This window comes from Aminobacterium thunnarium (assembly GCF_055390565.1).
In genome coordinates this window covers 1725993-1956678 of record NZ_AP042412.1, presented here as the reverse complement: position 1 = coordinate 1956678, position 230686 = coordinate 1725993, and the positions used below count along the sequence as shown (strand labels likewise).

Genomic DNA, 230686 nt, shown 5'->3' with positions numbered 1-230686 from the left:
ATGGGAAGAATGGCAGTAATTCCGTGGTTTCCACTTCCTGCACTGCTCATGACAGGGTAGGGGGCTCCGGCCATACGAGCGTCGGAGGCAGCAGCACTGATAGCACGAATTTTAAGGGAGTGATCCATTGTTTTCCAATCAGCGGCTGATTTCCTCAGAGTTTTGCCTACCTCTAAACCTTGCATTTGATTCTCATCAAAGCCTTGTTCAGCAATCGTCATGTTCATCTCTGCTCCCTTGAGAGCGTAAGCAACATCTTCATCATCCATTTCTTGAACAAGAGCAACAACAGAGGAAAAGGGCATCTGAGATATTTCCTGGGCAGCGGAAAGTTCTTTTTTAGTTTCTGCTTTATCAGTAGAATTGTTTGACTTGGTAGAGAAAACCACATCATTATTAAGTGTTACCTCTACAATGCCCGTATGACTGCCTTCAATAGTACATGTTGCAGTTGTATCTTTGCTCTTTACATCGGCTTTTACATAGATTCCATTTCGGTCAGCGTCAGGAAGAACCTGTACCTTCCCATCAGAAACCATTTTCTGAGCGTTCTGAACGTCGTTCTCTGTGGAATTTTTAAGAACCTCAAGGCCCAAAGCGCTTTTGCCACAAAGAGCAGCTAGAGCGGCCGCTATGGTGTTTCCTCGAAGTCCGTTTGTTCCCGGAATGCCTACAGACATTCCGTTTTTAAAAATGTTACCGCTGACCAATACTTTAATAGAATCCACGGGAGCGTTATGTAACTCTTCCGTAGCCCGAGCGACAGCCAAAGCCACCGCGCCGGGCTCAGTACACCCTAATGCAGGTTTAACCTCTTCTTTGAGAAATTTTTTGAGTGATATCATATGTAAACTCCTTCTCTCTGTAAATTTATTTTGCTGTCTCTTCAACGAATTTTTTCAGAAGCATTAAGCGATCTTCTGGCGTATTAGGATCGACTACGCATCCGGGAGTGAAGATTACAGCTTTACCGTTGTTATGCTTCCATGTATCCATAACCTGAGCACGAAGCTCTTCCCCTGTTCCGTTAGGGAGAGTATTTTTATGGCTTAAGCCACCGCAGAAGCAACGGTCGGTCTTTGTTCTGACATCGTTCATTGCAGGGCCATCATCTCTATCGTGCCAGTTGAAAGCCTGAACCGGATAGTCGAAAAGTTCTTCAAAATAGACATTCGTGCCGTGAATGTGGAGAACGTTAAACCACGACTTATCTTTGATCGCATTAAGAACTTCAAGATCATACTTTTTCATAAACTCTTCAAGCTGGGCACTGTTCAAACGATCGTGGCTTGCCATCTGTGTTGCAAAGAATACGCCAGATGCACCATTTTCTACTGCTGCCAATGCGAACTCTTTAGTCGTTTCTGTAATAATTTCGAGTCCTTTATGAACTTTTTCGGGGCACTCCTCTAAATGTTTCTTTAATGTCTCTTCTCCGGCCATCTTTACTACAGTTGTAAGAGGGCTGAAAACTGTCTGTATAATTGGCACCTGGCAATGAAGCTCTTCAAGAGCAATGCGCTGGGATTCAAGAACGATGGAGTATTCTCCAGAAGTTCCAGATCTCGGTGTGATTTTATCCCAATCTTCCGGTGTAGCGATGGGGAAGTTTGCAGCTACAGGCGGCTCTCCGAAGCCTTCAAATACCTTGAGATCAGATCCCCAGTCAACAGTGGAGAACATTCCGTAAGGCATATACTTAATAAAGTCAAGATCAAGCATTTCCTGATAATGAATGGAAAGTTCAGCCAATCTTCGTGGCATTCTGTCTTTGTTTGGGAAATGCCACCATAAGCTGTAGGGTAAACGATCAGTTTCTTTTCCAGCAATAGCGTGTTCAATTCGTTCATGATGATTCATTGATAGGATCCTCCTTGATAGTAAAGAGATTTAGCATAGAAAATGTATGTCTCCACAAAATTCACTTATCGCGTTAAATATTGAATTATGTGATTTTCTGCATTCTTTAAGTGTGCCTTTAGCAGAGATACCGCTTTTTCAATATCTCGATTACGTAATGCCGCAATGAGCTGCCTATGAGCTTCAAGAGATTCAGATTGAAAACTAAGAGTTCTCAGATAAATGCGAATATAACGATCAACGTTTTGGTTTAAAGATTCAATCATTGCTAGAAGGCGTGGTCTTTTTGCATAAAGATAGAGGAAAGAGTGAAATTTCCAGTTTTGATCACTCCAATTTGCAGAATCCTTTTCTGAATCAGCCTCTTCTATAAGTTGTTCAGCTTCATCAAGAACTTCATCTGTAAGCTGGGGAAAGGCAAAACGCAGGGCTTCAGATTCCAGAATAAAACGAATTTCAAAAATTTCTCTGGCTTCATCAGGGGAAAGAGTAGATACGATAGCTCCTTTATAAGGATAAAAGGTAACAAGCCCCTCTGTTTCCAGTTGCATTAAGGCTTCTCGAACGGGAATGCGACTTACTCCGAGCTGGAAGGCAATTTCATCTTGGCGCAACTGTTGTCCACTCTCAAAATAGCCTCTCATAATGGCATCCCTAATGCTCTCTAACACCTTTTGTTTTATTGTTTTTTCTCCATCAGAGCTGATAGGGCTTAATTGGGCTAAAGACAAAAAACCCACCTTCCTTCTTTATTTTTAATTGGTAATCTAGTGGATCAATTATTTTATACGATATTTTATATTATATTTTATCCCAACTATACTAGAGATTATAGAGATGTCAATTAAAAATTCCTGAGAGCTAGAAAATTAAAGTCATGAACTTAAAAGATTATTAGTACATTCATATGGAAGGGAAAAGGTAAGCATTAATACATAAAAACATGGGGCGAGAATAATTAGATTAGATCCGAAGATATATCTGTTAGCCCCATGTTTATTTCTATATTTGTAACCTATTTAAATCTTTTCTGATGCCATACCCATGCTGTTTCTATAATTTGTTCTAAGGATGCATAGTGAGGTTCCCATTCCAAAACATCCATAGCTTTTTTCGAAGAAGCAACAAGTTTTGCTGGATCCCCCCAACGTCTTGGACCTTCGATAACAGGAATAGGGTGCTTGGTTACTTTTCGTACTGTTTTGATGATATCAAGAACTGAATAACCGTTCCCATTTCCTAAATTATATGTTTCTCTTTCTGCTTGACCAGAAAGTAAACGTTGCACCCCTAATACGTGCGCATGGGCAAGGTCAGTAACATGTACATAGTCACGAATACAAGTACCGTCTTGTGTTAGATAGTCTTGTCCAAAAACAGTAATTGATGGGCGGCGATTTAAAGCTACGTCTAGTACGAGAGGGATGAGGTGGGTCTCAGGGCTATGATCCTCTCCAGTACGACCTTGCGGGTCGGCTCCTGCTGCGTTGAAGTAACGGAAAGCGATACTTTTTAGCCCATATGCATCATGATATCGATCTAGCACACTTTCAAGAAAAAGTTTTGTCTCTCCGTATACATTTGTTGGCTTTTTAAGAGCTTCTTCTGAAACAGGAATTTCTTCTGGTTCTCCGTATACTGCTGCAGTTGAAGAGAGGACAAAAGTAGAAACATTATGTTTTCTCATAGCCCTTAATAAATTGAGTGTTCCTGTTACATTATTCCAATAATAGAATTCAGGCTCTTTCATTGATTCGCCGACAAGACTTAAAGCAGCAAAATGAAGAACTCCCTCGATAGGATAAGAATCAAATACCTTTTGTACAAATGTCTCATTTCTTAAATCACCTTCGGCGACATGGCGAGAAAAGACGAGATCTTTATGTCCCCGACTGAAGTTATCGAGAACAACGACTTCAAAACCAGCTTTTTGCAAGGCAAGAACCGCCACGCTGCCGATATACCCAGCTCCTCCCGTGACGAGAATCATTACTATCACTCCTTAAAAAAATATAAAAGCATTTGAAGTATACCTTAAAAGCGAAATCGCAATCTTTCTTTTTATAGTTATAGATATTATAATGCTAAGGCATAATTACATGTGGTATGCAATATATTTCACAGGAGGGATTTATAGTGCGCGTCTCAACAAAATGTACATTCTTTCTTACTTTAATTGCGGTTTTAGCATCTCTTTTCTTCGTGGTTGGTTGTAATCAAGCTTCTGCACAATCTTCGCTACAGGGAAAGACCATTATTGTAGGAACATCAGGAGCTTATGCCCCATGGACATTTACGAAAGTTGGAAAGTTACAGGGGTTTGAAATTGATGTATGGGAAGAAATGGCTAGAAGAAATGGTTTTAAAGTCGAGTACAAATTAGCAAAGTTTAGTGGTCTTCTTGGAATGTTGAATGCTGGACAAATTGATACGATTGCACACCAGATGTCAATTACAGAGAAGCGAAAAGAGCTTTATGATTTTACGGAACCGTATGCATATAGCTATTATGATTTTTCGGTGAAAAAAGATAGTTCAATAAAAACAGTTGACGATCTCAAAGGGAAAAAAGTTGGCTGCTGGCTTGGAGGAAACGGAGAAGCTACTCTGCGTCAGGTCAATAAAGACTACAACTTGAATCTGGATATAAAAACTTATGATGGAGCTCCTATAGAAAAAGAAACTGAGCTTGGTCGAGTAGATGCCTGCTGGCAGGGAGAGATAAAAACAAAGACAATCATTGAACAAGAAAATCTTGATCTCAGATTGCTTGGTCAAAGACTCACCTTTGAAGTTAATGCCTATCCCTTTACAAAAAAGGCTGAAAATAAGGCTCTTTTAGAGCAGATCAGCAAGACGATTCATGAAATGCACGAAGATGGAACGTTGAGTGCCCTTTCTGAAAAGTGGTTTGGTCTTGATACGACGAAAAATTAAAAGAGAGAGGCAAAAATAATAGAATCAAAAAGACCCATCATCTTTTTCTGCATGGGTCTTTTTGTTGCTTTTGTAAAGATTGGAGGTTCCACTATTGCCTGGGTTCGATATAGATTTTGCGGTCATGCTCTTTCCTCTCATGCTCAAATATCTCAAAGTAACCTTATTGCTTTCTATAGGGGCTGCTTTTTGGGGTATTTTAGCGGCAGTCTTCATTGCGCTGTGTATTGATTTAAAGGTAAAGTTACTGGCCCCTTTCGTAAAAGTTTATGTCTCTTTTTTTAGAGGTACCCCGCTCATAGCTCAATTGTTTTTGATGTATTTTGGATTCGTGCAAGTTATCCCAAGTTTCAAAAATATGTCTTCTTTTACGGCAGCGTTGATTGTCTTGAGTTTAAATGCAGCTGCTTTTATGTCTGAAACAATACGAGGTTCCATATCCTCGGTCAATAAAGGACAAATGGAGGCCTGTGTTTCTGTAGGAATGTCATATTTGCAAGCGATGCGAAGAGTTATTCTCCCTCAGGCAACACGAGTCGCGATTCCGGCTCTTTTTAATAGTTTTATTAGCATAGTAAAAAATTCATCTTTGGCTTTTACCATAGGTGTTACGGAAATGATAGCTGTTGCCCAGCTAGAAGCGGCGTCAAGTTATAGATATTTAGAAGCTTTTATTGATATTGCTGTTGTTTATTGGGCATTAACGCTTGTTTTAGGAAAGGTGCAACAACGTATTGAACGAAATTTAAGTGTTCAAAATTAAGATTTAGGTGGTTTGTCAAATGATAGAAATTAAGAGTTTATATAAAAGTTTTGGAGATCTGAAAGTTTTAAAAGACATCAACCTCAATGTTAAAAAAGGAGAAATAGTTGCAATTATAGGTCCTTCAGGAACTGGAAAATCAACATTACTAAGATGTATAAATTTTTTGGAGGAAGCAGATAAGGGAAAAATTCGAATAGGTGCCATCGAGGTGGATGTAGAAAAGGCGGCAAAGAAAGAGATAAGGGAACTTCGCCAACAGACAGCGATGGTATTTCAATCCTTCAACCTCTTTAATAATAAAACTGTTTTGGAAAATATCATAGAAGCCTTAATTATAGTGAAGAAAGAAAACAAGAATCAGGCAGTTGAAAAAGGACTTCAGATTTTAGAGAAAATCGGACTTAAGGATAAAGCAGATTCATATCCATCCAAACTCTCTGGCGGTCAGCAACAACGTGTAGGTATAGGTAGGGCTATTGCGCTTAACCCTAAGGTTATTTTATTTGATGAGCCTACTTCCGCCCTTGATCCGGAGCTTGTCGGAGAAGTCCTTGACCTTATTCGCGAGCTTGCTCATGAGCATATGACCATGATGATTGTTACTCATGAAATTGCCTTTGCCAAAGAAGTGGCCGACACGGTAGTTTTTATGGACGAGGGAAGGATTGTTGAAACTGGCAGTCCTAAAGAGATATTTGCATCTCCTAAAAATCAGAGAACAGAGCAATTTTTGAGCCGTTTTACGAAGCAATAACAGAGCAAGTATACTTTCTCTCTTCAGTATGGCGACATTATTTTTTGTATAATTAAAGAGTCAATCATGATAGTAGAGGAGGGGAATGATGAAAAAGGTTTATGTTGTCGGAACATGCGACACAAAATCCAGCGAATTGCTTTATGTGCGAGATCTTATTCGTTCAGAGGGTATCGACGCTTTTCTTGTAGATGTTGCCACTCGTCCACACTCCTTTAGCGCGGATATCTTAAACACTCAGGTCGCTTCCCATCACCCCGATAATCCACATTTTCTTGGCTCTATCACAGATCGAGGACAAGCCATTATAGCTATGTCACAGGCCTTGTCCGCTTTTCTTTCACAACAGAATGACATTGCAGGCGTTATTGGCCTTGGCGGTTCTGGAGGAACCTCTCTTATTACGGCAGGTATGAGAACTCTTCCAATTGGAGTTCCTAAACTTATGGTTTCTACTGTGGCGTCAGGCAATGTGGCTCCTTATGTGGGGCCTAACGATATTTGCATGATGTACTCTGTAACCGATGTAGCTGGCCTCAATCGTATATCTCGTATAGTGCTTGGGAATGCTGCTCATGCTATTGCCGGTATGGCGAAAACAACGATCCCAGCGCCATCCATAGAACGTGAACCAGTAGGCATGACAATGTTTGGAGTGACCACTCCCTGTGTTGATATGATTCGTCACGAACTGGAAAAAGAATATGATTGTCTTGTATTTCATGCTACAGGAACGGGCGGTCAGTCTATGGAAAAGCTCATTGATTCTGGTATTCTCAAGAAAGTAATAGACGTGACTACAACTGAAGTTTGTGATCTTTTCATGGGCGGTGTTATGAGTGCTGGGGAAGATCGTTTCGGAGCAATTATTCGAATGGCCATTCCCTATGTTGGTTCTGTAGGCGCCCTTGATATGGTTAATTTTGGTGCTTTAGAGACTGTTCCAGAGAAATATAAAAAACGCAATCTTTATGTTCATAATCCTCAGGTAACATTGATGAGAACTACTGCTGATGAGAATGCCCGGATGGGACGCTGGATCGGAGAAAAGCTTAACCACTGTTCAGGGCCTGTACGCTTTTTGTTGCCAGAAAAGGGTGTTTCGATGATTGATGCTCCAGGTCAGCCCTTCTATGATCCCGATGCGGATGCCGTCCTTTTCGAGGCTATCGAAGAAACGGTGTATCAGACTGACATGCGCAAGGTTATTCGATTGCCCTATCATATTAACGACCCGGAATTTGCTCAGGCGCTGTTTCAGAATTTTAAGGAGGTTGCGAAATGACCTATAAAACACGATCTGAAATAATGTCATTTTTTAGAGAAAAAGTAAGTAAGAAAGAACCTATTATAGGCGGCGGTGCAGGAACCGGCATCTCTGCCAAGTGGGAGGAAGCTGGCGGCATCGACCTCATTGTCATATATAATTCTGGCCGTTACAGAATGGCTGGAAGAGGTTCTCTTGCGGGGCTTCTAGCCTACGGAAATGCTAATGAGATTGTAAAAGAGATGGCCAGAGAAGTTATTCCTGTGGTGAAAAATACGCCGGTATTAGCTGGGATCAATGGAACTGACCCTTTCGTAAAATGGGACTACTTTCTAAGTGAGTTGAGAGCTCTGGGATTCGCGGGAGTTCAGAATTTCCCTACCGTAGGTCTTATTGACGGAGTCTTCAGAGCGAACCTTGAAGAAACTGGAATGGGATATGCCCTCGAAGTTGAAGCTATTCGTATGGCACGAGAGATGGATTTACTTACAACTCCCTACGTTTTTAGTGCTGAAGATGCCATGTCCATGACTGAAGCTGGAGCCGATATTATCGTATGCCATATGGGACTCACCACAAAGGGAGGCATTGGAGCCCAAACATCAAAAACGTTGGAAGAATGCGTGCCTCTTATTGATCAATGGGCAGAAGCGGCGAGAAGCGTTCGTAAAGATGTTATAGTCCTCTGCCACGGAGGTCCTATCGCTATGCCAGAAGATGCTGAATATATTTTAAAACATTGTAAAGAGGTTAACGGGTTTTACGGTGCAAGCAGTATGGAACGTCTTCCAACTGAACAAGCCATAAAAAAACAGACAGAACTTTTTAAAACAATAAAATATTAACTAACACCAATAAATACCAAAAAGTAGGGGAGGTAAAAACCTCCCCTACTTTTACTATTTATCATAATTTTTAGTTCGGGTTTTTTATGCTTCCCAAAGTGTCTTTTTCGGTCTTTGTACGTTTTGATTTTTTATGAAGACGTTCCAGAATCTCATCTTGACCACGTGAAACGTGCCTATGAATAATTTCTCGCGCTTTTTCTGAATCCCGGTTTTTAATAGCTTGGCAAATTTCCATATTTTCTTTTCTATGTTGTTTTAAAGCTTCTGGACTAAAATTTTTAAAGATAAGCCTTTGTGTTGCCAGTTCATTTCTGATTGATTCCAAGAGCCTCAAAATGAAGCGATTCCCTGCCATTTCAGCTAAAATATTATGAAACTTGTTGTGTATATCGGCATCTGGATTTTTTTCATTTTCAAGTAAGAGCTTTTCCAGCTTCTCTATCTCTTCTGATGTGGCGCGTTCCGCAGCCCAATAGGCAATCTGACCTTCCAGTAAAGATCGAGCTTCAACAAGTTCTTTTAAGGTCGATTCTTCAAAAAGATTCGCGACAAATTCCATATTAGCGATGTTACGAAGAGCGTTTAGCGATAAATACGTTCCGTCTCCAGGGTGTGCTTCTACAATTCCGGATAATTCCAATGCTTTCAATACTTCCCTGATGCAATTTCTACTTACGCCGAATGTTTTCGCGAGTGACTGTTCACCGGGTAGTTTCATCCCAGGTTCCCAAACGCCTTTTTTTATTGCCTCTATAATTTGATTAAGAACATTCTCATGAAGTGTTGATTTACTTGCAGGCTTGAACATAAAGTCCTCCTTGCTTGACATAAATTTCTCTAATTAAGTTTATACTACATTGAACTCAATAAAGCGATTAAAACTTTAACTTATTCTACTACATAATAAAATATATTACTTTTTATACTTCTTTCCTTCTGCCTTCTCTCCTGTTTCTTTCTAATATTTCATTTTGTGAGCGGAGAAGGTGTTGAATCATAGCTTCCTGAGCTTTTTCAGGGGCTCTTTCTTTTATGGCCTGACAAATTTCCCAATGATCTTTTTTAAATAGTTCTAATTCGGTAGATGGCCATGATTTAAAAACAATTCTTTGAGCAGAAACTTCTGTGCGAAGAGAATCGAGAAGACGCAACAGAAAAGGATTGCCTGCAATTTCTGCAAGGTAATTATGAAAGTGATAGTGAACTTCCACATTTGGTGTTTCTGGCTCCTCAACTAGGATGCGTTCGAGATTCATTATTTCTTCATCGCTTGCACGTTGTGCTGCCCAGTAAGCGAGTTGTCCCTCCAACAATTGGCGAGCCTCTATAAGTTCCATAAGTGTGCTTTCTTCGAAAAGAGAAGCCACAAGATCCGAATTGGCAATGTTGCGCAGTGCATTTTCAGAAAGATAAGTTCCGTCACCAGCCCGCGCTTCGACTATTCCTGTAAGTTCAAGAGCTTTTAAAACTTCTCTAATGCAATTTCGGCTTACTTCAAAGGCGTTTGCCAGACTTTGTTCCCCAGGAAGTTTGCTTCCCGGTTCCCATTCATTTTCTTTTATTGCGGTAATCATTTGATTAAGTACATTTTGATGCAAAGTTGCTTTGTTAGCAGGTTTAAACATAGGGACCCCCTGTATTCAATGCAATTTATTTCTAAATTTTTTATTTTTTCTATATTGACGTTATTAAATGACTGTGCTAATGTTCAATTGTTCAACAGCAGTGCAGAAGAACATTGTTACTATACGGCACCTTTTACAATCAGTAAAGCAAAAATATCATTAAACTACAATGAAGGGGGAAGACTCTATGAAAACGTTGTTATTGAGCCAAGATGAAATCAAAGAGCTTATCACAATGAAAGACGTAGTAGAAGCCTGCGACAAAACCTTCCAAGGTATGGGCGATGGAACTGTTGTAAACCCCACAAAAGTTAACCTTGATCTCGGAGAAACGGCACCATTCCCACCATATAGCGGATTTATGAACGCTATGCCGGCTTACGTCGGATGGTCAGACACGGCAGGCATAAAATGGGCCGGAGGTTTCCTAGGAGAACGTAAAAAGGCTGGCCTTCCCTATATTACCTCTCTTATTATGCTTATTAATCCCCAAATGGGCAACTTTACGGCTGTATTAGACGGATCTTATATTACAAATATGCGTACCGGTGCGCAAACTGCTGTTTCCCTCAAATATCTTTATCCCAAAAAATCTCTTCGTTTAAGCCTTTATGGAGCCGGAATGCAGGGACATACCCAGACAATGGCTATTTCTGAACTTTTCGATTTAGAGGAAGTACGTGTATACGACATTAGCAAAGCTTCTGCAGAGCGTTACGCTTCTGATATGGAGCCATATGTGAAAGGAAAAATTCACATTGCCGAAACACCTGAAGAGGCTGCCGATGGTGGTGACGTAGCAGTTTGTGTAACTCAGTCTAAAGAAAAATTCTTTAAAAATGAGTGGTTTAAACCAGGCAAATTGCTTTTCCCCATGGGCTCTTACCAGGAATGTGACAACGATTGCATATTAAACGCCGATAAGATCATTGTTGATCACATTGGACAGACCCTTCACCGTGGAGCCCTTGCCGAGCTCGGTATAGCCGGAAGAATTACAGAAAAAGACATTTATTCTACCATTGGCGAACTGGCCGCAGGGAAGAAAAAGGCATCAGTTGCTGACGGTGAAAAAATCCTTTGTATTCCTATTGGAACAGGTGCTATGGATATTGGCGTTGCTTCTGTTGTTCTTGAGCGCGCACGTAAGAATAACATTGGAGGGACGTATGAATTCGTGTAACAAGTAGCGTCACAATGCATGATGGGTGTCATATGGCGAGTGTGACACCCATATTTAAAAAGTCGAGAGGGGAGGGAATTACATGTCTGAACCGAAGGGCCTTTTTAGCAATATTTTGCATTGGGCGGGACAAGCCCAAGATATGGTACTTGTTTTCCTTATGTCGTTTATTGCTATTCTCGTTTTTGGCCAGGTTGTTTTAAGATACGTATTTAAAGCGCCTCTTATGGGAATAGAGGAATTGCTTCTTTTTCCTACCACATGGGCCTACCTCATAGGCTCCATCAAAGCTTCAGCTGACAAAAATCAAATAGTAGCTCGCGTGCTTGAAGTTTTTATGAAAAAACAAAAAACAATCTATTTAGTACGAACTGTTGCTTCTGTTTTAAGTGGGATCGTTCTTATCTGGCTTTCCTACTGGGGATATGACTATCTTAAATATGCGTTGAGAGTGCAAAAAGAGAGTCCAACTCTTTTTATCCCCATGATATGGTCTGAAGCTTTGGTTTTTATAAGCATGGCTTGTATGACTTTTTACACCGTTCTTGAATTTTTAGAACACCTCAATAGTTTTGTCCACACACCCAAAGATATGTTGGCCCAAACGGAAGAGGAGGTTTTTTAAATGATATCTGTTGCACTTGTAGCGTTGCTTATTCTTGTTGTATTCCTCTCCTTTGGAGTGCCTTTGCCTTTCTGCTTTGGTGGAGCCCTCATGTATATGAGTATTGTCGGCGGAGTTTCAATGAAAGGTATGATGATGTGGGGGTTGCAACAAATTTTAAGTCCAGTTCTTTTGTGTGTCCCTCTATTTATCTTTGCAGGAAGCCTCATGAGTCAAAGTGGCATTGCGAAATATCTTCTTGACTTAGTTGATGTTTTTGTCGGACGAGTACGTGGTGGTTTAGGTGTTGTAGCCGCTATAAGCTGTGCCATTATTGGAGCTATTTCAGGCAGTGGCTTTACGGGTGTTGCAGCAACTGGCCCCATTCTCATTCCACGCATGGTCGAGCAGGGGTATCCAAGAGGATATGCAACAGCACTAGTTACCGACTCTTCAATTTTGGGACTTCTTATTCCTCCAAGCGTCATTATGATCGTTTATGGGTGGGTAACAGAAACGTCGATATTAGCGTGCTTTTTAGCGACAGTTGGTCCCGGAATTCTTGTCACCATTCTTTTTTCTGTAATCAACCTTGTATGGGCCAAGCATTTTCCTCTTAAACTGGAACCTGAACTTAAAAAAGAAGAAAAGGTACGCGAAATAGCCCGTCGTGGTTGGAAGGCCTTACCTGCTCTTATGATGCCCGTTATTATTCTTGGCGGTATCTATGGAGGCATTATGACTCCTACAGAAGCGGCGGCAGTTGCCGTTATCTATGCTATCCCAGTAGGATTTTTGATTTATAAAGGTCTTAAAGCTAAAAATTATTACGAAGTGGCCAGAGATTCCGCTATCTCGGTAGGATCAATCATGGTTATGATCTTGTGCAGCCTCATGTTGAGTCAAACCTTTGTTATGCTGCAAATTCCTCAGGCTATTGTCAAAGCCATGTTCGGAATTACCCAGAGTAAGGTCATACTTTTAATTCTTATTAATTTCCTTCTTTTCTTTATCGGAATGATAGTTAACGACCTTACGGGAGTTATTCTGGTTGCCCCTCTGCTTTTACCTCTGGCTCAGGCCATTGGAATTCATCCGATTCACTTCGCTTCAATTCTCGGAGTTAATCTTGCAGTTGGCGGTGTTACCCCTCCCTATGCAAGCATTCTCTATCTGGGAATGAAAATAGGTAATGTGGAGTTCGTAGAAATATTGCGACCTGCCATGACTTTCCTCCTGTTAGGGTATGTACCTGTGATGATCCTTACGACATTTTGGCCGGCGCTATCGCTCTTCCTGCCTGGTCTCATGGGGTATGTGCAGTAGTAAGTGCCGTGTTTGTAAAGGAGAGTGAAAAGCGTGACCCTTTGTCGAAATCGAACGAGACTCGTTAGTCTTTTTGATTCACTCGGTCCCATAATGACCGGACCTTCAAGTTCTCATACAGCAGGAGTTCTTCGCATTGGACGTATGGGACGTTCCTTTCTTGGAGGAGAACCGGAAAAAGTAGACCTCTTTTTCTACGGGGCGCTGGCTGAAACCTATAAAGGGCACATGAGTGACTCTGCCATAGTTGGTGGCTTACTTGGTATGCATGAGGATTCGCCTGAGATAGGTGATGCTTTGGCTATTGCGGAGCAAAAAAATATCCCCGTATCTTATCACCTGGAACCACTGTCAGAGAGGAATCCTAACACAGTAGATATGCTGCTAACCGATAAAAAGCATTCTGTTCGTGTTGTTGGAATCTCAGTCGGTGGTGGCGAGATTCTCATGACAGAGTTGGAAGGATACCCGATCTCTTTACGTGGAAGTGAAGACGGAGTTGTCTTTATTGCCGAAAGTGATTTTTCAATAAAAACGCTTTCGGAGGTTTTAAAAGTCTCTGTTATCTCTTGCGAGAAGAGCGTTTCTTCTGATTCAAATGTTAAGGATTGTTTATATACCTGCCTTACAGAAAAGAGTTTAAAAAAAGAACAACTCAATGAACTGGAAAAGGTTACGGGGATTAAGAGAGTATTTTCTCTTTCTAGCTTGCTTGATTATAAATTGAAAGACGATATGCCTCTTTTCTCCTCATTTCAGGGATGGATCGATTACGCTTCATCGCACCAGATATCTTTAGCTGAAGCTGCCATAGCCTACGAAACAAAAAGAAGTGGTCTGACAAAAGAGTTTATACGCTCAAAAATTCAAGATGCATGGAAGGTTATGAGTCAATCAGTTTCTGATGGGATGAAAGAAAATTTGACTCTACTGGGAAATCTTATGCCTCATGATGAAGGTTTGAAGCTTATGAAATTAGTGGAACAAAAACGGGCTCTGTCTGGACCTACAGTTGGCAAATCCATAGCAAGAGCATTAGGAGTAATGACTCTCAATGGGTGTATGGGGTGTGTTGTGGCAGCGCCAACGGCCGGATCATGTGGAGTGTTGTCAGGGGCTCTCTTCACAGCAGCGGAGTACTTGAATTCAGAAAGCTCTCAGATAGAAGATGCTTTGCTCGTTGCAGCAATGGTCGGAGCCTTAATTGCTATGAGAGCTCCTGTTTCCGGCGCGCTAGGTGGGTGCCAGTCAGAGATTGGTGTTGCTTCGGCTATGACTGCATCTGCGTTGGCACAGCTTTCTGGCGGATCAGAGAGTCAGATTGTACATGCAGCATCTCTGGCCTTGAAAAACATTCTGGGGCTTATCTGCGATCCCGTAGCTGGACCAGTAGAAATTCCGTGTATCAAGCGTAATGCCATTGGTGTTGCTAACGCATATGCAGCTGGCGATATGGCGGTTGCGGGCATAGAAAGCATCATTCCGCCAGACGAAGTAGTAGGTGCTCTCATCAATGTTCAAAAGCTTCTACCTGTTGAATTAAGGGGAAGTATGCGTGGTGGTTTGGCTTCAACGCCTACAGCGGAGAAGCTTAAAGAAAAATGGTTCGCAAAATTGGCAGCAAAGAGTCACAAATCATAAAGGAGGCGGTAACAGTGAAAAAGTTTTTTGCAGCGTTGTTGGGGATTTCTTTTGTTTTCGCAGCTCTCTCTATGGTCGGTGGGCAGGCTATGGCTAAAGAAAAATCGTATACGTGGAAAATCTCTCATATCCGCCCGGCAGATACGGCAATTGACAAAGATGTGAAATGGTTTGCAGAGAAATTAGAGCAGGAATCCAATGGTCGTATCAAGCTTCAGATATTTGATAATGCTCAGCTTGGCGATTACACCGTTGTACACGAGAGAGTCAGTGTAGGCGCTGTAGAAATGGCTATTCAGCCAGTTGTTACAACCGCTGATAAAATGCTTCAGATTCTTAACCTTCCTTATATTGTTAGTGACTGGGAAGGCGTTAAGAAAAACTATGTAAGCGGTACGCCTCTTATGAATTGGGCTGCTGAAAGATATGCCAAACAGGATCTCAAAATTATTAGCGTATGGCCAGTCTATTTTGGTGGAACTGCTCTTATGAAAGAACCTAACAAACCTGGAGATCCTTCAGTATCCAAGGGGTTGAAGGTTCGTGTCCCGACTCAAAAGGCTTTTGAATTGTTAGCTGATGCACAGGGATATATGGCAACTCCTCTTGCATTTGCAGAAACATTTACAGCTTTGCAGACAGGTATCGTTGATGGTGCTTTTGGTGCTGGTGCTGAAGGCTATTATGCAAATTTCCGTGACATTATCAAATGCTACGTTCCATCAAATACACATTTTGAACAGTGGTATCTCATTATGAATATGGAGCTTTGGAACTCTCTTTCCAAAGAAGATCAGGCACTTATCTCCAAATTGGCTCTTGAAATGGAAAATCGCCGAGTAGCTCAGGCTGAAGCAGATCAGGCTGCCAATGAGAAACGTATGGAAGATTACGGAATCAACGTTATACGTTTAAGCGGAGAAGAGCTAGGAGTTTTGACTCAGAACGCACGTGAAAAAGTATGGCCCGAGATGAGAAAAATATTGGGAGAAAAGAATTTCGACGAGGCAGTAAAACTCGTTCTCGATTAGTAAATGTTTTAGGCAGGGGCTTCAAGCCCCTGCTCTTCAAGGAGGAAGTATCATGGCTGAATCGTTGCTGACTATTCTTAAAAAAGAAGTTAATCCTGCGCTTGGATGTACTGGTCCAACCTCTGTTTCTTTTGCGACAAGTGTTGCTCGTGCAGCTGTTGGTGGAGAAGTTGAGTCTGTCACTGTTGTAATGGATAGAGATACGTATAAAAATTCCATCGCTGTAGGTATTCCTGGAACAAAACTTATGGGACTCGACATTGCAGCATCTCTTGGTGCTGTAGCTGGCGACGCTGAGGCTGGACTTGAAGTTTTGCATAACGTGACAGAAGAAGATGAAAAAAAAGCTGTTGATATGTTACCTAAAACTCTTATTTCTATTGATTGGAGTCGTAAAGAAGTCGGTCTCTACATTGATGCTAGCGTAAAAACTACAAAGGGCATTGGTCAAGCAGTCATCGTCAAAACGCATACAAATGTAGTTCTTGTCAAAGCTAACGATGAAACGATATTAAGCAAACCTGTAGAAGAAAAGGCCTCTTCCGATTATTCAAAAGACGCTATTCTTTCTTACGTCCTTAAAGATCTTTATACATTTGCTTTAAATGAACCTGTTGAGAATTTATACTTCCTCCATAATGCCATTTCCATGAATGAAAGCCTGGCTCTTGCTGGCCTTGAGCAGCAGGCAGGCGGTCGTTTTGGTCAAGGTTTTCTTGATTATCCTTACGCCAATTCGATAACTAAGGCAAAAGCCCTTACTGCAGCTGCATCAGATGCCCGTATGGACGGGGTAGGCTTGCCTGCCATGAGTTGTGCGACCAGTGGAAATGTTGGCATTACAGCTTCCCTTCCTCTCGTTGTTATGGCTCGCGAACTTGAAGCGAACCAAGAAGTTCTCATTCGAGCACTCGCCTTGAGCTTTCTTGTAACGATTTATCTGAAGAGTCATATTGGTCGTCTTTCTCCCATGTGTGCCTGTGCAATAGCAGCAGGATTGGGTGTAGCAGCCGGTATGGTGATGGAATTAGGCGGTTCTTTCGAACAGGTCGAAAAGGCCATTAATACCGTTGTGGGAAGTATTGGCGGAGTTTTATGCGATGGAGCAAAGCTTGGTTGTGCAATGAAATTGGCAAATGCAGTAGGGACGGCTATCGAATCTGCATATCTTGCAATGAACGATATATCCATTCGTCCAGGCGATGGCCTTGTCTGTGAAAGGGCAGATGACACTATAGCTATTCTTGGCCGAATAGCGAGAAGGGGTATGGCACCTGCCGACGAAGAAATGTGTCGCGCCATTATTGAACGCGAACAGGCTTAGGAGGAGTAAAAGATGGAAACCTTGAAGCTGAGACGAATTAAAGTAGCAGACGTGCAATTTGGTTCAGTTACAGAAATTCAGGGAAAAACGCTTTTTATCAATAAAGAAGAACTCATCTCTCTTCTGCTCGAAGATAAACAGCTTCAAAGTGTTGATGTTAAGTTGGCGAGGCCCGGGGAAAGCAAACGAATAGTTCCTGTAAAAGATGTGATTGAACCACGGACAAAATTAGACGAAAAGACATACACCTTCCCGGGCTTTTTTTGTGATCCCGATTTTATTTCTGGTCGAGGAACGACTATTGTCCTTGATGGTGCTGCCATCGTAACGTCAGGAAAACTTGTCAATTTTCAGGAAGGGCTTATCGACATGTCTGGCAAAGGGGCAGAGTATAGTGTCTTTTCGAAGAAAAATAATATTGTGCTTCTCTTCGAGCCCGTTCCTGGCCTGGGAAAACATGAACATGAACGAAGTGTACGGAACGGCGGAGTGAAAGCTGCTCGCTTCATTGCCGAAGCTGTTAAAAATTTCGGGGAATATGAAGAGGCAGAATATCCTGCAGCAACATTACTTGAACTTCTAGGTAGCAATGCTGCATTACCAAAGGTCGTCTATATTTGTCAGACCATCGCTCAGGGCCTGCTTCATGACAATTACTTTTATGGACTCAATGCCCAGGGGTGTCTTCCTGTGCTTATGAATCCAACGGAGCTTATGGACGGAGCAGTGGTAAGCGGAAACTGTGCGGCCCCCTGCCACAAGCACACCACTTACCACCACCAGAACAATCCCATTATAGAAGACCTTCTCTCTGAACACGAGAAAAAAATAACATTTCTTGGAGTTATCGTTGCACCTGTTCGTACTGCTTTTGTGGAAAAGGAAAGAATCTGTAATCAGGTTTTTAAGATAGCTCAGATGATAGGAGCGGAAGGAGCCATTGTCTCTGAAGATGGAGGCGGCAATCCTGAAGCTGATCTTATGATGCTCACGAGACTCTTTGAGAAGAATGGCATAAAAACTGTGTTGGTGACAGATGAATATGCTGGCTCTGATGGCGCTTCTGCCGGTCTCGCCGATGTAACGCCTGAAGCTGATGCTGTTGTGACGAATGGAAACGGTAATGAGCGAGTAATTCTTCCTCCTATGGATGAAGTTATTGGGCACATTGAATGTGTTGATGTAATTACTGGCGGTCATTCGGGAAGTTTGCTTCCTGATGGGTCAGTTGCTATGGAAATAGCTGGCATCATGGGGTCGACGAACGAATTAGGAACAGAAAACCTCACCACTTGGGCCATATAGGAGGACAGACGATGACTAAGATTAGAGTAGTTCATTACATGAATCAATTCTTCGGACAAATAGGAGGGGAAGACAAAGCTGGTATTCCTCCTTTTGCGACAAACGATCCAGTAGGTATTGGTAACGTTTTTCAACTCGCATCGAATAATCGCTACGTTATCGTGAAAACCATTATTTGCGGAGATAACTACGCAGCAGAAAACCTTGAAGAAGTAAAAGCAAAGGTTCTTGAATGGATTAAAGAAGAAAATCCAGATCTGTTTATTGCAGGTCCCGCTTTTGCTGCTGGTCGTTATGGCACTTCATGTGGAACTTTATGTCAGGCAGTTATAACAGAATTGGGTATTCCGGCAATAAGTGCAATGCATCCAGTTAATCCTGGCGTTGATATTGCCAAGAAAGATATGTTTATTGTCGAAACGGGCGACTCGGCGCGAGAAATCTCATCAGTTGTGCCTAAAATGATTCGCCTTGCTGACAAAGTGCTCAATAAAGAGCCTATTGGCGGCCCGGAAGAAGAGGGATACATTCCGAGGGGCATACGGATAAACGTTCGTAAAGCTAAAAGAGGTTCTCGTCGGGCAGTGGATATGCTCGTTAAGAAAATGAATAACGAGTCCTTCACAACAGAGCTCCCCATGCCGGTTTTTGATACAGTTCCTCCGGCTCCGCCTGTCTCTGATATGAGTGACGCAATCATTGCCATAGGTACGGAGGGAGGAATAGTTCCTCGCGGCAACCCTGATCGTATTGAAGCTCATAACGCATCTAAGTGGTGTCACTATTCCATAGAAGGCATTGAAAGCTTAAAAAAGGGCGATTACGAAGTTGCCCATGGCGGATATGATCCAGTGCCAGCCAATGAGAATCCCAATCGCGTATTACCTCTTGACGCAGCACGGGTTCTTGAAAAAGAAAAGGCCTTTGCACGACTCCATAATGAATATCCAGTAACTGTGGGAAATGTTACCGCCGTAAAATCAGCAGAGCGCTATGGAAAAGAAATGGGAGAAATGCTGATGAGCCAAGGGGTGCAGGGCGTTATTCTCACTTCAACCTGAGGAACAGGCACTCGTTGCGGTGCAACGCTCGCTCGCGAAATTGAACGCGTAGGTTTGCCAGCAGTGCTTATTACGGCTATTCCATCTGTTGCCTTCACTGTCGGAGCCAATCGGATTATTCGCGGGGTAGCTATTCCTTACCCTGTAGGTGCTCCTTCTGAAGAGCCCGCAGAAGAACTCTATATTCGAAAATGTCTGCTAGAAAGAGCTCTCAAGGCATTGGCAACTCCTATTTCAGAACAAACAATTTTTGAGGAATAACTATGTTGGTTCTATCGAATAATCCTCGGGTGATCAGCGCCTATTCATGTGTAGAGTCAGTTGAGGGTACGGCGATTCAGGTTCTCGAAGCCGCACAAAGATACATTTATACAGGATATACGCTTTACGGACATCCTTTGGCAGGTAACGCCCGCCTCTGTAGAAATCCATATCGTTCCGTTGCCCTTGAAGAAGGCCACAATGAAATATGTGTCCGGTCAGTCCTTTGGATAGAAGATGCTTTAGATCGTCTTTCCCGTGGAGAGTTCGATACAGATAGCTCGAAAAGTGACGATTACAGTCTTATCGATTTCGATTTATTTCTATCTATGATCCATATACATTGAGGGGAGGACTAACTATGAATCATAAATTTGCAGTACTTGGAAGTGGAAATGGAGCACGGGCTTTTTGCGCACAGATTGCAGCTAAAGGGTACGATGTTGTGATGTGGGAGCCTCTCGAAGCGACAGAAGATTACAAACGTCTTCGCGAAGAGAAAAAGATGCATCTCAAGGGAGATATTAATATAGAAGGAACTTTGTCTGGAGTAACTATGGATATTGAAGAGGCAATGGATGGAGCAAAGGTTCTTTTCGTCGTGGTTCCCTCCTTTGCTCATGAACCTATCTTCAGAAAGATGCTTCCCCATCTTAAAGATGGTCAGCATATCGTTGTTGTTCCCGGAAACTATGCAGGTTTCAGATTCCGAAAAATAATGAAAGAGGAAGGTATTGATGTAAAGGTATCTATCTCTGAAACAGCATCTATGCCTTATGCATGCAGAATCAGCAGCTACGATACGGTTATGATCTTCAAAAAGAAATTCAAATTACAGATGGCTACGTCTCCAGTATCCGATACAGAAGAAGTACATCGCATTGTTCAAGACATCTTTGAAGGATATGTTGAATATATTCCAGCTGACAACCTGCTTGCCATTGATCTTGACAATATCAATTTTACGTTGCATCCATTCCCAGTACTCTTGAACTATGGTGCCATTGAAAAGAATCCTAAGGGGTTCAGGCACTATATGGACGGAATTACTCCTGAAATAGCAAAAATCATGGAAAAGTTAGAAAAAGAGCGCATAGCTATTGGTAAAGCCCTTGGAGTACACCTTATAGGCGCTCTTGATCAGTTGAAAATGTTTTATGGAGAAAACGAAGCTCACACATATTATGAGTATGTGCAGAGTCCGGAGTCGCCTTACGTCGATTTAGTTGGCCATAATATTAAAGGAAGATATTTGACAGAAGATGTACCGGGTGTACTTGTACCGGCCTATCTTCTTGCCCAGAAGGCAGGATATGATGCTACAACAGTAAAGCTTGCCATCGATCTGGCTTCCAAACTTCACGATGTCGATTATTTGAAGAATGGCACAACACTTGAAACATTGGGAATCGCAGATCTTTCCATCGAAGAAATTCTCAATATATAAAAGGAATATGAAGTCAAAGCAAGAAGGGCCTTGCTCTATCAGCAAGGCCCTTCTTATCTTTATTTTACTGCTTCAACATACGCGGAGCGGACAAATTTTTCTACGCCGCTTTCAGGAAACCAATCTTTTATATACTCTTGGCTCTCTTCTTTTATAGTAATTTTAAAACTTTTAAAACCAACACGTTTTAATATTTCTTCTACTTCTTGAACAGTAATAGCTCCTGCGACACAGCCGCTATAAGCATCTAAATTGGTTTTTATTTCTTGGGGAAGTTCTTGTAATGCTATGACATCTGCAATAGCTACACGCCCACTTTTTCGAAGAACACGATATATTTCTGAAAATACCTGCTCTTTTTCTGGGGAGAGATTAATAACACAGTTTGAAATAACGACATCAATAGAAGCATCAGCCACAGGTAGATGTTCTATTTCCCCAAGTCTGAACTCAACATTGGAATATCCCTCTTCTTCAGCCATTACGCGGGATTTGCTGACCATTTCAGGAGTCATATCGACCCCTATCACATGTCCATTCTCACCGACAACTTGGGCTGCTAAAAAGCAGTCAAAACCGCCGCCGCTTCCTAAGTCTAAAACGACTTCGCCAGCTTGTAACTCTGCGCTCTCTTGGGGGTTGCCACAGCCGAGCCCCATATTTGAGCCTTCTGGAGTAACAGAAAGTTCTTCTGAAGAATATCCTAATTCTTTAGAAATAAGAGTCTCAGGTGACGTTGAGCAACAGGAAGAGGAACCGCTGCAACATGCACATCCCGATTGCATATTTGGGTTTTGAGCGATCTTCGCATATCGTTCACGAACTTTACTTCGAATTTCATCGGAACTTTTTTGTTTTGCCTGTTCAGACATGTTTTCACCCCTAAGTATGTATTAGCTTTGTACTATATTGGAGGGCTTCATTGTGCAAAATATGTTTTTGAAATTAACTAAGGTTGAAATAATCAAATATTATTTTCGCCATTTTCTGAGAGTGCTTTCTTGAAAATCTTAAATCCGGCAATAACTACGTCACGAAGAGGGTCATCTAAAGTTTTTAATGTGTTATCGATACGTGAAATAAAAGATTGATGAAGTGATTGTGCCATTCCTTCCCCCTTGGCTGTCAAACCTACGCAGCAAACGCGTCCATCCCTTGAGTTCCGTTTTCTTTCGGCGTATTCTTTCTCTTCAAGTCTGTTTACAAGGCGAGTCCCCCCACTTTTTGTGAGAACAAGTTTTTCTGATAATTCGGATATAGAAATGTTCCCGTGTTGGTAAATGAAATAGAGAGCTCGATATTCCCCATAAGAAAGATTGCCACAACACTCTTCGTTGAAGCTTTTTCCGCTAAATTGCCAGACAATGTCTTCTATTAAAATTGCCAGATCTTGGGTTTGACGTAACATGAAGAACCTCCATATAGTTGATAAAATCAATTATATGAGATGGGGCCCTCTTTTGTAAATATGTATTTAGAAAAATATGTGTGTTCTTATTTCGATGACATGATAATTGCTACGGGACGAAGAGAAGGAACATTTTCGCACACGATCTTTATAACCACAGCAATAGGAACAGCCAAAACAGCACCTACGCCGCCCCACAGCCAGCCCCAGAAAAGAAGGGAGACAAGCACGATAATAGGATTTATATCGAGAGCATCTCCCATAACTTTGGGAGCTAAAATATTTCCGATACCAACCTGGATAGTCAACAAAGCAATGCTCGTTATGATGGCAGGTGTGAAGTCAGGATAAAACTTTACCAATGCAACCAGAATGGGGGGAATTGATGCCAATATAGAACCGATGTAGGGAATAAAGTTAAGCAAAAAGGCTAACACACCCCAGTTTACAGAGAAATCAACGCCTATAAACTTGAGAGCCAACCAGACAGCGACTCCTGTCAAAGAACTTATAATGACGGCTGTTGCCAAATAACGCCCTATTTGTTTAGAAATTTTATCAATAATATGTTGAAATCGATAGGCAGTTCCTGGAGAGAATGCTCTTTTAAGCTTCCCAGATGAAGCGGGAGACCCCAGTAAAATAAAAATAAGAAAGACAATAACCAGAAACAAATTGCTCACGAGAGAAATAGCTGTTCCAGGCAGGGTCAGAAGCCACGTCGTGAGACGACTCCCCCAGTCAAATTCAAAGAGTAAATCTGTAGGGATATCATTAGCTTTGCCAATCTCTTCTACGAGAACTAAAAACTGGTCGTAGTACGAGGGAAAAGCATTTACGAAAGGTACCAGACGCCTATATAAGAAGGTAAAACCTAGTAGGCAGAGTCCAAGGAAGATGGCTACTAGGGCCGTAATCGAAAGGATGGGCGGTATTTTTTTGCGCTCAAGTGTCTGGATAATCGGTTTAAAAATATACGAAAGCAACCAAGCGACAACGAGAGGCATTACAACGCCTCTAGCAAAGCGTAATACCATGCCACCAGCAACAATACTTAAAAAGCCCAAGAAAAATATCTGACTTCGTATACCATATCGACCAATAAATGGAACTTTTTCTTTTGTATCTTGGCCGTTGTCTTTTTCAAAAGGAGAACTCATGATTTGCCTCCAACGATCATAATCTTTCGAAATCCAATATATAAATCATACCTTATTTTAAGGGATACGTGGCGACAAATAGAGGAAAGGGGAAAACCTCATTTTTTAAGGTTTTCCCCTTTAGCTTACCCAAAGTTGATGGCTACTCCACCTGTAAGAATCAGAACAATTCCAATCCATTGAGGAATGAGAATAGGTTCCCTATAGAGAAGTCTTCCCCAAAACGCTGCAAAGAGGGGGCTTGAAGCAGTAATGGGAGTAACGACAGATGCCGGAGCATATCGCATTGCTTCTGATGTAAGAAAACCACCTAATCCCATAGAGAGAACACCAACTGTTATCATCATGACCATATTTTTGAGAGGCATCCTGAATAATGGTTCCTGGCGATTGTTTCTTTGCCAAGAAATACCCCAACATATCCAAATGGCTATGAAAAAAGATATCGATTGCCAAAAAACAAGAGCGTGGGGAGAAATATCTCCGATAGTCATTCCCCAACGGGTCAAAACAAAGTTAACACTCCAAAAGAATGCTGCAAAAAGAGATAAAAGAACTCCCTGTAGAGATTTTTGTTTTGGCTCCTCTCGTTTCATTCGAAAGACTACAAGTCCTACAAAGATACAGAAGGTACCGACAATAGTAGCTGTAGTTGCCCTTTCGCCAAGGAAAAGTATTGCAGCAACACTTGCAAAAAACGGATAGGTACCTGTAATGGCTGTCGCTGTACCGGGACCTATAAGTCTAATCCCATGGAAAAAAAGTGAGTCACCAATAAGAAGAGCGGAGAGCCCACCTATTGAAACCATAAGAGCAGAATGTGAAGCTACATGCAGCACATTTGGAGAGATAAGAGCAATAATGAGTCCACATCCCAGAAAACCAATACTGCGTATAGCTTGCATTTTCAACGCAGAACTATTGTTGATGCAATAACGATAAATGATTGGTGCGCTTCCCCATACAAAAGCGACGAGAAGGCTATAAAAAACTCCAAGTATATTCACAGCGATACCTTCATTCGATTTTATTCAGTAAAGTAAAAAAATTTACTTTTTTAAGCTTTCTCTAATTGCATCACTGTAGGCCTTAGTGCGGCTCCAGCCTTCCTCGTAATTTTCTTTGACAATGGCTTTGAAAGCCCGTTTTTCCAGTGCGTAAAGCTGACGAACAGAAATACCGCCAGGAGTGCTTGTCTCACGAAGAAGTCCAGCAATATCGTCGATCTGGCGTTCCCATACCTTTAGGCAACCTTCGACTGTTCCGAATGCCATGTGTGATGCACTCTTATAGTCAATGCCAAGAAGTAGTGCTGATTCAACCATGGCCTGGAAGAATGCATAAACTGGAGCAGGTCCGGTAGTTGCAGTAGCGACGTTGATTTTCTCTTCATCAAGCATGTAGGCTTTTCCCATAGAATCGAAAAGTTGCATTAACATTGCTTTCTGCTCATCAGAAACATTCTTATTAAAAGCGACAGCAACAACCCCATGTCCAATTCTGCTGGGAGGGTTGGGAAGAGCTCTGGCTATTGCCAGGTCAGGGAAGATATCTCCATAGAGTTTCATGGGAATACCAGAAGAGATAGAGATAAGAACCTTATTGCTGAAATCGGGCTGAATCTCACGAAGTTCCTCGGCAAGATCCATGGCGTTGTCAGAACGTACACAAACAAAAACTATATCTGCCGCTTTAATAACGTCAATTTTGCTTGCGGCAACAGTAAGACCGTAGCGTTCGTGCATTTCGTTCTCTCGAGCCTTGAAGATGTCTGTAATATGAATATCTTCAGCTTTAACAAGCCCGCTATTCAAAATGTTTTGAGTGATAATCTCGCAGATGAGACCAGAACCAATAAATCCGATTTTCATAATTTTATACCTCCGATATTTCTATATTTTGTGAAGTTGCAGTTTTCTGTATGCGGTAGCTCCAGTGGAAAGCAGCAACATTCAGGCCGATTAAAACAATTGCCACCAAACGGTAGGCTTTTGAATATCCCGCATATGCGGCGATTGAGCTTATAACTGCTGGCATGATAAAGAAGGTGCCAGAGTACAGTAGTCCATAGATGGCTGCCAATTTTGTTCGAGTTCTATCATCTCCCAAATCTCCAATAAGACATGTCATTGCAGGAAATCCCACTCCCATGCCTAAACCGAAAAAAACCCCTAAACCTATTAGTTGAAAAGAAGATGTCGCAAAACTGGTGCCGAAAATACCCACAGCAGTGATAAATGTGGTAGCTCCCGCCATAAATCGACGAGGGAACCGATTGAGAAAAGATCCTCCCAAGGTGCGAATCATCAATGAAGTGATTGCAGCTGGAAGAAAGAATGCCGTGGCTATAAGCTTTCGTTCATAAGCGAGAGAGACAAACGTTATTTGCATGGCGTCTACCAATGAAAAAACAGCCATAACAGCCATAAAACCTAAAATTGGGCGCATCGAAAATATTTCTCTATAACTGGCACTTTTTGTCTCTTTTTTTGAAAGAACGGGCATCGTTTGTTCGCCCTTAAAGCCATAACACATTAGTAAGCCACCTGAAACAATCGCTACGAGAATAACCGCATAGGTGCGAGGGTATCCCTTTAAGAGAATCCATTCGAGAATAGGGGCTAAGATTAATGAGGGTAAAACATAGCCCAGAGAGATGAGCCCTATATCTCTACCCCTCGTTTGTTCAGGTACCATAACCATTTGATAGGCAATCATTGCGACTCCCTGAAGAGTCATTCCCAAACCCAAAAGAGTTTTATATAAAATGACGGTCCATACTTTGAGAGGACCGAAGGCTATTGCCAAAGATGCAGTAAGCAATAGAGTGAAACCGACTTTGAGAGAACGATCGAGCCCGATTCGATCAGCTACTGCAGGGGCAAAAAAACGTGATAATGCCGATATCCCATATCCTGCCCCCATTATCCAACCCAGCCATGGACCTGCATAAAACCCCATCCCATCAAAATAGGCAGGCAAAAAATAGTAACCGCTATCCATTGTTGCGGCTGCAAATGTTATAAAAAGAAGTTGGAATACTACCGGGCTATATCTCATCTCTAATCGTTTGCCAATTCCTTAAGAGCATGAGCCATGATACACGTGCTACGGAGTAACCTATCTATAAGCACTCTTTCGTCAGCTCCGTGGGCAAAGTCAGGCTCCCCATTGAAGGTTCCACCGAAAGGAACCATATTGGGCATCTTTTTGGAGTACGTGCTTCCACACATAGCAAGCAGTCGACTTTTTTCTCCTGTCGCATTTTCATACCCTCTGCTTAAAGCCTTAATTAAGCGATTATCAGGAGATACGTATAAAGGTGGAATCTTTGTCTTGATATCAAGATCAATGTGTTCATCAAGGCAGGCAGCTGCAATCTTAGAGCAAACGTCGTCAAAAGAAAGTGTTTGCGCTGGAATATATATTCCTACATAAAAAGAGGCGCTATCTCTGTCACCTTCAAGAGTAGCTAAGTTACAGGTAATATTCCCTGTGAGAGGGTGAGAAGCTGCCAATTCTAATGTAGAGAGATCGGGACAAAAGGCGAAATTTTCACCAATAAACGAGAAAAAGCGCCGATAATTTTCCGCAATGTCCAATAATGACAATAGAGTGCAGAGACGACCAATAGCATTAACGCCTAATCCGGGCAACGTAGCATGAGCTGCTTTGCCTGTTACTGAAAAGCTGAGAAGAGGCCCTTCCCAGTTAAGAGAAAAAGGCCAGTTATTCTTTGTCGCCTCTTTTGTAATAAGTGTAGATGCTTTTTCTAGGTCTTCTCTTGCGCCGCTGAGAGTGGCCTTAGCTTTCGCAGGAACTGAACCTGTTCCCTCTCCACCTTTATAAGAGACAAGTTCAATCTTGCCAGGCAGAAGATTATTAAAGCTGAAATAACCAGTAAATTTAAGAGCTCCCTTTTCGGCATTGACCACAGGATACTCTCCATCAGGAGTGTAGCCCATGAGAAGCGGCCCCTCAGAGTCAAGATATGTTGCAACATCTCTCATCTGTCCACTCTCTTCGTCAAGACCGAAAATGATTCTTACTCTGTGCTTTAGCGGTGCGTGAGAATCAGCGAGAGCTTTTAGTGCAAAGAGAGAACTGAAAAGAGGTCCTTTATCATCTTGAGTTCCTCTTCCTCGTATGTGGTTGTCTACAATATCTCCACAAAAAGGATCAAAACTCCAGTTTTCTCCAGGAGGAACAACGTCGAGATGCCCCATTGCCCCAACTATTTTTTCTCCATCGCCATATTCTGCCCAAGCAACTTTCCCGTTGAGATTAGTAGTACGAAATCCCATAGATTGGGCCACGTTTAAAGCGTGATCTAGAGCATTAGCAATTTCTTCTCCATATGGATGTTGTGATGTAGGTTCAGAACATATGCTTGGAATTCGAACGCTTTCCTGCACAACTTTTATTAAATTATCAGCGTTTGCCAACACAAGTTCGTCGAGTTTTTTCATTCTCTAAACCTCCGCTTCTTTTATATAGTGTAAAGAGAGATGAAGTTCTGCCGCTTTGAGGCGGCAGAACTTTGTATTGCTGATTAAAGAAAATCACAGATATATTCCGAAATCTCCGAGCATCGAACTTTAAATTTCGTATTTTGGGGAACCATATACACTTCGCCCTTATTGATTCTTCTCCAATCAGAGTCTTGGGGGAAAAAAACTTCCACAGAACCCTTTGTCATAAGAACCTTTTCAGGACCATCGGAGTGAAATTCGTAATCTCCGGGAAGATATACTCCGAGGGTTTTTCTGCTTCCATCTGGAAAAACTAATGTTCGACTTTGAACTTTTCCATCAAAGAAGATATTAACGGGTATCGATACTTTGACGGAGTCAAAGAATTCAGCCATGTGAAGTCTCCTCCTCATTCCCTTATTTAGCTATAGCCGCAGCTCTCCTGGCAGCTTTCCGAGCGGCCTTTTCCGGATCAAGGTAACCAACTTCAAATTCTTTCGTGAGACGGAAAATAAGAGGAGATAACAACGTTAAGGCTACAACGTTCACATACACTGGAACTGCAGATTGAATATCCAACAGCATCCATACCACTGAAGGAACCATATTGTTATAGAAGGCATAGAGCGTAAAGAGCAACGGAACACCGGGTCCAGTAAATCGAACAAACTGTATATATTTAATACGTTGTTCACGAGTTTTGTTTCGAGTGCAATAAACAATTAATGATTCAAGATACGAGAACCAGCCTGTTGTTGTTGTCAAGGCGAAGATCAACATAAAAAATGATAGGGCATATGCTCCAAAGGGGCCGAATACTGCTGTTAGAGCATCTCCAACGGCACCGGCTCCACCGTGTCCCGTCTTCCATGCGCCGGTAACTATAACCATAAGACCAGAAATAGTACAAATTAACAGCGTATCAACACCAACTTCAAATGCTCCCCACATTCCCTGTCGTCCTGGATGATCTACATCCACTGTTGCATGGATAATGGCAAAACTGCCCCACCCTGCTTCATTGCTGTAGACACTCCGGGCAACGCCTATCTGAACGGCCTTAATAACAGCAACACCGGCAAAGCCGCCGATAGCAGCGCATGGTTTAAATGCATAAGTAAAGATACTGGCAATAGCCGTTCTAAGGGCGGAGAGATCTTGGAATATAACATAAAGACCAGCAGCTAAATAAAGCAAAACCATTGCCGGAACAACATTTTCCGCAAACTTGACGACTCTGGGAATACCACCAAGAACGATATAGTAGCAAAGGAGCGTATAAGCAATACTCATGCCGATTGCCGCATATTTTGATAAATCAAAGGAACGTTGAAAAGACTCCATAATCGTATAGGGGCCAGGAGCAACGTAAAAAGAGCCGATCATAAAGATCGTAAATACGACAGCAAGAATTTTGCACCACTTCCAGCCTCGTTCTTCAACAAGACCTTTTTCAATATAAAAAGCGGCACTTCCGTAAGAGCTTCCGTCTGAATAACGCTGTTTATAGTGCTGTGTCAAAATTATTTCAGCCATCTTTGTGGCCATGCCTACCAGCGCTGCTATCCACATCCAGAAAAGAGCACCGGGACCACCAATAGCAATAGCACTAGAAACGCCAGCAATATTACCTGTTCCTACAGTACCGCCAAGTGCTGTAGCAAAAGCTCCAAAAGAACTGATGAGATTCCCTTTACTATCTTTTTCCTTCTTCTTTTTTCGGAAGAGGGTTCCTATCGTGTTGTAGATAATGTCACTTGCTCTTCGGAATTGGAAAAAACGCATTCCTACAGTTAAATATATTCCTAAAATAATGAAGATAATTGGAAAATATGGATTCCAAAGCACTTTCCAAGCAAAGAACTCTAGTAATTTTGTCACTTGTGTAACGTCCATGGGTGACAGGCACCTCCTTTGAATATGGCACTACAGGAACTAGCAGCGCGGAAAAAAAGAAAAGATCCGCGCTGTAATAACCAAGGCTATTCAAAAAAAGTCGTGTCTGTTTCAATCCATAACGAGCTCAAGCAATTTTTAAGATCTTAAAGTTGGAAACAAGTGGTGCTGGTTCCTATCCGCGATTCCACTTCTTTTTGGCGTCTTTTTTGATATCAATTTTCTGTTTGTAATGAACGCCTCGTTTGTCTTGTTCGGCCATAACCCAGTTGTAAAAATCATCATCTGCAGCGAGTTTCTCAGCAGAAACCATGCCGCATCCCTTGATTCTTCCTTCGCACATTGCGCGAGCAAAAATGCCGCATGTGCTAGCTGTACACCAAGCCATAGAAGTGTAGCCACTCTCGGGTTTTTCAACCTGAGCTATTTCCCATGTGTGCTGAACTGCGTCATCACCTTTGTATCCCTTGGTGATAATGCGCATGATAGAAAGATCGAGGTCTCCGGGAAGTTTCTTATATTTGTCAGCGAAAAGGCTGAAAAGAATCTCGCGGGGAACAAGATCATGTTTGGCAATCTTACGAGGTTCCCAATCGAAGAGGTCAAGGTTCACCAAGAAACGCATCTGTTCGGTGAGTCCTGGCCAACGGACGGTATAGGCTGCCATATTGGGGACATCATGAAAACTACGGAAAAGGCTTCCGAGTCCGTTGCTTGTGAAGGCTTCCATTGTGGGGTAATCTTCAATTTGGAAGTCTTTAAGTTCGCTTAATGCTTTGAGAACTACTTCTTGTCCATCTCGAACGACAGTGCTTGGTTGTGCAAACTGGTTAAGGTTGTCTGTTAATGACCATGTCGTGGTATAGTTAAAAGGAGGGCGAGGGTTATAAGGAATACCACCAACATAAACATACATTTCTTCACACTTATCGAGGAGGTGATAACCACGGCCCGCAAAGAAGTTACTCATACCAGGCTCAAAGCCAATCATGGAAATTCCAAGACCGCCAGTCTCTTTCCCGATCTTGTCGTAAGGTTCATCAGAACGTCCATGCATACTAGAAACACTTGCCAGTTTCTTTCCGTATTTCATTGCGATCTCGGTTACCTTATACCCGACTGTTCCAGGCATTGCAGCAGTTACGATATCGACATCTTTAGAAACTTCTTGAAAAAGTTCTTCGTCAAGGGCAGAGCCTTTAACGGTTTTGGCATCTGGGAAGAGACGTTTAGTTTCTTCTAAGTTTGAATCACTCATGTCAAGAACGGTAACGTCGAAGTCTTTAATAATATCGTTAACGATACAACGACCGACCATCCCGGCGCCAATTTGTAGTGCTTTACGTTTAGCCATATTATAAAACTCCCTTCTGAATAATAGGTTTTGCGTTAAACGCGCAGAAAAGAAGTCAAAACAAGAAAGAACGTCGCACGACAATAAATTGAATTCATTGAATCCATTGTGTACAGCAAATAATATCAGAAAAAAAGTTTCTGTCAACGGCCATTTCATTTCAAATTGTAGATGGGCCAGAGTTTCGTTCCGTTTACTTAGGTAAAGTGAAAGAGATAATGAAAAAGGCGGGCACCTCTCCTTTATACTGGTGTTGCTCAAACAACCAAAATAAAGGATATAGGAGGTAAACCCGCCATGACATCATTATACCAACGTTTACAGCAATCTGGGAACCCTATAGCAGCACTGGAAGTCGTAACAGATCTCATGGAACAAGGAAAGACAATCAGGGAGATTGCTCGCATCATGGGGATTTCTGAACGATGGGCCAGAACACTGGCAAAAAGAAAAAAAGATGGCCTCCCTGTGGAAAAGTTACTAGAAAAAAGGGGCCCCCGTTCCCCCCATCCTAAAAGGACGAAACCCCATATAGAAGCTATCGTTCTTGAAACCCAGAAGAAAACGAACATGGGAGCTCGGCGACTTGCCAGGGAATTGGCTCGCATCTTTAGTCTAACCCTCTCTCCTTACACGATCAGAAACATCTTGCGAAGAAACAACAGGAAGAGCAAAAAAGTACGTTCTAAAAACGGGAACAGGCGGTATTATGCCAATCTTAAGCATTGGGAAGCTCTGCAATACATTCAGATTGATGCCAAACATATCGCGGACGCCAAAGCCCTCCCTGAAAAAGCGTACGCCGCGGTCTTCAAGTACAAGCTTCCCAAGTATCAGTTTACGGCTATCGATATACGGACAAGAACACGGTTCCTAAGCTTTGCCGATGAACTTTCCTTTGCCAACGGATTCTCTTTCATGATATATGTGGGGTTCATGCTTCGCGCTTTGGGCATTCGGCACAAAATCTTTTTCCAGACGGACAATGGAACTGAGTTTGGAGGCGGAGGGGGAAGCAGGAAGAGGGCCATCATGGAAGAAAACTTCATGGCCCCTCTCGACATAACGCTTCTCTCCATCCCTAAGGGGCAGAAAGAAGCCCAGGGCTTTGTGGAACGGAGCCATCGTACTGACGATGAGGAATTCTATATCCCTACGCTTCCATATATTACATCTCGTAAAACCTTTATGATTTCTGCTACAAACTGGGTAAAATATTACAATCAGAAGCGGTCACACGGAGGAAGAGAAATGGACGGAAAAACACCAAAAGAAAAAATATACGAGCTCTCTTTAGCCAGTTCAAAAGCCGCAACTTCCATTCCGCCACTACTATTGGACAGAGTGAGCCCATTTATCTTTGAATTGGCGGGAGCCAATCATACGGACTGGGATTCCCGCCATTCACTTTATCACGTTATCAGGAAGCAAACTATGGCCCCTTACACATTTCATTTCAAATTAAAATAAAAAAGTGGCAGCTTTGGGCCACCACTAAAAATTCGCCTATTTCCCTTTGCTGTGAATCGGTTTTATAAGCTATTATTTGGGCTCAGAAATTCTTGCACCGCCAACATCTTCTGCGGCAGTAAGTATGTGCGACTTCATTAATGCCTCGGCTTTTTCTTCATCTCGTTCTTTTAGTGCCTCAAGAATGGCTCGATGTTCGTCGAGACTTGGGTTCCCGCTGAAATCAAAAAAGGATTCAAATAACACAAGATAGACTAAAGAACGAGAAAGAACGCTTATGATAAGATCGTAAAGAACGACATTACCACTGGCTTCAGCGATAATTCTGTGGAAGGCATTATTGATTTCCAGATACTTATCGAGGTCTTTTTCGATAAAAATATTTTCCTCTTTCTGAATTTCTTCTTCTAACATACAAAGCTGAAGAGGAGTAATACGATGCACGGCTTTTTTAATAGCAAGACATTCTAGATATGCGCGCATCTCAAATGTGTCTTCAATTTCTTCTCTTGAAGGATCGACCAGACTGGCTCCTTCATTAGGAACAATGTTAATAAGACCTTCGTTCGAGAGCCTTCGAAACGCTTCTCGTACAGGAGTACGGCTAACATCGAGTTGTTCTGCTATGGATATTTCGGGAAGGCGCTGGCCTGGCTTAAACTCTTTATTCATGATTTTATGGCGTAATTCCTTATATACGTAATCCACAGAAGACCGTGCTTGAGAAACATTTCTCAATGGCAATTCCTCCCTATTTCTCTTATTTTCTCAACAGAAATGAATAATCCACATTATACATTACATAGTAGCGATGTTAAAGAATTCAATGTATTCATTGAATTTTGTTTAGCTTATAAACTTGACAGCGCAGAAAAAATAGACTATGAATACTATGTATTCTTTGAATACTTTTAGTATTATAGCAAAGAAAGAGGAGGAAGCTCATGGATAAGAATAAAGTTGTCTATCCGTATATCCCGAACTCTGTTTCTCACGTTCAGGAAGAAATGTTGAAGGCCATTGGAGCGAAAAGCATTGATGAATTTTTTGAGTGCGTTCCAGATGAATTAAAATTAAATAAACCACTAGGTCTTCCTGAACCGCTTCTTTCTGAAGTTGAGCTTAAGCGGCATTTTGAAAAAGTTCTTTCGAAAAATGCTACAACGTCAGAGAATATCAGCTTCTTAGGTGGTGGTTGCTGGAATCATTACGTGCCGGCTATATGCGATGAAATAAATCAGCGCTCAGAGTTTCTTACAGCCTACGCAGGCGAACCATATGAAGACCACGGAAGGTTCCAGGCCCTTTTCGAATTTGAAAGTATGATGGCCGAACTTGTTGATATGGATGTCGTCAATGTTCCTACATACGATGGGGCACAGGCAGCTGCAACATCAATCAGAATGGCTACTCGCATTACCAAACGTGATGAAGTGCTTGTGGCAGAAAGTATTCACCCGGAAACAAAAGCTGTTATAAAAAATTATAGCAATCCAGATCTTTACATTACATATGTTCCCTGTGATCCAGAAACAGGATGTGTCGATCTTCAAAAACTTGAAAGTCTTATCTCTTCAAAAACGGCAGTCTTCTATTTTGAAAATCCCGCTTTTATCGGAACCATTGATGTCAATGGCAAAAAAATTGCGGAACTTCTTCATAATGCCGGTGCTCTTATGGTTGTAGGCATTGACCCTTCATCCATGGGCTTATTAACACCTCCATCTCGTTATGGTGCCGATATCGTATGTGGTGATTTACAACCGCTGGGAATGCATCTCTATTATGGCGGTGCCAGAGGCGGCTTTATGGCTGTTCAAGATGACGAAACTTTTGTAAGAGAGTATCCGTCTCGTCTCTTTGGTATTACCCCTACAACTCATAAAGAGTGGGGATTCGGAGACGTAGCGTGGGAACGCACTTCTTTTGCAGAGCGCGAAAATGCCAAAGAATATGTTGGAACGGCGGCAGCCCTTTGGGGAATTACTGCTGGTGTGTACTTAGCTCTCATGGGGCCTGAAGGAATGAAGGAATTGGGCGAGAACATATATATGCGCTGTCAATATCTTATGGAGAAAATGGCCGCTCTGCCAGGAGTAAAAATTCCTCTTCAGGCAACACCTCATTTTAAAGAGTTTATTGTTAATTTTGACGGTACGGGCAAAACAGTGAAAGAGATTAACAAAGCCCTCTTAGATAGGCATATCTTCGGTGGACTTGATCTTTCAACTCTTTTCCCAGGGTACGGAGAGAGTGCTCTTTATAGCGTAACCGAGTGCGTTACACAGAAAGATATGGATACTCTCATCGCGGCTCTTGGCGAAATTCTTGCGTAGAAAGGAAGGAACGCTCATGGGTATGAATATGCAGACAAAATTGAGAGACTTCCATCAGGCTCGATGGGATGAGCCCATCATTTATGAACTCACCACACAAGGTGAGCGCGGTGTCCTTTTGCCGAAAGTAGAAGATGGAATACGTGAAACTGTTAAAGATACGAAAAAGCTTCCTTCTCATATGATTCGTTCAGATAGGGCGGATCTTCCTGAAATGTCACAGATGAGAGTTTTAAAGCACTATTTGCGACTTTCTCAAGAAAACTTGGGTGCTGATCTGAATATTGATATCGGACAAGGAACATGCACCATGAAATATAACCCCAAAATAAATGAAGTGCTGGCACGGAATCCAAAAGTGAGCGAACTTCATCCCTATCAGGATGAGTCAACGGTTCAGGGTGTGCTCGAAGTTATCTATAACATGGATCACGCTCTTCGTGCCATTTCGGGAATGGATGCCTTCTCCCTTCAAAGCGGAGGCGGATCTCAGGCTATTTACGTTATTGGTTCTATCATCAGAGCATGGCTTGAAGAGACGGGGCAGGTTGAAACAAAAGATGAAATTATTACCACAATATATTCGCATCCCTCAAACACTGCTGTAGCTAAATTGAAGGGGTTCAAGATAATTACAATTTATCCTGGAAAAGATGGTCGTCCAGATTTTGAAGCTCTTAAAAATGCTGTCTCTGAAAGAACAGCAGCACTTATGATTACAAACCCTGAAGATATAGGTATATACAACTCTCGAATTAAAGAGTTTACAGACTTGGTGCATAGTGTAGGCGGTCTTTGCAGCTACGATCAGGCAAATCTCAACGGCATAATGGGCATTACCCGGGCGCGCGAGGCCGGTTTCGATATGTGTTTCTTCAACCTGCATAAAACGTTCTCTGCACCTCATGGCTGTGGTGGCCCTGGTAGTGGCGCTGTGGGTGTAACAGAACGATTGAAACCCTTCTTGCCGGTTCCAATTGTGGAAAAAGATAGTGAAACACAACGTTTCTATCTTAAAGATGATCTTCCCTATTCAGTAGGTAAGATTAAGAACTTTTATGGAACGGTTCCTGCGATTCTGAAGGCCTATGCCTGGATTCGAGCCCTTGGTGCTGATGGAGTAAAAGAAGCAGCCAGAGTTGCTGTTTTGAATAATAACTACATGTTTAGAAAAATATTGTCTATTCGCGGAGCTTCTGCACCTTACGCCGAAGGGGAACATCGTATTGAACAGGTACGTTACAGTTGGCAGAAGCTGAAAGAGGAGACAGGCGTAACGACAAGCGACATTCAAAATAGAATGTTTGACTTTGGCGTTCATTATTGGACAAGCCACGAACCATGGCTCGTTCCGGAACCTTTCACCATCGAACCTACAGAATCATACTCTAAGCAAGAATTAGACGAGTTTATCGCCATTACTGAGCAGATTGTCAAAGAGGCATATGAAAATCCTGAATTGGTAAAAACGGCTCCACACAAGAGCACCATTCACCATGTTGATCACGCCTATCTTGACGATCCAGAGAAGTGGGCCATTACGTGGAGAAGTTATAAGAAAAAATATAATGGCTATTTCGAAAAGAAAGAGCTAAAGGAGTAGCAAATTATGAAAAAGTTGGGGCTCATCGTCAATCCAATTGCTGGTATGGGGGGTAAGGTTGGACTGAAGGGAACAGATGGCCCCGATACTATTGCACGGGCCAGGGAGATGGGGGCGACTCCTCATTCCCCTAGTCGTGCAGAGTGTGCGCTATCGCATCTTCTTGAAATAAAAGATGAAATACGTCTCATAACCTTTCCTGGGAATATGGGGGAAAAAGTTGCCATGCAGTGTGGTTTTTCTCCAGAGGTGCTTTTAAGAGAATCTATTTCCGAGCATGTAACAGCTCGTGAAGATACCCTTTTAGCAGCAAAAGAAGCGCTGAAGCAAAATGTAGACCTTTTACTCTTTGCGGGTGGAGATGGTACTGCGAGAGATATATATGAAAGTGTAGGAACTGAACTTACAGCACTTGGAATTCCCTCTGGTGTAAAAATTCATTCAGCTGTTTTTGGCTGTTCACCCCAGCAGGCAGGGGAGCTTGCTAAGTTGTATCTGAATAATAAAAGCACTCAAGAAAAGCTTGCTGAGGTTATGGATATTGATGAAACACTCTTTAGGAAGGGCATAGTTACAGCCAGACTCTTTGGGTATCTAAATATTCCCTTTGAGAAAAGACGAGTGCAAAGACTCAAAGCGGGAAGCGCCCTGTCAGAACAGGTTTCTCAACAGGCTATAGCAGCTTATATGGCTCGTAACGAGATGTACTCTGATACGCTTTATATAGTAGGGCCTGGAACAACCACAAGGGCGTTAATGATAGAACTTGGCCTCGACTTTACCCTTCTTGGAGTCGATGTTGTGTATAACGGAAAACTTATAGCGAAAGATGTTTCTGAAGAAACGCTTCTTAAGCTTTGCTCGCGGTATAAAAAAATAAAACTTATCGTTACACCTATCGGAGGGCAGGGGTTCCTTTTCGGAAGGGGAAATCAGCAGATCAGCCCTCGTGTTCTTCGCTTTTTCTCCCGCAACGATATTTTCATTCTCTCTACGCCGGCAAAACTACATGCATTGGAGGGGGCTCCATTGCTTATGGATACTGGCGATGCGACTATAGATCAGATTTTATCAGGCTATATACGTATCGTTACCGGGTTCAACGAATTCGTGATGTACGCCATAAGTGCAATGTAATAGATAAACGTAATGATGCTCAAGCGAAAGAAAAACCTCAAGGCGGCGTAAAAGCCGCCTTTTTTTATTCCCTTTTTGTTTTTTGCGCCCTTTCAACACACTTATATAGGTGAAGGGGGGTGAAAAAGAATGGCAGCTTATCTTCCATTAGAAAGTCGCCTGCAGCTTCGAGTTAACATCGGTTCTAATGAAAGCGGAGATCCGATTCTTCGTTCCATCAACTTTTCAGGAGTTTCTTCTGATGTTGAAGCTGAAAAGGTAGCAACAATTTCAACAGTGCTCGAATCTCTTCTCGAATATCCAGTAGCAGAGACACGAAAAGTAGATACAGACGTTGTGGAGTAGAGAAGAAACGCAAAATACTATATGATGGGGGTGCATCCTTAAAAGATGCCGCTCCCGTTTTTTCCAGAAAGGAGTGATTTTAGTGAAAACCCTTCGTCTTAAATTTGGTACCGCAGATGGAAAAAACCGAACCCTCTCTCTTCGCTATGCACGTGAAGATGTTACAGATACAGAGGTAAAGGAAGCAATGCAATCCTTAATAGACAACAACATCTTTGTAAAAGGGTTAGCCGCTATTCTTGGGGCTGAGCTTGTAGAGACTACTGTAACCCCTATTATAGAGGGATAAAACGTGGCCTTATGCGGCCGGAATGCACTTCCGGCCGTTTTTTCGTGTTTTAAAAAAAGGGGGGAAATGTATGGAAGACTTATTGGCATCGTGTATTCAAAGCGGTTTTTCGGTGGCTGTAGCGGCATATTTGCTTGTGCGCATGGAAAAGAGGCTTGATGATCTGGCCGGTGCCATCAGAAGTTTGGAAAGTGCAATTACTCATTTGGGAGGAGGGAAACGTTATGAAAAACAAAGTCAATTTAATGCAGCTCACGCCCCATTTTAATCTTAGCGAGTTTCAATGCAAATGTTGTTGCCACGTAAAAATATGGGCACCTCTTCTTCATCATCTCGAAGCGTTGCGACTTTTTTGGAAGAACCCCTTAGTTATTACAAGTGGTTTTCGATGTTTGCGCCATAACAAAAAGGTAGGAGGTGTTGCGCATAGTCTTCACACTCAGGGGCGTGCAGTTGACGTTGTTGTAATGAAATCTCGACAGACATTTTTTTGCAAGTTGGCTAAAAAAGCAGGATTTACAAGCATCATAGCCTACGGAAAAAGAAACTTCGTTCATTTAGCCTTAAAGACAGAAAGGAGTTATCGTGAATGACTGATTCTAAATCTTTAACACTGAAAAATATTATACGAAAGAACATTGATCTTATTGAAAAAACAGCTCGTCGTTATACTGGCCGTGGTGCAGACTTTGAAGATTTACAGCAAGAAGCTTGTCTGGCACTGATTCATTTAGTTCAAAAACGTCCCCTCGAATCATGTAACGACATAGGTGAATATTTACGAAAAAGACTTCCCGGTAGAGTACGAGATGCAGCTCGCCGGCATAGGTATGAAGAGCATAATTGTGCCCTTACTGAAGCTCACGAAGTTTCTATTCCCGCTCCGACGAAACACCTGCCTGTGGATCTCATCGATCTAATAGAGCGCAATTTTTCTAAACTTGATTGCTTTATTATCCAGCATCTTTTTTACGGATACACCCAAAAAGAAATATCGAAAAAGATTAATAGAACGCAGCAATGCGTTCACTATCGAATAAAGAAAATAAGAAAACGCCTTGACGAACTTCTTAGGCGTTATGAATTTTAGAGGGCTTGTTAAAGAGGGAGTTTAGCCACTCCCTCTTTTCTCGCAAATGGGCTATAATCGCATCTATTGTTTCAATAAGCACGTATAACGTATACAAGGTGATAGTATTGAATAAGCATTTCTTAGGCATTCTTTTAGCGTTGGCAACTGGCATTTCGTGGGGGATAGTAAGCCCCATCGGCAGAACTCTTGCCCTTCAGGGTGTCAATATGACAACTGTGATCTTATTGCGTACTTTTTTAGTCGTTATTGGGTGCGGACTTTTTATGGTGTTACGAACCCCGCAACATTTTCGAGTAACTTTACAGAATCAATGTACTCTTTTTATTTACGGGCTTCTATCTGTGGTTTGTACATACACAGGTTTTTTATATTCGTTGAAATACCTTACTGTTTCAGCAGCCCTTATTATTCACTACACCTTCCCCCTTGTAACCCTTATGGGAGGAATTATTATTACGAAAGAACGCCCTACACTGGCACAGGTTCTTTCTTCATTCTTGATTCTTCTTGGTGTCTGGGTTGGAATGTTTTCGGGCAAGGATGCAACACAGGCGCTGCCTTTGGCAGGTATTTTATGGGGCCTCGTTGCTGTGGCTGGCATGGCCGGACAATCTCTTCTTGGTCGTGAAATCGCACGAGAAAACATAATATCACGAGAGAGCCTCATCTTTTATTCCCATGTTTGGGGTGGTCTCTGTATGATTGCCATTAAGCATTTTTCGCATGGATGGGCAGATGTGCCCCTATTGACACTTAAGTCGTGGGGAGCCATAGCTTTACTCTCTTGTGTAGGTAGTCTTGTTGCCTACGCAGCATATTACACTGCTCTGCGCTATATATCGGCAACAGCAGCAAGCCTCGTCTGCACAGTTGAAATAGTTACAGGCATTACTCTTGCTGCTTTTATGAGTAAAGAACTGCCAACGGCATATGAATTAGCGGGAAGCACTATAATTGTTCTTGCCATTGTATTGGCAGCGTTGCCACCCGATCTCTTTCAACGCCGCTTCAAACGAACCCCCAGACAAAATAACGTGTAATAGTAAAGATCAAGAGCGCTTTTTACAAGCGCTCTTTTTATTTGACTTCACTCTTTATGAGTAATAAAATAACTCGAAATAGAGAAAGGAAAAAGATATCTTTATGATAGATTCTTTAATTACATCGAAAACACGAGTTAAATTGCTTTTAAAGTTCTTTCTCAATCCAGAGAATAGATCGTACTTGCGAGAACTTGCCGATGAGTTTGGCGAGTCGACGAATTCTGTGCGGGTTGAGCTCAATCGCCTTACAGATGCGGGGCTTTTAGAGAGCCACGACGAAGGGCGGACAAAGCTGTATAAGGCCAATACCAAACATCCGCTTTTCTCCGAAATACGAGCCATCGTTACAAAAACTCTCGGAATCGACCAGCTTGTAGATCAAGTTATAAAACGCCTCGGAAATGTAGAACTTGCCTTCATAACTGGAGACTACGCAAATGGCATTGACTCTGGCCTTATCGACCTTGTTTTGGTTGGTGAAATTGACAGAGCTTACCTGCAAAGTCTAATAGATAAGCTTGAAAAAATGATTGAGAGGAAGATACGAGTGCTAGTGCTGAAAAGGGATGAGTTGCAAGCGTTACGAGACAGGTTTGAAGGGCACGTGCTTGTGATTTGGGAAGAGAGGAAATAACGTAGCATGGGTAAGAACGAACGCAAGTTTATTCAATCCTTAACATCTTCATTAAGAAATATATCTCGTTCTAGTCTTTTACGTTCTGCAGGAACGTATGGTTTTTTTTCTCTTCTTAACAACGCGATTCCTTTTTTTTTGCTTCCCTTGTTGACAAGATTTCTTAGTCCGGCAGATTTTGGCTATATAGCTATGTTTGGCGTAATGGTTAATCTGACAGTTCCTTTTGTGGGGCTTAACGGGCCAGGGGCATATTCAAGAGCGTATTTTGCTGAGGATCGTTTTGATGCTTCTGGATACATGGGAATGATTCTACTTTTAGTTTTTATAACAGGGGGTATTGTGGGTGGTTTCTTCTTACTATTTCAAAAAGAAATAGGGAATTTAATCTTTTTCCCAATTCAATGGATATGGACAATACCCCTGCTTTCAATAGCGATTGTGATTACACAATTGGTATTAAAATATTGGCAAGTTAGAGAAAAACCTCGTTCCTATGGTATTTTTCAAAACAGTTTAACTTTTATTGAAGCCATCCTTGCTGTCATCTTTATATTAGTCTTTAGTATGGACTGGAAGGGCCGAATAGTTTCAAGAACTTTTGCTACCTGTTTTTTTGCTTTGCTTGGTCTTTGGCTTCTTAGGCGAAATCAAGGAATTGCTTTAAAATTCAACAAACTGTACCTTAGACATGCATTGCTTTTCGGTATTCCTATGATTCCTCATTCTTTAGGAGGAATATTGAATGTTACAATCGACCGAATTTTTATTACAAAGATGGTTGGTGTTTCTGAGACGGGTTTGTATTCTGTAGGGTACCAGATAGGGTCTATTTTGGTCCTCTTGGCGACGGCATTTAATCAAGCTTATTCTCCGTGGCTTTTTAAAAAACTTAATGAAAAAAACCCTAAATATTATAATAAAATTGTAAAAAACACATATGTTTACTTTGTTTTGATTTTGAGCCTCGCTGTTATCATGGGGGCTTTAGCTCCGATAATGCTGAAGATATTAGTTGGAGTGAATTTCCAGGGTTCGTCTATTTTTATTATTTGGATAGCTTTAGGGGCATCCTTTCGAGGGATGTACTATATGGTTGTTAATTATATATTTTATGTAGAAAAAACGTATATTCTTGCAATGGTGACCTTTTTAGGTGCTGTTTTTAATGTTATTTTAAATTATTTTTTTATCAAATACAATGGAGCAATAGGGGCAGCACAGGCGACATCTTTGGTACACTTTCTTACCTTTTTGATGGTGTGGTTTTTATCTGCTAAAGTGTACCCTATGCCGTGGAAAACATTTTTTAGAAAAGAGGACTAATGTGGAAGACCATAACGTTTGTCGAAGTTATTCCCAACGTGGCTGTTTAATAATAAAATGCCAGCAATTTAACTTGTTGAGAGAGCGTTGAAATGGATTGTTTCGATGGGAATCTTGCAATAACTCATAATGAGATAACATAAAAACTAAAAAGAGCAGGTGTGTTTAACATTCTGCTCTGAATAAGGATAGCAAATAAATTGATTGCTTTTAGGGCTTTATTATTTAGGAGGACTAAAACATTATGTTTGAAGACGCGTCTATACTTATAACGGGAGGTACAGGATCTTTTGGCAACGCGTTCGTTCGTAAGATATTAAGATCCTTTACTCCGAAACGGCTTGTGGTTTATTCGCGAGACGAGCTGAAACAGTACGAAATGCAGCAGGAGTTTTCTTCCCCAGCCATGCGGTATTTTATAGGTGACGTTCGAGACAGTGAACGTTTGCATATGGCCATGAGGGGGATTGATTACGTTATTCATGCAGCCGCATTAAAGCAGGTGCCGGCAGCGGAGTACAATCCCATGGAGTGCATAAAGACAAATGTAAATGGCGCTTTTAATGTTATACAGGCAGCCATATCGAATAGAGTAAAAAAGGTTGTAGCACTTTCCACTGACAAGGCCGCGAATCCCATTAATTTATATGGTGCCACAAAACTATGCTCAGATAAACTCTTTATATCCGGAAATAATTTAGTAGGAAGCCAGGATACGAGCTTTGCCGTTGTACGTTATGGAAATGTGGTTGGCTCCCGAGGTTCAGTCATACCTTTCTTTAAAAAGTTAGCCAATCAAAAAGCGTCGGAAATTCCTATAACAGATCCACGCATGACGCGTTTCCTTATAACCTTAGATCAAGGTGTAGATTTTGTATTGAAGGCCTTTCAACGAATGCAAAAAGGCGAAATTTTTATTCCTAAAATACCATCTGCCAAAATTACAGACATAGCAAAAGCAGTAGCTCCTGACATTCCCATGAAAACAGTGGGCATTCGTCCTGGCGAGAAGCTTCACGAAATAATGTGTCCGAAAGATGAGGCACGACTTGCCCTTGAGTTTGATGATTTTTTTGTAATACGACCGAGCCTGATCTTCTCGAAAGACGTGGATTATTCAGTAAACCCGTTAAGGGAAATGGGCCACGCCGTTCCTGACGATTTTGAATACAGTTCAGGGGCAAATCCATATTTTCTTGACGTATCTCAGATCAGAGAGCTTCTACAAAACGAGTAATACCATTTTATTTTAAAGGCAAGGTTGAATCGCATGAAGAAGGTTGTTCTTATAACACAAGCTAGAATGGGATCTACCCGTCTCCCTGGGAAGATCATGACTCTTTTCCAGGGACATCCATTATTGTATTGGTTTTTGAAACGCGCTCAAATGTCCCAGACAGTATCTCAATTCGTTGTGGCTACTACAGAGAGCGATAGAGATGATCCAATACATGATGTTGTTGTTTCTGACTTTCCCGAAATTCATATTACGCGAGGCAGCGAAAACGACGTTCTTTCCCGATACGCGCAAGCCGCCCAAGAAACGAAGGCGGATATTATTGTTCGAGTGACGTCTGATTGCCCATTTCTGGATTGGGAACTTATAGATAGATGTGTCGAACGATTTATAGAGACTGGATGTGATGCCTTGAGGACGCTTAGAGGCGACTTCCCCATCGGTCTTGATGTAGAGGTTTTTTCACGGCACGCATTAGATAAAGCCAATCAAGAGGCGCGACAAGAAGAGGAAAGAGAGCATGTCGGGCCTTACATATATACCAACCCTGGTTTGTTTGGCATATATTGGCTGCACAGCGAAGGATTACATTGGCCTCCCTGCAGACTGACTTTGGATTATCCGGAAGATCTTACGTTGGTCAACATTCTTTACGAGAAGGTTGGTCCTTTAGCTGAGGCGTATAGGTATAGTGAATATTTACAAAGACATCCTGAAGTGGCAGCGATAAATATGAAGTACCTGAAATAGAAGGAGTAGGGAGGTATTTGATTTGAGGAAGCTACACATTCCATCCACTCATAGATATATAGGAGAGGGAGAGCCGTGTTTCGTCATAGCGGAGATTGGAGCCAACCACAACCGCTCGTTGAACCTGGCCAAAGAGATGATAGATGCTGCTGTAGAAGCTCAAGCAGATGCCGTTAAATTTCAGATCTATTCCGCGGAAACTCTCTACTCTCAAAAAACCCCACGCCATTCCAATTACAAGAAGAATTTATGGGAATTAATAAAAGAGATTGAGACTCCTCGGGATTGGCTTTCCGAATTAAAAAGCTATTGTTTGAAGAAAGATATCATTTTTTTTGCTACACCATTTGACTATCAAGCTGTTGACGAACTTGATGAGGTGAGTGATCTTTTTAAAGTCGCTTCTTTTGAGATAGTCGATCTCCAACTAATAGATTATATTGCAAGAAAAGGGAAACCCATCATCATTTCTACAGGTCTGGCTAACATGGAAGAAATAGAGGACGCATACGTTACGTGCCTGAAAGCTCAAAATCCTAATATAGCTTTTCTTCAATGCGCCTCAATATATCCAGCCCCAGCCCGTATAATGAACCTGAAAGCCATGAAGACAATGTCAAAGGGATTTGATGTGATCACTGGACTGTCAGATCACACGCAGGGAATACATATTAGTGTAGCTGCGGCGGCAATGGGAGCCCGAATTATTGAAAAACATTATACCCTTGATCGGAAGATGGAAGGACCAGATCATCCCTTTGCTATAGAGCCAGAGGAACTGAAAGAACTAGTCAGGCAGATCCGGGATGTGGAAAGCGCGTTTGGAGATGGTTTGAAGCTTGGCCCGAGTGACGACGAGAAGGAGTATTACCAAAAAGCCAGGCGAAGTATTCATGCCAAGACAGACATCCCGAAGGGAACGATTATTACATCTGAAATGTTGGAAGTGAAGAGACCGGGTTTGGGCATCAAACCCAAGTATATAGATGTGGTTGTTGGGCGAAGGGCTCTTGAAGATATAGAAGCCGATAGGTGGATTACGTGGGACGTTATTTAACATGTTTGAGATGAAGATGTCATATAGACGTGCTACACGTAGCGATTGTTCTCTTATATATGAATGGGCGAATGACAGAACTGTTAGAGAAAATTCCTTTACATCTGATTCGATTGAATACGAAGCACACGTGAAGTGGTTCGAAGAGAAACTGAACAGCGCCACTTCTAGAATATATATAGCCTACCTGAACGCGAGGCCGATAGGGCAGATTAGAATCGAGATTGAAAATAGAAACGCGATAATTAATTACAGCGTCGATAGCCAATGGCGCGGGTTCGGGTATGGAACGTTAATGCTTAAAGAGATCAGTGCGGTGTTGGAGAAAGATGGAGTTACTAACATTGATAGAGTTATCGGAAAAGTAAAGTATACGAATATCCCTTCACAGAGGGCATTTATTAAGGCAGGTTATCTTGAGACCGATGTTGGAGATTATAAGGAGTATTCTAAAGAGATCGAGTGATATCCATGGTAAAGAATAATGGTTCTCATTTTTCTTTTATGGTACAAGCTGGCCCATCGATAGGGGCAGGGCATCTATTCAGAAGCCTCACCCTTGCGAAATGTTTAAAACGTAAAGGTTGCATAATACATTGGATTACAAATGAACATGCTGGCGATGTTCTTCATCAGATGAACGAAAGGGCAGCTATTTGCAGAGATATCTTTGACCCTAGGATGCTAGATCGGCTTCCCCAAACGGATTGCTTTTTTGTCGATAGCTATCTCCCTTCGATCAATTATTTGGCGATGCTCAAAGACAAAGCTCCCTTAGTAATTATGGATGATTTTAGAGATCGACCTGTCGAAGAAATAGCTGATGTTCTTATTAACTATAATCTTGGCGCAGACACGATTCCCTATAAAAAGAGAAAAGATCAACTACGTTTATTGGGTCCCCAATATGCTTTTATTCGTGAGGATTATTGGAGTGTCGAAGCAGAAGATAGGGGATATTGTCTTTTTGCTTCAGGTGCTTCCGACATTCTTGATACGAGTCAGGGCATGGTTCAAATGTGGGATTTTCACTGGTTGCCTTTAGTTATCGCTGTGGGTCCAATGGTTTCAAAAGCGCAAAGGTCACACATAGAAACGTTGTCTGCTGCGAAGTCAAATGTTGCAGTGGTTTATGCGCCTCCAGACTTCCCATCTTTGGTAGCGAAGGCACGTTTTGTAATTTGCACTTCGAGCGTGACAGCCTATGAAGCTCTCTCCGTGCAAAAACCGATATCAGTTTTTCAAGTTGCGGACAACCAGGTTTTGGTCGGAGAAGCAATAGAGGCTCGAGGGGTGGGCAGGAATTTAGGTTTTTGGGGAACATGGGGGACGGCGGATCTGAAAAAAGTTGTTGCGGCCCCTCTTGTGCCCCCTCCTTTCGTGGTAAATCGTTATGGAGCGGAATTAACCGCAGAAATACTTACAAAGTGGTTGGGGGGAGAACGTAAATAACATGAAATATATTCCTTATGGGCATCAGACAATAGATGACGAGGATATTCAGGCAGTCATTAGCGTACTGAAAGGTGACTGGCTTACTCAGGGCCCATTGGTGAGTCAGTTTGAAGAGGCTATAGCGGAATACGTTGGTGTAAGATACGCCGTTTCCTTTGCGAATGGAACGGCAGCGTTGCATGGTGCATACTATGCGGCTGGCCTTCAAGATGGAGATGAAGTCATTACATCCCCTATTACGTTTGCGGCAACAAGCAATGCGGCTGTCTATCTTGGAGGGAGCCCCGTTTTTGCGGATATCTCCCCTGACACCTATTGTATTGACCCCGAAGCAGTATCTCAAAGAATAACATCAAAGACAAAAGTAATAGCTCCGGTAAGCTATGCAGGGTTCCCTGTCGATATCCAGCGTCTTCGCGCCATTGCTGACGAAACAGGAGCTATTATTATTGAGGATGGCTGTCATGCGCTGGGAGCGACCAGAGACGGTCGGAAGGTTGGTTCGGAAGCGGATATGACCGTTTTCAGCTTCCATCCAGTGAAGCATATTACCACTGGGGAAGGAGGCATGGTTGTTACCGATAACCCTCTTTTTGCGGAGCGGCTTCGTCTCTTCCGATCTCATGGGATAACGAAAGATGAAGCAAAAATGGAGAGGCAATCTCAAGGACCTTGGTACGCCGAGATGATTGATTTGGGATATAACTATCGTCTCACTGATCTTCAATCTGCTCTTGGCTTTTCTCAGTTGAAGAAACTCGATCGCTTTCTTGAAAAGAGACGCGGCATCGCTCAACGTTACAATGCGGCTTTAGCCACTGTGGAAAATATAAAAATACCTCCATCTCATTCGGGTCATGCCTATCACCTCTATCCCCTCTGGGTTGAGCCATCGAGGAGAAAACATGTTTTTGAGTTTTTGAGAGAGCATCGCATAGGTGTTCAGGTCCATTATATTCCTGTGTACCTTCATCCCTATTACATGAACACATTTGGATTTAAGAGCGGAGAGTGCCCATGCGCAGAACATTTTTATGCGGGAGAAATCTCTTTGCCAATATTCCCGGCCCTTGCAGAGCACAATGTAGAGTATGTTTGCGATAAAGTAAAGGAGGCTGTTTGTTGAAGAAACAGCCCTTAAAATAATTTGAAATCGATAATATTTTTGCATACAAGAGAAACTGTAGAGGTGAAAAAGTTTTATGGAAAGAGAAAAAATAATGGATTTTTTGAATTCTGTAGAGGACTCTTTGCCAGTTAACCAGTGGAAATGGGATGGAATAGATGTATGGCCATTATTTCGGGTATTGGTATATTTCCAAAACATTCAGAGAGAAGAATCTCCTCAAGCTGATTCAAAATTTTATAGTTGCTATAAAAAAGCCAAATCAGCTTGTTCGTCTCTAGTATCCTACTATAAAGCTTCATTTGTTGACAGAAAAAAATGCGATTATTGTGAGGGAAAAAGAGATATAGTGTTTATAACAGACGCCCTTTCTCGAGTAAAAGCTAATCGTTTTTGGTATTTAAGGGTATATGATCCTATTGCTAAAGCTTTTAAAGCAGGAAATCTGTCGCTTCTCTGCTTAGAATTTACACGGGGGGGGGAATATAGGTTACCGCGTTACTCCCCATCGCGGTTAATAGATAAAGATTTGTTAATGATTAGGTGGACTTCTTCTATTTTTAAAACGGTATGCTTAGATGATTCTTTTCCCTATTTCTTGGAACAAATAAATCTTTTAACAAAAAAAAATGGAGAAGGCCTAAAATTTCCATCGAAGGAAAGGCTTTACTTATTGTTGCGCTATATAAGAAACTTGGCGGAATTTTACAAAAAAATATTTTTAAAGATTACTCCTTCAGTTGGTATGGTTACTTGCTATTATGGTTTAATAGGTATGGCATTTATTTTAGCATGTAATGAATTTGGCATTCCCTCGATTGATATCCAACATGGTGTTCAGGGAGATCTCCACGTTGGTTATGGACGTTGGAACGCCGTCTCCGACGATGGTTATAACTTATTACCGGATTTCTTTTGGTGTTGGTCAGATGATGAAGCACATAATATTTATTCATGGAGCGGTGATAATTCTAAAAGGCATAAGCCAATTGTAGGGGGGAATCTTTTTTTAGAACAAGTACAAAGAGGAGAAATTTTTTTTGAGGAAGAAGAGAATCTTAAAAAGGAAATTAATAAAAGTTTCTTCAAGAAACATATATTGGTTACCCTTCAGCCGATAAATTACATAGAAACACTTAATAAACTTTCTAATTGTATAAGGAATAGCCCTAAAGAGTGGATGTGGTGGATTAGATTGCATCCAGGGATGCTTTTTAAAAAAGGAGATGTTATGCGGTTTTTGGAGAAAAAAGTGAATTCATTCAAAAACATCAATATCGCTAAGGCTACGGATTTGCCTCTTTATCTTTTACTAAAATATATGGATGTTCATATTACCTCCTCTTCTTCTTCTGTAATTGAAGCTGAAGAATTTGGAGTGCAATCGATCATTATTGATCAACTTGGAGCTTCTTATTATAAAAAACAAATAGAACGTCAAAAAGCAATATATAGAAGAGATGACAAATCTATTATTAATGCTCTTTTAAAGATAGAAAGGAATGGGAGCTTACACAAGACTACAAATAAGGGAAAAACTCAGGAAACTATAGCTAAAATAATGAATTTAGTGTATAACCATGGACACAAAAATTTAACCTCATAAGCAGAAAAAAAGAATCCTTATAATAATGCATGGTGTGTATTGAGTCTTTTCATTCTATTTTGAAAAAAGAAAAAATCAATATCCTAGAGAAGGATATTTAGTGTTGTCCGAAAACTCTCTTTGTATATATCATCTCTAAATATAACAGGAAAAGAGTTCACGATGCTTTCGACTATTTGCATGATATCCCTTAACAAAAAAGCGCGGGAAGTAAATCTTGTGAGTTTTTGTTATTTAAGGTATATCTCATTCTTAAATTAAGATATACATAATTTTGCAAAAATAGGGGATGAGTAAATGATTTTACAAGGATACTTTGAACGAGTTAAATTAATTATAAGTTTTTTTTTTATTATCCGAAATTTTTACACGGCATCGTTCCTTTCTGCCATTGTTAAAAAAGAGGTTAATGACATTGAGTTTTTGCCATGTAAACCTCGACTTGTTCCTTATGTTGCCAATCTTTACTCGTTATTTCATTCCGGCCTAAATCTAGGAAAAGCAAGACGTTTGTTATTATATTTATTAGGCCAAAAGGTTTGTATAGTTGTCTGCGATCGGCAAACTCAAAAAATAGTTGGTTATTCTTTGTTCTATTTTAATATTCGTGATTGCAAAGAACGAACGATACACGAGGGGGATACTGGCCTTTTGTCAGAATTTAGAGGAAGAGGTCTTGGTACAGAGTTGAGACGTCATGCGCTTTACCATTTTGCTCGCAGCTCTTTTTTGAAAGGGGTATCTTCTCGTGTTAGTTTAAATAATGTAGCTTCTCTTAAGAGTAACAAGAATCTTGGTTTTGAAGTAGTAGAGAAATATTTTGATCCCTGCATGAACGAAGAAAGAGTCTACCTCGTTTGTGATTTAGAACCATATCGTGAAAAAAGAAAAGTGCGTGAATAATGTAAAGTAATGAAAGGAAATGGTACATATGATGCATGATACTCTTGCTGCAGCTTTGGTCACACAGCGATCGGCTTTATTTCTTGATGGTTGGTTACGTTTTAATGAAGAAAAGTGGGGATATAAAGCTGAAAGGGTGTTTTATGAATTACCAGGGAAAGATCTTCCTAAATTAGAAGCAGTTTTTTATTTAGATAAACAGGGACATGTAGTTTTGCCACCAAGGAACCCTTATTTACCGTTGCAGTTTTTCCCTACCCCGACAGAGCAACTTCATAGGCTCTCTGCACAGTGGGTACAAGTGGCAGGATTGCTTGCTACCGATTTGTTAAAAAGAGGTTTTCGGGGAACGATAGCTTTCCCTCCCGGTTTCATAGATGGTCGGGTTTTTCAGTGGAACGGATTAAATATTGGAATAAAATATACTTTTGCTACATTTTTACCTGTTAACGTTGAAATTTCGGATTCCAGTGTTCGTAAAAATATTAAGAAAGCAACACGCGAAGGATATAATGTTAAAGTGACACAAAACTGGGATGATGTGTATTATTGTTTGTCAAAAACTGAAGAAATAAAGAAGTTTTCACATATGACCCCTCCAGAAGATCTTCTTTTATGTTCCCAGTACTTGGGAAAAGAGTCTGTTCGCGGATACGTTTGTTATACCCAAGAAGGCGAACCTGTCTCTGGACAAATAAAATTATTTCTAGCTGATGGAGTTTCAATTGATTGGTCCGCAGGCAGTGATCGCCAGCATATTAAATTGGGTGTTAATCAATTAACGTATGCTGAAAGTTTTAAAGATATGGCCAAAAATGGAGGAAAACTTTTTGATTTCGTAGGTGGCAATATAGAAGCTGTTGCTAATGCGAAAGCTACATGGGGATTCCCTCTAATGCCTTATCTTACGTTAACACACGATAGCGTTGCTAGAAAAATATATCGAGTAATAGTTCCAAAATCTATAAAACCTGTAATTCGTAACTTTTTCAAGGGATTTTAAAAAAGGATAAGCTATGATTAAGATAGATGTGCCTATTGGCTTTAAAGAAGAAACGAAGTATATTCTAAAGGTCATTTTTGAAGATTTTTTAGGTGTGCCATATAGCCTTTCCCTTTCAGACGGAAAGTATTTTGTTGTATCTATGAATAACAGTCAATGTAAGATAAGTGTTGAGGGAATGTTCCAAGCTGTGAATCCATGGAGTAGTGAAGAGAAAATTAAGCCAGTGCCTCTTTACATGGTAAAAACTCCTATTTTGAGTGGTAGAGATGATTTAAGTTCTATAGAAATACCTTTATGTGGCATAGATATAGGAAACCCCCTTTTAGAGATTAATAAAGAACAAATTTGTCTAAATTTTGACCTTTTTGGAAGTGCGTTCTATTTCCTTTCTCGCATGGAAGAGTACGTAAGCACAGAGCGAGATTGTCACGGGCGGTTTCCAGCTATAGCATCACATGGGTATAAAAATAATTATTTACATAGGCCAGTTGTAAATGAATATATTGAAATTCTATGGTGGTGTATGAAAAAGCTCTGGCCTAGATTAGAGCGCAAACAAAGATCATTTGCTATGAAGTTGACCCATGATGTTGATTCCCCTTTTGAGAACGTGTTTAAGCCTTTATGGGCATGTGTAAGGTCTTTGGGCGCTGATATTATAAAGAGACATGATTTGACACGTGCTATTGATAGGACATTACGTTGGATTGACGTTAAAAAAGGACACGTAGAACGTGATCCTTTTTATACTTTCAAGTTGATTATGGATATAGGAGAATCTGTTGGAAGCAAAGATGCTTTTTACTTTATTCCTCTCAATAAGATTCATTTTGATGGGGATTATGACATTAAGCACCCAAAGATAAAAAACATTATAACGTTCATTCATAATCGAGGGCATGAAATAGGCTTCCACGGTAGTTATGAGACATATCGCGATTCAATGTTGACACAGAAAGAAAGTGCTACTTTGCAAGAAGTATGTGCATCTCTTGGCATAGAACAGCCGGTATGGGGTGGACGTCAGCATTATCTGCGATGGGAGGCTTCTACGACATGGCGTAATTATACAGAGGCTGGGCTAAATTATGATACGACGCTTTCTTACGCGGATTATGCTGGTTTTAGATGTGGTACATGTTATCCCTTTCAAGTATATGATTTAGAGAAAAGAAAACCATTAAATTTATGGGAACATCCATTAACGACAATGGAGTGTTCTTTGTTTGATGAAAGATATATGAATCTTCCGTATGATGAAGCCTTTGATTATGCGAAGAAATTAAAAAATATCTGTAAAAAGTACAATGGTGAGTTTGTTCTACTCTGGCATAATAGCCATTTTGTTCTTCCAGAAGAAATAGAATTTTATAAGGAGCTTGTTATGTGGTAGTTTTTGGTTTCTTTTTCAAAAAGGACAAAGGTCTTTATAGCCATTCCTAAAAATAGCCATATGTAAGGGACCATAGTTTGCTTTCTTATAACGTGATAAAGTGGATGGGGGAATCCCAGTCAGTATGATTGGCTTCCGCCAATTCGAAAATGAGTAGATTTACTCTGTCCAAGAGCAGTAGTGGAATAGAGGCAGCGACTTTTGAACTGACTAAAGAGAGCTCGTATATTTTTTCGTCCATTTCTTTTCCTACGTGTGACTGTTTCTGATTGTAATATTTTACCCAGTTTGTAGCGGAAATCATAAAGGTTTTACGAGATGTGATGTAGGGAACGTAGGAATATACAATTCCTTATCATCAGTACGATGGCTTCGCTCTCCAAAACCTTGGACTCCCTTCTACCCTTTAAGGATGGAGAGGAGCGTAATGACTTTTTCTTCCATGACGGCTCTCTTCCTGCTTCATCCCCCGTCTCCGAACACACTTCCATAGCGGAAATTTCTTAGCAAGTGATATCAGCCCAAAATGGTGCACTGATAGTACGTATATCCCAAAGGGTCAAAGGGGCTGGATATACCTTACATTCGCAATGGACATTCACAGCAGGAAGATGATTATCGGTTATACGTATGGCATGGCACACCATTCATGAGCAACGATTTAGCCGTCAAAGCAGTGAAAAATGCATGCGTAAAAGTGAAAAAACGAGCAGTATTATATTGCACAGTGATCTAGGAATTCAATATACAGGCGGTCTTTTTGAAAGCTATCTTTGCTCTAAGGGCATTATTCATTCTTTTAGCAGAAAAGGGAATCCTCTATGATAATGCCTGTGTCGAGCCTTTTCTTTACTGTTTTAAAGAAAGAAGAAGTCCATCACCGTAGATATCAATACCATTTGGCTTTGCTTGAGAAGTGCTCTTTGAATATATTAAACCGTGGTACAACAGGAAAAGGATTCATGGCACTATCAACTACATAACGCTACAAGCTTTGTAAGATGTTGCATAGAGAAAACGCTATAAATAAAACTTTATGTGCCTACACTTTTATTTGTTTTTTTACTTGAGCTAATTAAAAACAAAGTAAAAAAAAAGGAAGTCGTATGGCTGAATAAAAGCTACTGTATCTGTTGAAACTCTAAGAAAGAGTGCAAGAGCAACAAAAAAAAATAAAGGCGTATTTTTGCTTTTCCTAATAACTCCTTTTATTATTAAAAAAATGATGAAGACACTACTTATCCCAACTCTATAATGAAGCTGCAAAAATGAATTATGTAGGTTAAAATGCCAACGCCCCATAAAAGGATCATCTTTAATGTTAAAACCAAAAATAATGTCCTTTACGTTTTTTAAGTTATCGAAATAGTTCTTAATTATACTTATTCGGTGACTTTCACGGAGCCCTTCATATGAAAATCTTCTAATAACTCCCTTAATGCTAGCTTCTTGGAAGTGTATAAATAGAAACATTAACAATGTAAGAGAAATAAATACTCCAAGAACGTAAAAAAGTTTTTTCCAGTTTTTTTGATCGCGAAAATTACAAAATATTATTCCACAAAATAAAATACCAGTTGCTGTTATCCCGCTTCTGCCTTGAGCCCAAATTGATATTAAAAAACTAAAAAAAGCAGGCCAAAGAGGGTAGTTGTGACGTATTTTCTCTTGTGTAAAAATAAAATAAAAAAGAGAAGTCCCTGTTAAAACTAGCCACGAAAAAGTATTTCTACTCGACTTGGGGAAAAATTGATTAGGGTTTACGCCGTATAACATTAAAAAAAAACAAAGAGTAAAAAGCCCAATTAAATAAATTTTAGGTACTTTTTTTGATATAGGTTCTTGATTTAAAATATATGCAAGACATATGTTAAGAATTGATAACGCTACCAAGTGAAAACTCTCTACAAGTTCTTGCCCCTGTACTATGGAAGAACTAAGAATTGTAATGGAGAAAAATAGGGTAAAGAAACATAACGAGGCGATATTCTCAATTTTTTTTTGGGTGGCAAAATATGCCAGAATAAAAAAAGGAGACATTATTATTACACATTTAAAAAATATAGATTTATCGAGGTATAAAAAGAAAATGCTTATTAAATATATCAATAAAAAAATAGCCAATGCTTTTTGTCGAAGTTTATGCGTTTTTTCATTTAGCATAGATGAATAATCCTTCCTTATTGACTTTTTTGTATATAAAAATTAATAATTTAGTGCTATTTAAAGACTTTTTTATACGCTGCTTCTATAATCTCCACAGTTTTTCGTGCCTCTCGCCCTGTAACTATAGGATACGCTTTGCCATCTAGAACATCTATAACGTGCCCATAGTAATCAAGGTGTCCAGAACCATAGACACTCTTGGGGGTAGTGTTAACGGCATTAATGGCTTCGTCCATGGGATCGTTATCGGCAAATTGCCACGTTTCAATTTTATTCATGGCAACCCCGCCAATTCGTACAGTTCCCTTTTCTCCGAGAATAGTGATGCTGCCTTCAAGGTTTTTCGGATAGGTAAGTGTCGTGACATTTATGGAGCCAAGAGCACCACTTCTGAATTTAATATTCACAACTATAGTATCTTCTGCTTCAATTCGCCGTGCGAGAGTAGAACTAAAGGCACTCACCTTTTCTACAGAGCCACCCATCCACTGAACCATATCCACATAATGAGCGGCCTGATTTGAAAGGCATCCGCCGTCAAAATCCCAAGTTCCTCTCCATTTGGCTTGGTCATAGTAGTCTTGTGGGCGGGTCCAGAATACATTAGATGTAATCATATAAATCTGACCAAAGCGATTAGCTTCAAGAGCTTTACGCAAAAGTTGAATAGTCTTATTAAAACGGTTTTGTTTCACTACAAGATAATAGACGTGTGCTTTATCACATGCTTCTATAGCTGCATCTACTGATTTTAAAGATGTGCCTGCCGGTTTTTCGCTAAGAACATGTTTCCCTGCATGTGCTGCCATTGTCACATGGTCTGGATGAAGACCGGAAGGAGTACAAATCGAAACGATGTCAAACTTTCCATCGTTGAGCATTGATGCATAATCGTAATATGGAACGCACCCTGTTTGAGAAGCCACAGTATCGGCCTTTTCTCGAACAAGATCGCAACAGGCAACAATTTCTGCTTTGCCTTCTTCTTTTAATTTTGCTAAAGCTTCTATATGATTTTTACTTATTCGGCCGCAGCCAAGCAGGGCAAATTTATACATAATGGATAACTCCTTTTTATAAAATATGCAAAGTTTCTAATGCTTCTGGTTTTATATTAAGAATTTGACTCAAAATATTCTTAGTATCGAAGATTAATTGAGCATTCTTTGCAATAAGCTGATAATCAACATTTTCTTTATGAGCTGTTGTGATGATTACTACATCTGCTTTTTGTATAACTTCTTTTGTAAGAGGTGTAGAAAGTACTTTTTTGTCATTCCATATTACAGAGGGGCAACAAGGGTCGTAATAACTAACGATAGCTCCCTTTTTTTCAAGAAGCTGCCAAATCTTTAGGGCTGGAGATTCTCGAAGGTCGTCAATATCTCCCTTATAAGCTACACCACAAAGAAGAACAGTGCTGTTTTTAAGGGGCTTAGCCCGTTCGTTAAGAAGGTTCATAAGCCGTTCTACAACGTGTTCAGGCATAGAGTCGTTAATTTCTCCCGCAAGTTCAATAAGACGAGTATGGTAATCATAGGCTCTTGCTTTATAAGTGAGATAGAAAGGGTCTATGGGGATACAATGCCCACCGACTCCAGGCCCTGGGAAGAAGGGGACAAAGCCAAAGGGTTTTGTTGAAGCTGCATTGATAACTTCCCACACATTAATGCCCATTTTATCGCATACTATAGCCATTTCGTTAGCTAGAGCGCAGTTAACAATACGGAAAGTATTTTCAAGAATTTTCGTCATCTCTGCTTCTTTAGGAGAAGAAACAGCAAAAACAGGAGCATTGAGTACTGCTTCGTATAAAGCCTTTGCATGTTCTGTGCATAAGGGTGTGCATCCACCAACAACTTTAGGCGTGTTTTTAGTTTTATATAAGTGGTTCCCGGGGTCAACGCGCTCTGGAGAAAAAGCTAAATAAAAGTCTTCACCTACTTTTAAACCTTTTTCTTCAAACAGAGGTAAAAGCACTTCTTCTGTTGTGCCAGGATATGTTGTTGATTCTAAAACTATAAGCATTTCTTTATGTATATGATTTGCTACAGATTGTGCTGAACTCACCACAAAAGAAAGATCAGGCTGTTTAAATACATCTAATGGAGTAGGCACACAAATAGCAATGACGTCACATTTGCCAATATCAACAAAATCACTGGTAGCATGCAAGTGCCCCGAAGCGACTAACTCTTTAAGCTCTTGGGGAATAATATCCCCTATATAGTTTTCTCCCTTGTTTACTTTCTCGACCTTCTCCGATTGAATATCAAAACCAGTTACGTGAAATCCGGCTTTTGCTTTTTCAACTGCTAAAGGAAGGCCAACATAACCAAGGCCAATAACACCAACAGAAGCAGTTTTTGATTTAATTTTTTGAAGTAACGTCATATTTACACCTCTATATGCAAAAATAAAGTTTATCTATTTATCAAAAAAGATTTGATTTTCTATAAGCTGTTCTTCTGGAACGTCTCGTAAGTATCGAGCAGGTGTTCCGGCAACGATAACCCGAGGCGGAATGTTTTTTGTAACAATAGATCCAGCTGCTATTAGAGCATCTTCCCCTATTTCTAGACCAGGTAACAGGGTCGCGTTGGCTCCTATTCGTGTCCCACGACGAAGGGTGGGGCCTGCAAAATAATTTTTACGTTCTTCCGTTCGCCCAAGAAAATTATCATTTGTAAAAGTTACTTCAGGGGCAATAAAACAGTAATCTTCTATAGTTGACATAGCTGTTATATACGCTTCTGTTTCTATTTTGCACTTTCGGCCAATGGAAACTTTATTTTCAACAGTAACACCTCGTCCAATAATAGTGAGCTCGCCTATTTCGACATCTTCTCGAATAGAAGCCATATCACCGACAAAAACTTGATCGTGAAGAACAGCGCCTCGATAAACAATACATCCTGCTCCAACTGTAACGGCCTTTCCCAAAATAAGAGGAGGTAGTTCTCGTTCTTCACCTGTTGTAGCAGAAAGAGAGGCCTTTGCCGGTTTTTTGCCTAAAACGACGTTATCCATTATCTTACAGAAGCTTTCTATATGTACACCTGAATGAATGATGACATTATGCCCGATTTCAACGTTGTCTTCTATAACGACATTTGATTCTATGATGACGTTGTGGCCTAAAGATACATTTGTACCTATTTGTGCCTGAGGAGAGATTAATTTATATTTACTATTCTCCATATTTTACGCTCCTTCTCCGAGCAGTTTCTTGTAAAAAGCCAGAAGCTTCTCATTTTCTTTTTCCCAATTATAGGTGTTTTGCACAGCTTTAAGCCCATTTTCCCCCATTTTTTCTGCCTCATTTGGGTGGTTTAAAATCCATTCCATTGCCTCGGCAATCTCTTGGGGACACAGAGGATTTACAAGTAATCCACATTGAGCTCCTTCTATGATCTGACGCCATAAAGGGAAGTCTGATGCTATAACAGGAATACTAGCAGACATATATTCGAATAATTTTACTGGATAGGCGTCAACGTAATTAAGAGTTGGGTGTAATAAGACAAGTCCTGCTTTTGCCTTCGCCAATATTTCAGTAACTTTTTCCCTACTTACAAGGCCTTCATATTGCACCTTTCCCCATCCGTTAAGAGATTTCACTTGCTCATATAAACTTTCTGGGCTAAATTTCCCGCCAAGTATAAGTTTTACATGAGTTGATTCTATGTGTTCTATTGCTTTTATCATTTCGCTGATGCCGCGAATGGTAGTTATCCCACCTATGTAGGCAAAGTAAGGATGTCGATTTGCATAATTTTTAGTCTCTATAGAAGCCAATTCTCCTAGTAGTGGGAAATTTTGAACTAATATCGTTTTGTAAGAAGGAAAACGTTTTTGTATTAATGGAGTTACGACGATTACTCCATCAAAAAATTTTGTTCCTACCCATTCAATAAATTCAGCTATAGAAGCAACAATTTTTCGACTCCATAGCGGAAGCCAACCTTTTGTTAATATTTGGCGAGGAAGGTCTTCATGCACGTCGTATACTACCTTTTTCCCCATAAGTTTAAGTATAAGCCCCATAAGGATAAGTTCAGGATCATGAAAATGATAGAGAGAAGCTTTTAGTTTAAGAGCTTCTTTTAGTGCATGCCATTGACCACGTGCCAGACGGAGAAAACGGCTATGTTCTTTGGGGATGAATTTTATATTCACAGAAACGTCTGTTAGAGGCATAGAAGTTTCTGGAGCAATCAGAAACACTTCATAGCCTGACTGACTCAATGATTGGCATTCTTTTATAAAAATTCGAGTATCGTATGCAGAGTGCACAGTTGTAATGTGACAGATTCTTTTTCCCATTGTTTTTGGAAGACCTCATTTATTTAAATATGACATAATGTTTTTAACGATAACTTTAGCGGCTTTCCCATCTCCATAAAGATTCTCTGGGTATATGGTAGACTTATTTTTTAAGAAATAAGGTAAAAGTTCTTTTGCTTCATTTGCAGACACAAGTTGATTCCAGCCTGATTCTATGATTTCTCTCCACCCTGTATCGGGCATAATTACAGCGGCTTGTTTTTCTGCAAAGTAGGCTTCTTTTTGTAGGCCGCCACTATCTGTAATTACATTTGTGCATCCTTCCAGAAGTCCCATAAGTTCTAAATAACCGACGGGTGGAATGATATTCATAAAAGTTAGGTATTTAGTAAGGTTAAATTCTTCTATGCGGTTTCGGGTTCTTGGGTGCATTGGAAAAATCAAAGGGAGTTTCGTTTCTTCTGTAAAACCTTTGAGCCCTTCCAGAATAGAAACGAGATTTTCTTTATTATCTACGTTAAAGTCTCGATGAAGAGTTATAAGCGTATATTTGCCCTCTTGAAGATTGAAATTTTGCAGCATTTTCTCTTTTAAAAAACGAGGTTTCATTTGGAGAAAGAGATCGTACATAATATCTCCAGAAATAAAAACCCCCTTTGTTATATTTTCTTGCTTAAGGTTTTGACTGGAAAGCTCAGAGCAACAAAAGAGAAGAGAGGACATATGGTCTGTTACGACTCGGTTTATCTCTTCAGGCATGTTTTTAGGTTCTTGCCGAATTCCTGCTTCAATATGAGCTATAGGAATCTTAAGTTTAGCAGCAGCTAATGCTCCAGCTACAGTGGTATTTGTATCTCCATATACAAGAATCATATCAGGTCTTTCTTGAAGAAGTATATCTTCAAATTTATCTAGCATTGCTGCAGTTTGTTTGCCGTGGCTAGAAGATCCGATTCCTAAAAAGTATCGAGGAGTTGGAATTTGTAGCTCTTGAAAGAAAAGATCTGATATGTTGGCATCATAGTGTTGGCCAGAATGGACCAAGACATGGTTCCATGCGTTAGTTTTATATACTTCAGATGCTATAATGGCTTCTTTTATAAATTGAGGGCGTGCCCCTACGAGTGAAATAACTTTATTCATTTAGAATTTATCTCCTGTTCTTTACTAACATAAAAGGCTCTTTATAGTTTTTAAAATAATTTTTATATCCCCTTTTACAGACCTATTTCGTACATACTCGGTATAATACTTAAGCTTAATTGGAAGTATCTCTCGTATGTATGTTTCTTCTGGATTTCTTGATTCTTGTAGTAGCGTATTTTCGTCTTTAAATTCAATTGAAGCTAAATCAGTAATTCCAGGAGGAACAGAAAATATTATCTTCCGCATTGAATCAGGGTAATGTTCTACATATCGAGGTACTTCTGGCCGAGGCCCTACAAGGCTCATTTCTCCTTTGAGCACATTGATAAGTTGCGGAAGTTCATCTAATTTATACTTCCTTAAGAATTTTCCAGGTCTGGTGACTCTTATATCTTCTGCGGTTGTGAGTTGTAATCCTTTTTTTTCAGCATCTGGAACCATTGTTCGAAACTTATATACATAAAAATGTTTCTCTTTATGTCCCACTCTTTTTTGCTTAAAAAGCGCCGGTCCCTTAGAGTCTAACTTGATCCATACGGCGATAAAAAAAAATATTGGAACTAATATAAGAAGCCCAGGTATAGCAAGGGTCAAATCAAAGAGACGTTTTCTTTTCATGATAATAATATAGATCTAACCGTTTTAATTACTTTATCGACATCTTCATCAGTCATTTTCGAATAAATCGGAAGACTCACTGCATTTTCATATGCATGTGTGGCTTCTGGAAAACTATTATTTTGTAAGTGATATGTGTTCTGCCAATATGGTTGCATATGCAGAGGTATAAAGTGGACACTGCAACCTATTCCGGCTTCAGACATTTTTTGAATAAAAGCATTTCGCTGAATGGGGGCGTCTTGAGTAAGTCTAATAACAAATAAATGCCAAGCATGGTCTTCTCTTTCATCTGGAGAGTGGGGAAGAATAATGGGAAGATCATCAAAGGCTTGAAGATATCGTTTCGCAATGGCAGCTCGCTTTTCTTTAAACGATTGAGCTTTTTTGAGTTGATGAATGCCAATAGATGCAGCTATATCTGTCATATTGTATTTAAAACCAGGGGCAACTATTTCATAGTACCAAGATGGTTTTTCAGAAGTATACCGGTCAAATGCGTCACGATCAATTCCATGAAGCCGCATTATACTGCAACGTTTTGCTATCTCGGGATTGGCTGTGACAACCATTCCTCCCTCACCTGTGGTAATAGTTTTTGTTGCGTAGAAGCTAAAAACAGCAACATCAGAAGATAATGTTCCTACATACTTATTTTGATAACGTACGGGAAAAGCATGTGCAGCGTCTTCAATTACCTTCAAACTATATTTTTTGGCAAGAGATAGCACGGAATTCATATTACAGGGTAATCCTGCTATATGAACAGGGATGATAGCCTTTGTGTGAGAAGTTATAGCTTTCTCAATAAGGTCGGTATTGATATTGAGCGTTTGGGGATCAATATCAACAAAAACCGGATGCGCACCTACATAACGAATAACTTCTGCTGTGGAAGTGAAAGTATATGTTGTTGTAATCACTTCATCTCCAGATTTGATTCCAACTGCTTCTAATGCCAGATGCAGCCCGGCAGTGGCAGAACTTACTGCTAAAGCTTGTATATTTCCGCCTAAATAATTTGCAAAATTTTTTTCAAACTGGCGAGTTTTAGGCCCTGTCGTTAACCAGCCGGATTGTAATGAATCAACAACTTCATTTATTTCTTCTTGACCGATATCGGGTAAAGCAAACGGCATAAAGTTTTTATTTTCCACAGTAATCACCTTTCTTAATTTCATGTAAAAAAGAAGCAGCTAACACAGGATATGTGTGGTGTTCTAAAACATATTTTTTGCCTTTTTCTCCCAAATGACATCGTTCTTCTTCTGGCATATTGTATATTTTTAGAATCGCTTTTGCGATAGCTTCTGGATCCTCGGGAAGGATAGATAAACCACACCCAACTTCTTTTACGGGGTCGTTTCCAGCATCTATCGCATTAATTATAGGTCGTCCCGACATCATGTAATCAAATAATTTATTCATTGATATTCCGTATCTATACAGGTTGGTTCTCTTAGCAGCAATAAATAAACATCTCATATTATCCAACAATAAGGGAATGATAGTTTTAGGTATTGGCGGTAAAAAGAAAATGTTATTTAGTTTAAGTTTTTTTGCTTGATTTATTAACCTCTCTTTTTCTGGGCCTTGCCCCACAAGTACGATTACAATTTTCTTCTCTTCAAGTAGTGAAGCCGCTTGTACGAGATATTTTAATCCATTGGCTAAGCCGTGACTCCCTGCATATCCTACGAAAAAAGAGCCTTGATGTTCTTGAAAAAACGTTTGATGTTCTGGCGGTAATTTAATATTGTTGTTTTTCCATTCGTCTATGTTAATTCCATTAGGAACATGAACAAATTTCTTAGGGCACATTCCTCTGGTTTCTAAATGTTTGTTCGCAAGGGGGAGAATAGAAACAATTTTATCTGCATGTTTGCATGCATAATCTTCCCCGCGTTGCATTACCCATATGAAGGGATGTAAAGGCGACATGTGCCCAATTTCCATTGGGGATAATGGCCATAAGTCGTGAACTTCAAAAATAAGTTTAGCATCAAAACGCTTAGCAATATGGTGCGCAGGGAAGATATCCAAAGGGTATGTAGACGATGCTATTATTACGTCAGGACGGTCTTTATTTGCTATTTGACGCAAATATTTGTATAGCTTCGCGACAAAGCATAGCATATTCTTAACTCTGCCCAATCCGTTACCAGTATATGAAGGTGTTTTTAACCATACATAACGAATTCCATCTATTTTCTCTTCTTGAATAGAAGATGTTATGTAAGGTTGTTGGGAACGAAGATGAGAAAAAGATGCAGCTACAATTGTAACTTTATGACCAAGTTTTAACCATTCTTTTGCCATATAGTAAGGACGATATTCCATTCCCATTGCAGGAGATCCCGCGTAGTGATTTATAAGTAAAATATTCACTTTTAACTCCATTCTTTAACTTAACTTTTTTATAAGGTAAAAACTATGGTTTTCTTCTTTTTCTAATTGGAATCCCATTTTTTTGTAGAAATTTATGGCCCTTTTATTTGTATCTTTCACCGACAAGCCATATTGAAGTACCCCTTCTAAGTGTTGTTCAAAAGTACTGACAAGTGTAGAAGCTAAATCTGTTCCTTGCATATTTTTCGAAACCGCAATTGATAAAAGACGAATAGATTTCGAAGAAGAGGTTTGAACTTCTTTTTCTATTGGTTTATTCTTCATTTGTTTTACACGGTATAAAGCATCTATATATAGAGATGGTATACATATAGTAGATGATAAAATCATCAAAAGATTTTTCTTAATAAAATTATTTTTACATGTTTGTAGCTTTGCGGAATCTCCTCCCATAACAAATCCAACTACATTATTTTCTTGAAGTGCCACAAAGAACAAAGAGGTGTCTAGAAAAGATTCATAAAATTTCTTTATAATAAATATAGGATAATGCCCTAAAAAATGATCTCGAAATTGCTCTTTGTGAAGAGATGCAATTCCTTTTATATCCCCAATTGTTGCTTTTCTAATAACATAAGGCATAGTAAAATTAAGCCTCCTTAAGAAAAAATTATTCTTTAAATTTATAGCGTGGCACAATTTCTTTTAGAGTTAAAATAATCTCTTGTTTGTTGCAACTTGAAGCTGCTTCAAATAAAGATGTAAGTTTGCCTTCCATATCCTTTGGCAAATCATTGCTTTTTGCTTCATATATTTTTTTATGATGAGTTGCTGTTGTGCCTTCTTCCGCTGTAAGAAGCTCTTCATACAACTTCTCGCCAGGGCGTACGCCAGTATAGATAATTTCAATCTCTTCAGATTCAAAGCCTGAAAGGCGAATAATGTCTTTAGCTAAATCAACGATTTTAACAGGTTCGCCCATGTCGAGAACGAAAACCTGTCCGTTTTTGTTCATGCCTCCCGCTTGTAAAACGAGCTGCGCCGCTTCGGGTATTGTCATAAAATATCGTGTCATTTCAGGGTGGGTTACTGTTACAGGGCCACCCTTTCTGATCTGCTCTCTGAAAATAGGAACAACGCTGCCGCGAGAACCGAGAACGTTTCCAAAACGCACAGATATAAAGTGTTGCCCCTCTTTTGCTTCTTTGGCAGCTTTTCGTACCACCATTTCTGCCACCCGTTTAGAGGCGCCCATAATAGATGTGGGGTTTACTGCTTTGTCTGTAGATATGTTAACGAAGTAATGCGTATTGAATTTTAGAGCGCATTTTACGAGGTTTTGTGTCCCCCCGATATTGTTTAAAATAGCCTCATCGGGGTTGCATTCCATCATGGGCACATGTTTGTGGGCAGCTGCATGAAAAACGACTTCCGGTTTGTATTTTTCAAAAAGCTTTTCCATTTTACTTTTGTTACGAACATCAGCTACAAGAATTTTATACGGTATGGCATTGAATTGTTCTTTTATCTCTCTTTCTATGTTGAAAAGACTATTTTCTCCGCGTCCAAGAAGAATAAGAAGCTTGGGTGAAAAATGACAAACCTGACGACATATTTCAGAACCAATAGATCCGCCGGCACCTGTTACGAGAACAACTTTATTTGCAATATACCCCGCTATAGAGTCAAGATCAAGTTTAACAGGTTCTCTGCGAAGAAGGTCTTCTACTTCTACAGGTCGTAGAAGCGAAATCGACACTTTACCGCTCAACACTTCATATATACCAGGAATAATTCTATATTGAACTTTTGTCTTTTTTGCTATTTCCACTATTCTGCGTACTGTTGAGCCTGGGGCTGATGGCATGGCGATAACAACTTCTTCTATGCCGTGATTATGAACAACGTTTTGAAGGTCTGCAATTTTCCCAAACACATCAAGCCCTAAAAAGCGAGTATCTTGTTTTATAGGGTCATCATCAAGGAAGCCCACTGGAACAAGACCTGATTCTGGGTGACGAAGCATCTCGCGAGCTATCATGGTTCCCGCATCACCGGCTCCTATGATGAGCGTTCTTCTCTTGTTTATGCCGACTTTACGTCCAACCACTTCTTCAAAAACCATTCGGCAGGCAAATCGACTTGCTCCCATAAAGACAGCGTACACAAAGGCATCAATAAGGGGGATACTGCGAGGAATATTATAGATAGATCCCAACATAAAAGCGACAGAAGAGGCCACAAGAGCAAAAGTTACAGTTGATTTGGCAAGAACAAGGGCATCGCGCGTTCCAACAGTCCGCCATGATTGGCGGTGTAGCTTGAAGTAATAATTGAGTACAATTTTGATGAAAACACTTAAATAAATATAAGTAAAAGCCCGAGGGGCGTATTTATCTAAAGGTAGACCAATACGAAGAACAAAGGCACAATAAGCAGATAACGCTCCGAGAAAAACATCTATACAAAGTTTGATAAGAAGCATACGTTTACTCTTCGACATGGTTCATACCTAAAAAGATTTTTTGAAACGCTAGATGAGAAGTCAAAGAATGATAAAGCGAATATTTTCTATGGATCTTGCTCATACAACATTGTCTCCTTAATAAAGAATATTGGTAGACTGGCATCTAATGCCAGCCCGTCCTTTTGCAATATTATGAGGCTCTTTCTTGAGAAAAACAACTTGCGATAAATGTTTATGTTAATTTTATTTTGTACTAAAAAATTAATCACCGACACTATAGGAAGAAAAAATATTTCCGTCAAGTGGAACATAGTCGTTCTTTGAAAAAATTGTTTGAATGGTTATTAAAAATAATACAAACAGTTATAGTGCAGTTTAAGTCTTGTTTTTTATACTAAAAAATATAAAAAAGACTTTTTCTGATGGGTAATTATACCTATTGTGATTAGGCTTGCTGTTTGACCTCTAATTCCGTATAATGAACCACCGGAATGTTCAGCAATATTTACTAAGCCAAAATGGGGGTCCTCTATCTTGCGAAAGTTTCTTATGAATGTTGGGGTCTTTATTTTTTTAGTCACTTCCTTTTCTATTGCACAAGCGACAGAGGTAGGAAGTTCTGATGGTGGAGGAGTTGTTTTGCCCGATGTTCCAGCGGTGCAAGAAAATGGAAAGATACAATCTCCATCTATAATTCTTCCAGGTCAAGCTCCTCTAATTCCAGATATTTCTTCCCAAACTGAAAGCCCAAATTTCCCAAATCCTTCTTCGTTGCAAAATTCAATTGATGATCAATGGAATATAAATGATGTAGATGATTCAAACCTAGCTGAAGGAATAGCTGAGTTCAAACGTTTTATTACAGGAAGTTTGCCAGAAGATCGTTTGACTCATATTCAGCGATACGGTACGCAGTTTTTCAAAAACGTTCCGTCGACTTTTGCCCCTGGCGATGTAATTCCAATACGTCCAGATTATGTAGTTGGGCCAGGAGACCAGGTTCGAATTAGTATTTGGGGTATGGTTGAAGGAAATTGGAATGAAACAATAGACCGTCAGGGTAATATCACTATCCCGAGGGTTGGGGTCATTGGCGTTGCGGGATTAACGTTCGGAGAGCTTCAAAACGTTCTTGAGCAAGAGTTCTCTAAGTATTTCTCAAATTTCGAAATGAATGTAACATTAGGAGCTTTAAAAAGCATCAAAGTTTATGTCGTTGGAAATGTAAAAAAGCCGGGAGCATATACAGTGTCATCTCTTGCAACTCTCGTAAATGTGCTACTTCAGGCTGGTGGCCCAAATTCAAGTGGTTCCATGAGACAGATTGCAGTGAAACGAAATGGAAAAACCGTTACGACTTTTGATATGTACGATTTGCTCATGAAGGGCGATAAAACTAAAGATATCCGAATGATGCCTGAAGATGTAATTTTTATTCCTGTCGTTGGTCCTCAAGTGGCTATTGTTGGAAATGTTCGCCAGCCAGCTATCTACGAACTCAAGAATTCATTAAATGTAGATGGTCTGATTACTATGGCTGGAGGAATGTCGGCTACTGGTTTTGATGGCCGTGTGCAAATGATGCGAGTTGTAGGTCAGGAATACAGAACGGTTTTTGAGGGGGATTTAAAGAAGCTTTCAAAAAATTCTCTGAGAACAACCACCCTTAAAGACGGAGACTTTTTGAGAATTTTTTCTGTTATAGAGCGCCAAAGCACAGTGCGAATTACGGGGCCAGTAGCTAAACCGGGGAATTTTTCTATTGAACCAGGAAAGACTAGGTTGAAAGACGTTCTCGAATGGGCTGGTGGGCTTCTTTATTATGCAGCTGATGATGCGGAAATTACAAGAGTTGAGGTGTCTTCTCAAGGCCCAAAGACAGAACGATTGCGAGTGAATGTAAAGAGAGCATTGGCAGAAACTTCTACTGATAACGTTCTATTGAAGATGAATGATTTTATTTTTATAAGAACCGTTCCAGATTGGAAACTCTATAAAAAAGTTTTTATTTATGGAGAAGTGAAATATCCTGGGGAATATTCTATTAAAGAAGGAGAGCCCCTTTCATCTCTTTTAAAAAGGGCTGGAGGTTTTTCCGATAGAGCCTATCCCAGGGGAGCGATCTTTACACGAGAGAGCGTTAAAAAAACGCAGCAACAACAGATTCATGAAATGGTACAACGAATGGAACGAGAACTTCTTGCTGTGAACACTAACGAAATGTCATCAGCGCTCTCTTCTGAGGAAGCACGTATTCTTCAAAGTGAAACAGAACAAAAACGGCGTTTGTTGCAAAAGATGAAACAGATTCAGGCAACAGGACGTATTGCGACATTGATAGCGGATCCCAACGTATTAGAGGGAACAAGTTACGATTTAACTTTGGAAGAAGGAGATGCGCTCTACATCCCTTCAAATCCATCTACAGTGCAGGTAATTGGATCTGTTCTTAATCCTTCAGCCTTTGTTTATGACAAAAGATTAAATTATAAAGAGTATATTCTTATGGCAGGTGGATATACGAGTGAAGCAAGTCCTTCCAGAATATATGTTCTTAAATCTGATGGCACAGCAGTTCGCGTAAAGGCTTCTGCGAGAGAAGTTACTCCTTGGGTAAAAGAATTTAACAAAGAAAAATGGCAATTAATAGAGCCGGGAGATGCCATTGTCGTTCCTCAAAAGGTGGCAAGTTACAAGGGGCTGCGCCAAACTAGGGATTATATAGACATGATTACCAAAATAGCTATTACGGCGGCGAGTATTCATAATATTACAAATTAAAAAGGAGTGCTTGATATGTCTGATTTCGAAAAAAAAAGCCATATTCCTGACGTGGAAGAAGACGAAATCTCTCTTTTTGATGTATTGCTTGTTTTAGCGCGTCAAAAGAGGGTGATTGCATATGTAACGCTCTTATTTGTAATAATTGCTATCATTGCGAGTTTGATGATGACAAAGGTTTATCAGGCTTCGACAAGAATATTGAATCCCGTGCAAAGGCCTTCCTTCGCCAATTTGATTGAGCAACAAGCAGGAGCTTTATCTGATTTGATTTCTTTGAATGTTGGTGGTGGCAATATTTATGTAAGCATGTTAAAAAGCCGAAATATGCAAGACCGTATTCTTGACCGTTTTGCTTCTGCCAATTGGAGAGAAGAGCTAGAAATATCTCAAGAAATGAAACGGCTTGATGTTGTTCAGAAGTATATAGGAGAACTGTCTGTTGCTGAAGAAACAAATGGAACGATATTAATTTCTGTTAATTATACTGACCAGCAAAAAGTAGCTGAAATAGCCAATGCTTACGTCGATGAACTCCGATATATGGCTGACTCTTTTTTTGTTACGGAAGCAACTCAACGTAGACTTTACTATGAAAAGGAACTTGAGAGTGCACGAAAAGCTTTATCTGCCGCAGAGAATCTCTTGCAAGAGTTTCAAGAGAAAACAGGAGTTTACATGGGAGAAGCTCAATTAACAGCTAATATTCAAAATAGAATCAATATGCGGGCTCAAATTGCAGCCAAAGAAATTCAGCTTCGTTCTCTTTTGTCTTATGCTACAAGACAAAATCCCGAAGTGGTAAAACTTGAAAGAGAGATAAAGGGGCTAAATGAAGAAATTGAGCGATTAGAGATGAATACTGGGTCTAACGATCCACTTAATCCTGTGGGCGGCATGCCGGCGGCACGCTTTGAATATCTAGATAAATATCGAGACTGGAAGTTTAAGGAAGTTCTATACAGTACGTTGCTTAAAATGTACGAAACGGCACGTTTAGATGAATCGTACACACCTGTTGTTATTCAAGTGCTTGATGAGGCAGTGACTCCAGAACATCGTATAAAACCGAAACGAAAATTAATGGTAATTATGGCTGGTATGTTGGGGCTGTTTGTTTCTATCTTTTGTGCTTTTGTTATTGAAGCATGGCAAAGAGCAACAAAAGATCCTGAGCAATCTCAAAAAATGCATGAGTTAAAACAAACTTTGGGATTGAAATGGATGAGGCAGTTCTTTAATCGCCCTTCCCATACAAATTAGGTAAGGTCGCTTTGCGGAATGAAAAAAAGCTTTTTTATAGTTCTGGTTATATTTTTTGTTGTAACTTGCCCCTTTGAAAATAAAATATGGGGGGCACAGGATGAGATAAATTCGCAAGGATGGTTTTTTCCTGGCATCGGAAGTGGAAATGGTTTTTGGCGTCTTAGTGTCGGAGCCCATTTTTGGAAAGACCATCTGGATGTGCGTAATTTGCAATTTTTAGCTGATGTGGATATTCTCCCATGCTTACGCTGGCATGCAATTGTTCGTTCAAATGATACTTTGAATGGTTTAGAGAACTGGTCTCCTCGGTTTGATGAGAATTTTGTTGAGGCATACGGCTTTTATACAACGACTTCAAGTGTTCTTAGCTTAAGTGGAAAGCTTGGAAGAGTGCGATATTTACGTTTCCCTTATCCTGATGCTATTGCTACTTTTGACCAGGTACCGGGAGTTGATGACCTTGTTGGAAAAAACGAAACAAGCTATTCAGGTGTCATCTTAACAGCGGATTATGCCCATAAAAGCGGATTGGGATTCCATGCGACATGGATAGACTGGGGATTAGGCATTGACCGCCCCTCAGATTGGGCAGAAAAATATATTTTTTTTCGTAATGATTTTGAAAAGTGGCATTATGAGGCCCGTTATGGCGACTTGCCAGTGAGAAAAGAACCCTTAGGTCAGACAGAACGAGGATTTAACCTGTTTGTAGGGCGTTCTTTTAAAGATTGGTCGGTTGGCTTTTTATATGAAGAGCTGGATAATCAACCGGCATATACAGGAATTGTTGTGCGCTTTGCCCAAGATGATATAACTAAAAAAATGGGAGAACTTGCCTTTGATTATACGCGAACGCCTCGTGGGCATGCTGTTCAGGTGCCCCTTCTTTCAGGCACTATAGGGCATGTTCGGAGAGTTGATTCAACTCAAGAACCAGTCTTTAGGGGGCTATTACAAAAAACAGGTAAAAAAGGTTTTTTGGAGCCGACAAACTATGTACTAGTTGGGGAAGTTAAGGCAGAAAGAGTACGGACGTACTGGCAGAATGGCCAGGTGAGGAATTTTTATGAACACCGATTGGCGAGTCGGGGAGATACTACGTCTTCTGATTTAGAGGTTCTTATGGTGGAGGACCCTTGGTATCTGGACCTTGAATCTTTGGTAAGTCCCCATACAGATCTCTGGAGCTGGGATGACTTAAAAGACTGGGAAAAAGACCGAATGGGGCCGGCGCAGTTAAAACAAAAAGTTATATATCGTTTCTATCGCTATAAAAAATAATAAAAGCAGGTCTCGTTATTAGCTACAGCGCATTTTTACTTTTTAAACGATAATGATTTACGTATGGCTGCTAGCTTTTGAGCTCGTTCCGGATCATTGTTAGCATTGCGAAAGAACTCTCTGGTGAAAGCCGCAAATACGCTTAAAAAAAGGCCTAACGTAGTTGCAATAGCTACGAGAATAGAACGTTTAGGTTTGATGGGAGACAAGTGTGGAATAGCTTCCTCAAGAACCATTATATCTATAGGGCGTTTTAGCTCTGCTAGAGCTGTTTTGCGTTGTTGAAGCATATGATATTGGTTTTCGAGAAGAGAAATCTCGCGAAGATGTCGAAGATATTCGAGCCCCCCATCTGGAAGCTCATATAAAGCTGCTGCATTAGGTGCATTTTCGGATTTTGAAAAAGAATAGAGCTGTGCAGCTTTTTCTTTTGAAGATGTTGTCTTTTGTATATAATAGGCAAAATCTTTTTCCTTTTCGGAGAGATTTTTTCTCACATCATTGATTTCGAGTGAAATAGTATTTTCCAGTTGGGTAATTTGGGCATTTTGGTTTTGAATAAGAGATTCAAGCTCTAACTGCGCTATTGTCACAGCTTGGTTTGCGGCTGTAGCCGCTATGTTAGGCGTGTCGGCAGTTGCTGTGAGTGTAATAACCTGCGTTTTGTTATCCAAAGTTGCTTGAAGCGCAACTGTTGAACCCTTTCCTTTTTGAGACAAGCTGGCTTTTGTTTTACTGATTACGTTGTTGGTTGAAAAAAGCTTTGTGATAAGTTCTGGCGTAAACGTAGAGACACTACGTACAGAGGTCGAGCTTTTATCTATAAAGATAGACTCATCTGATCGGGATAACAAAACCGTTGTTGATGAGCTATATACTGGGGTTATTATGTAGCTTGCAATAAGAGCCCCACAAGTAAAAAAAAGGGTGATGCCGATAATAAGCTTCTTGTTCTTTAAGAGAACAAGTAAAAGATCAAGAAGATCTATTTCATCTTCTTTTTCTCTATACGTATTTGGAAAATATTCATTGCGCGGATCGTTAAAATTATTCATATAGCATCATCCTTTGTGTGAGAGCAAAGATTTAGAGTAAAGGTTTGAACGATGAGAAAACATTATGATGATGTTTCCGTTCAAAAGAGTCAATAGGAAAAAAGAGGCTTTATGCTCTAGTTCTTTGGGGCTCAAGAAGTGATCAAGTTAGAAATTGGAATATTTATAGTCTAATTTTAACATTATTTTAAATTCAATGATGAATCGTGCCATAGCCTTTTGCCTGCTCAATTTAAAAAATGCATTATACAGCGCCCTCCATATTTAATGTTTAAAAGAAAGATGATATACAATAGTTACAAAATTCAAACCTTTTGGGGAGGGGGAAGGGTTTTGACCATTCGAAAGAAGTTGCTTGGTGTTAGTGTATGTGTCCTTATTCTCTTTTCCATGGCGCTGTTTGTTGTGAACCAAAGATCTGAACGTTTTTTTGTCCGTTACTTAGAGGCATCTGGTATGGAAACAATTGCGGCAGATGCTCGGATTGTAGGGGCTTTTTTCGAGAAATACGAAAACTTCATGGATGCGGCGGCCTCTACGGCGGAACAATCCTATCGTCTTGATTCAATTTTGAAACCTGCTTTAGAAAAAATGACGACGAAAATGGCGAAGGATGGGGTAATGGCTGTCTATTTGGGAACGGAAGACGACGGCCGTTTTGTTGTGGGAAGCGACTGGGTTCCTCCTGAAGGGTGGGATCCCCGCGAAAGACCGTGGTATAAAGAAGCTGTAGAGCAGAATAAAGCGATTTTTACACGCCCATATATTGATTCTATTACAGGTGGTGTTGTAACAACTGCTGCTATTCCCGTTTATGAAGACTCTAAATTGATTGGTGTTGTCGGTTGCGATATTGATATTACTACCTTAAGTGATTTCGTGGCTAGTTTGAGAATTGGCGGAGAGGGATCAGGCTTCCTTTTGACTCCAGATGGATTGGTAATGGCAAGTTCTCATGAAGAGGATGTTATGAAGGCCAACATGGCAACTCACCATCAGTTTTCTGAGTCTCTTCGAGGTATTGCAAACCGCATGATTAAAGGGGAATCCGGCATGGATAAATTTATGCAAGATGGTGTGGAACAATATGCTTTCTTTGCTCCCACCCGACACGGTTTTTCTCTTGGCGTTACTTTTCCCACATCGGCAATAAAAACCCAAGTTGGTGCTATTACTCGCCAGTTGCTCTATATTGCCGGTGGTATCTTTTTGCTTCTTTTAATTGTCTTAAGGTGGATTTCTGTTGGAATCAACCGTTCTGTAGATATGCTTACATCTGATGTTAAAGAATTAGGCCAGAAAAATTTGGCTGTTCGCTGCTTTGCGAAGGGTAACGATGAAATGAGTGTTATAGCTACGGAGTTAAATAAAATGATAGATTCATTGAGAGATGCTATGGGTATAGGGCGTCGTCAGGCTCGGCAGACTTTAGACAGTTCACAGGCCCTTAGTGCTCTTTCTGAAGAGACATCGGCTTCCATGGAAGAAGTAAAAGCTTCGGTAGACGAGGCAGAGCTAGCTATTAATTCTATTCTCCAAGCGGCCACTTCCGTTTCAAATGTAGTTCATTCTTCTGAAGAAACCGCTCAAGATGTGGCTAAAGAAACTCAGCAGATAGCGTCGCTGACTGAGCAGGCGCAGTCTCTTACAGAAGAGGTTCGAGAGTTAAGCTCCTCTATTGTGTTGAATATAGATAACGCTGTGCATCAGGCAACTGTTAACGGCGAAGCCTCTCGCCAATTGTTGGGATCTATTGATAAGGTAAAGATCTTCGTAGAGACTATTACGAAAATTGCAGACCAGACGAACCTTTTGGCGTTAAATGCGGCTATTGAAGCGGCACGAGCAGGAGAAGCGGGGCGAGGTTTTGCTGTCGTTGCCGAGGAGGTTAGAAAATTGGCAGAAGAGTCGGCCGAGGCAGCTCAGCAGGTTCGCTCTATTACTGATGTGATAGTGACCGATACGGGTAAGACTAATGAAGCGGCAGAAGCGGTGATAGGCATTCTTCAAGAGGCATCTCAGCGGATAAAAGATACACAGATAAAGGTGGGGGAAACGAGTGATATGTTGCCCCAGATTAATGAGGCGGTGCAGAATATAGTAGAGCTGTCTTATGGGCAGGCAACAGAGGCTCAAACTTTAAGCAAAAACACCGACGAGTCTACACGACGTATTGAGGAATTGTTAGAGACAATACGTCAGATCAGCCAGGCCTTTGAAGATACGGCTCGTGCGGGAGAACAGCTAGCCATAGAGGCTCAAAGAATGTCGTCTCAGGCCGAGGAAACTCAGAATATTATGGAAGAGTTTACGTTAGAAGAAGGCACGGCTCTTATGGCGCAAGCGTAGTTCAAGAGTAGTTAAAGAAGGCTGCAAAAGACGAGAAAAAAGGCAGGAGACCTCAAAAGTAAGACGCGAGGTTTCCTGCCTTAATAATTGTTACATATTTCGTATATCGGTCATTTTTTCTACATCGAATAGACTGCTGGCAATAGAGAGATTGGTAGCGATTCCTTTCTCTATGAGGGGGGCAAAAAGGTTGGCTCCTCCATAGATGATCATATAGCCTTTATTCCTGTCTTTTGAGCTTATTCTGTATGAAGGGGAAATAATGCCACCGTGCGAAATAAGACCGGAGAATATTGACGGTGTAAGTTTTTTAAGAGCATTTTGCAACTCTTTATACAGAAATGAAGGAAAAATTTTAATGGCCGCAGTAGCGAGTCCATTCCCCGTTTCTACAAGTTTGCTCACAGAGGTATATTTGCCCCGAATAAGAATTTCACCAGGGCTTAAGGTCGTTCCAGTATGAGAAATGATCTCAGTAAAACCACATGCAGTGAAGTTTTCAAGGCGATAGAGCCCTGTTGCTGACGTTTCTACGTAAATTCCCATTTTTTGAAGAGCGATATCATAGTTTCGAGATGAAACGCATACAAGTGCTACATAATCTTTAGAGATATTGCAATTCCAAAGCTTTTCTGGCTCTTTAGCTATACCAATCAATGGAGAAACACATATATTAACTTCAACAGCCTGTTTTAACTCCTTCAGGGCTTTTTCAAGCTTGTCTTTTTCGAGAAGCAGGCAGTTGACCACAATCCTTCCTTTGTTTTTTAATAGATCGTAAGAGTAGTAAGAAGAGAGTTTTTCTGTTTCAAAAGAGGATGTGCCAATACGATCAAAGACGAAGAGCATTTTTGCTTCGTTAATACCTTTTTCTGTAAGATGGGCCCCCCTGTTTCCCTTCCTCGTAATAAGGTTTTCTGTTTCCATATTCGAGAGGTGATATCGTATCGTTCTTGAATCGAGGTGATAGCCACGTTCTTCAAGCTGTTTTCGTATGTGTCCTGACGATTGTAATCCTTCAGAAAAATAAAGAATGCGAAGTATTTCTATTACTGTCGCTGCATATTTTTCGTCGGCAAACATAAAAAAGACTCCTTTTTTGCTTGGCGTATTTTCGGAGATTGTTGTCCGAATTGCTATCCTGAATATTAATGATCTATAAAGAAAAAAGCAAGTGTTTTAGTCTTTCGGGCTGCTTTTTGCTAGTTTTTTTGAGTGAAAATAGAAAAAAGTTTATGTTGACAAAATACATTGATTATATTAACCTATGACAAAACGGAAGTCAACTTCCGAAAAAAGAGGAGGGAATGTTGTGGAAAAATGTTCACTTCTCGTGTCTACCGGCAATTTGGGTGACAACATTATTGAAGAAGAATCTTTCTACGAAGGGGTAAAGCACCATATTGATTGTTTTGCTGCCGATGCGGGAACCGCCGACGCAGGTCCTACTTTTTTAGGTGCAAACAAACCTCATAACCCAATTGAATGGGAAAGACACGATCTCGAAGTTATGCTTGTCGAATCGAGAAAGAAAAAGGTTCCCATGATTGTAGGTTCATGTAGCACTACCGGAACAGATCGCACAGTAGATCTCTACGCAGATCTTATTCGTGACATTGCCAAAGAACATCATCTCGCACCCTTTAAAATGGCCCTCATCTATTCTCAAGTTGATAAAAATGAGCTCTTGAAACGAGCTGAAAATGGAGAAACAGAACCTCTCGAAGCAGATTTTCCTCTAACTAAAGAAGTAATAGATCAAACGACAAATGTTACAGCCAGTATGGGTGTGGAACAGATTGTTTATGCACTGGAACAAGGTGCCGATGTAATTATGGCTGGCCGTGCTTGTGACGATGCTGTATTAGCAGCCTACCCCGTATTTAGGGGATTTGATAGAGGAATCAGTCTTCATATGGGGAAAGCCGCCGAATGTGCCTCTCTTGTTTGTTGGCCTCAGATGGTTAAAGAGTCTATTATTGCCACCGTTCATCCAGATCACTTTACTATTGAACCGATGCACCCGAATCAGCGAGCTACGCCCCATAGCTTGGCCGCTCATTCTATGTACGAGCGAACCAATCCCTTTGTTCAGGGGCTGCCTGGTGGAATTCTCGATATGCACGAAAGCGTGTATGAGTCTGTTACAGATCGTATTGCCAAGGTTTCAGGAAGCAAATTTGTTACCTCTCCCGATAGAAGTTACAAAGTAAAGCTAGAAGGGGCTGGCGAAGCCGGACACAGAGTCTATCACTTTGTAGGAATCCGCGATCCCCGAGCCATTGAACATATTGACACGATTATAGAAGACACGAGAAAAAAAGTGTCTCATATTATCGGCCCTTCCAGAGATAAAGATTATGAGCTCTTCTTCCATGTTTATGGACGCAATGCCGTTATGAGAGAGTACGAACCTATTTTGAAAACACAATCTCACGAACTGGGAATTTTTATTGAAGTTATTTCGCATGATTTGGAATTAGCTACCACTGTTGCGAAATGTGCTAAATTCCGCTTTTTCTATATGAGCTATCCTGGTCAAATGAACTCTTCTGGCGGTTCTGTTGCCCTTCTCACTGATGAACCTCTCTACCCACAGAATAAGTGTTATCGCTGGACTATCGACCATTTATTGAGTCTTAAAGATCCCCTTGATAGCGGCATTTTTAAATATCATTTCGAGATGGTAGGGGAGTCGTAATGAAAGTTCCCCTCGATCTAAACAACACGTATCTTTCAAAATTGAGCCGGTTCTACGCAGATAGTAACGCATCGGCTATTCCTGAAGATGTGCTTCTGAAAGCCCGTCGTGTACTTATCGATTTTCTTGCCGAAGTTGCAGCGGGGTATAAAACGGGAGTTTTCCCCGCTATTTGCACTACATATCTTTTGGCTCTCGGTGGAAAGCCGGAAGCAACCATTCTTTGCTACGGCAAGAAAGTTCCGGCTCTTCATGGAGCATTGGCTCTTGGTGCCTTAGGCCATTCAATCGAATTAGATGATGGGCATAGATGGGGAACAAGCCATCCTGCAGTGGCTATTATCCCGGCAGCGTTGACCGTTGCAGAAAGGGAAAAAGCTGATTTTACACGTCTTTTGAGAGCTATTGTCGTTGGGTATGATGTAATGCTTCGCGCTGCGCGAGCTATCAACCCATCTCACTTAAGAAGGGGCTTCCACTCGACGGGAACATGCGGAGCTCTCGGTGCCGCTGCTGCATGTGCATGCCTTCATAACCTTGATGCCGAATCCTTTGCTTACGCCGTATCTCTTGGGGGATTACAAAGCGCAGGTTTGCAAGAGATGCTTCACGATCATCCTGAAGTAAAACCTCTTCAGCCAGGAAAGGCAGCCCTTGCCGGCGTTTTAGCAGCAGATCTGGTGAGAGGTGGGGCAAAGGGGCCTCGATCTCTTTTTGAAGGAGAGCATGGATGGCTCAAAGCCATGTGTCATAACGAGTTTTCCGAAGATGCACTCATGGGAGATCTGGGAACTCGTTGGGAAATTATGAAGACCTATACCAAGTTATATCCTACCTGTCGGCATTGTCACGCAGCTATCGACCTGGCGAAGGAGGCAAAAAAAACATTAGGTTTGAGCCTTAACGATATTCAGTCGATTCATGTGAAGACATATGCTTTAGGCATTGTCGAAGTCGGTCAGATCTTTGTTCCAGAGACCTTTGAAGAGGCTATGTTCAGCCTTCCCTTTTCCGTAACTTTGGCCCTTGAACGAGGACACGTAACCTTACAGGATTACGACAATGAATCTTTACATAATGAGGTTCTTCGGCAGGCGTCACTCAAAATACGTGTTGAAGAAGATGAAGCTATGAATCGCCTTTATCCAGAAGAGCGAGGGGCCTGGATGAAGATAGATCTGCATGATGGGCGCTCTTTTGAAAAGTACATTCCCGTAGCGAAGGGAGAACCTGAAAATCCAGTATCTGACAGTGATCTTCTGGAAAAACTCAAGGGTATGGTGGATGTCTATTATCCAGAAGAATTCTTAAGCGGCTTATGGCAGATTTGTGTGGAAAGGCCCATAGACTCTGTCTCCTATGGGGAAATTGTTGATCATTTTGGGAGGTTCCACTCATGAAAACAAAAAATATATGTGACCTGGCCAGAACGGTTCGAAGCAAAAATGCAGGGAGCTTCATGATTACTCTTGAGATTATTTTTGACGACCGTTCTGTCTACGAGAAAGTGAAAAAAAGCGGCGTAGTAACTCAGGAGGCTATCGCCCGTGTCTACGATGTTTCTACAGATAAAGTGCTTGATTTTATGTTTTTTGATCCTGGAATGGGTATAAAGGCCAATCTCCGTCGTTCAATAGCCAGTGGTGGGCCATCTGAGACAGATGTATACGGGTGTCAGCAGTACGCGCCACTCTTTTCATTAGAGGTTCCATGGGATGAGTAACAAGCCTTATGCAAGGAAATTAGCCGAATTTGCTGCCGGCGCAACTTTTTCAGATCTTCCTAAAGAGGTTGTTCATCAAGCACGGCGATGTCTTCTCGATACTGTTGGTGTCATTATTGCCGGTTCGGCTATGGCTGATTCATCGAAGACGATACAAAAATTTGTGAAGAAAATGGCTCCGCAAGGGAAAGCGTCTGTTATTGGAACATCTCAAAAGGTGGAAGGGGCTTACGCTGCTCTTGCCAATGGAGTGGCTGCCCATGCCTTAGAACTTGATGATGGTTCTAAATATGCAACATATCATCCTGGAGCGTCTATGATTCCCACTGCTTTGGCCTTGGCAGAAGAGCGAGAAGATACATTAGGCGATGTGCTTCTTGCCCTTGCTTTAGGATATGAAGTTTCATTGCGTATTGGTACATCGGTGAATCCCTCTCACTATTTAAAGGGTTTTCATCCTACCGGGACAGTGGGAACTTTCGGCACGACTATTGTAAGTGCCAGTTTATCGGGATTAGATGCTGATGGCATTACGTCGGCTCTCGGTATTGCTGGAAGCCTGGCATCGGGTATTAATCAATACGAGATTGACGGCTCGTATGTGAAACATCTTCATCCGGGGAATGCCGCGAGAAACGGCATATTTGCAACCCGTCTTGCAGAAAATGGTTTCACGGGGCCAGGGGAAATTATTGAAGGGCGATTGGGTTTTGCTCACTGTTTTTCCAATACATTTGTTCCACAAATTCTTTATGAAGACCTTGGTGGAAGGTGGGAGTTCTTAAAAATATACTTTAAGCCCTACTGCTCGTGTCGATATGTTCACTACGCTGTTGAAGCTGTTGAAAATATCTTGAAAGAACATCCTTTTGCGGCCGACGATATCGATTTTATACGGGTTCGAACCCATCAGAATGCAAAACAGGGGTCTGATATTCCCGATTATCAGACAGTTCTTCATGCTCGGCTCAGTTTGCAGTATGGAATGGGATCAATGATCGTTCGAGGAAAAGCCGGTCTTCAGGAATACACGGAAGAGAGTATTAAAGACGAGCGAGTCAGAGCTTTGGTATCGAAGATCGCAATTGAAGAAGATGCTGAAATACAGAAACATTATCCTGAAAAACGAACAACTATTGTGGAAATAACAGATAAGCGCGGAGAGACCTTTTCTTCAACTGTAGATTATGCCAAAGGAGACCCACTAAACCCCATGTCAGATGATGACATACGAGAAAAATTTAAAGATGTTACCCACACGCTTCTCGAAGATAAACAGCAAGAAGAAATAATGAATTGGATTATGAATGAAGAACCGACGAAGAAGACTCTTCGTAATCTTATGTCTATGCTCTCAGTGAATGAGGGATAAGGAGGAGAATCGAGATGGCAGATAGAATTAATGAAAGTATTTCTCAGTTCATTTTTGATCTCAAATACGAAGATATTCCCCCAGAAGTAACGTTCCACCTAAAAAATATTTTGCTTGATTCTTATGGATGTGGTCTGTTTGGTTCAACAACACCGTGGATGAAAATCTACAAAGATGTACTTTTGAAAATGACAGACAGACAAGAGGCCACAATTTGGGGAACGAATCAAAAGACATCCACTACGGCGGCTATGATGCTTAACGGTTCTGCCATCAATTCTTTTGAGCTTGATGATACTCATACAGATGGCATTATTCACGTTTCCACGGGAGTTTTGGGATGTATTACTGCTTTTGCAGAAAGTCTTGGAACTGTATCTGGAAAAGATTTTCTGACAGCCGCGGTATTAGCTTTTGAAATTGCTTGTCGTGTCGCGGCTCCTATCGGTACAGAGCTGGCACATCAGGGATTTAATAACACCGGTACGTGTTGCCCATTCGGATCGGCTGCCGGAGTAGCTAAAATGTTGGGGCTGACTAAAGAACAGGTAATTCACGCTATGGGCATTACGGGAAACTGGTCGAGCGGTCTTCAGGCTGTTCAATTTGCGTCTATGGCAAAACGTATTGTGCCGTCGAAGTCTTCTGAAGGGGCCATTGTTGGTTGTCTTTTGGCCAAGGAAGGATTTACCGGCATAGAAGATGTTTTCGAGAATAAATTTGGTGGTTTCTATAATTGTTTCACCGATGATGTCTATAACATAGAACGAACGGCTGGTGAGCTTGGAGATCGTTGGGAGTTGCTTGGCATAGGTTTGAAGTTCTATTCAACGTGTCGCAGCAAGCATTCTACCATCGACACCCTTCGCAGATTCAGACAGGAACATCCGGAAGTTAAACCTGAAGATATTAAGAAAATAAGAGTGGGAACAACTTCGATTACCCATAAATATTCAGTTGATGCTGACGCCATTACCAGCGTTGTAGCAGCTCAATTGAGCCATCCCTATGTATGTGCTGTAACCATGCTTGAAGGAAATGCCTTTGTAGACCAGTTTACTGAAGAGAAAATTCGTAATAAAGAAATTCTTGATTTTGCCAAAAAAGTTGAAGTATACACCGATGAAGAGATAGAAAAGCTTCCACGAGCTCTTCGTTACACAGTAAATGTGGAAGTGGAACTGAATAGCGGTCAAAAATATGCCATGAAAACAGAGTACCCAAAGGGACATCCGAAAAACCCGTTCACGAAAGATGAATTACTTTGGAAATTCAACTCTCTTGCGGGAAAAGTATTTACCGACGAAGAACGGCGCAAGAATATTGTTGAAGGCGTGCTTAACCTTGAAGAACTAGATAATATTCAGACACTCACAAGCCTTTTGAGAAAAGAGGCATAAGAATGGCTCGCGGGAAGACCATTGTCGAGAAAATAATATCATCTCATTGCGGGCAGGATGTATATGCTGGGGATTTTGCCGTTGTCAATGTGGATTTGGCTATGGCCCATGACAGCACTGCTCCTTTGGCTATTCAAGCTTTTCGACAGTATGAAGAGCCTCGTGTTTGGGATGCTTCCCGTTTGGTTTTTGTACTCGATCATGCTGTTCCCAGCCCTAATGAACAGGTGAGTCGCCTTCATTCGATGATTCGCGACTTTGCTCATGAGCAGAAAGCGCATCTTTTCGAAGCAGGAGAAGGAATTTGTCATCAGTTGCTTGCAGAACAGGGTCTTGTGAGACCTTCAGATATTGTGGTGGGGTGTGATTCTCACACCTGTACCTATGGAGCTTTGAATGCTCTTTCTTTTGGTATCGGTTCTACTGATATGAGTGGCGTGTTACTTACAGGTCAGCTTTGGCTGAAAGTTCCTGAAACACTGAAGCTCATTTATGAGGGAAAGATGCAAAAGGGAGTAAGTGCCAAGGATGTAATGCTCTTTACTATTGGCAAGTTGAGATCTGACGGGGCTGATTATCTGGCCCTTTCTTTTACAGGTGAAGCCATAGAAAACATGGAGATCTGCGATCGTTTAACCATGTGCAATATGGCTATCGAATGCGGGGCGAAGGCTGGCATGATGGAGTGTGATGATAAGACAAAAGCATATCTTTCTGGTCGGTCAAAAATGGAAATTTTACCTGTTTTTGACGACAAAGATGCCCTCTACCGTGATACTATAACAATTAATATTAGTGCTTTAGAACCACAGATAGCCCTTCCCCATGCTGTGGATAATGTTTGCCCCGTAAAGAAAGTTGAAGGAACAGAGATCCAGCAGATTTTTATTGGTACATGCACCAATGGCAGGCTTGAAGATTTGCGAGCTGCGGCTTCGATTTTGCGCGATAAACATATTAGTTCGAGCTGTCGGCTCATTGTTGGTCCTGCATCTCGTGAGGTTTTGCGAGAGGCCATACGTGAAGGAATTATAGAAGTTTTACTTCAGGCGGGAGCTACTATTATTCCACCTGGCTGCGGACCTTGTCCAGGAACACATTTAGGGGTTCCTGGGGATGGCGAAAAGGTTCTTTCTACAGCCAATCGGAATTTTAAGGGACGTATGGGTAACAATAAAGCCTCTATCTATCTTGCTTCACCAATGACATGCGCAGCATCTGCTTTGAGGGGATGTATAAGTGATCCCCGGGAATTTCTCGAAATGGGGGATGCGTAATGATTGAGGGACGTGCACACCTTTTTGGCGATAACATAAATACAGATTACATTATTGCCGGTAAATATACGAAAACCCTTGATTATTCCGTTTGGGTTAGTCATCTCTTTGAAGACATTTCTCCGGGGTTTAGTCAGAAGGTGAAGCCTGGCGATTGTGTTGTTGCCGGTCGCAATTTTGGATGCGGTTCCTCGCGAGAACAGGCTGCTGTAGCTTTGAAATATGCCCAAGTCGGGGCAGTTTTGGCAAAATCTTTTGCCAGAATATTTTTTAGAAATGCTATCAATCTCGGAATTCCAGCACTTATTTGTAATACTGATGAAATCCACGATGGAGATCAGTTGGAAATTGATTTAACCAACCAGAAAATTTATAACCTCACAACACATCAAATACTCACAATTGAGCCACTTCCTGATGTAATGATCCAGATTCTTTCCGAAGGTGGGTTAACTCCCTACTTGAAAAAATTCAAGACATTTAAAAAGCCCCAGGTAAAGGAGGGACGCGCATAACGAAAATAGTCGTAATGTAGAAATAACTGAAGATACTTCTGTAGAGAGAAAAGGGGGAAACACAATGCAGAAACATAGAAAGTGGTTATTTGTTACATGTCTGCTGGTGATCTTTTCTTTAGGAATTGCAGGAGCAGGTTATTCACAGGAGACCAGTTTGAATATGGGCAGCACCTCATCATCTTCTGGCGTATATGCATGGTGTGTGGCCGCTGCCAATGTTATCAATAAGGCAGATGCGGGGTTAAATGTTACTGTTGTTGAAAGCGGAGCTGGAATTGATAACCTTAAGAAAGTTCGTGACGGTGTTTTTGATTTTGCTCTTTGTATCGATTTGCCTTCTACACTTCAGCTTTATGAAGGCACAGGCACTTTTAAGGGAGAAAAACCCTACACAGATGTGCGCTGGCTCTTTTTAAGAAATGTTTTCGCCGATCGGCTTTACGTGCGTAAAGATGCCAATATCAAAACTTTCGCAGATCTTGCCGGTAAAAGATTTTGCCCAGGCATTCCTGGTTCAGCTTCAGCTTCGTATGTAATGCAATATAACGATATTTTGGGAACTGGCATCAAATTGATGCCCATGGCTTACGGAGATGCTGTGAATGCCCTTAAAGAAGGGCGTATTGTTGGGCTTCAGAAATCAAGCGGGCTTAACTCGATGGATGCCTCTCTTATAGAAGTGAATATATCTACCCCTCTCGCTGTTATTGGCTACTCCGAAGAAGATGTGAAAAAGATTCGTGAAGACATTCCAAGCATGAGTTTCATGACCACTAAAAAAGGAACAATTTCTCAACTTCCAGATATCGGACCGATCTGGGAAGAGTGCCCCATAGCTGGAGCAGTTGCCAGTACTCGTATGTCTGAAGAAGTGGCATATAACCTCATTAAGGCATATATGGAAGGAATCGAAGAGGTCGCAGCCGCTTACGCTCCCATAAAAGGATGGGATCCTGTTGCAGATTACTTTAAATTCGCATCAGAAGATGCTTTCATTCCAGCCCATCCAGGGTTGATTCGTTATGCGAAAGAAAAAGGGATAGAGGTTCCTGAATACTTTATTCCACCTGAGTATAAAAAATAGGTCGTATAAAGCGTGGAGGTGGAGATTCCTTCACCTCCTGCACCCTCGATATATAACATAAGAAGAGGGGGGAGAGAGGGTGAACGTACAGAATTTCTTTAAGAAGCATATAGGCAGCATTTTATTTTGGAGCGGCATTGTCTTTTCTTTAACACAACTTATCGTTCCTATCTATTTTCAACATTTACTTGATATTCAAGTTCGGGCTCTTCACGTAGCGTTAGGTGTTTCTATTGCATTGCTGAACTTTCCCTTTCGAAAAAAGGGTGACGATAGCGAGCGTTCCTACGTTTGGGATATCTTTCTTATCGTTATTATTGTTGTTGCGTGCGTCAATATTGTTTTGAAAGCGCTTGATGTATATATGAACCCCGGAGGGGCTACTTCTCTTGATCTGCTTTTGGGAACAGCTCTTATGGTTATAGTTCTTGAAGCGGCTCGTCGCACTGTTGGTGCTGCTATACCCATACTTGTTGCCCTTCTGTTTAGCTATATCTATGTGGCTCCTTATTTAGGCGGTTTATGGAAGATTCGAGGCTTATCCTTTGAGTTTGTCATGAATTCTATATATTATTCTCCCCTTGGTTTGTTTGGTAGTGTAACAGGCATGTCTGCTACCTTTATTGCAATGTTTATTATCTTCGGTTCTCTTCTTTCTGCTACCGGAGGAGGAAAGACATTCATTGATTTAGCGCTGGCTCTTACTGGCCGTTTCGTTGGAGGCCCGGCGAAAGCAGCCGTTATTTCAAGTGCTCTCTTTGGCAGTATTTCAGGAAGTTCGGTTGCTAATGTTATGGTAACGGGCAGCTATACCATTCCCCTAATGAAACGACTCGGATATCGTCCAGAATTTGCCGGAGCCGTTGAAGCTATTGCCTCTACAGGAGGCGGAATTACACCTCCTATTATGAGTATTACGGCTTTTATGATGGCCGAGTTCTTAAATATTTCGTATTTGAATATTATCGGCTACGCCCTTTTACCCTGTTTGCTTTTTTATACAGGTGTTTTGAGTGGCGTACATTTCCAGACGAAACGGAGAGGACTGGCCTCGGTTCCAGAGGATGAAATTCCACGTTGGAAAGAAATTCTGACTTTTGAGCGAATGGCAGGATTGCTTATTCCGACGGCACTCCTTCTATACCTCATCGCCACAGGACAACCTCTTTTGAAAGCGGGATTTTATGCCTGTATTTCATCTATTGTTGTTTTGATTATCAGCGATGCTTTAAAGAAAAAAATCAAAGAAACGCCCCAAAAAATACTGTCAGCTCTCAGTGAGGCAGGTTCTGACGTTGCGCGTATCGCTCCCATTCTTATTTCAGTGAGTATGCTTGTGAATCTTATTGGAATAACTGGAATTGCTCCTAAAATAAGTGGACTGATTCTTGATTATGGAGGGTCTAATCTTTTTATAGCGTTGCTTGTCGCTACTATCGTGCCCTTTCTTCTAGGAACCTCCCTCCCTGTTGTGCCCACTTACGTTCTCTCTGTTTCCATTCTCGTTCCTCCTCTCTTGAAGATAGGCATTGATCAGGTTGCAGCGCACCTTTTCTTTATCTATTGGGCCATTCTTGGAGGCGTAACTCCGCCTACATGTACAGCAGCAGTTGCCGCATCAAGTATTTCTAAGGGGAATTGGGTAAAAACAGGTTTTAATGCCGTAAAACTCGGGGCTGTTGCCTTTATATTGCCATACTTCTTTGCTTTAAACCCCTCTCTTGTCGGAAGAGGAACGTCTCTCTCTATTTTGAGTCACGGTTTAACTGGGTTTATCGGGGCAATTTCCATAGCTTACGGGTTCTTTGGTTTTGGAAATAGCATTATGGCGAAGATCAGCCGAGTGCTCTTTTTTGTCAGTGGAATATTACTTCTTTTCCCTGACGTGAAGCTTTCTGTGATTGGAATAGTCGGTGTATGCGTTGCTTTCTTCTGGAATAGACTGATTCTTAAAAGAGAACGCCTTAATTTTAATGGAGGGGTAAGAGTTGAAAAAAACAACGAAGCTTAAACATATGATTCTTGAGCGTCGTGCCCTTGTTTGCCCTGGAGCACACGATGCCCTTTCTGCAAAACTTATTGAAAGAGCGGGGTTTGAAGCTCTTCAGGTGAGTGGCTTTGGATTATCGGCAACATGGTTAGGGTTGCCAGATATGGCTTTTCTTTCCTTTGGAGAGATGTTGCAATTTACGAGGAATATAGTTAACGCTGTTGAGATTCCAGTTATGGCCGATGCAGACACAGGATTTGGAAGCAGTATTAATGCCATGCATGTAACAAAGGAACTTATCCGGATCGGTGCTGCCGGCATGAACATTGAAGATCAACTTTTCCCTAAACGATGTGGCCATTTGGAGGGAAAACAAATTATTCCCATGGAAGAGATGGTTATAAAGCTGAAAGCTTGCGTGAAAGCTCGGAATGAACTTGATTCTGACTTCGTGATCAATGCTCGTACAGATGCTATTGCAGTTACCGGCATAGATGATGCCATCAACAGAGCTAATGCTTATGCGGATGCAGGGGCAGATTTGATATTTGTCGAAGCGCCTCAATCGAAAGAAGATATTTTGCGAATAATAAAAGAGGTAAAGGCTCCTATTAGTGTCAATTTGTTTGATGCAGTGAGTGGAGGTAAAACGCCGCTTATCCCAATCGAAACGTTGAAAGAGATGGGTGTGGGGCGTGTAAGTATTCCAGTAGGGCCGTTGTTTGGCGCCATGAAAGGAATGCAAGCATATCTTGAAGCGATAGCAGGAGGAAAGTTGGCTGAAGGTAGAGATGATTTAGTAGTTCCTTTCGGGGAGTTTAAAGATGTAGTTGGTTTTAACTTTTTCAGGCAGTTAGAGAAAAATATCTAGCCTATAAAAGTTGACGTAGAGAAACTAAGCTACTGGAAATGCTGATTAGTTCAGCTTCCCAGTAGCTTTTTTAGTGTGTTAAAAGTTTGCCTTGGATTTATACCCTTGACAAAAAGAAATCTTTGGGTGTACCCTTGTCTTGTACCACTGAATGGACATGCGTTTCTCTGAGCGGAACCAGGAGGTGAGAAAATGGCAGAAAATAGTTTGCAATTAGTTGATAGAGTAGTTTCAATAATGGGTTTTCTTTCTGAAAAACAAGAGGCTATTGGAGTTTCTGAAATAGCCCGTTCGGTGGAGTTATCGAAAGCGACAGTTCATAGAATTTTGAATACTCTATTAGGTTATAGTCTCGTTCTCAAGAACGAGCGTGGCCAATATCAAATAGGTCCTGGAGTTCTTCTTTGGGCTAATTCTTATAGAAAACGTTCTGGCTTATCAGCAGTAAGTGCTCCCTTCTTAAAAGAATTATTAGCTTTTACAGAAGAGACGATTCATCTTTTTATATTCGAAAATGGAGAAGGCTATTATCTCGAAAGAGTTGAAAGTCCTCAGCCTCTCATCACCCGTTCAGCAGTAGGGTCCAAATTACCACTTCACAGTTCATCCGCTGGGAAAGCTATCTTAGCTGCTCTTCCTTTAGATGTTTTTAACGAGTTTATGGAAAAAATAGAATTTACTCCCCGTACTCCCAACAGCATAACTGACAAAGAGGTCTTGCGCGATCAGATTGCTAAATGGAGAAAGCTTGGCTATAGCGAAGAAATAGAAGAAAACGAGCCGGGAATTCGTTGTGTAGGGGCTGCTATCTGTGATTCTAAGGGCTATCCCATAGGTGCTATAAGCGTATCTGCTCCAGCATTCCGTTTTGACGACGAAAAATCAGCGTTAGTTGGAAGAAAACTTCGTGAAGTAACTGCGGCAATATCGGCGAGGTTTGGGGCGTAAATAAAGGTAGTTTTTAATGGTCAGACCATTAACTTTTATTGGTCTATTAATCGTTACATTTTAAAACAGGAGGTGCGTTTTTTATGAAATTTCTGGAAACAAAAACACCGTGGATGACGGAAGATTGGTACACGAGTCCGTGGAACTTTTCCGAAGAGGCCAGAAAGGGGGTCGAGTTTTCTAAGAATCTTCAGTTTCATGACGTTTCCCTTCGGGATGGAGAGCAGCAGTCTGGTTTGATCTTCAATAAAGATCAGAAGATTGCGTTGGCAGAGAAGTTGGCTGAGCTTGGTATTCATCGTATTGAAGCTGGTATGCCTGCTGTTTCAGATCAGGATGAAGCTGCTATTCGTGAGATCGTAAAGAGAAATCTTGGCCCAACTATTTTTGCTTTTGCCCGTTGCATGAAAGTTGATGTTCAGAAGGCTTTGGATTGTGGCGTAAAGCATATCGTTATGGAGGTTCCCACAAGCGATCACTTAGTGAAATATGCTTACCGTTGGGATATGCAGAAGACAATTGATCTCTCTATTGATGCGACGTTATTCGCTCATGAAAACGGGATGTATGTTTCGTTCTTCACAATTGATGGAACCAGAACTGATATTAACGATTACCTCAACCTGATTCAGAAGATTGCTACAGAGGGTCATATGGATGAACTCACCGTAGTCGATACTATGGGTGGTTTGAATCCTCACGCAGTTCCTTATTTGATTCATAAGGTTAAGGAGCGTATTCCTGATAAACCAATCGGAATTCACTTCCACGATGATTATGGTTTGGGTGCTGCTAATACAATTGCTGGTTTGGCCGCTGGAGCGGATATAGCTCACACAACTATTTCCGGAATAGGCGAACGGGCTGGATATGCTCCCTACGAAGATGTTGCTTTGGCTCTTCTCACTATGTATGGCGTAGACACAGGCTTGAATTACGATAAGATGTACCCCCTCTCTAAGTTCCTTCGTGATATGACAGGCCTTACAGTTCGCCAGAACCGTGGAATCGTCGGAGATCATGTGGCTGATATCGAGTCTGGAATCGTTGCAGGCTGGTATAAGAACGCAGCTGAAGAGGCTCCTTTGGAGTTGTCTCCCTATCTCTATGGTTTAACAGGACATCCTGATGCGAAAGTAACTATCGGCAAGATGAGCGGGATTCCGACAGTAGATATTTACCTTGAACAGTTGGGACTCTCTACTAATGATAAAGAGTTGAAGTTAGAGATAGTTAACGCTGTAAAAGCGAAGGCCTTCGAAAAGAGTGATCTTCTCGAGCTTCGAGAGTTTGAAGAAATAGCACGTAAGATTCTTAAGAAGTAGCACCATATTCAGTATTACTAAGGACGTGAAAGAAATGAAGACACCGAAGGTTCTAGAAGGGTTTCCTGCTTCTGGCATCAGGAAGATGGCACAACTCTCAACAAAGTATAAAGATGTGATCTTCCTAGCCTTTGGCGAACCCGATTTTGATACGCCAGCACATGTTAAGGAAGCAGCTAAAAAAGCTCTTGATGAAAATTTGACCCATTATTCAAGTAATATTGGCGCCATTGAATTTAGAGAGGCTGTTGTTGAGAAGTACAAAAGAGAGATGGGACTGGAAATTAAGCCGGAGAATGTCATTGGAACTATAGGCGGTATGGAATCACTTTTCCTTGCTTTCCTTTCAAACTTCAATCCTGGCGATGAAGTTCTTGTTACAGACCCATACTACTCAAACTACTTAACGCAGCTTCACGTAGTAGGCCTGAAGCCCGTGTTGGTCCCCCTTTACGAAAAGAACCAGTTCAGGCTCCAGGCTGAGGACGTCGAGAAGGCCGTCACACCTAAAACTCGCGCCCTTGTATTGAACTCCCCATGCAACCCAACAGGAGGAGTTATTGATTATGATACCATGAGCAAAATCGTAAAGGTAGTAAGAGAGCATGACCTTATGGTTATTTCTGACGAGGTCTACGAGAGCATTCTTTACGATGGAGCCATGCACGTGTCTCCTGCGCAATTCCCCGAGATACGCAACAATGTCATCATCGTTAACAGCCTTTCCAAAACATACGCTATGACAGGCTGGCGCATTGGGTATGCCGTTGCTTCTGAAGAGATTATCAATAATATGTGCTGCCTTCAGCAGGCTGTGACAGACTGTATTCCTACCTTTATACAGCACGCAGCAGCGGAAGCTTTGACTGGCAGTCAGGAAGCCACTCTGGATATGTTGAAACAATATACTTGCAGAAGAGATATTGTTGTTGACGGACTCAATGAGATACCTGGAATTTCCTGTTCTAAAACGGCTGGCGCTTTCTATGCTTTCCCGAATATAAGCGCATTAGGTAAAACATCAGAAGAATTTGCTATCGATCTTCTCGATAAAGAGCAGGTTGTTACTGTTCCCGGATCCTACTTCGGAAAAATGGGAGAGGGCTTTATCCGGATATCATTTGCAACATCTGAGGATAACCTCAAAGAAGCTGTTCGCCGTATTGGACGGTACGTTGAAAAGTATTGCACAGTTAATGCTTAACTCCTAAGGGGAGGCATATTGATGACACGGTCAGAGATTTCCTATGACGAAAGTGTTTTTAGAAAACAGATAAGCCCTCGTATAGCCCATATGCGTAAAGATGTGGTTTCCGCCAAGCCGATTCTGTGCAGCGAGCGCGCCTTGCTTGTTACAGAGGCATATAAGGAAACTGAAAATACTCCACGGGTTATGAGAAGAGCGCTGGTTTTTAAGAAAATAATGGATCATATGACGCAAAACATCTGGGATGGCGAATTGATAGTCGGTAGTCATGGTAGTAACGGGCGACGATCTGCGCCACTCTTCCCTGAGTATGCAACGGCATGGCTCGAAGAAGAGATAGACGAGATGCTTGAGACAAGAACTCAGGATACCTTTATAGTTCCTCAGAAAGTAAAAGACGATCTTAAGGGAATCTTCCCATATTGGCATGGAAAAACTCTTCATGAGCGTTATCGTGCCATGCTTCCCGAAGAGACGAAACGGGTGCGCGATGCCTATATGTTCACTCGTGATCTCTTTGAGCGTAACGGATATGGTCACGTAGCCTACGATATTCCCAAGCTTTTGAAGGTCGGGCTTAAAGGAATTAAAGAGGAGATTTGTCAGAAGCTGAGCGAACTTGATTTAACGACAGCAGAAGATCTTGATAAGAGACTTTTCTATGAAGCTCTTCTTGTATGTTGCGATGCCGTTATCGGCTATGCCAGACGGTATGCGGAAAAGGCAAGAAGTCTTGCTGCAGAAGAAAAAGATGCTGCTCGGAAGAGTGAGCTTGAAAAGATTGCCGATGTCTGTTCATGGGTTCCTGAGAATCCTGCCCGTGATATCTGGGATGCTATTCAGGCCGTTGCGTTTATGCAGCTGATCATTCAGACAGAGACTAGCGGAGATTCCGTTTCTCCTGGAAGATTAGATCAATATCTCTATCCCTACTATGTAAAAGATATAGCCGATGGTCGTTATACCATCGACGAAATACAAGAATTACTTGACTGCCTCTGGCTCAAATTCAACGAGATTATCAAAGTTCAGGATAGTGAGTCTATTCGTATTCATCCGGGTTTCCCGATGACTCCGAATTTGACTATCGGCGGGCAGACTCCTGAAGGAGAAAATGCCGTTAACGAGCTGAGCTATCTTATGTTGAACAGCCAGGAGCATATCCGTTTGACGAACCCTCAGTTTACAGTTCGTTTCAATGAGAAAACCCCTCAGGATTTTATTTTGAGGGTTGCTGAAATCGTACGACTTGGAACAGGTGTTCCTGCCATGTTCGGTGATGATGCCTGTATGGCTGCCATTCATAGAACTCTTCCCGATATGCCTCTTGATAGAGTTCGAGACTTTAGAATTGTAGGTTGCGTTGAGCTTGCTCCTCGCGGCTTCCAGGGGCGTGTAAATGGTGGCTTCCTTAACGTTGCCCGAGTTGTTGATTTAGCTCTTAACAATGGCGTTGATAGACTTACTGGAGAACAGATTGGACCTAAAACTGGCAATATCAACGACTTCAAGTCATTTGATAGTGTCATTGATGCAGTGAAAGCCCAGATGAACTATTTTGTGACTCAACAGGTTATCAACGCAGCAGTAGTCGATATGGTCCAAAGAGATCTAACTCCTCATTTGTTTCTTTCAGCTCTGATCGAGGGGTGTATTGAGAGCGGTAAGGATATGACATGGGGTGGATCTCTTTGGGGCGCCACACCTATTCTTCACGTGGGGATGGCAACGGCCTCCGATTCCCTGGCTGCTGTGAAGAAAGTGGTTTTTGACGATAAACAAATAACTATGGCGGAACTAAAGAGTGCTCAGGATAGTGACTTCGCTGGGGAAAACGGGATAAAAATTCAGAAGATGTTGCTTGATGCACCTAAGTATGGCAACGACGATGAAGATGCTGACGCCATGGTTCAGACAATGACCAACCTTACTTTCGATGAGATTGAAAGACATAAGGATATTGATGGTCGACCCTACACATCGATGATTTTGACCTTGGGGGCTACAGTTCCCCATGGTTGGAAGACAGGAGCTACGGCAGATGGTCGAAAAGCTACAATGCCCGTATCTGATTCCATGTCTCCATCGAATGGTGCAGATAAAGAAGGCCCCACGGCGGTTCTTAAATCTGCGAGCAAGATCGATCAGACACGACTTATGGAAGGCAACGTCCTGAATTTAAAGTTTAGCAGAACAGCTTTGGATGGGGATGAAGCCCTTCACAAGTTTGCAGACCTTGTGTGCGCATATCTTATTGATCTTAAAGGTCAGGAAGTTCAGGTTAACGTTGTAGATGGAGCTACGTTACGAGATGCGCAGAAGCATCCTGAAAACTATCAAGATCTGGTCATTCGCGTAGCAGGGTATAGTGCTCGTTTTGTCGAGTTGGATAAAGAACTTCAAGACGACATTATTCGAAGAACAGAACACCAGACGGTCTAATGGTGATGAGGGCTGTGGATAACTCAATTCGTACGCTTAACGGATGCATCTTCAATATACAAAGATATAGCCTTCACGATGGACCGGGAATTCGGACTATTGTTTTTCTGAAAGGATGCCCACTTCGGTGTCCCTGGTGTGCTAACCCAGAGTCTCAGAATGCTTCTCCTGAGATGATGGGGTCGGAAATGGTCGGAAAAGTGGTTACGGTTGATGACGTTATTCGTGTTGTTGAGAAAGACAGTGTTTTCTACAAAAGATCTGGAGGGGGAATGACCCTTTCTGGAGGGGAACCGCTCATGCAGCCGGAGTTTTCAACAGCGTTGATGACTGTCGCTAAAGAGCATGGTTTCAATACGGCCATAGAAACATCTGGTTTTCAAAAATGGAACCTTATGGCTCCTGTTATTGAAAAAACGGATGTTGTCTTTTTTGACATCAAAATGATGAATTCAAGCCGCCACGAAGAAGTTGTAGGGGCTCCCAACGAGCTTATTCTTGCGAATGCAGAGAAAATAGCCAAAAGTGGAAGACGAATAATTATTCGCCTTCCACTGATTCCAGGCTATAACGATGGTTGCAATTTGGATGAGACCGCAGCATTTGCTAAAGAAATAGGAGCCAGTGAACTTCATCTTCTTCCATATCATCGTTTGGGAGTATCCAAATATACCAAATTGGGGCGCACATATTCTTTAAACGATGTAGTGGCTCCTGAGAAAGAGCAAGTGGAAGCAGAAGCGAAAAGATTGAAAGAGCGCTTCTCTTTTGAGGTGTTAGTTTCGTAAAAGGAAAATACTGCAAGACAAAATGAAAATACAGACGGTTTTTCAGCAGAGTAGAGTGCTGATAATCGATTTCGGCCAGGAGGAATGACAAGTGAAAAATTTGAAAAATATGGTTTGGGGAATTTTATGTGTATTTGTCGTCTTCGCATTTCTTGCAACTACCGGAGTTGATGCAGCTTTGGCTGCCAAAAAATTGGAGATTCGCGTAGGGCATGGTGTTCCTGAATCAAATGCAATGCATCAGGGATGGGTTAAGTTTAAAGAGGTTATCGAAGCTGAATCGAACGGGAAAATGACCGTTAAAATTTATCCTAATCAGCAGCTTGGCGGTGACAAAGAGTTAATAGAAGCTGTTCAGATGGGCAATCTTACGATGACAGCTCCATCAAATTCTCCTCTTGCTGCTTTTGACAAAGAATTCTTTGTTCTCGACATTCCCTTTTTGTTCAAGGATAGAGCCGATGCCTATCAGATGCTTGATGGTAATCCCGGTCAGACTTTGCTTGCTACTCTTGATAAGTTCAATCTTAAGGGACTTGGATATTTTGAGAATGGTTTCAGAAACTTGACCAATAGTAAAAATCCGGTAAAATCTCCCGCTGATTTGGACGGCCTTAAATTAAGAACAATGGAAAACCCCGTTCATCTTGCAGCATGGAAGGCTCTTGGTGCTAACCCCACCCCCATGGCATTTGGAGAACTTTTCACAGCATTGCAGCAAAAGACCGTTGATGGTCAGGAGAACCCATTCGAGCTTATCCATGCAGCGAAGTTCAATGAAATTCAGAAATATATCACCAAAACTCAGCATATCTACACAACATACGTCATGGTTATTAACAAGAATTTCTATAACAAGCTGTCTGACGAAAATAGAGCGATTGTCGATAAAGCCGCTAAAGCAGCTGTTGACTATGAACGTGAAATAGCCATGAAGAATGATGTGGATGCTGAACAGAAACTTGTTGAATTTGGTAATGAGATCGTTGAACTTAACGATGAGCAGAGAAACGAATTTAAAGAGAAACTCCTTCCAGTCGCAGATATGGTGAAAGAAAAGGCAAGTGCTGAAATAGTTGACCTTTTCGTTGGTTCGTCAAAATAAACCTTATTGCGGCTAAGCATTAGAAATATACCTTCCGCAGGGAATAGAAAGAGGGCTCTCTGCGGAAGGCTTTTAAATGAGAGGAGATTTTCCCTATGAAATTGTTTCGTTTTTTAGATGACTATTTCGAGGAAATACTTGTCATCATTCTTCTTGCCGGGATGAGCATCATCATAGGCATTCAAGTTTTCATGAGATACGTTTTGAAATCATCCCTTTCATGGTCTGAAGAGTTGGCCAGATATATGTTTATATGGATGATATATATAGGAATAAGTTACGGTGTTAAAAAAGACAAGCATGTCAAAATTGAGGCGGTTTTAACAGTTCTTTCTTCTTTTTGGCAAAAGGTTCTTCTTATTATCTCTGATCTACTTTTCTTGTTCTTTGCCGTCATTATCGTTATCAAGAGCTTTGAAGTAAGCAATACCATTCAGAATCTGGGACAGTTGTCTCCTGGAATGGAACTTCCCATGTGGATTGTTTATATGGCTGTTCCGGTGGAATTCTCTCTTGTATGTATCCGATTGATTCAGAGCCTTATTCGCAAGATACGCAACTTCTCTGAAAAGACGGATAGCGTGACGGCAGCAGAGTAAGCAAGAAGGTTTGATTGGAGGATTTACGATGGTATCTCTTATTCTTTTTGGTAGTTTTGTTATATTCCTCATACTAAATACACCCATAGGAATAGCCTTGGGGTTGGCAGCTATGTCAACAATTGTCTATAGCGGAGACGTGAGCGTAAGCTATTTGGCTCAAAGCTTAACAACCTCTGCAGATTCTTTCCCGCTAATGGCCGTTCCCTTTTTTATCTTGGCAGGCGAACTTATGGGGAAAGGCGGCATATCAAGACGACTTCTTAAAGTAGCGAATATTTTCTTCGGAAAATATACAGGAGGTCTTGGAATAGTTACAGTTGTGGCATGTATGTTCTTTGCGGCCATATCCGGTTCCGGGCCGGCAACAGTTGCTGCTATTGGAGGCATTATGGTTCCAGAGATGCTTCGCAGAGGATACGATAAAGGATTTACCTCTGGACTTATTGCTTCAGCTGGAAGTATTGGCGTTATTATTCCGCCCAGCATTCCCATGGTTATTTACGGCGTATCAACAGGCGTCTCTGTAAGTACTATGTTTATTGCAGGTTTTGTCCCGGGAATGCTTATTGGGTTGGCATTAATTGGATGGACATATTTTTACTCGAAAAAGCACGGATATTGTGGAGAAAAAATCGAGTACACCTCTAAGGAAAAATGGAAAGTTGTCAATGAGGCCAAATGGGCTCTTATGGTTCCTGTAATTATTCTTGGAGGAATCTACGGTGGCATATTCACTCCCACAGAAGCGGCAGCAGTTGCAGTTATTTACGGATTTTTCGTTGGAGTTTTTATTTATAAAGATCTTTCTTTAAAAGACGTTCCTAGCGTTATCGCTTCTGCTGCACTTGTAACGGCTACGGTTATGATCATTATAGGAACAGCAACGAGCTTTGGCAGAATTCTTACCTTTGAACAGATTCCTACACGCTTGGCAGAGGCTATTATATCCTTCTCAAGCAGCAAGTTTGTGGTTATGTCTCTGATTATGCTATTGTTGCTTTTCGTAGGATGCTTTATGGAAACTCTTGCAGCCATCATTATTTTGGCTCCCATTCTTCTTCCGGTGGTGACGGCCATAGGTGTCGATCCTGTTCACTTCGGTATTGCCATGGTTGTTAACCTCGCTATTGGATTCATAACCCCGCCTCTTGGCGTCAACCTCTTTGTAACGTGCGGTATTGCAAATATTTCAATGGAAAAGATTTCCAAGGCCATCATTCCGTGGTTGTTGGTGCTTATGGTTACATTGTTGATTATTGTTATTTTCCCTGCGGTATCTCTTCTATTGCCGCAAATGCTTGCTAAATAGAGAGTCTTATTATTTTAAGAGGTGAAATGTAATGACTAAGATAGTTGTAACCGATGGATATAGTTATCCTGGAGAAACCTTTGATTTACCCAAAAAAGTTTGTGAGCAGTATGGTTTTGATTTTGAGATTTTAAATTGCCGTAATGAAGAGGAATTGGCAGAACAGGCTAAAGATGCCGATGGCCTTCTGGTGGTTTATTCTGATATTACAGAGAGCCTTTTACAGAAGTTGCCGAAGTGTAAGGTTGTTGTCCGCTTTGGTGTTGGTGTAGATACAGTAGATATGGACGCCTGTTCAAAACATGGAGTTCTCGTTTGCAATGTTCCAGATTACGGTGTGGGAGAAGTAGCCAGTCACGCCTTTTCTCTGATCCTTGCCTTGGAAAGAAAAGTAGCTTTGTATGATCGAGCTATCCGTAGTGGCAGATGGGACGATTCTGTTGGTTATCCCATAAAGAGACTTAAAGGACAAATCCTTGGTTTTGTCGGGTTTGGTCGAATTGCTCGCCAGACAGCAGAATATGCAAAAGTTTTTGGTTTTGACATTGTTGCATATGATCCCTTTCTTCCTGACACTGTATTTGAAGAGAATAATGTTAAGCGTGTGAATCTCGATGAACTCTACAAAATTTCTGATGTTATTTCTATTATGGTCCCCTGTACGGAGGATACATTCCATTTGCTAAATACTGAAGCTTTTAATAAGATGAAAGACGATGTGCTGATAGTCAATACTGCACGAGGCCCCATTGTTTCTTACGATGACCTTGTTGACGCACTAAAGCAGGATAAAATAGGAGCAGTAGGACTGGATGTTATCGAGGGAGATCCTCTTAAAGATACAAGTATGGAAATTTTCTCCTTCGAAAATGTAGTTCTCACCCCCCACGTTGGATACAAGTCAAATGAATTTTTTGCAGATTTGAAAACAAAAACAGCAGAAGCTGCATGCAAAGTTCTTTCTGGAGAAAAGCCCTTTAATATTTTAAATAAAGCTGCTATAGAGACAGCGAAAGCTTATAAATAGGTCTTTTAAGATTAAGACAACGATTCAGATTTTCCTTTTATAATTTTGTAAGAGAAGGGCAGAAATCTCGTGTTCATTTGAGGTTTCTGCCTATTTTTCAAAGCGAACACATTATGAAGACAACGGCCGTTGATATTATTTTTCCTAGACGAAGGAGTTTGCAATGTTACAAAAAATAGAGAAGAGTACTATTTCAGAACAGATTATTCGACAGATAAAAGAAATAATTTTAAGAGGAGAAATAAAGCCTGGGGAAAAACTTCCGCCGGAAAGAGAGATGGCTGAAATTTTTTCTGTAAGCAGATCTTCGGTCAGAGAGGCCATACGGGCACTTCAATATATGGGGATATTAGATATACGATCAAATGATGGTATTTATCTGAACAATAATATTAATATTCTTGCTGACCATTTGAAGTTTAGTTATCTATTGAAAAAATTCTCCTTTATGGAACTCGTGGAAGTACGGAAAATATTAGAAGTAGGTGTTGTTCGCCTTGTTGCAGAGCGAGCTACAGAGGAAGCTAAGCTTTCCTTGCATTCTATTTTTGAAGAATCTCTTTCATGTCAGGATGAAAATGAAAAGTATGTTATAGCTGATTATGCTTTTCATGAAGCTCTTGCCGAAGCAACACAGAATTCTCTTTTGGTTGATATGCTTCAAGGCATGAAGCCGCTGCTTTTAGAGTCGAATATAGAACTTGTAAAAAATCCTGGACAAATTCAGAAAGCTACAACTATTCATAAAGCCATTCTTAACGCTATAGACATGGGGGCACCTGATTTAGCTGAAAGGGAAATGCTGATACATTTTAAAAACGTATCTGAAACGTTGGATGTTGTTTCGCAACATGAATTTGATAGAGAGGTGCGAGAGAAGGCGTAAAAGGATATACTTCATAATGGATTTGAGGTGATAAACATGAATTTTGATCCTTACCACTATAAGTATCCGTCGCGAAGAAATGTTGTCTATAGTTCCAGAGGGATGGTGGCTACATCCCATCCTTTAGCTGCTCAGGCTGGGTTAGATATATTGAAAAAAGGTGGAAATGCTGTTGATGCAGCTATTGCTACGGCAGCAGCTTTAACTGTTGTAGAGCCTACAAGTAACGGTTTGGGGAGCGATAACTTTGCTCTTATCTGGAAAGATGGAGTTCTCCACGGCATAAACGGTAGTGGTGCTGCTCCGTTGTCTTTTGATGCAGATGCTTTTCGAGAGCGGGGATGGCAGAAGGTTCCAGAGCAGGGATGGGCTTCCGCTACGGTTCCGGCAGCACCTAAAACATGGGCGCTTCTTGCTCGTAAAATGGGAAATCTTTCATTGGCTGAAAGTTTGGCCCCTGCTATAACGTATGCACGTAATGGGCATGCAGTGGCTGTAACAGTGGCTCATAATTGGCGCTTGGCTTACGAAAAATATGTAAAGCTACTTCATGGAAAAGAGTTTAATCCCTGGTTTGAAACCTTTTGTCCGAAAGGCCGGGCTCCTCGTGCAGGTGAATTGTGGCGTTGTGGAGAGCAGGCCCATACCCTTGATCTCATAGCAAAAACTGAAGGAGAAGCCTTTTATACTGGGGAGATTGCCGAGAAAATTTTAGATTTCTCAAATCAGACTGGTGGTTTTTATAGCTCTGAAGATCTTGAGCGACATTCCCCAGAGTGGGTTGATCCCATCTCTGTGCAGTACAGAGGATACGATATATGGGAGATTCCTCCTAATGGCCAGGGAATTATAGTCTTGATGGCCCTCAATATGTTGAAGGGATTTTCCTTCTCTCAGCGAAGTGCTGAGACCTGTCATAAACAGATTGAGGCAATAAAGCTGGCTTTTGCTGATGCCCATCGTTATGTGGCCGATCAACGGTTTAGCCATGTTCCTGTAACAGAAATGCTTTCTGATCATTATGGTGATGTACGGCGCAATTCCATTCACGACCAGGCGTCTATACCTGAAGCAGGAAATCCTGAAGCGAGCGGAACGGTTTACTTGTGTACTGCTGATGAACAGGGAAATATGGTTTCATTTATACAGAGTAACTACACCGGTTTTGGGTCAGGTATTGTGATTCCGCAAACTGGCATTGCCTTAAATAACAGGGCAAAGGGCTTTTCTCTCGATCCGGCCCATCCCAATGTATTAGCTCCTGGTAAACGTCCTTATCATACGATTATTCCTGGCTTTATAACGAAAGATGGAGACCCCTTAGGTCCCTTTGGTGTGATGGGGGGATATATGCAACCGCAAGGACATGTTCAGGTTGTAATGAATATGCTGGATTTCGCAATGAATCCACAAGAGGCTCTTGATGCTCCACGATGGCAGTGGGTTGGCGATATGGATGTAGCTATTGAACCGGGGTTTCCCGTTTCGGTAGCGCAAAAATTACAACGAATTGGACATCATATTCGTATGGCTCTTGATTCAAATACTTTTGGGCGGGGAGAAATTATCTTGAGAACCTCTGAAGGAACGTTGATAGGAGCAACCGAGCCCCGGGCTGATGGTTCAATTGCTGCTTGGTAAATAAATAAAGCCAGGTCTCTTAAAAAAAACCTGGCTTTTGTCTTAACTATTTGCTTGATAGATCTTTAAGCTTTAAAGCAAGATCCAGCAAAAGGCGCTGATCGCTTGCATTTATATTTATGTCAAATAATTCTTCTATTCGGGCAATTCGATATGCAATAGTGTTAGGATGAACGTGCATTTTATGGGCTGTTTCTTTCATATCCCAGTTGTTTTTTGAAGATTGGAAAGGGTTTCGAAATAGTGACTTCGGTAAGTATTATCGTTTTTTATTATCTTTTCTAACATAGATCTCCAAAAGCGCTCTCCATCTGCTGTTGCAGAGAGTTTTATTAATACTTGATATGCTCCCATTTCATCCCAGAAAGTCAACGGAGCCGTATCGGAATGTTCCTTTTTCTCAGAATATAACAATGCTTGAAAAGCTTCTTTATAACTTGCATGAGTAAGGTTTGAAGATTGTTTATAGCCTCCAATTCCGACATTAAGATAACAGTGTTGACGTTGCGCAATACTATCGATTTCATGTTGTCGTTTTTTTAGTGTTTGCTTGAAATGAGAGTAGTCTTCTTTATGTAAGGAGATGACAAATAAAATGGTCTGGTTGACGATTGTGTAATAAGAAGCTTCCCACACTTCTTTCATAATACTTTTGATTTTTGAGAAACAGGCGTTTCGAAGGCCTCGTAAAATATCTTCGTTTATATTTGAATAGGGGTGTATTGATGGTTTGAAGTTGATCGCGACAACAACAACTCCTTTATCTAAATCCCATCCGAAACATTGGCCTCTCAGTTTTATTCCCTCAAGTTCTATCGTTTCAGAGAATATAAGGTCCAGAAGAAATTCATCTCGGTATTTTTGTTCATTTTGCTGTATTGATATCCGTTTTTGAATGTCGAATTTTAGAAGAGTACTTGCGTGATTGAGAGTATTTTTAACCAATACCTCACTTAAATTGCTTTCTTTTGATGAAGAAAAAAGAATGTCACCAACATGTTTTCCCCCGATATATAGAGGCTCACGAGGATATCCACTGATTATCTTTTCTAAGTTTGTTTCTGAATTTGACATTCTGTTTATAAGATGAGGAAAGGAATCCTTACGAAAGGATGAAAGAAAAATTTTATCAAAATGTCTGTCAAAAAAAGCTATAGGGCGCTGCAAAATTTTTTCTAGCGCTGTCAATATTTCTGTGGTGTCATTTGTTTCGATAGCTAGATTTGAAAGATACGAATGTATAGCTATAGATTTATTAAGTGTCTCTGCTTGCGAATTAACGAGTCTTGTGAGGACAGGAGAAATTATATTGACAAACCGAAGATGCATTGGAAAAGAGAAAAGGGGAAAGTTGAGTGCTTCGGTGAAAGTTAGAATTTCTTCAGGAATTTCTTCTATAAAGCGTCCGAGCTTTATTCCAAGGCCGGCAGCTTCATTTTCAGATATTTTTTTCAAAAACTTATTTATTTCTTCTATATTGGGATTTTGATACCAAATGTATCCAGTTGTTAAAACAAGATCACCTTTTTTAATCCATGAAGCCTGATCTGGCGCATCAAAAATTGTGACCGATTCAATATTGCGTTTTAACCCCTTTGTTCCAGAGAGGAGTTTGATTCCTTTTAATTCGGGAATATCAAAAAGATTTTTTACTTGCATAGGTAACCTCCCCCAATTTATTTTTTTGAATAAAAAAACTAAACTTTTTTGTTTATTTTAACAAAATTTTTTTGATTATTCTTGAGTAATATGTAGACATTGTTGTTTTTATTTAAATATTTAGACGGGAGGGGAAATAATGAACAAAGAAGAATTCTATGACCGGAATTACAGTTTCGATGACATTGAAGTTGACCCTCGTTTCATTCGTTGCGCCAAAGAAATGAAAATTACTTTTCTTGTTTGGATTCTTTTCGCAGTAATTTCCATTGGAGTTTCGTATTTGTTAGGACGTGGAGATGTGCAGGATTATACATATGTTGCAGGTCTACCTCTCTGGTGGTTTATGGCTATTCTGATAAGTTTGCTTTTTACAGCTCTGGTTATATTCATTACAAAATTTGTTTTTCAAGATATGGATTTAACAGACGAAGGATCTCTTAATAAATAAGGAGGAGCATTGCAATGGAATTCACAGTAAATAACGAAGCTAGATTTGCGATTATAGCTGCTTTTGTTTTGTATTCTGCTGCTATGCTTGTAATTGGCCTTTATTCCAAGCGAGCAATGGATAAAACATCTGTGGATAAGTATGTTGAAGAATTTTATACGGGAGGCCGGGGAATGGGAGCTTTGGTCATTGCTCTCATGATAGCCGCAGGGTTATGTAGTGCCGGTACTTTTCTTGGCGGTCCGGGGCTTGCTTATAGTGCCGGCCTGACTTGGGTTCTTGCGGCTCTTTCTCAAAATTTTATGAACTTTTGCGTTTTGGGAGAGATAGGGAAAAAGGTAGGAATTGTTGCTCGTAGAATCAATGCGCAATCTTATCTGGATTTATTTTTGTATCGTTATAACCATAACAAAATGGTAGGAATTGGCGGCGTTATTGCTATCGTCCTTTTCTTGGGAAGCTATGTTGTGGCTCAATTTGTGGGAGGGGCCCGACTTTTTGAATCGATGACGGGGCTGTCATATCTGCTGGGACTTGTCTTATTTTCAGTTGTTGTTCTTGTTGTAGCTGCATTTGGTGGAATTAAGGGCGTAACGACGGCTGTTGTTCTTCAGGGAATTGTTATGACGGCAGCTGTATTTGCTTTATTCTTTGGGGCCCTCGCTCACATAGGTCCTCTTGAGCTAGCTATTCGGAGCATAGGAGAGCTAGATCCCAAGCTTATATCTCCATGGACATGGAATATTAAATTCCAGTCTTCAATGTGGATTATTTTTGGTCTCGTCTCAATAGGAATGCCTCATGCGGCTATGAATACCCTTCTTTATAAAGATACAAAGGCTATGCACAAAGCTATTATTTTAGGTGTCATTTTCGTTGTTCTCTGGACAGTAATGCTTATTTGGATGGGGAACATGGTTCGCGCAATTTATCCTGACCTTAAAGTGGTAGATCATGCTGTACCTATTCTTGCCATGACAGTGTTGCCCCCTTGGCTCGCTGGTATTGCTCTTGCCGGAGTTGCTGGTGCTATTCAGTCAACAGTGGGAGCAATGATTATCGTTATTAGTTCAAGCATTGTGAGAGACGCATATCAGGCTTATATAAACCCCAATGTCTCACATGAAAAGTTGAAAAAAGTGACAGTGCTTACGACTGTAATAACCTGCATTCTCATTTTCATAGCTGCTATAAAACCTCCTCATGCATTAGAGTGGATGATTGCTTTCTCTATGGGAGGTCTTGCCTCTGCCTTTTTCTGGCCCCTTCTTTTAGGTTTGTATTGGATGAGAACCAATGAATATGGAGGAGCCGCAGGTATGCTTGGTGGGTTGCTTACATATATTTTAGCTGCCGGGAAATATCTTCCTATTACTTTTGGAATGCATGCAATCGTTATATCTCTTATCGTTTCGCTTGTTCTTACTGTGGGAGTAAGCCTCATAACGCCGAAACCTCCTAAGGGAATTATTATGCAGTGGTTTGGTCGAGTTTATCCCAAAGAAATAAAAATGTAGTCTGAAAGGAGAAACGATTTATGAGATTCGATATCTACATAAAAAATGCACGAATTGTTGACGGCACTCGTTCTCCATGGTATCGAGGGGGAGTTGGCATTACAGATTCCAAAATCAGATATGTAGGCAGTGATCTTCCTGAGTATGCAGCAGATGCGTTTGAAGTTATCGATGCTAAAGATCATATTGTTGCCCCTGGATTTATTGATGTTCATACGCACTCTGATTTCCTTTTGTTGAGAGATCCGGTAATGCAATCAAAATTGAAACAGGGAGTAACGACACAAGGGATCGGTCAATGTGGAATAAGCCCAGCTCCCATTTCTTCAGAGCAAGTTGAAAAACTTGATATTTATTCTGGATTCATTAAGGCGGGAACTCACGCTGACTGGAATTGGAGAAGTTTCGGTGAGTGGCTGGATGTTTTGGAAGACCTGAATCTGGGAACAAATATAGTTGCTTTTGCAGGGCAGGGAACTATCAGAATAGCTGTTATGGGTTTTGATAATAGAGAGCCTTCTTCCGATGAAATGGCAGAGATGAAAAAATTAGTCTCTGAATCTATAGAGCAAGGGGCTTACGGTATAACGAGTGGACTTGTTTATCCTCCCGGAGTCTATTCTTCAACAGAGGAGCTTGTTGAGTTATGTTCTGCTATGACCTCGAAAAATGGTTTGTATCAATCACATATGAGAAATGAAGGACGAGATGTTGTAAAGGGAGTTGAAGAAGTTATTCGTATTGCAGAAGAAAATCGTATTCCAGCCCAGATTTCTCATCATAAAGCATTGGGAAGAAGTGCTTGGGGACTTGTGAAAAAGACACTTGCTTTAGTTGAAGATGCGCGGAAACGTGGTGTTGATGTGACTGTAGATCAATATCCCTACACATCTGCCAGTACAACTCTACGGGCAATTTTACCTCCATGGGTTCATGAAGGGGGAGTTATGAACGTTATTGAAAGATTGGCAGATAAGTCTCTTCGAAGTCGAATTATTAAAGAGATAGAAGAAGATGTCACTTGGGATAATTACTACCAAAATTCTGGAGGAGCTAGCGGAGTGACAGTTATATATTCTCCTCAGACTCCAGAGTATGAAGGCAAGTCGTTGAAAGAAATTGCAGAAATGACAGGCGTAGATCCTCTTGACATAGCAATGGATATTATTGCTGCCAATAAGGGAGACGATGCAGCTTGTTATTCGATGATGTGTGAAGATGATGTGGAATACGTTCTGAAAAACAACAATGTCATGGTTATTTCAGACTCTATTCCACCGGCACCAGGAGCAAAGAGCCACCCCAGAACCTTTGGAACTAACCCTCGAGTTTTGGGAAAATACGTAAGAGACAAACATTGTATTTCTCTGGAAGACGCAATATGGAAGATGACAGCCTTTCCGGCATCCCGTTTAGGGCTTCAATTTAAGGGCATTCTCAGAGAGGGAATGGATGCTGATATCGTTATTTTTGATCCAGATACTGTTGATGATAAGGCAACCTTTGAACATCCTTTCGAAGAGCCGGTGGGAATTGAATATGTAATTGTCAATGGAGTAAAAACAATGGAGTTTGGCAATTTTACCGGACATACGAATGGAAAGGTACTGCGGAAAGGATAACTAGGTAAGATATATATTCCAACACTAAAGGGGCAGGATGCCATTTTGTGGCTTCCTGCTCCTTCTATTATTGAATCTGTACAAGCTAAAGGACAAATAGCTTTTTTATATGTTCTTTTGTTGATTTTGTGTCTTCGGCGATAAATTGTATATCCGCCTCTGTCAATTGTTCTTTTGACATATTATTCATCTTCAAAATGTTTTTGCAGTACGAGCGTTTGAGGTCGTCAAGATCAACATTTTGAGCTTTTACGAGTTCGGGGCCTTCTGGAATGATAATATTTTCTCCTGGAATCTGTTCTTTCGGATTCCCTCTTCTTACATTGATACCTAATTTTTCCCGTGCAAAAGAGAGCTGGGCTGTTACGTGTTTTCCTGCACCAGTGTATTCAGTTTCTTGAACGACGATTACCTGATCTCTATCCATTTCCTGTGCAAGCGAAAATGCTGCTGTAAGAGAGGTGTTGCCTGCAGGGCCTCTTTCCAGACCTTCTATTTGGGCCAGAGCTTCTGTCATATAAAAAACTTCACCTTGGGTAACTGTAACGTATCTGTCTGTATAGCGAAGACTCCGTGCTGCGTTTCTTGGAACGTCTGTTCTATCTGGCCATGTAGAGAAGGGCATGCCAAAACCAGTGTGTCCTGTGGTGAACGATTTTCTGTTAAAAGCCTTGTCACTTGCCATATGGAGTCCTGTGATGTCTACGCTGGCTGCTATGACCTTCGTGTTTGTACACCCAGCTTTTTCAAGGCCTCTGGCTGTTCCCGTCAGGTTTCCTCCGCCGGCATTTGTAATAACGACAGCGTCGGGATCTCTATTACACATACTTCTTACCTGATCTGCTATTTCGTATCCCAGTGTTTCTATACCCGCTATAGCGAAGGGGGAATATAGCGAGGCGCTGCAATAACTCGTTTCATCAAGAAGGCGTAAAAATTCTATGAAAAGTTCAGGTCCTACTGTCAACTGAACAACTTCTGCTCCGAAGGCTTCGCAAATTCTGCCTTTTTCTAGAATTTCAGGTTGTCCGACATGATGGCTGTCGAAGAGTTCCTGTACGATAATGGCTTTTAGATTCCTCATGTTTGCTTGAGATGCAACAGCTGCTCCGTAGTTTCCGCTTGACGCTGCTATAACACCGGCATATCCTCTTTGTTGAGCGTAATGACATGACATGGCCGCACGTCGTGCCTTGAAACTGCCAGAAGGGTTTGTTGCTTCATCTTTTACAAAAATGCGGGCTCCTTTGCCTGGTCCAGCTAGAGCTCGGGCTGCTGCTGTAAGGTTGCGTAGCTCCAGCATGGGAGTATTACCAATATTTGTCTCGGCTTGAATAGATCGAATTTCATTGAGTGTATATCCTATTTTCCCCATCATGCCTTCATAGTCGAAAGCGACACCGGGAAGTTCAAATTCAGAGTAATCAATTCCCAGAGCCTTTTTTAGTATTTCGTTCTTTCTCTCAGCAACAGAGTCGAATACGGAGTTCATGCCTTTTCACCTGCCTTCGATATGAGGGCGTGTAATTCTTTTCCTACAGAAAGAAGTTCTGGAATCTGGCGTCCGAAGGTATGAGTATACGGAGGATTTTGAGAAACGAGGGTTCCTTGCACTTTCCTATCTGTCATTGTTGTTATTGTGACGTTGCTCCCTATGGGAGCGTCATTGTCTAAATAACCTTTGACCCAGAGTTCAAGAGGAACTTGTTTAGTATCTTGGGGTACATTGTCTGCCCGCTCAGATGGTTGAAGAACGATATAATGAATTTGAACCCAGCTTCCTTTTTTTATAATTTTTTCATCCATTTCCTCTTACCAACCTTTCACTGTCTCCAATACACTATCAGGTATAATTCCAGATTCATAATCTTCAAAAGCCTCTTCTATCTTTGAAAGTGCACTCTCCATTTGATCTTTCGAAATAACGAGCGGAGGTTGTATTCTCAACACAGAACCACTAAAGAAAGAGAGTAGAAGCCCCTTTTGCCATGCTTGGTAACATATTTTTGCGGCAGCTTCTGTATTCCTTTCTTTTGTCTCTCTGTCTTTTACGAGGTCTACTCCAATGGAAAGCCCGATCCCTCGTACATCTCCAATAAATTCGAAACGATTCTGCATTTCCTTCAATCTTGCGAGAGCATAGGCTCCTATAGCCGTTGCATTTTCTCTTAACTTTTCATCTCTGATGACGTCGACAGTTGCACATGCTGCAGCACAACATACGGGATTTCCAGCTGCAGTGAAAAGGTGTGCAGGAGCTTCCCATTGTTCCATCAATTCTGCCTTTGCAACCACTGCCCCCAGAGGCATTCCCGAAGCAATAGCTTTACCCATAACAACAACATCAGGAACTACATCGAAGTTTTCTATACCAAACCATTTCCCGGTACGTCCGAAGCCTTGTTGCACTTCTTCCGAGACGAAAAGAATGTTGTAGGTATCACAGATTTGTCTTAGGGCTTTAACATAGCTTTTAGGAGGAACAATAAGACCGGCGTCCCCTTGTATAGGCTCGAAGAATATGGCTGCGACCTCTTCAGCTGGTACACATGTTTTAAAAAGTTCATTTATTCTTTCTACGCAATACTTCGTTACATCATCTTCATCCATTCCACTGTACGGAGTACGATATACATCTGGATATGGGATGTGGTGAATTTCGGGAAGAAGTGGTCCGAGCCCTCGGTGCATGGGCAGACTGACGGCACTTAAAGAAAGAGCACCATATGTGCTTCCATGATAGGCGCGGTAGAAAGAGATGATTTTTTTCCTTTTTGTAGCTGTTCTGGCCATTTTTATTGTTCCGTCATTGGCGTCAGAACCACAAAGACCATAAAAGACCCTTTTCCTATATTCTCCAGGTGTTATGTCAAACAGCTTTTGCGAGAGTTGTATAAGTGGTTCATGATACATATAGACAGGGGTATAAAGTATAAGATTTTCAGTTTGTTTCTTTATGGCATCGACAATTCTAGGGTGGCAGTGTCCTGTGTTTACGGCTCCTGCGCTGGAAAGTAGATCTATATAGTGATTCCCGTCAACATCTATAACAGTTGCACCTTTCCCCCGATCAACAACAAGGGGGTAGTATGGAACTTTTGCAGCAGGAGATGTCATTTCCTTATCAATATTCACGAGCTCTAAACATTTGGGTATATTCAAAGCCATAATATTCATCCCCTTATATATGTTTTAGAGAGCTTTACAGTCTATATTTCACTGTAAAGCTCTCTTGTTAAAATGGGGTTACGGATTTCTACTTACGAGAAACTCCTGATCCCTCATAAACACGATCCATGATTTCTTTACCTACAAGTTCTTCCATTTCAGGCCAAACTTTTTCTCTTATCGCAGTAGCACATGTATCTAATTCTTCCGGCGTTAACATAACGATTTCCCAGCCGTATTCGTTTTTTAGCTTTTGACGGTATTCTTCGTCTTCTTTAGCTACGTTTTCCCAACGAATAACAGACTCTTCATTGGCCGCTTGTTGTAAAATTTCCTGTTCTTCGGGAGTTAATTTATTCCATACATCCATATTGATGGCTACCCACCACGATTCAAAGTAATCGTTGTACTGAATCCATACTTTATTGACGTCTTTAAACTGCCAGGCCTGGAAGGGAGGTCCTCCCATCTGCCCATCTGCTATTCCTGTCTGAATAGCACTATAAGCTTCTGCATAGGGTATGGGGGTAGGAATATATCCTAAAGCTTCATATGTTGCCTCGCAGGGTTTTATTGGCATTACTCTGACTTTCATGCCTTTGCTTTCTGATGGATCTGCATAATTTGCAGGTTTTGTTTTCAGAGATACACCAGACATCCCTATAGGCATGACGGCTAGAGCTTTTATGTTATGTTCTGCCCAGAGGTCTTTAATAATGTCGAAAGCCCATCCATCTGGTCCATATACTTTCTTTGCTTCTTCAATGTCTTTGACGATGTATGGGAAGTAGTATGCAAGATTGAGTTTGGGATCGAAGTTAGCATTGGCTTGGGCCATGTTGAGTTCTATTGTTCCCCGCATGAGCATTTCAAAAGTTTCTGTCCAATCTCCGAGAACGCCGCCAGAAAAAACATCAATTTGAATCTGGCCATTTGTCCTTTCTGAAACCTTTCTTGCAAATTCTTTTGCGCGAATGTCAAAATCACTGTCTACTGGGTGAACCTGGGCCATGCGCCAACGATATTTAGGTTTGGCTGCTTCAGCTTGTTGCGTGTAAACTGTAAAGATAGTGGCAACGACAAATAGTAAAACGAAAAGAAGACACCAACGTTTCCTGTGGGCCATAATCGCACCTCCGTTTCATCTTGTGAAATTGCCTATTGGTTACGAGCCGCGTTAGAATCTTTTTATGCCCTATACAGAGAGCAACCACCTCCTTTATTTAATTCCCATAATTAATTTAGGCAGGAACATAGAGAGTTCGGGAAAATATGTTGTAAGGAGAACGATGGGTACAGATCCGAAGATCATGAAAATAAGAGCTGGCTTAATATATTCATCGATGTTGACTCCTCCTATACGACCGCCAAGATAAAGGATGGGAGCTGTTGGAGGCGTAACGTTCCCCAGCCCGAGGTTGGTTCCCAGTATTGCTGCAAAGTGTATAGGATGGACCCCGATTTTCAGCATGAGAGGCATGAGAAGGGGAGCGACGAGCATTGTTCCGCTCAAATCGTCCATAAGCATTCCTATGATGATGAGGAAAATATTGACCATGAACAAAATAACGTATTTATTATCAGAAACACCGAGAAGAAAGTCTGCAATGAGCATGGGGACACGTTGCATTGTATAGAGGCGTCCAAGTATGGTGACGAAGAAGAGCATAAGAATAATAACGCCGCTCGTAGTTGCAGAGGAATGGAGGGCGTCACTTAAGATGTTTTTGTTAAGTTCCCTATGAATAAAGAACCCAACGATGATGGCATAAAGAACGGCAACTGCTGCAGATTCGGTAGGTGTTGTAATGCCGCCATATATACCTCCCAATATAATGAAAGGCATGAGTAAACTCCAGAATCCACGTTTCGTTGCTATGAAAATTTCCTGATTGCGTTCTTTTCGTGGAACCTTACCTTTAACTTGCAGATTGGGAAATTTCTTACACATGAAATAGTTGATAATACAGAAAAGGGTCATGGTGAGGATACCCGGAACCACTGTTGATAAGAAGCAAGCAGCTACTGATTGTTGAGTAACCCAGCCATAAAGAATCATGGGGACACTCGGTGGTATAAGTTGCCCAAGAACGGCAGAACAACTGACCATGGCTGTGCTGTATTGTCTTGGATAGCCTAATTCTTCTAATCGCGGAATCATTATTGTTCCAATACAGGCGACAGCGGAGGATGCTGTTCCGGAAATGGCTCCAAATATTGCACAAGCTACGATTGTAGCGGCTCCCATTCCACCTCTGATACGCCCAAGCATTGAATTGGCAAAGTTAGTTAACCTTTCGGCTATTCCAGCAGATCCCATGAGGGCTCCGGCCATTATGAAAAAGGGAATGGAGAGTAACGTTAGCGAATTAAGACCTCTGAATCCCACTGTCATTAAAAAGGAGAAATCGGGGAAAAAGACAAGCCCCATATAAAGAGCTGCAGCCATAAAACAGAAGGGAACAGGAATACCAATAATGATCGTTACTATAAGAATAAGCAGGTCTATTATGATGTGCATTAGTATGTTTCCTCCTTTTCACAGAAATTACTGTCAAGGTTGTTTTCCATAGCAATTTCTTTTTTAAAGGCCTGCCAGTCATAATTTTCGTTAGGGAGACATAGCGGGGGCTTTCCTAATGCACGGCGCGCGAAATCGATGGTTATGATTAAAAAATAAAAACTCATGAGCGATGCGCTGATCAAAAGACTTGCTTGTGCAAAAATCATGGGAATCATTAAGGCAGGAGAGCGTTCCCAGCTTTTAAAAGACCATGAAACATAGTTCCATGCCCAAGATGTCATGATAAATGCGAGAATAGTGACGAGAGTGGATGTAAAAGTTTTGGCCCAGGCAAAAGCGCGAGAATTTTTAATGAGAACGTGAAGCAAATCAGCTTGAATATGGCTTCTTTCTCTTGAACCATTAGCGGCCCCAGTCATATACATCCAGAAGCCGACCAAACAGGCAAGCTCTTCAATTCCCATAATTGGCAGTTTAAAAATATAACGCAATAGAACTTGTGTAATGACGAGGCCGACGAGAACAAGAGATGTTAAAACCATGATGTAACGTTGTATTTTCCCCAGAATAAACCAAATAAAATAAAATACCCCTCTCATTTCTTTCCCACGCCTCCTTTTAAAAAATAAGATTGTCTCCCATATAGCTCAGGTCGAGAGATAAGGACCGGGCGGCAGTACAAATTAAATGGGCAAATCGTTGTTCTTCTTCAGGGTTATTTACATATCGAGCACGTGGATATGCAATACTTATAGAGGCAATAACTTCTCCTCCTGCATTTATTATTGGAGCAGCAACACACGCTAAGCCCTCTTCATATTCGCAGTTGTCATAGGCGTAACCACGTTTCTTTGTTTCGTCGAGGTCTTTTTTAAATAATTTTTGAGAAGTGATTGTCGTGGGAGTAAAACGAACGAATTCAGCGTTTACAAGCAGTTTTTCTTGTTTTTCTTTAGACATAAAAGCCAGAATAGCTTTTCCTAGCCCCGTGCAATAGGCAGGTATTCTCTTGCTTGAACCATACCCTACTCTGATGGCATCGGGGCTTTCAATTTTGTCTATGTATATTAAGTGCATTCCAGATAAAACAGCCAGGTTTATGGTTTCTTTTGTTTCGCAGGCTAAATGTTTCAAATATGGTTGTGCCATTCGTCGCACTCCTAACCGTTCGACTTCTCTGTTCCCCATTTCAAAAAGTTTTAATGTGTTAACATAGCCAGCATTACGAGATATTTTTTGTGTATAGCCAAGTTCAGTAAGAGTGTTTAGTAGTCTGGATATAGTGCTTTTATTGAAGTGAAGAGTGGAGTGAATCTGAGAGATGGTTAAAGAGCCCTTTTGATTTAGTAGCTCTAAAATCTGAAAAGCTTTGATGACAGAAAATACAGATTGATTTCTTTTTTCCTTTGTCAATGATTCACCCCCTTTGATATGCAAAAAAGAATTTTGCCATAGTAAACAAAATTCTGCATAATCTCGAGGCCCATATGTTTTTTGAGTTCCTTTGGGGAGGAGTTCTATGATTCGTCTGTGGCTAGTTGTTGCTCTTTATTTAAGCATTTATGGAGGAATGACCTGGGTTACCCTTTCTTCACTCATTCGTGCTTTTCGTATTCGTGGTTTCGGTTTAATTTCAGCAAGCTTCTTATGGGGAGTGCTTATGGTTTTGTCTCCTTTATTTCTCAGAATATGGGAGGGAGAAGGATACAGTGAGATTCGTCATTGGCTTGCTCTCATTAGTTATGTGTGGATGGGATTTGTCTTTTTTGCCTTCTGTATTTTCCTCTTTTTTTCTGTGCTGCGATTTATTTTTTGGATATTAGGAATAAATCTTAGTGATTTTGCAGGTAGATTCATTTCTTGCATGGTGATATTGATAGCTTTTGTTTGCAGTCTTTTTGCGTATAGACAGGCCCTCACTATTCATCCTCTGCATATGGAAATGGAAACATGGAAATTGCCCTCTGAATGGCCGGTTCTTCGTATTGTCCACATTTCTGATATTCATCTTGGCCTTCTTGTTCGTGAAGAACAGTTGCTTAAAATTGTTGAAGTTATTGAGGAAGCCAATCCTGATCTTGTGGTTTGCACAGGCGATTTTGTAGACGGCATAATGAATGGACGAGAGAAAGAAGTTGAACTTTTTAGTCGTCTGACACCCCCTCTTGGGAAATATGCGGTAACAGGAAATCACGAAGTTTACGCTGGGCTTGACCAGGCAATATCTTTTATTGAGGCGTGTGGTTTTCGTATGCTTCGAAATCAAGCGGTAGATGTAGGGCCCGTCATTTTAGCAGGTATTGATGATCCTGACATAAAAATGGTTGAAGAGATTCTTCCTTTTTCTGAAAGGGATATTCTTTCTGCTCTTCCTTTCGATCGCTTTCGTCTGTTTTTAAAACATCGACCGGTTATTATGCAAGAAACGATGCATCTTTATGATATGCAGCTGTCTGGTCATGTGCATGGAGGGCAAATATGGCCTTTCACACTCATTACGAGAATAGTTTATCCTATGCATGCGGGATTTCATTCTTTGCCTGGAGGGGGCTCCCTTTGGGTTTCCAGTGGTTCAGGAACATGGGGACCTCCAATGCGTTTTTTGACATCGTCTGAAGTTGCCATTATTGATATTTTTCGAAAGAAAGACAAAAAATAATCAGAGGCCCTTGGGGGGTGGGCCTCTGCAAAAAAGGGAGATTTATTAACTCATAGGGCACACACAACAGGAGGATTAAAACTATTGTGTTACTGTGCGACTATATATTACACTGACAGCACCAAAGTACATCCGTTACTTTTACGGTAGTTTCTCTCAGCTAAACTACGTATTTATGGGTTTTGTTCGTGGTTTTCGCAGGTATAATATCCAAAGTTGTTACAAACTTGAAAGATAAGGACGTGACCAAATGAGTTCTTCAAAGAAACCTTCTAAAGTTCTTGGAATCCTTGGCGGGATGGGGCCAGCGGCAACAGCAGAATTCTTGAGGCTTCTTGCAGTTAAAGCACCAGCTGCATGCGACCAGGAACACCCTAAATTATATGTGCTTTCAAATCCTCAAATTCCTGATCGCAGTAGTGCCATTCTTGGGAAGGGGGAAGATCCTACTCCAGTATTGAAAGAAGGATTACGTACCTTAGCTGATTGGGGATCTGATATATTAGCTGTTCCATGTAATACGGCTCATTATTTTATTGACAGATTTCGTCAAGAGTTACCTGTTCCCTTAATACATATAATTGAGGCAACTGTTGGATTGGCAGCAGAAAAAAGTCCTGAAGGAGCCTGGCTTTTGGCAACTAGTGGAACAAAGCAGAGTGGGATGTACGAGCGATATGCTGAGAAAGTTGGTTATCCGTTTCTATTTCCAACAGATGAAGATCAGGCAAAAGTTCAGGAGAGTATTGTTTTGGTAAAGGCGAATCGTTTAAGAGAAGCCGGTACGTTATTGCAAGGAGTTGTAGAGAAGCTGTGGAAGGAGCGAGAGGTTCCTATTGTTGCAGCGTGTACTGAGTTGCCTTTGGCTTACGATGCCTCCGATTTACCAGAAGAAGGTATGGTTTCGAGTTTGGGAGCGCTTACTGAAGCGTGTCTGAGATGCCTTTATAAATAGAACTGATGCTATAATATGCTGAACAAGAAAATAAGGCAGAGTAGGGGCTTTGCGTGAAGTGCTTAAGGATGGGACGTTGCCTTGAGACGAAAAGTTCAAAAGAACTTGCGGTGAAGCTCCGCGTTCGCTGTCACGTCGATAGCAGAAAATAAAATCTCCTATGATGTGGCAGAACTGCCCATATCGTAGGAGGTTTTTTTATGCAAAAGAGTCGTTTTTCTGTGCAGGAAATTGTCTGTTTTTCCCTTCTTATCGCCTTGAATATTGTATTGACGCGAATGGCAAGCATACGAATTCCAATTGCTGGCATCGAAACAATTCGTATAGGTTTTGGCGCTGTACCTGTTATTTTGGCAGGTTACTATTTTGGTGCGAAATCGGGAGGGGTAGTAGGTGCCGTTGGAGATTTTGTCGGATTCTGGATCAATCCCATGGGAGCCTACATGCCTCATTTCACTCTGACAGCTGCTTTGACGGGGATTATTCCAGCTCTTATTTTAAAGATTTTTAAAAGTAGAGGGCAGTATCATTTCTGGCAATTGCTAATTGCTATAGGAATTGGACAGTTTATAACGTCTGTTCTTCTCGTTCCATATTTTTTACACATGCTTTACGGAATACCCTTTCTGACGACGATTCCAGCTCAAATACAGGCACAAGCAATTCAAGTACCTCTTTATGCCATGTTCGTTAGAGGGATCGCGAAACGTCTTACTCTTGCCTTCTAAAGCGTGTACAAACCAAAGTGGTCAGAAGATTAGATATTAAAAACTGACCACTTTTTTCTGCAATGATTTGACAAAACGGAGATCCACTTTATAATCCTCTTATTAATAAATTTAAACTCTTAAAATATATAAAAATAAATTCACATCTGAAAGAGAGGTCTTCCCAATGAGGCACAATGATATAGCGGGTTGCAATGTGTTCCTCCAAAGAAATGAAATACAGTTTCTCGAACGTTTATCCTTTTCAGGTATTACCCTTTCATCAGGTACCACTTCATCAAGTATTTCTTCATGCACGTGCACATCAACATCAACATCAACAATAACTAGATAGTTTCCCCCTTAATCAATTTATTTAGCATTTATCTTTTTCAACAGTTGCATTTATTGTAATTCAATTTAATAGAAGCTTTCGTATTTTGTGCAGAAGCTTGTTCCATAGAGCTTTATACTCCCTGTTTTTATGAGAGGGTGTGTATCGTTGTATATATTATTTTATGGAGGTGCTTTGTCTATGAAGCATTCAAGAGTCTTTCAGTTTATGGTGGTATGTTTTGCTTTTATCTTTTGTTTTATCTGTGTGCCAGAAGCCTTTGCAGAGAATGAATCGATTATCATTGGGTCAATTTGGAGCCAGGTTGGTGTAGCGGCGCCATTAGGTCAGGCGGGTCTTCGTGGAAGCCAACTTGCTGTAAAGTTGGCAAATGAACGTGGTGGCGTAGTCGGGCATAGTGTAGATCTGAAGAATATCGATGGGCAGAGTGACCCTACTGTCATATCAAATGCTTCCATAAGATTGGTTGAAGAAGTTGGGGTAATTGCTGCCTGCGGATTGACTGACGATTCGCTTGTTTCTGCAGCTGGTCCCATTTTTCAAGAGGGTAAAACTGTTTTCCTTGATGGAACGGCGACCACACCCACCATACCTCGAATCGGAGATTTTATTTTTATGACTCCTTTTGGAGATAATTATCAAGGACAGGCTGTTGCTAAATATTGTGTCGATACTCTGGGATGGAAAAAAGTGGCTGTTATCTGGGACAATGCCAGTGCCTACAGCACAGATTTGTCCAATTTTTTTATGGAATCTTTTAAAGCATACGTAGGTGATGAAAAGGCTATAGCCCATCAGGAAATTTACCAGACAGGCGACGTAAATTTTATGGCTCAACTTACCCGTTTAAAGATGAAAGTACAAAAAGAAAAAATTGATGGGATTGTCATTACTCCTCCTTTTCCCCAGGATGGTCCTATCATTGCGAAACAGGCTGATAAGTTAGGAATCAAACTTCCTATCGTTCTTACCGATGGCGCAGATGACCAGTCTGTTATTGAAGTCGGTGGTCCTTCTATAGAAGGTGCCCTTGTTTCTACTCACTTTGCGGCTGAGTATCCCCTTACAGAGAATGCCAAGAAGTTTGTTGAAGCCTATAGAGCTGAATATGACAGTGAACCAGGCGCATTCGAGTGTCTCGGATTCGATGCTGTTCAGATGATGATTGAATCTATTGAAGTAATAGGAAAAGAAAAATGGGATGCTATGTCTCTTGAAGAGCAGCGTGTTGCTTTGAGAGATACCATTCAAAACCATAAGTTTACAACAACCACAATGCCTATTTCCTATCCAGATCCTTCCATGGTGGAGTATCCGCGCGTGCCACTAAAACCTGTTGTCTTTAAAGAGTTTAAGAACGGCCAGCGGGTTTATAAGGGCATACTCTATCCAGAGGAACTGTAAGTTATAAGGGTCCGTAGTGCAGAGGGCGCTTTGTGCGTTCTCTGCACATATTACTACGTTTGGAGCTGATACTATGCTGAAAGTTGATAATTTGACAAAAAGCTTTGGCGGACTCTGTGCTGTTAATAATCTAAGCTTTTCGCTGAATAAAAAAGAGCTTCTGGGCCTCATTGGTCCTAATGGGGCAGGAAAGACGACAGTTTTTAATTTGCTAACTGGTGTTATCAAAGCAACATCAGGGAGTGTTACCTTAGATGGGAAAAATTTGACGAACAAAGCTCCCCATGTGATTACATCACATGGAATTGTTCGTACCTTTCAAAATTTGAGGCTAATGAAGGGACTTTCTCTTTTAGAAAATATGAAAATAGCCTTTCACGTTTCTCTTGATTATGGTTATAAAGATGCTTTTTTCTTTTCCTCTCGTTATAAGAAAGAGGAGAAAGAAATAGAAGAATCCATATTTCAGACTCTGGCTATGCTTCATATGGAAGACCATGCCTCTATTTCAGTTGATGATTTACCTTATGGCGTTCAAAAAAAGGCCGAGTTGGCCAGGGCTCTTCTCTTTAAACCACAAGTTCTTTTGTTGGACGAACCGGCCGCAGGCTTAAATCCTACGGAAACAGACGAGATTATAGAGATCATACAGTCAATTCACGAGCATTCTCAAATGGGAATCATTATTGTAGAGCACAATATGAAAGTTGTTATGGGAATGAGTGAACGTATTCTTGTCATGAATCAGGGAGCTCTTATTGCAGAGGGAATTCCGTCGGAAATACAAAACAACGAAGAAGTAATTACAGCATACCTCGGACAGAAAGCATGGAAAAAACAGGCTGTTCAGGCTGAAAAGGGGGAAGAGGTATGTTAAAGATCAAAAATGTCGTTGCGGGATATGGGAAAGCGGAAGTGCTTCATGGTATAGAGTTGTATGTTGATGCTGGAGAAGTTGTGGCTCTCGTTGGTCCCAACGGAGCAGGAAAGACGACGACGATTCGTTGTGTTACAGGACAGCTTCCAATAAAGCAAGGCTTGGTAACGTATAAGGAAAAAGATATTTCTCAAATACCGGCGTATCAGATTGTAAATTTGGGGATTTGTTGTTCGCCTGAAGGACGAAACGTTTTTGGAAACCTCTCCGTCTATGAAAATCTAAAAATGGGCGGGTATCTCATACATGGAAAGCAACTCTATAAAGAGCAACTAGAGTGGGTATACAGCCTTTTCCCCAAGCTTTGGGAGAGGCGTGACCAGTTGGCGGAATCTCTTAGTGGAGGAGAACAGCAGATGCTGGCTATCGGTCGGGCTATTATGTCAAAACCAAGTCTGCTGCTTCTTGATGAACCCTCATTAGGACTTGCCCCTGTTGTAGTTGATCAGATTTACGAAAAGATAGAGGAAATAAGTCATGAGGGTGCTTCTATTCTGCTTGTTGAGCAAAATGTTCGTCTTGCCCTTGAAATATCTTCTCGTGCCTATGTGATGGAGAGTGGACAGATACGTCTCTGCGGAAAAAGTTCTGAGCTCGAAAAAGATTCGTATATTGAACAGACCTATTTGGGGGTGAAATAGCCAATGAATGTTCTTTACTTTCTTCAACAGCTAATCAATGGTCTTTCATACGGCAGTATCTTGGCGCTTCTTGCCATTGGCTACACCATGATCTACGGTATTTTAGGGCTCATTAACTTCGCCCACGGAGAAATCTTTATGATTGGTGCTTTTTGTTCATATCTCTTGGTGAGCTTTTCGGGAGCCAGTTTCTGGACAGGGCTTCTTGGGGCTGTTGGTGGATCCGTTCTTATAGGTCTTCTCATTGAAAAGTTGGTTTATGATCCGTGCCTTAAAAAGAACCCTGAAGTTTTAACCGTTTTTATCGCTTCCTTTGGAGCCTCATTAGGGTTACGGAATCTTTTTGTCATGATTTTTGGGGATGGACGGAGGGCTTTCCCGACGCCAGAATATCTTGAAGGAATAATTATTACAGAAAGTGGACTCTTTTTAAATGTTAAGGATCTTCTTATCTTGGCAGTAACGCTTATATTGCTGGTTGTCGTTACCCTCTTTATAAAATACTCCCGAATCGGAACCGCTATGCGTGCTGTTGCCTACGATCCTACTGCTGCTCAGCTCGTTGGCGTCAATAGCAAAACTGTAGTATTACTGGCTTTCATTATAGGTTCTGCCCTGGCTGGTATTTCTGCCGTTTCATATGGTATCAGTTTTGGTATCGTTAATCCGAGCATGGGCTATCTTATCGGCCTAAATGGTTTTATAGCGGCAGTTTTAGGAGGAATCGGAAACGTTCCTGGGGCAGCTATCAGCGGATATATCATTGGTTTGGGGGAGATATTGTTTGTTGCCTTTCTTCCTCCTGCCTGGTCGGCTGTTCGTCCTCTTTTTGTGTGGGCATTGCTTTTTATCATCCTTTTTATAAAACCGTCTGGTCTCTTCCGACCAAACGTGAAAATCCAATAGGAGGCAGACGAGATGAATAAGAAAACATATACTCTTATTGGTTCTCTATTGTGTTTGGCTATTTTGCTTTTTCTGGCTAATACTTTTTTACGAGGGTACTATTTGCGTCTTGTTATCCTTTTTGCTATTACATCAATTGTAGCTTTAGGTGTTAACGTGACAAATGGATATACAAATATCTTTTCTCTAGGTTTTGGCGGAACCATGATGGTTGCTGGTTATGCTACGGCATTGATGACTCTTCCTCCAGCCTATAAAAAGGCAGTGCTTCATTTGCCTCTATGGCTTGAGCAACTTCAGGTCGCCTTCCCTTTGGCCTTAGTTATTGCCGGGTTATTGGCTGTTGTTGCAAGTATCATTTTGCTTCTTCCAGCTTTTAGGCTTGAAGGGCAGTACTTTATATTGGCATCTATGGGAATTAATATAGTGATGGGAAACCTGGCGGAGAACCTTAGGGGAATTACCCATGGAGACATGGGGCTTCGCAATATTCCTGCCTATACGAACATATGGTGGGCGTATGGAATTCTACTGCTCGTCATTTATGCTATTCATAGGCTTGTCCATTCTCGATTCGGCCGAGGACTTATAGCGATTTCTAAAGATCAGCAATTAGCAAGTGTTATGGGAGTTCCAGTTGTTAAATACAAAATCATTTCATTTGCGATAGGAAGCTTTATCACAGGTATAGGAGCTTCTTTATGGGTTCACTTAGTGTTGACCATGAATCCCAAAGCTTTTAGCCTTGTTTATGTTTTCCAGGTTGTAGCAATGCTTGCTATTGGTGGAATCGGTACTCTTTCAGGTCCACTTATTGGCGCAGCCATACTCACCATTGGAACGGAACTTCTAGCCCCTGTGCAGGAAGGTTTCACTTTTTTAGGGTGTACCGTTCCGCCTATTTTCGGCTTCGTGAATGTATTTATGGCTCTTTTGCTTATTGTTATTATGATATTTAAACCTCGTGGTCTTATGAATGGAAGAGAAATTGGCAGCTTTATATGTTTTTCCAAAAAGGAGGGTAACAGTAATGGTAATTCGAATATCAAGGGATAAAGTTGTTTATGCCATGTCGAATGCTAACGAAGCTGTGGCGTCTGTTAAGGCAGGAAGTCAGGTTGTTTTTGAAACAGAAGATTGTTTCAGCCATAAGATTACCCGACCAGATCAAAAGCTTTCAAGTGATTTTGATTATTCTATTGTCAATCCGGCGACAGGCCCTCTTTGGATTGAAGATGCAGAGCCTGGCGATGTTTTAAAAATTCATATTGATAAAATAACTCTTGATAAACAGGGAGTTGTAGAAGTGTTTCCGGGCTGGGGACCTTTAGGTGGCGATGTAGTTGAGAGTCATACAGAAATTGTTCCGGTCTCTGACAGGAAAGGATTTTTTTGCGGCATGGAATTGCCTCTTCGCCCAATGATTGGAGTTATTGGTGTTGCTCCTGAAAAAGAGGAAATTGCCTGTGGAATTCCTGGTGTGCATGGCGGTAATCTTGATACTATTCAAATGACGGAAGGCGCAACTCTGCGCTTGCCTGTCTTTGTTCCAGGGGCTAAATTGGCCTTGGGAGACCTTCATGCCATTATGGCAGATGGAGAAGTCTGTGGCACAGGAGTGGAGATACGAGGAGAAGTGACTTTGGGCATTGATCTGGAAAAAAGAGTTAACCAGGCAACCCCTGTATTAGAAAATGAAGAGGCTTTCTTTATCTTGGCAAGTGGGGAAACTCTGGAAGTAGCTATTCAGAGGGCTCTCAAAGAAGCAGTTCCCTTTATAATGAAGCTTAAAAATTTATCGTGGGAGCAAGCATATATGTATGCCAGTGTAGCCTGTGATCTTTCTATCAGTCAGGTAGTCAATCCTCTCAAAACAGTAAAAGTAAAAATTTGTAAATAAAAAGGCTAATTAGGTCTCACGTCGGCTGTTATGTTTTTGTATGCAAATATGGCTGATGTGAGACTTTTTCAGCATATCCATTGCATTGAGAAAAAAACGTATAGAGAATAATGTTTAAAAAAGCAAAAAATGCACATTTTTTACAAAATATTCATAAATATAATATTCTTGACAGCCTATCCCCCTTTACTTATACTGTTCCCGTCACTGAATGTAGAGCTTAGAAAAATGAGTTTTACACAGTCTATTTTTAATACGGGCGATCGATGAGGTTTGTTTTCCATGTAAAGAGGTTTTTGTTGAGAGAGTTCTATGTGTTAAGAGAGAAGTGCCTCTTCAGAAAGTAGTGCCTCTTAAGCAAGTGTTCCCCAGGCTGTGTTCCCAATTAAAGTCGCTTTTGATCGATATTCCCTAAACTGTGAAGGTTTTGCGCCATGTAAAACCGCAGGTTGTCTATGTTCATGCCTTCGTACTTTAAACGAAGAGAGGATAGTGAGGGGGGTGATTGTCGCCTGATATGTGAATAAAATATCTTGTCATTGCTATTTTGTAACAGATCACACGTAGTATGCGTAATTTTTGATTCATATTTCTTTTCAAACATTATCCTATGGGGGTGTTAGTATGCCGGAAGCAGTACTCCGCGCAGCGAATGACTGGGTCGTATGGGCCATAGCCATCGCAATCGTAGTTATAGTTCTTATTCAGTCTCTTCTGTACATACGCCTTTCTTTTAGTACAGCCGAGAGAATCGGTTTTCCAAAAGAAAAATGTGTTCAGGGCCTTCGTGCTGGTGCCATTTCAGCTATTGGTCCTTCTATTGCCGTTTTTATCGTTATGGTTGGTATGATGTCCGTTGTTGGTGGACCTATCACATGGCTTCGTCTTTCCATTATCGGTGCTGCTCCCACAGAGCTCACCGCTGCAACAGTTGGAGCTGAGGCTCTCGGTGTTAAATTCGGTTCTGCAGATTATGATATTCAGGCCCTGGCTACCTCTTGGTGGACCATGACCATTAATGGAACAGGCTGGCTTCTTGTTACAGCCCTGTTTACACATAAGCTCGAAGGCCTTCGAGAAAAAATCGGCGGTGGAGATGCCAAATGGCTTGCCATCGTTTCTGGTGGAGCCATGCTCGGTTGCTTCGGATTCCTCAATTCCAGAAATATCATGGCTGGATTCAAGGGCCTCCAGGCTGGTACTGTTGGTGGCGGCGGCCCTCTTTATGCAGCCATCGGCGGTCTTCTCGGTATGGTCTTAATGCTTTGCCTTGCCAAGAAGCTGACCTGGCTCAGAGAGTATACTCTCGGAATAGCCATGCTTATCGGAATGGCTGTAGCCGTCATTCTTGTTTAGTTGAAGGAGGGATCTCATTATGGTATCTCACGACGAATTTGAAAATATATGGAAAAAACCAGCAGTTAAAATTGGTTTTATCACTGTTATTATCCCGACATTAATGTGCTTCTTGCCAAATATCTATCTCTATTTACGTTACGGAGCATTTCCACCCGTTTCTGTGGCATTGAAGTCATGGGGCATGATTGCAGCTATCTTCGGCGCTTTTTATGTTGTTGAACCTGTTTCATACTATCCTATTCTCGGTCTGACAGGAACATATATTTCCTTCTTGAGCGGAAATATCGGTAACCTTCGTGTTCCTTGTTCCGCAGTAGCTCAGGAAGTTGTTGGCGTAGAAGCCGGTTCGCCTGAGGCTGAAATAGTTTCTACATTGGGGCTTACCGGTTCTGTTGTTACCAACCTTTTCTTCACAACGTTGGCAGCTATTGCTGGTACAGCTCTTTTGGCTGTCTTCCCCGAACCTATCGCTATCGCCTTTAAACAGTACACTGTAGCCGCTATCTTCGGTGCTGTTTTTGGACAGTTCACCCTGAAATATCCCAAATTGGCAGTTGCTGGAATTGCTATTCCTCTGCTTATTTATATAGTAGCGCCTAAAATTGGTCTCGGTTTTTTGACTCAGACTTGGATTGTTATCGTTGCTTCCGTTTTTGGAACGATAGCAGTAGGCCGTCTTCTCTACAAGAAGGGCCTGCTTTAGGAATTTAAACATCAACCGCAGCGCCGCATCCTTGAAGGATGCAGCGCTGCGATTCTTTCGTTGCCTTTTGTTTGTTACGGTACGTATCATGAGTGTGTGATGCGTCACAATTTACCAACGTATAAAGGGGGTTTTCCCTTATGGAAACCATGAAAGAACAAGCACTCGCGTTGCAGGAACAGATCGTAGCCTGGAGACGGGATCTGCACCAGATGCCAGAGACACAGATGGATACAGTGCAGACCGAGGCCTATATTTGTGCCCGTCTTGACGAAATGGGTATTCCCTATCGCAAGGGTGTAGCCGGTCACGGCGTTGTCGCCGTACTTGAAGGAGCAAAACCTGGCAAGGTTTTTGCCGTCAGAGCCGATTGCGACGGTCTTCCCATCAAAGAAGAGACAGATCTTCCCTTTGCCTCCAAGAATGGTTGCATGCACGCCTGTGGACATGATGTCCACACAGCCATGGCCCTTGGCACAGCCAAGATCCTGGCTGACAATAAAGACAAGCTTGAAGGAACAGTCAAGTTCATCTTCCAGCCTGGCGAAGAGGGATGCAAGGAAGGATACGGCGGAGCCAAACGTATGCTCGACGACGGCGCTCTCGACAATCCACGTCCCGACGTCCTCGTCGGCCTTCACACTGGAGCCATCTGGAAAGAAGACTTCAAACCTGGAGATATCGGCTATCATTACAGCGGCATCATGGCCTGCATGGATCGCTTTGAGCTCCTCGTGAAGGGGAAGGGCAGCCACGGCGCCTATCCTCACGGATCCATAGATCCTGTCAGCATTGCCTGCCAGATTATCAGCGAACTTCAGACCATTGTCAGCCGTGAGATGAATCCTGTAGAGCCCGCAGTTATCTCCATCGGTGAGATTCATGCAGGAACAGCCTTCAACGTTATCCCCGGCGAGTGCCGTATCAGCGGAACGGTTCGCGCTCTCACCAACGATACCCGTAAATTCCTGGCAACACGTATCGAAGAGATCGCCCGTACAGTCGCTCAGGGCATGCGTGGAGACATCGAGTTCCACTACGGCTGGGAAGGACCAGCTCCAGTCGTCAACAATGCCGAGGTCACAGAGGAGCTTCGCAAGGTGGCCGTAGCCATTCTTGGCGAAGAGCATGTGAAGGAAATCAAGAATCCCTCCATGGGCGGAGAAGATATCGCCTTCTTCCTTGAAGAGGTTCCCGGAACCTTCTTCTTCCACCCCAGCTGCAACGAGGAGAAGGGACAGACCTATCCTCACCACAACTCTCGTTTCGCCGTTGACGAAGACGTATTGTGGATTGGTTCGGCTGTAATGTCCACCATGGCTATGGAGTGGCTGAAGAACCATAAATAAAAAGTGATTACAGGCAGGCTTTACACAGCCTGCCTCTTTTTTATCCGAACTATACTGTATTCTACATTGAAAACTTTGGGAAAGGAGAATACTGTATCATGACAAACATCCAAGACGAAGCGAAAGCAATTTTGTCTGAGATCATAGAGTGGAGGCGCCATATTCATGCCAATCCGGAACTTGGTCTCGAGACCCCCGAGACGGAGGCTTACATTGTACAGGCTCTTGAGGGGATGGGATTTCCTTCCACGTCTATTCGGAAGGGAATCGGAGGGCATGGAGTAGCCGCCCTTCTCGAGGGAGACGAGCCTGGTCCTGTTCTGGCTATTCGAGCCGATTGTGACGCTCTGCCCATCAAGGAAGAGACGGGACTTCCCTTTGCAGCCACCAACGGTTGCATGCACGCCTGTGCTCACGATGTCCATACGGCCATGGCATTGGGGTCGGCACAGCTGCTTATGAAACACCGTCACGAACTGAAGGGAAGCGTGAAGTTCATCTTCCAGCCGGCGGAGGAAAATGTTGTGGGAGCGAAGGCCATGATCGATGATGGCGTGCTTGAGAATCCTAAAGTGGATGCCCTGATCGGTCTTCATTCGGGACTCCTCTGGAAGGGATATGCGGCAGGGGAGATCGGGTATTCACACGGTGGCATGATGGCTTCTGCCGACCGCTTCCTTATTACCCTGAAAGGGAAGGGTGGGCACGGTGCCACACCTCATCTTACAGCAGACCCCATCGTTATGGCTGGGCATCTTATCTGCCGTCTTCAGACGATTCTGAGCCGCGAGGTCAACCCTGTAGACCCAGGTGTTCTTACCATAGGGCGTGTAACTGGCGGATCCGCCTATAACATTATTCCTGGCGAATGCGTTCTTGAGGGAACAGTTCGAGTTCTTGACGTGGAGACGCGGAAGATGATGGAGGAACGTATCCGTGAGCTGGCAGAATCTACGGCCGCCAGCATGCGGGGCGAAGCTGTAGTGGAATATATTCCTGGACCGCCACCTGTCATTAACGACAGTGCCATGACCGATAAACTTCTTGCCACAGTGGCAGAAGTGCTCGGCGAGGAAAAAGCCAAGGAGATTCCCGAACCATCAATGGGAGCCGAGGATGTTGCTTATTTCCTCGAACGTGTTCCTGGAACCTTCTTCTTCCATGCCGGAAGCAATCCTGAAAAGGGACAGACCTATCCTCACCACAATTCGAAGTTTGATATCGATGAAGATACGTTGTGGATAGGGTCAGCTCTTTTTGCACATTTCGCTTTGAACTGGCAGAAATAAGTATTTAAACTAATAAGGCTAGGTATTATAAATAAAAACAAGCAGGAATTCTTTATTTGATTCCTGCTTGTTTTGTATTTCCTATTTTTTCGGAAGAGTGATTTCAAAGATGGTTTGACCGCCATTCGGAGAAATTAAAACGATGTCTCCATCGTGTGCTGTAAAAATTCGTTTCGCTATAGCTAACCCTAATCCATAGCCGCCAGCACCCCATTGTCCCCGAGCTCGATGGCTGTCTCCTCGTCGAAAACGATCGAAAATAGAAGCAGCAGCTTCTTCTGAAATTCCGATGCCATTATCTTCAACTCGAAGAACCCACAGCGCATCTTTTTCTGAAAGGTCGATTCTGATATGACCTCCATGCCCATCTCCATATTTTTCTCGCACATATTTTATTGCGTTATCGAGAATATTTCGTATTGCTCTTGATAAATCTCCGCTTTGCCCCACCATGAGCGCTTTTTCAGGAATCTCTTTTTCTATGAGTATCGATCTCCCTAATGGATGATGTGCATATTCCTCAAGAAGTGTATTTATGATAAGAGATAAATCAAGTTCTTCCTTTTTTTCCTGAGGAAGTTGGCTTTCTAGGTGGGAAAGTAAAAGAAGATCATCAACTAATTGTGTCATTCTTTCCTGTTGCTGAATGATGGATTGCAGATGATTTTGAACCTCTTCGTTTTCTTGAAATTCTTCCTGTAAATATTCAGCTGTAAGACGAATGGTCGTTAAAGGTGTTTGAAATTCATGCCCAGCATCTGCAATAAAATCTCGTCGTGCCTCTTCTAGCCGAACTTCTTCTGTTAAGTCTGTAATGACAAGCAACGGTCCGCTTACTGTTTGGCGTGCATAGAGATTCAGGTGGCGACCTCCTGAGCCAAGCTCGGGCATTTCCACCGTTATTGCATGTTCAATCCCTTTCTTGGATTCCTGAATAAGGGGGTAAATATCACCACAAGTAAGGAAGCGTTCTATCGGCTGACCTTCCTCCATCGTTATTTTAATACCAAGCAAGCTGTGGGCTTCATTATTTGCATACCGTAAACGGTTATCATTATCGAGCAAAATAACACCTACAGGTAGAGAGGAAACAATGCGGGAAAGAGTTGTTCTCTCTATGTTGAGCTCTTCCAGCGCGCCTTTCAGACGAGATGACATCGTTTGAAGAGATTCAGAGAGACGTTGAAGCTCTGTATCTGCCATAAGAGGGAAACTTGCTTCTTTCCCTTCGGTAATTGAATGAGCAGCAGAGACAATGCGTTCAAGAGGAGCAAAAAAACGTCGTATAATCCATAGCTCAAGCCCAAAGATAAGAAAGGCCGCGATAATAATGTACGATAGAAAACGAAGACGTACATTCAAGAGAGCTTCTTTCAGGGAATTCAGGGGACGTGCAATACGAATAAAAAGAGGTCCCTCGTCTCCCTCTATTTTGCGCACTACATACACGAGATGAGTTCCCAACGTTTGACTGTACCGAGATATTGTTCCGACGCCCTCTTGGTCAGCTTGTCGAACTTCCGGACGATTTTTATGGTTGTCGAGGGTCTCTGTGTCCGTAGCGCTATCGAGTATTACACGTCCGTTAGTGTTAATAATTGTAACTCGGCTTCCAAGTGTTTCTTGCCATTGTTTAAGATCTCTTTGGAAAACGTTGTATCCATCACTGCGTATTATGTGAGCGACAACGGCAGTCTCTTTCGTAAGTTGATCAGTGGCGTCATCTATGAGCTGTTGTTTCATTATGCCTGATACCAAAAACCAACTGATAGCAAAGGCTGCGATGGTAACGATGGCGAGTACTGCTGTAATTTTTCCCTTTAAGGTGTTCATGCCCTAATCCTCCCAAACGATTCGATATCCTCGGCTGCGCAATGTTTGTATTTCGAGAACAGGACGTTTCTCATCGTCTATTTTTCTTCGAAGCCTAGAAATATGCACGTCTAGTGTGCGCGTGTCACCGCCATAAAGATTCCATATTTTCCCTAAGAGCTCATCTCGACTGACAGTTTTTCCGAAACGTCGAGTGAGCAGTTCAAGAATACGAAATTCTGTAGGGCTTAAATCCAGAGTTTTTTCCCGTAAAGTAACTGACTGACTCTCTAAATCCAAGGCTAACTCTCTATTTGTAATCTGCCGCATTTCTTGACTTGTCTGGTTTCTGCGCAGAAGTACTCCGACCCGTGCAACAAGTTCTGCCAGAGAGAAGGGCTTTTTCATATAATCATCAGCGCCAAGTTCCAGACCTTCAACAACATCCATTTCTCCTCGCCTGGCAGTGAGCATAATTATGGGAATAGTAGCAGTTTCTTTGCTGCTCTTAAGTCGTCGACAGACTTCCCACCCATCCATGCGAGGAAGCATAAGATCAAGAATAATAAGGTCAGGGCGAGAGGCAAAAGCCAAATCTAAGGCTGTATCACCATCAGAGGCGACCAGTGTTTCATATCCGCGTCGTTTGAGAGCTTGAGAAACTATATCTTGAATGCCTTTCTCATCGTCAACGATTAAAATTCTGCTATCATTCACGGTCTATGCTCCTTTGGACGTCTATATGCAGATGCTTTTACAGTCTTTCCTGTAATGATATAGACGACTCTTTCTGCCACGTTTGTAATATGGTCGCCGGCACGTTCCAAAGTTCTTGCTACATTGAGAAGTAGTGTAGCTTGTTCTATTCTTTGAGGTCGTTCCATCATGAGAAGCAGGAGTTCCCGCATGATCTGCTTTTCAAGATCGTCAATAATATCGTCAAGAGGAAAGACCCGATAAGCCATAGCGTCATTTTTGTTTTCTAAAGCTTCAAGACTTTTTTCGAGCATATCAGAAAGAATATCAACCATACGAGGAATATCGATAAGAGGCTTCATAAGCTCTTTATCTGCAACTTCGATGGCTGCTTTGGCAATATTACTTGCATAATCTCCTAATCGTTCGAGATCAACGGCCATGTGCATCAAAGAAGAGACCGTGCGCAGATCTTCTCCGAGAGGCTGAAAACGCGCTGTAAATTGCATACAGGCCATGTCTATATCGGCGGCGAGGTCATCTATGGCGTCATCTCTTTTTATAATTTCTCGTGCCACATCAGCATTTTGGTTTTTTAGAGCCCAGACTGCTCTGGCAAGAGATTCTTCTGACATTTTCCCTAACCGTGTCAACATCCTAATAAGTTCTGTCAATTCAGTTTCAAGTTGTCTTCTGGTATTAATCTGGTTCATCCTTAGTCACTTCCTTCCCTCAAGGGGCTTTCTCGTTTAACCAAATCGTCCAGTAATGTAATCTTCTGTGCGCTTGTCATCTGGAGATGTAAAAAGTTTTGGAGTTTTTCCATATTCAATAAGATCACCCATAAGGAAAAATGCCGTGTAATCTGAGATACGAGCTGCTTGCTGCATATTATGGGTAACAATAATAACAGTGTATCTTTCTTTAAGGGTTCTCACAAGTTCTTCAATTCTGGCTGTAGCCATTGGGTCAAGAGCACTCGTCGGTTCGTCCATAAGCAGAACCTCTGGCTCTGTAGCAATGGCTCTCGCAATACAAAGACGCTGTTGTTGTCCTCCTGAGAGACCCAGCGCTGAAGATTTTAACTTATCTTTTACTTCACTCCAGAGAGCTGCTCCTAAAAGGCTTTTTTCTACAATATCATCAAGCTTTTCTCGTGATTTTATTCCATTGAGGCGAGGTCCATATGCAACATTATCGTATATTGACATAGGAAAAGGGTTAGGTTTTTGAAAGACCATGCCGACTTGGCGGCGTAGTGTAATAACGTCAGTGGATAGGGCATAAATGTCTTTCCCTTCAAGAAAAATTTTTCCTTCGATTTTTGCTCCTGGTATAAAGTCGTTCATTCTGTTAAGGCAACGTATGAAACTGCTCTTTCCACATCCGGAAGGGCCAATAAGAGCTGTTACTGTTTTGCTGAAAATGTCGATGTTGATGTCGTGTAAAACTTGGTTATTGCCATAATATAAGTTAAGATTTGAAACGACAAGTTGTGGTTTTGTCATCTATACCTACTCCTTGCTTGCAATTTAGCGTCCGCTTTGTCTTAAACGGGCGCGCATTATAACTCCAATGGCACTTATTCCAAGAACAAAAGCCAGAAGTACGAGTACTGTTCCATATTGTATAGGCCGTGTGAGTGTAATGTTCGTACCTTCTGTAGCGAGTACCATAATATGATAGGGCAAGGCCATAACTTCATCGAAAAGGCTTGTCGCAACACTTGGAGTGAAATAGGCTGCTCCGGTAAAAATGATAGGAGCCGTCTCTCCAGCTACCCGTCCGATGCTTAAAATCCCTCCTGTAATGATGGTGGAAGAAGCAGAAGGAAGAACAACTTTCCAGATAGTTTGCCATTTGGATGCTCCAAGAGCATAGGAGGCGTCTCTATAATCTTGAGGCACAGCGAGAAAAGCCTGCTCCGAAGCGGTTACTATAAGGGGCAAAGCCAGACAGCCTAATGTGAGGCCAGCTGAGAGCAGAGAAGAACCAAATCGTAGCAATATAACGAAAAGGGATAGACCGAAAAGGCCAAAAACGACAGAAGGCACGCCGGCAAGAGATCGTATTGCCAGGCGTAGAAGCGAAGTAAAACGTCCTCTCTTCGAATATTCCGCTAAATATAGACCTGTAGCAATTCCAACAGGAAGAGCAAAGAACATAGAGACAAGAACAAGTTGCAATGTGCCTATAAGAGGGGTGCTGATTCCTCCACGAGTCATATTATCCCTGGGAGATTCTGTTAAGAAACTCCACGAAAGAACCTGATATCCGTTAACGAATATATATGTAATAATCGCCAGGAGCAAAAAAACAATAAGCCCTGTTGCGCTCCATAGCAGGATCGTCATAAGTTGGTCTAAAGCCTTGCGTTTGGTCATGATGATTTCACCTTCCTTTTACTTTCAATCCAGCTTGAAAGAAGGTTTATTCCGAGTGTAATGAGTAAAAGTATCAGTCCTGCGAAGAAAAGCGCATGATAATGAGTGGATCCTACCGGGGTTTCTCCCATTTCGGCTGCAATAGTAGAGGTCAAGGGACGAACGGGGTCAAAAAGAGAGATAGGGATAAGTGCTGCTCCTCCCGCAGCCATGAGGACGACCATCGTTTCTCCCATTCCGCGCATAATTCCGAGTAAGCAGGCAGAAAGAATGCCTGGAAGAGCTGCGGGAAAGACGACTTTGCTGATTGTTTCCCAGCGAGTAGCTCCCAGAGCGAATGACGCGTTACGTATCTCTCGTGGTACTGCTGAAAGAGCTTCTTCTGCAAGGGATCCGACGATAGGAATGATTAAAAAACCCAATAGTATTGATGCGTTTAAGAGATTGAGGCCTGAGAGAATAGCAAAACGGCTTTGAAGCCAAGGGGCAATAACGACCATGCCAAGAAATCCAAGAATAATCGAAGGGAGGAAGCCCAGAAGTTCCAGAATCGGTTTTAATATATTTTTCATTTTTTGAGAAGCTATTTCTGAAATAAAAATAGCAATGAACAAACTTATTGGAAGGGCTATGAGTGATGAAAGAAGAGTTACTGCTACGGAGCCGGCAATAAGGGGCAACATCCCCAGTGCTGGTGGCGTTTCTGTAGGATACCAGTCTGTGCCAGCCACTATTGATGATAATGTTGTTTCTTTCAACACGGGAAGTCCTTCCTTTATAAGAAAAAGAAGGATAAACAGCATAACAAAGATGCCGACAGATGAAATTGACATAATAATGATAGCTGGTGTTCGTTCTTTTTTCATAGGCATCACAAATCCTTTTTTGAGAATATATTCTCTTGAGAAGCAGGCAAGAATTCGCCTGCCGGGAACAGGCGAATTCTTGTTGTGCTTATTTATGATTAACGAAGAGGCACAAAACCTGCTTCTCCGACTATTTTTTGTCCGTCATCGCTAAGAACGAAATTGATAAAGTTTAGGGGCTCCCCTGTCGGCCACCCTCTGGTGAACATGTACAGATAGCGAGATACAGGATATGTTCCATTTAGTGCATTTGCTTTATTACCTTCAATTCCCTCTACTTTGATAGGTTTAACGGAGTCGTTCATATATCCTAAACCGATATATCCAATAGCATTCTCATTTTTAGCGACAGTTTGTACCATAGCTCCGTTGGATGCGACGACGAGTGCTCGTTTGTCCACTCGTTCTTTGTGAAGAATTTTTTCTTCCCACGTTTCATATGTTCCAGAGCTCGTATCTCTGCTAACAACTGCTATTGGTTTGTTGGGGCCGCCGACTTCTTTCCAGTTTTTGATTTTGCCCATATAGATTTTTTTGAGTTGTTCTATAGAAAGGTCTTGAACAGGATTTGATGTATGAACTACAGGAATAAGTGCATCCATCGCTACAGCGAAGGGAACAGGATAAGCACCATTCTCAACAGCTGCTTTGACTTCTGTGTCTTTTATGAATCTTGAAGAATCAGCTATATCTGTTGTTCCATCAATTATAGCTTTAATACCATTACCGCTTCCACCACCAGAGACAGTAATGGCTACTTCTGGGTGCGCTGTCATATACTTTTCAGCTGCGGATTGAGCAATGGGAAGAACTGTTGTGGAACCTTTGATAACAAGTTCTGCGGCTAAGGCTGCACCACTTACGGCTAAAACAGCAACAAGTGCTGCACCGGCTATTAATTTCTTCATCTCTTAAAGACCTCCTCGTATGTCTTTTTTCTTTTTGTTACGTTGAGACATAGTATAAGGACCTTATGTAACGAACGTGTCTCGCATTTGTAACAATAATGTTAAGAACATAGGTGTCTTTTTGCCTTTTTCCCCTTGATTTTTAACCATAAGCATGTCTTAATAGCATATAAGGTTCACATGACGGCTAGTTGGTCCTCAATGCGGAACGAGGTGTTTGGGAATGGGGTCTTTTCAAGGTTTAAAGTTAGGAATTAATGATACGATTTCGGTTACAACACATGAACTTCATAAAGGTGATTCACTCTTCATAAACGATAGTTTATCCATTCAGATTCAAGAAACTATTCCAGCGGGACATAAAGTAGCGTTAAAAAAAATAGAATTGGGCGAGAACGTTATAAAATACGGTCATTCTATTGGTATAGCCACAAAAAACATTGAGAGCGGAGATTGGGTCCACACCCATAATCTTTCTACGGCTCTCGAAGTTGAATGGTCTTCACGATGGCATTATGTTCCCCCTCAGATCACTCCTCCTTTTCAGACAAAAAATTTTATGGGATATCGACGTTCTACAGGTCGCGTTGGAATTCGAAATGAATTATGGGTTATTCCTACAGTAAGTTGTATCAACGATGTTTTACGAAATCTTATTCCTCAGTACGAAGCTCCTCAATGGGTTGATAGAGTCAGAGTTTTAGCTCATCCATATGGTTGTTCTCAACTTGGTGATGATTTTGAATATACGTTACGTGCCCTTTCTGGCCTGGCTTTTAATGGGAATGCTGCTGGAGTTTTAGTTGTAGGTATGGGATGTGAAAATTTACAGATTTCTTATATGAAAGATCGTCTTTCTAATCATCCTAACGTTGAATATACCGTTTTGCAAGAAGAAACAGATGATCAAGAAGCTCTTTTTTCACGTCTTGATTTGTTAGCAGAGAGAAGTCAGGTTTTCAGGCAGGAATGCCCTCTTTCAGATCTCGTGGTAGGCGTGAAATGTGGAGGTAGTGATGCCTTTTCGAGCATTACAGCCAATCCTCTCGTAGGGCTTTTCTCTGATTATCTTACATCTTGGGGTGGAACTCTTCTTGCTACAGAAATCCCTGAAATGTTTGGAGCAGAGGATATCCTTACTTCTCGTATAGAAGATGAAAGTGTTTATCTGCGTTTCGTAGAAATGATCAATTGGTTTAAAGAATATTTTACGTCTTATCATCAGCCGGTTTATGAAAATCCTTCACCTGGTAACAAAGAGGGCGGAATTACAACTTTGGAGGAAAAATCTCTGGGTGCAGTCGAAAAAACTGGGTCAGGTCTCATTTCAGATGTTTTAGGATATGGAGAACAATATAAACGTCCAGGTGTAAATATTGTTTTTAGCCCCGGTAATGATCCCGTTTCTGTTACATCTCTTGCTGCCAGCGGAGCTGTTTTAACTCTCTTCACAACGGGACGGGGTACGCCATACAGTTCTGCTGTTCCGTCGATAAAAATTGCTACGAATACAGCTCTTTACAACAAGAAGAAAAATTGGATGGATTTTAATGCAGGTCGTCTTCTTGAAGGGGAGGAGTGGCAACCTTTACTTGGAGAGTTAATTGATATGGTTATTAATGTTTCAAATGGCCGACCAACCTGTAATGAACATTTGAATATAGGAGAAATCGGTCTTTTTAAGCACGGAGTGATTTTATAAAAAGAGGAAGGGGGTTCTATTCTTTTTTAGGGGAATAACGCAGTAGGGTAGGCTTTTGTACACTATTTTTAAGGAGGATGTTTTTCGTGAAGATGATGAAATTCGTTCGTACTATGATTCTTACAGCATTAGTGATGGTCATGTGTTCCTCCATGGCTTTTGCCGCAACCACATTGAAAATAGCGAATTATTTTCCTGTGGATCATCCAGCCAATAAAGTACTTGCTGAAGTCTTTAAGCCTATGGTTGAAGCTAAAACCAATGGCTCTTTGCAGGTTCAGGTTTTCCCGAACAATCAGCTTGGTGCTGAGCAGGAGTTTGTAGAGGGAGTACAGCTCGGAACTATTGAAATGGCTCTTACAGGAAATCTTTGGGAAAATACTGTAGATCTTTTTAAGCTGCTTCAGCTTCCCTATATGTTTAATAGCTACGAACATGCAGACGCTGTCTTTAACGGCCCCATCGGAGAAAAAATTTATGAAAGCCTTAAGCCCCTCGGTGTAAAAATACTTGGTGCTTTCCCGAGAGGATTCAGAGTGATTTCTAATAACAAAAAGCCCATTAATTCCATCGAAGATTGTAAGGGCATCAAAATCAGAGTTTGGCAGGGCGAAGTTATTATTAAATTAATGCAGGGTTTTGGATTCAGCACTGTCGTTATGCCTATGAGTGAGGTCTTCACTGCTTTGCAGCAGGGTGTTGTTCATGGACAGGATAACCCTCTCATGACCTCCTATTATGCAGGTTGGTACGATGTTCAGAAATATGTTGCTATGACAAATCACATTTTTGGTTTCCAGTATTTTGTAATTAACCAGAAAGTTTGGGATAAGCTCTCTGCAGAAGAGCAGGCTGCCGTTAATGAAGCAACAAAAGCTTCTATCGCAGAGATCACAAAACTGACAAAAGCTGAAGAAAAGGATGTTTTACAGAAAACTATAGATAAAGGCCTCGAAGTAACATATCCTGACCTGAAGCCTTTTGTGGAAAGTGCACAGCCTATTATCGACAGTTATGTTAAGAGTTGCCCAGAAGCAGCTCCCTTCATTGAGCAGATTCGAGAGGTAGGCAAACAGTTCGAAAAATAAGATGTAAATAAACGTCACTTTTCCCGGCAGAAAATAGGTGAGTTGCATATCTTTTCTGCCGGAATTTTCTATTAGGGAGAATATGGCGAGAGGAGCTCGTTTTTATATGAAGAGTGTTATAAATGCCCTGTATCGCTTAATGTATCGCTTCGCAGATGGTATGGCGATCTTCATGCTTGGGGTCATGGTTTTTTCTGTTTTTACAAATGTCATTTTTCGCTTTTTTTATATGGCCTTCCCATGGGTGGATGAGGTGAGCCGTTTTGCTTTTGTATGGATGTCTTTCATGGCTATAGTTTCTGGACTCCGCATAGGTCTTCATCCTGCTTTTGATGTTCTTGTTACAAATACGCATGGTGTTGCGGGAAAGATTTTGCGAACGGCTATATCTGTTTGTATTGTTGTTTTCCTTGGCTTCTTGTTAAAGGGTGGAATTGATTATATTTCAAGAATCTACGTTCAGAAGACGTCTATTCTTGTTATTTCCGTAGCGTGGCAGTATTCTGCTGTTCCCATTGCAACAGTGATGATGCTTTTAGAAATGGTTCGTCAGATTATGCGTATTTGGACTTCGAAAGTGGAGGAAGCCTGATATGGTTGTATTGTTAGCTTTTCTTGGTTCGTTATTAGGATTTACTATTGTTGGTGTTCCCATTGGTTTTGGAATAGGACTTTCTGCGTTGGTACTTATGTTTGTAACGGGAACAGTTGAGCCTATGGTTCTCGCGCGCAGAATGATTACTGGAGTAGATGTGTACACCCTTTTGGCTATTCCTTTCTTTATGCTTGCAGGGGAGATTATGAACAAGGCTGGATTAGTTCATGATATTTTGCTTTTTGCCAATGCCCTTGTTGGTCGAGTTAAAGGGGGCCTTGCCTATGTCAATGTTGTGGCAAGTATGCTTTTTGCTGGCATAAGCGGTTCTGCTGTTGCCGATACTGCGGCTTTGGGATCTCTGGAAATTCCCATGATGGAAAAAGGCGGATATGACAGAAATTTTTCAACAGCCATTACTGCTGCCTCTTCTGTCATAGGTCCTATTATTCCACCGAGTGTTCCCATGATTATTTTGGGATCTATAGCTCAAATTTCTATTGCAAAACTTTTTCTTGGTGGTGCCATTCCAGGACTTCTTATCGGTATTGCCCTTTTAACTGTTTCTTATTTTGTTGCCCGTAAAAATAATTACCCAGTAAGTGAAAAAGTAGGGTTCCGAGATTTCCTAAAAGTTTTCAGAAAGACCATATGGGCGTTGATTCTTCCCCTTATTATTTTAGGGGGGATTTTGGGGGGAATATTTACAGCAACGGAGGCGGGAGCTGTTGCCGTCGTTTATGCTGTTGTCGTATCATATTTCCAATACAACGTAAAATGGTCTGCTTATCCGGAAATATTGAAAAGAGCTTCTTTGAATACTGGTGTCGTTATGTTGGTTTGTGCTTCAGCTATGGCTTTAACATGGTTTCTTGCTGTAGCGCAAGTTCCTCAACTTCTTACGAATATAATAATGAATATCACAGAAAACAAGTTGGCATTTTTGCTCATCCTTAACATCCTTCTCTTCCTTGTTGGCATGGTTATCGATTTAACACCTGCATTGTTCCTTCTTGTTCCTATCCTTTTGCCGGTGTGCAGAAGTTATGGAATTGACGATATTCACTTTGGTGTCATTATGGTTACTAATTTATGCGTAGGACTTATAACTCCTCCAGTCGGAACGGTTCTTTATGTAACAAACTCCATTTCAAAAGTATCTTTAGGAGCATTGGTGCGGTCTCTTCTCCCTATGTATATTGCCCTTTTTGCCGTTGTGTTGTTGGTGACGTATGTGCCTCAGATTGTTCTGTGGCTTCCCTCTCTGATGTAAGTGAGAGATAAAGGGGTGATGTAAGTGTCTGAAAAAAACAGGGTACAGGTTCTTCAGAAAGCAATAGCCGTTTTAGAAGACCTATCAGATCGACGAGAACCAGTAGGATTGACAGAAGTAGCAAAAGCGACAGAGCTTTCTAAAACCACAGCTTATCGCATTCTTTCAACTTTTGTAGAGAGTAATATCCTTATGAAGGATATTCATGGGCGCTACCAGATCGGGCCTGCTGTAGTGAAGTGGGCTGCGACTTATAACAGACGATCGGGATTGCTTGAAATGTCTCGTGATGTTTTAGAAATCATGAGGGACTATTCAGGGGAAACAATCCATCTTTTCGTTTTTGAAAATGGGAGAGCCTATTATCTCGAAAAACTTGAAAGTCCAAGTCCATTGGTTATGCGATCTAAGGTTGGAGCGGAGCTTCCTCTGTATAGTACAGCAGGAGGAAAAGCTATTCTTTCAGCCTTACCTCTTGAGCGTATAGAATCGTATCTCAAAAAAACTGTTTTAATAGAGCGAACGACAAATACTATCACCGATCCTGAAGAGTTAATTCAGCAACTTAAAATATATAAAACACGTGGATATAGTGAAGAAAATCAGGAGAATGAAGAGGGAATTCGTTGTGTTGCGGTTCCTATTGTTGATAGTAATGGTTTCCCTCTGGGAGCAGTGAGTGTGTCTGCACCGGCATATCGTTTTGATGATAAAAAGGCCGTAGTTTTAGGCCGTAAACTGGCACAAGAGACAGCGAAAATATCTCTTCGTATCAATCGGCGTCATTTAGAAACTATTAAGGAGGGATTCTAATGACATGTATTAAAAAGTATGAGGTCCTTTCGGCAGTAGAGGAACAGGGAATAGTAGGAATTATACGCACAGAAAATATAGAAAAAGGCATCGCAATGGCTGATGCCATGTTTGATGGAGGATTAAAGGTCGTTGAAGTTTCTATGACCTTTCAGGGCGCTTTGGATATAATGCGCACGACAGCTGAACGACATAAAGGAAAAGATCGCTTTGTGGGGGCAGGAACTGTTGTAGACGAGGCGACTGCCAGAATGTGCATTGTTAGCGGGTCTGAGTTTGTTGTTTCTCAAAGCCTTCACGATGATGTTGTTCGGACATGTAATAGATATGGTTTGCCTTGTATGCCTGGCATTGGAACGGTTTCAGAATTAATGCATGCCATGGAGCTTGGTGTAGATGTTGTCAAGGCTTTTCCTGGAAGTGTCTTGGGGCCACAGTTCATTAAGGCTGTTCACGGCCCGGTTCCTTATGCCAATATTATGCCAGTGGGAGGCGTGTCTCTCGATAATATGAAAGATTGGTTTAAGGCCGGAGCATTTGCTGTCGGGTTGGGAAGTGCTTTGACTAAACCCTCTGGAACTGATGGCGGTTACGATGCTGTACGAGAGACTACCGAAAAAGTTTTAGAGGAAATAGCTAGGATCAGAGCGAGTTTAAAGTAAGAGGAAGGGTGAGTTTTTATGGCTAAGTTTGTTACTTTTGGGGAAATAATGATGAGGTTAACACCTCCTGATCATGAAAAAATTCTGCAAACACCTAAGTTCGTAGCAACTTTTGGAGGCGCAGAGGCCAATGTTGCTGTTGCTTTATCCAACTATGGTGAGGATGCTGCCTTTGTAACAGTTGTTCCAGATAACCCCATCGGAGAGGGCGTTATTCACGAACTACGTGGCTTTGGTGTAGAGACTTGCTTTATTCGTAAAAGCGGAGATCGCCTTGGAATATATTTCACAGAAACTGGCTCGTGTATGCGTCCCTCAAAAGTTATTTATGACCGAGCGCACTCTGCTATCGCAGAAGTAAAACCTGGCGATTTTAATTGGGACACTATTCTGGAAGGAACCAAGTGGTTCCACGTAACAGGTATTACTCCTGCTATTGCTGAAGGAACAGCCGATGTGACCCTTGAGGCACTCAAAAAATGTAAGGAGAAGGGGATTACAGTTTCTTGCGATTTGAATTATCGTAAAAAGCTGTGGAAATGGGGCAAGAAGCCTATAGAAGTTATGCCTGAACTCATGAAGTATGTAGATGTAGTAATTGCCAACGAAGAAGATTGCCAGAAGTGTTTAGGCATAGAGGCAGACGTAGATGTAACTTCCGGATCCCTTGATGTCGATAAATATAGAGTTCTAAGTCAGAAAATGTTGCAGCAGTTTCCCAGCGTTAAATATCTTGCCGTAAGCTTGCGCGAGAGCGTTAGTGCTGATTGGAATAACTGGTCAGCTATCTTGGCTGAGCCAGGAGAAGTGCATGTGAGTAAAAAGTATGAAATTCGCCATATCGTAGATCGTATAGGCGGAGGAGATTCCTTTGGCTCAGGCCTGATTTACGGGCTCAATCACTTTGAGACTCCACAAGAAGCGCTGGAGTTTGCAGTAGCAGCTTCGGCATTGAAACATACTATTTATGGAGATTTCAACAGAGTATCAGTACAGGATGTTATGACGCTTGCTGGGGGAGATGCCAGCGGGCGAGTTCAACGTTAATAAACGGAGAGAATAATGAGTAAAATCGCACGCCTTGAACTGTTCAAAGTTCCACCACGTTGGCTCTTTTTGAAGATTACCACAGATGATGGTGTTGTTGGCTGGGGAGAACCTGTCGTAGAAGGTCGAGCCTCAACAGTGGCTGCAGCCGTTCGGGAGATGGAAGAATATCTTGTGGGGCGGGATCCTACGGAAATAGAAGACCTCTGGCAAGTGCTCTATCGGGGAGGGTTTTATAGAGGTGGGCCTGTTCTTATGAGTGCTATTTCTGGAATAGAACAAGCACTATGGGATATTACCGGAAAAATATATGGGCTGCCCGTCTATAAAATGTTAGGTGGTGCTGTGCGCCAAAAAATTCGTGTCTATTCATGGATTGGCGGAGACAGACCATCAGATGTGGCAGCTGAGGCCCGGGAAAAGTATCAGGCAGGAATGACAGCCATAAAAATGAACGCGACAGAAGAGATGGGCTGGATAGATTCTTATAAAAAGGTAGACGATGTTCTGGCTAGAGTTCAGGCTATACGAGACGTTCTTGGCGAGAAAATCGACATAGCTCTTGATTTTCACGGTCGTGTTCACAAGGCTATGGCCAGAATATTAATGAAAGAGCTTGAGCCTTATCGACTTATGTTTGTGGAAGAGCCGGTACTTATAGAGAATAGAGAGGCATTTTTGGAATTACGTCGCCATGCAACGATGCCTATTGCTACGGGAGAGAGAAATTTTGGGCGATGGGATTTTAAAACTCTTATAACAGATGGAGCAGTGGATATTATACAACCTGATTTAAGCCATGCTGGCGGAATCTGGGAAGTCCGTAAGATTGCTGCAATGGCAGAGGCGTATGATGTTGCTCTGGCTCCTCATTGTCCGTTGGGCCCCATTGCATTGGCAGCGTGCTTACAAGTGGATTTCTGCACGCCGAATGCTGTTATTCAGGAACAGAGCTTAAGCATTCATTATAATGTGGGAGCTGATTTGCTCGATTATCTTGAAAACCCAGCTCTCTTTGAGTATGAGAATGGATATGTAAAACTTCTTACGGCTCCAGGTTTGGGAATAGAGATTAACGAAGATGTTGTTCGAAAACGAGCTGACGAGGCTCTCGCTTGGAAAAATCCGATCTGGAGACTTGAAGACGGTACTATTGCCGAATGGTAAATTTATATTAACTATGTTGGATTTGCAGAGCGAGGCACCCATTTGAGGCACCTCGCTCTTTTCTCTTTTAGAAAGCTGGAACGACTCCGCCATTGTATTTTGAAAGAATAAATTCAGCGACTTTTTCCGAGCGTAGATATTTGATAAGAACCTCAAATTTTTTATCATTTTTGTGATCTTCCCGTACAGCTACTATATTAACGTAAGGAGATTCGCTCCCCTCTATTAGAAGTGCGTCTTTTGTCGGATTGAGACCGGCCTCCAGAGCATAATTACCATTAATGATAGCTCCATCTACGTCAGGAAGAACTCGTGGAAGCTGTGCTGCCTCTATGGCTTTGAAACGAAGTTTCTTGCTGTTTTCAACAATGTCGAGTTCAGTAGCTTCTAAGCCTGCTTTATCAGAGAGCTTAATAAGCCCGTGTGACTGAAGAAGCAGCAATGCTCTCCCCCCGTTTACGCTGTCGCTGGGTATGGCGATAAGTGCTTTTTCTTTAAGATTTTCAATAGCTTTTATTTTTTCTGAATAGAGCCCTAAGGGTTCTACGTGTACTGCCCCAATTGAAGCCAGTTTAGTTCCATGAGAGGCATTAAAACTTTCGAGATATGGTAGATGCTGATAAAAGTTAGCGTCGATCTCTCCGTCATCAAGAGCGAGGTTGGGCTTTACATAATCAGTAAATTCGATGATTTCAAGCTTTATCCCTTCTTTTGCAATATCATCTTTAATAACATTCAATATTTCCGCATGGGGAAGGGGTGTTGCTCCGATTTTAATAACTTCCTCTGCAGATAGGGCTGTAGGTGCGAGAGTTACGCATAAAGAAAAGAGTACTGTTAAAAGAAGAATACCAATATGTTTTTTCACGTTCCATTCCTCCATTTTGTATGTTGTTATAAAATTTTTTGCGCGCGCAGTTTGCTGATCTAGCGATGACGGGCTACATGTTGGGCTATTTTATTGCCTGCTCCCTGAATCACTTGAACCAGCAGAATAATTACTATGACAGCTGCCACAAGTACATCTGTTTGAAAGCGGTGGAATCCGTAACGAATGGCCAGATCGCCCAGCCCGCCGCCTCCAATAGCACCAGCCATGGCCGAATAGCCGATGATATTGATAATAGTAAGAGTTTCTCCCAGTATGAGAGAGGGAAGAGCTTCGGGTATCATAACTTTTAAAATAATATCCTTAGGATGAGTCCCCATAGAAACCGCTGCTTCTACAAGTCCTTTTTCAACTTCTTTTAGAGAGCTTTCCACAACTCTTCCAACAAAAGGCGCAGCTCCTATTGAAAGAGGAACAATAGATGCTGTTGTTCCAATGGTGGTTCCCACAATAATTCGAGAGAGTGGAAAGAGAACAATCATAAGAATAATGAATGGGAATGAACGACATATGTTTACGATGCTGTCGAGGGTGCGATAAATAGGTTCATTCTCTAATAATCCTCCTTTTTCGGTGACAACAAGGGCTACCCCTAAGGGGAAACCTAATAGAGTGGAAAAAAGAGTAGAGAAGAGAACCATGTAAATTGTTTCTAATGTTGGAGAAACAATAAGGTGTGTAAGAGCTAAAATTTTATCCATTCCAAACCACATCCACTTCTACACTTTTAGATTGAATGAAAGAGAGTGCGTTGTTAATTTCAGAGGGGGTTCCTGAAAGCTGAACAGTAAGATTTCCAATTCTGCTGCTATGCAGATGATCAATCTCTCCCGATAAAATATTGATTTCAACGCCGCTTTGTTTTATGGCTTGAGAGATAACGGGGTGATTTGCCGTCTCTCCATTGAAAGAGAAGGTCAAGACCGGTTTCCCAGCTTCATGAGGAAGTTTTTCATGATCGTATGTTGTGCGCGGAAGGTGACTTAAAAATTCCCGGGCAGTTTTAGACTGCGGCTTCATAAAGACATCTTTTACCGTTCCTAATTCCACAACTTCTCCCTGTTCTAATACGGCGACCCTATGGCAAATTTGACGAATGACGCCCATTTCGTGAGTAACGAGAACAATAGTTATGCCGAGCTTACGATTAATTTCATCAAGAAGGCTGAGTATGGATTGAGTCGTTTTGGGATCAAGAGCACTTGTTGCTTCATCGCAGAGTAAAACACTTGGATTGTTTGCTAATGCTCTGGCAATACCAACCCGTTGCTTTTGTCCCCCGCTGAGTTGCGATGGGTAGCTTTCTGCCTTGTCTGAAAGGTCAACAATGTCAAGCATTTCAGTTACTCTTTTAGAGATAGCATCAGAAGACCATTTTTCTATTTCAAGTGGAAATGCTACATTTTGAGAAACTGTACGTGATGTAAGCAAGTTGAAATGCTGAAAAATCATTCCTACATGACGTCGAAGTTTGCGGAGTTCAGGGGTTGAAAGACATGTAATATCAGTGTCTTCTATGAAAATATTTCCCGAACTGGGCTCTTCAAGTCTGTTAAGTGTGCGAAGTAATGTTGATTTTCCTGCCCCACTTAAACCGATAATGCCGAATATTTCTCCTTTTTGAATAGTGAGAGTTATATTGCGTAAAGCTTCAAAATCTCCTCTTTCAGAGCTATACGTCTTGTGTAGATTTTGGATGTTAATCAATAGATTCATCTCCTGTAATAATAGCGATAAAAGCATAAAAAAAACCGGAGCCTTCAATAAGAAGGCCCCGGCCTGAAAGTCAATCGACAGCAGCACTAAACTGCGTCGACCACGTCAGGAGGGCCGCCGCACACGCACATCATCATGCTATTCAAAACTGTTGCCGCTGCTGCTCTATTTTTTGCGTGCATGCTGGTTCCTCCTTGCTCTTAATATGGTGGTGCGCAGATTGTGGCATATGATATCTAAAAAAAGGTGTAGTGTCAACTGCTTAATAAACTCGTTGCTATATGTTTGATTAAACTAAAGAATATCCGCTCTCGTCGCGCTGATGTTAATTAAGCTTATTAGCTTGGATTTGTTTTGTTGCTTCCAATTACTTTATTTAAAGCGAAATCAACAATTTCACTTTATTACCAGCCCGTAAAAAATTCTAAAATATTATCTGGAACCTTGTTGCCTACTACGTCTTTTATAGCTTCTTCTATTATGGAAATACCGTGTCTTAACTGATCCGTTGGAATATTTAAAGGTGGTGCTATGCGCAATACGTTGCCATGTTTCCCAAAAGTTATGAGAATGAGTCCTTTTTCCCAAGCTCTCCAACATATTTTTTGTGCGATTGCTTTATCAGGGTCTTTGGTTCCTGGTTTGACAATATCTATCCCAATTAAAAAACCTTTACCGCGAACATCTCCAATTAACGGGTACTGTTTTTGCATGTTAATGAATTGAGCCAGTACTTTATTTCCTAAATTACTGGCACGTTCTGGTAGCTTCTCATCTTCTACTACATTGAGAGTAGCTATAGCGGCCTCTGAATTTACTGCATGGCCTATATGTGTGAATACGAATAGAGGCTGAGGCACACTATCCATTATTTCACTTCTTCCAACAAGTGTAGAGATTGGAAACCCTCCACCAATTGCTTTTGCGGTAACAAGCATGTCCGGTTCTACATTAAAAAGTTCAGTAGCCCATAATTTCCCAGTCCTTCCTGTCCCTACTTGTACTTCTTCGTCGACGTAGAGAATATCGAATGCTTCTGCTAGTTCTTTGAGTTCTTTAAGAAAATTTTGAGGAGGGATAATAGCGCCAGCATCGCCTTGAATTGGCTCAACAATTATGCATGCTGGTTTTTCTTTTAAATTGACTATTTTTTGTTCGATTGATTCTAGTATTGTTTTAGTTAACTTTTCTGGGTGTTCATATCCATCAATTCCAAAAGAGTTTCTGTAGGGATCTGGAAATTCAACATACTCAACTTCGTTGACACCAACTTGCTTTTTAATATTAGGGTCTACTATTCCTGTTGCCGAAAGAGCGCCATATGTCATCCCATGGTAAGAATGTTTAAAGGCGATAATTGGTTTTCTACCAGTATAAGCTCGTGCTGCTTTAATAGCAGAGTCTACTCCGTCAGAGCCAGAAAATCCAAAAGTTACCTTTTTTGAAAATTTCCCGGGAGTAATTTCTACAAGTTTTTTAGCAAGTTCTATAGGGGGTTTCTCATAAAAATAAGCGATAGTATAGTTTAAAACTTTATCCATTTGCTTTTTTGCTGCGGCTACTACTTTGGGATGTCTATGCCCTATATTATAAACAGCAGCGCTTGTTAAAAAGTCTATAAATTCATTTCCATCGGCGTCTTTAACAATTGAACCAGATGCTTCTGTTATAGCAAGAGGATAATATTTAAGGGCACAAGCTTGCGGTATGTAAAGTTTTTCTTGCTTGACTATTTCCAAATTAGCATCCAATTTTTTGTTGGTATATTTTTTTATTTTTTCCCACATGGCTTTTAATCAATACCTCCTTATATTTCTAATAAAATATAAAAGTATACAATTTATAGGAATATGAAAGTAGGGCTTGGGAGTGTTGCGAAAAACTTGGGTAAGAAAGATTAGTATTTGAGAAAAATCGGGTGGAAAATAGCGGAATGACTGAAAAATACAGAAGGGAGTTTTTCTAGATAGTTTTTAAATAGCTTGTTTTTGAAATGTATCTTCATCAGAAAGGTGGCTTTTACCTGGATATTTATCTTTTTTTATAATTTTGTATAGCCCAACGGTAATTAAGGGAATAATAAAAGAAGCAATTAAACCATATGACATTAGTGTGTAACCTTTAGCAATAAGGTCAATTATGCCAATTTTAGACAAGAAAACTGATCCAATTAAGTAGGCAGTAGTGATAATGGCTTTTTGTGAGCGTGAAAGAGATTGTTTATTGTTTTCTAAAAGTTGCTTATCGAGTCTGTCTATAACAGCGTTCATTATACCTACAGCTGTGGCTACCAGTGTCCAACCGCATACGATAGAAAATAACACAACTACCCATGATCCAACATTTTGCATCATTGCTAGCCATGGAACTGGGGCTCCAAAAACTTCTTTTGAAGGATAATATGCCATCAAAGCGAAATAAGTGAGTAGCCATGGAATAATGACCATACAACCTGCTATTAATCCTGACCATAATGCTTCTTTTCGCTTCTTTTGTCTACGTAAAACAAAGAAACATGTTGTTAAGGTTAATGAATTGTAACCTACATACAGAAGCCCAACCCAAAATAAAGCTAGAACATTGATGTTGGTTCCTGGCTTTAAGAAGTGAGTATCTGCTTCTGCAAACACTCGAATAATGTTATCTGTGCGCCCAGAAATAGCTAAAAATGCAAATATTATGTAGCTTATATATAAGAGTAACCCGCCCCAGACTTCTACCTTTTCAATAAATGATTGACCAAAAAATATTACTATTGCAGCCAGTATTACAATAAGGATGACGCCAGCATAGTAGGGGAGCCCAATTGTTTCTTGTAAAATATTTCCTGTTGCAGAAGACATAACAGATAAAATTAGCAGAGAGAGAATAAAATATATAATATCAAATACGATAGTTAGGGGACCTGCATAAATTTTGAGATGAGATCTGTAGTCATATACTCTGTATAAACGAGCAATTTCAAAAGATAACATAGATAGAACAGCAAACCCGATGGCGATTGCTACACCGACTATCCATCCTTTTGCTCCATAGATACCACCAAATTGGAGAATTTCTCGTCCAGTTGCAAATCCTCCGCCAATCATGACAGACATAAGCACAAATCCTGGATTGAAATAAGTTTTAAAGAATCCAGCTTTCTCCTTGTCTTGTTTCATATTGCAATCCTCCTTAAAAATTGAACGTGTTTTGAAAAATGTTTGTGGCAATATTTAACTTTTTAAAAACGTGACAAGAGCGGATTTTTGAATTAATAAAACAAGGAGACTTTTTCTTGGAGCTCATGCAAAACGATTGTCAAGGTGCGAAATAGAAACACGTAAATCAAATAATTCTTAATTTATCATATATATTAAATAATAAATAAAAAGTAGGTATTTTATAAATAAAAATAACTATAAATTTAAATAAAATATTTATAATTCAAATTATTTTATACTTTTTAACATATGAATATAAAAATATCAAGCGATATTCGTGGGTAGTGAAGGATTCGATAAAAATATCTTATTTATTCTGAATAAAAGCGTGTGAGATAAAAATTTTTGATAAAAACAAAATTTAGTAAAAAGGCTTTTCTATTATTTCTATAAGTTATCTTTGCAAAGAAATTGAAATCATGAAAATAGTAAAAGATATATAAAATATATAAGTAAAAGGCAGGGGAACTGTTTGTTTTTATAGACAGTTTCCCTGCCTTTTTTGATAAAGACCCAAATATCAGCTTCGTTATAATTCGTTTTAAGGAGAAAAACCAAAGTTTTAACGTAATGACTCTTGTTGTCTTTTAACTGTCATAGTGGTATGATACAGCATGACAAAGACAGGCTTCCAGAAAAGGGTGGAGATTAGAGTGAATTTATTATTAGACGCTAATAGTGATATCCCGTTGAACCAGCAGATAAAAGTTCAATTGAGATATTTAATCCTTAGCGGAGAATTAGCTCCTGGTATGCAAATTCCCAGTGTAAGAGAGCTTGCTTCTTTTTTGAAAACAAATCGCAACACTGTTGCTAAGGCTTATAAAGAATTAGGGGAAGAAGGGTATCTTGATATTAGGCAGGCTTCAGGAACTTATGTGGCACAAACTCTTGATATTCCGCCTCGTAAAGATACAAAAAAGTTTGTTTCTGTTTTAAAAAAAGCCATGCAACAGTCGTTGGAATTAGGTTTTAGCGCTGAAGAGTTTGTGAACATGGCTCAAATGATTATGTTGAAAGGAAAAAAGAATAGCTCTAACGTAAAGGCTCTTTTTGTCGAGTGTAATTCTTTTGCCTTGGAGCAATATGTAAAAGATCTTGCAGAAGCTCTTTCAATTTCTGTTGAAGGACTTCTTTTAGATGATCTTGAACAAGGAAAGGTAAGTAAACAGTTTTTACATTCCTTTGATTTTGTTGTTACCACAGCAGGACACTACCCCAGAGTTTTAGAGCTCATTGGAGACGAATTAAATATATACGGAATTAATATAGGTCCTTATCTAAAAGTTTTGGAGCAGCTGCTTTCATGCCCCAGAGACGCGAGAATCGGGATTGTCTGCATGTCTTCGCGTAGTGGAAGTGAAGGATTGAAACAGGTTTTGTTTAATTTAGGAGTGAGAAGCGATTCCATTATTGAGGCAGATGCGACTGAAGATGAAATTTATAAGATTGCTCAAGATGTGGATATCATAGTTGCCTCTAAATTTGCTCTCAAAGCTAATAAAGAAACTTTTGAAAAGATCAATAAGAAAGTTATCGAATATGAAAACGTTTTATCGGAAGCCTCTATAGAAATTTTGAGAAAAGTTATAGAAAAGATCCTCTCTAAAAAAGCCATTTCTGTTGATTACGTTTCTAACGAATGATGGATGCAATTTTTATCTTGTTGATTCACATATAAAAGGAGGAAATGGATTATGAATGGTAGCAGTCGTCGCAACAGATTTCGCGTGTCTTTAGTTATTTTATCTTGCATTATGGCAGTGGGTCTTGTTTTTGGCGGTTCTGGTATATGTGAAGCTAAGGCCAAATATGTTTTAAAGGTTGGGCACGTATTTACGTCGTCGCATCCGTGGCAGAAAGCATTAGAAGGAATGGCTTCTGATGTTGCCGAAGCAACGAATGGAGAAGTAGAAATAAGGGTTTTCCCCTCGTCTCAGCTTGGTGGAGACCGTGACATGGCAGAAGGACTTCAAATGGGATCAATCGAGATGGCTCTTATCGGAACTGGTGCATTGCAGTCTCTCGATAAAGTTATGATAGTTGAAGAACTTCCATATGCTTGGGTAAAAAGAGAAAATGCATATAAAGCCTTGGATGGAGAATTAGGTGAAATTTTAAAAGATCGTATGAAGAGCAAAGGTATTATTGGGCTAAGTTTCTGGGCAAGTGGCTATCGTCATATTACCAACAATGTAAGACCAATAAATACAGTTGATGATTTAAAAGGTTTGAAACTTCGTGTTCCAGAAGCAGAGATGAGAATAGATACATTTAAAGAATTAGGAACATTACCTACCCCCCTAGCATTTTCCGAAGTTTTCACAGCTTTACAGCAGAGAGTCGTTGATGGTCAGGAAAATCCTCTCGCAACAATTTATTCCTCCAAGTTTTTTGAAGTTCAAAAATATCTTTGTATTTCCAGACATATTTGGGGTTCCGCTTTCTTAGCTATAAGTGAGAAGACTTGGAATAATCTTCCAGAAGAATATAGAACTATCATCTCTGACAAAGCGGAAGTATGGAAAGAAAAAGAGCGCCAGATGATCGTTGATTCGGAGAAAAGCATCCTTGAAGATCTGAAAGCAAAAGGGATGGTTGTTACTGAACCTGAACTCGGTATTTTTAAAGAGAAAGTAGCACCTGTATGGACAAAATACGAAAGTGTCTTTGGTAAAGATATTATTGATGTAGTGCGCAAATATTCCAACCTTTAAATTCCATATTTGAAATTGTTTTGCTAATAGAATCTGCGGGATGGTTGTTAACCATCCCGCAGTGCCCAGAGGTGAAAGCATTGTATCAGTTATTTAAGAAAAAACTAATGTCTTTGTTGAAATTTGCTGTTTGTTCGCTTCTTTTTCTTATGACAGCGGATGTGTTTACCGGGGTCATATTCAGATATGTCTTAAAAAAGCCACTTGTGTGGGTAGATGAATTAGCTCTTATTAGTGCTGTATGGCTGGCCCTGTTAGGAGCTAGCGTTGTATATGAAGATAATCAGCATCTTTGTGTAGATTTTCTTATGGAGAGACTATCAGAGCGAGGGAAGGTCCGCTTAGAGTTAATAATAAATATATTAATTATGCCTCTTTTTGTGGTTATGCTTAGAGGTGGGTTAGCTTTAATAGGAACTACATATACATCTATTACCCCCGGTTTAAAGGTGAGTGTAGCAATAGAGTATTTACCTGCATTTATAGGTGGTTCGTTACTTTTGTTATTTAACGTAGAGAAAATAATTAATAACATTAAAACATTATCTTTAGGAAAGTAAGGAGGGGTGTTCCATGGTTATTGTTTTGCTAGGTGCTTTATTTGTTCTTATTGGTCTTGGTGTTCCTATTGCCTTTTCTATAGGACTTTCATCACTGCTCTATCTGACGTTGTGTGGTTACCCCTCTTTTCTTGTTGCACAGAGAACTGTACAGGGCATTTATAGTTATCCTTTTTTAGCGTTGCCGTTCTTTGTCTTTGCTGGAATGTTAATGGATTCCGGTGGAATAACTGAAAGATTAATGAAGCTCGCAAGTGCTTTGGTTGGGCATTTTAAGGGTGGTTTGGCAGCTGTTACTGTAACTGCAAGTGTACTTTTTGGTGCATTGTCTGGATCTGGTGTAGGGGATACAGCGGCAATTGGCTCTATTATGATTCCTGCCATGAAGAAAAAGGGGTACGATGCGTCTTTCGCTGCAGCCCTAATGGGGTGTTCCGGAGTGTTGGCATCATTGATTCCTCCAAGTCTTACTACCGTTATTATAGGTGCTGTAGGTGGAATTTCTATTGGCGGGCTTCTCTTAGGTGGACTTGTTCCTGGACTTCTCACGGCTTTCTCTTTAATAGCGGTGTCAACAATTATTTCTATTAAAAAGGGATACGGTGGAGAAAAGAAAGCTACATTTCAAGAACTTTGTTTAGCGATTAAGGGGAGTCTTATCCCAATGATGGCTCCTGTAATTATTTTGGGAGGAATACTTACTGGAGTTTTTACAGTAACAGAAGCAGCTGTCGTAGCAGTAGTTTACTCTCTTTTTGTTGCTTTGTTTGTATATCGGGAAGTCTCTATTAAAGATTTACCAGATGTTGCTTTTAAAGCTGTGAAAATTTCTGTATCAATAATGATTATTGTTGGCTTAGCCTCTCTTTTCGGTTGGGTGTTAACCGCAGAACAGATTCCACTTATTTTAACGAAATTTTTTATAGCTATTTCTCCAAACAAATGGGTTTTCTTATTGATTATAAATTTGTTTGTTCTTCTCTTAGGAACATTTATGGAAACTACGGCAATAGTTATTATATTAATTCCTGTCCTTATGCCTGTAGTTGCTGCATATGAACTCAATCCCATCTATTTTGGAATAGTTTTCTTGCTGAATACATGCGTTGGAGCAAATACACCTCCTTTAGGAGTAACCCTTATGACAGCGTCTAAAATCGCAGATGTTTCATTTACAAAGGCGTCTAGAGCAGTCTGGCCTTTCCTTGGTGCTACTGTCGTAGCTTTGATTCTTACTGTTATATTCCCTGCACTCACCACCACGTTACCTGCGTTGGTCTTAGGAAGTCATTAGGGGAGAAAGGAGGATGGGCAGATAATGAAATTTGCGTACATGATTGCAACACCTGAAGTTAAAGGAAAACATATAACTGCGCTAAGAGGAGATTACGATAGTCTCTTTAAATTGTTGAAATCTCAAGGTTATGACGGAGTCGAATTTATGACAAAAAATCCATTTGAGGCAAACCTTGAATTTTTAGCTGAAAAAGCTGTGCAATATGAATTAGAAGTTCCTGTTATTTGTACTGGGGAAATGTACGGGGAGGATAAGTTGTCTTTTGCCGATCCTGATGACGAAGTACGTAAAGAGGCTGTGAGAAGAACTAAAAAACTAATGGAAATAGCCTCTGATTTGGGGGCTCATGTCAACGTTGGTCGGTTGCGAGGGCGCTTTTTAGAAAATATCCCCAAAGAAAAAACGTTACAGTGGGTTCAAGAGTGTTTATGCGAATGTGCTTCTGTGTCGAGAGACGCGCATCTGTTGATTGAACCCATATGTAAAGATTATGAAAATTTCATATTAACTACATCTGAAGGTGTTGATTTTCTTAAATTGTTGGGGGTAGCAAATGTTCGCCTCATGCTTGATTACATACATATGATTTCGGAAGATGAAGATATTCCTCATAGTATCGATATGGCAATGAGTTGGGTTGACCATGTACATGTCTGTGATTCAGACCGCTTACCTCTGGGATATGGTTCTTTTGACCTTTCTTCATTCTTTAATTTATTGGGAAAAGCGTCATATGATCGATTCGTATCAGTAGAATCCTTCCCTACTGATAATCCTGAAGAAGATGTAAGAAGTAGCATTGAGGCATTACATCGATTTGCTTCCATTGATTAAAAAGTAAAGGGTTGATATTCATGGCATTTAAGATTCTAGCCATTAATCCGGGATCTACTTCAACGAAAGTAGCAATTTATGAAGATCGCTCATGTCTATCAGAGGTTTCATATGAGCATGATCAAGAGATATTATCCCTGGGAATATGGGAGCAATATGGAGAAAGAAAACGAGTAATCATGAAAGCGCTTTCTGAGGCCGATATTCCCTTAAGTGAAATTAATGCAATAGCTGCACGTGGAGGGCGGGTACGGCCAGTTCCTTCTGGTGTGTATTCTGTGAATAATGCTCTTCTTGAAGATTCTAAAAGCAGCATTAATGGAGCACATGCATCTTCGCTTGCAGTCTTTTTAGGAGAAGATTTTGCAGAAGTTGCAAAGTGTCCTGTCTATATAGTTGATCCGGTTTCTGTAGATGAGATGGTACCTGAAGCAAGATATTCAGGTACCCCTCTCATTACGCGTAAAAGTTTAAGTCATGCTCTTAATTCTAAGGAAGTTGCACGTAAAGCTTCTTTGAAGTTGGGTATGAATTATGAGAACCTCAACCTTGTAGTTGCTCATTTAGGTGGTGGAACAACTATTAGTGCCCATAAAAATGGACGCATGATTGATGTTATTAATGATTTTGAAGGGAGCTTTACGCCTGAACGATCTGGAGGATTACCGACTTTAGATTTAGTTAGTCTTTGTTTTTCCGGAAAGTTTTCTAAAGATGAGGTAATGCGCATGATAGAGGGAGACGGTGGGTTTAAAGCATATTTGGGAACCAAAAACTTGAAGCAGATTGAAGAACAAATTTTAGCTGGGGATGAAAAAAGTTCCCTCTTGATGCAGGCATATCTTTATCAACTGACAAAGACTATTGGAAGTATTGTTGCCATTTTAAATTTCAAAGTCGATGCTTTATGTATTACTGGTGGAATTGCAAAGTCACAAAGAATTTGTTCTGCTTTAAGCGATAGATTTTCAAAAATGACGCAAGTTTTATTTTTTCCAGGATCCTTTGAAATGGAAGCATTAGCTTTGCGTGTTTTGAATGTTATGGAAGGCAAAGAGCGGGCTCGTGTTTATCCAGAAGGAGATTTTATATGATGGCCCAGTTTGCAGATTTTGAAACAAAAGCATTGCACCAAAACAAAGAGAATGTTGTAGCGGTACCTTGTCCGTATGACATAGAGATTTTAAAAGCATTGGATAGGGCTCAAAAAAAAGGTATCTGCAACGGTCTTCTTTTAGGTGATACCACTCTAATTGCTAAATATTTGAGAGCATCGGAACTAAAAGAAAGCGATTTTGCTACTTTTGACATAAAAGATGAGCAGGATTCTGTTGATGAAGCCTTTAAAAAGCTTGTTTCTAATGACGTTCAGATTGTAATGAAAGGGATTGTTCACACAAATACTTTTATGCATGGTTTGTTGAAAAAGAAGAAAGAGCTTCTCTCGAGTTCTCTTGTTACTCATGTCGTTGCTTTTGAAATACCGACTCGTGGGTTACTTTTTGTATCGGACCCAAGCATTTTGATTGAGCCAACTGTTGAGCAGAAACAGATCACTATTCAAAATGCAATATTATTATTGCAACGTCTTGGAGTGGAAGAGCCCAAAATAGCAATTATATCGAGTGTCGAGACTCCGACTCAAACAATATCATCTTCATGGGATGCTCAAATTCTCTCTGATAGCTTCCGTTCAAGTCAAACTATGGCATTAGTGGATGGCCCATTAGCTGTTGATAATGCTTTTTCACTGGAAGCAAAGGAAAAGAAAAACATAAAAAGTGATGTGGCAGGACGGGCAGATGTATTTATAGTTCCATCTCTTGACGCAGGGAATATTTTTTGTAAAGGCTTAACATATATCGCTGGTTTCCCTTCTGCTGGAATACTTGCCGGTACAACTAAGCCAGTTATCCTTACTTCAAGGTCCGCAGGGGCTGAAGAGCGCTATCATTCACTCCTTTTAGCTCTTGCCATGCTTTAAATAGTGAATTTACGTTGTAGTTATATTTTAAGGGGGATTAGTGATGAAACTTCTTGAAAACATGCCAATGGAGGGTGCTCCTTATTTCGGAGAAAAGAAATGGGTTTCACCTTTAAATTTTATGCCTGAGGTGAAAGGAGAAGAAACTTCTTCTAAAGTATACATCCATGATGTAACTTTGAGAGATGGCGAACAAACATGTGGCTTGAATTGGACAGAAGATGAACGTGTAGATATCGCTGTCGCATTGAATGATTTAGGCGTAAAAAGTATCGAGGTAGGAATGCCTATTATATCGGAAGATATAGGAAGGGCCATTAAACGTTTAGTAAAAATGAATTTAACGTCAGAACTCATTCCTTTTTGCAGAGCAAGGAAAGATGATATCGAATTTGCTGCTAAAACAGGAGTCGAAAAAATAATAGTTGAGCACGCAGTTAATCCATATACAAACTATTATGCCTATCATGCAGATACTGAAAAGCTTCTTGATCGTGTTATTTCAAATGTAAGTTATGCTCAGTCACTTGGTTTGAAAGTTACTTTTATGGGTTGGGACGTAACACGAGGAACTTTGGATTATGCCAAAAAGGTTTACAAAACAGTTGTCGATGCGGTCCATCCAGAAGCAGTGGTTTTTACTGACAGTTTTGGAGTGGCAACTCCTCAAGCAATATACCATTCTATTAAGGAATTAAAGAAAGTACTTGGAGATACGCCGATAGAATTTCATGTTCATAATGAGTTTGGAATGGCCATGGGATCAGTTATGGCTGCTGCATATGCAGGTATTTCTGGAATACACTCATCGATTAATGCTTTAGGAGAGAGAACGGGTAACGTAGCTACTGAAGAAGTTGCCGCAGCTCTTGAACTATTGCTTAATATCGATACGAATATCAACCTTGACAGGATCAACGATGTTACCCTCATGGTTGAGAAGATTACAGGAATTCCTATTCATTACAACAAACCTGTGACTGGAAAAAGACTTTTTTGGATGGAATCAGGAGTAGTTGTACAGGCAAAAAGCAGGCTTGAACAAGCTGGAATTCAAGCAGCAATGTTTCCTTACATGCCCGAATTAGTGGGAAGAGAACCTGCTAATGTTGTTATCGGGGGATCAAGTGGAAAAGACAGTATTATGCAGTATCTGGATAAGATGGGTTTGGCATATGCTGAAGATGACTTGCAGCCTCTTACCGATAAAGTTAAGGAATTGGGAAGAGCTAAAAGAGATGTTGTTACTGTTGAGGAATTTGAAAATATTTATAAAGAGTATATGAATAATAAATAAAGATATAAATGCAGCCTCCCTTTCTTTAGAGGGGGGGCTGTGCTTTTTGAGGCTTCATTGTGGAAGGATGAGAAGAATGACTCCAAACGCCATATTGATAGATAAAAAAGATTCAGTTGTTACGGCAGTAAAAGATATAGCGGCAGGGGACGCTGTAATAGCTAAAGACTATTGTGGAGAAGAATTACTGGCTAAAGAGCCTATCCCAAGAGGTTTTAAAGCTGCATTGTCTTATATCCCAAAAGGAGCGTTTATTTATAAATATGGGAAGCCTGTCGGAGTTGCTACTCAAGATATAGAGGCAGGAAAAGTTGTTCATGTGCACAACATTAGAAGTAACAGAGGCAAGGAGTATAGGGAGGAACACAAATGAACTCGATTTCTCTAAAAGGGTATAGACGGGCAGATGGAACGGTAGGTATCCGCAATCATATACTCGTGCTTCCGACAGTTATTTGTGGTAATTCTGTAGTAGAGGAATTAGGGCGTAGGTACCCTGATATCATTGCTATTTCTCACCCTTATGGCTGTACCTTTGATCCTTTAAGTAATAGGGAAATTACAGATATTTTTGTAGGCTTAGGTAAAAACCCTAACTTTGGAGCTGTTCTGATTGTAAGTTTAGGATGCGAAACAGTTAAACTTCTTGAAGTAAGCCGTGCCATTAAGAGGACGGGAAAACCGGTTGAAATATTATCAATTCAAAAATGTGGAGGAACACGAAAGACGATAGAAGAAGGGGATAAGATTATCCACCGTTTCTCCGAAATTTTAAAAAGGGAAGAGAAAGTAGATGTTGCTTTATCTGACCTTATCATTGGCACAGAATGTGGCGCTTCCGATAGCTATTCTGGGCTTTCCGCAAATCCCGTGGTTGGTAATGCCTGTGATAGATTTGTTGATGAAGGGGCTACTGTCTTTTTAACAGAAGTGACAGAATTTATCGGTGCGGAAGATATTTTAAGGCGACAGTGTAAAAATGAAGAAGTAGGTTCTCAGCTTATGGAATTAGTGGCAATGACTGAACATTTTATGGCACGTGTTGGACATAGTGATATTGCAGACATTTCCCCAGGGAACATTGCTGGGGGGCTGAGTACGATAGAGGAGAAGTCCTTGGGGTGTATTCGTAAGGGAGGTACCAGGCCTATTGTAGAGGTTGTTGGTCATGGCATTCGTCCTCAACAAAAAGGATTGGTTGTTATGGATGCACCGGGACATGACGTTGAATCTATGGTTGCTATGGCAGCTGGCGGGGCAAATTTGATTTTTTTCACTACTGGCAGAGGAACTCCAACGGGCTGTCCAGGGATACCTGTCATTAAAGTTTCAAGTAATTCCCAGGCGTTTGCAAATATGAGAGATAACATTGATTTCAATGCAGGTTTAGTAATTGACGGAGATAAGAGTATTTCTGAGCTGGGAGAAGATCTTTTTAATTATGCCGTTACTGTGGCAAATGGCGAGGAAACTGCTTCCGAGCGATTACGTTGTCGAGAATTTGCTATACGCAGGCGTGGTGTTGATGCTTACATTATTTAGTAAAAAATAGGGCCTTGAGAAAACTCAAGACCCTATTTTTTTACTCTACAAGATGTATGGCGAAACCTGATATTTCAATATCGAGGTAAGCAACTTTTAACCGCCCATCTTTTCTTTTTTCTGTTTCTGGTCTGGTCTTTATTCCCATTTGTTCAAAATAGGCTACGGCACGTTCAACGCTATTCGTATGAATGGCGATATGTCCTTTGCTGCCAAGATAGGGAGATTTCATTATTTCAAAAGATTTGCCGGCAAAAACCGAGCTATTTCCGTTCTTTACTGGCATATTGAAGAGCTTTTCGAAGAGCTGAGCACAGCGTAAAGCTTCTTCTTCCGAACTTTCATTGATCCCTATGTGAACCAGAGAAAAATTATGCATTGTAAAAACAGCTTCGCGTACAAGTTTTGTTATTTGATCGAATGCTTTGGCCGCCACTAAGTCTCCTTTTACCATCCAGCTGCCGCCGCATGCGTGCACTACAGGTAAAGCGAGATAGCTATTCAAGTTCTCGGCATTTATGCCCCCTGTAGGAATAAATTTCACATTTCGATAGGGGCCGGCCAGGGCCTTGAGCATTGCGACACCGCCTGATGCTTCGGCAGGAAAGAATTTTAATATAGAAAGTCCTCGTTCTAATCCCATTTCAATTTGAGATGGAGAGTTAACTCCAGGTGTTATGGGAATATTGTTGTCAATGCAATAATCTACAATCGTAGGATTAAAACCTGGAGAGACAATAAATTGAGCTCCCGCATCAACTGATCGTTTCACCTGATCGATTGTCAGTACAGTTCCAGCACCAACAAGAAGGTTGGGAAGGTGTGTTGATATTTGTCGTATGGATTCTTCTGCTGCATCTGTTCGGAATGTAACCTCAGCTACTGGAAGACCTCCATCAATAAGGGCTTGTCCCAAAGGAAGGGCATCTTCGGCATGGTCAAGTTTTATTACAGGAATAAGACCACATTTCCCAATAGTTTCAAGAACAGCGTTCATATATACCCACTTCTTTCTTTAAGTTTTCTTGTTTTTTAGTTTTCAAAATCCATATAGGCTCCCAACATTGCCGAACTTGCATGGCGACTGTAAAGAGCGAGGATTCCTTTTTTCTTTTTCGTCATTGGAGAGATATATTCTTCTCTGCGTTTTTTGATAACGTTTTTCATTTCTTCTTCAGTATATTTTTCTCCATGGACTCCAACAAGAGAGAGTCGACGTTCAGGAATGTTTATCTCTATAAGGTCTTCCTCTTCAACGAAAGCTATTGGACCTTGCTGCGCCGCTTCAGGCGAAATATGTCCGATTGCTGGTCCTCGAGTAGCACCAGAAAATCTTCCGTCAGTGAGTAACGCAATAGAAGACGCTAATTCAGGATCTGAAGCTACTGCTTCTGTTGTATAGAACATTTCTGGCATTCCAGAGCCACGAGGTCCTTCGTAGCGTATAATGACAATATCTCCAGGCTGTATAACCTTGTCAATAACAGCTTGATATGCCTCTTCTTCGCTGTTGAAAGGACGTGCTCGTCCGATCATGACATTCATTTCTTTAGGAATAGCGGAGTGTTTAACAACAGCTCCCTCTGGAGCCAGGTTTCCTTTTAGAATTGAAATTGAGCCAGAAGCGTTGAGAGGAGCAGTTTTGCTTCTTATAATCTCTTCTTTTTCAAAGCCACGTTCGGCAATAAGTTCTTTATGATGTTCAAAGTATCCTGCCTTTTCCAGCTTTTCAAGGTTTTCTCCCAGTGTTTCTCCAGTTACGGTTTTTACGTCAAGGTTCAGAGAGTCTCTAATTTGTCTCATAACTTCTGGAACTCCGCCTGCTAACCAGAAAAGCTCTGATGGATGCTTCCCACTGGTTTTTATATTAACAAGCCATGGAATATTACGGTTAATACGGTCAAAAATATCTGCATTAAAGGAAATTCCCGCTTCATGAGCAATAGCAGCGATATGCATTACGGCATTCGTAGAACCTGCAATTGCAGCATGAACCATAACTGCATTTTCGAATGCCTTTTCGTTTAAAATCTGACGTGCACATATATCTTTTTCCACAAGGGATAGAAGAGCCTTACAACTTTCTTGAAGCATTTTTTTCAGCTCTGGTCTCACCGTTGGTATGAGGGCAGAGCCGGGAAGGGCCATACCAAGAGCTTCTCCCATGACTTGCATTGTTGAGGCTGTTCCCATGAATTGACAGGCACCACACGTAGGGCATGCGTGCTGTTTATACCATGTAAATTTTTCTTCTGAAATTTCCCCTCTTTTATATTGTGCAAGATATGTTCCTATCTGTTCGAGGGTTAAATTCTCAGGGCCTGCCGACATAGCTCCACCTGGCATAAAGATTGCGGGCAGATCGAGTCGAGCCATAGACATGAGATGGGCAGGAATAGCTTTATCGCACGATGAAATATAAAGAATCCCATCAAAGGGCGTCGCCATAATTTGTGTTTCAACCATAGCTGTTATGAGGTCACGAGAAGGGAGAGAATAGTTCATCCCATCATGTCCCTGTGCTATGCCATCACAAATATCTGTAACTGTGTAAACGGCACCTCTGGCTTGCTTTTCTCGAAGAGTATGTTGTGCCTCTTCTACGAGCAAATGAAGATGGGCGCTTCCAGGATGACTTTCACCCATCGTACTTTGAATCATAATTTGTGGCAGTGCCAATTCTTCTGCGGTCCAGCCAGATCCCATGCGAAGGGAGTCCATTTCTGCTGCGACGGACCGCATTTTCTGACTTCTTAGCATTTTTCACCCTCCCTTGCAAAAAAGGGGAAAGGGTTTACCCCTTCCCCCTTATCAAATGTATTTTTCTACTTAGTCTTTATATTCAGCAATGAGATCCTGAACCTGCTTAATCAGATCTGCACCAATTTCGTTAGCATATTCGTCATATACCGGCTGTACGGCTTTCTGGAATTCGGCTTTCTGCTCAGGGGTAAGAATGGTTACAGTCATTTTCTCTTTAAGCTTTTCAAGATATTCTGCATTCATTTGGCGGTTCAATTTTCTATTGTGAACCTTTGCTTCTAATGCGGCGTCTTTTACAACCTTCTGAAGATCTGCGGGCAGACCATCCCAGAAAGATTTAGAAATGAGAAGAACGAAAGGAGAGTAGACGTGACCTGTATCAGTAGCAAAGTCCTGGACTTCAAAGAAATTCTGAAGATAGATTGTTCCCCATGGGTTCTCCTGTCCATCGACGACGTGCTGTTGCATGGCTGAGAAAAGTTCTCCAAATGCCATTGGAGTAGGGTTGGCTCCCATAGCGCGCCAGGCAGCAAGGTGAATGGGGTTTTCCATGGTACGAATTTTAAGCCCCTGTACATCTGCAGGAGATTTAACAGCATGACCGTTATTTGTCAGCATTCTATAACCGTTCTCCCAGTAAGCAAGACCAATGAGCCCCTGATCTTTAAGCTGATCAAGAAGACTCTGACCAACTGGTCCGTCAAGAATGTAGTCTGCAATTTTCTCGTTGGGGAAGAGGAAAGGCAAATCAAAAATTTTGAAGCCATTTACGAAGGTGCTGATAGGAGCTGTTGAAGGGCATGTCATTTCCTGAGTTCCCATTTTCAATGCTTCCATCATTTCTCTGTCATCGCCAAGCTGGCTTGAATGGTAAAGTTCGACTGTTATTTTGCCAGCGCTATTTTTCTCTACGAGTTCTTTAAAGTATTCAAGTGATTTGTATTGAGCAGACTTATCGTTCAGTCCAATGCCTGCCGTGATGGTATACTCTGCAGCAGCGGCTGCAAAAGCGAATGCAGTAAGGAGAGCCAATGTCAATACAAAGGTTGAAAAAATCTTTCTTCTCATAAATAATTCACCCCTTTTTAAAATCAGCGCTTAATAACGCTGTCTTGATGCCATATTTGTTTCCAACTAGTTCATCAACACATTAGGTATGAACATAACCAACTGTGGGAAGAAAATAAACAAAATAAGAGCCACAATCTCTGCTATGAGGAACGGTAAAATAGACCGAACGAGTTCCTCGAATTTGACGTTAGCAACTCCACATGCCACGTATAAAACTGTTCCTACTGGAGGTGTTATGAGCCCCAGCCCGAGGTTGATAGACATAATGACTCCGAAGTAAACAGGGTCAATTCCCACAGACTCCATAACGGGAAGAAGAATAGGAGCCAGAATGAGCATGGCTGGAGTAAGATCCATAACGAATCCGACAAGGAAAAGCAAGATATTAGCAATGATCAAAACGCCAAGCCGGGCATCTGTTATTGAGCGTATAAGCTCTGCAAGGGCGAAAGGAACACGTGCTCTTGTAAGGAGCCAGGCGGTTGCCATGGCCATTCCGCAGAGGAAAAGAACAATGGCTGTTGTCTTGGCAGTGTTCAAAAATATATCAGGAAGATCGCGGAATGTGATTTCTTTGTAGACAAATAGACCAAGAATGAGGGCTACGAAGGCAGAAACTGCTCCTGCTTCAGTAGCTGTGAATATACCTCCGAGTATGCCTCCAACGACGATAACAGGAATGGAAAGAGCAAGCCAAGCCCCTTTAAAGGTTTGAGCAACCCTTTTAATATTAAACTTATGGCTGCTTCCTTTCATTTTCCCATAGCCATGCTTTTTGGTTAGGAACCAGGTCGTGACCATGAGCGAAAGGCCCACTATGATTCCTGGTATGATTCCTCCAAGGAAAATACGAGCTATAGATGTGTTTGTAACGATCCCAAAGAGAATAAAGGGAATGCTCGGAGGAATAATAATGCCGATTACAGATGCAGAAGCTGTAACAGCAGCGGCAAAAGAAGGAGGATAGCCTTCCTCTTTCATCGGGGGAACAAGAAGTCCGCCTATGGCTGCTGCTTCTGCTACGGCAGATCCGGAAATACCTCCAAAGAACATGCTGCTTAAAATGGCGACATGTCCTAACCCTCCGGTTATATGCCCCACCAGAGAGTCTGCAAAGTCAACAAGACGTTTAGCGATGCCACCTCTGTTCATGACTTCTCCTACAAACATAAAAAAGGGTATAGCTAGAAGTGGAAAGCTGTTCATTCCAGAAATAATTTTGGCTGGGAGTACCATGAAAGGAATATTCATAACATGGAGCATCGCTATATTGGCAAGGCCCAAGCAGAAAACAATAGGTAACCCGAAAATAATAAAGAAGAAAAGGATTCCTAAGAATAACCAGAGCATTAGGCTTCACTCCTTTTCCAGCCAAGTAGCAATGCAAGATGCTCATATATCTTGCAAATATTGATAATGAGCATCATGAATGCGCTGACAGGAGCGATGATGTAAACCCACTTCATGGGAATGTAGAGTGCTGGAGAAAGGTTTGTAGCTGAATTTGCCACGATAAGACCATAGCGAAGAAGAATAACGATAACCAGAAGAATGAAGAAATCGGCAGCAAGGCGAATAAAACGTTTGATAGTTGGAGAAGGAATACGATCTACAACGAAATCCAATCCGATATGTTCGTTATATCCATAAGCAAGAACAGCTCCAAGAAACGAAACCCAGATAAAAATAAAACGAGAAAGTTCATCTGCCCAACTGAGGGAGCTGTTAAGAACGTAACGACAAAAAACATTAACTCCTACTATAATGAAAAGAGAAAGGGTAAGAATGATGAGAAAAGCTTTATAAGCTTTTAGTAGCGTTTGAAATATCTTTTGCACAGGTTGCCCTCCTTAATCATCAAGTAAGGGGAGGATATCTCCGCCATTTTTCAGAACAACAACACTAGCATCTTTCCCTTTCAGTTCAAAAGCCATATCTAATGCTTTTTGTGCTGAAGGAGCCCACATAAATCCTATCTTTTCTGCAGTTTCTTTATCTATTCCATCAGAAACGAGTATTCCTCGTCCCTTGTCTCTGATTACTCGCCCTACATGAGAAATATGAGCTGCCATTGTCAGGTCGGTTATTTCGCCTTCATCTACTTTTTTCTTAATTTCTTCGAAAGGGAGATACCCTATTTCGAGAAGCTCGGGATGTCCTTGAGCTACACCGTCGGGACACGGAGTAACAAGAATGAGAATGCCATCTTTTTTGAGAGCGAGGTCTCCAGAATAAATACCTTTTGCGGCTTGCCAGAGTTCTGCATCGGCAGGAAAAGATTCTACAATAACAATATCTGCAAGACAAGGGAGAGATGCCCCAAAAATTTCTTTCGATGAGCTGCAGCCCGCTCTGTGTGCTTCTATGGGATCTCCGGCGACACAGCGATATATTTCTTCATTACCATCAAGAACCACATTGACGATATATTTTAATCCGGCGGCGAGTCCCACGGCGTTCATTTCACGGCGAACAGGCGTGTCGATTTTCCCTATAAAGTCTTTCCCGTCATATAGAGCGCTTACCCAGTGGGTTTGCCCTGTAGTAATGCCTCCCGAAACGCCAGGTTGTACTATTTTTGCTCCTCCTGAGAAACCAACGACGCGGTGAGGAGTGATATGACCAACACCTATAACAAAATCAGCTTCTAAAAGAGCTTTATTCACCCATATTTCTGTTCCATTTTCTGTAGGAGGAAGCTCGACAAGTTGATCGGGATCATTCCAACAGTGTTGCGATATTGTATATTTATCAAGGATATTACTTCCAAATTTCTTCTCAAGTTCTTCCTGAGTCATAGGGCGGTGAGTTCCCAGGGCCACCATAATAGAAATGTCTTCAGGTGCAACTCCCGCTTTTTGAAGTCTTTTCATAACTTCAGGAAGAATAATGTGTGCAGGTGTATTGCGCGTATTGTCGTCGGCAAGAATAAGCACTTTCTGTCCACTTTTTACGCACTCTTCCAGCCTAGGGGCACCGACAGGAGCGTTGAGACCTGCGTTGATAGCCTCGATATCATCTTTGAAGGGCTTCGGTGGGCAAGCAGGGCTTAGCACAGCTACAAGATTTTTTTCAGGAATCGAAACACCTTCGTAATCGGGGTAGGAAAAAGAGATAGTAGTATTCATGGCTCTACCATTCTTTTAAAGGAGAAAGACCAAACTCTTGGGCGAAGTTTTCAAGCATTGATAATGTCGCATCATCGAGTTCTACTCCCTTTTCAAGGGCCATCTTTCGTCGAGCTGCTTCTTTTTGACCGTGAGTATATACGCGTTCTTCATCTTTTAGTGGAGTGCTTGTGCGAAGAGCCCGAAGTATATCTCCTACATATGTTTTTATTGGAGCGGCATCACCGAATAAATCAAGTCTGAAAGCGGAGAAGAAGTGACTTACATTGGCATCAGGAGTTTGAAATACATCTCGGGTCCAGCTTCCCATTGAAAGAGGAGCACAGAGAAGTTCAACAAGAAGGCCCATTCCGTATCCCTTATGTCCACCCATTTCTTCTTTTGATCCACCTAAATAAACTTGTCCGCCAAGTTCTCTTGTAGGATCTGCTAAAAGATCTGTTGCTGCTTGGGCTCCCGTAATAGGCATTCCTTCTTCATCAATAACCCAACCTTCAGGAAGTTTCTTATTACGTCTCTTGTATACCCCTAACTTGCCTCTAGCTGCGGTTGTTGTAGCCATGTCAAGAAGGAAAGGATCTTCTTCATCTGATGGAATAGCTACAGCTATTGGGTTTGTTCCGAGCATACGCTGGCGTCCTAGTGCAGGGACAGCACAGCGGATTGTATTGGTAAAAGCGCTGCCTACAAAACCTTCTTTAGCGGCCATTTCTGCCCATAGTCCTGCCATCCCAAAATGGTTGGAGTTTCGTACTGCAACATAACATGTTCCGTTTTTACGAGTTTTTTCTAGGCAAATTTCCATTGCAAATTGGGATATATGCGATCCAATTCCGTAGTGTCCGTCTATAACAGCAGATATTGGGGTTTCGAAAACTATTTCAGGATCCGCTTCAGGGCGAACGTGTCCGCTTTTCAATTCGTTTCTATAAACCTTCAATCGGGTAACTCCGTGGGATGAAACTCCTCTCGCATCAGCCTCTGCAAGCACTTTTGCCGTTATTTCTGCTTTATGCTGAGGATAGCCTATTTCTTTGAGCACCTCTGCAGCAAAATCAACTAATGCACGATAATCAACACGTCTATATGTAGACATAATTTGAAGACACCTCTTCTTTCTATGAAATCTTTTCTCTCGTATCTGTAGTAGAAAATGGGGAATTGATAATAGTTATATAAGAGAAAAAGCAAGACGAAGTCAAGGATTTTTATCCGCAATGTGAACCGGCGGTTCGTATTTTGAATAATTGTATCCCTCAAGGGGTTTTTTAATGTTGTTTATAGTAAAAAATAAATAAAATTTTCAAATAAAACAAATAAAGCCTATTTTAGTATTACAATATAAACAAGTTTTTGGTTTGTTTTATTTTTTTGAATTATAGAATGTGATTTAAAAAATAGTATTCATTGGTTAAGTGTGCAAAACATGATGAGTGATGGGAAGCCAAGCTTTCCTGTTTTTTGCAGGCGCTAGAGTGAAGGTTTTTATAAAAAATGTCACGATACACAAGGAGGTCTTTATATGGATATGGAAGGCATTAAGAAACTTGCACGAGAAGCGGAATCTGACGTTGTGGCTTTAAGACATCATTTTCATGCCCATCCGGAACTTTCATGGAAAGAAGTCCAGACGACTCAAAAAATAGTAGAAACGTTGAAGAGTTATGGTTTTAAGGAAGAAGATTTGCGAGTAGGTTTTGGAGGAACTTCTTCGGGAGTAATTGCAGACATCAATAAAGATGTTGATGGGCCGTGCATTGCATTACGTGGTGACATAGACGCTCTCCCCATCGTTGAGGAAAATGACGTTTCTTATAAGTCACAAAATGAAGGTGTTATGCATGCATGTGGTCATGATGCTCATAATGCTCTTTTGCTTGGGGCTGCAAAAGTATTAATGTCGATGAAAGATGAATTGCCAGGTCATGTTCGTCTTCTTTTTCAGCCTGCGGAAGAGCACGGCATAAAAGCTGGAGCGAATATAATGATTAAAGAGGGAGCTCTTGAAGGCGTAGATGCTATTTATGGTCAGCATGTATGGGCGTCTGTTCCTTCTGGGAAAATCCAATATAAGATTGGTCCTTTTATGGCCTCTGCTGATGGTTTTGAGCTTAAAATTCAGGGCAAGGGGGGGCATGGTTCAGCCCCGCAATATTCTGTTGATCCTACAATAGCTGCTGCTAACTTTGTCTTCAATCTTCAAACGATTATCAGTCGTGAAATAGATCCTCAGGATACAGTTGTAATGAGTATTGGGAAGCTGCAAGCAGGAAGCGCTTTCAATATTATTCCGGATAAAGTGGGAATCAATGGCACTATTCGAACTTTTAATCCAGAAGTACGGAATAGTTTGCCAGATAGAATGCAGAGAATCGTTGATGGCCTTTGCACAATGACAAGATGTACTGCTGATTTTGAATATCAGAAGATGATTCCTACTACTATCAATGATGAAGAAGTGGAATTGATAGCAAAAGATGTAGCTGAAGATATATTTGGTGCTGATAATGTGGAAGAAAGTCCATTGATTATGGGAGGAGAAGACTTCGCTTTTTATCAGGAAAAAATTCCTGGTGGCTTCTGTTTTGTAGGAATAGGCAATCCGGATAAAGGAACAGATAATCCTCATCATTCGCCTCATTTCAACGTTGATGATGAAGTTCTTTGGAAAGGTGTGGCAACGTACGCAGGTGTGGCCTGGAAATATCTTGTAAGCCACAAATAGTAAAATCGAGATATCGGGTCTTTTTATTTTGGAGTAGAATAAAAAGACCCGATATTTTTTATTAAATTGAGGAGGAAAGAAATTGGTCCAGTCTTTTTTCGATATAAAAGGGAAAAGAGCTCTGGTAACAGGCTCGACTCGTGGAATTGGAAGATCTTTGGCGGAGGGACTGGCTCAAGCGGGAGCGTTAGTTTTTATTAATGGTCGTTCTCAAGATTCTGTAGACAGAGTATGTCGAGATTTTTGTCGAGAAGGGTATCAAGCAAGTGGAAAAGCTTTCGATATTTGTGATTCAAAAAGCGTTACACAGGCTATACATGGAATTAAAGAGGAGTACGGTTCTATAGATATACTCGTTAATAATGCGGGAATAATGAAAAGAGAGCCTTTACTTTCTATGCCAGAAGCAATGTGGCAAAGTGTTATTCAGACTAATCTGACGAGTGCTTTTCTTGTTGGGAAAGAAGTGGCGTCTCTTATGGCCCAAAATGAAGGGGGCAAAATTATCAATATTTGCTCTTTGATGAGTGAAGTAGGACGAGTTTCTACAGGGGCTTATGCAGCAGCAAAGGGCGGTCTTAAAATGTTGACCAAGGCTATGGCGACAGAGTGGGCTTCTTATGACATACAAGTGAATGGTATTGGGCCAGGATATATTCTTACAGAAATGACTCAACCTTTGTCGGAAGACATGAATTTTGATGCATGGCTTAAGAAGAGGACCCCAGCCCGTCGATGGGGTAAACCTTCTGATTTAATTGGAAGTTTGCTTTTTTTGGCCTCTCCCGCTTCTAATTTTGTTAACGGACAGATTATATACGTTGATGGAGGAATTCTCGCGTCCTTATAATTGCTTTATTTGTGGCGTTCTACCATCATACGAATAAGAAGGGTATCACTCCATTCCCTGCCAGGATGGGTATATTTATCGATGACAATAACGAGAGAAAGAGCCAAAATAATAACCGTGAATAGAATAATGAATTGTCCCAGAAGGGACGGCTTTTTCTTCATTTATTATCACCTACTTTCGATTTGATTTTCTTTTCTTCCTATTTCATATTATTATACAATAATAAATGGAAGGGGGGATTAAGGTGTCTTTACATAGTGCCCTAAGTCTTATTCGTTTTTTTGAAGAGGAAGGTGTACGTGCGTGGATTGTAGGCGGTGCTGTTCGTGATTCTTTGGTAGGCCGTTCACTTTCTGATGTAGATGTTGCTGTTGGGTGTAGTGGGAAAGAAATAAAAAGTTTTTTCCCTAAAGCGCCGGAGATAGGCAAAGATAGTAAAAAAACGTTTGTCGTTTTTTTTGATGGTGAAGTTTTCGATGTGTTCCCTCTATACAATAAACCTCTTGAAGAAGACCTTGCTCGACGCGATTTTACTGTTAATGCTATGGCACTAGATAGTAAAGGAAAGATTTATGATCCCTTCGATGGTTTTTCAGATTTAAGAAGAGGAATCTTGCGTTTTAACGGCAATCCTATTCATCGCCTGAAAGATGACCCCATACGAGCTCTTCGTTTGTGCCGATTTGCTTCTGCCCTTGATTTAAGAATAGACGAGGATTCCGCTCGAGCTGTAAAAAATTTTTCTTCTCATATACCCCATGTTTCATCTGAACGTATTGGACATGAGGTTTTAAAGGCTTTTGAAGGAGACGCTCTTCTCTTTTTCCGTTTTGTAAGAAGCCATAACCTTATGATGCCATTTTTCCCTTTTTTACAAAAACTTTCAGGACAACGTGTTGAAAGTACGAGTTCCTATGAGGGGGATAGCCTTCTGCACTCCTTTCTCTCTCTGCAGGCAGCTCAAAATTCACGCAAAGATATGGCTGTTCAAACTGCTGCTTTCTTTCAGCATGTAGATTCTGGTTTTATTAACGAGTTGCTTGTTGATTGGTCGTGGCCTTCTTTTCTCAGGGGGGAAATTGTTACATTAATTAAAAATCTGCCGTTTTTTTTAGAACCACTATCTGACGATAGAGCCGTTTCTATGTTCGATGCTTTAGGAGATAGCGTGGTAAATAAGCTTTTTGATCTCTCTTTTGCATCACTCATGGCATCGGGTGAGTCTACCGATTCGTGGCGTGAAAATATGCTTCTTTATTACCGTACAATTTTAAGATTGAAATGTGTAGATTTTCTTCCCAACGGAGAAGATTTAAAGAAAATGCTTGCTATAGAAGAAGGACCTTTGATTGGTTTTTTAAAGACAGGACTTAGGCAAGCTGCTGCCAAAGGCGAGATTGAAAATAGAGAAGAGGCGGAAGAGTGGCTTTGGAAAAATGCCCCGGACAGAAATAAAAATATTGCTGAAGAGTAGCGTCTTTCTGCCCGGGTCTTACGATGATGAAATCAAAGAGTTTCGATCATTTTTTGTAGAAGTTTTGCTGCATTATTACAGTCTTTTAATGAACACTTGGCTTTGGATGTATAAGCTTTTTCCAATGGTATAGCTAGGGATAAAACGGCGCAATCAGTTCCAGACGTGTGAATACCTGCTATAGGAGCGGTATCTGGTGATATCGCCGATATTTGAAGTGGTATACTGTGATCCTCTGCAATATCCCTCAGTTCTTTGCTTAAATGAGAGCTTGAAATAACAGCATTATCCCGGCATCTCAGAACAGGGCCTTTCCCTACCTGTATGGAAGAATCTATAACAGGTTCAATGTGAAGCCCTATTGCTATGCGAGGGACAAGTGTTTGAGCTAAAACGTGACAACCCCGTCCGCCCACTATCCCATGAGTGCTGAAACAAAAGTAGCTTTTTCGAAGGAGTGATAGCATATCTTTCTTCTCCAGAAGGGAGAGCAATGTCCACGAAGCAATACGCCCTTCCAGAGCGGGAGCAGTGATTGAATCTCTTTCAATAGAGAAAGGACCTGTGAGAATGCCTCGATCTCCAGGTTGTGGTAATGTGGCATTATTATCAATAGTTATTGAGATTTGGTCATCATTTATTATCCCAGTTGATCCGTTGGTAAAACAAACGGTACTTCCTGATAGCGTAACTAGAGGAAGGGGACCCATAGGAGAATAGTAAATACGAGATTTTTCGTCGTGTCCAACTACAACAAAGCTGCACTGATCCAGAGAAACTAAGATCATAACAGATTTGTTTCTTTCATAGCCCACAGTAACATTCCCTAAAGGATCTCTCGTTATACTCATATCTGATGATAATAATGATTTCAGTCTTTGTTCAATAATACTAGACACATTTTTTTCAAATGCTGTGGGAGCAAAAGATTCCACAAGGGTACGAAGAAGTTCCATTAGTCGAGCCCTCCTTTCTCTACATATTCTAAGAAAGTTGCAATAAGGGCGATCGTATGACGAAGGTCCTCTAAATTGGCAACACTGACAGAAGAGTGTATGTAGCGACATGGAACAGAGACAGTTGCACACCGGGCTCCCTCTCCTGCAATATGAACAACTCCACCGTCGTTTCCTCCACCCATTATTCGACGTCTTTGCCATGGAATACCGTTTTCTTCGGCGAGGGAACAAAGTTTTTCACTGAGTTGTACATCAAAACAGCTTGTGTTATCGGCAATGGAAATTGCGGGGCCATTTCCAAGCGTCGTAGAGTGTCTATATGGTTCAACTGTAGGAAGGTCTGAGCAAACGGTTCCTTCAAGAACAATGCCAATTTGAGGTTTAACTCTATATGAAGCTGAAAGAGCTCCCCGTTCCCCGACTTCTTCCTGAGAAGAAAAAACGCCATATAGGGGTAAATCCCATTTTTTTTGTAAAACTGAGGCTAAAACGCAACATCCAGCTCTATCATCTAGGGCTTTTGCCTTTACTGATGTACCGTATAAAGGCCCATACTGCGTATCAAAAGCAATGTAATCTCCTACTGCAACAAGCTGAGAGGTTTCGTCGGCAGTCGTTGTTCCTATATCGATATATGAATTTTCAAAAGAATCTTCCATCCTGACGATTCCAGGAATGCGATTCGGGCCGATCTTTACCGTTTTAGATGAGAGGACTTGTTCATGAACTCCACCAGATGGAGTGAAAGAGATTGTTCCATCTTTTCTTATTGCTGTAACTATAAAACCGACTTCGTCCATATGGGCCACTATCATTACCTTGGGATGCTGAGTATTTCCGTTTTGATATGTAATAAGGCTTCCGAGGGGATCGACATCCATCTGATCGACTTTTCCGGAGAGAGATTGTTTGATGAATTCTCTAACATCTTTTTCATCACCACAGACTCCTATCAGGTTTGTAAGAGTTTTAAGCATATAAAGTCTCCTCCTTTGTCATGGAATCAAGCAGAGGAAGGCTCTCTGATATCAAAGCAAAAGCATTATTGAGGTCATTGGTGGAGATGATTTCTGTACTACTTGCTCTATATGTTACTGGCAACTCGATAAGAGCTGATGGAATTCCACCTGCCGCTGTTTGTAGCGCCCATATATCTGAAAAACGACGTTCACCAGAAGCTCGTAGTTGAAGTTGCATATTTTTTTCTTTTGCATGTGTGCGCAAAGCATTTGTTACGAATGGATGTGCTGCCGGTCCTGAGTATGAGACGGGCCCATTTGCCAAGGAGATGGGGGAATGAGGTGTTTCCTTGCTTTGGGCGGTTGTTGAATCTAAAACAAGGGCAATATGAGGTTTTTCGGCTATAGCAGCAGCAACTGCTCCTTTAAAAGCATTGTAATGTTGCGCAGCGAAGACGATGTTGAGATCGCTTTCAAGATGAGGAATATTTTCGAGTAAGGAAAGAAGGAGAGAAGCTCCCCAGCGATCAGAGAGAGCTCGACCACATATTTTCCCTTGTGCCAGCGAGGTGGCTTTTCGTCTAACAACTGCTGTTGTTCCTGGTACTATCCATTCGGGTATGGAGTCTCTAAATGTCAGCCCCAAGTCTATTCTTAAATTTTCCTCTGATAGAGGAGCTTTACGTTCCTCAGCTTTTAAAATATGAGGAGGACGGGTTCCAATTACTCCAAAAAGCGTATGAGAACCATCGCTGATTATAACTTCTTGAGCAGCTACGTCAGAAGCCTTGAGGCCCCCAACTGTTCTAAAAGCTAGAAAGCCTTTTTCATGTCCTGTTATTACGATTCCCGGTTCATCGTAATGTGTGAGAATCATAAGTTGTCTTGAAGAGTCTTTTCCTGGGATTTTAATAATGAGAGATTCTAATTGATCTTTTCTTGCGTATTTCTTGTATTTTTCTGGAATTAAACCTATAAGTGTGTCTGCACAAAAGTTTTCTGCACCACACACAGCTTGTTGCTCAGCCAAAAATTCAAGATGTTGAGCAATATCCATTGTTTACATCTCCTTCATTCTCCGGAAAAAGGCCGTCAGCGCGCTATGTGCCGACGGCCTTAGAGGTGCTTTTATGAGTCGATATTAGTCTTTGTATGTTGTGTTTGTAACTTTTACAAAATCAAGAGGAATTAACATGATATCATGAACGCCTCTGTTCACAGCAGTAAGGTTTGAACGGGTATAAATGGGTACCCATGGAACTTCTTCATTCATTATAGTTTGTGCTCTGGCATAGGCCTGACGGCGAACTTCCTGGTCTACGGAAGAGAATCCCATCATAACGGCCTCATCAACTTCTTTATTGGCGTAAAATGTTCTGTTTGCACCGTTAGGAACCCACTGATCAGAAAGAGTAAGTGGTCTGTATACCCAGTCAGCATCTCCTGTCGATGGTGACCAACCGTAGTAGATAACCTGGCTTGTATTTTCCTCAACAGGTTTTCTTGTTTCAGCCAAGAATGTACCCCAGTCCATAACAGCCATTTTTGCATCCATACCGATTTTGGAGAGATATGCTTGAACTGCTTCTGGAATCTTCAGTGCGGGAGTGTTTCTTCCATGTGTGAGAAGTTTTACGTGAAGAGTCTTCCCGTCTTTTTCAAGAATCCCGTCTCCGTTGCTATCTTTCCAGCCAGCTTCGGCAAGAAGAGCTTTTGCTTTTTCGGGATTGTAGGGGAGTCCTTCTACTTCTGAGTAACCGTTAACAAGAGGAGCTACCATTGAGTTTACAGGTGTTGCAAATCCCATCATGATATTTTTGCAGATTGCCTCTCTGTCAATGGCCATAAATATAGCCTGGCGAACTTTAACATCTTTCAAGATTTCATCCTGACAGTTTAAGGCAAGGAACTGAACCATAACGGAAGGCCCTATGCGCATATCTATTTTCTTGCTTTCCTTTAAACGGGCAACATCCTGTGGGGGAACCTGCTCTGCAACATCAATTTCTCCTGTTTCCATCATCATGGCTCTGGCAGAGTCTTCAGGAATTGTCTTGAAGATTACTTTTTTCAGTTTGGGTTTACCACCCCAGTACTTGTCATAAGCTTTTAGAGCAATGTAGTCGCCCTGAAGCCATTCGTCAAGCATAAAGGCACCTGTCCCAGAAGGGTTACGAACGAAATCTCTGTTTTCATCAACACCTTTGGGGTCAAGAATAAGTCCAGCAGTATGTGAAAGGATGTTTAGGAAAGCACCAAAAGATGTTTTAAGGTTGAAAACTACAGTATATTCGTCTTTTACTTCCACAGAATCTACGATAGGTGCGTAGAGGGAAGAACGTTTGTATTTCCCAGAAAGGATGCGATCAAAGTTTTTCTTTACAGCTTCTGCGTTAAAGGGAGTTCCACTGTGGAATGTTACACCTTCTCTAAGGTGGAATGTCCATGTTTTCCCATCTTCAGAGATATCCCAACTGGTAGCCAGTCGAGGCTGAATTTTCATCTCTTCATCAAAAGAGACAAGTCCCTCGTAGATACTATGACACACTTCTTCTGAAGGGGTATCTGTGAGATCTTGAGGATCCATGCCAAGAGCCTCGGTGCCCTTACCAATAAGGAGTGTATCCTTACTGGATGCCGCTGCTATTCCTGCAAAACAAAAGACTACGAGAAGAACTGTTAGAACAAGTATGAGAGAACGTTTTACTGATACACCCATATACAATCACTCCTCCATATTTTGATAATGGTGAAAATTACAAACAAGCATAAATATACCTAGCGCTGCTTCCCCCCCTTCTTGTCTGCTTAAAAGTAGCTTTTTTGTTTAAAGCTTGATAGACGCAGCGAGGGATGTGGCAATGCCCATCCAGCGGCGCATCTCTTCCATGGAGTTTCCATCCATACGTACTGTTCGTCCATCAATTCGTGTTACTCCGGGAGTGTACGAAACTTCATCACATTGGCGAGTATGTTTGAAAGTAAGTTCTAGAGAGTAAGGATGTGTAATGTTCATTATGGGTGCTTTGCCAGCGCGAAGAGTTTCAACGGCCCTTTTGGCGGCGTCTTTTAAAAGAGGAAAAGTTGCTGAAGGTGGTAAAAGCTTGGCGCAGCTGTTGGAGCGTCCTTCTTTTACTGCGCATGTTACAATTTCTTTCCCCAAGAGATTTTCGGCTTCTCGACATACGGCCTTATCTCCAGTAACAAGAGCTACAGGAATGCTTTTTTCAGCACATACAGCAGCATTTAATCCTGTTTCTCCTACGGGCATTCCGTTAAGTTTTGCGTTGAAAATAGTGCTTCCAGATACAGTGTGATCAAGAACCGCATGAAGGGTTCCTGCCATAGCATGGTATCCTACGAAGAAAACTCCATCACATCCATCTGTTCCCTCTATCATTCCTAAAGCTTTAGGAGTACCTGAAATAAGGCGAACGTTTGCTGGAAGCTGCGAAACATCCACATTGATCATACGTGCATGTGAATCGTTCACGAGAATTTCTGTAGCCCCTCCTTCGAGAGCTCCTTCTATTACTGCTTGTAGGTCATGAAGCTGCATTGTACATCCGAAGGCATATTCTACTGGTGCATCTGCCCGAACGTGGAGCGAACTGACTATACCTGTAGCGCCTTCCATATCTACACTTACATAGATTTTCACAGGAGATCACCTCAATAGTAAAAATACGATGCTTTAATTGACAATTATAAACGCAAGATGTAAAAATGGATAGACAAATGGACCCATTTTTAGATTCATTTATTATTTGCTCCATCCAAAAGGGGGAGAGCAAGTGGAGGGGAAGCTACGCGCCGACGAAATTGTTTTCCGATATGTCATATCGAAATTGGTCTCTAGGGAGTTGCATCCTGGAGAGAGAGTATACGAACCGGCACTTTGCAGGGAACTTGGAGTAAGCAGAACGCCAGTTCGTCAAGCTATAAGTAGACTTATCTTGTAGATGGGCCAGAGTTTCGTTCCGTTTACTTAGGTAAAGTGAAAGAGATAATGAAAAAGGCGGGCACCTCTCCTTTATACTGGTGTTGCTCAAACAACCAAAATAAAGGATATAGGAGGTAAACCCGCCATGACATCATTATACCAACGTTTACAGCAATCTGGGAACCCTATAGCAGCACTGGAAGTCGTAACAGATCTCATGGAACAAGGAAAGACAATCAGGGAGATTGCTCGCATCATGGGGATTTCTGAACGATGGGCCAGAACACTGGCAAAAAGAAAAAAAGATGGCCTCCCTGTGGAAAAGTTACTAGAAAAAAGGGGCCCCCGTTCCCCCCATCCTAAAAGGACGAAACCCCATATAGAAGCTATCGTTCTTGAAACCCAGAAGAAAACGAACATGGGAGCTCGGCGACTTGCCAGGGAATTGGCTCGCATCTTTAGTCTAACCCTCTCTCCTTACACGATCAGAAACATCTTGCGAAGAAACAACAGGAAGAGCAAAAAAGTACGTTCTAAAAACGGGAACAGGCGGTATTATGCCAATCTTAAGCATTGGGAAGCTCTGCAATACATTCAGATTGATGCCAAACATATCGCGGACGCCAAAGCCCTCCCTGAAAAAGCGTACGCCGCGGTCTTCAAGTACAAGCTTCCCAAGTATCAGTTTACGGCTATCGATATACGGACAAGAACACGGTTCCTAAGCTTTGCCGATGAACTTTCCTTTGCCAACGGATTCTCTTTCATGATATATGTGGGGTTCATGCTTCGCGCTTTGGGCATTCGGCACAAAATCTTTTTCCAGACGGACAATGGAACTGAGTTTGGAGGCGGAGGGGGAAGCAGGAAGAGGGCCATCATGGAAGAAAACTTCATGGCCCCTCTCGACATAACGCTTCTCTCCATCCCTAAGGGGCAGAAAGAAGCCCAGGGCTTTGTGGAACGGAGCCATCGTACTGACGATGAGGAATTCTATATCCCTACGCTTCCATATATTACATCTCGTAAAACCTTTATGATTTCTGCTACAAACTGGGTAAAATATTACAATCAGAAGCGGTCACACGGAGGAAGAGAAATGGACGGAAAAACACCAAAAGAAAAAATATACGAGCTCTCTTTAGCCAGTTCAAAAGCCGCAACTTCCATTCCGCCACTACTATTGGACAGAGTGAGCCCATTTATCTTTGAATTGGCGGGAGCCAATCATACGGACTGGGATTCCCGCCATTCACTTTATCACGTTATCAGGAAGCAAACTATGGCCCCTTACATAAGTAGACTTATCTCAGAGGGTGTTCTTGAAAATTGTGAGGGGCAGAAAGGCTATAGTGTGCCTATTTTAACCCCTGAAGATATGTTCCAAGTGTACTCTACGCGTGAAATGGTCGAGGCTAAGTGTGCGTATTATGCCGCTCTTAATGCTTCAGACGAGGATGTTGCTTTGCTTTGGAACATGAACAGACAAGAACATCTTCTTTACGAAACAGATGATAAAGAACGTTTTGCGACACTTAACGAAAATTTCCATATCACAATCAGTATTCTGAGTAAAAATATATATTTACAACGATTTGCGGTCCAACTTTATTGGAGGGCCCAACTTTATACCTTTTATCTCGGTAGTTTTTACCGCTATTATCGCTCTCTTGCCGAGAGGAAATCTCATCCTCGTGATCCTGAACATCATACGAATAAAGAGCACGCCCGAGTTATTTCGGCTATTCAGAATAGATGCCCTGACGAAGCTCATCAAGCCATGGCAGAACATATTCGCCGAACGTACGAACATTTTTGCAGAATAGAAAAATCTAATAATTTCTAGATTCGGAAAGGAGGTGTTCCTGAGAAAAATCTAGGAAAGTGAAATGGCAACACTGGAATCGTTGTAACGAAACTATGATGACGTAATTTGTTACGGAGTTATGGAGGTGTAGTATGGGACGTTTTGTTGCCAGAAGGTTGATAATGCTTATTCCTGTTCTTTTCGGAGTCTCCATTATTGCCTTCATGATCTTACATTTGGCTCCTGGCGATCCAGCAGAAATGTTAGCCGGGGTCGAAGCTTCCCAACAAGAAATCGAGCTAATCAGAGAACGTTTTGGGTTAAACCAACCCCTTCACATTCAATATTTCAGGTTTTTGAGAGGTGTGGTTACGGGTGATATGCTTTCATTGAAATATGAACAGCCTGTCTATAAGATTATTGGACCTCGCCTGAAAAATACTCTGATCCTTTCTGTAGCTGCAATGGCTATTTCTATTATTTTGGGTGTTATTGCCGGGGTACTGGCAGCGGTCTACAGGTATTCATGGCTTGATTATTTAGCCACAGTTCTTGCGCTATTAGGAATTTCTATGCCGGTTTTTTGGTGGGGACTTCTCATGATTCTTGTCTTTGCAGTGAATTTAATGTGGCTTCCTTCTGGAGGTATGGGGGGAATTCGGAATTTAGTACTCCCGGCCATCGTCTTAGGTACGGCATCCATGGGAATCATAACTCGTATGACTCGCTCAAGTATGCTTGATGTTTTGAGACAGGATTATATTACGACAGCTCGAGCGAAGGGGCTTTTAGAGAAAATTGTTATTGTCCGTCATGCTTTGCGAAACGCTATGATTCCAACAATAACAGTTATAGGACTTCAGTTTGGAGGGCACCTTGCTGGAGCAGTTCTTACAGAGAGCGTTTTTTCATGGCCCGGAGTGGGACGACTTCTTGTCGGGTCGATTCTTGCCCGAGATTATCCCGTCGTTCAGACAACATTGTTGATCGTGGCGGCAATTTTTGTTTTTGCCAATCTTATGGTCGATATTTTATACGCTTATCTTGATCCGAGGATTCGTTATCATGGCTAATCAGAAAACTCGAAAATCAACAACTCATATAGCGCTTATTTGGCGGCGGTTACGACGAAATAAAATTGCAGTTTTTGGATTTTTGCTTATTACTCTTTATGTTGTGGCTGCCATATTTGCTCCTGTTTTAGCACCCTATGATCCGACAGAGCAGGATTTAAGCCTGAGCCTGGCTCCTATGTCATCGGAACATTGGCTTGGGTGCGATGATTTCGGGAGGGATATATTGAGCCGTATTATTTACGGAGCAAGAACCTCTCTGATCATTCAGCTTACCTCTGTTGTCATAGCTCTTTTCGTTGGAGTTTTTCTCGGAGCTGTGGGGGGCTATTTTGGGGGCTGGATAGATGAAGTTATTATGCGATTCATGGATATTATGCTTGCATTCCCAGGAATGCTTCTTGCCCTTGCTATTGTTGCAATGTTGGGGCCGAACTTAACCAACCTTATCATTGCAATTGGAATTTATTCTGTTCCTCAGTTTGCAAGAATAACAAGAGGTTCTGTCATTAGCGTAAAACAGAACGACTATGTGACAGCAGCCAGAGCCATAGGAGAAACTGATAATTCAATTATATGGCATTACGTGCTTCCTAATGCTATATCTCCCATTATTGTTCAAACATCTTTGAGAATGGCGACGGTACTTCTTACGGCGGCTGGTTTGGGATTTTTAGGACTCGGAGTACAGCCTCCTACAGCGGAGTGGGGAACGATGTTAAGTTCTGCACGAATTTATCTTCGAAGTGCCCCCCATGTTGCTATTATTCCAGGGTTATGCATTATGCTTGTCGTATTAGGATTTAACTTCCTTGGCGATGGATTACAGGATGCACTTAACCCACGACTGAAGGAGTGATTGTCATGAATACTAATGACGAACTTCTGCGTGTAGAAGATCTTACAACGTGGTTTTATACAGAGGGAGGAATTGTAAAAGCTCTTGAGAATGTTTCCTTTTCTATCAAGAAGGGGGAAATTCTTGGACTTGTGGGGGAGACAGGGTGTGGTAAGTCTGTTACATCGTCGTGTATTATGCGGCTTATTCCCACACCTCCAGGGAAAATTATGGGCGGAAAGATCATGTTTGAAGATCGTAATCTTCTTGATCTTTCTGCAAACGAGATGAGAAAGATTCGAGGAAATGAGATCTCTATGATTTTTCAGGATCCCATGAGTTGTCTCAACCCTGTTTATAAAGTAGGTTTTCAAGTTCAGGAAGCCATACAAGTTCATCAACGCTCCTTATCTTTGTCAAAAGTTATGGATAAGGTCAAGAGCCTTTTTAGCGAGGTTAATATTCCAGACCCCGACAAATCCATTGACCGTTATCCACACCAGTTTTCTGGAGGGATGAAACAACGTGTCATGATCTCTATGGCATTATCGTCCCATCCCAAACTATTGATAGCTGACGAACCGACAACGGCTCTTGATGTGTCTATTCAGGCTCAGATTCTTTCTCTTATAAAAAAGCTTCAGAAAGATTATGGAACAAGCATTTTGCTTATTTCCCATGATTTGGGCGTAATAGCTTCTATGGCGCAAAAAGTTGCAGTTATGTATGCTGGCAGCATTATAGAGTATGGAACTGTGCAGGATATTTTTAATAATCCTCTTCACCCCTATACAAAAGGGCTTCTTGGGGCCATCCCTCGACTTGATCGTGATCAGGAATGGCTACAGGTTATAAAAGGCTCTCTTCCTAATTTAATGGAGCTTCCTCAGGGATGTAAGTTCCAGGCTCGTTGCGAGTGTGCCAGACCGGAATGCTCTGAACGAAGACCAGAGCGGGTTGAAGTAGAAAAAGGACACGAGGTTGCATGCCATGTCTATTCTCAAGGTCGATAATCTAAAAAAATACTTCCCTGTCGAGGGAGGTATGTTTCGTAAGAAAATAACGGGTGAAGTAAAAGCTGTAGATGGAGTATCCTTTTCTATTGAAGAAGGAAAAACACTTGGCCTTGTAGGCGAATCTGGAAGCGGAAAATCAACGATAGGGCTGATGACTCTTAAGCTTTTAAGCATAACTGACGGTGACATCTTTTTTAAAGGTCAATCTATTCGTTCTTTTGATGATACTCAATTAAAAGAATTTCGATTGAATGCTCAGATGGTATTTCAAAATCCTTTTGCTTCTTTAAACCCCCGAATGATTATTCGAGATACCATTGGCAGAGTTCTTAAAATTCATGGTCTCGTCAAAAATGATAATGAAATGGAAGATAGAGTGCTTGAAACCCTTCAGGAAGTGGGGCTTAAACCAGAACATCTTGGGCGTTACCCTCATGAATTTTCAGGCGGGCAACGTCAGCGTATAGCTGTTGCACGTGCCCTTATTTCTAATCCGGCTTTCATTGTTCTTGACGAACCAACGTCAGCTCTTGATGTTTCTGTACAAGCTCAGATTCTTAACTTGTTTAAAACTCTTCAGGAGAAACGTGGTCTGACATATCTTTTCATTTCGCATAACCTGGCCGTTATTCGTCATATCAGCGATAATGTTGCTGTTATGTATCTTGGAAGATTGATGGAATACGCTTCGAAAGAAGAAATTTTCAACAATCCGAAGCATCCATATACGCAGGCTTTGTTGAAAAGTATTCCGAAACCATGTGTTACGGGGGAGGATATAGAAGATAAGGTTATTAAGGGGGATATTCCCAGCCCCTTGAATCCTCCTACAGGATGTCGATTTCACACTCGTTGCCCTCTTGCGCAAGATGTTTGTGCTCTGGAGGCTCCTGAGTGGCGTAAAATAGGAGAAAAGCATTTTGTCGCTTGTCATTTTGCCTAGAAAGCTGAGGAGAAAATAATGAAATCGCAGAAACGTATTGCCGATTACGGTATCCACATTGGTTGTATGAAAAGGGGAGTGCTTAACGCCATTACAGATGTTGCCGGAGTAAGGGTTGGACATTGCACCTTAGACGATGGAAACATTAAAACTGGGGTTACTGCTGTAATACCTCATGAGGGCAATATGTTTCAGGAAAAACTTTTTGCAGCATGTCACGTTATTAATGGGTTTGGGAAATCTGTTGGCCTTATTCAGATTGAAGAGTTGGGAACACTTGAAACTCCCATTATTCTTACAAACACATTAAGCACGGGGACGGCTACAGAAGCGCTTGTTCGTTATATGCTCAAAGAAAACCTTGATATTGGTAAAGAAACAGGAACTGTAAACCCTGTTGTATGCGAATGTAATGATGGGTTTCTCAACGATATACGAGGTCTCCATATTCGAGAGGAGCATGTATTGCAAGCTCTTGCCAATGTTGGTACGGAGTTTGAAGAAGGTTCTGTAGGGGCGGGACGCGGCATGTCCTGTTATCAGCTAAAGGGTGGAATAGGAACAGCATCCAGGCTTGTAGAGATAGATAATTCGACATTTACGATTGGTGTTCTTGTCCTTTCCAATTTCGGAGAAAAAGGTGACTTTGTTGTAGATGGTCATAAAGTAGGAAAAAGTATAGTTTCTTTAGAACAGCCACAAGAGGATCAAGGTTCTATTATTGTCGTCATAGCAACAGATATTCCTATGACAGAACGCCAGTTAAAACGGCTCTGTCGTCGCTCTTCAGTGGGAATCACAAGGACGGGGGCTTATATCGGAAACGGTAGTGGTGAAATAGCTATTGCTTTTACAACAGCTAATCGTTTTGCTCATTATGAAAAAGCACCTGTTTGTCCCATAGGAATATTCAACGAAAATCACATCAATTTAGCTTTTAGAGCAGTTGTGGAGGCGACAGAAGAAGCCGTTCTCAACTCGATGATTTGTGCAGAAACTACAAAAGGTCGAGATGGAAATGTTCGCCATTCTCTGAAAGAGTATGCATCTTTTCTGTATACACTGATTGATAATTCTAAGCATTGATTATATCATGTATATACTTTTAGCAAGGTGCGATGGGCTTTTCTATATCTCGTAGGAGGGAAGAACTGAATGAAGAAAAAAATGTGGATAGCTTTGCTTGCAGCGCTAGTGTGTGTCTTTGCAGTATCTGGGGCTTTTGCTGAACCTCAGACCGGTGGTATTTTGAGATGGCGTCTTATTAACGATCCACCGTCTCTTGATCCTGTTTTTTCTAATATTACTGTTGCAACCCGTGGCTCAAATTTGTATCTGGAAACTTTGGTGACAACATCTGCTGATGGTCAAAAGATTCTTCCTTTGTTGGCTGAAAGCTGGGAAGTCAATGAAGATGCATCAGTTTGGACCTTCCATCTGCGCAAGGGCGTTCATTTCCATAAGGCAATTTTAGGCGAACCCACTCTCAATGGTGGCCGTGAAATGACAGCCGAAGATGTGAAATATAGCTTTGAACGTTTAGTAAAAATGAAAGCGGCTCGTGTTTTCTTTGCAAGCAGTATTGCCGGATTTGAAGAGTTGAACGATGGTAAGGTTGATGAATGGAGTGGCATCAAGGTTCTTGATAAATATACCGTTCAGTTTACTCTTAAGTCTTCTTTTGCACCTTTCCTTGCTGTTTTGACATACCCTAACTTCGGCGTTCTTCCTAAAGAAGATGCTGAGAAATGGGGCAAAGAGTTTACCTTCCATCCTGTGGGAACAGGTCCCTTTATTCTTGAAAAATGGGATCACGATAGCTTGGTTTCCTTTAAAAAGAATCCTGACTATTGGAGAAAAGATGCTAATGGAAAGCAGCTTCCTTATCTTGATGGGGTAGATCTGATTATTATCCCTGATAATAGCGTAGCTTACCTTGAGTTTAAAAAAGGTAACATTGACGTATTACCAGATATTCCTGATGAGTACTATAACGAAATCAAAGAAGAGTTTGGCGATAAGTTCCAGGAAATTCCTGGCTTGAACGTTCAATATTATGGAATGAACCAGACTAAGGCTCCCTTTGATAATGTTAAAGTTCGTCAGGCTTTGAACTACGCTATAAATAGAGAGGCCATCAACGAATTAGTTCTTAATGGACGTTATGCTGTTGCAAAGGGTGTTCTGCCTCCTGGTATGCCCGCATATAACCCCGATATGAACAGCTATACGTATAATCCAGAGAAAGCTAAAGAACTTTTGAAAGAGGCAGGATACGACAAAGGTTTTGAAGTGACACTTCATTATAATAACAACCCACGTCATAAGGCTATTGGTGAAGCAGTTCAGGCCCAACTTGCTGAATTGGGAATTAAGATGAACCTTTCTTCTTCTGAAGTGGGAGCTCACTACGATGCCGTTCGACGTGGCGATTACGGTCTATTCAGAGCTGGATGGGCTGGAGACTATGTCGATCCCGATAACTTCCTTTATACATTGTTCTATTCCGGAAATATCGGACCTCAAGGAAACTATTCCCGTTATAAGAACAGCGAAGTAGATCAGTGGCTTGTTGCCGCACGCCAGGAAACTGATCATGAAAAACGTGTCGAGCTTTACAAAAAAGCCGAGCAGAAAGTTGTTGATGATGCTGTATGGCTCTTCCTTTTCTACAGCACAAACAGCCTTGTTGCAGGGCCAAACGTAGAGGATATTCATCTTGACTTCCTCGGAGACTATATGACGAAGCTTACACAAGTATATCTTGCAAAATAAACTATTCATATAGTTTTTGAATTAAAAGAGGGAGACCGTTTCCGGTCTCCCTCTTTCAGTTGAATGGAAAATGGAAATGAACGAAAGGAGTTCTTGGCACTATGAAACAAAGAGTAGAATTAACGGATTTGCTGAAATATAAATTTCTTTCAACTCCTATATTTTCACCGAATGGAGAACATATTTGCTTCAAGGTTCATCAGGCTTTACAAGAAGAGAACCGTTATGCCACAAATCTTTGGATTTATAATATTCCTCGCAAAGAGCTTAAACAACTAACCACATCAGGTAAAGAAAAATTTTTTGCATGGCAGCCAGATGGACAGTCTCTCCTCTTTGCCAGTGAGAGGAAAGAGCCTGGGAAAAAAGAAACCCATCTTTATTCCCTCCCTCTGGATGGCGGAGAAGCCCATTTCCTCAAAAGTATCCCCATGTCTCTCTCTTCCGTTGTTGTCCTTAACGATGATCTTCTCTTAATGATGGCTTCTTTCGAGCCAGAATATGTAAACCCCTATGAAGCGGATTATATGATTTTTGAACAGATTCCATTTTGTTCCAATGGAAAAGGTTTTACAGCCCAACGTAAAAATGGACTTTATTTATATAGGTTATCTACAGAGAAGGCCACGTTACTTTCTCCCCAAGACATGGACGTTGAAAATTTTTGCGTAGGTGATAACGGGAATAAAATTTTAGCTTGGGGGCCGCAATATCGTTGCGTCAAAGGACGTTATAATTCATTGTTTGAATTTGATCTTCAATCGGATAGCAACAAAGAGCTCTTAACTGGCGACACGTTTACCTGTCGTTGGGCATCATATGTCAATGGTGAAATATGGGTTACTGGCAGCTACCTTAAAGAACATGGAATCAATGAAAACGTTAAATTTTATAAGCTTAATAATGATGGTCTATCTTGTGTTACTCCCGAACTAGACAGAGGGTTGCGTAATTCCATAGGATGCGATTGTCGGTATGGAACGACAAATCTTAATCTTGCCTTTTTTGCCCAAGGAAACACCGCATGGTTTGTTTCTACAGATAACTTCAGATCTTATCTTCATACTGTTTGTCCAGATGGTTCGATAAAACAAATGACTCACGAGCTTTTTTCGGTTGATGATTATCGTATATGTGGAGATAAGGCTGCGGTTATAGGCTTAAAAGGATTGGGACTTCAAGAGCTTTATCTGGTAAAAGATGGAAAAGAAGAGCAGGTAACCCACTTTAACGATTGGCTTTTACAGGAATACGATCTTTCTGAACCTATCCATGTGCTTGTTGATAATGGAACAGACGATCCCATCGACGGTTGGTATATGAAACCTGTAAATTTCGAGGAAGGGCAGAAGTATCCTGCCATTTTAGATATACATGGCGGTCCAAAAACGACGTATGGAGATGTGTTCTTTCACGAAATGCAATATTGGGCTGCGCAGGGCTATGGTGTCTTTTTCTGCAATCCCAGAGGAAGTGACGGGAAAGGAAATGGGTTTGATGATATACGAGGCAAGTATGGAACAATAGATTACGAAGATTTAATGACCTTTACCAATTGGATTACAGAGAATATTTCCTTTATTGATAAAGATCGCCTTGGCGTAACAGGTGGTTCTTATGGTGGATTTATGACGAACTGGATTATTGGACACACCGATCTCTTTAAAGCTGCTGTTTCTCAGCGGAGTATCAGTAACTGGATTTCAAAAGCTGGCGTATCGGATATAGGTTATTACTTTGTTCCAGATCAGCAAGATGCTGATATTTGGTCGGATGCTGATAAATTATGGTGGCATTCTCCTTTGAAGTATGCTAACCAGGCTAAAACTCCGACGCTCTTCATCCATTCTGATGAGGACCATCGCTGTGAACTTTCTCAGGGGCTTCAGATGTTTTCTGCATTGAAGCGTCATGGCGTGGAGAGTAAAATGTGTGTTTTCAAGGGAGAAAATCATGAATTGAGCCGAAGTGGCAAACCTCGGCAGCGTCTTGCCCGCCTTCAGGAGATGACAGCGTGGTTTGACCGTTTCTTAAAAGGGAAGAAGTAAAATAGCATTGAAAAAGACGTCCGAAAATTAATTCGGACGTCTTTTTCATTTTTATGTTATTTATGATTTCTTAGAAGGTATTCGAGGCAGGTTCGTGTAGCAAAAGCAGATGCTCCGAGTCCATAGCAATCGAATTCCTTTTCATAGTAGTCAACTGCTGCTATATCAAGATGAGCCCATGGAATGGTGGGATCAACGAACTCTTTTAAAAACATTCCTGCTGTAATCATGCCACCACCAGGCCCGCCTGTGTTTACTACATCAGCATAAGGAGTATTGATTTGTTCTCGAAGTTTTTCATCGTCCATGCAAAATCTGTGGAAACGTTCACCCGTTGTCGAAGCTACCTGAAACAGGTCATCGCTTAGTTCATCATAATCGCAGACTAGCCCTGCAGTATAGTTTCCCAGAGCTGTAACAGCAGCACCTGTAAGAGTTGCCATATCAATAATGGCCTGAGGTTTGAATGTCGATGCATAAGCAAGCATATCAGCAAGAGTAACTCGACCTTCAGCATCGGTATTTTTTATTTCAATTGTTTTACCGTTGAATGCGCGGATAATATCATCAGGTCTGTACGAGTTCCCATCAGGCATGTTCTCGACAGCTCCGAAAAAGCCATGTACTTCATAAGGACATTGAAGAGGAGTAAGAGCTTTCATAATACCTAAAACGTTACAAGCACCGGTTTTATCACATTTCATGGTTTTAATGCCAGCTCTTGTTTTTATACAGAGACCGCCACTATCAAAAGTGACGCTTTTGCCCACGATAGCTATCTTTCCAAGGGGTTCTATTCCTTGAGGATGATATGTAAGATGTACAAGTCTCGGAGGTGTTTTAGACCCCTTGCCAACGTGCCAGAGAGCAAGAAGGCCTTGGTCCTGAATTTGCTGCTCGTCAAGAATGGTGAGATCCATATTATATTGTGACGCTATTTCTCTGGCGATGTCTGCCATTGTAAGAGGGGTGATAACGTTCCCAGGCTCATTAGCCAAATCTCTGGAATATGTTTGAGCAGAAGCGATATAACGGCCCCTTTCCATGGCTTCGAGGTTTCCTTTCTCAAGGAAAAAGGACTCACACTGTGTGGCTGGTGAGGTATCGGTTGTACGGTATTTTGTGAATCGATAGTTTCCTAAAATGGCTCCTTCAGCTACAGCTTTACTTGTCGCATCTGTTGGGTCTTCTGGCAGTGTAAGAGAAAAGGAAGTAACCCCCATAGCTGTTCCTTTTCTTACAAATTCGGCAGTTTTGTTGCGGTATAGGCAGATAATATCTGAATTTTGATCACTCTTTTTCCCCAGACCAATAATGGCGATCCAATGAGTGCCTTCAGAGGACGGAATAAATTGAATAGATCCCTTTTTCCCCCATTTCGAAGCCAAACTACTGTAGAGTGTCAGAGATTCAGGTATTTTGATATCCTCAAAAATCATAAATCCGCGTACACTCGTAGGTGTTGTGTATGACGGGTGAGAACTTAGAAAATCCATGACGTACACCTCCAAAAATAATGTCATCAAACATCTACTATACAACAAAGGATAGAAGAGAGGGTATAATCTCGAAGGTTAGTTGTGTATTTTTTTCAACTTCATATGGATATTACAACCTTACTATATTGGAGGCATAATTTATGGCAGATAAGAACGACATGAATCTTTCTTATTATGAGAGAGCTCAGAAACTTCACGAGAAAAATATAGTAGTTGATGCGCATTTTGATCTTTTACCATTGGTTTTGGGAAAGCGTTTAAAGGGTGAAACTCATGTTATTGAACGAGATTATCTTCCCTCTCTAAAAGCGGGCGGTGTCGGTCTGGTTATTTCCTCACTCTTTATACCCAATGAATATCTGCCTGAGATGGGGTTACGACGTGCTCTTGATTTAATAAGCGCACTTCATGCAGAAATGGAAGAAAGTCCAGGCCTTTTTGTTTTATGTAGAAATACTCGAGAAATTCGTGCTGCCAGAGAAAAGGGGCAACTTGCCATACTTCTGTCATTCGAAGGTCTTGAACCTATCGGAAACGACCTTTCTTTGCTTCGTATTTTTTATGAATTGGGTGTCAGAGGTATTGGTGTTACATGGAGCCGCCGAAATTACGCAGCAGATGGCTGCTTTTTCCACAGTGTAGAAGAAGGGAAAAAAGGTGGGCTCACTGAGTTCGGTGTAAAAGTTATTCGAGAAGCAGCTCGTTTAGGGATGTATCTTGATGTAAGCCACCTTAATGACGAGGGTTTTGACGATCTCTTTTCTTTTTATGAAGGACCTTTCATGGCCTCACATTCTAATTGCAGAGCGCTGGCTCCATCTATGAGAAATCTTACAGATGATTTAATTCGCAAATTAGCATCGCGAGGTGGTGTGATGGGCATGAATGTGTGCAGTACTTTTGTGGGAGATCCCGATGTGAAAAAGTTGGATGAAAAAGATTTAGCCAATCATGTTGATCATATCCGCGAATTGGCAGGGGTTGAGCATATAGGTTTTGGTTTTGATTTTTGCGATGAAATGAGAGATTTTACAAAACCTGGGCCTCATAGAAATTATGATTGCATAAAAGGACATTCTCGCTCTCTTGAGTTTACTGCGGAATTTCTTGCTAGAGATTACAGTGAGGAAGATGCAATAAAGATTATGGGCGGGAATTTTATGAGATTTTTGGAAAGAACTATAGGATAAACAGAGAGAGAATTTTTAAAAATTCTCTCTCTGTTGAGACTTCGTTGAAAAATAGATTGAGCCTGGCTTTTTTTGTGGAGCCGGGCTTTTTATTTTTCATGGAGAAAACAGGCAGTAAAGTGTTCGTTTCCTCTGTCGACAAGTTCCGGAATTTCTTGGGAACAGCGATCCATGGCGAATGGGCAACGTGTGTGGAAACGGCAGCCCGTGGGAGGGTTAGCCGGTGAAGGGATATCACCTTCCAACGGAATTCGTGTTCCTCGCTGTTCAGGATCAGGAAGAGGAATAGAGGAAAGAAGAGCTTTAGTATAGGGATGCATAGAATTTTCAAAGATCTCTTCTTTTTCACCTAACTCTACAATTGTTCCTAGATACATTATGGCTATTCTGTCGGAAATAAACTTTACGACAGAGAGGTCGTGGGTGATAAAAAGGTACGTGAGATCAAATTCTTCCTTCAAATCTATAAGTTCGTTAAGAACCTGGCTCTGTATAGAGACGTCAAGGGCACTTACAGGTTCGTCACAAACAATAAACTCAGGTTTGAGAGCAAGAGCTCGTGCAATACCTATTCTCTGCCTCTGTCCGCCAGAAAACTCATGCGGATAACGGAATCGATGTTCTGGAAGAAGACCTGCCTTAACAATAACGTCGGTCACATACTCATCTAGTTCCTTCTTGCCTTTGACAATACCGTAATATTTAACGGCTTCTCCTACTATTTCCTGCACTGTCATGCGAGGATTAAGGCTTCCATAAGGATCTTGAAAGATGATTTGTATGTTTTTTCGAATTTCTGCAGGATTTTCCTTCAAAGTTTCTCCCACATCTTTACCTTTAAAATACACAGAGCCTTCAGTAGGCGTAAGAAGGTGCATAAGTGTACGCCCAGTTGTAGATTTTCCACATCCAGACTCGCCTACAAGTCCTAGTGTTTCTCCTTTTTTTATGGAAAAAGAGACGCCATCCACAGCTTTTACGTAGCCTACTGTTTTTTTAAAGACTCCCTTTTTTATGGGAAAGTATTTTTTAAGTCCTTCGACTCTAAGAAGGTCTGGGCTATTTTTATTCATTTTCTACACCTACCTTCTCAGAGTGGTTTTCGTAGAGCCAGCATCGAACAGCCCTATTATCTGAAAGATTATAAAGAGGCGGCTCTTCCTTAGTGCATCTTTCAAAGCATTGAGAACAACGGTTATGAAATTTACATCCAGATGGAAAGTTTAATGGGCTTGGCACGACTCCAGGAATAACGTCAAGACGCGTAGACTTCGTGTGAAGTTTAGGAATAGAGTTCAAAAGTCCTTGCGTATACGGATGTCTGGGATCTTTGAAAAGCGGAACAACTGGAGCTCTCTCCACAACTTTCCCTGCGTACATTACCACTACTTTTTGAGCCATCTGAGCAATAACGCCAAGATCATGGGTAATGAAAATAATGGCGGAATTCATTTTATGCTTGAGTTCGTTCATAAGATCAAGGATCTGTGCTTGAACTGTAACGTCAAGGGCCGTAGTCGGTTCATCTGCGATGAGAAGAGCAGGGTTGCACGCCAATGCCATTGCAATCATGGCTCTTTGTCTCATACCGCCAGAAAGTTGGTGAGGGTATTCCAGCATCCTTTGACGAGCAGAGGGAATGCTTACAAGTTCCAACAGTTCCACTGCTTTTTCAAAAGCAGCCTTATTATCCATTTTCTGGTGAAGTCGAAGTGGTTCCATAATTTGTTCTCCTATCGTAAAGACAGGATTAAGGCTTGTCATAGGTTCCTGGAAAATCATGGAGATATCATTCCCACGAACTTTTCTCATTTGTTCCTCTGAGTATTTAGTAAGGTCTTTTCCATCAAAGAGGATTGTTCCTCCAGCTATACGTCCAGCAGGACGAGGTAAAAGCCCCATAATAGAGAGAGATGTGACCGATTTACCGCATCCGGATTCTCCTACGATACCCAATGTTTCTCCTGGTTCAACGGAGAAAGAGACACCATCAACGGCTTTGACTGTCCCTGCATCTGTATCGAAGTATGTTTTTAAGTTTTTGACTGTTAGCAGTGTCATGTTTTTCCCCTACCTTTTTAAACGAACATCAAGGGCGTCACGAAGGCCATCACCTACAAAGTTGAAAGCGAGAACGGTGTACATGATCGCTAAGCCAGGGAATATAGCCCACCACCATTGTCCTGTAGTCAGATAACGCTGGCCTTCAGATATCATGAGTCCCCAACTGGGTGTAGGCGGTTGAGCACCAAAACCAAGAAAAGCAAGCCCTGCTTCTGTTGTAATAACTCCACCCATGCCTAAGGTTGCCTGAACGATTATTGGTGCAATAGCGTTAGGCAAAATATGCCTGAATATTATTCTTGACGTTGGCAAGCCGAGAGCTTTTGTTGCTTCCACATATTCTCTTTCTCGAAGTGAGATAAACTGCGCTCTGGCAACACGGGCAATAGGTACCCATGTCACAATACCAATAGATATGAAAATGACGATCATTCCTGGATTTTTAAAGACAGCAACGACGGCCAGAACGAAGAGAAAGAATGGAAAGGCGAATACTACGTTGATGACCCACGAAATAATATCGTCAACATAGCCACCGAAATACCCAGCCAATGCTCCGAGGGTTACGCCTACAACGAGAGACACGATGGTTGCAAAAATACCGATCTGGAGAGATATTCTGGCCCCATAAATAATTCGACTGAAAATATCTCGTCCGTAGAGGTCTGTTCCCATCCAGTGCTCTGCAGATGGCGCTGCAAGTTTCGCTTTAACTCCTTCTGTCCAAATAAGCTGTTTGGTCGGGTCGTGAGGAGCTATAAATGGTGCAAATATAGCTATACTGAGCAAAGCTATAACCATAAATAACCCTATCATTGCTAATTTGTTGCGGCGAAAACGAATCCATGCCTCATACCAGAGGTTTCCTGTCGTAGCTTTCCTTTTTTGTTTTTCTGCCATAATTTTTTCTCCTGTACGTCTAGTCGTAACGAATTCGTGGATCGAAGAAGCCGTAAGATATATCAACGATAAGATTGGCTACAAGAAAGATGATGGCCATGAAAATAACTGTTCCACGAATCATAGGGAAATCTCGAGCTATCAGTGCATCTACAGAAAGTCGGCCAATACCTGGCCATGCGAAGATGGTTTCTGTTAGAACGGCACCAGAAAGAAGAGACGCTATTTGAGTTCCTATAATGGTGATGATAGGAATCATGGCATTTTTCAAAGCATGTTTCATGATAATTATGTTTTGTGCCAAACCTTTGGCGCGGGCGGTACGGATGTAGTCTTGATTAAGAACTTCAAGCATGCAGGAACGAGTAAGACGGGCTGTTAATGCGGCAGGTCGAACACCTAATGTAATCATGGGAAGTATCAGATATTTGATAGATCCGTCTCCAAATCCTGCACCTGGAATCCAACCAAGGGTGTACGCAAAAATAAAAAGCAGAAGAAGCCCTATCCAGAAAACTGGGGCGCTTACCCCTGCTATGGCTATAAACATAGCCGAGTAATCAAAAACGGAATATTGTTTAACTGCCGAAATAATACCAGCCAATATACCGATAGTGGTTCCCAGAAACAAAGCACCAGCTGCAAGCTTGGCCGTAGCTCCAAAGCGGGTGATAATGGCGTCTAAAACTTTTTCATTTGTTCGGTAGGATGTTCCAAGGTCCCCTTTACATACTTGGGTAATAAAGCGGACGTACTGAACGTGAAGCGGAAGATCAAGGCCTAAATCCGCTCGAATTTTTGCGAGAGTTTCCGGGTCGCCACGTTGCCCCATCATAATCATGGCAGGGTCTCCAGGCACAACATTAATAAGAAGAAACACGACTGTTATAACGCCCCACACAACAGGGATTGTGTAAAGAATTTTCCTCGTGATGTACGAAAACACGATGATCCTCCCTTTCCGTTGTCAAATATGTTTGGATGAATAGTATGTAAAAGCTAGGTCAAGTACACACCCCCTATGTATGTTGATACATCATAAAATGATACTCGATTAAGTGATTTTATGATGAATTGAATCTTTTTAATCTTATACAGAGCGCACAAAATAAAGCAAATAAGAGTCTCTTTTTTAAAGAGACTCTTATTTGACGTTGTCTCTATTTTTTACAATTATATATCAAGGTTCCGTACTTCGTGAGCATGGGCAGTGATGAAATCTCGTCGTGGTTCAACTTTATCGCCCATCAGAATGCTGAAGTATTCGTCTGCGACCATGGCATCTTCTATTTCTATTCGTTTTAGAAGCCGGTTTTGCGGATCCATTGTTGTTTCCCACAACTGATCTGGATTCATTTCTCCCAAACCTTTGTATCGCTGCACTGATGCTTTCTTGGAGTCAGCCATAGAATCCATGATTTGGCGCAGCTCTTTATCACTAAAGCAGTAAGAAATATTCTTTCCTCGCTGAACCCGGTAGAGGGGCGGTTGGGCCAGGTAGAGGTGTCCTTTTTCAACAAGATCGTGCATATAGCGATAGAAGAAAGTGAGCAAGAGCGTACTGATGTGAGCACCATCAACGTCAGCATCTGTCATGATGATGATTTTATCGTAACGAAGCTTGCTGTAATCAAAATCTTCTCCTATGCCACATCCAAGTGCCTGAATGATAGTTCGTATTTCATTGTTACTTAAAACTTTATCGAGGCGTGCCTTCTCCACATTAAGAATTTTCCCTCGTAAAGGGAGAATGGCTTGAAAACTTCGGTCTCGTCCCTGTTTTGCACTTCCACCAGCAGATTCTCCCTCAACAATATAGACTTCACTAATATGAGGATCTTTGCTGGAACAGTCGGCCAATTTCCCAGGAAGGTTCATTCCTGTCATAGCCGTCTTGCGTACAAGTTCTCTGGCTTTTTTAGCAGCAGCTCGAGCTTGTCGAGCACGAAGAGCTTTTTCTACAACAGGTTTGAGCACATCTTGATGTTCGTCAAGGTATGTAATAAGACCGTCATATACAACGGAATCAGTAATACCTTTAATTTCACTGTTCCCCAGCTTTGTTTTTGTTTGTCCTTCAAATTGCGGGTTGGGGAGCTTGACAGAAAGAACGCAGGTCAGACCTTCCTTAAGGTCTTCACCAGAAAGGTTCTCATCTTTGTCTCTAAGAAGTTTCGCTCGTCTGGCAACTTCATTTATAGCTCGGGTCAAAGCTGTTCTGAAACCGGATACGTGGGTACCTCCCTCGACCGTATGAATCATATTGGCGAAGGCATAGATACGCTCAAGGTAGCCGTCATTATATTGGATTCCAAGTTCCACAGATGCCCCATCTTTTTCTCCCGAAATAACGATGGGATCGGCAAAAAGAGGAGTTTTCCCCTTATTGAGGTACTCTATGAACGTTTTAATACCACCTTCGTAATGGAATTCAATGATCTTTGATACCCGTCGATCTTCAAGTGAGATCATGAGTCCCGGATTTAAGAAAGCCATTTCCCGAAGGCGACCAGTTAATATATCCGTTGAAAATTTAACTTCTTCGAATATTGTAGCGTCGGGCATAAAACGAACAAAGGTTCCATTTTGATCTGTTGGAACGCCATCTGAGAGGTCAGTTACTGGTGTCCCCTTCTCAAAACGTTGGGTTCTAGCCAGTCCATTGCGATGGATAGTTATTTCCAGCCATTCAGAAAGGGCGTTAACGACTGAAATACCTACGCCATGCAATCCTCCTGACACTTTATAGGCCTGATTGTCAAATTTACCTCCGGCATGAAGAACTGTAAGTACAACTTCTGATGCAGGTCTGCCATTTGACGGGTGAGGTTCTGTTGGAATGCCTCGGCCGTTATCTTCTATAGAGACACTCTCATCCTCATAAATTACAACACTTATCTTGCTGCAGTAGCCAGCTATGGCTTCATCAATTGAATTGTCTACGACCTCGTACACGAGATGGTGAAGGCCTCTGGCCCCTGTGTCCCCGATGTACATGCCTGGACGTTTACGAACGGCTTGTAAGCCTTCAAGTACTTGTATATCTTTGGCCGTGTACTGTTTGGCCGGTGCTGTCATACGGAATCTCCTCCTTGGTGCTTTTGCTTAAAATCCAAAGCATTACGTCTTGATTCTTTTACGAAAGCGCGGTATCTTCTAGATAGGGTCTCTGGTTTAAACCCAGTTGCAACTACAGACCCATCTTTCGTATAAAGAGCCGTTTCGTCCCCGTGGCGAACGATGGCAATGATCTTACCTGCTGAAATGATTCCCTGACCTTCGAGGGGAATGAACACGGCTTCACACCCTTTCTTTTTCTAGTGTTGCAACCTAATTATTATACCAAATATGGTTGTCTCTTGCTTTTCTTGAGCTGCTGCGCTAGAGTAACAATTCATTTTTTGGAATATATTTTTAAGGAGGATATGTGGATTGAAAGGCGTTTCTCGTTTGGCTATAAAAAAATCTCTCATTCGTTTATTTTTGGCTATAAAGGGAGAGTGGCAGGCTTTTACTGCCGTAACAGTTGGAAATATATTAATGGCTCTTGGTTTTGTTATTTTTGTTTTGCCCAATCGTTTTCCTGATCTTGGAGTTTCAGGTATTGCTGTTCTTTCGAACTATGTATGGGGTATTTCTCCGGCGTGGGTTATCCTTATTGCCAATGCTGCATTAATGGCGTGGGGGTGGCGAGAACTTTCACCTCGTTTCGTTATTTGGACAGCGTATTCTGTTGTTCTTTTTTCTTTGTTATTGAAGGTTTTTGAGGTTATTCCTCTTCTAGATCTTGAAGATAAATTTATGGCGGCCGTCCTTTCAGGTGTTATAAAGGGTTTTGGAGCAGGATTGATTTTTAGGGCGGGTTCCTCTACTGGGGGGATGGATATTCCCGGAATGGCTCTTCGTAAACGATATGGAATAGAGATGGGGCAATTTTCCATTTATTATAATACAGTAATTCTGGCGTTATCTGCTTTTGTTGTTGGCATTCAGTCGTCAATTTACGGTGTTGTTGGTCTCTACATTTATGGCATTGTCTTAGATAATACAACTCGTTCTTTTGACCGGCGAAAACAGGTGTTTATCATTACAAGTCAGCCCTATGACGTTTCATCTTTTATTACGAAAGACCTTCATAGGGGGGTAACCTTACTCCGCGGAGAAGGCGGCTTTTCGGGGCAGGAACGAATAGTGTTACTGGCCCTTCTTGAACCACGTCAAATGGTGACTCTTAAACGCTTTCTGGGAGAAAAAGATCCCAATGCCTTTATGTCAATTAGCGATGCTTCAGAAGTTCTTGGTAAAGGTTTTAAGAGCTGGAAGGCCTTATAGAACTATTTCAACGGCCACGTACACTCTCGTTTAAAGGGACAGAGAGAACAGCGTCCTTCTATAGGCTTAAAGGGACCAGATATAGCGAGGTGTGCTGTCTTTCGAACTCTTTCTTCAAGGGCAGTCCAGTCTTTATTTGAAACGTGAACAGGCTCTTCTATTCCTTCTCGTAAGTGCCATAGGCCAAGAGAGATTTGGGATATATGAAGAGCCTTTTTCATTGCTAATGCGTAAAAAGCCAGCTGATCTTTGTACAAGTTTTCAGGTACGTGAGCAAGGGTTGTTATTTTGTAATCGCGAATGAAAAGAGTGTCTTTTTCCCTCCAAAGTAAATCAATAGATCCTCCCATAGTTGGACCTTCTGGCAAAGAGACGCGGAAAGGGAACTCCTTGCGGATTGTTGTCCTGTTTTCCCGAATCTGTTTAACCAAAGAACTCTCTTGAAAGGAGAAAAGCCAAGAATATACATCTTCTCTCGTGTGAGTTCTTTTCCAGACTGGCCTAAGCTCTGATGGTAATGTTTCTGCAAACTCAAGCCAATTTTTTTGAGGAAAGAAGGAATCGAGTGGTACAGATATAAAATCCCATCGAGAGAGGAGAATGTGTACCAAACTCCCTACGTCTGTTCCTCCCTCTGTCGGGTCATCGCTTGGTTGTTCCCATACGAGTTCTTGCCCTTGCCTGTGTTTTAGTCGAAAGGCGTAAGGGCAGTATTGGAAAAGAGCAAATGATGTAGCGCTTATTTTAGATAAAAATTGAGGTTCCGGTTGTGGAAGAGGTACGAAAGACGCTATGTTTTCTGTTGTTTCTTTTTGTAGCTTCACATTAATGACAGAAGGTGGTTCGTCATTGCAAAGTGGCAATCCGGGCTTCCATGTCAGGAGCATATTAAGCCATGATTTCTCAGAAATAGAGTATCCATCTTTATTTTGAGGAAGGAGACTACATAAAACCAGACTATCTCGTGCTCGTGTTGAGGCTACGTAAAAGAGACGTTGCCATTCTTCATATTCTTCTTGCTCATCCAACAGTTTAGAGAGAGACCATGCCAAGGGCGGATTGGAAGATTTTTCGTCAGGGAAATGCCTCAAGGCTACTCCCATTTGTTTGGAAGGCATGAGTCCCTTTTTTTCACCGTCACTGCTGCTTCTTTCCAAGCCCATAACGGCGAGAACGGGAAATTCCAATCCTTTAGCCCCATGAACGGTCATGACACGAATAACATCTTCATGTTCTCCTGATACTTCTGCTTCAGTTATTTTTTCTTGCTTTTCCACGGCATCACGAAGGTATCTTGCACAGCCTGGTAGACTTATTCCGATGGTTTCTTCAAATTCTCTGGCAATATCGATGGCTTTGCGTATATTGGCGGCTACACTTCGTCTCTTCCACGCAGGGAAACTAAGTAATGTTTCGTTTCCTCGGCCAAGGAAGGAGGCAAGTACCGATGATGGGCCAAGAAAATGAGCCATTAAACGCCATTCCTGAATCTGCTGAGCCAGATGAGGCCATTGTTGTTGAAAGGTCTTGTATCTGTATCCTTTTGTTGTTGTTTTGACAAGCTCTTGAACATCATCAAGGGATAGTGTCGAAAAGGGAGAAGAAAGAAAACTTATAAGATAGTTTTCGTTCTCGGGATCATCCAAAAGGTTAAGCAGTTCAATGATATCTTGTATTTCGCTTCGAGAGAAGTAACGGGTACTTCCTTCAAAATAAATGGGAATCTGAAATTCTTCGAAGAAAATCTTCTCGAGCAGAGGAAACCACGTAGTTCGAGAAGGGACAAGAATTGCCATATCTTCCCATTGCACAGGACGGAGACATTCTTGTTTTTTGTCCCAAATCGTGTGTTTATCATTATGATAACGAGAGAAAAGACTAGCGAGACGTCTAATTTGTCGAAGGCGCATATCTCCGACTTTTTCTTTCTCTTTTCCTTCTTCAAGGTAGATAACTAAAGGGTCGACGGTACATTGCTGACGAGTTTTATACGTGTCGAGATTTCTCGGAACGTCCAAAGGTTCAAAGGGCAATTGTAGGTTTTGCCCGAGTCCGTCTTTCCATATGGAAGCAAAAAGGTTGTTTACCTCAGAAACAAGGTTTTCCCTGCTTCTGAAACTTTTATTGAGAGCAATATATTCTCCTTCTCCGCTTTTGGCTTTTCTTATATACGAAGCAAAGAGAGAAAGATCAGCATGACGAAAGCGATAGATAGACTGCTTTACGTCACCTACAAGAAAAAGACGTTGATTATATCGTCTAACAGCCTGAATGAGACGATCCTGAAGAGGGTTCGTATCTTGAAATTCGTCAACGAGAATTTCTTTAAAACGGCCAGCATATGATGGACTCTGTTCAAGGGCTTCTATTGCATAACTGATCATATCGTCGAAAGAAAGCCTGTTCTTTCTAATGCGGAATTCATTCCAAATTTGCCAGAATACAGCAGCGATACGAAGCATACATATGCGTGAAAGCTGTTCGTCAGAATCAAATCCTGAATGAAATGCACTAAGCCATGGTTCGTCTTTTTTTAGGCGATTTCTGTACGGAGAGACTGCTTCTCCAAGAGATTCGGCAATTTCATCTGAAAGTTTTCCGCGAGCCCCTTTCAGCGTATCTATGAGTGAAAGTACAAAAAGCGGCATATCATGTAGAGAAGGTCTTTCACCCCATTGTTTCATTAAACTTTGAATGCGATTACTTAATTGACTTTTCCCTTTGAGTTCTTTGAGGTTATAAAAGATGCCGATATCAGGTTCCAGAAAACGAAGCCATTCTTTTTCCCATTTTTGATACAAGCTTGTCTGAGCTTGTTCTAGAGTGGACTGGTCTCTATCTGGAAGAACGTTGCTCCATTGCCAAATATCTTCTGGACCATATCCTTGGCTGGCAAAGAGGGCTAGGGATTGCCTAGCATGAGTTGTTACTGCTTCTGGCCCAAAGGCGTTAATAATATTCATGAAGAGAGGGTCTGTAAAGAGGGTCCGTACCCTTTCTGTCCATAAGGATGGCAGACCTCTCTGAAACCATTCTTTATTCCACTGATCGAGAGCTTCTTCTGCTTCTTTCCAAAAAATACTTTCCTGAGGAGGAGCGACAACTCCAGATTCTGGGTCAAGATGAGTAGCAAGCCCGCATTCTTTAAGCACTCTCATGGAAAAAGCGTGAATGGTAGAAATATACCCTTCGTCAATACGGTCAGCGGCATCTTGAAATAAGCTTCTATATGAGGGGTGTTTCATCCCTAGTTGAAAGAGCATATTTTTAATTCTCTCAGCCATTTCCAAAGCTGCTTTTTCGGTAAAGGTTAACGTAAGAATCTCATTAGTTGCTGCGCGGCCTGAAATAAGAGCCCAGATGAAGCGCCATGCGAGAGTCCACGTCTTCCCAGTTCCAGCTCCTGCGCTAACTACAACAAGGGGGGAATCAGAAGTTATTGCTTCGTATTGTCCTGGAACGGCCTCAGTCTGCTCTTTTATCTGTTCTTTTATATGTTGCGCAAGAGTGTTATTTGTCTTCATCTTTTTCTCCTTTGCTTGCAAGTTCACTTTTTCTACACATAAGATTGAGAGAGCAGTAGTGACATGCTTTTGAATCATAGTTAGGGGCATATATACCAGACCGAAGGCTTTGTGCCATATTGTTCAGCCCAACTTTTGTCGCTTCAATGAGATCTTCTAGTGTGTTTCCGTTTCGCGCATTTGAACAGCCCGTAATCTCTAGAATATCCTGTTCTTCGACAGCACCTACAATAGAAGTGTCACTATGACAGAGATAGAGAGTTCCTACTACGCGGAGATTGGGCATATGCGCAGGCAACGTTCCTTCTCCTTCTTGGATTGCTAGGGTATATGCAGCTAATTGGAGATTTTTATTGCGGCCGTTTCCGCTGCCGAGCTTATAGTCGAGAATAATAATTCTTCCATCATTGAGAAATTCCACCCTGTCGGCTCTACCTGTAAAAGGAACCCCATTTACACTGAGGAGGGGAAGATCCATTTCTCTATATTGTCTGTAGCGAAGCTTCTCCAGGCCATTTTCTTCCATGATTTGTTGAAGATCGGCCAGTTTTAAGGTCTGTTGCAGAAGTCGTTCATTATGTCTGGTAAGAGAGGATCTCTGAAGCAGGTCAGGATAAGCGTCCTCTACTATTTCTTCCCAATAACGGCGAGCAAGTAGGGAGAGAGATTCTCCTGTCTCTTCATATGTTTCCCATACTTTATTCCAAAGTTGGTGCAGCGTACTTCCGCTTCGTGCCAGATCCAGTCCTGAAGATACGGGTTCGTCTATATTGAGACAGTTGAGGTTCGCAAATCTAAAAGGGCAATCCATATATTCGTCAAGCTTGCTAAGCTGCCCTTTAGGAGATACTGGAACTTCCGTTCTTTCCTCAGGAAGGTAGCGTTGTCTGCCTGTATATGGGTAGGCATCTTCTCTGATCTCAACACCTTCAATAGCAGGCTCCTCTTTTTTAGGCAGAAGATGACTCAATGTTCTCTCGAGAGGAGGAATTTCTTCTTTTGAATAAATCCACTTTTCCGAGAAAGACTTTCCGATGAATGGAGAGGGCGGAAGAGGTTTCCCCGATCCGTCCGCAAGTGGAGAACTTATAATTATGGCCTTTTCTCCACAGGCCAACAGTCGTCTGAATAGAGCTTCTCTTTGTTCTCTTTTTTCTTTAAGTAAGGGAAGATGTCCCCGTTCTGTTCCCATCATTTCATGAAGTGTCATTTTATGATCATCAGGAAGAAGGGAGGATTCGCTTATTTTGCCGGGCCACATAGATGCAGTAGTACCAGGCATTATCCAAAGAGATTTCTGTGTAAGGACTGGCGGAGTCCCGACAAATAAAGAAAGTGTTCCCTCTATTGCCGCAGGGAGCCAGATAGTGGCTATAGAAGCCCAGTGATGTAAGAAAGAGATAGCTTCCGATCCTGAAAAATGTACCTTTCCTGCATTGCCTATTCGATCTTGGAGTTCTCCGAGACTTTCTACTTTTTGTTCTGTTTCACGTAATGCTGCCTGAAGACGGCGAACAGACTCATCAAGTTCCGGATGATCAATGACCCAAAGGGAGAGTTCGTTGCCCCAAGAAGGTGATTCTGCGGCTAGGGTGTATAGGGCGGAAAGCAAATCTGCTGGAGTTCCGCCTTTTTCCATGGTTTTGATAAACTGACACATTTTTTTAAATGAAAGAACACCTCGTTCTGGTGCTCTATGTTTTAGTAGGTCAATCCAGCCTCCCTCACTAAGACTGAATATGTCTGTAGGAGGCGGTGTCTGAATTTCCCTTCCCGCGAGGGATGGTTCACGAAGGATATTCCACGTTTCTTCAACAGGCCATTGTTTTTCACCAGCAGACCATATCCTTCGGGCCAAATCCCAGAGAGGAGTTTGTTCTACTGTAAGCCCCTCATGAATGGAATAAGGAATATGATATCGAGTCAATACTTCTTCTGCCAAAGCCAGACAAGGACTGTCTATAACCATGCCCATTTTCTGCCACGAGGTTGTAGAAGGAAGAATATTATGCTCTGTAATATAGCCTTTCTGGTTCTTCCACAATACAAGCTCTCGTGCCAGTGTTTCCATTTCCATTCGTGGAGATCCCGATGTAATTCGCAGGGCGTTCAGTGTCCCCGATGAGGGAAGACTTTCTACCAAGGCTCCGGGAAACTGATCTACTGTGGTGTAAAAATTATCTAAACCCGTTTGTGGTGTATATATTGTTATTGTTGCTCCTAACGAAGAGAGATGTGAAAGCAGATGTATCTGACTTGAATTAAAGCTTAGAAATCCAACAAATACGAAATGGCGATTAACAACCCATCGTAGCAGTGAAGAGGGACCCTCTTTGAGGAAACGAAGAGCTATAAGAGGAATTTGCGCACTATCTACAAGATGCCATCTCTCTAAATATTCTACGTAAAGGTGAAAAAGGTGACAGAGAATTCCTTCTGGTGTGTGAATATGGGGACATTTTTCTCGGTTACAATTACCACACTCAAGAGAGAGCCCCAATGTTTCTGGCGAAACAGCTTCTCGTAATAACTCTCTAAAATGGTCTCCCAATGTTGAAATAAAGCCGGTTTGCCACACTCCAGGAGGAAGAAGTGTGTTTCCTTTTTGACTTTCCAAAAAATCTTTAACGATATACCGAACAATGAGCCAGTGGTCAGGAGGATCAATTTGGCGAATGTAGTTATTTTGACCTCCTTCAGAATTGTCAGATATGAATGTTTCAAATTGGCGGATAAGATCATCCCATCGCCAAATAGCGGGAGCACTTTGTCCTGCCATATTGTGGGGAAAAATAACATCTTGCAATAATTTTCTATCTCTGCTCGTGGGAACAAAAAATATACAGGAAGGCTTTTGGGCTGCTAAATGAAGCTCTCTTTCAAGTTCTGAAACTTTTCGATAAAGAACTATACGAGGTGATACTGTCATAAAAAGCCCTCCCAATCATGTAATCATCCACATTTATTTTACCTCAAAGATATTTTTAATGGGGCAAGTCGTCTTATTCTGATCAATTATACATCAATGATGCTTATGTCCTTATGTTATAATCAAATTATTATACTAAATTTTAGAAGGGAGTTTTGATATGAAAAGTGAAAAATGGTGGAGAAAAATATTGTTTATGTTTACGTTGTCAGTTGTTCTTTTTAATCTAGCTTCTTGTGGTTTTTCCACAGAAAGTCCTGTTATTTTCCTTGATTTTAGTTGGGAAAGTGTTCAAGTTCATAACAGAATTGCAGCGTATATTATCGAAAAAGGTTTTGGACGGAGTGTAATTTATACGTTTGCGGAAGTTGTGCCTGGGCTTATGGGATTGGAACGAGGGGATGTTCATATTGCCATGGAAACTTGGGTAGACAATGCTGGTGAATTTTGGAAGAAAGCAGAGAAGCGCGGTAAGTTACGGTCTTTGGGGAAGAATTTTCCAGATGCTCCTCAAGGATGGTATGTTCCTACATATTTAATTAAGGGAGATCCAAATCGGGGAATTAAACCTATGGCACCGGATTTAAAAAGTGTAAAGGATCTGTCTCGTTATTGGGAACTATTTCGAGACCCCGAAAATCCTCAAAAAGGACGTTTTTATAACGGACCAACTGGCTGGAACGTAAGCGTTACAAACGAGAAAAAAATGAAGTCCTATGGACTGAATTCCCGTTATACTGTTTTCTATTGTGGTTCGGCAAGCGCCCTTGCCACAGCTATTGCATCTGCATATGAAAAAGGGAAGCCTGTTCTTGCATACTATTGGGAGCCCACTCCTATCTTGGGAATGTATGATATGACGAAATTAGAAGAACCTCCTTATGATGAAAAAGTATGGAATACATCTGGAGGATGTGACTTTCCTGCTTCAAGGGTTTTAAAGACTATAAACACGGTGTTTGCTGAGGAAAATCCGGAGATAGAAAATTTTCTTATAAAATATGAGACGACTATGGGTGAGACAAACACCTTTTTAGCATATATGAAAAGAGAAAGTGCTTCTTCTTTTGAAGCGGCAGTTTGGTTTTTAAAGCATTATTCGGAACGTTGGCATCAATGGCTTGATGATCCTCTCGTGATCAAAAACGTAGAAGATGCGTTAAAAAATGAAAAAATATAAATATTTTTGTTCGAAAGAGAGCCGCTTGCCGGCTCTTTCTTTTTCCGATTTAAATAAAACTTGTCAGTTGTTTTCCATGTGGAGCAAGCCGTTTCTCTCTTCTAATGAAATAGAAACGACTCAAAAAGCGGTGAAAAATTTTTTGCAATCGCCAGAGAAGGGACCTTTTTTGCAAAAGATGCTAGAACAACGTTTGACCGAAGAAGAGTCTTTTCTTGAAAATCTCCCTTATTGGGAAAAATGGTATTTAAAAGCGAGAGATCCTTTGCCTATATACAGTAATCCTTATTATGTCTTCAACGATTCTTCAACTTCATATAGCTTATCTCTATGTGATAGGGCAGCGAAAAGTGTTGTTTCATTTTTGCGTTTTCGAGAAAACCTGTTGCAAAATCCAGAAATAGAATGGGATGAGCGAAATCCTTTAAGTTTGGAACAATATAAAAATTTTTTTTCGACAACGAGAATTCCTGGACTCAATCAAGACTTTTTAAAATCACCTTGGAGCTCGAATGGAGAGGTTACCACAAAAGAGTCTCATATTATTGTAATCTTTAAGGGTAATTTCTATAAGGTTGATGTTCTTTCTGATAAGGGGGACATTAGGGACACTAAAGAATTAAGTGGTGTTTTTTTATCTATTTTGCAGAGTTTCTCTGAAGGAGATGTGTCTACAGAAAGAATATCTTCTCCAGCACTTCTGACAACCCTTCCTAGAACAGATTGGTTCTATTGGCGAAAACGGCTTTTGCAGATTGATTCTCAAAATATTCATGCCATGAATATTTTGGAGAAAGCTCTTTTTGTTGTTTGCTTAGAAGATCATCCACTCCCTCACACAATGAATGTGTGCAGAAATGTTTGGCATGGAAAAGGAGGAGATCGATGGTTTGATAAATCTCTACAGTTAATTATTGGTCCAGGATATAGAGGGCTTTGTTTTGAACATTCAGGTTTGGATGGAGCTGCGGTCACTCGATTAGTTCGATGGGTTACTGAAGATGAAAAGGTTATCTTTCCACGAGGAGTTATGGTGGGAACACTGGCAAAAAAAGTTTCGTTTATTCTTGATTCCTCACTATGTAAAGCTATAGAAAAAGCTGCAGCACATTTTGACTCAATGATAAAAGGAACGTCTTTAATCGTTAGAGATTTTCCTTCTTTTGGATTAGAGGATATAAAAAAGCATTCTCTTAGCACAGATGCTTTCGTTCAAGTGGCTATTCAATCAAGTTTTTTTAAGAGCTTTTCCTCTCTCCCTCATGTTTTTGAATCGGTTCATCTTCGTCACTTTCGAAAGGGACGAACAGACGGAATGCGCCCTGTTACAAAAGATTCGGTTCTCTTGGTTAAGGGAATGAGAGAAGGGTATAAGAAAGAAAATCTAAAAGAGTTGTTACAAAGAGTTTCTCAGTCTCATCGAGAAAGAATTGCTATGTATATGAACGGTTATGGTCCGGAAGCTCATTTATCTTTGCTCTACGAAGTGTGGAAAGAAAATTCCAAGGATGGGAAAATGCCTGATATATTCCAATCCCCAGGCTGGTTACATTTTACTCAAAATGAAATTACCACAAGTACGACATTACCTACTGGTCTTAAAGCAGCAGGGTATGGGCCAGTAGAAGAGAAAGGCTTTGCGGTTCGTTATCTCAGGTATCCTCATTCTCTTCGGTTTAGTTTTTCATCTCGATGTAGCGAAGAGGTTCGTCTGAAGATTTTTATTGAAAATATGTTTTCTTCCCTTGAGGAAATGATGACTTGGCAGATATTCTAATATATACTATTGGGGGTATTCGTGAGGAGGGGTAGAGTGAGAAAAATAGTCTTATCAGTAATGCTCGTATGCAGTCTCTATATTTTTTCGACAGGGTCAGTTCTTTTTGCTTTGGAAGCGCCACAAAATACTTCAGAGCTTACCTTTGCTTTTTCTGATCAGGCACTGGAGTTTTTGCAGCGTTTGCCTCAACCTCTGTATCTTGATTGGGGATATTACAGGGGTATTTGAGGAGAAGATGCATCGGCTCTCGTGAAGAGCCAAAAACCGATTGATCCAGAATCTTTCGTTCTCGTTTCCCATGGCGACGTTACGCTGTGGGTACGAAATAGTATGAAATTCAAAGATGATATTATTACTCTTGAATTACTAGAATTTCGAGGTAATAAAATTTTGATTAGTAAATCGGTCCTTTACGATTAAAGTTTAATAGGAATGACTAATCTTCCGGTGTTTCCTTTGTGTAAAAGGAAACACCGGAATTTTGCTTTTTTCTTTTTCTTAAGGTACGATTCTTTAATATCTAAAAATTTTTGAGTCAAGCAATTTTTTTGACAAGGTGGAATTAACGTGATAAAAGCTGTCGTTTTTGATTTTGATATGACTTTGGCTGATAGCAGTTATGCAATTACTGATTGCACCAATCGTTTGGCACAAGAGCACGGATTGCGTAAGGTAACGAGAGAAGAGGTCTTGAAGACTATTGGTATGCCTATCCGAGATTCTTGGCTTCAGCTTTGGGGAGAGTTTAAAGAAGAATGGCTTACTCAGTATAGAGGATTTTTTGTAGAGCAGGAATATGCTGGAATTCGGCTTTTTCCAGGCACAGTCATGCTCTTGGAATCTCTTCGCAATAAGGGAATTCGTCTTGCAGTGGCATCGAATCGCCAAAATGCACGTCCGGTGGTAGAGTCTCAAAAACTTGATGGCTTTTTTGAGCATATTATCGGTATTCAGGATGTAGAACATCCTAAGCCTGCTCCTGATATTTTGCATAAAAGCATGGAACTTTTAGATGCTGCTCCTGAAGAAATATTCTACGTAGGGGATACAGACCTTGATATGATGACGTCTGTTGCTGCTGGAGTTCGTGGAGTTGGTTTGACTACTGGTAATTTCTCGTCCCACGAATTAAAAAATTCTGGTGCTTATTATACCTTCGATAAAATAGAAGACATACTTACTCTTTTTTAGAGGTTTGTTAAGGATATGAAAGAAATAGAGAGAAACAGCCTTTATAGCGGATTCAAGGCAGGTATTCCTATTGTCATTGGGTACATACCAATTGGCATGGCTTTCGGACTTTTAGCTCGTAATGTAGGGGTATCTTTTGGTGAAAACTGCCTTTTTTCTATCCTTGTTTTTGCAGGAGCAAGTCAATTTATGGCGTTGGATCTTCTCAGGGCCGGGATAGCCACAGGAGATATTATTTTGGCAACCTTTCTTCTGAATTTGCGCCATATGGTTATGGGAGCTTCATTGGCAGCTCGTCTCAAAAATGTAAATAAGAAGTGGCTACCATTTATAGCCTTTGGCATTACAGACGAAACTTTTTCTGTAGCTTCTTTGCAAGGTAAAGAGCTGTCTCCTTTTTTCTTGATGGCATTAAATGGGGTGTCTTACGCGGCGTGGATAGCAGGAACTGCATTGGGGTATGCTGTCGGTACTGTTTTGCCCGAGACTGTTCAGATTAGTTTGGGAGTAGGACTGTACGCTATGTTTACTGCTATTTTGATTCCGGAAATAAGGAAATCTATGACGGCTCTTTGTTTAGCTGGCTTCTCCGGTTTGGTTTATTTTATTCTTGACGCTTTGGAATTTTTCCCTGATGGCTGGAAGCTTATTACAGCTATTATAGTTGGTTCTTCGGCCGGTCCTTTTCTTTTGAAAGACTCTTACGAAGGAGAAAAGATATGAAAAGTTCTTTGCCCCTTATTATTGGAATGCTTATTGTGACGTACATTCCAAGATTTTGCCCTTTTTGGATATTATCCCAAAAGACCATATCTCCTTCGATGAGGAAGTTCCTTTTTGCCATTCCCTACACTGCTCTTGGAGTTCTTATTGTTAGAGGCGTAGCAGAATCTTCTTCTGAGATGGTAATTCCCACATTAGCTGGCATTGGTACGGCAGCTATCTTCTCATGGTTTGGAAGGGGATTGATTTTCTCTGTATTGGCGGCTATTTTTATTACCTATGTGACGCTATGTTTAAGTTAACAGTGTCATTTTTTGATTTTTAGAGGTGAAGTAATGAAAAATAAATCGAATAGGTTAATCAATGAAAAAAGTCCGTATTTACTTCAACATGCTCATAATCCAGTAGATTGGTATTCATGGGGAGCTGAAGCCTTTGAGAAAGCTAGAACAGAGGATAAACCCATATTTTTGAGTATCGGATATTCTTCATGTCACTGGTGTCATGTTATGGAAAAGGAGAGCTTCAGTGATGACGAAGTTGCTAACCTCCTGAATGATGCTTGTATTTCTATAAAAGTGGATAGAGAAGAACGTCCGGATATTGACCATGCATGTATGGCCGTGAGTCTTATCATGAATGGGAGTGGCGGATGGCCCTTAAATCTTTTTCTGACGCCAGATGGTAAACCTTTTTTTGCGATATCCTATGTTCCCAAACGGACGTCTGGACAGATTCCAGGTCTTGTCGATATAGTTCCACGTGTTAAGTGGCTTTGGCTTATGCAAAAGCAAAATGTAATTCAATCAGCAGATAGTATTTTAGAAGCTTTGAAAAAGGGAATATCAAACCAAAAAGGTTCTTGTCCGGGGCGAAGTGTCGCAAAAGAAGCATTTAAAGGATTGTGTGAGAGTTTTGATCCTTTGTGGGGAGGATTTGCGGATTCCCCCAAATTCGCGATGCCTCATTCTCTTCTTTTCTTACTTGAATATGGGAAGATGTTTAAAGAGGATAAAGCTTTTGAAATGGTGGAGCGAACACTAGAGACGATGGCTATGGGGGGAATACGAGACCATCTCGGTGGAGGCTTTGCCCGCTATTCTATTGATAGGGAATGGAAAGTTCCTCATTTTGAAAAGATGCTCTACGATCAGGCTCTTCTCCTTTTGGCTTATGCCTCGGCATGGGAAGTAACAGGCCGAGAAATGTATAAAAATGTAGCTTTTGATATAGCTTCATATGTGTTGCGAGATTTACGCTCTCCTCAGGGAGCTTTTTATGCTGCCGAAGATGCCGATAGTGAAGGAGTAGAAGGGCGTTTTTATGTGTGGTCGGAGAAGGAAATACGGGAGATATTGCCGCCAGAATCATTGCCTCTCTTCCTAAATGCGTACGGCATTCAGAAAAGTGGGAATTATAACCATCCAGTTACTGGACGACGAATGGGCGATAATATTCTCGCTCTTTCTGCCCCTATTCCTCAATTGGCGGAAAAGTATGAGATCGACTTGCAAACGTTAGAAAAAGAGTTAGCTGCCTCTCGTCATTTGCTTCTTGACGCGAGGAATAAACGTTCTCGCCCTCATTGCGACAAAAAGATTCTTACAGATTGGAATGGCTTGATGATTGCTGCTTTAGCGTTCGCGGGACGAATTTTTAAAGAACAACGTTTTATTGATGGGGCTCAAAAAGCAACGGAGTATATTTTATCTAAGGCTGTTCATGTAGAAAAAGGAATCTATCATAGCGTTGTGGACGGTAAAGGATCTGTTTCTGGTTTCCTCGACGATTATGCTTTTTTGATCTGGGGACTTCTCGAATTAGAAGAGGCTACAGGAAAGCCAGTCTATGGTGAGCGAGCAGTAAAACTTTCTGAGCGCATGGATTCTCTCTTTTATGACGAAAATAGTGGTGGCTATTTTATGACCTCTGAGAAAGATGAGTTGCTCTTTTTCAGACCCTTGGAAGCCGAAGATGGTGCTGTTGTTTCAGGTAACTCTGTGGCTATGATGAACTTATTGCGTATGCACCAAAGAACTGGGAAAAAGGAACATCTTCAAAAGGCTCGATCTATAGGAGCTGCATTTGCGCAAAACGTTCAGCAGAATCCAGTACTCTACACCCATTTTCTTACTGCAGTTCTCGACTTTTAAAACTCAGGAGGCTCGTGTCTCACGAACCTCCTGAGTTTCTTTACTTTCCGTTGTTTTTGTTCTTTTTTCTTACATAAATTGTATAAATAGAAGCGATAGAGAAGCAGAAAATAACAGCAATAATTGTTACGGTGTGAAGATATTCAGTTACCAATTCTTTATTATTTCCTACCCAATATCCCACAAAGGCCAGTATTGTTACCCATATGCCTGACCCTATAGCAGTAAAGATACAAAAGGGAAATAGAGGCATTCTAGATAGCCCGGCAGGAAGAGAAATATATTGTCGAATCCCGGGAAGTAAACGCCCTATAAGAGTACTGATGTGTCCATGTCGTACGAAAAAATGTTCCGCTTTATCGAGCGTTGATTCCTTTAGAAAGAAGTATTTCCCATATTTATGGAAAAAGGGACGCCCAAATCGGAGAGAAATCCAATAATTGAAGAGGGCTCCGAGAATACTCCCCAGTATTCCCATTATGATAACAAGTAAAATATTCATTTCGCCGATTGAAGCTAAGTAGCCTGCAGGTGGTATTACAACTTCACTTGGGAAGGGAAAAAAGGAAGATTCGAGAAACATAAGGCATATGATTCCGAGATATCCAAGATGTCCAATAGTTGTGACGAGCCAAGATACGGCAGTTTCAAGCATAGAGTCAATTCTCCTTTTCTTTATCGTAATCTTTCTGAGCAAAGCGTTGTAAGACGTTGCATTTCCCGCCTATATAGAATCAGAGTTATTATAGCTGCTAAAACATCAGAAATGGGGTAGGCCTTCCAAATTCCTTGAAGACCATATATGGAGGGGAGAAATAGAACCAGTGGTATTAATAGTAATACTTGACGAAGCAAAGAGAGAAAAAGAGCAGGTACAGCCTTTCCTATAGCTTGATACAGTCCAGAAGCCATAACTTGAAATCCTATAAAAGGGAAACCTATAGCCATATACCTAGATGCTGTAATGCCCAAGGGGAGAAGTTCTCTGTTGGTGCTGAACAAAGAGATGAGTGTCTCTGGCATGAAATAGAGAAGAGCGGCAGAAAGAAAACATAAAAAAGTAGAAATGGCTATTGTGAGTTTCATTGCTGTCGTAACCCGACAAAAGAGCCTTGCACCAAAATTGTAGCCGACGATAGGAAGAAGTCCCTGTACTATTCCAAAGATGGGCATAACAGCAAATTGAGTTATCCTGAGTAAGATTCCAATAGCGGCAATTGCTGCATCTCCTCCCCAAAAAGCGAGCTGTCGATTTATAACTACGAGTGAAAGACTTGCTGCTCCTTGTCTGAGAAAAGCGGAAAGGCCAATAGCTATTACTTCAGATAAAATGTTGAATTGGGGTTTGAGATTACGTAAGGAAAAACGGACATCGCTCTTCCCTCTAAGATAGTATAATCCTAGCCATAGTGCTGTTGAGGCTTGAGCTATTACGGTTGCTATCGCTGCTCCTTGAATCCCCATGCCTAAGATAAATATAAAAATAGGATCGAGAACGACATTTACTCCTGCTGAAATAAGCATGGTTTGCATAGCAAAAGTTGCGTTTCCTTCTGCTCGTACTGCATTATTGCATGCGATTGAGAAGGCAAAGAAAACAGATCCTGCGAATAGAATCTTCATATACGCGGCGGCAAAAGGAAGAATAGCATCTGTTGCTCCGAAAAGACGGAGGATAGGTTCAAGAAAGTAAAGTCCGAAAGATGCGGCTATAGCGCTAAGCAGCAAGGTTGAACTCATAAGGTTTCCAAGAGTCTTTTCTGCTTTTTCTCTATTTTTTTCTCCGAGACTTCGTGAGATAATAGAAGCACTGCCCACACCAATTATTTGTGCTGTTGCCATGATTACCATTTGAATTGGAAATGCAATGGATATTCCAGCAATAGCCAGCATGCCAACGCCCCGCCCTACGAAGATCGCATCGACAACGTTATAGAGAGCTTGAGCGATCATTCCTACCATGGCGGGAAAAGATAGCTTGGGAATCAGTTTCAGAATAGATTCTTTTTCAAGGAAAGTTGATTCATAAGCCATCTGAAACCTCCATAATACAAAGAGTTTCTTAAAGTATAACAGACAGGTAATTCCGCGCTTGTAGGGTAACGAGTGATGCGATATATTATACAAATTGTTTCCCGGGAAGGAGGTATATAAGCTATGAATAACCTTCCATACTGGAATGTCAATCTTGATATGGATATTGCGTCGTGGTTGCCTTTGGGAATTGACTACCGCCCTATATCGGTGAACCATCTCTATAGCGGTGAACTTGTTACATTAGCATCTCTTTCTTTATCACTAGGAAGTGAGCTTTTTTGCCTCTCGAGTCCCCGCATGGGTTTTGCAGGTCCTTTTCTTCGAGATTGCATGATTATTCCTGGACGTGCAAGAGGGCTGACCTTGGGATTCACAGCAGTTTTTGGTTACTCAACTTTGATGGAGGATTTAGTGGCGCGGCAAACAGATGGGAATCGAGCTATACGTGCTGGAGTTTCCCTGTGTAACTTTTGGAGCAGATCTATGCTTCTGGGGAGTTTTAAAGCAATTGTTCTCGTTAGTTCTTCTCCTTTTTTTGACGATGAAGATTTTCTCGCTCAGTTTCTTGAGGCAATGAGAAAAGAGAAGGGGAACCGGGAATTAGGATTTTTTGCCGAACAGTTTGGGTATCGGCGTTTTTCAATTCCCTACGAGACAGATGATCCTTTAAAACTTGAGATTAGTCGTCTCCTATATGAAATGGAATTCGAAGAGACGCGAGAAGCAGTTGGCCCGTCTCCAGAAGTGCCTTTTCCTTCTCCTCTTAGCATGATTGCAAAGTTAGCTAAAGGGTAAGATAAAATTATATCGGATCGAAATAAAAAAGGGGCTGCCTTAATTGACAGCCCCTTACTTCTTTACGTATTTACGTTAGTGCTATTTTTTAGGTTCAGATTCTTCTTCGCCGAAACCAACTGTCTTAAGCCAATCTGTGGGGTAACCTACAGACTGCTGTTTACCATCAGGAGATGTGATGTAGCCGTCGGAATATTTGCCGACAAGAGTCCAAGCCAGGTTCCACCAGCCTTCAACAACTTTATTAATGCTGTTGTTGGTGTAGTTGGTAAGATAGGCTTTAGCTTTTGCAGGGCTTTCTTTGTAAAGAGCGACAGCTTCTTTATCTACGACTGACTGATACATAAAGAATTCATCTTCGTAAGCTTTCTGAGCTTCTTTGATGTCTTTAATCATGTAGCTGAATTTAAGATCTGCCCAGTTGGAAACAAAGTTGAATGCCCACCAAGCGGAATTTCTATCAAACTCTGCACGCTTACCGTCGGTTATGCTCTTGGGAAGAGATGTGACACCGGCGTAAATTGGCATATAGACTGTGGAGTGAGGAGCATCTTCTCCAAACCACAGAACACCACCGATGGCGTCGGGAAGCCAGCTACGAGCCTGAGCGACAAAGCTGTAAGAGCAGCGGAACATGGAAATAGCTCTTGTCCAGTCTACGCCCTGTTTATCTTCAGGACGAACGCTCTTCGGGGTGGGGTAACGGTTTGGTGTTCCGAAGGGGCCAGCAGCCATTCCCTTTGTAAGATCAAAGCGTGTTCCTTCAAGGTAATCACGTTTAACAGTCATAAGGTCTCTTACAGAAATCTTCTTGTCGGGTTTTACCATCAGAGGATACATCTCAGCAGCATCTTCTGCGATCTTAAGGGAAGGTGCAAGAAGGCTCATGACTCTCCACTCACGTCTCTGCTGATAGTAAGGAGTTCCGTAAGGTTCTGGGTTATAGATTTTGTGGAAGACAAATTTCTCTCCCTCTTTCCACCAACCCATATCTTTTGCGAATTCTTTGATGTTGGAAGAATACATAAAGTTTTCTTTGTCGTTCCAGTCGATTTCGCCGATTCGAGAACGGTTAGCGGTTACTGTGAAGCAATCATCGGGCACACGCTGGGCAACCCAGACAGCGCCGGGCTTACCGCTTTCAGGTGTCCAAAGGGGACCAGGTCCGCAAATATCGAACATCCAGGCTTCGCCTTTGCCGTCAACGATATTAAGGGTCTCTCCGCCGTCACCATAGCCGTACTTTTCAGCAAGGGCACCCATGATTTGAATGGCTTCGCGGGCTGTTTTAGCGCGTTGAAGAGCAAACACTTCAAGCTGCTCAATCATCATCCAGCCATTTTCGCAGTAGTTTTCGTCACGTCCGCTCCAAGTGTCTTCTCCCATGATAACCTGATGTTCATTCATGAAAGGATAACCCACATGGAAATATGTGTATGTTTCTTTCGCCTGAGGAATTTCGCCGACTTTTACAAGAGGCTTGTTAGGGCGTGTGCCATGGCATATCTCTTTATAAACGGGCGTCATTTCTCCCTCTTTGTGTGCTGCACCGGGAATGACTCTGACACGGTTATCATACCAACCATCGCATGTATGGGTTACCATTGCAGAGCCATCGACAGAAGCTTTCTTTCCTACGAGGATTGTGGTACATGCAGATGCCACAGATCCGGCAAGGAAGACTGCAAGAGATGCTATTGTTACTACTTTAAGCATTTTAGAATTCATACACTTTCCCTCCTTTTTTTGTGTTGCCACTACTTCGTAAACCAGTTGACATAGAAAAGATCAGATGTTTACGAGATTTCACCCCCTCTTAATCGTAGTAGATGTTTTGAGCTGGTGCATCCTCAGGGTTTTTCATATAGGTGCCCAGCGTGTTCTCTATAACTTCCGTATAGCCTGGAACCCCAGAGATAACAACGGGGCGATCAACGGCTGTAAGAGAATAAAATTCAAGCATTTTCTGGAATGTGGAGGAATGGCGTCCCACCCGAACATCGATAGGCCAGCCCCGCTCGTCGATAGGAGCGTAGAGGAGCTTGTGTTCCCCCGCCTTCATAACAAACTCATCGCGGCCCGTCATGAGCAGATATTCGTCGGTAATGCCACGAATACGGTCAAGCATGGGTTCGGCGACCTCAACGAGAAGAGACATGGCGTCGGTATGATCGCCGATCTCTCTGTGAGACAAGCCGTGAAGGGCCTTGGGTGAAAACTCCATGCTCAGGGGCACTTCGAAAAGCTCGGCGGTGAGGGTCATGGATGTCATGGCCGCTACGGCCTGCCCCTTCTCATGGCTTACGATGGTATTTTCCACCGGATATTCAAGCTCGGCCTCGTGAAGGTCCACGGCGATATCCACCTTCTCCTGGCGAATGAGCTGGGTCATGGCCCAGGTGGTTCGCTCTGTAAGGGCGCCGTTGGGTCGACCCGGCCAGGTTCTGTTCAGGTTTCTGATATCCATATAGGCCAACATCTGACGGCTGGGATAGTGGATATACACTTCGGGATCGGGCCACGAGTCCAGTGGATTGGTGCAGCGGTCGCCCATACGGAACTGCTTCTGTCCCCACGGCGTCTTCACGTAGTAGTACGTGGGGTAGGCCTCGCCCATACGAGTGCATGTAGAAGCGCTTCGGTTCGCCCGAATAATGACGATGAGCCGTCCCTGCTCCACCTTCACGTTCTCGGCGACGAGAAGGGCTCCGAGGTTGCACGCCGGCTCCTCGGGGTGGGTTCCTCCAAGAAGCAGAGCCGTTCCGCCAGGAACACCACTGTCAAAAATGTAGACGTTGCTGTCGTTGGGCGTTCCCTTCAACGTCGGTTCGTAGTCTGAGAGTTTCTTCACCTCAGTAAGTGAGGGAGAGGGAACTACCGGTTCCTTGAAATGTCGGTGTCCGTAAAACTCCCGTCCGGCAATAGCCACGAAAACAAGGGCTACGACCAACGAAAGTATCTTGATGCCATTCAGTTTTCCCTTCATCTTCTCTTCACCCCTCTTCCTACTTCAGCCGAAGGATTCTCAGCACGAAGGGCATGAGCACAATGCTGTAGAGCACTGCTTCCTGGGCATTCCTTGTCTTGATGAAGTTGCAGAGTATGGCGCCTCCGAAGAAGAGGACCATAGCGTAATACAGGTACATAATGATGGTATTTGCCAATATCATGATTCTCTAGCCTCCAAGAAATGACAGTCTGGTGCTGAAGATGAGAAAGAGCGTTCCCAAGATGGCGATGAAGGCCATGGGCACCAGACAGGCTTTCACAAAATCCCCGAAATACCGTCCCTTATACCCCAGTTCCATAACTGTGGCCCGTCCCACGACGGCGGTTGGCGGCAAACAGTCTCCCAGAGGCCATATGACCGCCATGGCCGATAAGGCGATGATGGGGTCGAGACCGCGCATGTTGAAGAGCATGATGAGCGGTACGCCCAGCAACGGAGCAACAGCATACTGCACCAGTCCCTCAGAGAGGGGCAGAATAATGCAGAGGGTGAGGTAGAGCACTCCCAGGGGAAGGGTAACCACCGCCAGGGAGATGAGCCCTCTCGCTCCGCTCAGGGCCATAATCTGTATAAGTACACCTACAACCACCATGATGCCTACGAGAGGAAGAAGGCCGTGAACGGTGGAACAGGCGATAGACCAGAACTGAAGTTTGCGCGGGCTGAGAAGCACCACTGCGAAAGAAGCGACCATGAAGAGCAGGGGCAATCCCAGTACGGGCAGTGAGAAGAACCAGATTCGTCCCGCAATAACGCAAGCCAACAGTAGAATGAATGGGGCAAGAACTCTGAACCAGTTTTGTCCTTCCGGCGCTTCCGGAAGATTGGCCAGAGCCTGGTCGAGATCAATCTTCTTCGTTCCTCGTCCTGCAAGCCAGAACATGGAGAAGAGCGCTCCGGCAACGGAGAGGACAAACAGCGGTTTGCCGAATCCCACGTAGGGCATGTTGGCACCAGCGGCAGCCATCATGGCCCAGAGGTTGATAGGAGGAGCGGCAGCGCTCATGGCTGCTCCTAAAAAGATGATGGCCGCCCGTTTCGTTTCATCGACACCCATGGCAGCCAGAACAGAACCAACGAGGGCTCCTACGGTAAGAACCGTTGTTGCACCGGAACCGGTCAGGGCTCCGGGAAGAAGCAGCACGAAGGTGAGCAGCAAAAGGCAGATGGTTCGTCTTGAATGGAAGGTCGAAACGATCTTTCGAACAATAAAGGCGACGCCGCCACTTTCCCGAAGAAGGGCCATGAAGAAGGTAGCCGTGAGAAAAATGAGGCAGACATCAAAGTAGGTGAAAGCGCCTTCCACAATGTGACGAATGGGAAGAAGGGCCACGGGATTGTGGGGACTTCCCGTTACGCTGAGCATGATGGAGTGGGCGGCAGCTCCTGCCAAGGCTGCTACGAACATCGAAAGCTCCGTGCTCAGCTTCATGACTTTCGGAATGATGAAAGCCACGGCTATGACTAATAAAATTACTACTGAGTGTGTGAACATGACTGAGTCGTTCCTTTCCTTAATCTCTTTTGTAGAGAAAACAAGCCCCCGGTTACAACCGAGGGCTCTTTGAAAAAATAACTATTTGCTTAACTCTTTCAAGCTTGTGCCAATGGCAAGGGCATCTTTGGCTTCAATCAGAGGTTTATTATTTTCTTCGGCTAATTTTGTAAAATAACCATCGGTATTACTGTTTGTAACGATAAGTATTGCATCTCCAAGGGGAATGATTTCATCTATAGAAGCTTGGTCGGCACTATCTGTACGACGAGCCATTCCTTCTACGTGGGCAGTAATAACAATAATCCCTTCGGCTTTTGCAGCTTCAATAACTTCTTTGCATCGTGCTATTTCTTTGTTGACGTTAGTGCCTGCAGCACCCATTCCTTTGCCGCTTGTACCGGTAGTCACGATAAGAGTCTTGTAACCTTTGCCCTTTAACTCGCTTGCTGCAATGGTATTATTACTCTCTACAGGTGCCAGCTTAGCTTGCATAAGAGACATCTTTACCATTACCGCACCTGGGCTTTGTCCACAGGTTGTTACAATAATAGGAGCTTCAACAGTGGGTGTTTCTGCTGCTATACCAGCTCCAGCTACATTAAGAATGGCAAAGAGACAGACCACTCCTAAAAGTAGGGAAGTTTTTAGATTCATTTTCATGATGTTTCCCCTCCTTAAAAAATAAACGCGACTTTGTTACCAAAATCGCGTTTGTCTGTGCATACCTTAACTTGAGCATTGAGAAAGAACAATATTTTTGATTTTTTCGTTCACAAGTGTATCTTTTTGTTCATAACAAACCTCTTGGAAAGCAAGCTTTATCGTTCTCTACCAGCTATGCGGCATTTTGAACAAAAAGAACAAAAAAGAACGAAATGCTATTTTTTCCTGTTATTGTTATATTTTGTTATTAAATCCCAATTAAGTTGCCACCATGCCTTTTCTGCTTTTTCCATGCATTCGTTTGTAAATTTAGTTACATATTCTTGTGCTTTAGACGAATCCTTTTTAGCGAGTTCCAGGGCTTTCTTGTCTACTTCTAATACTTGTTTTGCAAAGTTTTGCTCCAAAGGATTTCTTACTGCTTTTAAGTCTTCCATAGCTTCTTGATAGCGGTGATTCACGAGATCATCAGCTAAAATGAATCCCCACTGTGCAGAGCTAAGGTTAAAGGAGTTACGATCAAAAGTTCTCCAGCTTTGTCTTGTTCCAAGAACACCCGAGTAGATCGGAACGTAACATGTAGTATGTGGGTTATCGTAACCAAACCAAAGTACCGTTCTTACAGGTGCGGGATAACCAGATCGAGCCTGTGAAACAAAACTATAAGCACAATCCCATTTTGAAATAGGTCTGCTATAAGGGATTTTTAAGAGGTTTCGCATATCTTTTGTTACAAATGGCGTTGCAAGAGGACTTTTTACCATTTTGTCTCCTTCTCGGACATACCATGCTTTTTCTGCTTCCATGTCGAAAGGAGTTTCTTCCATATGACTACGTAACATTGTCATTACATCTTGTACGGAAAGTTTCTTTTGAGGTTTAATTGCAAAGGGATAAGACATGGTTTCTGCATAAGGATCCCATTCTCTAGTTGGATCTAGCTGGCTATAAAGTGTGTAAAGCCTATTACGTATCCACATAGACGATAAAGACCAATCTTCATTTCCAGTGAGAGGAGAATAAGCTTCTTGCCAAATAAAGGGCTTATCACCGTTAGGATCATACCAGCCGTTATCAATAGCCAATTGCTTATAGTTCTTGGCAGCCATGAAGTTGTCTTTGTCATTGATGTTAATTTCTCTAATGCGGCTCATATTAGGGACGACAACAACACAATCATCTGGAACTCTCTGTGCAGCCCATACAGCACCTGGCTTGCCACTATCTGGAGTCCACATAAATCCTGCGCTACGAATTTCAAAAATCCAGGCTTCTTCTGAATCTGTAATCGTTAGACATTCTCCTTCGGTGCCGCAAGAAGGAAGGAATCCATATTTTTCTGCAAGTTCGCCAATAACTTTAATGGCTTCACGGGCTGTTTTAGCCCTTTGTAGTGCAAGAATTTCCAGTTGTTCTATTGTCAGTATCGCACGTGCATCAGGACGAAAAGTTTTTAGTTCTTCTTTTTGTCCAATAGTAGTTTCACCAATAGCAACCCCATGCTCATTCATGAAAGGATAACCTACATGAAAATAAGTGTATGTCTTTTCTACTTGAGGAATTTCTCCTATTTTTACAGGTTCAGAGTCTTCATCCATTCCAATATTCCAAAAGACATCGGCCTTACTTCCTGCAGGGAAGGTTTTCCCCGGTATTGTACGAACTCTTGCATCATAAAAAGCGCCATCTGCGGTATGGGACGTAATAACGGATCCATCAGCAGAGGCTTTTTTCCCTACCACTATGTCAGTGCAACCCCAGGCAGAGAGAGACATAAAAGAGACAAGGAGAACCGTAAAGACTACAAGTATTCCAGGGCGTAACTTTTTCACCTTAACCATCCTTCTTTCATTATTATGATATTTGAGTACAAATTCATTCCCATGAATTTTCTTATGATGGCTGCATTGTAAAAACGCTGAAAAAGTGTAACGAAATCTCTTTTTTGTATGGTGGTTGTAGAATTTTGAACGACGTGTCAAGGTGCAAACTGCATACTGCATCAGAAGTTTTTATATTGAAGGTTATTAATTGTTAATGCTAACTTGGAATAAATAAAAGGCAATGTTTTGAAAATTTTGTTCATAAGTGTATCTTTTTGTTCATAACAAGACTCTTAAAAAGCGAGCTTTATTGTTCTCCATAGGCTCTGTAGGCTCTGTAAATTTTTGAACAAAAAGAACAAAATAAAAAATATGAATAGATACTCGTCTTGAATTTAATATGCGGGAGGATGAACTAGAGGTAAGCATGAGCAACAACAATTTGGTTCTGTTTGAATTATTATACAACAACTGGTTTGTGTTTTACTTGCGAACATTCATATATGATATAATATCACGATATATTTAATTGTAGAGTTAATCTAAAGTCAGATCAGGCAAGGATAGTTAACTGGCCTGTTCTTTTTTTGCGCTTTATAGCTTGAGAAAGAGCAGGTATAATATGTCTATGCAATAAAACCAGAGGAGGATTACTCTCTTTATGGAGAACAAAAAAAAGCAAACTAAAAGAGACGTTACAAAAGAAGAGCTTGCTGTTTATATGAATAAGGTGCGAGAACTTATTCAAGAGGGACAAAATAAGGGATATGTGACCCAAAAAGATATTGAAAAATACATCCCCATAGAATTTTGGAGTGCGGAAGTACTTGAGAATGTTGTAGCAAATCTTATGGAGATGGGGATTGAAGTAACTGATGATGAAGGAAAAGAAAAAGGGCAGCATATAGCTGAAGAAGAAGCTCTTGCTCAACCCTCTGTCGATGGTGAAATAGGTAAACTTGATGATATACCATTGACAGATCCTGTCCGCATGTACTTGCGAGAAATTGGAAAAGTTCCCCTTCTAGAACCAGAAGAGGAAGTTGCATTGGCGAAGCAGGTAGAGGCAGGTAGTGAAGTGGCTAAGCAGAAGATCATTGATGCTAACCTTCGCCTTGTTGTGAGCATTGCAAAAAAATATATCGGGCGTGGAATGTTATTCCTTGATTTAATACAGGAAGGGAACCTGGGACTTATTCGTGCTGTAGAAAAATTTGATTATCGAAAAGGTTTTAAATTCAGTACTTATGCGACGTGGTGGATACGTCAGGCTATTACTCGTGCCATTGCCGATCAGGCAAGAACAATCAGGGTTCCAGTTCATATGGTGGAGACAATAAATAAAATGGTAAGGGTTTCGAGGCAGCTCGTTCAAAAACTGGGGCGGGAGCCGTCAGATGAAGAAATAGCGGCCGAGATGGAAATCGAAGCTTCTAAAGTTGAAGAAATCAGACGTATTGCCCAGCTGCCTGTTTCTCTTGAAACACCCATTGGAGAAGAAGAAGATAGCCAACTTGGAGATTTTATTGAGGATAGGGATTTACCGAGCCCGGAAGAATCAGCAGCAAGTCATTTGCTTCATGAACAAATAGATGAAATGTTAGAGGCTCTTTCAGAGAGGGAGAGAGAGGTTCTTCAATATCGCTTTGGTTTGGAAGATGGACGTTCATATACACTTGAAGAAGTTGGTAAACGTTTTGGTGTTACGCGGGAAAGAATTCGTCAAATAGAGGCAAAGGCCTTACGAAAATTGAGGCACCCCAGCCGGAGTAAAAAATTAAGAGATTTTCTTGATTAATTATTAGTCAAAGTATAAAAAGACGCGCTATATGCGCGTCTTTTTAATGTGTATTTGAGAGGATGGTTACAAATGATTGGTAAGATTTTCGAAGCGCTTATGGTGATTTGTTTTGGATTGGCGTGGCCTGCATCGATTTGTAAGTCATGGAAATCTAAAAGTACGGGAGGTAAGAGTCTTTCTTTCCTTTTTATTATTTTAACAGGGTATGCGGCAGGTATAGTGCATGTGGTCTTAGATTATGAAGGTTTTAGCTGGATTCTCATTTTATATGGATTAAATGCTATTATGGTAGGTATTGATACGTGCCTTTATTTCAGGAATAAAAGGATTGAATCTCAATTAGAAAAATAGGAGCATAGATGAACGGATCAGTAGCGTATCCTCAAAAGGGAATGGTATTGCTTGTTAAAGAGTATCTCAAAGGAGAGGAATCTTTAGAGCAAATTCTTTATGAGTGGGGATATGCTGTGCTTGTTGTTTCTGACCTAAAAGAAGCTTTATTATTAGCAAAACAGGGGTCTCCTTTTATTGTTTTTGTAGGTCTGTCTTTGGCTAGAGACGTAGAAAAAATAGAATTGATTAAACAGTTAGGGCGGCTTTCTTTGATGGGAGTTGCCTTTGTAGTCGATTGTTTTAGTGAAGCAACATATAGTTTAGCTCGGGAAATTAAGGGGGGAATGTTTCTTTTCCCCCCCATTGAAGAGGGAAAAGTTCGATCACTTATAACAAACCTTCTTCCGGAGTTCGATAAATCTTTACCTTCTCTACGTCAAAAATCCATGTCTGGAGAAAGTGAGGATGTTATGCCTATAGCTGTGTGGACTCAGGATTTTTCTGTTCAAAAAAAATTTTTGGAAGAAATTTTTCCTATTGATTCAAAAAAAAGTATACATACGTTTTTGCTTGAAAATCGCCATATCCTTCATGCTTGCATAGCCCTTTCTCGCATTGTAGATGCAGATAGCAGAACCCTAGACTTTTTTAGCGTCTCTTCTGTTCATGAATTGCAATCTCTTTTTCAAAGTTCTTTTTCAAGCGAAGGGGAAATATTTAATATTGCTCTGTTCGAAGCTCTCTTAAAAGGAGAACGTTTTTTTGAAAAGGATATTTTCCTTACCCTTCCCGATGGAACTTCTTCTGCTTCCGTCTTGATTCGGTGGTCGGTCCCTTATGGGAGGACTGATTATACGAATGTTCACGTTGTAGCTCTTGATGTTTCATCTATTAAGCAAAGTGTTTTTGAATTAGAGTTGCAAAAGAAAAAATTTGAGAGAATTTTTCAGAGTTCGCCTGCAGGAATTGCCATATTGGATCCTTCTCTAAAGGCAATGGAAGTTAACGATGCTTTTGTTCATATGTTTGGCTTTTCTAGCAAAGATGAAATTATGGGAAAATCCGTAAGTGACTTTATTGTCCCATCAAAGTATATGGCCCAGTCTTTGTCCATTTGCCAAATGGTTCTTAATGGGAAAAAAGTTTTTTTGGAAACGCAACGATGTCGTAAAGATGGTCAAATTATCGATGTTTTCTTGAACTCTTCTCCGGTGACAATGCCTGGTGGTATTGTTGCTATATGTTATCTTTATACGGATATTTCAGAAAAGAAACGGGGAGAAACTCTTTTAAAACGAAAATTGAAAGTTGAGCAGATGGTTTCAGAAATATCAGCTGAGATTTTGAATTACCCTTCTTTAGAAAACGCTATTCGTAGTTCACTTCATAAAATGGCATTGTATATTGATGCAGACAGAGTTTCATATCTTGTCAAACGTCATGGAAAAATTTCTTTTTCCTCGGAATGGCGCAGAAGAGATATCCCCCCAATGAAGGCGTTTTATGATGGAGATGAGGATGTTTTTCTCCTTAATTCGGACTCTTGGTTTTGTGCCAATCTTGATCGGGGAGAAGCTTTTTCCATAGAAAATAAGAATATTTTGCCTCGGGAGGCCATACATACCTTAAACTTCATGAAACGACATAACGTAGAGTCTCTTCTTGTCATTCCCTATCGTTTTCGTGGAGAGGTGAACGGATTTATCCTTTTCGAGAGAATAGAAAATTATTTTAATTGGTCTAAAGATGAATTATCCTTGTTCAACCTTTTTGCTGAGATGCTTTCAAGCCTTAAAGATAGGGATGCTGCCTATGAAATGCTTCATCAAGATAGAGAGAAGTATCAACGACTTTTTTTACAGCTTCAAGAACCTTTTATGCTTTTTGATGTCTTGTATGACAAATTAGGGCAGTTAGCAGATGTGCGTTTTATAGAAATCAATGAACAGGCCAGACTTTTTTTGGAGAAAAAAGGGTATGGTGATATAGTGGGGCGTTCCCTTTTGGATGTGTTTTCCGTAGAAGATTTAGTTTTTAAAAATGCGATGAAAAATGTTATTGAGACAGGAGAACCGCAAACTTTAAGTTTTAATAGTATGCTTTTAAATTGCACGATGACTCTGAGCTATTTTGTTCCTCAAAAAGGACAATTGGCTATTCTGATTTCTCATATTTCTGAAAGCAGCGAAAAGGGGAGGAAGGCATGATTATTTATAAAGACAAGCAGCAGGTGCAACAAAAATGTAACGCTTCTGATGGAGAGGGGATATTACATTGTCTCTATGCCATTCCCAAAGGGACGGGGTTTTCTGGTAGCTCTTTTTACATGATAGGTACAATGACTTTGGAGGCTGGGGCCTCTATAGGAACACATTTTCACGAAGATGATGAAGAGTGTTATGTAATTTTAAAAGGCAAGGGACGCTATGAAGATAACGATGGTTCTTTTCATGAAGTAAAAGCTGGAGACGTAACTCTGACATTTAGAGGTGAAAAACATAGCCTTGTAAATGTGGATAAAGATCCTTTGGTGTTTTTGGCCATAATCGTTAAATAGGGAAAACAAACAATAGAAGCCAAAGAGAAGGTTTTCACAAGCGAGCCTCCTCTTTGGCTTCTTCTATTTCTTTTTGAACCACGTTGTAAAAAGAGCGTTTCTTTCTTTTTGTATAACTCCATCGACAAGTGATTTAACACCAGGTGAGACATCTTTAGGCATCATTACACCAAAATGTTCTCTTGCAAGTTGAGTGCCGATTTGAATCAACGATGGTATTTTTGATGCATATTCAAGGTAAACTGGTGTCTCTAAGATACATGCATCTATTTTTTTATGTGTAAGCTGGTTAATTATTTCATCCCATGTAGGAAGACTTAATATTCTGCTTTCTGTTAAGGTCTTTCGACCTACGACTTCTCCGGTTTTCCCTTTTAGTACACCTACGGATCGTCCTTTCAAATCGGAAAGTCCAGAAAGATGTTTTTCTTCTAATGACGCTGCCAGTTGCCCACTTGCGACATACCACACGGAGAAAGTAACAAAAGCTGCTCGTTCAGGAGTTTTCGTAACAGGCGAAATGATTAAATCACAATTGGGCCAAGGTCTATCTTTCCAAATGCCTGTGATGGTTTGCTCCTCACCATTTCCCCATTCTAACGGAACAATTTTAAGGTTTACTCCGAGTTTTGTTGCAATGGCGTGCGCCAAATCTACGTCGAGTCCTCTAACAGTTTCACCATTCCAAAAATGGAAACGTCCCCAATCTGAATGATCTATTCCTACAGAGAGGTATCCTGTTTCTCTGATTCTATCGATACGGGTATTTGTTGTACTGCTGAAAGCAACTAAGGAATGTTTTTGAAGGGATGATGCTTTTTTTTCAAGAACTGCAAGGTGTTCTGTGCTCGCAGCGACAGTTGTTGTTTGCTCTTGAATTGATGTGTTAATTGAAAAAAGTTTATTCGACTGATCAATTACTAGCTCTGTCGTCTGTCCAATAGCGTCAGAAACGTTTTCTATTGATGCTACTTGTTCTTGAACAAAACAACTGGCACTTGACAGTTTTTGTAAAATTTCTGTTACTTCGTTAAGCATATGATCAAGACCATCTCGACTTTTTTGCGACTGCGTTTGAGCATCCTGAACAGCACTTTCTGCCGTGTTGATTTTGCTGTATCCGTCTTGTGCGGAGTTTTGAATAGCCTGAGCTAATTTCCCTATTTGTGTAGCTGCTTTTGCAGATTCTTCTGCTAATTTTCTTACTTCATCTGCAACAACGGCAAAACCTCGGCCGGCTTCCCCAGCTCTTGCTGCTTCTATAGCTGCGTTGAGGGCCAATAGATTGGTTTGATCTGCAACTCCTGAGATAGCTTTGACAATATTACCAATGTTTTCGCTAACGGAGAGCATTTGTTTTATAGCTTCAGCTACAGAGGCAGTTGCATCAACTACGGCGAGTATTGTTGTTTCTGATCGAGAGGTGAGCGTTCTATTTTCTTCAGCGAGATGGCGTATCGTTTCCCCCTGGGTTGCCATATCAGTTATAAGGGTTGCTGTTTGACGAGATGCTTCTGTCATTTCTTTCAGTTGTTGGTCAGATTCCTGAGCTAGCGCTCCCAGTTCTTTAGCTCCTTGAGCGAGTCCATTAGCATTTTCAGATATGACATCCATTGAAGCTGCGTTATCTGTAATAAGAAGATTCATGTCCTCTGCAATAACATCGAGACTGGCTATTTCGTCCCTAGCTCTTTGTATAAATTCTTCTAAGAGGTCTTTTCGGTCCCTCTCTTGATGTGAAGAAGATTTGAGGGCCGGAAGGGAGTTGCCAGCTGTTTCGGTTTTCCAGAATCGCGAAAAGAAAGATTGGTGACCGGTAGACATGCCTTTTCCCTCCAAAATAAATTAAGTACACAATTAATCATTATATCATAGACCAATAAAAAAAGGAGAACCCCAAGGATTCTCCTGTATCCTGCAACATTATAAATACGATACCGCAGGTTCCTTCTTTACTGGGAAATGGCATTAACCGGGCAAACCGAAACACAGCTGCCACACTCAATGCATGTATCTGCATCGACTTCAGCTTTACCATCAACCATAGAAATAGCTTCTACAGGGCAAGTCCCTACACATGTTTCGCAACCAACGCATGCATCTTTATCTACGACTGCTTTTGCCATCATGTATACCCCCTCTGTATTGAGATAAACCTCACAAGGCGGATTATATAATACTTTAATTGACAAGGCAACTTGTGCCCATTTTATGACCAGAAAATAGCTGGTGGATACTCTGGCTTAGGATCACGAGTGAGAAGATTTTCAAGTTCGTCTCGTGGAGAGGTTCCTTCATAGAGTAAACGGTATATTGCTTCAGCAATAGGGAGTTCAACATGATGCTCTTTGGCCAAATCAATAACGGCCCGGACAGTAAAAGCTCCTTCTGCGACTTGACCGAGGATTTGTTTAGCTTCATCAAGGGATTTGCCCTCTCCTAACAGCTTGCCGAGTCTGAAATTTCGAGAATGGAAGCTATAGCACGTAACTACCAAGTCACCGATACCGGCAAGTCCGGCCAATGTAAGTGGGTGGGCTCCCAATTTTGCTCCGAGTCTCATTATTTCCGCGAGCCCTCGACTGACAAGTGCCGCTGTGGCATTATCTCCAAGATTCATTGCTTTTCCTATTCCTGATGCAATTGCTATTACATTTTTTACAGCTCCTCCGATTTCTACTCCTGCTACATCATTGCCAGTATACACTCTAAAGCAAGGGGCATTAAATAAATTTTGCCAAGATTGTGCTGTTTCAAAAGAAGAAGAGGCTACAATTGTTGCAGTAGGGAGTCCTTTGATAACTTCTTCTGCGTGACTTGGACCGGAGAGTACAGCGTAAAGTGCATCTGGATAGAATTCTTTTACGATCTCACTAATAGGTTTAAGAGTTTTTATTTCTATCCCTTTTGCTACATTACATACTGAATATGGAGTGTTAAAATTTTTTAGGGATGAAAGTATTTCCCGTACTGATTGTGTCGGAATGGCCATGATCCAAAAAGATGATCGTGTGGCGGCTTCTTCCATATCCCATGTAGCATGAATATTCTGAGTCAAAGGTATATCTTTTAGATAGTCGGGGTTCATTTTATTTGTATTGATATATTCAGCTTGCTCCCGTCGTCGACACCATAAACAAATGTCATGCCCATTGTTGGCCAAGACATTGGCGAGGGCTGTTCCCCAGCTCCCAGCGCCGAAAAGAGATAGAGTTGCCACGCTGCATTCCTCCTTACTAAAATTTAAATTTTACTTAACGATCTTTTCTGTAGTAATGTTAGAATATAAAGTATAAACTGAAATAAAATAACCACCTTGGAGGTAGTCTTTTGCAAGATTGGTGGGGCGGAATCCTTTTTCTTCTAGCTTCAGCTGCAGGTCTTTTTTTAGGGAAAGGAACTTTGTATTCTTTATGTCTTTTCCCAGCAGTCCTCCTTCTTTTATTCCCTGCTGTTTCTATATACGGGACAAAAAGAGCAGCTGGGATAATGTTTCTGTTTGCTTCTATATCACTCCCTGCTTATGTTGTTTTAGACGTTTTCCCTTTACAAGCAGCTCTTCCATTATATGCCATGATTTTTTCTATGTACGGCATTACAGAATATCTGAAACGGAAATTATCGAGAAAAGCTTCTGTCTTTCTTGATTGCATAAAGCAGGTTGGTTCCACTTCATCTGTAGAAGAGGCGTGTGTTCCTGCCCTGCAACTAGTTCGCCGTCTTCTGCCTGATTGTGCTCCTGCTATTGCTCTTTACGATGAAAAAAATAAGTTTTTTCGATTAATGAGTGGGCATGATGAGTACACAGGAGAAGGGGTTGATCCCAATGGAACTCTTCCCCTTGGAGACAATATTTGTTCCAGAGTGTTTTTGTCAAGTAAACCGATAGTTGTAGATGATGTAAGGGTAAATCCACTTTATAAGGAAGGATTACCTGGTGCTCGTTCAGAATTGACTGTACCTATTGTTTGGCGAGGTGAAAAAAATGGCGTTATTAATGTGGAATCACGAAAGTTAGGACGGTTTTCTTCTAGCGATGTAAATAACTTACAATTTTTTGCAGCTATTTTAGGAGAAATTTTCTCGCATTTAATGGCGGAACAGAAATTGGAGAATAACATTAAAGAGCTCGAGCAAACGAATAGAGCATATCTTTCTGCGCAGAGAGCTTTATCTTGTGCTCTTGATGTAACACGTGAGCAGAAGACGAATCTAGAGCTTTTGATTAAGAAATTTCGGGATCTTTTCGATATAGTACAAGGGATGTCATATTGTCACTCCGTTGAAGAATTATTTCCTTTTGTCTCACAGCAACTTTCGCAGAGATTGGGATATAAAAATGTATATGTATTTTCTCGTCGAAGCTTTTCTAAAGAAATGTCCCTTCAGTCGTGGGTTGGGAAACTTCCTGAAGAATGTAAAAATATAAAAGGTCTTAAACGGGGTATTTTAACTTACGTTTTAGAAACAGGGAAACCTTATCTGGCGACAGATGTTTCTAAAGACGCTCTTTACGTTAATCTCGATAATGATGTTCGCTCAGAACTTATTATCCCTGTGCTTTCTAGCAATGGAACCTGGGGAGCAATTGCTGTCGATGATGACAAAATTGGTGGAATTACCCATCAAGACCAGGAGTTTTTAGGTGTTATAGCTACTCATTTAGCACTTGAGTTGGAAAATATAGAATCTTTCAGATGTCTTAATCTTGAAGTTAATCGTTTAAAGGCTCTTCTTGATATAGTTCAGTCTCTTTCCAATGAAAAGGCGAGTTTTAAACAAGTTTCTAATCATGTCATGAGAATGTTGACTTCTGTTTTTAGTTATGAGAAAGTAACAATTTTTGCTGTAGAAAAGAAAGAGGTAGAGCCTCCGTTCCTTAGGGCTTTAGCCTCTAATTTTGTGGGCATGTCTGATCTAGACCATTTTTCAGAAAGGCTTCATGATATTGGAGGTGGTCAGGTTGCTCGATGTGTAGAGCTAGAGCAGATTATTAATACACCGGATCTTAAAAAGTCTCCTTATTACGTTAATCTTTCTTCTAAAAATACGACATCCCAACTTGACGTTCCTATTATATTCGGAGGGGAAGTCTACGCTGTTATTTCAATAGAGAGGAATAGCCCCTTTGAAAAAAGCGATGAAGACTTTTTTATGATTCTTTCTCGTCATTTGGGAGCTCTTTTAGCTTTGCAGAAAATTTTCGAAGATATGAAAAGAAAGGCACTTGTTGATGATTTAACTCAACTTTGGAATCGTCGTTTCCTTTCGATGCGCCTTGCAGAAGAGCAATCTCGGTACGAACGAAATGGTGAAGTGGTTAGTGTGGTTATGGTTGATATGGTTGATTTTAAGAAGATCAACGATACGTATGGTCATATTGCTGGAGATAAAGTTTTAAAAGTTTTTGCTTCTCTCTTGGGTGATTCTATTCGAGCTGGTGATATAGCTGGTAGATTTGGTGGAGACGAGTTCCTCTTGATATTACCAGGAACCAGCAAAGAACAGGCAATCTATCTTATAAAACGTTTGCAACGTAATCTTACACTACTTAGTATAAAAGGTGTTGAGAGTGAGATTTCTGCTGATTTTGGTATAGCAACTGTTCCGGAAGACTCTTTCTCTCTTCATGAAGCGTTGAAGATTGCTGATAACAGAATGTATGAAAGCAAGGAAGAGCGAAGACGTCTGAAGACAGACCGAAAGGAAGAATGAAACATTTATGGAAAATGGACGTTTACCAGTGAAATTACAAAAAGTACAAGAGAAGGTAAGTGAAACCCTTACGGAGAGTCTTGATTTCATAGCTTCACTTCGTGAAGATGAATTAGAGCACCTGCATGAAGTGAGGA

210 protein-coding genes, 2 pseudogenes and 1 riboswitch (2 of these 213 only partly in view) are annotated in these 230686 nt (G+C 41.4%); of the genes and pseudogenes, 127 read left to right on the top strand and 85 right to left on the bottom strand.

Going from position 1 to position 230686, the window contains the following annotated elements:
* From ACZ5GY_RS09655 to galE, 4 genes are all read right to left on the bottom strand, one after another.
* Window positions 1-845 carry the 5' portion of an L-cysteine desulfidase family protein gene (locus ACZ5GY_RS09655; protein WP_213691719.1) on the bottom strand. 466 nt of this gene lie to the left of the window's left edge, so the window shows 845 of its 1311 coding nt (coding positions 1-845); the start codon lies at window positions 843-845; its stop codon lies beyond the left edge, outside the window.
* Between the two features lie 25 nt (window positions 846-870).
* Complete coding sequence (locus tag ACZ5GY_RS09650; RefSeq protein WP_464111819.1) at window positions 871-1860, bottom strand: uroporphyrinogen decarboxylase family protein; 990 nt, start codon at window positions 1858-1860, stop codon at window positions 871-873.
* A 65-nt stretch (window positions 1861-1925) separates the two neighbouring features.
* Window positions 1926-2591: a GntR family transcriptional regulator gene (locus ACZ5GY_RS09645; protein WP_213691721.1), complete on the bottom strand. Its 666-nt coding sequence runs from the start codon at window positions 2589-2591 to the stop codon at window positions 1926-1928.
* A 284-nt stretch (window positions 2592-2875) separates the two neighbouring features.
* Window positions 2876-3850: a UDP-glucose 4-epimerase GalE gene (gene galE / locus ACZ5GY_RS09640; protein WP_213691722.1), complete on the bottom strand. Its 975-nt coding sequence runs from the start codon at window positions 3848-3850 to the stop codon at window positions 2876-2878.
* A 146-nt stretch (window positions 3851-3996) separates the two neighbouring features.
* Between galE and ACZ5GY_RS09635 the strand changes: the two genes are divergently transcribed.
* The 5 genes from ACZ5GY_RS09635 to ACZ5GY_RS09615 all read left to right on the top strand — a co-directional run bounded on the left by ACZ5GY_RS09635 (window position 3997) and on the right by ACZ5GY_RS09615 (window position 8429).
* Complete coding sequence (locus ACZ5GY_RS09635; protein WP_464111818.1) at window positions 3997-4797, top strand: transporter substrate-binding domain-containing protein; 801 nt, start codon at window positions 3997-3999, stop codon at window positions 4795-4797.
* 94 nt (window positions 4798-4891) lie between these two features.
* Entirely contained in the window at window positions 4892-5560 is a 669-nt protein-coding gene (locus ACZ5GY_RS09630) for an amino acid ABC transporter permease (protein WP_307879740.1), read from the top strand.
* A 19-nt stretch (window positions 5561-5579) separates the two neighbouring features.
* The gene (locus ACZ5GY_RS09625; protein WP_213690496.1) at window positions 5580-6317 is read left to right on the top strand and encodes an amino acid ABC transporter ATP-binding protein; all 738 of its coding nucleotides are present in this window, start codon (window positions 5580-5582) and stop codon (window positions 6315-6317) included.
* A gap of 88 nt (window positions 6318-6405) precedes the next feature.
* A complete protein-coding gene (locus ACZ5GY_RS09620) occupies window positions 6406-7602 on the top strand; it encodes a Tm-1-like ATP-binding domain-containing protein (protein ID WP_464111817.1) in 1197 nt (398 codons plus the stop codon).
* Entirely contained in the window at window positions 7599-8429 is an 831-nt protein-coding gene (locus ACZ5GY_RS09615) for a phosphoenolpyruvate hydrolase family protein (protein WP_213690494.1), read from the top strand. Before ACZ5GY_RS09620 ends, ACZ5GY_RS09615 begins: the two co-directional genes overlap by 4 nt.
* 70 nt (window positions 8430-8499) lie before the next feature.
* Here ACZ5GY_RS09615 and ACZ5GY_RS09610 read toward each other — a convergent pair whose 3' ends face one another.
* The gene (locus ACZ5GY_RS09610; protein ID WP_213690493.1) at window positions 8500-9240 is read right to left on the bottom strand and encodes a FadR/GntR family transcriptional regulator; all 741 of its coding nucleotides are present in this window, start codon (window positions 9238-9240) and stop codon (window positions 8500-8502) included.
* Between the two features lie 112 nt (window positions 9241-9352).
* The gene (locus ACZ5GY_RS09605; RefSeq protein WP_213690492.1) at window positions 9353-10057 is read right to left on the bottom strand and encodes a FadR/GntR family transcriptional regulator; all 705 of its coding nucleotides are present in this window, start codon (window positions 10055-10057) and stop codon (window positions 9353-9355) included.
* Between the two features lie 187 nt (window positions 10058-10244).
* On the opposite strand from ACZ5GY_RS09605, the gene ACZ5GY_RS09600 reads away from it, so the two are divergent.
* The 10 genes from ACZ5GY_RS09600 (at window position 10245) to ACZ5GY_RS09555 (ending at window position 21240) form a co-directional block, all read left to right on the top strand.
* Entirely contained in the window at window positions 10245-11240 is a 996-nt protein-coding gene (locus tag ACZ5GY_RS09600) for an ornithine cyclodeaminase family protein (protein WP_213690491.1), read from the top strand.
* Between the two features lie 82 nt (window positions 11241-11322).
* Window positions 11323-11865 carry a TRAP transporter small permease gene (locus ACZ5GY_RS09595; RefSeq protein ID WP_213690490.1) on the top strand — a complete coding sequence of 181 codons (543 nt, stop codon included), beginning with the start codon at window positions 11323-11325 and terminating at the stop codon, window positions 11863-11865.
* Window positions 11866-13170 (top strand): TRAP transporter large permease, encoded by a 1305-nt coding sequence (locus ACZ5GY_RS09590; protein ID WP_307879742.1) that lies wholly within the window; start codon window positions 11866-11868, stop codon window positions 13168-13170.
* Between the two features lie 33 nt (window positions 13171-13203).
* A complete protein-coding gene (sdaAA, locus tag ACZ5GY_RS09585) occupies window positions 13204-14811 on the top strand; it encodes an L-serine ammonia-lyase, iron-sulfur-dependent, subunit alpha (RefSeq protein WP_323401986.1) in 1608 nt (535 codons plus the stop codon).
* A 14-nt stretch (window positions 14812-14825) separates the two neighbouring features.
* Window positions 14826-15842 (top strand): TRAP transporter substrate-binding protein DctP, encoded by a 1017-nt coding sequence (gene dctP, locus ACZ5GY_RS09580; protein WP_307879744.1) that lies wholly within the window; start codon window positions 14826-14828, stop codon window positions 15840-15842.
* 52 nt (window positions 15843-15894) lie between these two features.
* Entirely contained in the window at window positions 15895-17166 is a 1272-nt protein-coding gene (locus tag ACZ5GY_RS09575; protein WP_213690488.1) for an L-cysteine desulfidase family protein, read from the top strand.
* A 12-nt stretch (window positions 17167-17178) separates the two neighbouring features.
* Window positions 17179-18471: a glycine/sarcosine/betaine reductase component B subunit gene (locus ACZ5GY_RS09570; protein ID WP_213690487.1), complete on the top strand. Its 1293-nt coding sequence runs from the start codon at window positions 17179-17181 to the stop codon at window positions 18469-18471.
* Between the two features lie 11 nt (window positions 18472-18482).
* Window positions 18483-19793 carry a glycine/betaine/sarcosine/D-proline family reductase selenoprotein B gene (locus ACZ5GY_RS09565; RefSeq protein WP_213690486.1) on the top strand — a complete coding sequence of 437 codons (1311 nt, stop codon included), beginning with the start codon at window positions 18483-18485 and terminating at the stop codon, window positions 19791-19793.
* A gap of 2 nt (window positions 19794-19795) precedes the next feature.
* Window positions 19796-20140, top strand: coding sequence for a GrdX family protein (locus ACZ5GY_RS09560; protein WP_213690485.1), 345 nt, complete (start codon window positions 19796-19798; stop codon window positions 20138-20140).
* A 14-nt stretch (window positions 20141-20154) separates the two neighbouring features.
* Window positions 20155-21240, top strand: a complete 1086-nt coding sequence (locus ACZ5GY_RS09555) for an NAD/NADP octopine/nopaline dehydrogenase family protein (protein WP_213690484.1) — start codon at window positions 20155-20157, stop codon at window positions 21238-21240.
* Between the two features lie 59 nt (window positions 21241-21299).
* Here the strand turns inward: ACZ5GY_RS09555 and arsM are convergent, their stop codons facing one another.
* The 10 genes from arsM to ACZ5GY_RS09505 form a co-directional block, all read right to left on the bottom strand.
* On the bottom strand, window positions 21300-22112 hold the full coding sequence (gene arsM / locus ACZ5GY_RS09550; RefSeq protein WP_464111816.1) for an arsenite methyltransferase: 813 nt from the start codon (window positions 22110-22112) through the stop codon (window positions 21300-21302).
* Window positions 22113-22204: 92 nt separating this feature from the next.
* Window positions 22205-22648, bottom strand: a complete 444-nt coding sequence (locus ACZ5GY_RS09545; RefSeq protein WP_213699166.1) for a MarR family winged helix-turn-helix transcriptional regulator — start codon at window positions 22646-22648, stop codon at window positions 22205-22207.
* A gap of 86 nt (window positions 22649-22734) precedes the next feature.
* Window positions 22735-23808, bottom strand: a complete 1074-nt coding sequence (locus ACZ5GY_RS09540; RefSeq protein WP_213695497.1) for an AI-2E family transporter — start codon at window positions 23806-23808, stop codon at window positions 22735-22737.
* Window positions 23809-23933: 125 nt separating this feature from the next.
* Window positions 23934-24815 (bottom strand): DMT family transporter, encoded by an 882-nt coding sequence (locus ACZ5GY_RS09535; RefSeq protein ID WP_213690480.1) that lies wholly within the window; start codon window positions 24813-24815, stop codon window positions 23934-23936.
* 42 nt (window positions 24816-24857) lie between these two features.
* Entirely contained in the window at window positions 24858-25679 is an 822-nt protein-coding gene (locus tag ACZ5GY_RS09530; protein WP_213690479.1) for a pyrroline-5-carboxylate reductase family protein, read from the bottom strand.
* A gap of 4 nt (window positions 25680-25683) precedes the next feature.
* Window positions 25684-26868, bottom strand: coding sequence for an MFS transporter (locus ACZ5GY_RS09525; protein ID WP_213690478.1), 1185 nt, complete (start codon window positions 26866-26868; stop codon window positions 25684-25686).
* A gap of 2 nt (window positions 26869-26870) precedes the next feature.
* Complete coding sequence (locus ACZ5GY_RS09520; protein ID WP_464111815.1) at window positions 26871-28277, bottom strand: Sapep family Mn(2+)-dependent dipeptidase; 1407 nt, start codon at window positions 28275-28277, stop codon at window positions 26871-26873.
* Window positions 28278-28360: 83 nt separating this feature from the next.
* Complete coding sequence (gene ppnP / locus ACZ5GY_RS09515) at window positions 28361-28675, bottom strand: pyrimidine/purine nucleoside phosphorylase (RefSeq protein ID WP_464111814.1); 315 nt, start codon at window positions 28673-28675, stop codon at window positions 28361-28363.
* A 22-nt stretch (window positions 28676-28697) separates the two neighbouring features.
* Entirely contained in the window at window positions 28698-30176 is a 1479-nt protein-coding gene (locus ACZ5GY_RS09510) for an alanine/glycine:cation symporter family protein (RefSeq protein ID WP_464111813.1), read from the bottom strand.
* A 175-nt stretch (window positions 30177-30351) separates the two neighbouring features.
* Complete coding sequence (locus tag ACZ5GY_RS09505; protein WP_213690474.1) at window positions 30352-31530, bottom strand: saccharopine dehydrogenase family protein; 1179 nt, start codon at window positions 31528-31530, stop codon at window positions 30352-30354.
* 297 nt (window positions 31531-31827) lie between these two features.
* Here ACZ5GY_RS09505 and ACZ5GY_RS09500 point away from each other — a divergent pair, with 297 nt between their 5' ends.
* Window positions 31828-33000 carry a transposase family protein gene (locus tag ACZ5GY_RS09500; RefSeq protein ID WP_464111812.1) on the top strand — a complete coding sequence of 391 codons (1173 nt, stop codon included), beginning with the start codon at window positions 31828-31830 and terminating at the stop codon, window positions 32998-33000.
* A gap of 72 nt (window positions 33001-33072) precedes the next feature.
* Here the strand turns inward: ACZ5GY_RS09500 and ACZ5GY_RS09495 are convergent, their stop codons facing one another.
* The gene (locus ACZ5GY_RS09495; protein WP_464111811.1) at window positions 33073-33738 is read right to left on the bottom strand and encodes a GntR family transcriptional regulator; all 666 of its coding nucleotides are present in this window, start codon (window positions 33736-33738) and stop codon (window positions 33073-33075) included.
* A 206-nt stretch (window positions 33739-33944) separates the two neighbouring features.
* Between ACZ5GY_RS09495 and gcvPA the strand changes: the two genes are divergently transcribed.
* From gcvPA to ACZ5GY_RS09390, 21 genes are all read left to right on the top strand, one after another.
* Window positions 33945-35336, top strand: coding sequence for an aminomethyl-transferring glycine dehydrogenase subunit GcvPA (gene gcvPA, locus ACZ5GY_RS09490; RefSeq protein WP_464111810.1), 1392 nt, complete (start codon window positions 33945-33947; stop codon window positions 35334-35336).
* 22 nt (window positions 35337-35358) lie between these two features.
* Window positions 35359-36939, top strand: a complete 1581-nt coding sequence (gene gcvPB, locus ACZ5GY_RS09485) for an aminomethyl-transferring glycine dehydrogenase subunit GcvPB (protein WP_464111809.1) — start codon at window positions 35359-35361, stop codon at window positions 36937-36939.
* 6 nt (window positions 36940-36945) lie between these two features.
* A complete protein-coding gene (locus ACZ5GY_RS09480) occupies window positions 36946-38076 on the top strand; it encodes an ATP-NAD kinase family protein (protein ID WP_464111808.1) in 1131 nt (376 codons plus the stop codon).
* Window positions 38077-38205: 129 nt separating this feature from the next.
* A complete protein-coding gene (locus tag ACZ5GY_RS09475) occupies window positions 38206-38421 on the top strand; it encodes a DUF1659 domain-containing protein (RefSeq protein WP_213690470.1) in 216 nt (71 codons plus the stop codon).
* Window positions 38422-38503: 82 nt separating this feature from the next.
* The gene (locus tag ACZ5GY_RS09470) at window positions 38504-38710 is read left to right on the top strand and encodes a DUF2922 domain-containing protein (RefSeq protein ID WP_213690469.1); all 207 of its coding nucleotides are present in this window, start codon (window positions 38504-38506) and stop codon (window positions 38708-38710) included.
* A gap of 70 nt (window positions 38711-38780) precedes the next feature.
* Window positions 38781-38978: a YvrJ family protein gene (locus ACZ5GY_RS09465; protein ID WP_213690468.1), complete on the top strand. Its 198-nt coding sequence runs from the start codon at window positions 38781-38783 to the stop codon at window positions 38976-38978.
* Window positions 38935-39303, top strand: coding sequence for a D-Ala-D-Ala carboxypeptidase family metallohydrolase (locus ACZ5GY_RS09460; RefSeq protein ID WP_213690467.1), 369 nt, complete (start codon window positions 38935-38937; stop codon window positions 39301-39303). The genes ACZ5GY_RS09465 and ACZ5GY_RS09460 overlap by 44 nt, the downstream gene beginning before the upstream one ends.
* The gene (locus ACZ5GY_RS09455; protein ID WP_464111807.1) at window positions 39300-39800 is read left to right on the top strand and encodes a sigma-70 family RNA polymerase sigma factor; all 501 of its coding nucleotides are present in this window, start codon (window positions 39300-39302) and stop codon (window positions 39798-39800) included. Before ACZ5GY_RS09460 ends, ACZ5GY_RS09455 begins: the two co-directional genes overlap by 4 nt.
* 98 nt (window positions 39801-39898) lie before the next feature.
* A complete protein-coding gene (locus ACZ5GY_RS09450) occupies window positions 39899-40843 on the top strand; it encodes a DMT family transporter (RefSeq protein WP_464111806.1) in 945 nt (314 codons plus the stop codon).
* A 103-nt stretch (window positions 40844-40946) separates the two neighbouring features.
* On the top strand, window positions 40947-41480 hold the full coding sequence (locus tag ACZ5GY_RS09445; RefSeq protein ID WP_464111805.1) for an ArsR family transcriptional regulator: 534 nt from the start codon (window positions 40947-40949) through the stop codon (window positions 41478-41480).
* Between the two features lie 6 nt (window positions 41481-41486).
* A complete protein-coding gene (locus tag ACZ5GY_RS09440) occupies window positions 41487-42806 on the top strand; it encodes a lipopolysaccharide biosynthesis protein (RefSeq protein ID WP_464111804.1) in 1320 nt (439 codons plus the stop codon).
* A gap of 244 nt (window positions 42807-43050) precedes the next feature.
* Window positions 43051-44043, top strand: a complete 993-nt coding sequence (gene pseB, locus ACZ5GY_RS09435) for a UDP-N-acetylglucosamine 4,6-dehydratase (inverting) (RefSeq protein ID WP_464111803.1) — start codon at window positions 43051-43053, stop codon at window positions 44041-44043.
* A 33-nt stretch (window positions 44044-44076) separates the two neighbouring features.
* Window positions 44077-44793 (top strand): cytidylyltransferase domain-containing protein, encoded by a 717-nt coding sequence (locus tag ACZ5GY_RS09430; RefSeq protein WP_464111802.1) that lies wholly within the window; start codon window positions 44077-44079, stop codon window positions 44791-44793.
* 22 nt (window positions 44794-44815) lie between these two features.
* The gene (locus ACZ5GY_RS09425) at window positions 44816-45850 is read left to right on the top strand and encodes an N-acetylneuraminate synthase family protein (protein ID WP_464111801.1); all 1035 of its coding nucleotides are present in this window, start codon (window positions 44816-44818) and stop codon (window positions 45848-45850) included.
* Between the two features lies 1 nt (window position 45851).
* The gene (locus ACZ5GY_RS09420; RefSeq protein WP_464111800.1) at window positions 45852-46316 is read left to right on the top strand and encodes a GNAT family N-acetyltransferase; all 465 of its coding nucleotides are present in this window, start codon (window positions 45852-45854) and stop codon (window positions 46314-46316) included.
* A 5-nt stretch (window positions 46317-46321) separates the two neighbouring features.
* Entirely contained in the window at window positions 46322-47302 is a 981-nt protein-coding gene (locus ACZ5GY_RS09415) for a hypothetical protein (RefSeq protein ID WP_464111799.1), read from the top strand.
* A gap of 1 nt (window position 47303) precedes the next feature.
* Window positions 47304-48431: a UDP-4-amino-4,6-dideoxy-N-acetyl-beta-L-altrosamine transaminase gene (gene pseC / locus ACZ5GY_RS09410; protein ID WP_464111798.1), complete on the top strand. Its 1128-nt coding sequence runs from the start codon at window positions 47304-47306 to the stop codon at window positions 48429-48431.
* A 76-nt stretch (window positions 48432-48507) separates the two neighbouring features.
* Window positions 48508-50037: a hypothetical protein gene (locus ACZ5GY_RS09405; protein ID WP_464111797.1), complete on the top strand. Its 1530-nt coding sequence runs from the start codon at window positions 48508-48510 to the stop codon at window positions 50035-50037.
* Between the two features lie 297 nt (window positions 50038-50334).
* Window positions 50335-50940, top strand: coding sequence for a GNAT family N-acetyltransferase (locus ACZ5GY_RS09400; protein WP_464111796.1), 606 nt, complete (start codon window positions 50335-50337; stop codon window positions 50938-50940).
* Window positions 50941-50968: 28 nt separating this feature from the next.
* Complete coding sequence (locus tag ACZ5GY_RS09395) at window positions 50969-51943, top strand: GNAT family N-acetyltransferase (protein WP_464111795.1); 975 nt, start codon at window positions 50969-50971, stop codon at window positions 51941-51943.
* Window positions 51944-51956: 13 nt separating this feature from the next.
* On the top strand, window positions 51957-53339 hold the full coding sequence (locus tag ACZ5GY_RS09390; RefSeq protein WP_464111794.1) for a polysaccharide deacetylase family protein: 1383 nt from the start codon (window positions 51957-51959) through the stop codon (window positions 53337-53339).
* Here the strand turns inward: ACZ5GY_RS09390 and ACZ5GY_RS09385 are convergent.
* Window positions 53315-53801 (bottom strand): annotated as a pseudogene (locus ACZ5GY_RS09385) (integrase); the annotation flags it as partial. The gene ACZ5GY_RS09390 and the pseudogene ACZ5GY_RS09385 sit on opposite strands and share 25 nt — an antisense overlap.
* 365 nt (window positions 53802-54166) lie before the next feature.
* On the opposite strand from ACZ5GY_RS09385, the gene ACZ5GY_RS09380 reads away from it, so the two are divergent.
* A complete protein-coding gene (locus ACZ5GY_RS09380; protein WP_464111793.1) occupies window positions 54167-54322 on the top strand; it encodes a hypothetical protein in 156 nt (51 codons plus the stop codon).
* An 88-nt stretch (window positions 54323-54410) separates the two neighbouring features.
* Here ACZ5GY_RS09380 and ACZ5GY_RS09375 read toward each other — a convergent pair whose 3' ends face one another.
* From ACZ5GY_RS09375 to ACZ5GY_RS09325, 11 genes are all read right to left on the bottom strand, one after another.
* Window positions 54411-55502, bottom strand: a complete 1092-nt coding sequence (locus tag ACZ5GY_RS09375; protein WP_464111792.1) for a hypothetical protein — start codon at window positions 55500-55502, stop codon at window positions 54411-54413.
* 56 nt (window positions 55503-55558) lie between these two features.
* Window positions 55559-56563 carry a Gfo/Idh/MocA family protein gene (locus ACZ5GY_RS09370; protein WP_464111791.1) on the bottom strand — a complete coding sequence of 335 codons (1005 nt, stop codon included), beginning with the start codon at window positions 56561-56563 and terminating at the stop codon, window positions 55559-55561.
* A gap of 16 nt (window positions 56564-56579) precedes the next feature.
* A complete protein-coding gene (locus ACZ5GY_RS09365) occupies window positions 56580-57899 on the bottom strand; it encodes a nucleotide sugar dehydrogenase (protein WP_464111790.1) in 1320 nt (439 codons plus the stop codon).
* Window positions 57900-57932: 33 nt separating this feature from the next.
* Entirely contained in the window at window positions 57933-58706 is a 774-nt protein-coding gene (locus tag ACZ5GY_RS09360; protein ID WP_464111789.1) for an acyltransferase, read from the bottom strand.
* Window positions 58707-58709: 3 nt separating this feature from the next.
* Window positions 58710-59831 carry a glycosyltransferase family 4 protein gene (locus tag ACZ5GY_RS09355; protein WP_464111788.1) on the bottom strand — a complete coding sequence of 374 codons (1122 nt, stop codon included), beginning with the start codon at window positions 59829-59831 and terminating at the stop codon, window positions 58710-58712.
* Window positions 59832-59846: 15 nt separating this feature from the next.
* The gene (wecB, locus tag ACZ5GY_RS09350; RefSeq protein ID WP_464111787.1) at window positions 59847-60935 is read right to left on the bottom strand and encodes a non-hydrolyzing UDP-N-acetylglucosamine 2-epimerase; all 1089 of its coding nucleotides are present in this window, start codon (window positions 60933-60935) and stop codon (window positions 59847-59849) included.
* A gap of 24 nt (window positions 60936-60959) precedes the next feature.
* Entirely contained in the window at window positions 60960-61556 is a 597-nt protein-coding gene (locus ACZ5GY_RS09345; protein WP_464111786.1) for a sugar transferase, read from the bottom strand.
* Window positions 61553-62695: a DegT/DnrJ/EryC1/StrS family aminotransferase gene (locus ACZ5GY_RS09340; protein ID WP_464111785.1), complete on the bottom strand. Its 1143-nt coding sequence runs from the start codon at window positions 62693-62695 to the stop codon at window positions 61553-61555. Before ACZ5GY_RS09340 ends, ACZ5GY_RS09345 begins: the two co-directional genes overlap by 4 nt.
* Window positions 62696-62702: 7 nt before the next feature.
* Window positions 62703-63896, bottom strand: coding sequence for a glycosyltransferase family 4 protein (locus ACZ5GY_RS09335; protein ID WP_464112116.1), 1194 nt, complete (start codon window positions 63894-63896; stop codon window positions 62703-62705).
* A gap of 63 nt (window positions 63897-63959) precedes the next feature.
* The gene (locus ACZ5GY_RS09330; RefSeq protein ID WP_464111784.1) at window positions 63960-64547 is read right to left on the bottom strand and encodes a GNAT family N-acetyltransferase; all 588 of its coding nucleotides are present in this window, start codon (window positions 64545-64547) and stop codon (window positions 63960-63962) included.
* Window positions 64548-64575: 28 nt separating this feature from the next.
* On the bottom strand, window positions 64576-66408 hold the full coding sequence (locus ACZ5GY_RS09325; protein ID WP_464111783.1) for a polysaccharide biosynthesis protein: 1833 nt from the start codon (window positions 66406-66408) through the stop codon (window positions 64576-64578).
* A gap of 498 nt (window positions 66409-66906) precedes the next feature.
* On the opposite strand from ACZ5GY_RS09325, the gene ACZ5GY_RS09320 reads away from it, so the two are divergent.
* Genes ACZ5GY_RS09320 through ACZ5GY_RS09310 form a run of 3 tightly spaced genes read left to right on the top strand, consistent with a single transcriptional unit; the run spans window position 66907 to window position 71700 of the window.
* Window positions 66907-69153, top strand: a complete 2247-nt coding sequence (locus tag ACZ5GY_RS09320; RefSeq protein WP_464111782.1) for an SLBB domain-containing protein — start codon at window positions 66907-66909, stop codon at window positions 69151-69153.
* A gap of 15 nt (window positions 69154-69168) precedes the next feature.
* Window positions 69169-70416 carry a GumC family protein gene (locus tag ACZ5GY_RS09315; RefSeq protein ID WP_464111781.1) on the top strand — a complete coding sequence of 416 codons (1248 nt, stop codon included), beginning with the start codon at window positions 69169-69171 and terminating at the stop codon, window positions 70414-70416.
* Between the two features lie 18 nt (window positions 70417-70434).
* Window positions 70435-71700 carry a hypothetical protein gene (locus tag ACZ5GY_RS09310; protein ID WP_464111780.1) on the top strand — a complete coding sequence of 422 codons (1266 nt, stop codon included), beginning with the start codon at window positions 70435-70437 and terminating at the stop codon, window positions 71698-71700.
* Between the two features lie 35 nt (window positions 71701-71735).
* On the opposite strand, the gene ACZ5GY_RS09305 is transcribed toward ACZ5GY_RS09310, so the two are convergent.
* Window positions 71736-72755 carry a Wzz/FepE/Etk N-terminal domain-containing protein gene (locus ACZ5GY_RS09305; protein WP_464111779.1) on the bottom strand — a complete coding sequence of 340 codons (1020 nt, stop codon included), beginning with the start codon at window positions 72753-72755 and terminating at the stop codon, window positions 71736-71738.
* Between the two features lie 333 nt (window positions 72756-73088).
* Here ACZ5GY_RS09305 and ACZ5GY_RS09300 point away from each other — a divergent pair, with 333 nt between their 5' ends.
* Complete coding sequence (locus tag ACZ5GY_RS09300) at window positions 73089-75104, top strand: methyl-accepting chemotaxis protein (protein ID WP_323401960.1); 2016 nt, start codon at window positions 73089-73091, stop codon at window positions 75102-75104.
* Between the two features lie 90 nt (window positions 75105-75194).
* Here the strand turns inward: ACZ5GY_RS09300 and ACZ5GY_RS09295 are convergent, their stop codons facing one another.
* Window positions 75195-76187, bottom strand: a complete 993-nt coding sequence (locus tag ACZ5GY_RS09295) for a DUF128 domain-containing protein (protein WP_213695616.1) — start codon at window positions 76185-76187, stop codon at window positions 75195-75197.
* A gap of 229 nt (window positions 76188-76416) precedes the next feature.
* On the opposite strand from ACZ5GY_RS09295, the gene ACZ5GY_RS09290 reads away from it, so the two are divergent.
* The 21 genes from ACZ5GY_RS09290 to ACZ5GY_RS09190 all read left to right on the top strand — a co-directional run bounded on the left by ACZ5GY_RS09290 (window position 76417) and on the right by ACZ5GY_RS09190 (window position 101320).
* Window positions 76417-77805: an acyclic terpene utilization AtuA family protein gene (locus ACZ5GY_RS09290; protein ID WP_213691199.1), complete on the top strand. Its 1389-nt coding sequence runs from the start codon at window positions 76417-76419 to the stop codon at window positions 77803-77805.
* Window positions 77805-79205, top strand: a complete 1401-nt coding sequence (locus ACZ5GY_RS09285) for an MmgE/PrpD family protein (RefSeq protein WP_464111778.1) — start codon at window positions 77805-77807, stop codon at window positions 79203-79205. The genes ACZ5GY_RS09290 and ACZ5GY_RS09285 overlap by 1 nt, the downstream gene beginning before the upstream one ends.
* Window positions 79202-79528, top strand: coding sequence for a DUF4387 domain-containing protein (locus ACZ5GY_RS09280; RefSeq protein WP_213691201.1), 327 nt, complete (start codon window positions 79202-79204; stop codon window positions 79526-79528). Before ACZ5GY_RS09285 ends, ACZ5GY_RS09280 begins: the two co-directional genes overlap by 4 nt.
* A complete protein-coding gene (locus ACZ5GY_RS09275) occupies window positions 79521-80900 on the top strand; it encodes an MmgE/PrpD family protein (RefSeq protein ID WP_464111777.1) in 1380 nt (459 codons plus the stop codon). Before ACZ5GY_RS09280 ends, ACZ5GY_RS09275 begins: the two co-directional genes overlap by 8 nt.
* Window positions 80901-80914: 14 nt before the next feature.
* Window positions 80915-82300: an MmgE/PrpD family protein gene (locus ACZ5GY_RS09270; protein WP_464111776.1), complete on the top strand. Its 1386-nt coding sequence runs from the start codon at window positions 80915-80917 to the stop codon at window positions 82298-82300.
* Between the two features lie 2 nt (window positions 82301-82302).
* Window positions 82303-83577, top strand: a complete 1275-nt coding sequence (locus ACZ5GY_RS09265) for a 3-isopropylmalate dehydratase large subunit (RefSeq protein ID WP_213691204.1) — start codon at window positions 82303-82305, stop codon at window positions 83575-83577.
* Window positions 83577-84092, top strand: coding sequence for a 3-isopropylmalate dehydratase small subunit (locus ACZ5GY_RS09260; RefSeq protein WP_213691205.1), 516 nt, complete (start codon window positions 83577-83579; stop codon window positions 84090-84092). The genes ACZ5GY_RS09265 and ACZ5GY_RS09260 overlap by 1 nt, the downstream gene beginning before the upstream one ends.
* 64 nt (window positions 84093-84156) lie before the next feature.
* On the top strand, window positions 84157-85179 hold the full coding sequence (locus ACZ5GY_RS09255; protein ID WP_213701637.1) for a TAXI family TRAP transporter solute-binding subunit: 1023 nt from the start codon (window positions 84157-84159) through the stop codon (window positions 85177-85179).
* A 79-nt stretch (window positions 85180-85258) separates the two neighbouring features.
* The gene (locus ACZ5GY_RS09250; RefSeq protein WP_464111775.1) at window positions 85259-87190 is read left to right on the top strand and encodes a TRAP transporter permease; all 1932 of its coding nucleotides are present in this window, start codon (window positions 85259-85261) and stop codon (window positions 87188-87190) included.
* Entirely contained in the window at window positions 87168-88040 is an 873-nt protein-coding gene (locus ACZ5GY_RS09245; RefSeq protein WP_464111774.1) for an isocitrate lyase/PEP mutase family protein, read from the top strand. Before ACZ5GY_RS09250 ends, ACZ5GY_RS09245 begins: the two co-directional genes overlap by 23 nt.
* Window positions 88041-88232: 192 nt before the next feature.
* A complete protein-coding gene (locus tag ACZ5GY_RS09240; RefSeq protein WP_213699568.1) occupies window positions 88233-88988 on the top strand; it encodes an IclR family transcriptional regulator in 756 nt (251 codons plus the stop codon).
* Window positions 88989-89071: 83 nt separating this feature from the next.
* A complete protein-coding gene (locus tag ACZ5GY_RS09235) occupies window positions 89072-90313 on the top strand; it encodes a LeuA family protein (RefSeq protein ID WP_213699569.1) in 1242 nt (413 codons plus the stop codon).
* A 34-nt stretch (window positions 90314-90347) separates the two neighbouring features.
* Complete coding sequence (locus tag ACZ5GY_RS09230; RefSeq protein WP_213691310.1) at window positions 90348-91517, top strand: pyridoxal phosphate-dependent aminotransferase; 1170 nt, start codon at window positions 90348-90350, stop codon at window positions 91515-91517.
* A 21-nt stretch (window positions 91518-91538) separates the two neighbouring features.
* The gene (locus tag ACZ5GY_RS09225) at window positions 91539-93962 is read left to right on the top strand and encodes a glycyl radical protein (protein WP_213691311.1); all 2424 of its coding nucleotides are present in this window, start codon (window positions 91539-91541) and stop codon (window positions 93960-93962) included.
* 14 nt (window positions 93963-93976) lie between these two features.
* Window positions 93977-94750 (top strand): glycyl-radical enzyme activating protein, encoded by a 774-nt coding sequence (locus ACZ5GY_RS09220; RefSeq protein ID WP_213695621.1) that lies wholly within the window; start codon window positions 93977-93979, stop codon window positions 94748-94750.
* Window positions 94751-94841: 91 nt separating this feature from the next.
* The gene (locus ACZ5GY_RS09215; RefSeq protein WP_213691313.1) at window positions 94842-95855 is read left to right on the top strand and encodes a TRAP transporter substrate-binding protein; all 1014 of its coding nucleotides are present in this window, start codon (window positions 94842-94844) and stop codon (window positions 95853-95855) included.
* A gap of 95 nt (window positions 95856-95950) precedes the next feature.
* Window positions 95951-96454 (top strand): TRAP transporter small permease, encoded by a 504-nt coding sequence (locus ACZ5GY_RS09210; RefSeq protein ID WP_464111773.1) that lies wholly within the window; start codon window positions 95951-95953, stop codon window positions 96452-96454.
* Between the two features lie 28 nt (window positions 96455-96482).
* Entirely contained in the window at window positions 96483-97766 is a 1284-nt protein-coding gene (locus tag ACZ5GY_RS09205; protein ID WP_213691315.1) for a TRAP transporter large permease, read from the top strand.
* A 31-nt stretch (window positions 97767-97797) separates the two neighbouring features.
* Complete coding sequence (locus tag ACZ5GY_RS09200) at window positions 97798-98793, top strand: C-terminal binding protein (RefSeq protein ID WP_464111772.1); 996 nt, start codon at window positions 97798-97800, stop codon at window positions 98791-98793.
* A 163-nt stretch (window positions 98794-98956) separates the two neighbouring features.
* The gene (locus tag ACZ5GY_RS09195) at window positions 98957-99679 is read left to right on the top strand and encodes a FadR/GntR family transcriptional regulator (protein ID WP_213691317.1); all 723 of its coding nucleotides are present in this window, start codon (window positions 98957-98959) and stop codon (window positions 99677-99679) included.
* A 36-nt stretch (window positions 99680-99715) separates the two neighbouring features.
* Entirely contained in the window at window positions 99716-101320 is a 1605-nt protein-coding gene (locus tag ACZ5GY_RS09190; RefSeq protein ID WP_464111771.1) for a gamma-glutamyltransferase family protein, read from the top strand.
* A gap of 46 nt (window positions 101321-101366) precedes the next feature.
* On the opposite strand, the gene ACZ5GY_RS09185 is transcribed toward ACZ5GY_RS09190, so the two are convergent.
* Together ACZ5GY_RS09185 and ACZ5GY_RS09180 are read right to left on the bottom strand one after the other, a co-directional pair.
* Window positions 101367-101501 (bottom strand): helix-turn-helix domain-containing protein, encoded by a 135-nt coding sequence (locus ACZ5GY_RS09185; RefSeq protein ID WP_464111770.1) that lies wholly within the window; start codon window positions 101499-101501, stop codon window positions 101367-101369.
* Between the two features lie 17 nt (window positions 101502-101518).
* Window positions 101519-102979, bottom strand: a complete 1461-nt coding sequence (locus ACZ5GY_RS09180; protein WP_464111769.1) for a PucR family transcriptional regulator — start codon at window positions 102977-102979, stop codon at window positions 101519-101521.
* Window positions 102980-103118: 139 nt separating this feature from the next.
* Between ACZ5GY_RS09180 and ACZ5GY_RS09175 the strand changes: the two genes are divergently transcribed.
* Genes ACZ5GY_RS09175 through ACZ5GY_RS09165 form a run of 3 tightly spaced genes read left to right on the top strand, consistent with a single transcriptional unit; the run spans window position 103119 to window position 106569 of the window.
* Window positions 103119-103430: a YhdT family protein gene (locus tag ACZ5GY_RS09175; RefSeq protein ID WP_213691320.1), complete on the top strand. Its 312-nt coding sequence runs from the start codon at window positions 103119-103121 to the stop codon at window positions 103428-103430.
* A 14-nt stretch (window positions 103431-103444) separates the two neighbouring features.
* A complete protein-coding gene (gene panF / locus ACZ5GY_RS09170) occupies window positions 103445-104947 on the top strand; it encodes a sodium/pantothenate symporter (RefSeq protein WP_464111768.1) in 1503 nt (500 codons plus the stop codon).
* Between the two features lie 20 nt (window positions 104948-104967).
* Window positions 104968-106569, top strand: coding sequence for an N-acyl-D-amino-acid deacylase family protein (locus tag ACZ5GY_RS09165; RefSeq protein WP_213691322.1), 1602 nt, complete (start codon window positions 104968-104970; stop codon window positions 106567-106569).
* 85 nt (window positions 106570-106654) lie between these two features.
* On the opposite strand, the gene ortB is transcribed toward ACZ5GY_RS09165, so the two are convergent.
* The 7 genes from ortB to ACZ5GY_RS09130 form a co-directional block, all read right to left on the bottom strand.
* Window positions 106655-108061, bottom strand: a complete 1407-nt coding sequence (gene ortB / locus ACZ5GY_RS09160; RefSeq protein WP_213691323.1) for a 2-amino-4-oxopentanoate thiolase subunit OrtB — start codon at window positions 108059-108061, stop codon at window positions 106655-106657.
* Window positions 108058-108375, bottom strand: a complete 318-nt coding sequence (ortA, locus tag ACZ5GY_RS09155) for a 2-amino-4-oxopentanoate thiolase subunit OrtA (RefSeq protein WP_307879784.1) — start codon at window positions 108373-108375, stop codon at window positions 108058-108060. Before ortA ends, ortB begins: the two co-directional genes overlap by 4 nt.
* Window positions 108376-108381: 6 nt before the next feature.
* Complete coding sequence (locus ACZ5GY_RS09150) at window positions 108382-109737, bottom strand: aspartate aminotransferase family protein (protein WP_213691324.1); 1356 nt, start codon at window positions 109735-109737, stop codon at window positions 108382-108384.
* A gap of 88 nt (window positions 109738-109825) precedes the next feature.
* Window positions 109826-110863 (bottom strand): TRAP transporter substrate-binding protein DctP, encoded by a 1038-nt coding sequence (gene dctP, locus ACZ5GY_RS09145; protein ID WP_213691325.1) that lies wholly within the window; start codon window positions 110861-110863, stop codon window positions 109826-109828.
* A gap of 93 nt (window positions 110864-110956) precedes the next feature.
* A complete protein-coding gene (locus ACZ5GY_RS09140; protein ID WP_213691326.1) occupies window positions 110957-112258 on the bottom strand; it encodes a TRAP transporter large permease in 1302 nt (433 codons plus the stop codon).
* The gene (locus ACZ5GY_RS09135; RefSeq protein ID WP_213691327.1) at window positions 112258-112860 is read right to left on the bottom strand and encodes a TRAP transporter small permease; all 603 of its coding nucleotides are present in this window, start codon (window positions 112858-112860) and stop codon (window positions 112258-112260) included. Before ACZ5GY_RS09135 ends, ACZ5GY_RS09140 begins: the two co-directional genes overlap by 1 nt.
* A gap of 19 nt (window positions 112861-112879) precedes the next feature.
* Window positions 112880-113674 (bottom strand): IclR family transcriptional regulator, encoded by a 795-nt coding sequence (locus tag ACZ5GY_RS09130; protein WP_213691328.1) that lies wholly within the window; start codon window positions 113672-113674, stop codon window positions 112880-112882.
* Window positions 113675-113780: 106 nt separating this feature from the next.
* Between ACZ5GY_RS09130 and ACZ5GY_RS09125 the strand changes: the two genes are divergently transcribed.
* The 13 genes from ACZ5GY_RS09125 (at window position 113781) to ACZ5GY_RS09065 (ending at window position 127425) form a co-directional block, all read left to right on the top strand.
* Window positions 113781-114920 (top strand): metallophosphoesterase, encoded by a 1140-nt coding sequence (locus ACZ5GY_RS09125; protein ID WP_213691329.1) that lies wholly within the window; start codon window positions 113781-113783, stop codon window positions 114918-114920.
* 250 nt (window positions 114921-115170) lie between these two features.
* Window positions 115171-115875: a cysteate racemase gene (cuyB, locus tag ACZ5GY_RS09120; protein ID WP_213691330.1), complete on the top strand. Its 705-nt coding sequence runs from the start codon at window positions 115171-115173 to the stop codon at window positions 115873-115875.
* Window positions 115876-115909: 34 nt separating this feature from the next.
* A riboswitch (THF riboswitch) is annotated at window positions 115910-116007 on the top strand.
* Between the two features lie 68 nt (window positions 116008-116075).
* Entirely contained in the window at window positions 116076-116603 is a 528-nt protein-coding gene (locus tag ACZ5GY_RS09115; RefSeq protein ID WP_213691331.1) for a folate family ECF transporter S component, read from the top strand.
* A 514-nt stretch (window positions 116604-117117) separates the two neighbouring features.
* Window positions 117118-118341, top strand: a complete 1224-nt coding sequence (locus tag ACZ5GY_RS09110) for an ABC transporter substrate-binding protein (RefSeq protein ID WP_213691332.1) — start codon at window positions 117118-117120, stop codon at window positions 118339-118341.
* A 73-nt stretch (window positions 118342-118414) separates the two neighbouring features.
* On the top strand, window positions 118415-119218 hold the full coding sequence (locus tag ACZ5GY_RS09105; RefSeq protein WP_213691333.1) for an ABC transporter ATP-binding protein: 804 nt from the start codon (window positions 118415-118417) through the stop codon (window positions 119216-119218).
* The gene (locus ACZ5GY_RS09100) at window positions 119212-119919 is read left to right on the top strand and encodes an ABC transporter ATP-binding protein (RefSeq protein WP_213691334.1); all 708 of its coding nucleotides are present in this window, start codon (window positions 119212-119214) and stop codon (window positions 119917-119919) included. Before ACZ5GY_RS09105 ends, ACZ5GY_RS09100 begins: the two co-directional genes overlap by 7 nt.
* 3 nt (window positions 119920-119922) lie before the next feature.
* On the top strand, window positions 119923-120825 hold the full coding sequence (locus tag ACZ5GY_RS09095; protein WP_213691335.1) for a branched-chain amino acid ABC transporter permease: 903 nt from the start codon (window positions 119923-119925) through the stop codon (window positions 120823-120825).
* A 12-nt stretch (window positions 120826-120837) separates the two neighbouring features.
* Window positions 120838-121881 (top strand): branched-chain amino acid ABC transporter permease, encoded by a 1044-nt coding sequence (locus tag ACZ5GY_RS09090; protein ID WP_213691336.1) that lies wholly within the window; start codon window positions 120838-120840, stop codon window positions 121879-121881.
* A complete protein-coding gene (locus ACZ5GY_RS09085) occupies window positions 121856-122725 on the top strand; it encodes an acetamidase/formamidase family protein (RefSeq protein WP_464111767.1) in 870 nt (289 codons plus the stop codon). Before ACZ5GY_RS09090 ends, ACZ5GY_RS09085 begins: the two co-directional genes overlap by 26 nt.
* Before the next feature lie 624 nt (window positions 122726-123349).
* Window positions 123350-124081 (top strand): DUF5058 family protein, encoded by a 732-nt coding sequence (locus ACZ5GY_RS09080; RefSeq protein ID WP_213695789.1) that lies wholly within the window; start codon window positions 123350-123352, stop codon window positions 124079-124081.
* A 19-nt stretch (window positions 124082-124100) separates the two neighbouring features.
* Window positions 124101-124787 (top strand): hypothetical protein, encoded by a 687-nt coding sequence (locus ACZ5GY_RS09075; RefSeq protein WP_213690257.1) that lies wholly within the window; start codon window positions 124101-124103, stop codon window positions 124785-124787.
* Window positions 124788-124927: 140 nt separating this feature from the next.
* Window positions 124928-126136, top strand: a complete 1209-nt coding sequence (locus tag ACZ5GY_RS09070) for a M20 metallopeptidase family protein (protein ID WP_307879668.1) — start codon at window positions 124928-124930, stop codon at window positions 126134-126136.
* A gap of 98 nt (window positions 126137-126234) precedes the next feature.
* A complete protein-coding gene (locus tag ACZ5GY_RS09065; protein ID WP_464111766.1) occupies window positions 126235-127425 on the top strand; it encodes a M20 metallopeptidase family protein in 1191 nt (396 codons plus the stop codon).
* Window positions 127426-127506: 81 nt separating this feature from the next.
* Here ACZ5GY_RS09065 and ACZ5GY_RS09060 read toward each other — a convergent pair whose 3' ends face one another.
* The 7 genes from ACZ5GY_RS09060 to ACZ5GY_RS09030 all read right to left on the bottom strand — a co-directional run bounded on the left by ACZ5GY_RS09060 (window position 127507) and on the right by ACZ5GY_RS09030 (window position 134091).
* A complete protein-coding gene (locus tag ACZ5GY_RS09060) occupies window positions 127507-129258 on the bottom strand; it encodes an ATP-binding protein (protein WP_464111765.1) in 1752 nt (583 codons plus the stop codon).
* 3 nt (window positions 129259-129261) lie between these two features.
* Entirely contained in the window at window positions 129262-129954 is a 693-nt protein-coding gene (locus tag ACZ5GY_RS09055; RefSeq protein WP_307879786.1) for a response regulator transcription factor, read from the bottom strand.
* Window positions 129951-130646: a phosphate signaling complex protein PhoU gene (gene phoU, locus ACZ5GY_RS09050; RefSeq protein ID WP_213691951.1), complete on the bottom strand. Its 696-nt coding sequence runs from the start codon at window positions 130644-130646 to the stop codon at window positions 129951-129953. The genes ACZ5GY_RS09055 and phoU overlap by 4 nt, the downstream gene beginning before the upstream one ends.
* Before the next feature lie 36 nt (window positions 130647-130682).
* Window positions 130683-131441, bottom strand: a complete 759-nt coding sequence (gene pstB / locus ACZ5GY_RS09045; protein WP_213691950.1) for a phosphate ABC transporter ATP-binding protein PstB — start codon at window positions 131439-131441, stop codon at window positions 130683-130685.
* 24 nt (window positions 131442-131465) lie between these two features.
* Window positions 131466-132317 (bottom strand): phosphate ABC transporter permease PstA, encoded by an 852-nt coding sequence (pstA, locus tag ACZ5GY_RS09040; protein ID WP_213691949.1) that lies wholly within the window; start codon window positions 132315-132317, stop codon window positions 131466-131468.
* Window positions 132314-133183, bottom strand: coding sequence for a phosphate ABC transporter permease subunit PstC (pstC, locus tag ACZ5GY_RS09035; RefSeq protein WP_213691954.1), 870 nt, complete (start codon window positions 133181-133183; stop codon window positions 132314-132316). The genes pstA and pstC overlap by 4 nt, the downstream gene beginning before the upstream one ends.
* A gap of 98 nt (window positions 133184-133281) precedes the next feature.
* Window positions 133282-134091, bottom strand: coding sequence for a phosphate ABC transporter substrate-binding protein (locus ACZ5GY_RS09030; RefSeq protein ID WP_213691948.1), 810 nt, complete (start codon window positions 134089-134091; stop codon window positions 133282-133284).
* A gap of 223 nt (window positions 134092-134314) precedes the next feature.
* On the opposite strand from ACZ5GY_RS09030, the gene ACZ5GY_RS09025 reads away from it, so the two are divergent.
* The 8 genes from ACZ5GY_RS09025 (at window position 134315) to dgoD (ending at window position 142438) form a co-directional block, all read left to right on the top strand.
* Window positions 134315-135793, top strand: coding sequence for a UxaA family hydrolase (locus ACZ5GY_RS09025; protein ID WP_464111764.1), 1479 nt, complete (start codon window positions 134315-134317; stop codon window positions 135791-135793).
* A 92-nt stretch (window positions 135794-135885) separates the two neighbouring features.
* A complete protein-coding gene (locus tag ACZ5GY_RS09020) occupies window positions 135886-136881 on the top strand; it encodes a TRAP transporter substrate-binding protein (protein ID WP_307880068.1) in 996 nt (331 codons plus the stop codon).
* 106 nt (window positions 136882-136987) lie between these two features.
* Complete coding sequence (locus ACZ5GY_RS09015; RefSeq protein ID WP_213691945.1) at window positions 136988-137473, top strand: TRAP transporter small permease; 486 nt, start codon at window positions 136988-136990, stop codon at window positions 137471-137473.
* 1 nt (window position 137474) lies between these two features.
* Window positions 137475-138749 carry a TRAP transporter large permease gene (locus ACZ5GY_RS09010; protein ID WP_213691944.1) on the top strand — a complete coding sequence of 425 codons (1275 nt, stop codon included), beginning with the start codon at window positions 137475-137477 and terminating at the stop codon, window positions 138747-138749.
* A gap of 24 nt (window positions 138750-138773) precedes the next feature.
* Window positions 138774-139562: an IclR family transcriptional regulator gene (locus ACZ5GY_RS09005; protein ID WP_213691943.1), complete on the top strand. Its 789-nt coding sequence runs from the start codon at window positions 138774-138776 to the stop codon at window positions 139560-139562.
* Complete coding sequence (eda, locus tag ACZ5GY_RS09000; protein WP_213691942.1) at window positions 139562-140224, top strand: bifunctional 4-hydroxy-2-oxoglutarate aldolase/2-dehydro-3-deoxy-phosphogluconate aldolase; 663 nt, start codon at window positions 139562-139564, stop codon at window positions 140222-140224. Before ACZ5GY_RS09005 ends, eda (ACZ5GY_RS09000) begins: the two co-directional genes overlap by 1 nt.
* An 18-nt stretch (window positions 140225-140242) precedes the next feature.
* On the top strand, window positions 140243-141271 hold the full coding sequence (locus ACZ5GY_RS08995) for a PfkB family carbohydrate kinase (RefSeq protein ID WP_213695797.1): 1029 nt from the start codon (window positions 140243-140245) through the stop codon (window positions 141269-141271).
* 15 nt (window positions 141272-141286) lie between these two features.
* Window positions 141287-142438, top strand: a complete 1152-nt coding sequence (gene dgoD, locus ACZ5GY_RS08990) for a galactonate dehydratase (protein ID WP_213701815.1) — start codon at window positions 141287-141289, stop codon at window positions 142436-142438.
* 67 nt (window positions 142439-142505) lie between these two features.
* Here dgoD and ACZ5GY_RS08985 read toward each other — a convergent pair whose 3' ends face one another.
* From ACZ5GY_RS08985 to ACZ5GY_RS08965, 5 genes are all read right to left on the bottom strand, one after another.
* Window positions 142506-143306, bottom strand: coding sequence for a MetQ/NlpA family ABC transporter substrate-binding protein (locus tag ACZ5GY_RS08985; protein ID WP_213692166.1), 801 nt, complete (start codon window positions 143304-143306; stop codon window positions 142506-142508).
* 59 nt (window positions 143307-143365) lie between these two features.
* Window positions 143366-144028 carry a methionine ABC transporter permease gene (locus tag ACZ5GY_RS08980; protein WP_213692165.1) on the bottom strand — a complete coding sequence of 221 codons (663 nt, stop codon included), beginning with the start codon at window positions 144026-144028 and terminating at the stop codon, window positions 143366-143368.
* On the bottom strand, window positions 144021-145043 hold the full coding sequence (locus tag ACZ5GY_RS08975) for a methionine ABC transporter ATP-binding protein (protein WP_323401879.1): 1023 nt from the start codon (window positions 145041-145043) through the stop codon (window positions 144021-144023). Before ACZ5GY_RS08975 ends, ACZ5GY_RS08980 begins: the two co-directional genes overlap by 8 nt.
* A gap of 404 nt (window positions 145044-145447) precedes the next feature.
* Window positions 145448-146830, bottom strand: coding sequence for an aspartate aminotransferase family protein (locus ACZ5GY_RS08970; protein WP_464111763.1), 1383 nt, complete (start codon window positions 146828-146830; stop codon window positions 145448-145450).
* A 186-nt stretch (window positions 146831-147016) separates the two neighbouring features.
* Entirely contained in the window at window positions 147017-148204 is a 1188-nt protein-coding gene (locus ACZ5GY_RS08965) for a YkvI family membrane protein (protein WP_213692162.1), read from the bottom strand.
* Between the two features lie 695 nt (window positions 148205-148899).
* On the opposite strand from ACZ5GY_RS08965, the gene ACZ5GY_RS08960 reads away from it, so the two are divergent.
* From ACZ5GY_RS08960 to ACZ5GY_RS08915, 10 genes are all read left to right on the top strand, one after another.
* A complete protein-coding gene (locus tag ACZ5GY_RS08960) occupies window positions 148900-149892 on the top strand; it encodes a GntR family transcriptional regulator (RefSeq protein ID WP_464111762.1) in 993 nt (330 codons plus the stop codon).
* Window positions 149893-149943: 51 nt separating this feature from the next.
* Window positions 149944-150963, top strand: a complete 1020-nt coding sequence (locus tag ACZ5GY_RS08955; RefSeq protein ID WP_213691009.1) for a TRAP transporter substrate-binding protein — start codon at window positions 149944-149946, stop codon at window positions 150961-150963.
* A gap of 107 nt (window positions 150964-151070) precedes the next feature.
* Window positions 151071-151523, top strand: coding sequence for a TRAP transporter small permease (locus ACZ5GY_RS08950; RefSeq protein WP_464111761.1), 453 nt, complete (start codon window positions 151071-151073; stop codon window positions 151521-151523).
* Between the two features lie 13 nt (window positions 151524-151536).
* A complete protein-coding gene (locus ACZ5GY_RS08945) occupies window positions 151537-152817 on the top strand; it encodes a TRAP transporter large permease (protein ID WP_213691011.1) in 1281 nt (426 codons plus the stop codon).
* Between the two features lie 24 nt (window positions 152818-152841).
* Window positions 152842-153654, top strand: a complete 813-nt coding sequence (locus ACZ5GY_RS08940) for a sugar phosphate isomerase/epimerase family protein (RefSeq protein ID WP_464111760.1) — start codon at window positions 152842-152844, stop codon at window positions 153652-153654.
* A gap of 20 nt (window positions 153655-153674) precedes the next feature.
* Entirely contained in the window at window positions 153675-154748 is a 1074-nt protein-coding gene (buk, locus tag ACZ5GY_RS08935; protein WP_213691013.1) for a butyrate kinase, read from the top strand.
* Window positions 154748-155638 carry a phosphate acyltransferase gene (locus ACZ5GY_RS08930; RefSeq protein WP_464111759.1) on the top strand — a complete coding sequence of 297 codons (891 nt, stop codon included), beginning with the start codon at window positions 154748-154750 and terminating at the stop codon, window positions 155636-155638. The genes buk and ACZ5GY_RS08930 overlap by 1 nt, the downstream gene beginning before the upstream one ends.
* A gap of 43 nt (window positions 155639-155681) precedes the next feature.
* Window positions 155682-156935, top strand: coding sequence for a LeuA family protein (locus ACZ5GY_RS08925; protein ID WP_213691015.1), 1254 nt, complete (start codon window positions 155682-155684; stop codon window positions 156933-156935).
* Window positions 156936-157002: 67 nt separating this feature from the next.
* Window positions 157003-157308, top strand: coding sequence for an SAF domain-containing protein (locus ACZ5GY_RS08920; protein WP_213695576.1), 306 nt, complete (start codon window positions 157003-157005; stop codon window positions 157306-157308).
* Window positions 157305-158477, top strand: a complete 1173-nt coding sequence (locus ACZ5GY_RS08915) for a UxaA family hydrolase (protein WP_213691017.1) — start codon at window positions 157305-157307, stop codon at window positions 158475-158477. Before ACZ5GY_RS08920 ends, ACZ5GY_RS08915 begins: the two co-directional genes overlap by 4 nt.
* Before the next feature lie 40 nt (window positions 158478-158517).
* Here the strand turns inward: ACZ5GY_RS08915 and eda (ACZ5GY_RS08910) are convergent, their stop codons facing one another.
* The 7 genes from eda (ACZ5GY_RS08910) to ACZ5GY_RS08880 form a co-directional block, all read right to left on the bottom strand.
* Window positions 158518-159474 carry a bifunctional 4-hydroxy-2-oxoglutarate aldolase/2-dehydro-3-deoxy-phosphogluconate aldolase gene (eda, locus tag ACZ5GY_RS08910; RefSeq protein ID WP_213695575.1) on the bottom strand — a complete coding sequence of 319 codons (957 nt, stop codon included), beginning with the start codon at window positions 159472-159474 and terminating at the stop codon, window positions 158518-158520.
* Between the two features lie 35 nt (window positions 159475-159509).
* On the bottom strand, window positions 159510-161237 hold the full coding sequence (gene ilvD / locus ACZ5GY_RS08905; RefSeq protein ID WP_213699289.1) for a dihydroxy-acid dehydratase: 1728 nt from the start codon (window positions 161235-161237) through the stop codon (window positions 159510-159512).
* Between the two features lie 69 nt (window positions 161238-161306).
* Window positions 161307-162308: a TRAP transporter substrate-binding protein gene (locus ACZ5GY_RS08900; protein WP_213691020.1), complete on the bottom strand. Its 1002-nt coding sequence runs from the start codon at window positions 162306-162308 to the stop codon at window positions 161307-161309.
* A 66-nt stretch (window positions 162309-162374) separates the two neighbouring features.
* Entirely contained in the window at window positions 162375-163661 is a 1287-nt protein-coding gene (locus ACZ5GY_RS08895) for a TRAP transporter large permease (RefSeq protein ID WP_213699290.1), read from the bottom strand.
* Entirely contained in the window at window positions 163661-164149 is a 489-nt protein-coding gene (locus ACZ5GY_RS08890; RefSeq protein ID WP_213691023.1) for a TRAP transporter small permease, read from the bottom strand. The genes ACZ5GY_RS08895 and ACZ5GY_RS08890 overlap by 1 nt, the downstream gene beginning before the upstream one ends.
* A gap of 12 nt (window positions 164150-164161) precedes the next feature.
* The gene (locus tag ACZ5GY_RS08885; RefSeq protein ID WP_213691024.1) at window positions 164162-165439 is read right to left on the bottom strand and encodes a nickel-dependent lactate racemase family protein; all 1278 of its coding nucleotides are present in this window, start codon (window positions 165437-165439) and stop codon (window positions 164162-164164) included.
* Between the two features lie 4 nt (window positions 165440-165443).
* Window positions 165444-166535: an Ldh family oxidoreductase gene (locus tag ACZ5GY_RS08880; protein WP_307879789.1), complete on the bottom strand. Its 1092-nt coding sequence runs from the start codon at window positions 166533-166535 to the stop codon at window positions 165444-165446.
* A 426-nt stretch (window positions 166536-166961) separates the two neighbouring features.
* Here ACZ5GY_RS08880 and ACZ5GY_RS08875 point away from each other — a divergent pair, with 426 nt between their 5' ends.
* Window positions 166962-168164, top strand: a complete 1203-nt coding sequence (locus tag ACZ5GY_RS08875) for a M20 metallopeptidase family protein (RefSeq protein ID WP_213691025.1) — start codon at window positions 166962-166964, stop codon at window positions 168162-168164.
* Window positions 168165-168246: 82 nt separating this feature from the next.
* Window positions 168247-169014 (top strand): SDR family oxidoreductase, encoded by a 768-nt coding sequence (locus tag ACZ5GY_RS08870; protein ID WP_213691026.1) that lies wholly within the window; start codon window positions 168247-168249, stop codon window positions 169012-169014.
* A 5-nt stretch (window positions 169015-169019) separates the two neighbouring features.
* Here ACZ5GY_RS08870 and ACZ5GY_RS08865 read toward each other — a convergent pair whose 3' ends face one another.
* On the bottom strand, window positions 169020-169178 hold the full coding sequence (locus ACZ5GY_RS08865; protein WP_213699292.1) for a hypothetical protein: 159 nt from the start codon (window positions 169176-169178) through the stop codon (window positions 169020-169022).
* Between the two features lie 83 nt (window positions 169179-169261).
* Between ACZ5GY_RS08865 and ACZ5GY_RS08860 the strand changes: the two genes are divergently transcribed.
* Window positions 169262-170491, top strand: a complete 1230-nt coding sequence (locus ACZ5GY_RS08860) for a tRNA nucleotidyltransferase/poly(A) polymerase family protein (protein ID WP_464111758.1) — start codon at window positions 169262-169264, stop codon at window positions 170489-170491.
* A 32-nt stretch (window positions 170492-170523) separates the two neighbouring features.
* Here the strand turns inward: ACZ5GY_RS08860 and ACZ5GY_RS08855 are convergent, their stop codons facing one another.
* From ACZ5GY_RS08855 to ACZ5GY_RS08835, 5 genes are all read right to left on the bottom strand, one after another.
* Window positions 170524-171447, bottom strand: a complete 924-nt coding sequence (locus ACZ5GY_RS08855; protein ID WP_213691029.1) for a hypothetical protein — start codon at window positions 171445-171447, stop codon at window positions 170524-170526.
* Window positions 171447-172427, bottom strand: coding sequence for a M42 family metallopeptidase (locus tag ACZ5GY_RS08850; RefSeq protein ID WP_213695419.1), 981 nt, complete (start codon window positions 172425-172427; stop codon window positions 171447-171449). The genes ACZ5GY_RS08855 and ACZ5GY_RS08850 overlap by 1 nt, the downstream gene beginning before the upstream one ends.
* Window positions 172420-173466, bottom strand: a complete 1047-nt coding sequence (locus tag ACZ5GY_RS08845) for a zinc-binding metallopeptidase family protein (protein WP_464111757.1) — start codon at window positions 173464-173466, stop codon at window positions 172420-172422. Before ACZ5GY_RS08845 ends, ACZ5GY_RS08850 begins: the two co-directional genes overlap by 8 nt.
* Before the next feature lie 84 nt (window positions 173467-173550).
* The gene (locus tag ACZ5GY_RS08840) at window positions 173551-175128 is read right to left on the bottom strand and encodes a glutathione ABC transporter substrate-binding protein (protein ID WP_213691032.1); all 1578 of its coding nucleotides are present in this window, start codon (window positions 175126-175128) and stop codon (window positions 173551-173553) included.
* A gap of 108 nt (window positions 175129-175236) precedes the next feature.
* On the bottom strand, window positions 175237-176070 hold the full coding sequence (locus ACZ5GY_RS08835; protein ID WP_213691033.1) for a M55 family metallopeptidase: 834 nt from the start codon (window positions 176068-176070) through the stop codon (window positions 175237-175239).
* A 133-nt stretch (window positions 176071-176203) separates the two neighbouring features.
* On the opposite strand from ACZ5GY_RS08835, the gene ACZ5GY_RS08830 reads away from it, so the two are divergent.
* The 10 genes and pseudogenes from ACZ5GY_RS08830 to ACZ5GY_RS08785 all read left to right on the top strand — a co-directional run bounded on the left by ACZ5GY_RS08830 (window position 176204) and on the right by ACZ5GY_RS08785 (window position 186852).
* Window positions 176204-176371, top strand: coding sequence for a GntR family transcriptional regulator (locus ACZ5GY_RS08830; RefSeq protein WP_464111756.1), 168 nt, complete (start codon window positions 176204-176206; stop codon window positions 176369-176371).
* 126 nt (window positions 176372-176497) lie between these two features.
* Window positions 176498-177646 (top strand): annotated as a pseudogene (locus ACZ5GY_RS08825) (transposase family protein); the annotation flags it as partial.
* Complete coding sequence (locus tag ACZ5GY_RS08820; RefSeq protein WP_464112115.1) at window positions 177635-178198, top strand: GntR family transcriptional regulator; 564 nt, start codon at window positions 177635-177637, stop codon at window positions 178196-178198. The pseudogene ACZ5GY_RS08825 and the gene ACZ5GY_RS08820, both read left to right, overlap by 12 nt.
* 113 nt (window positions 178199-178311) lie before the next feature.
* Window positions 178312-179232 carry an ABC transporter permease gene (locus tag ACZ5GY_RS08815; protein ID WP_213691035.1) on the top strand — a complete coding sequence of 307 codons (921 nt, stop codon included), beginning with the start codon at window positions 178312-178314 and terminating at the stop codon, window positions 179230-179232.
* Complete coding sequence (opp1C, locus tag ACZ5GY_RS08810; RefSeq protein ID WP_213691036.1) at window positions 179225-180091, top strand: nickel/cobalt ABC transporter permease; 867 nt, start codon at window positions 179225-179227, stop codon at window positions 180089-180091. Before ACZ5GY_RS08815 ends, opp1C begins: the two co-directional genes overlap by 8 nt.
* 5 nt (window positions 180092-180096) lie before the next feature.
* Complete coding sequence (locus ACZ5GY_RS08805) at window positions 180097-181083, top strand: ABC transporter ATP-binding protein (RefSeq protein WP_213691037.1); 987 nt, start codon at window positions 180097-180099, stop codon at window positions 181081-181083.
* A complete protein-coding gene (locus ACZ5GY_RS08800) occupies window positions 181061-182029 on the top strand; it encodes an ABC transporter ATP-binding protein (protein ID WP_213699295.1) in 969 nt (322 codons plus the stop codon). Before ACZ5GY_RS08805 ends, ACZ5GY_RS08800 begins: the two co-directional genes overlap by 23 nt.
* Window positions 182030-182047: 18 nt before the next feature.
* The gene (locus ACZ5GY_RS08795) at window positions 182048-183115 is read left to right on the top strand and encodes a DmpA family aminopeptidase (RefSeq protein ID WP_213691039.1); all 1068 of its coding nucleotides are present in this window, start codon (window positions 182048-182050) and stop codon (window positions 183113-183115) included.
* 69 nt (window positions 183116-183184) lie between these two features.
* A complete protein-coding gene (locus ACZ5GY_RS08790) occupies window positions 183185-184804 on the top strand; it encodes an ABC transporter substrate-binding protein (protein WP_213691040.1) in 1620 nt (539 codons plus the stop codon).
* A 101-nt stretch (window positions 184805-184905) separates the two neighbouring features.
* A complete protein-coding gene (locus tag ACZ5GY_RS08785) occupies window positions 184906-186852 on the top strand; it encodes a S9 family peptidase (protein WP_213701410.1) in 1947 nt (648 codons plus the stop codon).
* Window positions 186853-186908: 56 nt separating this feature from the next.
* On the opposite strand, the gene ACZ5GY_RS08780 is transcribed toward ACZ5GY_RS08785, so the two are convergent.
* Complete coding sequence (locus ACZ5GY_RS08780; protein ID WP_213691042.1) at window positions 186909-188348, bottom strand: leucyl aminopeptidase family protein; 1440 nt, start codon at window positions 188346-188348, stop codon at window positions 186909-186911.
* Window positions 188349-188491: 143 nt separating this feature from the next.
* On the opposite strand from ACZ5GY_RS08780, the gene ACZ5GY_RS08775 reads away from it, so the two are divergent.
* Window positions 188492-189541, top strand: coding sequence for a dipeptidase (locus ACZ5GY_RS08775; RefSeq protein WP_307879793.1), 1050 nt, complete (start codon window positions 188492-188494; stop codon window positions 189539-189541).
* Window positions 189542-189630: 89 nt separating this feature from the next.
* Here the strand turns inward: ACZ5GY_RS08775 and ACZ5GY_RS08770 are convergent, their stop codons facing one another.
* From ACZ5GY_RS08770 to ACZ5GY_RS08745, 6 genes are all read right to left on the bottom strand, one after another.
* On the bottom strand, window positions 189631-190614 hold the full coding sequence (locus ACZ5GY_RS08770) for an ABC transporter ATP-binding protein (RefSeq protein ID WP_213691043.1): 984 nt from the start codon (window positions 190612-190614) through the stop codon (window positions 189631-189633).
* Entirely contained in the window at window positions 190607-191602 is a 996-nt protein-coding gene (locus ACZ5GY_RS08765) for an ABC transporter ATP-binding protein (protein ID WP_213691044.1), read from the bottom strand. Before ACZ5GY_RS08765 ends, ACZ5GY_RS08770 begins: the two co-directional genes overlap by 8 nt.
* A gap of 9 nt (window positions 191603-191611) precedes the next feature.
* Window positions 191612-192505: an ABC transporter permease gene (locus tag ACZ5GY_RS08760; RefSeq protein ID WP_213691045.1), complete on the bottom strand. Its 894-nt coding sequence runs from the start codon at window positions 192503-192505 to the stop codon at window positions 191612-191614.
* Window positions 192506-192524: 19 nt separating this feature from the next.
* A complete protein-coding gene (locus tag ACZ5GY_RS08755; RefSeq protein ID WP_213691046.1) occupies window positions 192525-193451 on the bottom strand; it encodes an ABC transporter permease in 927 nt (308 codons plus the stop codon).
* Between the two features lie 227 nt (window positions 193452-193678).
* Window positions 193679-195583, bottom strand: coding sequence for a DNA topoisomerase (ATP-hydrolyzing) subunit B (gene gyrB, locus ACZ5GY_RS08750; protein ID WP_213691047.1), 1905 nt, complete (start codon window positions 195581-195583; stop codon window positions 193679-193681).
* Window positions 195580-195801: a hypothetical protein gene (locus ACZ5GY_RS08745; protein ID WP_213691048.1), complete on the bottom strand. Its 222-nt coding sequence runs from the start codon at window positions 195799-195801 to the stop codon at window positions 195580-195582. The genes gyrB and ACZ5GY_RS08745 overlap by 4 nt, the downstream gene beginning before the upstream one ends.
* A 136-nt stretch (window positions 195802-195937) precedes the next feature.
* Between ACZ5GY_RS08745 and ACZ5GY_RS08740 the strand changes: the two genes are divergently transcribed.
* Window positions 195938-196837 (top strand): YitT family protein, encoded by a 900-nt coding sequence (locus tag ACZ5GY_RS08740; protein WP_213699300.1) that lies wholly within the window; start codon window positions 195938-195940, stop codon window positions 196835-196837.
* Between the two features lie 2 nt (window positions 196838-196839).
* Here ACZ5GY_RS08740 and ACZ5GY_RS08735 read toward each other — a convergent pair whose 3' ends face one another.
* A complete protein-coding gene (locus tag ACZ5GY_RS08735; protein ID WP_213691050.1) occupies window positions 196840-200361 on the bottom strand; it encodes a UvrD-helicase domain-containing protein in 3522 nt (1173 codons plus the stop codon).
* Entirely contained in the window at window positions 200348-203290 is a 2943-nt protein-coding gene (locus ACZ5GY_RS08730; RefSeq protein WP_213691051.1) for a PD-(D/E)XK nuclease family protein, read from the bottom strand. Before ACZ5GY_RS08730 ends, ACZ5GY_RS08735 begins: the two co-directional genes overlap by 14 nt.
* A 160-nt stretch (window positions 203291-203450) precedes the next feature.
* On the opposite strand from ACZ5GY_RS08730, the gene ACZ5GY_RS08725 reads away from it, so the two are divergent.
* The 8 genes from ACZ5GY_RS08725 to ACZ5GY_RS08690 all read left to right on the top strand — a co-directional run bounded on the left by ACZ5GY_RS08725 (window position 203451) and on the right by ACZ5GY_RS08690 (window position 210317).
* Window positions 203451-204470: an ABC transporter substrate-binding protein gene (locus ACZ5GY_RS08725; RefSeq protein ID WP_213691109.1), complete on the top strand. Its 1020-nt coding sequence runs from the start codon at window positions 203451-203453 to the stop codon at window positions 204468-204470.
* A complete protein-coding gene (locus ACZ5GY_RS08720; RefSeq protein ID WP_213699301.1) occupies window positions 204457-206247 on the top strand; it encodes a choline/carnitine O-acyltransferase in 1791 nt (596 codons plus the stop codon). The genes ACZ5GY_RS08725 and ACZ5GY_RS08720 overlap by 14 nt, the downstream gene beginning before the upstream one ends.
* A gap of 36 nt (window positions 206248-206283) precedes the next feature.
* The gene (locus ACZ5GY_RS08715; protein WP_213691107.1) at window positions 206284-206478 is read left to right on the top strand and encodes a hypothetical protein; all 195 of its coding nucleotides are present in this window, start codon (window positions 206284-206286) and stop codon (window positions 206476-206478) included.
* A gap of 21 nt (window positions 206479-206499) precedes the next feature.
* Window positions 206500-206670: a hypothetical protein gene (locus ACZ5GY_RS08710; protein WP_213695932.1), complete on the top strand. Its 171-nt coding sequence runs from the start codon at window positions 206500-206502 to the stop codon at window positions 206668-206670.
* 147 nt (window positions 206671-206817) lie between these two features.
* Window positions 206818-207441: an HAD family hydrolase gene (locus ACZ5GY_RS08705; protein ID WP_213691296.1), complete on the top strand. Its 624-nt coding sequence runs from the start codon at window positions 206818-206820 to the stop codon at window positions 207439-207441.
* A 15-nt stretch (window positions 207442-207456) separates the two neighbouring features.
* Window positions 207457-208164: an AzlC family ABC transporter permease gene (locus ACZ5GY_RS08700; RefSeq protein WP_213691297.1), complete on the top strand. Its 708-nt coding sequence runs from the start codon at window positions 207457-207459 to the stop codon at window positions 208162-208164.
* Complete coding sequence (locus ACZ5GY_RS08695; RefSeq protein WP_213691298.1) at window positions 208161-208466, top strand: AzlD domain-containing protein; 306 nt, start codon at window positions 208161-208163, stop codon at window positions 208464-208466. The genes ACZ5GY_RS08700 and ACZ5GY_RS08695 overlap by 4 nt, the downstream gene beginning before the upstream one ends.
* Window positions 208467-208499: 33 nt before the next feature.
* Window positions 208500-210317 (top strand): thioredoxin domain-containing protein, encoded by a 1818-nt coding sequence (locus tag ACZ5GY_RS08690; protein WP_323401867.1) that lies wholly within the window; start codon window positions 208500-208502, stop codon window positions 210315-210317.
* A gap of 40 nt (window positions 210318-210357) precedes the next feature.
* Here the strand turns inward: ACZ5GY_RS08690 and ACZ5GY_RS08685 are convergent, their stop codons facing one another.
* Both ACZ5GY_RS08685 and ACZ5GY_RS08680 read right to left on the bottom strand, forming a co-directional pair.
* Window positions 210358-210972 carry a DedA family protein gene (locus ACZ5GY_RS08685; protein ID WP_213695934.1) on the bottom strand — a complete coding sequence of 205 codons (615 nt, stop codon included), beginning with the start codon at window positions 210970-210972 and terminating at the stop codon, window positions 210358-210360.
* A 20-nt stretch (window positions 210973-210992) separates the two neighbouring features.
* Complete coding sequence (locus ACZ5GY_RS08680; RefSeq protein ID WP_213691301.1) at window positions 210993-212351, bottom strand: MATE family efflux transporter; 1359 nt, start codon at window positions 212349-212351, stop codon at window positions 210993-210995.
* Window positions 212352-212474: 123 nt separating this feature from the next.
* Between ACZ5GY_RS08680 and ACZ5GY_RS08675 the strand changes: the two genes are divergently transcribed.
* The gene (locus tag ACZ5GY_RS08675) at window positions 212475-213149 is read left to right on the top strand and encodes a hypothetical protein (protein WP_213691302.1); all 675 of its coding nucleotides are present in this window, start codon (window positions 212475-212477) and stop codon (window positions 213147-213149) included.
* A gap of 81 nt (window positions 213150-213230) precedes the next feature.
* Here the strand turns inward: ACZ5GY_RS08675 and ACZ5GY_RS08670 are convergent, their stop codons facing one another.
* The 6 genes from ACZ5GY_RS08670 to ACZ5GY_RS08645 all read right to left on the bottom strand — a co-directional run bounded on the left by ACZ5GY_RS08670 (window position 213231) and on the right by ACZ5GY_RS08645 (window position 220161).
* Complete coding sequence (locus tag ACZ5GY_RS08670; protein ID WP_213691303.1) at window positions 213231-214877, bottom strand: dipeptidase; 1647 nt, start codon at window positions 214875-214877, stop codon at window positions 213231-213233.
* Between the two features lie 88 nt (window positions 214878-214965).
* Window positions 214966-216135: a M14 family metallopeptidase gene (locus tag ACZ5GY_RS08665; RefSeq protein ID WP_307879795.1), complete on the bottom strand. Its 1170-nt coding sequence runs from the start codon at window positions 216133-216135 to the stop codon at window positions 214966-214968.
* A gap of 19 nt (window positions 216136-216154) precedes the next feature.
* Window positions 216155-216319: a hypothetical protein gene (locus tag ACZ5GY_RS08660; RefSeq protein WP_213691305.1), complete on the bottom strand. Its 165-nt coding sequence runs from the start codon at window positions 216317-216319 to the stop codon at window positions 216155-216157.
* A 6-nt stretch (window positions 216320-216325) separates the two neighbouring features.
* Entirely contained in the window at window positions 216326-217654 is a 1329-nt protein-coding gene (locus ACZ5GY_RS08655) for a C4-dicarboxylate ABC transporter (RefSeq protein WP_213695936.1), read from the bottom strand.
* An 81-nt stretch (window positions 217655-217735) separates the two neighbouring features.
* Window positions 217736-218317, bottom strand: coding sequence for a DUF6305 family protein (locus ACZ5GY_RS08650; protein ID WP_213690877.1), 582 nt, complete (start codon window positions 218315-218317; stop codon window positions 217736-217738).
* Between the two features lie 218 nt (window positions 218318-218535).
* Window positions 218536-220161, bottom strand: coding sequence for a C69 family dipeptidase (locus ACZ5GY_RS08645; protein ID WP_213690878.1), 1626 nt, complete (start codon window positions 220159-220161; stop codon window positions 218536-218538).
* Window positions 220162-220804: 643 nt separating this feature from the next.
* Here ACZ5GY_RS08645 and rpoD point away from each other — a divergent pair.
* The 4 genes from rpoD (at window position 220805) to ACZ5GY_RS08625 (ending at window position 224834) form a co-directional block, all read left to right on the top strand.
* Window positions 220805-221941 (top strand): RNA polymerase sigma factor RpoD, encoded by a 1137-nt coding sequence (gene rpoD / locus ACZ5GY_RS08640; protein ID WP_213690879.1) that lies wholly within the window; start codon window positions 220805-220807, stop codon window positions 221939-221941.
* Between the two features lie 72 nt (window positions 221942-222013).
* Window positions 222014-222295 carry a PQ-loop domain-containing transporter gene (locus ACZ5GY_RS08635; protein ID WP_213690880.1) on the top strand — a complete coding sequence of 94 codons (282 nt, stop codon included), beginning with the start codon at window positions 222014-222016 and terminating at the stop codon, window positions 222293-222295.
* 8 nt (window positions 222296-222303) lie between these two features.
* Entirely contained in the window at window positions 222304-224484 is a 2181-nt protein-coding gene (locus ACZ5GY_RS08630) for a PAS domain-containing protein (RefSeq protein WP_213701406.1), read from the top strand.
* Window positions 224481-224834, top strand: a complete 354-nt coding sequence (locus tag ACZ5GY_RS08625; protein WP_213691114.1) for a cupin domain-containing protein — start codon at window positions 224481-224483, stop codon at window positions 224832-224834. Before ACZ5GY_RS08630 ends, ACZ5GY_RS08625 begins: the two co-directional genes overlap by 4 nt.
* 63 nt (window positions 224835-224897) lie before the next feature.
* Here the strand turns inward: ACZ5GY_RS08625 and ACZ5GY_RS08620 are convergent, their stop codons facing one another.
* The 3 genes from ACZ5GY_RS08620 to ACZ5GY_RS08610 form a co-directional block, all read right to left on the bottom strand.
* Window positions 224898-226658, bottom strand: a complete 1761-nt coding sequence (locus tag ACZ5GY_RS08620; RefSeq protein WP_213691113.1) for a methyl-accepting chemotaxis protein — start codon at window positions 226656-226658, stop codon at window positions 224898-224900.
* A 128-nt stretch (window positions 226659-226786) separates the two neighbouring features.
* Window positions 226787-226960 carry a DUF362 domain-containing protein gene (locus tag ACZ5GY_RS08615; RefSeq protein WP_213691112.1) on the bottom strand — a complete coding sequence of 58 codons (174 nt, stop codon included), beginning with the start codon at window positions 226958-226960 and terminating at the stop codon, window positions 226787-226789.
* Between the two features lie 83 nt (window positions 226961-227043).
* A complete protein-coding gene (locus tag ACZ5GY_RS08610; RefSeq protein WP_213691111.1) occupies window positions 227044-228054 on the bottom strand; it encodes an NAD(P)H-dependent glycerol-3-phosphate dehydrogenase in 1011 nt (336 codons plus the stop codon).
* Window positions 228055-228164: 110 nt separating this feature from the next.
* Between ACZ5GY_RS08610 and ACZ5GY_RS08605 the strand changes: the two genes are divergently transcribed.
* On the top strand, window positions 228165-230549 hold the full coding sequence (locus ACZ5GY_RS08605; protein ID WP_464111755.1) for a diguanylate cyclase: 2385 nt from the start codon (window positions 228165-228167) through the stop codon (window positions 230547-230549).
* A 7-nt stretch (window positions 230550-230556) separates the two neighbouring features.
* Window positions 230557-230686 carry the beginning of a sensor histidine kinase gene (locus ACZ5GY_RS08600; protein WP_213701405.1) on the top strand. It continues 1016 nt past the right edge of the window, so 130 of the gene's 1146 nt are visible here — the first part of the coding sequence; the start codon lies at window positions 230557-230559; its stop codon lies off the right edge, out of view.

Coding starts and splice junctions, on each gene's coding strand:
- ACZ5GY_RS09650 (WP_464111819.1), bottom strand. CDS start 1,860: ATGAATCATCATGAACGAATTGAACACGCTATTGCTGGAAAAGAAACT.
- galE (WP_213691722.1), bottom strand. CDS start 3,850: ATGATTCTCGTCACGGGAGGAGCTGGGTATATCGGCAGCGTGGCGGTT.
- ACZ5GY_RS09625 (WP_213690496.1), top strand. CDS start 5,580: ATGATAGAAATTAAGAGTTTATATAAAAGTTTTGGAGATCTGAAAGTT.
- ACZ5GY_RS09620 (WP_464111817.1), top strand. CDS start 6,406: ATGAAAAAGGTTTATGTTGTCGGAACATGCGACACAAAATCCAGCGAA.
- ACZ5GY_RS09615 (WP_213690494.1), top strand. CDS start 7,599: ATGACCTATAAAACACGATCTGAAATAATGTCATTTTTTAGAGAAAAA.
- ACZ5GY_RS09610 (WP_213690493.1), bottom strand. CDS start 9,240: ATGTTCAAGCCTGCAAGTAAATCAACACTTCATGAGAATGTTCTTAAT.
- ACZ5GY_RS09605 (WP_213690492.1), bottom strand. CDS start 10,057: ATGTTTAAACCTGCTAACAAAGCAACTTTGCATCAAAATGTACTTAAT.
- ACZ5GY_RS09600 (WP_213690491.1), top strand. CDS start 10,245: ATGAAAACGTTGTTATTGAGCCAAGATGAAATCAAAGAGCTTATCACA.
- ACZ5GY_RS09595 (WP_213690490.1), top strand. CDS start 11,323: ATGTCTGAACCGAAGGGCCTTTTTAGCAATATTTTGCATTGGGCGGGA.
- ACZ5GY_RS09590 (WP_307879742.1), top strand. CDS start 11,866: ATGATATCTGTTGCACTTGTAGCGTTGCTTATTCTTGTTGTATTCCTC.
- ACZ5GY_RS09575 (WP_213690488.1), top strand. CDS start 15,895: ATGGCTGAATCGTTGCTGACTATTCTTAAAAAAGAAGTTAATCCTGCG.
- ACZ5GY_RS09570 (WP_213690487.1), top strand. CDS start 17,179: ATGGAAACCTTGAAGCTGAGACGAATTAAAGTAGCAGACGTGCAATTT.
- ACZ5GY_RS09560 (WP_213690485.1), top strand. CDS start 19,796: ATGTTGGTTCTATCGAATAATCCTCGGGTGATCAGCGCCTATTCATGT.
- ACZ5GY_RS09555 (WP_213690484.1), top strand. CDS start 20,155: ATGAATCATAAATTTGCAGTACTTGGAAGTGGAAATGGAGCACGGGCT.
- arsM (WP_464111816.1), bottom strand. CDS start 22,112: ATGTCTGAACAGGCAAAACAAAAAAGTTCCGATGAAATTCGAAGTAAA.
- ACZ5GY_RS09545 (WP_213699166.1), bottom strand. CDS start 22,648: ATGTTACGTCAAACCCAAGATCTGGCAATTTTAATAGAAGACATTGTC.
- ACZ5GY_RS09540 (WP_213695497.1), bottom strand. CDS start 23,808: ATGAGTTCTCCTTTTGAAAAAGACAACGGCCAAGATACAAAAGAAAAA.
- ACZ5GY_RS09530 (WP_213690479.1), bottom strand. CDS start 25,679: ATGAAAATCGGATTTATTGGTTCTGGTCTCATCTGCGAGATTATCACT.
- ACZ5GY_RS09525 (WP_213690478.1), bottom strand. CDS start 26,868: ATGAGATATAGCCCGGTAGTATTCCAACTTCTTTTTATAACATTTGCA.
- ACZ5GY_RS09520 (WP_464111815.1), bottom strand. CDS start 28,277: ATGAAAAAACTCGACGAACTTGTGTTGGCAAACGCTGATAATTTAATA.
- ppnP (WP_464111814.1), bottom strand. CDS start 28,675: ATGGCTGAATTCTTTGACTCCGTCAAAGTATCGATACCCGTTAATATC.
- ACZ5GY_RS09510 (WP_464111813.1), bottom strand. CDS start 30,176: ATGGACGTTACACAAGTGACAAAATTACTAGAGTTCTTTGCTTGGAAA.
- ACZ5GY_RS09505 (WP_213690474.1), bottom strand. CDS start 31,530: ATGGCTAAACGTAAAGCACTACAAATTGGCGCCGGGATGGTCGGTCGT.
- ACZ5GY_RS09500 (WP_464111812.1), top strand. CDS start 31,828: ATGACATCATTATACCAACGTTTACAGCAATCTGGGAACCCTATAGCA.
- gcvPA (WP_464111810.1), top strand. CDS start 33,945: ATGGATAAGAATAAAGTTGTCTATCCGTATATCCCGAACTCTGTTTCT.
- gcvPB (WP_464111809.1), top strand. CDS start 35,359: ATGAATATGCAGACAAAATTGAGAGACTTCCATCAGGCTCGATGGGAT.
- ACZ5GY_RS09480 (WP_464111808.1), top strand. CDS start 36,946: ATGAAAAAGTTGGGGCTCATCGTCAATCCAATTGCTGGTATGGGGGGT.
- ACZ5GY_RS09475 (WP_213690470.1), top strand. CDS start 38,206: ATGGCAGCTTATCTTCCATTAGAAAGTCGCCTGCAGCTTCGAGTTAAC.
- ACZ5GY_RS09465 (WP_213690468.1), top strand. CDS start 38,781: ATGGAAGACTTATTGGCATCGTGTATTCAAAGCGGTTTTTCGGTGGCT.
- ACZ5GY_RS09460 (WP_213690467.1), top strand. CDS start 38,935: ATGAAAAACAAAGTCAATTTAATGCAGCTCACGCCCCATTTTAATCTT.
- ACZ5GY_RS09455 (WP_464111807.1), top strand. CDS start 39,300: ATGACTGATTCTAAATCTTTAACACTGAAAAATATTATACGAAAGAAC.
- ACZ5GY_RS09445 (WP_464111805.1), top strand. CDS start 40,947: ATGATAGATTCTTTAATTACATCGAAAACACGAGTTAAATTGCTTTTA.
- ACZ5GY_RS09440 (WP_464111804.1), top strand. CDS start 41,487: ATGGGTAAGAACGAACGCAAGTTTATTCAATCCTTAACATCTTCATTA.
- pseB (WP_464111803.1), top strand. CDS start 43,051: ATGTTTGAAGACGCGTCTATACTTATAACGGGAGGTACAGGATCTTTT.
- ACZ5GY_RS09430 (WP_464111802.1), top strand. CDS start 44,077: ATGAAGAAGGTTGTTCTTATAACACAAGCTAGAATGGGATCTACCCGT.
- ACZ5GY_RS09420 (WP_464111800.1), top strand. CDS start 45,852: ATGTTTGAGATGAAGATGTCATATAGACGTGCTACACGTAGCGATTGT.
- ACZ5GY_RS09415 (WP_464111799.1), top strand. CDS start 46,322: ATGGTAAAGAATAATGGTTCTCATTTTTCTTTTATGGTACAAGCTGGC.
- pseC (WP_464111798.1), top strand. CDS start 47,304: ATGAAATATATTCCTTATGGGCATCAGACAATAGATGACGAGGATATT.
- ACZ5GY_RS09405 (WP_464111797.1), top strand. CDS start 48,508: ATGGAAAGAGAAAAAATAATGGATTTTTTGAATTCTGTAGAGGACTCT.
- ACZ5GY_RS09400 (WP_464111796.1), top strand. CDS start 50,335: ATGATTTTACAAGGATACTTTGAACGAGTTAAATTAATTATAAGTTTT.
- ACZ5GY_RS09395 (WP_464111795.1), top strand. CDS start 50,969: ATGATGCATGATACTCTTGCTGCAGCTTTGGTCACACAGCGATCGGCT.
- ACZ5GY_RS09390 (WP_464111794.1), top strand. CDS start 51,957: ATGATTAAGATAGATGTGCCTATTGGCTTTAAAGAAGAAACGAAGTAT.
- ACZ5GY_RS09380 (WP_464111793.1), top strand. CDS start 54,167: ATGCCTGTGTCGAGCCTTTTCTTTACTGTTTTAAAGAAAGAAGAAGTC.
- ACZ5GY_RS09375 (WP_464111792.1), bottom strand. CDS start 55,502: ATGCTAAATGAAAAAACGCATAAACTTCGACAAAAAGCATTGGCTATT.
- ACZ5GY_RS09370 (WP_464111791.1), bottom strand. CDS start 56,563: ATGTATAAATTTGCCCTGCTTGGCTGCGGCCGAATAAGTAAAAATCAT.
- ACZ5GY_RS09365 (WP_464111790.1), bottom strand. CDS start 57,899: ATGACGTTACTTCAAAAAATTAAATCAAAAACTGCTTCTGTTGGTGTT.
- ACZ5GY_RS09360 (WP_464111789.1), bottom strand. CDS start 58,706: ATGGAGAATAGTAAATATAAATTAATCTCTCCTCAGGCACAAATAGGT.
- ACZ5GY_RS09355 (WP_464111788.1), bottom strand. CDS start 59,831: ATGGGAAAAAGAATCTGTCACATTACAACTGTGCACTCTGCATACGAT.
- wecB (WP_464111787.1), bottom strand. CDS start 60,935: ATGAATAAAGTTATTTCACTCGTAGGGGCACGCCCTCAATTTATAAAA.
- ACZ5GY_RS09345 (WP_464111786.1), bottom strand. CDS start 61,556: ATGAAAAGAAAACGTCTCTTTGATTTGACCCTTGCTATACCTGGGCTT.
- ACZ5GY_RS09340 (WP_464111785.1), bottom strand. CDS start 62,695: ATGCCGTTTGCTTTACCCGATATCGGTCAAGAAGAAATAAATGAAGTT.
- ACZ5GY_RS09335 (WP_464112116.1), bottom strand. CDS start 63,896: ATGGAATATCGTCCTTACTATATGGCAAAAGAATGGTTAAAACTTGGT.
- ACZ5GY_RS09330 (WP_464111784.1), bottom strand. CDS start 64,547: ATGCCTTATGTTATTAGAAAAGCAACAATTGGGGATATAAAAGGAATT.
- ACZ5GY_RS09325 (WP_464111783.1), bottom strand. CDS start 66,408: ATGTCGAAGAGTAAACGTATGCTTCTTATCAAACTTTGTATAGATGTT.
- ACZ5GY_RS09315 (WP_464111781.1), top strand. CDS start 69,169: ATGTCTGATTTCGAAAAAAAAAGCCATATTCCTGACGTGGAAGAAGAC.
- ACZ5GY_RS09310 (WP_464111780.1), top strand. CDS start 70,435: ATGAAAAAAAGCTTTTTTATAGTTCTGGTTATATTTTTTGTTGTAACT.
- ACZ5GY_RS09305 (WP_464111779.1), bottom strand. CDS start 72,755: ATGAATAATTTTAACGATCCGCGCAATGAATATTTTCCAAATACGTAT.
- ACZ5GY_RS09295 (WP_213695616.1), bottom strand. CDS start 76,187: ATGTTTGCCGACGAAAAATATGCAGCGACAGTAATAGAAATACTTCGC.
- ACZ5GY_RS09285 (WP_464111778.1), top strand. CDS start 77,805: ATGAAAGTTCCCCTCGATCTAAACAACACGTATCTTTCAAAATTGAGC.
- ACZ5GY_RS09280 (WP_213691201.1), top strand. CDS start 79,202: ATGAAAACAAAAAATATATGTGACCTGGCCAGAACGGTTCGAAGCAAA.
- ACZ5GY_RS09275 (WP_464111777.1), top strand. CDS start 79,521: ATGAGTAACAAGCCTTATGCAAGGAAATTAGCCGAATTTGCTGCCGGC.
- ACZ5GY_RS09270 (WP_464111776.1), top strand. CDS start 80,915: ATGGCAGATAGAATTAATGAAAGTATTTCTCAGTTCATTTTTGATCTC.
- ACZ5GY_RS09265 (WP_213691204.1), top strand. CDS start 82,303: ATGGCTCGCGGGAAGACCATTGTCGAGAAAATAATATCATCTCATTGC.
- ACZ5GY_RS09260 (WP_213691205.1), top strand. CDS start 83,577: ATGATTGAGGGACGTGCACACCTTTTTGGCGATAACATAAATACAGAT.
- ACZ5GY_RS09255 (WP_213701637.1), top strand. CDS start 84,157: ATGCAGAAACATAGAAAGTGGTTATTTGTTACATGTCTGCTGGTGATC.
- ACZ5GY_RS09240 (WP_213699568.1), top strand. CDS start 88,233: ATGGCAGAAAATAGTTTGCAATTAGTTGATAGAGTAGTTTCAATAATG.
- ACZ5GY_RS09235 (WP_213699569.1), top strand. CDS start 89,072: ATGAAATTTCTGGAAACAAAAACACCGTGGATGACGGAAGATTGGTAC.
- ACZ5GY_RS09230 (WP_213691310.1), top strand. CDS start 90,348: ATGAAGACACCGAAGGTTCTAGAAGGGTTTCCTGCTTCTGGCATCAGG.
- ACZ5GY_RS09225 (WP_213691311.1), top strand. CDS start 91,539: ATGACACGGTCAGAGATTTCCTATGACGAAAGTGTTTTTAGAAAACAG.
- ACZ5GY_RS09210 (WP_464111773.1), top strand. CDS start 95,951: ATGAAATTGTTTCGTTTTTTAGATGACTATTTCGAGGAAATACTTGTC.
- ACZ5GY_RS09205 (WP_213691315.1), top strand. CDS start 96,483: ATGGTATCTCTTATTCTTTTTGGTAGTTTTGTTATATTCCTCATACTA.
- ACZ5GY_RS09200 (WP_464111772.1), top strand. CDS start 97,798: ATGACTAAGATAGTTGTAACCGATGGATATAGTTATCCTGGAGAAACC.
- ACZ5GY_RS09195 (WP_213691317.1), top strand. CDS start 98,957: ATGTTACAAAAAATAGAGAAGAGTACTATTTCAGAACAGATTATTCGA.
- ACZ5GY_RS09190 (WP_464111771.1), top strand. CDS start 99,716: ATGAATTTTGATCCTTACCACTATAAGTATCCGTCGCGAAGAAATGTT.
- ACZ5GY_RS09185 (WP_464111770.1), bottom strand. CDS start 101,501: ATGCACGTTCATCCTAACACTATTGCATATCGAATTGCCCGAATAGAA.
- ACZ5GY_RS09180 (WP_464111769.1), bottom strand. CDS start 102,979: ATGCAAGTAAAAAATCTTTTTGATATTCCCGAATTAAAAGGAATCAAA.
- ACZ5GY_RS09175 (WP_213691320.1), top strand. CDS start 103,119: ATGAACAAAGAAGAATTCTATGACCGGAATTACAGTTTCGATGACATT.
- panF (WP_464111768.1), top strand. CDS start 103,445: ATGGAATTCACAGTAAATAACGAAGCTAGATTTGCGATTATAGCTGCT.
- ACZ5GY_RS09165 (WP_213691322.1), top strand. CDS start 104,968: ATGAGATTCGATATCTACATAAAAAATGCACGAATTGTTGACGGCACT.
- ortB (WP_213691323.1), bottom strand. CDS start 108,061: ATGAACTCCGTATTCGACTCTGTTGCTGAGAGAAAGAACGAAATACTA.
- ortA (WP_307879784.1), bottom strand. CDS start 108,375: ATGGATGAAAAAATTATAAAAAAAGGAAGCTGGGTTCAAATTCATTAT.
- ACZ5GY_RS09150 (WP_213691324.1), bottom strand. CDS start 109,737: ATGGCTTTGAATATACCCAAATGTTTAGAGCTCGTGAATATTGATAAG.
- dctP (WP_213691325.1), bottom strand. CDS start 110,863: ATGGCCCACAGGAAACGTTGGTGTCTTCTTTTCGTTTTACTATTTGTC.
- ACZ5GY_RS09140 (WP_213691326.1), bottom strand. CDS start 112,258: ATGCACATCATAATAGACCTGCTTATTCTTATAGTAACGATCATTATT.
- ACZ5GY_RS09135 (WP_213691327.1), bottom strand. CDS start 112,860: ATGAGAGGGGTATTTTATTTTATTTGGTTTATTCTGGGGAAAATACAA.
- ACZ5GY_RS09125 (WP_213691329.1), top strand. CDS start 113,781: ATGATTCGTCTGTGGCTAGTTGTTGCTCTTTATTTAAGCATTTATGGA.
- cuyB (WP_213691330.1), top strand. CDS start 115,171: ATGAGTTCTTCAAAGAAACCTTCTAAAGTTCTTGGAATCCTTGGCGGG.
- ACZ5GY_RS09115 (WP_213691331.1), top strand. CDS start 116,076: ATGCAAAAGAGTCGTTTTTCTGTGCAGGAAATTGTCTGTTTTTCCCTT.
- ACZ5GY_RS09110 (WP_213691332.1), top strand. CDS start 117,118: ATGAAGCATTCAAGAGTCTTTCAGTTTATGGTGGTATGTTTTGCTTTT.
- ACZ5GY_RS09105 (WP_213691333.1), top strand. CDS start 118,415: ATGCTGAAAGTTGATAATTTGACAAAAAGCTTTGGCGGACTCTGTGCT.
- ACZ5GY_RS09100 (WP_213691334.1), top strand. CDS start 119,212: ATGTTAAAGATCAAAAATGTCGTTGCGGGATATGGGAAAGCGGAAGTG.
- ACZ5GY_RS09095 (WP_213691335.1), top strand. CDS start 119,923: ATGAATGTTCTTTACTTTCTTCAACAGCTAATCAATGGTCTTTCATAC.
- ACZ5GY_RS09090 (WP_213691336.1), top strand. CDS start 120,838: ATGAATAAGAAAACATATACTCTTATTGGTTCTCTATTGTGTTTGGCT.
- ACZ5GY_RS09085 (WP_464111767.1), top strand. CDS start 121,856: ATGGTAATTCGAATATCAAGGGATAAAGTTGTTTATGCCATGTCGAAT.
- ACZ5GY_RS09080 (WP_213695789.1), top strand. CDS start 123,350: ATGCCGGAAGCAGTACTCCGCGCAGCGAATGACTGGGTCGTATGGGCC.
- ACZ5GY_RS09075 (WP_213690257.1), top strand. CDS start 124,101: ATGGTATCTCACGACGAATTTGAAAATATATGGAAAAAACCAGCAGTT.
- ACZ5GY_RS09070 (WP_307879668.1), top strand. CDS start 124,928: ATGGAAACCATGAAAGAACAAGCACTCGCGTTGCAGGAACAGATCGTA.
- ACZ5GY_RS09065 (WP_464111766.1), top strand. CDS start 126,235: ATGACAAACATCCAAGACGAAGCGAAAGCAATTTTGTCTGAGATCATA.
- ACZ5GY_RS09060 (WP_464111765.1), bottom strand. CDS start 129,258: ATGAACACCTTAAAGGGAAAAATTACAGCAGTACTCGCCATCGTTACC.
- phoU (WP_213691951.1), bottom strand. CDS start 130,646: ATGAACCAGATTAATACCAGAAGACAACTTGAAACTGAATTGACAGAA.
- pstB (WP_213691950.1), bottom strand. CDS start 131,441: ATGACAAAACCACAACTTGTCGTTTCAAATCTTAACTTATATTATGGC.
- pstA (WP_213691949.1), bottom strand. CDS start 132,317: ATGACCAAACGCAAGGCTTTAGACCAACTTATGACGATCCTGCTATGG.
- pstC (WP_213691954.1), bottom strand. CDS start 133,183: ATGAAAAAAGAACGAACACCAGCTATCATTATTATGTCAATTTCATCT.
- ACZ5GY_RS09030 (WP_213691948.1), bottom strand. CDS start 134,091: ATGAAGAAATTAATAGCCGGTGCAGCACTTGTTGCTGTTTTAGCCGTA.
- ACZ5GY_RS09025 (WP_464111764.1), top strand. CDS start 134,315: ATGGGGTCTTTTCAAGGTTTAAAGTTAGGAATTAATGATACGATTTCG.
- ACZ5GY_RS09020 (WP_307880068.1), top strand. CDS start 135,886: ATGATGAAATTCGTTCGTACTATGATTCTTACAGCATTAGTGATGGTC.
- ACZ5GY_RS09015 (WP_213691945.1), top strand. CDS start 136,988: ATGAAGAGTGTTATAAATGCCCTGTATCGCTTAATGTATCGCTTCGCA.
- ACZ5GY_RS09010 (WP_213691944.1), top strand. CDS start 137,475: ATGGTTGTATTGTTAGCTTTTCTTGGTTCGTTATTAGGATTTACTATT.
- eda (WP_213691942.1), top strand. CDS start 139,562: ATGACATGTATTAAAAAGTATGAGGTCCTTTCGGCAGTAGAGGAACAG.
- ACZ5GY_RS08995 (WP_213695797.1), top strand. CDS start 140,243: ATGGCTAAGTTTGTTACTTTTGGGGAAATAATGATGAGGTTAACACCT.
- dgoD (WP_213701815.1), top strand. CDS start 141,287: ATGAGTAAAATCGCACGCCTTGAACTGTTCAAAGTTCCACCACGTTGG.
- ACZ5GY_RS08980 (WP_213692165.1), bottom strand. CDS start 144,028: ATGGATAAAATTTTAGCTCTTACACACCTTATTGTTTCTCCAACATTA.
- ACZ5GY_RS08975 (WP_323401879.1), bottom strand. CDS start 145,043: ATGAATCTATTGATTAACATCCAAAATCTACACAAGACGTATAGCTCT.
- ACZ5GY_RS08970 (WP_464111763.1), bottom strand. CDS start 146,830: ATGTGGGAAAAAATAAAAAAATATACCAACAAAAAATTGGATGCTAAT.
- ACZ5GY_RS08965 (WP_213692162.1), bottom strand. CDS start 148,204: ATGAAACAAGACAAGGAGAAAGCTGGATTCTTTAAAACTTATTTCAAT.
- ACZ5GY_RS08955 (WP_213691009.1), top strand. CDS start 149,944: ATGAATGGTAGCAGTCGTCGCAACAGATTTCGCGTGTCTTTAGTTATT.
- ACZ5GY_RS08950 (WP_464111761.1), top strand. CDS start 151,071: ATGTCTTTGTTGAAATTTGCTGTTTGTTCGCTTCTTTTTCTTATGACA.
- ACZ5GY_RS08945 (WP_213691011.1), top strand. CDS start 151,537: ATGGTTATTGTTTTGCTAGGTGCTTTATTTGTTCTTATTGGTCTTGGT.
- ACZ5GY_RS08940 (WP_464111760.1), top strand. CDS start 152,842: ATGAAATTTGCGTACATGATTGCAACACCTGAAGTTAAAGGAAAACAT.
- buk (WP_213691013.1), top strand. CDS start 153,675: ATGGCATTTAAGATTCTAGCCATTAATCCGGGATCTACTTCAACGAAA.
- ACZ5GY_RS08930 (WP_464111759.1), top strand. CDS start 154,748: ATGGCCCAGTTTGCAGATTTTGAAACAAAAGCATTGCACCAAAACAAA.
- ACZ5GY_RS08925 (WP_213691015.1), top strand. CDS start 155,682: ATGAAACTTCTTGAAAACATGCCAATGGAGGGTGCTCCTTATTTCGGA.
- ACZ5GY_RS08920 (WP_213695576.1), top strand. CDS start 157,003: ATGAGAAGAATGACTCCAAACGCCATATTGATAGATAAAAAAGATTCA.
- ACZ5GY_RS08915 (WP_213691017.1), top strand. CDS start 157,305: ATGAACTCGATTTCTCTAAAAGGGTATAGACGGGCAGATGGAACGGTA.
- eda (WP_213695575.1), bottom strand. CDS start 159,474: ATGAACGCTGTTCTTGAAACTATTGGGAAATGTGGTCTTATTCCTGTA.
- ilvD (WP_213699289.1), bottom strand. CDS start 161,237: ATGCTAAGAAGTCAGAAAATGCGGTCCGTCGCAGCAGAAATGGACTCC.
- ACZ5GY_RS08900 (WP_213691020.1), bottom strand. CDS start 162,308: ATGAGAAGAAAGATTTTTTCAACCTTTGTATTGACATTGGCTCTCCTT.
- ACZ5GY_RS08895 (WP_213699290.1), bottom strand. CDS start 163,661: ATGCTCTGGTTATTCTTAGGAATCCTTTTCTTCTTTATTATTTTCGGG.
- ACZ5GY_RS08885 (WP_213691024.1), bottom strand. CDS start 165,439: ATGAATACTACTATCTCTTTTTCCTACCCCGATTACGAAGGTGTTTCG.
- ACZ5GY_RS08880 (WP_307879789.1), bottom strand. CDS start 166,535: ATGTCTACATATAGACGTGTTGATTATCGTGCATTAGTTGATTTTGCT.
- ACZ5GY_RS08875 (WP_213691025.1), top strand. CDS start 166,962: ATGGATATGGAAGGCATTAAGAAACTTGCACGAGAAGCGGAATCTGAC.
- ACZ5GY_RS08865 (WP_213699292.1), bottom strand. CDS start 169,178: ATGAAGAAAAAGCCGTCCCTTCTGGGACAATTCATTATTCTATTCACG.
- ACZ5GY_RS08855 (WP_213691029.1), bottom strand. CDS start 171,447: ATGGAACTTCTTCGTACCCTTGTGGAATCTTTTGCTCCCACAGCATTT.
- ACZ5GY_RS08850 (WP_213695419.1), bottom strand. CDS start 172,427: ATGCTTAAAACTCTTACAAACCTGATAGGAGTCTGTGGTGATGAAAAA.
- ACZ5GY_RS08845 (WP_464111757.1), bottom strand. CDS start 173,466: ATGGATATTGCTCAACATCTTGAATTTTTGGCTGAGCAACAAGCTGTG.
- ACZ5GY_RS08840 (WP_213691032.1), bottom strand. CDS start 175,128: ATGGGTGTATCAGTAAAACGTTCTCTCATACTTGTTCTAACAGTTCTT.
- ACZ5GY_RS08820 (WP_464112115.1), top strand. CDS start 177,635: ATGGCCCCTTACATAAGTAGACTTATCTCAGAGGGTGTTCTTGAAAAT.
- ACZ5GY_RS08815 (WP_213691035.1), top strand. CDS start 178,312: ATGGGACGTTTTGTTGCCAGAAGGTTGATAATGCTTATTCCTGTTCTT.
- opp1C (WP_213691036.1), top strand. CDS start 179,225: ATGGCTAATCAGAAAACTCGAAAATCAACAACTCATATAGCGCTTATT.
- ACZ5GY_RS08805 (WP_213691037.1), top strand. CDS start 180,097: ATGAATACTAATGACGAACTTCTGCGTGTAGAAGATCTTACAACGTGG.
- ACZ5GY_RS08800 (WP_213699295.1), top strand. CDS start 181,061: ATGTCTATTCTCAAGGTCGATAATCTAAAAAAATACTTCCCTGTCGAG.
- ACZ5GY_RS08795 (WP_213691039.1), top strand. CDS start 182,048: ATGAAATCGCAGAAACGTATTGCCGATTACGGTATCCACATTGGTTGT.
- ACZ5GY_RS08790 (WP_213691040.1), top strand. CDS start 183,185: ATGAAGAAAAAAATGTGGATAGCTTTGCTTGCAGCGCTAGTGTGTGTC.
- ACZ5GY_RS08785 (WP_213701410.1), top strand. CDS start 184,906: ATGAAACAAAGAGTAGAATTAACGGATTTGCTGAAATATAAATTTCTT.
- ACZ5GY_RS08780 (WP_213691042.1), bottom strand. CDS start 188,348: ATGGATTTTCTAAGTTCTCACCCGTCATACACAACACCTACGAGTGTA.
- ACZ5GY_RS08775 (WP_307879793.1), top strand. CDS start 188,492: ATGGCAGATAAGAACGACATGAATCTTTCTTATTATGAGAGAGCTCAG.
- ACZ5GY_RS08770 (WP_213691043.1), bottom strand. CDS start 190,614: ATGAATAAAAATAGCCCAGACCTTCTTAGAGTCGAAGGACTTAAAAAA.
- ACZ5GY_RS08765 (WP_213691044.1), bottom strand. CDS start 191,602: ATGACACTGCTAACAGTCAAAAACTTAAAAACATACTTCGATACAGAT.
- ACZ5GY_RS08760 (WP_213691045.1), bottom strand. CDS start 192,505: ATGGCAGAAAAACAAAAAAGGAAAGCTACGACAGGAAACCTCTGGTAT.
- gyrB (WP_213691047.1), bottom strand. CDS start 195,583: ATGACAGCACCGGCCAAACAGTACACGGCCAAAGATATACAAGTACTT.
- ACZ5GY_RS08735 (WP_213691050.1), bottom strand. CDS start 200,361: ATGAAGACAAATAACACTCTTGCGCAACATATAAAAGAACAGATAAAA.
- ACZ5GY_RS08730 (WP_213691051.1), bottom strand. CDS start 203,290: ATGACAGTATCACCTCGTATAGTTCTTTATCGAAAAGTTTCAGAACTT.
- ACZ5GY_RS08725 (WP_213691109.1), top strand. CDS start 203,451: ATGAAAAGTGAAAAATGGTGGAGAAAAATATTGTTTATGTTTACGTTG.
- ACZ5GY_RS08720 (WP_213699301.1), top strand. CDS start 204,457: ATGAAAAAATATAAATATTTTTGTTCGAAAGAGAGCCGCTTGCCGGCT.
- ACZ5GY_RS08700 (WP_213691297.1), top strand. CDS start 207,457: ATGAAAGAAATAGAGAGAAACAGCCTTTATAGCGGATTCAAGGCAGGT.
- ACZ5GY_RS08695 (WP_213691298.1), top strand. CDS start 208,161: ATGAAAAGTTCTTTGCCCCTTATTATTGGAATGCTTATTGTGACGTAC.
- ACZ5GY_RS08690 (WP_323401867.1), top strand. CDS start 208,500: ATGAAAAATAAATCGAATAGGTTAATCAATGAAAAAAGTCCGTATTTA.
- ACZ5GY_RS08685 (WP_213695934.1), bottom strand. CDS start 210,972: ATGCTTGAAACTGCCGTATCTTGGCTCGTCACAACTATTGGACATCTT.
- ACZ5GY_RS08680 (WP_213691301.1), bottom strand. CDS start 212,351: ATGGCTTATGAATCAACTTTCCTTGAAAAAGAATCTATTCTGAAACTG.
- ACZ5GY_RS08675 (WP_213691302.1), top strand. CDS start 212,475: ATGAATAACCTTCCATACTGGAATGTCAATCTTGATATGGATATTGCG.
- ACZ5GY_RS08670 (WP_213691303.1), bottom strand. CDS start 214,877: ATGAATTCTAAAATGCTTAAAGTAGTAACAATAGCATCTCTTGCAGTC.
- ACZ5GY_RS08665 (WP_307879795.1), bottom strand. CDS start 216,135: ATGAAGGGAAAACTGAATGGCATCAAGATACTTTCGTTGGTCGTAGCC.
- ACZ5GY_RS08660 (WP_213691305.1), bottom strand. CDS start 216,319: ATGATATTGGCAAATACCATCATTATGTACCTGTATTACGCTATGGTC.
- ACZ5GY_RS08655 (WP_213695936.1), bottom strand. CDS start 217,654: ATGTTCACACACTCAGTAGTAATTTTATTAGTCATAGCCGTGGCTTTC.
- ACZ5GY_RS08650 (WP_213690877.1), bottom strand. CDS start 218,317: ATGAAAATGAATCTAAAAACTTCCCTACTTTTAGGAGTGGTCTGTCTC.
- ACZ5GY_RS08645 (WP_213690878.1), bottom strand. CDS start 220,161: ATGGTTAAGGTGAAAAAGTTACGCCCTGGAATACTTGTAGTCTTTACG.
- rpoD (WP_213690879.1), top strand. CDS start 220,805: ATGGAGAACAAAAAAAAGCAAACTAAAAGAGACGTTACAAAAGAAGAG.
- ACZ5GY_RS08635 (WP_213690880.1), top strand. CDS start 222,014: ATGATTGGTAAGATTTTCGAAGCGCTTATGGTGATTTGTTTTGGATTG.
- ACZ5GY_RS08630 (WP_213701406.1), top strand. CDS start 222,304: ATGAACGGATCAGTAGCGTATCCTCAAAAGGGAATGGTATTGCTTGTT.
- ACZ5GY_RS08625 (WP_213691114.1), top strand. CDS start 224,481: ATGATTATTTATAAAGACAAGCAGCAGGTGCAACAAAAATGTAACGCT.
- ACZ5GY_RS08620 (WP_213691113.1), bottom strand. CDS start 226,658: ATGTCTACCGGTCACCAATCTTTCTTTTCGCGATTCTGGAAAACCGAA.
- ACZ5GY_RS08615 (WP_213691112.1), bottom strand. CDS start 226,960: ATGGCAAAAGCAGTCGTAGATAAAGATGCATGCGTTGGTTGCGAAACA.